Annotated in this window: 194 protein-coding genes, 3 tRNA genes, 8 pseudogenes and 2 riboswitches (2 of these 207 running past the window's edge); of the genes and pseudogenes, 123 read left to right on the top strand and 82 right to left on the bottom strand. The window is 73.9% G+C overall.

Annotated elements, in window-relative coordinates:
* On the top strand, positions 1 to 372 hold the end of the coding sequence (locus OG689_RS07880; protein WP_266318922.1) for a replication-associated recombination protein A. It extends 1140 nt beyond the left edge of the window; the window shows 372 of its 1512 coding nt (coding positions 1141-1512); its start codon lies off the left edge, out of view; the stop codon is at positions 370 to 372.
* 310 nt (positions 373 to 682) lie between these two features.
* Positions 683 to 1297, top strand: a complete 615-nt coding sequence (gene rpsD / locus OG689_RS07875) for a 30S ribosomal protein S4 (protein WP_266318921.1) — start codon at positions 683 to 685, stop codon at positions 1295 to 1297.
* A 127-nt stretch (positions 1298 to 1424) separates the two neighbouring features.
* On the opposite strand, the gene OG689_RS07870 is transcribed toward rpsD, so the two are convergent.
* Together OG689_RS07870 and OG689_RS07865 are read right to left on the bottom strand one after the other, a co-directional pair.
* Positions 1425 to 1754, bottom strand: coding sequence for a tetratricopeptide repeat protein (locus tag OG689_RS07870; protein WP_266326950.1), 330 nt, complete (start codon positions 1752 to 1754; stop codon positions 1425 to 1427).
* A gap of 146 nt (positions 1755 to 1900) precedes the next feature.
* Positions 1901 to 4150 carry a regulator gene (locus OG689_RS07865; RefSeq protein ID WP_266318920.1) on the bottom strand — a complete coding sequence of 750 codons (2250 nt, stop codon included), beginning with the start codon at positions 4148 to 4150 and terminating at the stop codon, positions 1901 to 1903.
* A 357-nt stretch (positions 4151 to 4507) separates the two neighbouring features.
* On the opposite strand from OG689_RS07865, the gene OG689_RS07860 reads away from it, so the two are divergent.
* The 13 genes from OG689_RS07860 (at position 4508) to OG689_RS07800 (ending at position 18250) form a co-directional block, all read left to right on the top strand.
* Positions 4508 to 4984, top strand: coding sequence for a DUF948 domain-containing protein (locus OG689_RS07860; RefSeq protein WP_266318918.1), 477 nt, complete (start codon positions 4508 to 4510; stop codon positions 4982 to 4984).
* Positions 4985 to 4988: 4 nt separating this feature from the next.
* Positions 4989 to 5408, top strand: a complete 420-nt coding sequence (locus OG689_RS07855) for a DUF6167 family protein (protein ID WP_266318917.1) — start codon at positions 4989 to 4991, stop codon at positions 5406 to 5408.
* Positions 5408 to 8077, top strand: a complete 2670-nt coding sequence (gene alaS, locus OG689_RS07850; RefSeq protein ID WP_266318916.1) for an alanine--tRNA ligase — start codon at positions 5408 to 5410, stop codon at positions 8075 to 8077. The genes OG689_RS07855 and alaS overlap by 1 nt, the downstream gene beginning before the upstream one ends.
* Positions 8077 to 8598, top strand: a complete 522-nt coding sequence (ruvX, locus tag OG689_RS07845) for a Holliday junction resolvase RuvX (protein ID WP_266318914.1) — start codon at positions 8077 to 8079, stop codon at positions 8596 to 8598. Before alaS ends, ruvX begins: the two co-directional genes overlap by 1 nt.
* Positions 8599 to 8720: 122 nt before the next feature.
* Entirely contained in the window at positions 8721 to 9911 is a 1191-nt protein-coding gene (mltG, locus tag OG689_RS07840) for an endolytic transglycosylase MltG (RefSeq protein ID WP_266318913.1), read from the top strand.
* A gap of 151 nt (positions 9912 to 10062) precedes the next feature.
* Positions 10063 to 12003 carry an endolytic transglycosylase MltG gene (gene mltG, locus OG689_RS07835; protein WP_266318911.1) on the top strand — a complete coding sequence of 647 codons (1941 nt, stop codon included), beginning with the start codon at positions 10063 to 10065 and terminating at the stop codon, positions 12001 to 12003.
* Positions 12000 to 12827: a shikimate dehydrogenase gene (locus OG689_RS07830; protein ID WP_266318909.1), complete on the top strand. Its 828-nt coding sequence runs from the start codon at positions 12000 to 12002 to the stop codon at positions 12825 to 12827. Before mltG (OG689_RS07835) ends, OG689_RS07830 begins: the two co-directional genes overlap by 4 nt.
* A gap of 207 nt (positions 12828 to 13034) precedes the next feature.
* A complete protein-coding gene (aroC, locus tag OG689_RS07825; RefSeq protein WP_266318908.1) occupies positions 13035 to 14219 on the top strand; it encodes a chorismate synthase in 1185 nt (394 codons plus the stop codon).
* Entirely contained in the window at positions 14216 to 14731 is a 516-nt protein-coding gene (locus OG689_RS07820) for a shikimate kinase (RefSeq protein ID WP_266318906.1), read from the top strand. Before aroC ends, OG689_RS07820 begins: the two co-directional genes overlap by 4 nt.
* Before the next feature lie 14 nt (positions 14732 to 14745).
* A complete protein-coding gene (aroB, locus tag OG689_RS07815) occupies positions 14746 to 15834 on the top strand; it encodes a 3-dehydroquinate synthase (RefSeq protein ID WP_266318905.1) in 1089 nt (362 codons plus the stop codon).
* Positions 15835 to 15842: 8 nt separating this feature from the next.
* Complete coding sequence (aroQ, locus tag OG689_RS07810; protein ID WP_266326948.1) at positions 15843 to 16271, top strand: type II 3-dehydroquinate dehydratase; 429 nt, start codon at positions 15843 to 15845, stop codon at positions 16269 to 16271.
* A gap of 249 nt (positions 16272 to 16520) precedes the next feature.
* Positions 16521 to 17336 carry an AAA family ATPase gene (locus OG689_RS07805; protein WP_323189263.1) on the top strand — a complete coding sequence of 272 codons (816 nt, stop codon included), beginning with the start codon at positions 16521 to 16523 and terminating at the stop codon, positions 17334 to 17336.
* Positions 17337 to 17440: 104 nt separating this feature from the next.
* A complete protein-coding gene (locus OG689_RS07800) occupies positions 17441 to 18250 on the top strand; it encodes a DNA-formamidopyrimidine glycosylase family protein (protein ID WP_266318901.1) in 810 nt (269 codons plus the stop codon).
* Positions 18251 to 18312: 62 nt separating this feature from the next.
* Here OG689_RS07800 and OG689_RS07795 read toward each other — a convergent pair whose 3' ends face one another.
* A complete protein-coding gene (locus OG689_RS07795; RefSeq protein WP_266318899.1) occupies positions 18313 to 18753 on the bottom strand; it encodes a MarR family transcriptional regulator in 441 nt (146 codons plus the stop codon).
* Positions 18754 to 18854: 101 nt separating this feature from the next.
* Here OG689_RS07795 and OG689_RS07790 point away from each other — a divergent pair, with 101 nt between their 5' ends.
* Entirely contained in the window at positions 18855 to 19784 is a 930-nt protein-coding gene (locus OG689_RS07790; RefSeq protein ID WP_266318897.1) for a zinc-binding dehydrogenase, read from the top strand.
* Here OG689_RS07790 and OG689_RS07785 read toward each other — a convergent pair.
* A complete protein-coding gene (locus OG689_RS07785) occupies positions 19777 to 20160 on the bottom strand; it encodes a metalloregulator ArsR/SmtB family transcription factor (RefSeq protein WP_266318895.1) in 384 nt (127 codons plus the stop codon). The two genes, OG689_RS07790 and OG689_RS07785, sit on opposite strands and share 8 nt — an antisense overlap.
* A gap of 87 nt (positions 20161 to 20247) precedes the next feature.
* A riboswitch (cobalamin riboswitch) is annotated at positions 20248 to 20486 on the top strand.
* Positions 20487 to 20513: 27 nt separating this feature from the next.
* On the opposite strand from OG689_RS07785, the gene OG689_RS07780 reads away from it, so the two are divergent.
* A complete protein-coding gene (locus tag OG689_RS07780; RefSeq protein ID WP_266318893.1) occupies positions 20514 to 21632 on the top strand; it encodes a HoxN/HupN/NixA family nickel/cobalt transporter in 1119 nt (372 codons plus the stop codon).
* 186 nt (positions 21633 to 21818) lie between these two features.
* On the opposite strand, the gene OG689_RS07775 is transcribed toward OG689_RS07780, so the two are convergent.
* Both OG689_RS07775 and rpmG read right to left on the bottom strand, forming a co-directional pair.
* Positions 21819 to 22082, bottom strand: coding sequence for a type B 50S ribosomal protein L31 (locus OG689_RS07775; RefSeq protein WP_266318891.1), 264 nt, complete (start codon positions 22080 to 22082; stop codon positions 21819 to 21821).
* A 55-nt stretch (positions 22083 to 22137) separates the two neighbouring features.
* The gene (gene rpmG, locus OG689_RS07770) at positions 22138 to 22302 is read right to left on the bottom strand and encodes a 50S ribosomal protein L33 (RefSeq protein WP_073921459.1); all 165 of its coding nucleotides are present in this window, start codon (positions 22300 to 22302) and stop codon (positions 22138 to 22140) included.
* Positions 22303 to 22636: 334 nt separating this feature from the next.
* On the opposite strand from rpmG, the gene OG689_RS07765 reads away from it, so the two are divergent.
* From OG689_RS07765 to OG689_RS07745, 5 genes are all read left to right on the top strand, one after another.
* On the top strand, positions 22637 to 23743 hold the full coding sequence (locus OG689_RS07765; protein ID WP_266318889.1) for an aminopeptidase P family protein: 1107 nt from the start codon (positions 22637 to 22639) through the stop codon (positions 23741 to 23743).
* An 87-nt stretch (positions 23744 to 23830) separates the two neighbouring features.
* Positions 23831 to 24394 carry an elongation factor P gene (gene efp, locus OG689_RS07760; protein WP_266318888.1) on the top strand — a complete coding sequence of 188 codons (564 nt, stop codon included), beginning with the start codon at positions 23831 to 23833 and terminating at the stop codon, positions 24392 to 24394.
* Between the two features lie 4 nt (positions 24395 to 24398).
* The gene (gene nusB, locus OG689_RS07755) at positions 24399 to 24839 is read left to right on the top strand and encodes a transcription antitermination factor NusB (protein WP_073921456.1); all 441 of its coding nucleotides are present in this window, start codon (positions 24399 to 24401) and stop codon (positions 24837 to 24839) included.
* Between the two features lie 139 nt (positions 24840 to 24978).
* Positions 24979 to 25821: a thioesterase family protein gene (locus OG689_RS07750; protein ID WP_266318885.1), complete on the top strand. Its 843-nt coding sequence runs from the start codon at positions 24979 to 24981 to the stop codon at positions 25819 to 25821.
* 325 nt (positions 25822 to 26146) lie between these two features.
* Complete coding sequence (locus OG689_RS07745; RefSeq protein WP_266318883.1) at positions 26147 to 27094, top strand: hypothetical protein; 948 nt, start codon at positions 26147 to 26149, stop codon at positions 27092 to 27094.
* A gap of 171 nt (positions 27095 to 27265) precedes the next feature.
* Here the strand turns inward: OG689_RS07745 and OG689_RS07740 are convergent, their stop codons facing one another.
* Positions 27266 to 27769 (bottom strand): transcriptional regulator, encoded by a 504-nt coding sequence (locus OG689_RS07740; RefSeq protein ID WP_030056198.1) that lies wholly within the window; start codon positions 27767 to 27769, stop codon positions 27266 to 27268.
* Between the two features lie 374 nt (positions 27770 to 28143).
* Between OG689_RS07740 and pyrR the strand changes: the two genes are divergently transcribed.
* The 14 genes from pyrR (at position 28144) to OG689_RS07670 (ending at position 45037) form a co-directional block, all read left to right on the top strand.
* The gene (pyrR, locus tag OG689_RS07735; protein WP_190215752.1) at positions 28144 to 28776 is read left to right on the top strand and encodes a bifunctional pyr operon transcriptional regulator/uracil phosphoribosyltransferase PyrR; all 633 of its coding nucleotides are present in this window, start codon (positions 28144 to 28146) and stop codon (positions 28774 to 28776) included.
* A 4-nt stretch (positions 28777 to 28780) separates the two neighbouring features.
* Complete coding sequence (locus OG689_RS07730) at positions 28781 to 29794, top strand: aspartate carbamoyltransferase catalytic subunit (RefSeq protein WP_266318874.1); 1014 nt, start codon at positions 28781 to 28783, stop codon at positions 29792 to 29794.
* A gap of 26 nt (positions 29795 to 29820) precedes the next feature.
* Positions 29821 to 31125: a dihydroorotase gene (locus OG689_RS07725; protein ID WP_266326946.1), complete on the top strand. Its 1305-nt coding sequence runs from the start codon at positions 29821 to 29823 to the stop codon at positions 31123 to 31125.
* A complete protein-coding gene (locus OG689_RS07720; RefSeq protein WP_266318872.1) occupies positions 31122 to 31724 on the top strand; it encodes a hypothetical protein in 603 nt (200 codons plus the stop codon). The genes OG689_RS07725 and OG689_RS07720 overlap by 4 nt, the downstream gene beginning before the upstream one ends.
* Positions 31721 to 32899 carry a glutamine-hydrolyzing carbamoyl-phosphate synthase small subunit gene (carA, locus tag OG689_RS07715; RefSeq protein ID WP_266318870.1) on the top strand — a complete coding sequence of 393 codons (1179 nt, stop codon included), beginning with the start codon at positions 31721 to 31723 and terminating at the stop codon, positions 32897 to 32899. The genes OG689_RS07720 and carA overlap by 4 nt, the downstream gene beginning before the upstream one ends.
* A 3-nt stretch (positions 32900 to 32902) precedes the next feature.
* Positions 32903 to 36211 (top strand): carbamoyl-phosphate synthase large subunit, encoded by a 3309-nt coding sequence (gene carB / locus OG689_RS07710; RefSeq protein ID WP_266318868.1) that lies wholly within the window; start codon positions 32903 to 32905, stop codon positions 36209 to 36211.
* Positions 36212 to 36276: 65 nt separating this feature from the next.
* Positions 36277 to 37377 (top strand): quinone-dependent dihydroorotate dehydrogenase, encoded by a 1101-nt coding sequence (locus OG689_RS07705; RefSeq protein ID WP_266318866.1) that lies wholly within the window; start codon positions 36277 to 36279, stop codon positions 37375 to 37377.
* A gap of 280 nt (positions 37378 to 37657) precedes the next feature.
* Entirely contained in the window at positions 37658 to 38491 is an 834-nt protein-coding gene (gene pyrF / locus OG689_RS07700) for an orotidine-5'-phosphate decarboxylase (protein WP_266318864.1), read from the top strand.
* 324 nt (positions 38492 to 38815) lie between these two features.
* Positions 38816 to 39142 (top strand): integration host factor, actinobacterial type, encoded by a 327-nt coding sequence (gene mihF / locus OG689_RS07695; RefSeq protein ID WP_266318863.1) that lies wholly within the window; start codon positions 38816 to 38818, stop codon positions 39140 to 39142.
* 72 nt (positions 39143 to 39214) lie between these two features.
* Entirely contained in the window at positions 39215 to 39772 is a 558-nt protein-coding gene (gene gmk / locus OG689_RS07690; RefSeq protein WP_266318861.1) for a guanylate kinase, read from the top strand.
* A gap of 68 nt (positions 39773 to 39840) precedes the next feature.
* The gene (gene rpoZ, locus OG689_RS07685) at positions 39841 to 40107 is read left to right on the top strand and encodes a DNA-directed RNA polymerase subunit omega (RefSeq protein ID WP_030240625.1); all 267 of its coding nucleotides are present in this window, start codon (positions 39841 to 39843) and stop codon (positions 40105 to 40107) included.
* Between the two features lie 148 nt (positions 40108 to 40255).
* Entirely contained in the window at positions 40256 to 41479 is a 1224-nt protein-coding gene (coaBC, locus tag OG689_RS07680; protein WP_266318859.1) for a bifunctional phosphopantothenoylcysteine decarboxylase/phosphopantothenate--cysteine ligase CoaBC, read from the top strand.
* A 172-nt stretch (positions 41480 to 41651) separates the two neighbouring features.
* Entirely contained in the window at positions 41652 to 42860 is a 1209-nt protein-coding gene (metK, locus tag OG689_RS07675) for a methionine adenosyltransferase (RefSeq protein WP_266318858.1), read from the top strand.
* 95 nt (positions 42861 to 42955) lie between these two features.
* A complete protein-coding gene (locus tag OG689_RS07670; RefSeq protein ID WP_266318856.1) occupies positions 42956 to 45037 on the top strand; it encodes a primosomal protein N' in 2082 nt (693 codons plus the stop codon).
* 266 nt (positions 45038 to 45303) lie between these two features.
* Here OG689_RS07670 and OG689_RS07665 read toward each other — a convergent pair whose 3' ends face one another.
* Positions 45304 to 45933 carry a hypothetical protein gene (locus OG689_RS07665; protein ID WP_266318855.1) on the bottom strand — a complete coding sequence of 210 codons (630 nt, stop codon included), beginning with the start codon at positions 45931 to 45933 and terminating at the stop codon, positions 45304 to 45306.
* A 265-nt stretch (positions 45934 to 46198) separates the two neighbouring features.
* Between OG689_RS07665 and def the strand changes: the two genes are divergently transcribed.
* From def to OG689_RS07650, 3 genes are all read left to right on the top strand, one after another.
* Positions 46199 to 46744: a peptide deformylase gene (gene def / locus OG689_RS07660; RefSeq protein ID WP_266318854.1), complete on the top strand. Its 546-nt coding sequence runs from the start codon at positions 46199 to 46201 to the stop codon at positions 46742 to 46744.
* An 89-nt stretch (positions 46745 to 46833) separates the two neighbouring features.
* Positions 46834 to 47769: a methionyl-tRNA formyltransferase gene (gene fmt, locus OG689_RS07655; RefSeq protein WP_266318852.1), complete on the top strand. Its 936-nt coding sequence runs from the start codon at positions 46834 to 46836 to the stop codon at positions 47767 to 47769.
* A 261-nt stretch (positions 47770 to 48030) separates the two neighbouring features.
* Positions 48031 to 49479, top strand: coding sequence for a transcription antitermination factor NusB (locus tag OG689_RS07650; RefSeq protein WP_266318851.1), 1449 nt, complete (start codon positions 48031 to 48033; stop codon positions 49477 to 49479).
* 202 nt (positions 49480 to 49681) lie between these two features.
* Here the strand turns inward: OG689_RS07650 and OG689_RS07645 are convergent, their stop codons facing one another.
* The gene (locus tag OG689_RS07645) at positions 49682 to 50893 is read right to left on the bottom strand and encodes a PucR family transcriptional regulator (protein ID WP_266318849.1); all 1212 of its coding nucleotides are present in this window, start codon (positions 50891 to 50893) and stop codon (positions 49682 to 49684) included.
* 544 nt (positions 50894 to 51437) lie between these two features.
* Between OG689_RS07645 and OG689_RS07640 the strand changes: the two genes are divergently transcribed.
* From OG689_RS07640 to OG689_RS07565, 16 genes and pseudogenes are all read left to right on the top strand, one after another.
* Positions 51438 to 52061 (top strand): hypothetical protein, encoded by a 624-nt coding sequence (locus OG689_RS07640; protein WP_266318847.1) that lies wholly within the window; start codon positions 51438 to 51440, stop codon positions 52059 to 52061.
* Positions 52062 to 52620: 559 nt separating this feature from the next.
* The gene (locus OG689_RS07635) at positions 52621 to 54399 is read left to right on the top strand and encodes a hypothetical protein (RefSeq protein WP_266318845.1); all 1779 of its coding nucleotides are present in this window, start codon (positions 52621 to 52623) and stop codon (positions 54397 to 54399) included.
* Positions 54400 to 54495: 96 nt separating this feature from the next.
* A complete protein-coding gene (locus OG689_RS07630; protein ID WP_266318844.1) occupies positions 54496 to 55476 on the top strand; it encodes an ATP-binding cassette domain-containing protein in 981 nt (326 codons plus the stop codon).
* Positions 55473 to 56252 carry an ABC transporter permease gene (locus OG689_RS07625; protein ID WP_266318842.1) on the top strand — a complete coding sequence of 260 codons (780 nt, stop codon included), beginning with the start codon at positions 55473 to 55475 and terminating at the stop codon, positions 56250 to 56252. The genes OG689_RS07630 and OG689_RS07625 overlap by 4 nt, the downstream gene beginning before the upstream one ends.
* Before the next feature lie 117 nt (positions 56253 to 56369).
* Positions 56370 to 57134 (top strand): ABC transporter permease, encoded by a 765-nt coding sequence (locus OG689_RS07620; protein WP_266326945.1) that lies wholly within the window; start codon positions 56370 to 56372, stop codon positions 57132 to 57134.
* Positions 57135 to 57256: 122 nt separating this feature from the next.
* Complete coding sequence (locus tag OG689_RS07615) at positions 57257 to 58468, top strand: MCE family protein (protein WP_266326943.1); 1212 nt, start codon at positions 57257 to 57259, stop codon at positions 58466 to 58468.
* Positions 58465 to 59496, top strand: a complete 1032-nt coding sequence (locus OG689_RS07610; RefSeq protein WP_266318841.1) for an MCE family protein — start codon at positions 58465 to 58467, stop codon at positions 59494 to 59496. The genes OG689_RS07615 and OG689_RS07610 overlap by 4 nt, the downstream gene beginning before the upstream one ends.
* 92 nt (positions 59497 to 59588) lie before the next feature.
* Positions 59589 to 60605: an MCE family protein gene (locus OG689_RS07605; RefSeq protein ID WP_266326941.1), complete on the top strand. Its 1017-nt coding sequence runs from the start codon at positions 59589 to 59591 to the stop codon at positions 60603 to 60605.
* Between the two features lie 14 nt (positions 60606 to 60619).
* Positions 60620 to 61804: an MCE family protein gene (locus OG689_RS07600; RefSeq protein ID WP_266318840.1), complete on the top strand. Its 1185-nt coding sequence runs from the start codon at positions 60620 to 60622 to the stop codon at positions 61802 to 61804.
* Positions 61801 to 63048 carry an MCE family protein gene (locus OG689_RS07595; RefSeq protein WP_266318839.1) on the top strand — a complete coding sequence of 416 codons (1248 nt, stop codon included), beginning with the start codon at positions 61801 to 61803 and terminating at the stop codon, positions 63046 to 63048. Before OG689_RS07600 ends, OG689_RS07595 begins: the two co-directional genes overlap by 4 nt.
* Positions 63048 to 64349, top strand: a complete 1302-nt coding sequence (locus OG689_RS07590; protein WP_266318838.1) for an MlaD family protein — start codon at positions 63048 to 63050, stop codon at positions 64347 to 64349. The genes OG689_RS07595 and OG689_RS07590 overlap by 1 nt, the downstream gene beginning before the upstream one ends.
* Entirely contained in the window at positions 64346 to 64861 is a 516-nt protein-coding gene (locus tag OG689_RS07585; RefSeq protein ID WP_266318836.1) for a hypothetical protein, read from the top strand. Before OG689_RS07590 ends, OG689_RS07585 begins: the two co-directional genes overlap by 4 nt.
* A gap of 25 nt (positions 64862 to 64886) precedes the next feature.
* Positions 64887 to 65582: a hypothetical protein gene (locus OG689_RS07580; protein WP_266318834.1), complete on the top strand. Its 696-nt coding sequence runs from the start codon at positions 64887 to 64889 to the stop codon at positions 65580 to 65582.
* A gap of 11 nt (positions 65583 to 65593) precedes the next feature.
* Positions 65594 to 66124: pseudogene (locus tag OG689_RS07575) on the top strand (hypothetical protein); the annotation flags it as partial.
* Between the two features lie 178 nt (positions 66125 to 66302).
* Entirely contained in the window at positions 66303 to 67091 is a 789-nt protein-coding gene (locus OG689_RS07570) for a hypothetical protein (RefSeq protein ID WP_266318833.1), read from the top strand.
* A 749-nt stretch (positions 67092 to 67840) separates the two neighbouring features.
* Positions 67841 to 68242 (top strand): transglycosylase SLT domain-containing protein, encoded by a 402-nt coding sequence (locus OG689_RS07565; protein ID WP_266318832.1) that lies wholly within the window; start codon positions 67841 to 67843, stop codon positions 68240 to 68242.
* Between the two features lie 367 nt (positions 68243 to 68609).
* Here the strand turns inward: OG689_RS07565 and OG689_RS07560 are convergent, their stop codons facing one another.
* Positions 68610 to 69878, bottom strand: a complete 1269-nt coding sequence (locus OG689_RS07560) for a PP2C family protein-serine/threonine phosphatase (protein WP_266318830.1) — start codon at positions 69876 to 69878, stop codon at positions 68610 to 68612.
* A 328-nt stretch (positions 69879 to 70206) separates the two neighbouring features.
* Between OG689_RS07560 and OG689_RS07555 the strand changes: the two genes are divergently transcribed.
* Together OG689_RS07555 and OG689_RS07550 are read left to right on the top strand one after the other, a co-directional pair.
* The gene (locus tag OG689_RS07555; protein ID WP_266318828.1) at positions 70207 to 71016 is read left to right on the top strand and encodes an alpha/beta fold hydrolase; all 810 of its coding nucleotides are present in this window, start codon (positions 70207 to 70209) and stop codon (positions 71014 to 71016) included.
* A gap of 204 nt (positions 71017 to 71220) precedes the next feature.
* Entirely contained in the window at positions 71221 to 71592 is a 372-nt protein-coding gene (locus OG689_RS07550) for a hypothetical protein (protein ID WP_266318827.1), read from the top strand.
* A gap of 152 nt (positions 71593 to 71744) precedes the next feature.
* On the opposite strand, the gene OG689_RS07545 is transcribed toward OG689_RS07550, so the two are convergent.
* Positions 71745 to 73319: a serine/threonine-protein kinase gene (locus tag OG689_RS07545; protein WP_266318826.1), complete on the bottom strand. Its 1575-nt coding sequence runs from the start codon at positions 73317 to 73319 to the stop codon at positions 71745 to 71747.
* A 52-nt stretch (positions 73320 to 73371) separates the two neighbouring features.
* Complete coding sequence (locus OG689_RS07540) at positions 73372 to 74163, bottom strand: serine/threonine protein kinase (RefSeq protein WP_266318824.1); 792 nt, start codon at positions 74161 to 74163, stop codon at positions 73372 to 73374.
* Between the two features lie 238 nt (positions 74164 to 74401).
* On the opposite strand from OG689_RS07540, the gene OG689_RS07535 reads away from it, so the two are divergent.
* Both OG689_RS07535 and OG689_RS07530 read left to right on the top strand, forming a co-directional pair.
* Positions 74402 to 75373, top strand: a complete 972-nt coding sequence (locus OG689_RS07535; protein WP_266318822.1) for an aldo/keto reductase — start codon at positions 74402 to 74404, stop codon at positions 75371 to 75373.
* A 142-nt stretch (positions 75374 to 75515) separates the two neighbouring features.
* Positions 75516 to 76163, top strand: a complete 648-nt coding sequence (locus OG689_RS07530; protein ID WP_266318821.1) for a C39 family peptidase — start codon at positions 75516 to 75518, stop codon at positions 76161 to 76163.
* An 81-nt stretch (positions 76164 to 76244) separates the two neighbouring features.
* Here the strand turns inward: OG689_RS07530 and OG689_RS07525 are convergent, their stop codons facing one another.
* Complete coding sequence (locus OG689_RS07525) at positions 76245 to 77102, bottom strand: hypothetical protein (RefSeq protein ID WP_266318819.1); 858 nt, start codon at positions 77100 to 77102, stop codon at positions 76245 to 76247.
* A gap of 178 nt (positions 77103 to 77280) precedes the next feature.
* Between OG689_RS07525 and rpe the strand changes: the two genes are divergently transcribed.
* From rpe to OG689_RS07510, 3 genes are all read left to right on the top strand, one after another.
* Positions 77281 to 77964 (top strand): ribulose-phosphate 3-epimerase, encoded by a 684-nt coding sequence (rpe, locus tag OG689_RS07520; RefSeq protein WP_266318818.1) that lies wholly within the window; start codon positions 77281 to 77283, stop codon positions 77962 to 77964.
* Positions 77965 to 78109: 145 nt separating this feature from the next.
* On the top strand, positions 78110 to 79051 hold the full coding sequence (locus tag OG689_RS07515) for an alpha/beta hydrolase-fold protein (protein WP_266318816.1): 942 nt from the start codon (positions 78110 to 78112) through the stop codon (positions 79049 to 79051).
* A gap of 133 nt (positions 79052 to 79184) precedes the next feature.
* Complete coding sequence (locus tag OG689_RS07510) at positions 79185 to 80144, top strand: pirin family protein (protein ID WP_266318814.1); 960 nt, start codon at positions 79185 to 79187, stop codon at positions 80142 to 80144.
* Positions 80145 to 80160: 16 nt separating this feature from the next.
* Here OG689_RS07510 and OG689_RS07505 read toward each other — a convergent pair whose 3' ends face one another.
* From OG689_RS07505 to OG689_RS07480, 6 genes are all read right to left on the bottom strand, one after another.
* Entirely contained in the window at positions 80161 to 80637 is a 477-nt protein-coding gene (locus tag OG689_RS07505) for a hypothetical protein (protein ID WP_266318813.1), read from the bottom strand.
* A 193-nt stretch (positions 80638 to 80830) separates the two neighbouring features.
* Positions 80831 to 87424, bottom strand: coding sequence for an RHS repeat-associated core domain-containing protein (locus OG689_RS07500; protein WP_266318811.1), 6594 nt, complete (start codon positions 87422 to 87424; stop codon positions 80831 to 80833).
* 220 nt (positions 87425 to 87644) lie between these two features.
* The gene (locus tag OG689_RS07495) at positions 87645 to 88799 is read right to left on the bottom strand and encodes an ABC transporter permease (RefSeq protein ID WP_266318810.1); all 1155 of its coding nucleotides are present in this window, start codon (positions 88797 to 88799) and stop codon (positions 87645 to 87647) included.
* 146 nt (positions 88800 to 88945) lie between these two features.
* The gene (locus tag OG689_RS07490; protein WP_266318809.1) at positions 88946 to 89689 is read right to left on the bottom strand and encodes an ABC transporter ATP-binding protein; all 744 of its coding nucleotides are present in this window, start codon (positions 89687 to 89689) and stop codon (positions 88946 to 88948) included.
* Complete coding sequence (locus tag OG689_RS07485; protein ID WP_266318807.1) at positions 89686 to 91161, bottom strand: peptidoglycan-binding domain-containing protein; 1476 nt, start codon at positions 91159 to 91161, stop codon at positions 89686 to 89688. Before OG689_RS07485 ends, OG689_RS07490 begins: the two co-directional genes overlap by 4 nt.
* A 65-nt stretch (positions 91162 to 91226) precedes the next feature.
* Positions 91227 to 91979 carry a hypothetical protein gene (locus OG689_RS07480; protein WP_266318805.1) on the bottom strand — a complete coding sequence of 251 codons (753 nt, stop codon included), beginning with the start codon at positions 91977 to 91979 and terminating at the stop codon, positions 91227 to 91229.
* Positions 91980 to 93202: 1223 nt separating this feature from the next.
* On the opposite strand from OG689_RS07480, the gene OG689_RS07475 reads away from it, so the two are divergent.
* Positions 93203 to 93667 (top strand): hypothetical protein, encoded by a 465-nt coding sequence (locus OG689_RS07475; protein WP_266318804.1) that lies wholly within the window; start codon positions 93203 to 93205, stop codon positions 93665 to 93667.
* Positions 93668 to 94253: 586 nt separating this feature from the next.
* Here OG689_RS07475 and OG689_RS07470 read toward each other — a convergent pair.
* Positions 94254 to 94769: a hypothetical protein gene (locus OG689_RS07470; protein WP_266318803.1), complete on the bottom strand. Its 516-nt coding sequence runs from the start codon at positions 94767 to 94769 to the stop codon at positions 94254 to 94256.
* A 1140-nt stretch (positions 94770 to 95909) separates the two neighbouring features.
* On the opposite strand from OG689_RS07470, the gene OG689_RS07465 reads away from it, so the two are divergent.
* The 3 genes from OG689_RS07465 (at position 95910) to OG689_RS07455 (ending at position 100359) form a co-directional block, all read left to right on the top strand.
* Positions 95910 to 96449, top strand: a complete 540-nt coding sequence (locus tag OG689_RS07465) for a DUF2690 domain-containing protein (RefSeq protein ID WP_266318802.1) — start codon at positions 95910 to 95912, stop codon at positions 96447 to 96449.
* A gap of 77 nt (positions 96450 to 96526) precedes the next feature.
* Positions 96527 to 99466 (top strand): hypothetical protein, encoded by a 2940-nt coding sequence (locus tag OG689_RS07460; RefSeq protein ID WP_266318800.1) that lies wholly within the window; start codon positions 96527 to 96529, stop codon positions 99464 to 99466.
* Positions 99467 to 99570: 104 nt separating this feature from the next.
* Entirely contained in the window at positions 99571 to 100359 is a 789-nt protein-coding gene (locus OG689_RS07455; RefSeq protein ID WP_266318798.1) for a hypothetical protein, read from the top strand.
* A gap of 211 nt (positions 100360 to 100570) precedes the next feature.
* On the opposite strand, the pseudogene OG689_RS07450 reads toward OG689_RS07455, so the two are convergent.
* Together OG689_RS07450 and OG689_RS07445 are read right to left on the bottom strand one after the other, a co-directional pair.
* A pseudogene (locus OG689_RS07450) lies at positions 100571 to 100930 on the bottom strand (dihydrofolate reductase family protein); the annotation flags it as partial.
* A 255-nt stretch (positions 100931 to 101185) separates the two neighbouring features.
* Complete coding sequence (locus OG689_RS07445; RefSeq protein ID WP_266318796.1) at positions 101186 to 101584, bottom strand: hypothetical protein; 399 nt, start codon at positions 101582 to 101584, stop codon at positions 101186 to 101188.
* Between the two features lie 223 nt (positions 101585 to 101807).
* Between OG689_RS07445 and OG689_RS07440 the strand changes: the two genes are divergently transcribed.
* Entirely contained in the window at positions 101808 to 102233 is a 426-nt protein-coding gene (locus OG689_RS07440) for a hypothetical protein (RefSeq protein WP_266318794.1), read from the top strand.
* 69 nt (positions 102234 to 102302) lie between these two features.
* On the opposite strand, the gene nagA is transcribed toward OG689_RS07440, so the two are convergent.
* Complete coding sequence (gene nagA / locus OG689_RS07435; protein ID WP_266318793.1) at positions 102303 to 103571, bottom strand: N-acetylglucosamine-6-phosphate deacetylase; 1269 nt, start codon at positions 103569 to 103571, stop codon at positions 102303 to 102305.
* A gap of 386 nt (positions 103572 to 103957) precedes the next feature.
* Positions 103958 to 105250, bottom strand: coding sequence for a DUF4149 domain-containing protein (locus OG689_RS07430; RefSeq protein ID WP_266318791.1), 1293 nt, complete (start codon positions 105248 to 105250; stop codon positions 103958 to 103960).
* A 438-nt stretch (positions 105251 to 105688) separates the two neighbouring features.
* On the opposite strand from OG689_RS07430, the gene OG689_RS07425 reads away from it, so the two are divergent.
* Complete coding sequence (locus OG689_RS07425; protein ID WP_266318789.1) at positions 105689 to 107455, top strand: NAD(P)-binding protein; 1767 nt, start codon at positions 105689 to 105691, stop codon at positions 107453 to 107455.
* A gap of 142 nt (positions 107456 to 107597) precedes the next feature.
* Here the strand turns inward: OG689_RS07425 and OG689_RS07420 are convergent, their stop codons facing one another.
* Positions 107598 to 107882, bottom strand: coding sequence for an SHOCT domain-containing protein (locus OG689_RS07420; RefSeq protein WP_266318788.1), 285 nt, complete (start codon positions 107880 to 107882; stop codon positions 107598 to 107600).
* A gap of 78 nt (positions 107883 to 107960) precedes the next feature.
* Complete coding sequence (locus tag OG689_RS07415; RefSeq protein ID WP_266318786.1) at positions 107961 to 108413, bottom strand: DUF6325 family protein; 453 nt, start codon at positions 108411 to 108413, stop codon at positions 107961 to 107963.
* 453 nt (positions 108414 to 108866) lie between these two features.
* Here OG689_RS07415 and OG689_RS07410 point away from each other — a divergent pair, with 453 nt between their 5' ends.
* From OG689_RS07410 to OG689_RS07395, 4 genes are all read left to right on the top strand, one after another.
* On the top strand, positions 108867 to 110393 hold the full coding sequence (locus OG689_RS07410; RefSeq protein WP_266318785.1) for a hypothetical protein: 1527 nt from the start codon (positions 108867 to 108869) through the stop codon (positions 110391 to 110393).
* Between the two features lie 149 nt (positions 110394 to 110542).
* A complete protein-coding gene (locus OG689_RS07405) occupies positions 110543 to 113335 on the top strand; it encodes a LuxR C-terminal-related transcriptional regulator (RefSeq protein WP_266318783.1) in 2793 nt (930 codons plus the stop codon).
* 146 nt (positions 113336 to 113481) lie between these two features.
* Positions 113482 to 113682 (top strand): hypothetical protein, encoded by a 201-nt coding sequence (locus OG689_RS07400; protein WP_190215724.1) that lies wholly within the window; start codon positions 113482 to 113484, stop codon positions 113680 to 113682.
* Between the two features lie 224 nt (positions 113683 to 113906).
* Positions 113907 to 114512, top strand: coding sequence for a DUF308 domain-containing protein (locus OG689_RS07395; RefSeq protein ID WP_266318779.1), 606 nt, complete (start codon positions 113907 to 113909; stop codon positions 114510 to 114512).
* 91 nt (positions 114513 to 114603) lie between these two features.
* On the opposite strand, the gene OG689_RS07390 is transcribed toward OG689_RS07395, so the two are convergent.
* Positions 114604 to 115125, bottom strand: coding sequence for a hypothetical protein (locus OG689_RS07390; RefSeq protein WP_266318778.1), 522 nt, complete (start codon positions 115123 to 115125; stop codon positions 114604 to 114606).
* An 83-nt stretch (positions 115126 to 115208) separates the two neighbouring features.
* Complete coding sequence (locus OG689_RS07385) at positions 115209 to 115766, bottom strand: TetR family transcriptional regulator (protein WP_266318776.1); 558 nt, start codon at positions 115764 to 115766, stop codon at positions 115209 to 115211.
* 127 nt (positions 115767 to 115893) lie between these two features.
* On the opposite strand from OG689_RS07385, the gene OG689_RS07380 reads away from it, so the two are divergent.
* Complete coding sequence (locus OG689_RS07380) at positions 115894 to 116580, top strand: SDR family oxidoreductase (protein ID WP_266318774.1); 687 nt, start codon at positions 115894 to 115896, stop codon at positions 116578 to 116580.
* A gap of 72 nt (positions 116581 to 116652) precedes the next feature.
* On the opposite strand, the gene OG689_RS07375 is transcribed toward OG689_RS07380, so the two are convergent.
* Together OG689_RS07375 and OG689_RS07370 are read right to left on the bottom strand one after the other, a co-directional pair.
* Positions 116653 to 117249 (bottom strand): HD domain-containing protein, encoded by a 597-nt coding sequence (locus OG689_RS07375; RefSeq protein ID WP_266318773.1) that lies wholly within the window; start codon positions 117247 to 117249, stop codon positions 116653 to 116655.
* Between the two features lie 116 nt (positions 117250 to 117365).
* Entirely contained in the window at positions 117366 to 118259 is an 894-nt protein-coding gene (locus OG689_RS07370; protein WP_266318771.1) for a prohibitin family protein, read from the bottom strand.
* Between the two features lie 331 nt (positions 118260 to 118590).
* On the opposite strand from OG689_RS07370, the gene OG689_RS07365 reads away from it, so the two are divergent.
* The 3 genes from OG689_RS07365 to OG689_RS07355 all read left to right on the top strand — a co-directional run bounded on the left by OG689_RS07365 (position 118591) and on the right by OG689_RS07355 (position 121567).
* On the top strand, positions 118591 to 119643 hold the full coding sequence (locus OG689_RS07365; RefSeq protein ID WP_266326939.1) for a hypothetical protein: 1053 nt from the start codon (positions 118591 to 118593) through the stop codon (positions 119641 to 119643).
* Between the two features lie 229 nt (positions 119644 to 119872).
* Entirely contained in the window at positions 119873 to 120832 is a 960-nt protein-coding gene (locus tag OG689_RS07360; protein ID WP_266318769.1) for a D-2-hydroxyacid dehydrogenase family protein, read from the top strand.
* A gap of 126 nt (positions 120833 to 120958) precedes the next feature.
* The gene (locus OG689_RS07355) at positions 120959 to 121567 is read left to right on the top strand and encodes a phosphoribosylanthranilate isomerase (protein WP_266318768.1); all 609 of its coding nucleotides are present in this window, start codon (positions 120959 to 120961) and stop codon (positions 121565 to 121567) included.
* Between the two features lie 131 nt (positions 121568 to 121698).
* On the opposite strand, the gene OG689_RS07350 is transcribed toward OG689_RS07355, so the two are convergent.
* The 3 genes from OG689_RS07350 to OG689_RS07340 all read right to left on the bottom strand — a co-directional run bounded on the left by OG689_RS07350 (position 121699) and on the right by OG689_RS07340 (position 124357).
* Complete coding sequence (locus OG689_RS07350) at positions 121699 to 122157, bottom strand: DoxX family protein (protein ID WP_266318766.1); 459 nt, start codon at positions 122155 to 122157, stop codon at positions 121699 to 121701.
* 204 nt (positions 122158 to 122361) lie between these two features.
* On the bottom strand, positions 122362 to 122817 hold the full coding sequence (locus tag OG689_RS07345; protein WP_266318765.1) for an NUDIX domain-containing protein: 456 nt from the start codon (positions 122815 to 122817) through the stop codon (positions 122362 to 122364).
* Positions 122818 to 122857: 40 nt separating this feature from the next.
* On the bottom strand, positions 122858 to 124357 hold the full coding sequence (locus OG689_RS07340) for an SDR family oxidoreductase (RefSeq protein ID WP_266318764.1): 1500 nt from the start codon (positions 124355 to 124357) through the stop codon (positions 122858 to 122860).
* Between the two features lie 429 nt (positions 124358 to 124786).
* Between OG689_RS07340 and OG689_RS07335 the strand changes: the two genes are divergently transcribed.
* Positions 124787 to 125908: an ADP-ribosylglycohydrolase family protein gene (locus OG689_RS07335; protein ID WP_266318763.1), complete on the top strand. Its 1122-nt coding sequence runs from the start codon at positions 124787 to 124789 to the stop codon at positions 125906 to 125908.
* A gap of 39 nt (positions 125909 to 125947) precedes the next feature.
* Here OG689_RS07335 and OG689_RS07330 read toward each other — a convergent pair whose 3' ends face one another.
* From OG689_RS07330 to OG689_RS07300, 7 genes are all read right to left on the bottom strand, one after another.
* A complete protein-coding gene (locus tag OG689_RS07330; RefSeq protein WP_266318761.1) occupies positions 125948 to 128674 on the bottom strand; it encodes a hypothetical protein in 2727 nt (908 codons plus the stop codon).
* A gap of 15 nt (positions 128675 to 128689) precedes the next feature.
* Positions 128690 to 130909: a putative T7SS-secreted protein gene (locus tag OG689_RS07325; protein ID WP_266318759.1), complete on the bottom strand. Its 2220-nt coding sequence runs from the start codon at positions 130907 to 130909 to the stop codon at positions 128690 to 128692.
* Positions 130909 to 131541, bottom strand: coding sequence for a hypothetical protein (locus tag OG689_RS07320; RefSeq protein WP_266318757.1), 633 nt, complete (start codon positions 131539 to 131541; stop codon positions 130909 to 130911). The genes OG689_RS07325 and OG689_RS07320 overlap by 1 nt, the downstream gene beginning before the upstream one ends.
* Positions 131541 to 131900 carry an SseB family protein gene (locus tag OG689_RS07315; RefSeq protein WP_266318755.1) on the bottom strand — a complete coding sequence of 120 codons (360 nt, stop codon included), beginning with the start codon at positions 131898 to 131900 and terminating at the stop codon, positions 131541 to 131543. Before OG689_RS07315 ends, OG689_RS07320 begins: the two co-directional genes overlap by 1 nt.
* A gap of 234 nt (positions 131901 to 132134) precedes the next feature.
* On the bottom strand, positions 132135 to 133253 hold the full coding sequence (locus OG689_RS07310; protein WP_266318753.1) for an ADP-ribosylglycohydrolase family protein: 1119 nt from the start codon (positions 133251 to 133253) through the stop codon (positions 132135 to 132137).
* A 70-nt stretch (positions 133254 to 133323) separates the two neighbouring features.
* On the bottom strand, positions 133324 to 134496 hold the full coding sequence (locus OG689_RS07305; protein WP_266318751.1) for a hypothetical protein: 1173 nt from the start codon (positions 134494 to 134496) through the stop codon (positions 133324 to 133326).
* Positions 134493 to 136025, bottom strand: coding sequence for a hypothetical protein (locus OG689_RS07300; RefSeq protein ID WP_266318749.1), 1533 nt, complete (start codon positions 136023 to 136025; stop codon positions 134493 to 134495). Before OG689_RS07300 ends, OG689_RS07305 begins: the two co-directional genes overlap by 4 nt.
* A gap of 367 nt (positions 136026 to 136392) precedes the next feature.
* On the opposite strand from OG689_RS07300, the gene OG689_RS07295 reads away from it, so the two are divergent.
* A complete protein-coding gene (locus OG689_RS07295) occupies positions 136393 to 137856 on the top strand; it encodes a GuaB1 family IMP dehydrogenase-related protein (protein WP_266318748.1) in 1464 nt (487 codons plus the stop codon).
* Positions 137857 to 137919: 63 nt separating this feature from the next.
* Here OG689_RS07295 and OG689_RS07290 read toward each other — a convergent pair whose 3' ends face one another.
* From OG689_RS07290 to sulP, 4 genes are all read right to left on the bottom strand, one after another.
* The gene (locus OG689_RS07290; RefSeq protein ID WP_266318747.1) at positions 137920 to 138648 is read right to left on the bottom strand and encodes a DUF5995 family protein; all 729 of its coding nucleotides are present in this window, start codon (positions 138646 to 138648) and stop codon (positions 137920 to 137922) included.
* A 108-nt stretch (positions 138649 to 138756) separates the two neighbouring features.
* The gene (locus OG689_RS07285; protein WP_266318745.1) at positions 138757 to 141480 is read right to left on the bottom strand and encodes an HAD-IC family P-type ATPase; all 2724 of its coding nucleotides are present in this window, start codon (positions 141478 to 141480) and stop codon (positions 138757 to 138759) included.
* Positions 141481 to 141589: 109 nt separating this feature from the next.
* Positions 141590 to 142534 (bottom strand): polyphosphate kinase 2 family protein, encoded by a 945-nt coding sequence (locus tag OG689_RS07280; protein ID WP_266318744.1) that lies wholly within the window; start codon positions 142532 to 142534, stop codon positions 141590 to 141592.
* 310 nt (positions 142535 to 142844) lie between these two features.
* Positions 142845 to 144578 carry a sulfate permease gene (sulP, locus tag OG689_RS07275; protein WP_266318742.1) on the bottom strand — a complete coding sequence of 578 codons (1734 nt, stop codon included), beginning with the start codon at positions 144576 to 144578 and terminating at the stop codon, positions 142845 to 142847.
* Positions 144579 to 144790: 212 nt separating this feature from the next.
* On the opposite strand from sulP, the pseudogene OG689_RS07270 reads away from it, so the two are divergent.
* Positions 144791 to 145093 (top strand): annotated as a pseudogene (locus OG689_RS07270) (serine hydrolase); the annotation flags it as partial.
* A gap of 151 nt (positions 145094 to 145244) precedes the next feature.
* On the opposite strand, the gene OG689_RS07265 reads toward OG689_RS07270, so the two are convergent.
* Positions 145245 to 145748 carry a MarR family transcriptional regulator gene (locus OG689_RS07265; protein ID WP_266318740.1) on the bottom strand — a complete coding sequence of 168 codons (504 nt, stop codon included), beginning with the start codon at positions 145746 to 145748 and terminating at the stop codon, positions 145245 to 145247.
* Positions 145749 to 145864: 116 nt separating this feature from the next.
* Here OG689_RS07265 and OG689_RS07260 point away from each other — a divergent pair, with 116 nt between their 5' ends.
* A complete protein-coding gene (locus tag OG689_RS07260) occupies positions 145865 to 146275 on the top strand; it encodes an organic hydroperoxide resistance protein (RefSeq protein ID WP_190215595.1) in 411 nt (136 codons plus the stop codon).
* A gap of 112 nt (positions 146276 to 146387) precedes the next feature.
* On the opposite strand, the gene OG689_RS07255 is transcribed toward OG689_RS07260, so the two are convergent.
* The 4 genes from OG689_RS07255 to OG689_RS07240 form a co-directional block, all read right to left on the bottom strand.
* Positions 146388 to 147041 (bottom strand): fasciclin domain-containing protein, encoded by a 654-nt coding sequence (locus tag OG689_RS07255; protein WP_266318737.1) that lies wholly within the window; start codon positions 147039 to 147041, stop codon positions 146388 to 146390.
* 137 nt (positions 147042 to 147178) lie between these two features.
* Positions 147179 to 148936, bottom strand: a complete 1758-nt coding sequence (locus tag OG689_RS07250; protein ID WP_266318735.1) for a molybdopterin-dependent oxidoreductase — start codon at positions 148934 to 148936, stop codon at positions 147179 to 147181.
* A gap of 248 nt (positions 148937 to 149184) precedes the next feature.
* Entirely contained in the window at positions 149185 to 150720 is a 1536-nt protein-coding gene (locus tag OG689_RS07245; protein ID WP_266318734.1) for an SDR family oxidoreductase, read from the bottom strand.
* A 30-nt stretch (positions 150721 to 150750) separates the two neighbouring features.
* A complete protein-coding gene (locus OG689_RS07240; protein ID WP_323189262.1) occupies positions 150751 to 151905 on the bottom strand; it encodes a spore photoproduct lyase family protein in 1155 nt (384 codons plus the stop codon).
* A 170-nt stretch (positions 151906 to 152075) separates the two neighbouring features.
* Between OG689_RS07240 and OG689_RS07235 the strand changes: the two genes are divergently transcribed.
* From OG689_RS07235 to OG689_RS07200, 8 genes and pseudogenes are all read left to right on the top strand, one after another.
* Complete coding sequence (locus tag OG689_RS07235; RefSeq protein ID WP_266318732.1) at positions 152076 to 152516, top strand: ester cyclase; 441 nt, start codon at positions 152076 to 152078, stop codon at positions 152514 to 152516.
* 35 nt (positions 152517 to 152551) lie between these two features.
* Positions 152552 to 153586, top strand: a complete 1035-nt coding sequence (locus tag OG689_RS07230; RefSeq protein ID WP_266318730.1) for a LuxR C-terminal-related transcriptional regulator — start codon at positions 152552 to 152554, stop codon at positions 153584 to 153586.
* Between the two features lie 388 nt (positions 153587 to 153974).
* Positions 153975 to 154559, top strand: a complete 585-nt coding sequence (sigK, locus tag OG689_RS07225) for an ECF RNA polymerase sigma factor SigK (protein WP_266318728.1) — start codon at positions 153975 to 153977, stop codon at positions 154557 to 154559.
* Positions 154556 to 155311: an anti-sigma factor gene (locus OG689_RS07220; protein WP_266318726.1), complete on the top strand. Its 756-nt coding sequence runs from the start codon at positions 154556 to 154558 to the stop codon at positions 155309 to 155311. The genes sigK and OG689_RS07220 overlap by 4 nt, the downstream gene beginning before the upstream one ends.
* Positions 155312 to 155475: 164 nt before the next feature.
* Positions 155476 to 156801 (top strand): FAD-dependent oxidoreductase, encoded by a 1326-nt coding sequence (locus tag OG689_RS07215; RefSeq protein ID WP_266326935.1) that lies wholly within the window; start codon positions 155476 to 155478, stop codon positions 156799 to 156801.
* Positions 156802 to 156905: 104 nt separating this feature from the next.
* Positions 156906 to 157595 (top strand): annotated as a pseudogene (locus OG689_RS07210) (DUF1365 domain-containing protein); the annotation flags it as partial.
* 263 nt (positions 157596 to 157858) lie between these two features.
* On the top strand, positions 157859 to 159106 hold the full coding sequence (locus OG689_RS07205; RefSeq protein ID WP_266326933.1) for a cyclopropane-fatty-acyl-phospholipid synthase family protein: 1248 nt from the start codon (positions 157859 to 157861) through the stop codon (positions 159104 to 159106).
* A 40-nt stretch (positions 159107 to 159146) separates the two neighbouring features.
* Positions 159147 to 159965 carry a DUF1295 domain-containing protein gene (locus tag OG689_RS07200; protein ID WP_266318725.1) on the top strand — a complete coding sequence of 273 codons (819 nt, stop codon included), beginning with the start codon at positions 159147 to 159149 and terminating at the stop codon, positions 159963 to 159965.
* Between the two features lie 89 nt (positions 159966 to 160054).
* On the opposite strand, the gene OG689_RS07195 is transcribed toward OG689_RS07200, so the two are convergent.
* Positions 160055 to 161146, bottom strand: a complete 1092-nt coding sequence (locus tag OG689_RS07195; protein WP_266318724.1) for a PP2C family protein-serine/threonine phosphatase — start codon at positions 161144 to 161146, stop codon at positions 160055 to 160057.
* A 251-nt stretch (positions 161147 to 161397) separates the two neighbouring features.
* Here OG689_RS07195 and OG689_RS07190 point away from each other — a divergent pair, with 251 nt between their 5' ends.
* Positions 161398 to 162339, top strand: coding sequence for a pseudouridine synthase (locus OG689_RS07190; RefSeq protein ID WP_266318723.1), 942 nt, complete (start codon positions 161398 to 161400; stop codon positions 162337 to 162339).
* Between the two features lie 31 nt (positions 162340 to 162370).
* On the opposite strand, the gene OG689_RS07185 is transcribed toward OG689_RS07190, so the two are convergent.
* Together OG689_RS07185 and OG689_RS07180 are read right to left on the bottom strand one after the other, a co-directional pair.
* The gene (locus OG689_RS07185) at positions 162371 to 162805 is read right to left on the bottom strand and encodes a nuclear transport factor 2 family protein (protein WP_266318721.1); all 435 of its coding nucleotides are present in this window, start codon (positions 162803 to 162805) and stop codon (positions 162371 to 162373) included.
* A gap of 115 nt (positions 162806 to 162920) precedes the next feature.
* Positions 162921 to 163841, bottom strand: a complete 921-nt coding sequence (locus OG689_RS07180) for a zinc-binding dehydrogenase (protein ID WP_266318720.1) — start codon at positions 163839 to 163841, stop codon at positions 162921 to 162923.
* Between the two features lie 119 nt (positions 163842 to 163960).
* On the opposite strand from OG689_RS07180, the gene OG689_RS07175 reads away from it, so the two are divergent.
* From OG689_RS07175 to OG689_RS07165, 3 genes are all read left to right on the top strand, one after another.
* Entirely contained in the window at positions 163961 to 164929 is a 969-nt protein-coding gene (locus OG689_RS07175) for a LysR family transcriptional regulator (RefSeq protein WP_323189261.1), read from the top strand.
* A 128-nt stretch (positions 164930 to 165057) separates the two neighbouring features.
* Positions 165058 to 165966 carry an SDR family oxidoreductase gene (locus OG689_RS07170; RefSeq protein WP_266318718.1) on the top strand — a complete coding sequence of 303 codons (909 nt, stop codon included), beginning with the start codon at positions 165058 to 165060 and terminating at the stop codon, positions 165964 to 165966.
* Positions 165963 to 167036, top strand: coding sequence for an S-adenosylmethionine:tRNA ribosyltransferase-isomerase (locus OG689_RS07165; RefSeq protein WP_266318717.1), 1074 nt, complete (start codon positions 165963 to 165965; stop codon positions 167034 to 167036). The genes OG689_RS07170 and OG689_RS07165 overlap by 4 nt, the downstream gene beginning before the upstream one ends.
* A gap of 114 nt (positions 167037 to 167150) precedes the next feature.
* On the opposite strand, the gene OG689_RS07160 is transcribed toward OG689_RS07165, so the two are convergent.
* Complete coding sequence (locus OG689_RS07160) at positions 167151 to 168062, bottom strand: aminoglycoside phosphotransferase family protein (protein WP_266318715.1); 912 nt, start codon at positions 168060 to 168062, stop codon at positions 167151 to 167153.
* Between the two features lie 280 nt (positions 168063 to 168342).
* Between OG689_RS07160 and OG689_RS07155 the strand changes: the two genes are divergently transcribed.
* From OG689_RS07155 to OG689_RS07140, 4 genes are all read left to right on the top strand, one after another.
* Positions 168343 to 169725 carry a solute carrier family 23 protein gene (locus OG689_RS07155; protein WP_266318714.1) on the top strand — a complete coding sequence of 461 codons (1383 nt, stop codon included), beginning with the start codon at positions 168343 to 168345 and terminating at the stop codon, positions 169723 to 169725.
* A 125-nt stretch (positions 169726 to 169850) separates the two neighbouring features.
* The gene (locus tag OG689_RS07150) at positions 169851 to 171629 is read left to right on the top strand and encodes a response regulator transcription factor (RefSeq protein ID WP_266318712.1); all 1779 of its coding nucleotides are present in this window, start codon (positions 169851 to 169853) and stop codon (positions 171627 to 171629) included.
* Between the two features lie 10 nt (positions 171630 to 171639).
* Entirely contained in the window at positions 171640 to 172059 is a 420-nt protein-coding gene (locus tag OG689_RS07145; protein ID WP_266318711.1) for a tetratricopeptide repeat protein, read from the top strand.
* A complete protein-coding gene (locus OG689_RS07140) occupies positions 172056 to 173189 on the top strand; it encodes an NAD(P)-binding domain-containing protein (RefSeq protein WP_266318709.1) in 1134 nt (377 codons plus the stop codon). The genes OG689_RS07145 and OG689_RS07140 overlap by 4 nt, the downstream gene beginning before the upstream one ends.
* Before the next feature lie 43 nt (positions 173190 to 173232).
* Here OG689_RS07140 and OG689_RS07135 read toward each other — a convergent pair.
* From OG689_RS07135 to OG689_RS07115, 5 genes are all read right to left on the bottom strand, one after another.
* A tRNA-Tyr gene (locus OG689_RS07135) sits at positions 173233 to 173312 on the bottom strand.
* Positions 173276 to 173434, bottom strand: a complete 159-nt coding sequence (locus OG689_RS07130) for a hypothetical protein (protein WP_266318707.1) — start codon at positions 173432 to 173434, stop codon at positions 173276 to 173278. The genes OG689_RS07135 and OG689_RS07130 overlap by 37 nt, the downstream gene beginning before the upstream one ends.
* Positions 173435 to 173523: 89 nt before the next feature.
* Positions 173524 to 173608, bottom strand: a tRNA-Ser gene (locus OG689_RS07125).
* A gap of 4 nt (positions 173609 to 173612) precedes the next feature.
* Positions 173613 to 173685: transfer RNA gene (locus OG689_RS07120), tRNA-Gln, on the bottom strand.
* Between the two features lie 322 nt (positions 173686 to 174007).
* Entirely contained in the window at positions 174008 to 174559 is a 552-nt protein-coding gene (locus OG689_RS07115; protein WP_266318706.1) for a TIGR03086 family metal-binding protein, read from the bottom strand.
* A gap of 117 nt (positions 174560 to 174676) precedes the next feature.
* On the opposite strand from OG689_RS07115, the gene OG689_RS07110 reads away from it, so the two are divergent.
* The 4 genes from OG689_RS07110 to OG689_RS07095 all read left to right on the top strand — a co-directional run bounded on the left by OG689_RS07110 (position 174677) and on the right by OG689_RS07095 (position 176637).
* Positions 174677 to 175015: a metalloregulator ArsR/SmtB family transcription factor gene (locus OG689_RS07110; RefSeq protein WP_266318704.1), complete on the top strand. Its 339-nt coding sequence runs from the start codon at positions 174677 to 174679 to the stop codon at positions 175013 to 175015.
* Between the two features lie 52 nt (positions 175016 to 175067).
* Positions 175068 to 175517 (top strand): SRPBCC domain-containing protein, encoded by a 450-nt coding sequence (locus tag OG689_RS07105; protein ID WP_266318703.1) that lies wholly within the window; start codon positions 175068 to 175070, stop codon positions 175515 to 175517.
* Between the two features lie 108 nt (positions 175518 to 175625).
* On the top strand, positions 175626 to 175889 hold the full coding sequence (locus OG689_RS07100) for an alcohol dehydrogenase catalytic domain-containing protein (RefSeq protein ID WP_266318702.1): 264 nt from the start codon (positions 175626 to 175628) through the stop codon (positions 175887 to 175889).
* A gap of 73 nt (positions 175890 to 175962) precedes the next feature.
* On the top strand, positions 175963 to 176637 hold the full coding sequence (locus OG689_RS07095; RefSeq protein WP_266318700.1) for a zinc-binding dehydrogenase: 675 nt from the start codon (positions 175963 to 175965) through the stop codon (positions 176635 to 176637).
* A gap of 64 nt (positions 176638 to 176701) precedes the next feature.
* Here OG689_RS07095 and OG689_RS07090 read toward each other — a convergent pair whose 3' ends face one another.
* Positions 176702 to 177409 (bottom strand): TetR/AcrR family transcriptional regulator, encoded by a 708-nt coding sequence (locus tag OG689_RS07090; protein ID WP_266318699.1) that lies wholly within the window; start codon positions 177407 to 177409, stop codon positions 176702 to 176704.
* Between the two features lie 287 nt (positions 177410 to 177696).
* Here OG689_RS07090 and OG689_RS07085 point away from each other — a divergent pair, with 287 nt between their 5' ends.
* Positions 177697 to 179403, top strand: a complete 1707-nt coding sequence (locus OG689_RS07085) for a S53 family peptidase (protein ID WP_266318698.1) — start codon at positions 177697 to 177699, stop codon at positions 179401 to 179403.
* Positions 179404 to 179680: 277 nt separating this feature from the next.
* Here OG689_RS07085 and OG689_RS07080 read toward each other — a convergent pair whose 3' ends face one another.
* Positions 179681 to 180424, bottom strand: a complete 744-nt coding sequence (locus OG689_RS07080; RefSeq protein WP_266318696.1) for an ABC transporter ATP-binding protein — start codon at positions 180422 to 180424, stop codon at positions 179681 to 179683.
* 167 nt (positions 180425 to 180591) lie between these two features.
* Here OG689_RS07080 and OG689_RS07075 point away from each other — a divergent pair, with 167 nt between their 5' ends.
* Genes OG689_RS07075 through OG689_RS07065 form a run of 3 tightly spaced genes read left to right on the top strand, consistent with a single transcriptional unit; the run spans position 180592 to position 187732 of the window.
* Entirely contained in the window at positions 180592 to 183966 is a 3375-nt protein-coding gene (locus tag OG689_RS07075; RefSeq protein WP_266318695.1) for an ABC transporter permease, read from the top strand.
* Positions 183963 to 186731, top strand: a complete 2769-nt coding sequence (locus OG689_RS07070; RefSeq protein ID WP_266318694.1) for a hypothetical protein — start codon at positions 183963 to 183965, stop codon at positions 186729 to 186731. The genes OG689_RS07075 and OG689_RS07070 overlap by 4 nt, the downstream gene beginning before the upstream one ends.
* The gene (locus tag OG689_RS07065) at positions 186728 to 187732 is read left to right on the top strand and encodes an ABC transporter ATP-binding protein (RefSeq protein WP_266318692.1); all 1005 of its coding nucleotides are present in this window, start codon (positions 186728 to 186730) and stop codon (positions 187730 to 187732) included. Before OG689_RS07070 ends, OG689_RS07065 begins: the two co-directional genes overlap by 4 nt.
* Positions 187733 to 187840: 108 nt before the next feature.
* Here OG689_RS07065 and OG689_RS07060 read toward each other — a convergent pair.
* Positions 187841 to 188047 (bottom strand): annotated as a pseudogene (locus OG689_RS07060) (DUF302 domain-containing protein); the annotation flags it as partial.
* 15 nt (positions 188048 to 188062) lie between these two features.
* Between OG689_RS07060 and OG689_RS07055 the strand changes: the two are divergent.
* Positions 188063 to 189310 carry an MMPL family transporter gene (locus OG689_RS07055; RefSeq protein WP_266318690.1) on the top strand — a complete coding sequence of 416 codons (1248 nt, stop codon included), beginning with the start codon at positions 188063 to 188065 and terminating at the stop codon, positions 189308 to 189310.
* Between the two features lie 88 nt (positions 189311 to 189398).
* Positions 189399 to 189665, top strand: coding sequence for a metal-sensitive transcriptional regulator (locus tag OG689_RS07050; RefSeq protein ID WP_266318688.1), 267 nt, complete (start codon positions 189399 to 189401; stop codon positions 189663 to 189665).
* An 84-nt stretch (positions 189666 to 189749) separates the two neighbouring features.
* Here the strand turns inward: OG689_RS07050 and OG689_RS07045 are convergent, their stop codons facing one another.
* Together OG689_RS07045 and OG689_RS07040 are read right to left on the bottom strand one after the other, a co-directional pair.
* Positions 189750 to 190517: a CbtA family protein gene (locus OG689_RS07045; protein ID WP_266318686.1), complete on the bottom strand. Its 768-nt coding sequence runs from the start codon at positions 190515 to 190517 to the stop codon at positions 189750 to 189752.
* Positions 190518 to 190537: 20 nt separating this feature from the next.
* Positions 190538 to 190753 carry a CbtB domain-containing protein gene (locus OG689_RS07040; RefSeq protein ID WP_266318684.1) on the bottom strand — a complete coding sequence of 72 codons (216 nt, stop codon included), beginning with the start codon at positions 190751 to 190753 and terminating at the stop codon, positions 190538 to 190540.
* Between the two features lie 33 nt (positions 190754 to 190786).
* Positions 190787 to 190950: riboswitch (cobalamin riboswitch) on the bottom strand.
* Between the two features lie 115 nt (positions 190951 to 191065).
* On the opposite strand from OG689_RS07040, the gene OG689_RS07035 reads away from it, so the two are divergent.
* The 6 genes and pseudogenes from OG689_RS07035 (at position 191066) to OG689_RS07010 (ending at position 195951) form a co-directional block, all read left to right on the top strand.
* Positions 191066 to 191653: a histidine phosphatase family protein gene (locus OG689_RS07035; RefSeq protein ID WP_266318682.1), complete on the top strand. Its 588-nt coding sequence runs from the start codon at positions 191066 to 191068 to the stop codon at positions 191651 to 191653.
* Between the two features lie 102 nt (positions 191654 to 191755).
* Entirely contained in the window at positions 191756 to 191977 is a 222-nt protein-coding gene (locus tag OG689_RS07030; protein ID WP_266318681.1) for a hypothetical protein, read from the top strand.
* Positions 191978 to 192071: 94 nt separating this feature from the next.
* Positions 192072 to 192944 (top strand): annotated as a pseudogene (gene ligD / locus OG689_RS07025) (non-homologous end-joining DNA ligase); the annotation flags it as partial.
* A gap of 129 nt (positions 192945 to 193073) precedes the next feature.
* Positions 193074 to 193931 carry a DNA ligase gene (locus OG689_RS07020; RefSeq protein ID WP_266326931.1) on the top strand — a complete coding sequence of 286 codons (858 nt, stop codon included), beginning with the start codon at positions 193074 to 193076 and terminating at the stop codon, positions 193929 to 193931.
* Between the two features lie 145 nt (positions 193932 to 194076).
* Complete coding sequence (locus OG689_RS07015; RefSeq protein WP_266318679.1) at positions 194077 to 195198, top strand: Ku protein; 1122 nt, start codon at positions 194077 to 194079, stop codon at positions 195196 to 195198.
* 246 nt (positions 195199 to 195444) lie between these two features.
* On the top strand, positions 195445 to 195951 hold the full coding sequence (locus OG689_RS07010; RefSeq protein ID WP_266318678.1) for a DinB family protein: 507 nt from the start codon (positions 195445 to 195447) through the stop codon (positions 195949 to 195951).
* A gap of 23 nt (positions 195952 to 195974) precedes the next feature.
* On the opposite strand, the gene OG689_RS07005 is transcribed toward OG689_RS07010, so the two are convergent.
* The 4 genes from OG689_RS07005 to OG689_RS06990 all read right to left on the bottom strand — a co-directional run bounded on the left by OG689_RS07005 (position 195975) and on the right by OG689_RS06990 (position 203174).
* The gene (locus tag OG689_RS07005; protein WP_266318676.1) at positions 195975 to 196565 is read right to left on the bottom strand and encodes a 3'-5' exonuclease; all 591 of its coding nucleotides are present in this window, start codon (positions 196563 to 196565) and stop codon (positions 195975 to 195977) included.
* A 76-nt stretch (positions 196566 to 196641) separates the two neighbouring features.
* Positions 196642 to 198867, bottom strand: coding sequence for an alpha-N-acetylglucosaminidase (locus tag OG689_RS07000; RefSeq protein WP_266318674.1), 2226 nt, complete (start codon positions 198865 to 198867; stop codon positions 196642 to 196644).
* 271 nt (positions 198868 to 199138) lie between these two features.
* The gene (locus OG689_RS06995; RefSeq protein WP_266318673.1) at positions 199139 to 200938 is read right to left on the bottom strand and encodes a beta-galactosidase family protein; all 1800 of its coding nucleotides are present in this window, start codon (positions 200936 to 200938) and stop codon (positions 199139 to 199141) included.
* A 235-nt stretch (positions 200939 to 201173) separates the two neighbouring features.
* Positions 201174 to 203174 carry a carbohydrate binding domain-containing protein gene (locus tag OG689_RS06990; protein WP_266318671.1) on the bottom strand — a complete coding sequence of 667 codons (2001 nt, stop codon included), beginning with the start codon at positions 203172 to 203174 and terminating at the stop codon, positions 201174 to 201176.
* A gap of 434 nt (positions 203175 to 203608) precedes the next feature.
* Between OG689_RS06990 and OG689_RS06985 the strand changes: the two genes are divergently transcribed.
* Positions 203609 to 204721: a substrate-binding domain-containing protein gene (locus tag OG689_RS06985; protein WP_266318669.1), complete on the top strand. Its 1113-nt coding sequence runs from the start codon at positions 203609 to 203611 to the stop codon at positions 204719 to 204721.
* 113 nt (positions 204722 to 204834) lie between these two features.
* On the opposite strand, the pseudogene OG689_RS06980 reads toward OG689_RS06985, so the two are convergent.
* Positions 204835 to 204951, bottom strand: a pseudogene (locus tag OG689_RS06980) (VOC family protein); the annotation flags it as partial.
* On the opposite strand from OG689_RS06980, the pseudogene OG689_RS06975 reads away from it, so the two are divergent.
* Positions 204950 to 205225 (top strand): annotated as a pseudogene (locus tag OG689_RS06975) (NAD(P)-dependent oxidoreductase); the annotation flags it as partial. The pseudogenes OG689_RS06980 and OG689_RS06975 sit on opposite strands and share 2 nt — an antisense overlap.
* Before the next feature lie 190 nt (positions 205226 to 205415).
* On the top strand, positions 205416 to 205883 hold the full coding sequence (locus OG689_RS06970) for a hypothetical protein (RefSeq protein ID WP_266318668.1): 468 nt from the start codon (positions 205416 to 205418) through the stop codon (positions 205881 to 205883).
* Between the two features lie 77 nt (positions 205884 to 205960).
* Here the strand turns inward: OG689_RS06970 and OG689_RS06965 are convergent, their stop codons facing one another.
* The 6 genes from OG689_RS06965 to OG689_RS06940 all read right to left on the bottom strand — a co-directional run bounded on the left by OG689_RS06965 (position 205961) and on the right by OG689_RS06940 (position 212005).
* Positions 205961 to 206770, bottom strand: a complete 810-nt coding sequence (locus OG689_RS06965) for a hypothetical protein (RefSeq protein WP_266318667.1) — start codon at positions 206768 to 206770, stop codon at positions 205961 to 205963.
* 160 nt (positions 206771 to 206930) lie between these two features.
* Positions 206931 to 207437, bottom strand: a complete 507-nt coding sequence (locus tag OG689_RS06960) for a DUF2199 domain-containing protein (protein WP_266318666.1) — start codon at positions 207435 to 207437, stop codon at positions 206931 to 206933.
* 10 nt (positions 207438 to 207447) lie between these two features.
* Positions 207448 to 208647, bottom strand: coding sequence for a glycerate kinase (locus OG689_RS06955; RefSeq protein WP_266318664.1), 1200 nt, complete (start codon positions 208645 to 208647; stop codon positions 207448 to 207450).
* Positions 208648 to 208752: 105 nt separating this feature from the next.
* Complete coding sequence (locus OG689_RS06950) at positions 208753 to 209640, bottom strand: sugar phosphate isomerase/epimerase (protein WP_266318662.1); 888 nt, start codon at positions 209638 to 209640, stop codon at positions 208753 to 208755.
* Positions 209637 to 210800 (bottom strand): dihydrodipicolinate synthase family protein, encoded by a 1164-nt coding sequence (locus OG689_RS06945; RefSeq protein WP_266318660.1) that lies wholly within the window; start codon positions 210798 to 210800, stop codon positions 209637 to 209639. Before OG689_RS06945 ends, OG689_RS06950 begins: the two co-directional genes overlap by 4 nt.
* 53 nt (positions 210801 to 210853) lie before the next feature.
* Positions 210854 to 212005: a Gfo/Idh/MocA family protein gene (locus OG689_RS06940; protein ID WP_266318659.1), complete on the bottom strand. Its 1152-nt coding sequence runs from the start codon at positions 212003 to 212005 to the stop codon at positions 210854 to 210856.
* A gap of 131 nt (positions 212006 to 212136) precedes the next feature.
* Here OG689_RS06940 and OG689_RS06935 point away from each other — a divergent pair, with 131 nt between their 5' ends.
* Both OG689_RS06935 and OG689_RS06930 read left to right on the top strand, forming a co-directional pair.
* Entirely contained in the window at positions 212137 to 213198 is a 1062-nt protein-coding gene (locus tag OG689_RS06935; RefSeq protein WP_266318658.1) for a LacI family DNA-binding transcriptional regulator, read from the top strand.
* Between the two features lie 146 nt (positions 213199 to 213344).
* Entirely contained in the window at positions 213345 to 213974 is a 630-nt protein-coding gene (locus OG689_RS06930; protein WP_266318656.1) for a class I SAM-dependent methyltransferase, read from the top strand.
* Between the two features lie 71 nt (positions 213975 to 214045).
* Here the strand turns inward: OG689_RS06930 and OG689_RS06925 are convergent, their stop codons facing one another.
* On the bottom strand, positions 214046 to 214555 hold the full coding sequence (locus tag OG689_RS06925) for a MarR family transcriptional regulator (protein WP_266318654.1): 510 nt from the start codon (positions 214553 to 214555) through the stop codon (positions 214046 to 214048).
* 102 nt (positions 214556 to 214657) lie between these two features.
* Between OG689_RS06925 and OG689_RS06920 the strand changes: the two genes are divergently transcribed.
* Positions 214658 to 215506 carry an alpha/beta hydrolase gene (locus OG689_RS06920; RefSeq protein WP_266318652.1) on the top strand — a complete coding sequence of 283 codons (849 nt, stop codon included), beginning with the start codon at positions 214658 to 214660 and terminating at the stop codon, positions 215504 to 215506.
* A 211-nt stretch (positions 215507 to 215717) separates the two neighbouring features.
* Positions 215718 to 216419: an SDR family oxidoreductase gene (locus tag OG689_RS06915; RefSeq protein ID WP_266318650.1), complete on the top strand. Its 702-nt coding sequence runs from the start codon at positions 215718 to 215720 to the stop codon at positions 216417 to 216419.
* Between the two features lie 105 nt (positions 216420 to 216524).
* On the opposite strand, the gene OG689_RS06910 is transcribed toward OG689_RS06915, so the two are convergent.
* From OG689_RS06910 to OG689_RS06895, 4 genes are all read right to left on the bottom strand, one after another.
* A complete protein-coding gene (locus OG689_RS06910) occupies positions 216525 to 219089 on the bottom strand; it encodes an ABC transporter permease (protein ID WP_266318649.1) in 2565 nt (854 codons plus the stop codon).
* Positions 219086 to 219889 (bottom strand): ABC transporter ATP-binding protein, encoded by an 804-nt coding sequence (locus OG689_RS06905; protein ID WP_266318647.1) that lies wholly within the window; start codon positions 219887 to 219889, stop codon positions 219086 to 219088. Before OG689_RS06905 ends, OG689_RS06910 begins: the two co-directional genes overlap by 4 nt.
* Positions 219890 to 220086: 197 nt before the next feature.
* Positions 220087 to 220530: a heme-binding protein gene (locus tag OG689_RS06900; RefSeq protein ID WP_266318645.1), complete on the bottom strand. Its 444-nt coding sequence runs from the start codon at positions 220528 to 220530 to the stop codon at positions 220087 to 220089.
* A 113-nt stretch (positions 220531 to 220643) separates the two neighbouring features.
* A complete protein-coding gene (locus tag OG689_RS06895) occupies positions 220644 to 221864 on the bottom strand; it encodes an MFS transporter (RefSeq protein ID WP_266318644.1) in 1221 nt (406 codons plus the stop codon).
* Positions 221865 to 222073: 209 nt separating this feature from the next.
* Here OG689_RS06895 and OG689_RS06890 point away from each other — a divergent pair, with 209 nt between their 5' ends.
* Positions 222074 to 222544, top strand: coding sequence for a MarR family transcriptional regulator (locus OG689_RS06890; protein WP_266318643.1), 471 nt, complete (start codon positions 222074 to 222076; stop codon positions 222542 to 222544).
* A 120-nt stretch (positions 222545 to 222664) separates the two neighbouring features.
* A complete protein-coding gene (locus OG689_RS06885) occupies positions 222665 to 223537 on the top strand; it encodes an MBL fold metallo-hydrolase (RefSeq protein ID WP_266318641.1) in 873 nt (290 codons plus the stop codon).
* A gap of 61 nt (positions 223538 to 223598) precedes the next feature.
* Here OG689_RS06885 and OG689_RS06880 read toward each other — a convergent pair whose 3' ends face one another.
* Both OG689_RS06880 and OG689_RS06875 read right to left on the bottom strand, forming a co-directional pair.
* Positions 223599 to 224465, bottom strand: coding sequence for a peptidoglycan recognition protein (locus OG689_RS06880; protein WP_266318640.1), 867 nt, complete (start codon positions 224463 to 224465; stop codon positions 223599 to 223601).
* Positions 224466 to 224961: 496 nt separating this feature from the next.
* Positions 224962 to 225921: a sugar isomerase gene (locus OG689_RS06875; RefSeq protein ID WP_266318638.1), complete on the bottom strand. Its 960-nt coding sequence runs from the start codon at positions 225919 to 225921 to the stop codon at positions 224962 to 224964.
* A gap of 239 nt (positions 225922 to 226160) precedes the next feature.
* On the opposite strand from OG689_RS06875, the gene OG689_RS06870 reads away from it, so the two are divergent.
* Entirely contained in the window at positions 226161 to 226727 is a 567-nt protein-coding gene (locus tag OG689_RS06870) for a MarR family transcriptional regulator (protein WP_266318636.1), read from the top strand.
* Between the two features lie 86 nt (positions 226728 to 226813).
* Positions 226814 to 228409, top strand: coding sequence for an MDR family MFS transporter (locus OG689_RS06865; RefSeq protein WP_266326927.1), 1596 nt, complete (start codon positions 226814 to 226816; stop codon positions 228407 to 228409).
* Between the two features lie 173 nt (positions 228410 to 228582).
* Here the strand turns inward: OG689_RS06865 and OG689_RS06860 are convergent, their stop codons facing one another.
* Positions 228583 to 228733, bottom strand: partial view of a S8 family serine peptidase gene (locus OG689_RS06860; protein ID WP_266318634.1) — the final stretch only. Its footprint extends 3638 nt past the window's final position; the window shows 151 of its 3789 coding nt (coding positions 3639-3789); its start codon lies off the right edge, out of view; the stop codon is at positions 228583 to 228585.

The raw sequence follows: 228733 nt of genomic DNA, 5'->3' as shown, positions 1-228733 counted from the left end.
CTGCGGGACGCGCACTACGGCGGCGCCGGAAAGCTCGGCCACGGCCAGGGGTACCAGTACCCGCACGACCTGCCGGGCGGCATCGCGGCCCAGCAGTACGCGCCGGACTCGGTGCACGGCAAGGTCTACTACCGCCCGACCCGGCACGGTGGCGAGGCCCGCTACGCCGACGTGGTCGAGTGGACCAGGAGCCGGCTGGCCGGCGCGCCGGCCGGGGCCGCCCGGGAGAAGGGGCCCCAGGAGCCGGCGGCCGGGCGGAAGAGTCCGGACGCCGCCCGGAAGGGCCCGGCGGCACCCGCCGGGGGCGCGGTCGGGGGCGGCGCGGAGCAGGCGGGCGGAGCCGGCGACGGTGCGGGGGAAAAGGGCGAGTGATCGCCGGGTATACTCGGTCGGAGTGCCATGTCCCGGGACGGCAGCAGGGGTCACCCTGATCTGACCGGCCGCACCAGCGGGGCATCGGCCCGAGGCTCCTCACGGAGCCTCCAGGAGCGTCGCGCACCGTTTCGGTGTCGCGGGCAGCCCACCACGTACGCGTCGGTGGGCCACTCGTGTGCAAGCACTTCCGTGCCCGGCTCCGGAGAGCGGCTGATCACCCTTCGGGGTGGTTTTTCTCCGGGTCGCGAGGAGCGACCTCCGTCAACACCTGGTGAAGCCGTAGTCGAAAGCAAGGAAGGTTTGGTTCATGGCGAACCAGAAGCGCCCCAAGATCAAGATTGCCCGTGCCCTGGGCATTCCGCTGACCCCGAAGTCCGTCAAGTACTTCGAGGCCCGCCCGTACCCGCCCGGCCAGCACGGCCGTGGCCGCAAGCAGAACTCGGACTACAAGGTCCGTCTGCTCGAGAAGCAGCGTCTGCGCGCCCAGTACGACCTGAGCGAGAAGCAGATGGCCCGCGCGTTCGACCGCGCGAAGAAGGCCGAGGGCAAGACCGGTGAGGCGCTCGTCGCCGACCTCGAGGTGCGCCTCGACTCGCTGGTGATGCGTTCGGGTATCGCCCGCACCATCTACCAGGCCCGCCAGATGGTCGTTCACGGCCACATCGAGGTCAACGGCGGCAAGGTCAACAAGCCGTCGTACCAGCTGAAGCCGGGCTACGTCGTGACTGTTCGCGACCGTAGCAAGGAGAAGGTCCCGTTCCAGGTCGCCCGTGAGGGTGGCTACGCGGGTGAGGGTCAGACCCCGAAGTACCTCGAGGTCAACCTCAAGGCCCTGGCCTTCCGCCTGGACCGCGCCCCGCAGCGTCGTGAGGTCCCCGTGATCTGCGACGAGCAGCTGGTCGTCGAGTACTACTCGCGCTGACCCGCGAGCGTCGGCCGCCCCGCGTGGCCGGCAGCAGGACCCGGACGAGCCCCCACCGCCTTTCGAGGCGGTGGGGGCTCGTTCTTCTGTCCGGCGACGGATCCCGCCGCCTGGCCGCCGGGCGCCGTCAGACGGCCTCGGCTCCCATCGCGGCGGCCAGCCGCAGGTGGACCCGGGCCTCGTCGGGGCGGCCCTGGCGCTGGAGGGTGCGGCCGAGCATCAGCCGGGCGTAGTCCTCGGCCGGGTCCTGCTCCAGGACGCGCCGCAGCTCGTCGGCGGCCCGGGAGAGCTGCGCGGAGTGGTAGAGGCTGCGGGCGAGCAGCAGCCGGACCGAGAGGTTGGCCGGCTCCTCGGCCAGCACGCCCTCCAGCAGGCGGGCGGCGTCGATGTACGCCTTCGCGTCGAAGTGGAACCGCGCCAGGGCGTATTCCCTGGAGCTGTCGTGGCCGGTGGTCATGACCGGGGTCGTCACGGATGTCATGGCGGGTGCTCCTCTCGTGTCGCTGTCGCCCACAGCAATGATGAAGCTTCAACTATTCCGGGCATGCGCAGGCCGCGCCCCGACCCCGCCCCGTCCTTCGCCGAGGCGCCGCTCCCGCCCGCTCACGGGTTGCGCACGGGCGAGGGCGACGGCGAGCGCGGGGACGGTCGGGGGCCCGGCAGCCGTCCCTGCCCGCCCGGCCGCTCCTCGTCCCCGAGGGCCCGGCCGACCGCCGCGTCCAGGTCCAGGACGGCGCCGAGCTCGAAGGCCTCCAGGAACTCCTGCTCGGTCAGCCCGGCCCGGGCCCGCGCCTCGCACTCCTGGTGCGCGCCGTTGAAGGTCCGCGAGCCGAAGAACGGCTTGCCCACGCCCTGCCAGATCCGGTGCGCCGCACCCTGCAGCACCCGCGCCTCGACCAGGTCGCAGTCCTCGCCGGGCCCCTCCGGCTCGGTCTCCAGCAGCGCGAGCACCTCCACCCCCAGCACGATCCCCAGCAGGTCCCGGAAGAGGTAGTTGAGCCGGACGCACTCGCGCGCGTACGCCCGCGCCAGCCGGACGTCCCCGGCCAGCCACTGCGCGTACGCCATCGCGTAGAGCCCGTAGGCGTACGCCCACTGCTCGCCGTGCTCCTCGCAGAGCTCGCGGACCCGGCCGAACCACAGCTCACCGGTCTCCGTCTCGCCCTGGAAGAGGTGCGCGACGCCCAGCTCGAACATCGCCATCAGCACGTTGCTGTTGAGCTCGCCGATGGTGTTGTAGTGCCAGAGCGCCTCCTCGAACAGCTCGGTGGCCCGGCCCGGCTCGTCACCGATCAGCGCGGCGCAGCCCTGCCGGTGCACGGCGTAGGCGAGGGCGCGGTCGTCGCCGGTCGCCAGCGCCTGGCGCCGGCACTCCTCCAGGGCCGGCGCGGCCCGGTGCAGGTCCCCCTGCAGAGTGGCCGTGTAACCGGCGACCCAGAGGGCCTTCGCCCGGGCCTCGGTCGGTTCGGGGGCGAGCGCGAGGGCGCGGTCCAGCCAGTGCCGGCCCTCGCCCAGGTGACCGCAGCCGACCCAGTAGAACCACAGGGTGCCGGCCATCAGCAGCGCGATCTGCTCCTCGCCGGGCTCGGCCAGGCAGAACTCCAGCGCCGCGCGGAGGTTGGGGTGCGCCAGCTCGGTGCGCTCGGCGGTCTCCGCCTGCCGGGGGCCGAACCACTCCACCTCGCCCCAGGTGGCCACCCCCAGGTACCAGTCCCGGTGGCGGCGCAGCAGCCGCTGCTCGTCGCCGGCGGCACGCAGCCACTGGCCGCCGTACTCGCGCAGGGTGTCGAGCATCCGGTACCGGACGGCCGGGCCGCCGGCGCTCCACCTGGCCGGCCGGCGCGGCGCACCCGGTCCGCCCGTCCGGCCGGCGGGCTCGGTCACCCGCAGCAGCACGGACTTGTTGATCAGGTCGCCGATCAGGTCGAGCATCTCGTCGGCGTCGATGCCGTCCCCGGCGCAGACGTACTCGGCGGCCTCCAGCTCGAAGCTCCCGGCGAAGACCGAGAGGCGGGCCCAGAGTAAACGTTCCTGCGCCGTGCAGAGTTCGTGACTCCAGCCGATGGTCGTCCGCAGGGTCTGATGGCGCGGCAGGGCGCCGCGCGAGCCGCCGGTGAGCAGTTTGAAGCGGTCGTCCAGCCGGGCGGCGATCTGTTCCACCGACAGCGCGCGCAACCGCCCGGCGGCCAGCTCCACCGCCAGCGGGATGCCGTCCAGGCGCCGGCAGAGCTGGGTGATCTCCGCCTCGTCGGCGGGGCCGAGGGTGAAGTGGGGCAGCACCGCCCGGGCCCGGTCCACGAACAGCTGCACCGCGTCGGGGAGCCCGGCCGGACCGGACGCCACCGGCAGCGGTGCGACCGCCAGCCGGTGCTCGCCCGCCGACTGCAGGGACTCCCGGCTGGTCGCCAGCACCCGCAGCCCCGGCAGTGCCCGCAGCAGCGTGTCCGCCAGTTCGGCGCAGGCGGCCACCAGGTGCTCGCAGCCGTCCAGCACCAGCAGCAGCCGGCGCCCGGCCAGCTGCTCGACCAGCACGTCCAGCGGCGGGCGGGCCGTCGAGTCGGTCAGCCGCAATGCCTCCAGCACGGCGTGCCCCAGCAGCAGGGCGTCCTGGACCTCGGCCACCTCGACCAGCCAGACGCCGTCCGGAAAGCTCCGGGCGACCCGGGCGGCCGCGCGGACGGCCAGCCGGCTCTTGCCGACCCCGCCCGGACCGGTCACCGTCACCAGCCGGGCCCTGGCCAGCAGTCCGGCCAGCGTCGCCAGCTCCTCCCGGCGGCCGACGAAGCTGGTGACCTCGGCCGGGAGGCCGCCGCCCGGCGCTCCCCGCCGTCTTGCTGCTGACTCGCTGGACAACCGCCGCTCCCCGTTCCGTGGTCCGCGCCCCGGCGCTCCGTGGCCGCGCTCCGTGTCCGCGTCCGGTGCCGGGCCCGCCGCACGCCCACCGGCCGGGGCGCCCGTGCGGGCCGGCGCCGACCGGCCCACCGGCCCAACGAGGTGACCGGCGGGTAGGTTACGCGCGGGTGCCTCGGACACCTGTACCGCCGGCGGCCGCCCGCGGCCCGGCCGGGTCCGCCGCCCGCCGGCCCCGCGTACGCCCGTGCCCGCAGGTGGGGCGCCGCGCGGCTGCCCGTAACCCGGTCCGGAAACCGGCCACGATCGCGATAGGGTTCCCCCTGAGGGGGAACCCGACAAGGCGAGGGAGCGCGCAAGGTGTCCGTGGGAGAGCTGGCCGGCCTGCTCGTCGCCGTGTTCTGGGCGGTGCTGGTCACCCTGCTCGCGGTCGTCCTGGTACGGCTCTCACGGGTGCTCAGGGAGGCCTCGGCGCTGGTGTCCGCCGTCACCGAGCAGGCGGTCCCGCTGCTGGTCGACGCGGGCAGCGCGGTCCGCAGCGCCAACGAGCAGTTGGCGCGGGTGGACGAGATCACCGCCAACGTGCAGGACGCCGCCGCGAACGCCAACGCCCTCTCCTCCACCGTCGCCGCCACCTTCGGCGGACCGCTGGTCAAGGTCGCGGCCTTCAGCTACGGCGTCCGCAAGGCGGTCGCCAAGCAGAACGGCACCGCGGGCCTGCCGCAGCAGCCGGGTGAGCGCGAGGCGTTGGCCAGGCTGGTCCGGGCCGAGGTGCGCGCCGCGACCGCGCCGCGCGGCGGCCTGCTCTCCAGGGTCCGGCGCGCGGTGAGGGGCTGACGGCATGGTTCGGCGCATCTTCTGGATGGCGGTCGGCGCCGGCGCCACCGTCTGGGCCATGAACAAGGCCAACGAGGCCGTCCACCGGCTCACTCCTGACAGTCTTTCGGGCACCGCCGCCCGCGGCGCGCTGCACCTGGGCGACGTGGCGAAGCGTTTCGCCGGCGACGTCCGCGCGGGCATGGCCGAGCGCGAGGAGCAACTGCGCGCCGACCTCGGCCTGGACGGCACCGCCGTGGTCGAGCCCCGCCGCCGGGCACTGCGTGGCGAGCCCGAGTACCGAGCTATCTCGGCGGCGCCCGGCAGTCCGGCCGCCGCCCTGCCTTCGCCCAGCAGTGCCCGCCCCACCCCCAGAGCCATCGAACCGACGCCCCGCCGGCCGCTTTCGCCGCGGGGCAGCACCCCGAACCGGAAGGACCAATAATGGAGTCGGCAGAGATCCGCCGCCGCTGGCTGCGCTTCTTCGAGGAGCGCGGGCACACCGTCGTTCCGTCGGCGTCCCTGGTCGCCGACGACCCCACCCTGCTGCTGGTCAACGCCGGCATGGTGCCCTTCAAGCCGTACTTCCTCGGCGAGGTGAAGCCGCAGTTCTCGCGCGCCACCAGCGTCCAGAAGTGCGTGCGCACGCTGGACATCGAGGAGGTCGGCAAGACCACCCGGCACGGCTCGTTCTTCCAGATGTGCGGCAACTTCTCCTTCGGCGACTACTTCAAGGAAGGGGCCATCAAGTTCGCGTGGGAGCTGCTCACCGGCTCCGTCGCGGACGGCGGCTACGGCCTGGAGAAGGAGAAGCTGTGGATCACCGTCTACAAGGACGACGACGAGGCCGAGCAGATCTGGCGTGACGTCATCGGCGTGCCGTCCGAGCGCATCCAGCGCCTCGGCATGAAGGACAACTTCTGGTCGATGGGCGTCCCCGGCCCCTGCGGCCCGTGCTCGGAGATCAACTACGACCGCGGCCCCGCGTACGGCGAGGAGGGCGGCCCGGCCGTCAACGGCGAGCGCTACCTGGAGATCTGGAACCTGGTCTTCATGCAGTACGAGCGCGGCCACGGCGACGGCAAGGACGGCTTCGAGATCCTCGGCGACCTGCCGAGCAAGAACATCGACACCGGCCTCGGCCTGGAGCGCCTCGCCGCGATCCTCCAGGACGTCGACAACCTCTTCGAGATCGACACCAGCCGGCTGATCCTGGACCGCGCCGCCGAGCTCACCGGCCACACCTACGGCGCCGACCACAAGTCGGACGTGTCGCTGCGCGTGGTCACCGACCACTTCCGCACCGCCGTGATGCTGATCGGCGACGGCGTCACCCCCGGCAACGAGGGCCGCGGCTACGTGCTGCGCCGCATCCTGCGCCGCGCCATCCGCAACATGCGCCTGCTCGGCGCCACCGGGCCGGTGGCCAAGGAGCTGACGGACGTCACCATCAAGGCGATGGCCCCGCAGTACTCCGAGCTGGAGGCCGACCGCAAGCGGATCGAGACCGTCGTGGTCGCCGAGGAGAACTCCTTCCTCCAGACCCTGCGCACCGGCACCAGCCTGCTGGACACCGCGGTCACCGAGACCAAGCAGTCCGGCGGCGCGGTGCTCTCCGGCGCGCAGGCGTTCAAGCTGCACGACACCTACGGGTTCCCGATCGACCTGACCCTGGAGATGGCCGAGGAGCAGGGCCTGCAGGTCGACGAGGCGGGCTTCCGCCGGCTGATGCAGGAGCAGAAGGACGCGGCCAAGGCCGACGCCCGGGCCAAGAAGATGGGCCACGCCGACGTCGTCGCGTACCGCGAGGTCGCCGACAAGGCCGGTGCCTCGGTCTTCACCGGCTACACCGCCACCGAGGGCGAGGCCACCGTGGTGGGCCTGCTGGTCGGCGGTGTCCCGGCGCCGGCCGCCACCGAGGGCGACGAGGTCGAGATCATCCTCGACCGCACCCCGTTCTACGCCGAGGGCGGCGGCCAGCTCGCCGACCACGGCCGGATCCGGCTGGAGTCCGGCGCGGTCGTCGAGATCCGCGACGTGCAGCAGCCGGTGCCCGGGGTGACCGTGCACTCCGGCGGGGTGCTGTTCGGCGAGGTCGTGCTCGGTGCCTCGGCGTACGCCAGCATCGACGTGGACCGCCGCCGGGCCGTCTCCCGCGCCCACTCGGCCACCCACCTGACCCACCAGGCGCTGCGCGACGCGCTCGGCCCGACGGCCGCCCAGGCCGGCTCCGAGAACGCGCCGGGCCGGTTCCGCTTCGACTTCGGCTCGCCCGCCGCCGTGCCCGGCAGCGTGCTGACCGACGTCGAGCAGAAGATCAACGAGGTGCTGGTCCGCGAGCTGGACGTCACCGCCGAGGTCATGACGATGGACCAGGCCCGCAAGGCCGGCGCCATCGCGATGTTCGGCGAGAAGTACGGCGACGCCGTCCGGGTCGTCACCATCGGCGACTTCTCCAAGGAGCTGTGCGGCGGCACGCACGTCGGCAACACCGCCCAGCTGGGCCTGGTGAAGCTGCTCGGCGAGTCCTCGATCGGCTCCGGCGTGCGCCGGGTCGAGGCGCTGGTCGGCGTGGACGCGTACAAGTTCCTGGCCCGTGAGCACACCGTGGTCGCCCAGCTCACCGAGCTGGTCAAGGGCCGCCCGGAGGAGCTGCCGGAGAAGATCTCCGGGATGCTCGCCAAGCTCAAGGACGCCGAGAAGGAGATCGAGCGGTTCCGCGCCGAGAAGGTGCTGGCCGCCGCCTCCGGCCTGGCCGACGCCGCCGAGGACGTCCGGGGTGTCGCCCTGGTCGCCGCCCGGGTCAGCGACGGCGTGGGCGCGGACGAGCTGCGCAAGCTGGTGCTGGACGTCCGCAACCGGCTGGGTTCGCGCCCGGCCGTGGTCGCGGCCTTCACCGTGGCGAACGGCCGCCCGCTGACCGTGATCGCCACCAACGAGGACGCCCGCGCCCGCGGCGTCAAGGCCGGCGAGCTGGTCCGCACCGCCGCCAAGACCCTCGGCGGCGGCGGTGGCGGCAAGGACGACGTCGCCCAGGGCGGCGGCACCGACCCGGCCGCCGTGGACGCGGCCGTCGCCGCGGTCCGCGCCCTGGTCGCGGAGCGCGCCTCCTGATGAACGACCGCTACCGGGACGTTTCGCACGAGGGTGAGCCGCAGCCGGCCGAGCGCCCGGTTTGGCGCCGCGGCCGGCGGATCGCCGTGGACGTCGGTGACGCCCGGATCGGGGTCGCGTCCTGCGACCCCGACGGGATGATCGCCACGCCCGTGGAGACCGTCCCGGCCGGCGGGCGCTCGCAGGCCAGGCTCCTCGCCATCGCGGAGGAGTACGACGCGATCGAGGTGATCGTCGGCCTGCCGCGCTCGCTGAGCGGCAAGGAGGGCCCGGCGGCCGCCAAGGTCCGGCTGTACGCCGGGCAGCTGGCGGTGAAGCTCGCGCCGGTGCCGGTCCGGCTGGTGGACGAGCGGATGTCCACCGTCACGGCGACGCACGGGCTGCGCGCGTCGGGTGTGAAGGCGAAGAAGGGCCGTTCGGTGGTCGACCAGGCCGCCGCCGTGGTGATCCTGCAAAGTGCCCTGGAGGCCGAACGGGTGAGCGGCAGACCACCTGGTGAGAGCGTCGAACCGGTCATCTGATCGGCTTGGACTAGCGTCCCTGACGAGGGGCCCGTGCGGACGCGTCCGCACGGGCCCCTCGACCTTTCCCCGCACGTACGGGCGCCTCCAGGCTCGTCCGGGACAGCCGAGGGGGCACCGCCATGACCGACCAGGACTTCACCCCCGGGCTCACCCCGGGCCACCTCGGGGCGCCCCCGAGCGAGCCGGAGGGCCGCCCGCCGGGCCAGGGGCCCCTGCACGAGCCGCCGGACCCGGAACGGCTGCGCACCCGCCTCGCCTGCGCGCTGACCGCGCTGGCCCTGGTCGTGCTGATCGGCGGGGCGGGCCTGACCGGCTACTCGTGGTGGCAGGGCGAGCGCAAGCACCCGACCGCCGACTACGCCGGCAGCGGCACCGGCGTGGTCGAGGTCTCCGTCCCGCAGGGTGCCGGCCTGATCCAGATCGCCGGCACGCTGGTCCGCAAGGGAGTGGTGGCCAGCTCGCAGGCCTTCACCAAGGCCGCGGCCGGCAGCGGGTCGGCGGCCGGGCGGATCCAGGCGGGCACCTACACCCTGCGCCTGCGGATGTCGGCGGCCTCGGCGCTGGCCGTCCTGATCGACCCGGCGAACGCCAACGGCCTGACCATCCCGGAGGGCTGGCGCGGCACCCAGGTGTTCGCGGCGATCGACCAGAAGCTCAAACTGCCGAAGGGCACCACCGAGCGCGCCGCGCAGGAGCAGGCCGCCGAGCTGGGCCTGCCGGAGGTCACCAACGGCCGGCTGGAGGGCTATCTCTTCCCCGCGACCTACAGCGTCACCGGCGAGACCACGCCGATCGACCTGCTCAAGCAGATGGTCCAGCAGGCCGGCAAGGACTTCGCCAACGAGGACGTCGAGACGGTCGCGGCCACCCTGGGTCAGACCCCGTACGCGGTGCTGACGGTCGCCAGCCTCGTCCAGGGCGAGGCGGACAACTCCGAGGACATGGCCAAGGTCGCCCGGGTGATCTACAACCGGCTGGCCCAGAAGATGCCGCTGCAGCTCGACTCGACCATCAACTACGCCCTCGGGCGCAGCACCCTGGACACCACCGTCACCGACACCAAGCTCGATTCCCCCTACAACACCTACCTGCACCAGGGACTGCCGCCGACCCCGATCTCCAACCCGGGGCGGCAGGCGATCCGGGCCGCCGCGGAGCCCGCTGCCGGAGACTGGCTCTACTTCGTGACGGTCAAGCCGGGCGACACCCGGTTCACCGACAGTCTTGAGCAACACGGCCGGAACGTAGCGGAGTTCAACGCGCTGCGAGCGGCCCAGGGCAGTCCCTCGGCGGGCGCGGACAAGCACTGACGGGGCCCGCCGGGAGCCGATCGGTGTCCTGCGGTACGGTAACGTCTCCCTTCAGGCGTTGCGGTAGCACGTCGGTTCGAGTACTTGCCGGGACGCCGTCCCGGACGACCGGTGGGATCCGTCGGTCGTCTCCGTCGGCATAAGGGGATCGATGACTGATCTGGGTCGGGGCTACGGCTCCCAGGGCTCCGAGCCGTGGCGCCCCGGTGATCCGGTGTACGGCGGTCAGCAGCAGCCGGTCCCCGGCCAGGAGGACGGCGGCTGGCAGCAGAATCCGGTGCAGCAGCCCGATCCGTTCGGCCAGGGCCAGCAGCAGTACGGTCAGCACGGCTACCCCCAGCAGGCGCAGCAGCAGGGCCAGCAGTTCGGCCAGGGCCAGCAGCAGTACGGCCAGCAGGGGTACGCGCAGCAGCAGTACGGCGCCCCGATGCAGCCGAACCCGATGCAGCCGGGCCAGCAGGGTCAGATGCAGCAGGGCCAGGGGTACCCCCAGGGCCGGCAGCAGTACGGCCAGCAGGGCTACCAGCAGCAGCCCGCCCCGATGCAGCCGAACCCGATGCAGCAGGGTCAGCAGTACGTCCAGGGCCAGCAGCAGTACGGCCGGCAGGGCTACCCGCAGCAGGGCGGTCCGCAGGCGCCGGGCCAGCTCCCGCCCCAGCAGGGTCAGCCGCAGCAGGGTCAGCCCGGTCAGCCCCAGCAGGGTCAGCAGCAGGGCTTCCCCGGCCGGCAGCAGCCGCCGTTCGGCCAGCCGCCGCGGCCGGAGCAGCAGGGCCGCCGCCGTCCGCAGCCCGCGCAGCCGGCCGGCCCCGGCCCGGACGGCATCGACTGGGAGGCGGAGGCCGCCGCGCTGGAGGCCGGCGTCGCCGCCCCGGCCGAGGTCGAGCCGGACGCCGAGCAGTGGGACGGCGCGGAGGACGAGTTCCAGGACGAGCAGGAGGAGGAGCAGGGCTCCTTCCTCGGTGACCTGGACGACTCCCGCGAGGCCAAGCGCAAGCGCAAGGAGAAGGGCAAGAAGTCCGGCCGCCGCAACGGCGGTGCCTGCCTCCTGGTGGCGCTGGTGCTGCTCGGCGGCGTGGCCGGCGGCGGCTGGTGGGGCTACGGCTTCTACCAGAGCCACTTCGGGCCGCCCGCCGACTTCGCGGGCGAGGGCGCCGGCAGCGTCACCGTGGAGATCAAGTCGGGCGCCACGGGCGGCCAGATGGGCATCGCGCTGAAGGCCGCAGGTGTGGTCAAGAGCGTCGAGGCCTTCACCAACGCCTTCGCGAAGAACCCGAAGTCCGGCGGTATCCAGGAGGGGTACTACACCATGCACCGGGAGATGTCGGCCGGCTCGGCCGTCCAGCTCCTGGTCGACTCGACCGGCGGCGAGACGCTGATCCTGCGCGAGGGTGAGAAGGCCGCGGACATCTATGTCGACATCGACAAGAAGCTGAAGCTGGACAAGGGCACCACCGCCGCCGTCGCCAAGGCGCAGGCGGCCTCCCTCGGGCTCCCCGACTACGCGCAGGGCAACCCGGAGGGCTTCCTCTTCCCGACCCGCTACGCGGTGGCCCAGGGCATGAAGCCCGAGGACCTCCTGAAGCAGATGGTGGCGAAGGCCAACGAGCAGTACCAGAAGTGGGGCCTGGAGGGCTCGGCCCAGAAGCTCGGCCTGAAGAACGCCTACGAGGTGGTCACCGCGGCCAGCATCCTGCAGGCCGAGGGCAACAACTCCGCGGACTTCGGCAAGATGGCCCGGGTCATCCAGAACCGCCTGACCACCGACGCCACCCAGCACAAGCTGCAGATGGACACGACCTTCCAGTACTTCCTGGGCCGGACGAAGTTCAGCATCGACGAACTGAACACCAACAAGACGCAGTACAACACCAACATCAACCCGGGCCTGCCGCCGACGCCGATCTCCAACCCCGGCGAGGAGGCGATCCGCGCGATGCTCAACCCGACCGAGGGCGACTGGGTGTACTTCGTGGCGATGTCCCCGACCGAGACCCGGTTCGCCAGGACCTTCGAGGACTTCAAGAAGGACGTCAAGGAGTACTGCGCCGCCCACGGCCAGGGCTTCAACGACAAGGCGGGGCACTGCGCATGACCCGGACCAGGGCGGCCGTGCTCGGCTCGCCGATCGCCCACTCCCTCTCACCCGTGCTGCACCGGGCGGCGTTCCGGGCGCTGGGCCTGGCGCAGTGGAGTTATCAGCGCTTCGAGGTGGACGAGGCCGGTCTGCCCGGGTTCTTCGCCGGGCTGGACGAGGCCGGGTGGGCCGGGCTCTCGCTGACCATGCCGCTCAAGCGGGCGGTGATCCCGCTGCTGGACGAGGTGAGCGCCACGGCCCGTTCGGTGGACGCCGTCAACACGGTGGTCCTCCACCCGGACGGGCGCCGGACGGGCGACAACACGGACGTCCCGGGCCTGGTGAACGCGCTGCGCGAGCGCGGCGTGCGGAGCGTCCCGGCCGCCGCCGTGCTGGGGGCCGGGGCCACCGCCTCCTCGGCGCTGGCCGCGCTGGCCCAGATCTGCACCGGCGAGGTGACGGTCTACGTCCGCAGCGCCGAGCGGGCCCGGGAGATGGCCGAGCTCGGCGAGCGGCTCGGCCTCGACCTGCGGACCGCCGACTGGGAGCGCGGCGCCGAGGCGCTGGAGCGTCCGCTGACCGTCTCCACCACGCCCGCCGGGGCCACCGACGGGTTCACCGCCGGGCTGCCGGCGGAGCCGGGCGCGCTCTTCGACGTGCTCTACCACCCGTGGCCGACCAAGCTGGTCGCGGCCTGCGCCGAGCGCGGCGCCACCGTGCTGGGCGGCCTGGACCTGCTGGTGCACCAGGCCGTGCTGCAGAGCGAGGCGTTCACCGGGATCACCCCCGGCCCGCTGGCCGCGATGCGCGAGGCGGGCGAGGCGGCCCTCGCCGCGGGCTGAGCCGGGGCCCCGCCCGCCCGCCCGTGAGCCGTCCCGTCCGCCGCCGGTGCCTGTCCGCAACGCGGAACGTGCGTCCGGCGGCCGCTCGGGCATGAAAGGATTCGGGGGAGAGACGCGGGGCCGGTACGACCCGGGGGCCCGCGGTAAGAATGCCCGGTCGGGCCGCTCGGTGCACGCAGCGCCCGGTCCGCTGACGAAGGAGCTCCGTTGGGTACGTTGCGCTGGCTGACCGCGGGGGAGTCGCACGGCCCCGCACTCGTCGCGACGCTGGAGGGCCTGCCCGCCGGCGTACCGGTGACCACCGAGCTCGTCGCCGACGCGCTGGCCCGCCGCCGGCTCGGTTACGGCCGCGGCGCCCGGATGAAGTTCGAGCAGGACGAGGTGACCTTCCTCGGCGGTGTGCGGCACGGCCTGACCATGGGCAGCCCGGTGGCGGTCATGGTGGGCAACACCGAGTGGCCCAAGTGGGAGCAGGTCATGTCGGCGGACCCGGTCGACCCGGAGATCCTGGCCGGCCTCGGCCGCAACGAGGCGCTCACCCGCCCCCGCCCCGGCCACGCCGACCTGGCGGGCATGCAGAAGTACTCCATCGACGAGGCCCGGCCGATCCTGGAGCGCGCCAGCGCCCGTGAGACGGCCGCCCGGGTGGCGCTGGGCGCGGTCGCCCGCTCCTACCTGAAGGAGACCTGCGGCATCGAGCTGGTCTCGCACGTCGTGGAGCTGGCCGCCGCCAAGGCCCCGGCCGGCGTGCTGCCGCTGCCCTCGGACGAGGCCCGCCTCGACGAGGACCCGGTGCGCTGCCTGGACGCCGACGCCTCCAAGCGGATGGTCGCCGAGATCGACCAGGCCCACAAGGACGGCGACACCCTCGGCGGTGTGGTCGAGGTGCTCGCCTACGGCCTGCCGCCGGGCCTCGGCTCGCACGTGCACTGGGACCGCCGGCTGGACGCCAGGCTGGCCGCCGCCCTGATGGGCATCCAGGCGATCAAGGGCGTCGAGGTCGGCGACGGCTTCGAGCTGGCCCGGGTCCCCGGCTCGCAGGCGCACGACGAGATCGTCCCGACCCCGGAGGGCGTGAAGCGCACCTCCGGCCGTTCGGGCGGTACCGAGGGCGGTCTGTCCACCGGCGAGCTGCTGCGGGTGCGCGCCGCGATGAAGCCGATCGCGACCGTCCCGCGCGCCCTGCAGACCCTGGACGTGCGCACCGGCGAGCCGGCCAAGGCGCACCACCAGCGGTCCGACGTCTGTGCCGTGCCGGCGGCGGGCATCGTCGCCGAGGCGATGGTGGCGCTGGTGCTGGCCGACGCGGTGAACGAGAAGTTCGGCGGCGACAACGTCTCCGAGACCCGCCGCAACGTCCAGGGCTACCTCGACAACCTGATCGTCCGATGACCGCACCGGTCCTCGTGCTGGTCGGCCCGCCCGGCAGTGGCAAGACCACCGTCGGGCGGGAGCTGGCCGCGCGACTCGGGGTCGCCTTCCGGGACACCGACGCCGACATCGAGGCGCTGGCCGGCAAGCCGATCGCGGAGATCTTCATCGACGAGGGCGAGCCGCACTTCCGGGAGCTGGAGGTGGCCGCCGTCCGCGACGCCGCCGCCGCCCACCCCGGCGTGCTCGCCCTCGGCGGCGGCGCGGTGCTGGCCGAGGCCACCCGCACCGTCCTGGCGGGCCTGCCCGTGGTGTTCCTGGAGGTCGCCCTCGCCGACGCCGTCAAGCGGGTCGGCCTGGACGCGCCGCGCCCGCTGCTCGCGGTCAACCCGCGGGCCAGCTGGCGCGAGCTGATGGAGGCCAGGCGGCCGCTCTACCTGGAGGTGGCGACCGCCGTCGTCGCCACCGAGGGGCGCTCCCCGGAGCAGGTCGCCGACGCCGTACTCGAAGCACTGGAGCTGCAGCCGACATGAACGAGCAGGGGCGCATGACTGACACCGTGACCATCCACGTCGGTGGCAGCGCCGGCCACGACCCGTACGACGTGCTGATCGGGCACCAGCTGCTGGGCGAGCTGGGCAAGCTGATCGGCACCCGCGCGCGCCGGGTCGCGATCATCCACCCGGAGGCCCTGGAGGCCACCGGAGAGGCGATCCGCGAGGACCTCGCGGCCGAGGGCTACGAGGCGATCGCCCTCCAGGTGCCCAACGCCGAGGAGGCCAAGAGCGCCGAGGTCGCCGCGTACTGCTGGTCGGTGCTCGGCCAGACCGGCTTCACCCGCAGCGACGTGATCGTCGGTCTCGGCGGCGGCGCCACCACCGACCTGGCCGGCTTCGTCGCCGCGACCTGGCTGCGCGGGGTGCGCTGGATCTCGATGCCCACCACGCTGCTCGGCATGGTCGACGCGGCCGTCGGCGGCAAGACCGGCATCAACATCGCCGAGGGCAAGAACATGGTGGGGGCCTTCCACCCGCCGGCCGGCGTGCTCGCCGACCTGGACACCCTGGAGACGGTGCCCAAGCACGACTACGTCTCCGGGCTCGCCGAGGTCATCAAGGCCGGCTTCATCGCCGACCCGGTGATCCTCGACCTGGTCGAGGCCGACCCCGAGGGCGCCAAGAGCCCGGCCGGCCCGCACACCCTTGAGCTCATCCGGCGGGCCATCCAGGTCAAGGCCGACGTGGTCTCCGGCGACCTCAAGGAGGCCGGCCGCCGCGAGATCCTCAACTACGGCCACACCCTCGCGCACGCGATCGAGCGCAACGAGCGCTACAAGTGGCGGCACGGCGCGGCCGTCTCGGTCGGCATGGTCTTCGCCGCCGAACTCGGTCGGCTCGCCGGGCGGCTGGACGACGAGACCGCCGACCGGCACCGCACCGTGCTCGCCTCGGTCGGCCTGCCGCTCACCTACCGCGGGGACGCCTGGCCGAAGCTGCTGGACGCCATGAAGATCGACAAGAAGTCGCGCGGCGACCTGCTGCGCTTCATCGTCCTCGACGGCCTGGCCAGGACCTCCGTGCTGGAGGGCCCCGATCCGTCGCTGCTGGTCGCCGCCTACGCGGAGGTCTCCGCGTGACCAGGGTGATGGTGCTCAACGGTCCCAACCTGGGCCGGCTCGGCAGCAGGGAGCCCGACGTCTACGGGGCCACCTCGTACGCCGGACTGGTCGAGCGCTGCACCGCGCTGGGCAAGGAGTTCGGCTTCGAGGTCGAGGTGCACGAGACCAACTCCGAGCAGCAGATGGTCGAGTGGCTGCACGAGGCGGCCGACGGGCAGGTGCCGGTGGTGATCAACCCGGGTGCCTTCACGCACTACTCGTACGCGATGCGCGACGCCGCCGCCCAGCGGACGGCGCCGCTGATCGAGGTGCACATCTCCAACCCGTACGCGCGCGAGGAGTTCCGGCACACCTCGGTGATCGCCGCGGTGGCCTCCGGCACCATCGCCGGTTTCGGCCTCGGCTCGTACGAGCTGGCCCTGCGCGCCCTGGCGGAGCAGCTCACCACACGCTGACGCAAGATCATCGGCCCGGTGGCGGACTGTGCCCGCCACCGGGCCGACGTGTAGTGTCCCCGTCGGAGACGGTGTCGGGAGGTGACCGTGACGCAGTACGCAGGGGGAGGTCAGCTGCCTCCCCGACCGGTGGCACCGCCGGCCCCGGCCGGACCCGCCGCGGTCGCGCCGGTACCCGCAGGCCCCGTACCCGCAGGGCTCGTACCTGCCGGGCCGCCGGCCGGACCCGTGCCCGGTGCGCATGCGACGGTGCCCGACCTGCCCGTGGTGCCCGCCGCCCCCGGGCCGGCCGCCATCACCGCGGCCCCGCTCTTCGTCAGCACCAACGCGGCCGGCCCGCCCCCCGGCCACCCCGCCCCGCAGCACCCGTACGGGAACCCGGCCCTGCGCGCGCACGGCGCCCCCGGACCGCCCGGCCAGCCCGTGCCCGCGGGAGCGACCGGGCACTTCCTGCTGCCGTCCGGCGCGCCCGTGCAACTCCCGGCGCACCCGCAGCAGCACGCCCCGACCGGCCCCATCGCCGTCCTGCTGATCGGCCCGGCCGGCGCCGGCAAGACGACCGTCGCCCGGCACTGGGCCGAGCGCCGCCCGTCCCCGACCGCGCACATCAGCCTGGACGACGTCCGCGAGTGGGTGCAGTCCGGCTTCGCCAACCCGCAGTCCGGCTGGAACAACGCCTCCGAGGCCCAGTACCGGCTGGCCCGCCGCACCTGCGGCTTCGCCTGCCGCAACTACCTCGCCAACGGCATCTCGTGCATCATCGACGACGCGGTCTTCCCCGACCGCCCGGCGATCGGCCTCGGCGGCTGGAAGCGCCACATCGGCCCCGGCATGATCCCCGTGGTGCTGCTCCCCGGCCTGGACTCCGTGCTCGCCCGCAACGCCCGCCGCAGCGGCAACCGGCGCCTCAGCGACGAGGAGGTCGCCCGGATCCACGGCCGGATGGCCGGCTGGTACAACTCCGGGCTGCCGATCATCGACAACTCCCAGCTGGACGTCGGCGCCACCGCCGCGGCCCTGGACCAGGTCATCCTGGCCCGGCTGCTGGGCCGGCCGGTGCGCTGACCACCCGCTTCCCGGCTCCGCCCGGCGCCCGAGGCCCGGTCGGGCTGTCGGTGCAGGCTGGGATGATGGACCCGTCCTGCTGATCCACCGGGGGAGCCGAGTCCGTGCCCGAAGGCCACATCATCCACCGCCTCGCCGCCGAGAACCTCAAGACCTTCGGCGGCCGTCCCGTCCGGGTCTCCAGCCCGCAGGGCCGGTTCGCCGACGGCGCCAAGCTGATCGACGGGCAGCTGCTCGCCACGGCCGAGGCCACCGGGAAGCACCTCTTCCTCGGCTTCGAGGAGGGCGCCTGGCTGCACGTCCACCTCGGCCTCTACGGCGGCTTCACCTTCGGTGCGGGCGCGGCCCCCGCACCGGTCGGCGTGGTGCGGCTGCGCCTGGAGAACGACGACGCGTACGCCGACCTGCGCGGCCCCACCACCTGCGAGCTGCTCACCGCCGCCGAGAAGGCCGCGGTGCACGCCCGCCTCGGTCCCGACCCGCTGCGGGCGGACGCCGATCCCGTCCTCGCCTGGCGGCGGATCTCCGCCAGCCGGACGACCGTCGCGGCCCTGCTGATGGACCAGAAGGTGCTGGCCGGGGTCGGCAACGTCTACCGCGCCGAGGTGCTGTTCCGGCTCGGCATCAGCCCGCACCGGGCCGGCCGCGACCTGACCCGCGCCGAGTGGGACGCCGTCTGGGCCGATCTGGTGGAGCTGATGCACGAGGGTGCCGGCGCGGGCCGGATCGACACCGTGCGCCCCGAGCACACCCCCGAGGCGATGGGCCGCCCGCCGCGGGTGGACGACCACGGCGGCGAGGTCTACGTCTACCGCCGCGCGGCCATGCCCTGCCTGGTCTGCGGGACGGACGTCCGCACCGAGGAGCACGCCGCCCGGAACCTCTTCTGGTGCCCCACCTGCCAGCAGGTCTGACGCACACCGGGTCCGTCCGGGCCGGGCGCGGGCGGGCCCGCCGTACGGCCGTCCCCGGGGTTTCAGTCCCGCGGGGCGGCGACGACCCGGGCGAGCAGCTCCGCCAGCCGGGTGCGCTCCTCGGGGTCGAGCGGTGCGAGCAGCGCCGCGTTGGCCTCGTCGCCGAGGATCTGCAGCCGGGCCAGCAGGGCGTGGCCGGCGGGGGAGAGGGCGATGGCGTTCTTGCGCCGGTCCCTCGGGTCAGGCGTACGGGTGACGAGCTCCTTGGCCTGGAGGTCGTTGAGGACGGCGACCATGTCCTTGGGATCGATCCGGACGAGCCGGGCGAGCTCCGCCTGGGCGAGCGGGCCGTGCTCGGCGACACCGCAGAGCACGGCGTGGTGCGGCAGGCGGACGCCCTCACGCGCGAACTGATCGGCCACCAGGCGGTGCCCGAGTGCGGAGGCCCGGCCGAGCAGCCAGCTGGGCAGGGTCTGCAGGTGGGTGAGCGGGGTCTCGGGCATGGGGGCAGTCTATCCGGATAACCGTTGGACCTTCCTATGAGTTTCCCCCTATCGTTGGGATATCCAATGACATTCCCGCGGAGGGGAGAAGGGGGACACTCATGCGCGAACTCAGGTTCCACGCGTACGGCGGCCCGGCGGCGCTCCGGCTGGACGAGGTGGCCGAGCCGGCGGCCGGCCCGGGAGAACTGCTGGTACGCCCCGACCTGGCCGGGGTCACGCTGCCCGCGCTCCGGCAACTGCGCGCACCGGGTGCCCCGCAGGCGCCGGCCGGCCTGGGCGGCGAGTACCTCGGCCGGGTGGTCGCGGTCGGCGAGGGCGTCACCGGTTTCACGCCCGGCGACCGGGTCGGCGGCATCGCCCCGTCGGTGCACGCCGACCTGGTGGCCGCCCCGGCGGCGCTCGCCGTCGCCGTGCCGGGGGAGCCGGCCGCCGGCGACGCGCTCGCGGTGCTGCGCAGCGGGCTGGTCGCCCTCGGCGCGCTGCGGGTGGGTGGGCTACGGCCCGGTGAGTCGGTGCTGGTCACGGCGGCTGCTGGCGGGGTGGGCCACCTGGCGGTCCAGTTGGCCGGGGCGCTCGGCGCGGGCCGGGTGACCGCGGCCGTGGGCGCCGAGGGGAAGGCCGCCTTCGTCCGGGGGCTGGGCGCCGACGAGGTGGTCCGGTACCAGGACGGCCCCTGGGGCGAGCAGGTGGACCTCGTCCTCGACGGTGTCGGCGGCGAGGTGCTGCCCAGAGCCGTCGGGGCCTTGGCGCCCTTCGGGCGGCTGGTCGCCCTCGGCGGCGCGGGCGGGGCACTCGACGCCGGCGAACTGCTGCGCGGGATGCGGACGGTGACCGGCCTGTCGATGGCGGTGCTGGCACGGCAGCGCCCCGCGCTGCTCGCCGAATGGCGCCAGGAACTCTGGGCGTTGCTCGGGCGAGGGGCACTCCGGCCGGTCTGCGTCGAGTTCCCGATCGCCGCGGCGGCCGAGGCCTTCGGCCTGCTGGAGCGCCGGGCCAACCTGGGCAAGGTCGCCCTGCGGATCAGCTGACGGCCGGCTCCGGGCCCCCCTGCCCGGCCGCCGCGCAGGGGGCCAGCAGGGTGCCGAGCTCCTGGTCGACGACCCGGTAGCGCACCACCCGGCCGTCCCGCTCCCCGGCCACCACGCCGGCGGTGCGCAGCAGCCGGAGCGCCTGCGAGACGGCCGGGTCGCGCATGCCGGTGGCCACCGCCAGGTCGCTGACGGCGAGCGGCCCGGCGCGGTGCAGGGCGAGCAGCAGTGCGAGCCTGCCGGGGTCGGCGAGCAGCGAGAAGCGCTCGGCCCAGGTGCGCACCCGGGCGGTGTCGCCGATCGCCGCGATGGCCTCGCAGACCCGGTGCCCGTCGATGGTCCGGTGGTCCGCGCGCTCGGCCGGTACGAGATGCATGCGGGCCATTGTCGCAGTCCGGGGGCGGTCTGTGATCCTGAACACCTGCGCAGGTGCGCAACCTTGCACAAGTGACCTGACGCCCCGTACGGTGTGGCCCGCCGTGGTGTTCGGGAAGACCGGTGACGGACCTTCAGAGGTCCTAGTCCGGAGCGGCCCTCGCCACTGTGAACGGGAAGTCTCCGTACCGTACCCGCCCTCGGGCGGGTGGTCACTGGACGCCGCGGCGTCCGGGAAGGCCTGGTGCGGTCACGCAGCACCCGCCGCCGAACCGCGGCCGGGTGTGCCCCGAAGCCAGGAGACCGGCCACGGCATCTCACGAAGTGATCCACGAGGTGCTGGAGCGTGACCGGATGACCCTGCCCGAAATCGGTGCTGCCCGAACGGCGGCGCCCGCGGTCGACCCCGCGCTCCCCGCCTTCCGCTGGCGGCGCGAGGACACCGTACGGACGGCCGGGCTGATGGCGGTGATCCTGGCGATGCACGTGGTGGCGTTCGGGACGCTGTTCTTCCTGGTCGCGCCGCACGAGTACGCGGTCGGTACCCAGGTCTTCGGGGTTGGCCTGGGCATCACCGCGTACACCCTGGGCATGCGGCACGCCTTCGACGCGGACCACATCGCGGTGATCGACAACACCACCCGCAAGCTGATGGCGGACGGCCGGCGCCCGGTGTCGGTGGGCTTCTGGTTCGCGCTCGGGCACTCCTCGATGGTCGTGGTGATGGCGGCCCTGGTGGCGGGCGGCGCCCAGCTGGCCAACACCCTGATGGACGAGGACTCGGTCACCCACCAGTGGCTCGGGGTGCTGGGCACCAGCGCCTCGGGGGCCTTCCTCTACCTGATCGGCGCGCTCAACCTGGCCGCGCTCTTCGGCATCCTGCGGGTCTTCCGCGCGATGCGGGACGGCCGCTACGACGAGGCGGAGCTGGAGGAGCACCTCAACTCCCGGGGCCTGTTCAACCGGGTGCTGAGCCGGGCCACCCGCTCGATCACCCGGCCCGGCCAGATGTTCCCGGTCGGCATGGTGCTGGGCCTCGGCTTCGACACCGCGACCGAGGTGACCCTGATGGTGATGGCCGGCAGCGGCGCGGCGGCGGGCCTGCCCTGGTACGCGATCGTCTGCCTGCCGCTGCTGTTCGCCGCCGGGATGAGCCTGTTCGACACGCTGGACGGGACCTTCATGAACTTCGCCTACCAGTGGGCGTTCTCCAACCCGGTGCGCAAGGTGTACTACAACCTGACCATCACCGGGCTTTCGATCGCGGTCGCCTTCATCATCGGCACCATCGAACTGGTGGGCGTGCTGCACGAGAAGCTGGACCTGACCGACCCGGTCAGCGGCTGGATCGCCGGCCTCTCGCTCGACAACGTCGGGTACGTGATCGTCGGCCTGTTCGTGGTGGTCTGGGCGGCGGCGATCGCGTACTGGCGGCTGGGTCGGGTCGAGCAGCGCTGGGCCGCCCGGCCCTGACCCGGGCGGCGCGCACGGCCGCCGCGCCGACGGCGCGGTGCCGGTGCGGCTGACCAGGGCCGTCCCGATGCCGCCGCCGTGCCGCTTCCGGTCGCAGGCCCGGCAGCCGTTTCACCGAGGCCGCCCGGACACACCGGAGCGGCCCCACCCCTCGTCGGGTGGCGCCGCTCCGGCCGGGCCCTCCGGTCAGCCGTGCCGCCGGCCGTACCGGCGGTGGAAGGCCTCGACCCGGCCGGCGCTGTCCAGCACCCTGGCCCGGCCGGTGTGGAAGGGGTGGCTCGCCGAGGAGATCTCGACGTCGACCACGGGGTAGCTGTTGCCGTCCTCCCACGCGACCGTCCGGCCGGCGCCGGTGCCGGCACCGATGGTCGAGCGGGTGAGGAAGGCCAGGTCACCGCTGCGGTCGCGGAAGACGACCGGGCGGTACGCGGGGTGGATACCGGTCTGCATCGGAGTACTCCTCGGGGGTGTCGGGCTCAGGGGCGTTTCGGCTGTGCGGGCGGTGTCAGCGCTCCTCGCGGAACAGCACGTGCTGCCGCGCGACCGGGTCGTACTTGCGCAGCGCCATCCGGTCGGGGTCGTTGCGCCGGTTCAGCCGGGTCACGTAGGTGTAGCCGGTGCCGGCCGTGGAGCGGAGTCGGACGACCGGGCGCAGTTCGTTGCGGGCCATGGCTCTCCTTCGGTGTCGCGCGTGGTGCGGGTGTTGCCTGCGTTGCGTGTGCGGTGCTGGGCGGGCGGGCCCGAGCATCAGGTGAAATGGATGTCATTTCCACCGTTGCTCCCTCCAACACGCCCCCTCCCCGACGCATTCCCGGCCCGCCCACCGACCTCCGGCGAGCCGCCCCCGGCCACGCCCCGACCCGCTCCCAGCCCGCTCCCCGCCCGGTTCCTGCTCACTCCCGACCCGCTCCCGACCCGGTTCCTGCCCGGTCCGGGGGCCGACACGTGCCGCCGTCCGGATCGCTCGCCGGGCGAACCGCCGCCGCTCTCCGTACGCTCGACCCATGTCTGATGCGTACGCGGGCCGGCGGGAGCGTCTGAGGGAGAACTGCAGCGCGAAGGGGGCGGACGCGGCGCTGATCACCCGGCCGTCGAACGTCCGCTACCTCACCGGCTGCGGCCCGTGCGGTGCCACCTTGCTGCTCACCCGGGAGCGCGCCCTGCTGGCGCTGCCGGACGACCTGCCGCCGGACGACACCGGCGAGCACCTGCTCGGCGAGGACCTCGGCCAGCTGCTGGTGACGTCCGGCGCCGACACCGCGCTCGCCGCCGCCGAGGCCGCCGCCCAGTTGCGGGTGGGCGACCTGGTGGTCGAGGAGCACGACCTGACGGTGGCCCGGCACCGCGCGGTGGCCGGCCTCGCCGAGGGCGTCCGGCTGGCCGACCTGGGCCGGGCCGTCGAGCGGATGCGGGTGGTCAAGGACGAGCACGAGATCGCCGACCTGCGGATCGCGGCCGAGATCGCCGACCAGGCGCTGAGCGAGCTGCTCGAATCGATCCTGGTCGGCCGGACCGAGCGGCACCTGGCGATGGAGCTGGAGCGCCGCATGATCGACCACGGCGCGGACAAGGCGGCCTTCCCGGTGTCGGTCGGCACCGGCAGCCACTCCGGGCAGGAGAACCACCAGCCCACCGACCGCCGGGTCGAGGAGGGCGACTTCCTGACCGTCGTGCTCGGCGCCCAGTACCGCGGCTACGCCGTCTCCACCGCCCGGACCTTCGTCATCGGCGCCTCCCCGGCGCCCTGGCAGGTGGAGCTCCACCGGCTGGTCTTCCGGGCCCAGCGGGCCGGGCGGGAGGCCCTCGGGCCGGGGGTGGAAAGCTGCGTACCCGACCAGGCCGCGCGGGAGATCCTGCAGGCGGCCGGGCACTCCGAGGCCTCCCCGCACCCCGTCGGGCACGGCATCGGGTTGGAGATCCGGGAGGCGCCGCGTCTCGGTCCCGCAGACATGGGTAAACTGGACAATCGCGTGCCGGTCACCGTCGGTCCGGGGGTTCATCTCCCGGGAAAGGGCGGGGTCCGGATCGAGGACACGCTCGTGGTACGCCCCCTCGAAGAGGGCGGGCCCGAGCTGCTCACCATCACCACCAAGGAGCTCCTCGCCCTGTAGTCCCGTTGCCGCGTCGCCTTGACGCGGCGGGGGCCAGGACGCGTCCCCTTGGTTCCTTGACAGCTATATCCAGGAGTAAGTGCGCCCGTGGCTTCCACGAACGATCTCAAGAACGGCATGGTCCTCAAGCTCGACGGTGGCAAGCTCTGGTCCGTCGTAGAGTTCCAGCACGTCAAGCCGGGCAAGGGCCCCGCCTTCGTGCGCACCAAGCTCAAGGAGGTCCTGACCGGCAAGGTCGTCGACAAGACCTTCAACGCGGGTACCAAGGTCGAGACCGCCAGCGTCGACAAGCGCGGCATGCAGTTCTCGTACAAGGACGGCTCGAACTTCGTGTTCATGGACACGGACACCTACGACCAGGTGATCATCGAGCCCGCCGTCGTCGGCGACGCCGCCAAGTACCTGCTCGAGGGCTTCGAGGCCGTCGTGGCGATGTACGAGGGCGCCCCGCTGTACATCGAGCTGCCGGCCTCGGTCGAGCTGCTCATCCAGCACACCGAGCCGGGCGTCCAGGGCGACCGCTCCACCGGTGGCTCCAAGCCGGCCACGCTGGAGACCGGCGCCGAGATCGCCGTCCCGCTCTTCATCGTCACCGGCGAGAAGATCAAGGTCGACACCCGCGACGGCAGCTACCTCGGCCGGGTGAAGTAAGTCCGTGTCGGCCGCCCGTAGCAAGGCCCGTACGCGAGCCTTCCAGATTCTCTTCGAGGCCGACCACCGGGACGTCGACCCGCAGCGCGTCCTCGCCGACTGGGTGGCCCGCGCCCGGGAGCCCAAGCCGGACGAGGGCACCCCGCAGATCGGCGAGTACACCATGCAGCTGATCGAGGGGTACGTCCAGCACGCTCGTCGGATCGACGAGCTGATCTCCACCTACGCGGTGGGCTGGACCCTCGACCGGATGCCGATCGCGGACCGCAACGTCCTGCGGCTCGGCGCCTACGAGCTGATCTGGGAGGACGGTGTCCCGGACGCCGTCGTCCTGGACGAGGCCGTCGAGATCGCCAAGGAGTTCTCCACCGACGACTCCCCGGCGTTCGTCAACGGCCTGCTCGCGCGGTTCATGGAGCTGAAGCCCACGATCCGCCGCGACTGACGCAGCCCGACGCAGCACATGAAGGCCGCCGGACCTCCTGGGTCCGGTGGCCTTCGCGCGTCCCCGGCCGTGGAGTAGGGTCTGCTACTGGCGAGTAACTCGTCGACCGGGCCACTCATCAGCGGAGGGCGTAGCACCCATGACCACGGCGATTCGCAGCGAGTTCGACCAGGGCATCGCCCTGACCCCGCGCCCCGACGGGCCCGGCCTGTACGACGGCGAGCTCGGCGCCGGCTGGCAGATCGGCGGCGGCATCAACGGCGGGCTGCTGCTCGCGGTGGCCGGCCACGCGCTGTCCCTGCAGCACCCCGAACACCCCGACCCGATGTCGATCAGCGGGTACTACCTCTCCGCCTCGCGCCCCGGCCCGGCCACCGTCAGCACCGAGGTGATCCGCGGCGGCCGCAGCCTCTCCACCGGCACCGCCTCGCTGAGCCAGACCGACGAGCAGGGCCGCTCCGTCGAGCGGCTGCGGGTGCTCGCCAGCTTCGGCGACCTGGGTACGGCCGACGGCGAGGTGCACACCAGCGCCAAGCCGCCGCAGCTGCCGCCGCCGGACCAGTGCATCGGGATGGAGCACGCACCCCCGCAGCTGATCGAACAGGCCGCCCTGCTGGAGCGGTTCGACCTGCGGCTCGACCCGGCCACCGTCGGCTGGGCGCTCGGCCAGCCGTCGAAGAACGGCCGGATCCAGGGCTGGTTCAGACTCGCCGACGGCCGCGACCCCGACCCGCTGCTGCTCCTGCTGGTCGCCGACGCCCTGCCGCCGGTCACCTTCGACCTGGGGCTGCCCGGCTGGGCGCCGACCATCGAGCTGACGGTCCATCTGCGGGCCAGGCCCGTTCCCGGCTGGCTGCGGGTCGTCCACTCCACCCGCAACCTGGCCGGCGGCTACTTCGAGGAGGACGCCGAGATCTGGGACGAGTCCGGCCGACTGGTGGCGCAGTCCCGGCAGCTCGCGCGGGCCCCGCGCTCCGCCTGACCCGCCGTACGCCCGCGCGCCCGGACGCCCGCGTGCCTTCCGGCCCTTCGTGCGCCGTCCCGGACGCCCGCCGTGGACGGTTGTTCGGCGCGTCCGCGCGCCCCGGGGTTCCGCTTCGCGCGCCCGCGTGCGTCGAGTCCAGGCAGCGGTGGGCGGGGGGAACGCGCCCCCCGCGCGCAGTGGCGGATGCCGGGCGTGGCCGACGGCTCACTGTTGGTTACAGGGCTGTGACACGCCGTGCGTGTGCGGCTCCTGAGGGTGGGGAGGAAGAGGAGCAGCGGCAACCCCCCGTCGCTCCCGATTCCCCCGCCCCCAGGAGCCCCCGATGCCCCGCAACGGCCGCCCCCGCCGCACCGCACTCCCCTCCTGCCGGCTGCCGGCCCGGGGGCACCTGCCGGCCGCCCGCGCCGCGGACCAGGGCCTGCCCGCCGGTGGGGGCCCGCGCCCGGGGGGCGCGCCGGAGCCGGGGCGGTGCAGCGAACAGGCCTTCATCACCGGCATCCTGACCAGCCGTGAGGACTTCGAGCGGGCCCGCGCCTGGGGCGTGGCCGACGCCGCCGACTACGACACCTACCTGCTGGACACCGCGGCGCTGCTGGCCGAGGCGCACCGCACCTTCGAGGTGGTCCGGGCCAGGATGTTCCACCCGGTCGACTTCGAGGAGTTCTGCCTGCTGCACCGGCTGGACCCGGCCGAGCCGGCCGCCCGGGACCGCTACCTGGTGAACCCGCCGCTGCAGACCCAGCTGCTGCCGTACCAGGGCGAGGACCTCGCCGGGGACTTCGTCCCGCGCCTGGTCCGGGCCCGCGAGAGCGGCCTGACGCTGCGCCATGTCGACCTGCTGCTGGACGGCGGCCTCTACGGCCGGGACCAGCGCCCGGTCCGGGACGCCTACCAGCGCGGCGCCGAGGTGCTGCGCCGGATCCTGGTCGGTGCGGGCTTCGGGGTGTACGAGTTCCGCTGCACGGTCGACGCGCCGGGCGGGCGGTTGGAGGCGGCGGCCCGGGTCCTGCACTGGGAGGACGGCGTGGTGCGGATCAACGACGAGGACCTGGACCTGGTCTGCGCCGTGCTCTGCGCGGGGCTGGCCCGCGAGCTGCCGGGCGCCGCGCTGCTGCACGGCTCGCAGGGGGCGGCCGCCGACTGCGGGGAGTACCGGGAGGTGGCCTGGGCCTGGGGGAGCGGGGGTCAGGACTGGACCCCGACCCCCGGCGGGGCCGTGCTGTCCGGCATCGCGGCGGCGCCTGGCTTCAGCCTCGGTACGGTGTGCTGAGGCGCGGTCGCGCCCGGGGGGCCGACGACTCGGCATCGCCGCGCGGGGCCCTCGGCGCCGGGCCCCGGCCTCGGCGCCGCCCTGGCGGGCGGGCCCGGGGACGCCGACGGCGCGGCACCCCCGGAGGACCGGGCAGGCACCGCGCCGTGACGTTTCTGCAGACGGGGAGCGTCAGCTCGCGTCCTCCTCGCGCACCGCCCGGCGCGCGTCGGGGTTCAGCACGCCCCAGGAGATCAGCTGCTCGGTGAGGATCGACGGCGACTGGTCGTAGATCACGGCCAGCGTGCGCAGGTCGTCCTGGCGGATCGAGAGCACCTTGCCGTTGTAGTCGCCGCGCTGGCTCTGGATGGTCGCCGCGTAGCGCTGCAGCGGACCGGCCTTCTCGGACGGCACCTGGGTCAGTCTCTCCAGGTCGAGGACCAGGCGCGGCGGCGGCTCGGCCGCGCCGCCCGGAGTGCCGCCGGGCAGCAGCTCCTGGACCGGGACGCCGTAGAACTCAGCCAGCTCGGCCAGCCGCTGCACGGTGACCGCGCGGTCGCCGCGCTCGTACGAACCGACGACGACTGCCTTCCAGCGCCCCTGGGACTTCTCCTCGACACCGTGCAGGGAGAGACCCTGCTGAGTGCGGATCGCTCGGAGCTTGCCCCCGAGTTGCTTCGCGTAGTCGCTGGACATTGGTCTCCCCGGACGAGATTGCTTCGCGTTGAGTGGTGAGCCACGATCGGCCGCCGGCTGTGCGGCCGACAACTGCCCGGCACGCCCTACCGGTGGGTTCGACGTGCGTCTCGTAACTCACTGTGAGGTTACGTAGAGTGAGGTATCTGCGTCAAGCCGAATGGGGCAGTCGTGCGAATGGCTCGCGTCCGGAGCATGAACCACGCCGGTGCGCGGTGGTTGACCTGCGGTGTCGCGAAGCGGAGGGAACCACCCCCGGATCGCCCCCGAACACGCTGTTAGGATGGCCCAGGCTTCCGCCGCGACCGGGGAGGCCCTACCAGACATCCTTTAATGGCCCGTCCTGTGAGGCGGGGAAGGAGGTCGGCTTCGGCATGACCACAGTGAGAGATTCATCGTCCGCACCGCGCCCGCCGCACCAGGTGCTCGACGGCACCGACATCGCCCGGGTGGTGACCCGGATCGCCCACGAGATCGTGGAGCGCGCGAAGGGTGCCGAGGACGTCGTCCTGCTCGGCATCCACACCCGCGGCGTCCATCTGGCCCGCCGGCTGCACGCCAGGCTCACCCAGATCACCGGCCGCGAGATCCCGCTCGGCACCCTGGACATCACGATGTACCGGGACGACCTGCGGCTGAAGCCCGCCCGCGCGCTGGAGCACACCGAGATCCCGACCGGTGGCATCGACGGCAAGCTCGTCATCCTGATCGACGACGTGCTCTTCTCCGGCCGCACCATCCGGGCCGCGCTCGACGCGCTCAGCGACATCGGCCGCCCGCGCGCCGTCCAGCTGGCCGTCCTGGTCGACCGCGGCCACCGCGAGCTGCCGATCCGCGCCGACTACGTGGGCAAGAACCTGCCCACCTCGCTGCGCGAGGCCGTCCAGGTCCAGCTGTCCGACACCGACGGCCGGGACGCCGTCCTGGTCGGCGACCGCGACTACGCGGCCCGCTCCTCGCAGGCCCTCGCCGCCCAGCCGCCCGCCGACCAGCCCCTCCCGGAGTAATCGCGTGAAGCGCCACCTCGTCTCCGCCGCCGACCTCACCCGCGACGACGCGCTGCTGATCCTGGACACCGCCGAGGAGCTGGCCCAGCTCTCCGGCCGCGCCGTGAAGAAGCTGCCCACCCTGCGTGGGCGCACCGTCGTCAACCTCTTCTTCGAGGACTCCACCCGCACCAAGACCTCCTTCGAGGTCGCCGAGAAGCGGCTCTCCGCCGACGTCATCAACTTCTCCGCCAAGGGCTCGTCGGTCTCCAAGGGCGAGAGCCTCAAGGACACCGCGCTGACCCTGCAGGCGATGGGCGCCGACGCGGTGGTCATCCGCCACCACGCGTCCGGCGCGCCGGCCCGCCTCGCGCAGTCCGACTGGCTGCACGGCAGCGTCATCAACGCCGGTGACGGCACCCACGAGCACCCCACCCAGGCCCTGCTCGACGCCTTCACCATGCGCCGGCACCTCAACGCCGGAGGCGGCAACGGCCTGCGGCAGGGGCTGGAGGGGCGGCGGATCACCATCGTCGGCGACGTCCTGCACAGCCGGGTCGCCCGCTCCAACGTGCACCTGCTCACCACCCTCGGCGCCCAGGTCACCTTCGTCGCACCGCCGACGCTGGTGCCGATCGGCATCGAGAACTGGCCGTGCGAGGTCAGCTACGACCTGGAGAGCGTGCTGCCCAAGACCGACGCGGTGATGATGCTGCGGGTGCAGCGCGAGCGGATGAACGCCGCGTTCTTCCCCACCGAGCGGGAGTACTCCCGCCGCTACGGGCTGGACGGCGCCCGTCTCGCCCAGTTGCCCGAGCACGCGATCGTGATGCACCCCGGCCCGATGGTCCGCGGCATGGAGATCACCGCCGAGGTGGCCGACTCCCCGCGCTGCACCGTGGTCGAGCAGGTCGCCAACGGCGTCTCCGTCCGGATGGCCGTCCTGTACCTCCTGCTCGGCGGGGCCGTCTTCGCCGACGGGGCCACCGAGCCCGCCCGCACCGAAGCCCGTACCGACTCCAGTGAGGCCGCCCTGTGAGCGCGCCCAGCGAGGGAACCGACACCATGGTCAGCTACCTGATCCGCAACGCCCAGATCCTCGACGGTGCCCAGCAGGACATCCACATCGCCGACGGCCTGATCCGGGCCATCGGCACCGGCCTGGACGTCGAGGCCGACATCGACATCGACGCCCACGGCCTGGTCGTCCTGCCCGGCCTGGTCGACCTGCACACCCACCTGCGCGAGCCCGGCCGCGAGGACGCCGAGACGGTGCTCACCGGCACCCAGGCGGCGGCCAAGGGCGGCTTCACCGCCGTCCACGCGATGGCCAACACCTTCCCCGTGGCGGACACCGCCGGCGTGGTCGAGCAGGTCTGGCGGCTCGGCCAGGAGTCCGGCTACTGCGACGTGCAGCCGGTCGGCGCCGTCACCGTCGGCCTGGAGGGCAAGAAGCTCGCCGAGCTCGGCGCGATGCACGACTCGGCCGCGAACGTCCGGGTCTTCTCCGACGACGGCAAGTGCGTGGACGACGCGGTCATCATGCGCCGCGCCCTGGAGTACGTGAAGGCCTTCGACGGCGTCGTCGCCCAGCACGCCCAGGAGCCGCGGCTCACCGAGGGCGCCCAGATGAACGAGGGGCAGGTCTCCGGCGAGCTCGGCCTCGGCGGCTGGCCCGCCGTCGCGGAGGAGTCGATCATCGCCCGGGACGTGCTGCTCGCCGCGCACGTCGGCTCCCGCCTGCACGTCTGCCATGTCTCCACGGCCGGCTCGGTGGAGATCATCCGCTGGGCCAAGCAGAAGGGCTGGAACGTCACCGCCGAGGTGACCCCGCACCACCTGCTGCTCACCGACGAGCTCGTCCGCAGCTACGACCCGGTCTACAAGGTCAACCCGCCGCTGCGCACCGAGGCCGACGTGCTGGCGCTGCGCAAGGCGCTCGCCGACGGCACCATCGACGCCGTCGCCACCGACCACGCGCCGCACCCGGACGAGGACAAGGACTGCGAGTGGGCGGTCGCCGCGATGGGCATGGTCGGCCTGGAGACCGCGCTGTCGGTCGTCCAGCAGACCATGGTCGACACCGGCCTGCTGAAGTGGGAGGGCGTCGCCGACCGGATGTCGCACCGCCCGGCGCGGATCGGCCGGCTGTCCGGACACGGCCGCCCCGTCTCGGTCGGTGAGCCGGCGAACCTGGTGCTCTTCGATCCCGCGTACCGTGGGACCGTGAATCCCGACAGCTTCGCCACCCGCAGCCGCAACACCCCCTACCGTGGCCTTGACCTGCCGGGACGGGTGCACGCCACCTTCCTGCGCGGCGTCGCCACGGTCCTCGCCGGGGAGCTGGTCGAGCGCGGCGGGCTCGCGTGAGCGGCCCGACCACGACGGCCCTCACCCTGCTCGCCCGGCAGACCCCGCTGGCCCAGGAGAAGGCCAGGGTCACCGACTGGCCGTCCTACATCGGCTGGGCCGTCGGCCTGCTGATCGTGATCGGGTTGATCTACTGGCTGATGCGCCAGGGCTGGAACTGGCGCCGCACCCTGCAGTCCGGCCTGCCCGCGCTGCCCGCCGTGCCGGCGAGCGCGGGCCCGGTCATCCTGGAGACCAGCGGCCGCTACCACGGCAGCACCACCGCCGGGAACTGGCTGGACCGGGTCGTGGCCCACGGCCTCGGCACCCGCAGCCGCGCCGACCTGACCCTCGGCGAGCAGGGCCTGCTGGTCCTGCGCCCCGGTGACGTGGACCTCTGGATCCCGGCCGAGCAGCTGACCGGCGCCCGGACGGACTCCGGCATCGCCGGCAAGGTCGTGCCGGCCGGACTGCTGGTCGTCACCTGGAGCCTGGACGGCACCGCCCTGGACTCCGGGTTCCGGGCCGACCACCCGGACGAACACGCCGCCTGGGTCGAGGCGGTCAACGAACTCGCAACACGTACGACGAAGACGAAGACGGAAGAGGCCGCCACATGACCGCACCTGCCCCCACCACGCTGCGCTTGAGGCGGGAGCGAGTGCCCGCCGTGCTCGTCCTGGAGGACGGCCGGACCTTCCGCGGCCAGGCCTACGGCGCGGTCGGCGAGACCTTCGGCGAGGCGGTCTTCAACACCGGCATGTCCGGTTACCAGGAGACCCTCACCGACCCCTCGTACCACCGCCAGGTGGTCGTGATGACCGCCCCGCAGATCGGCAACACCGGCTGGAACGACGAGGACGACGAGTCCCGGCAGATCTGGGTCGCCGGTTTCGTGGTCCGCGACCCCGCCCGGGTGCCGTCCAACTGGCGCTCGCTGCGCCCGCTGGAGGAGGAGCTGGGCAACCAGGGCGTCGTCGGCATCAGCGGCATCGACACCCGGGCCCTGACCAGGCACCTGCGCGAGCGCGGTGCCATGCGGGTCGGCATCTTCTCCGGCCCCGCGCTGGCCGACGAGGCCACGCTGCTGGCCCGGGTCGTCCAGGCGCCCGAGATGAAGGGCGCCGACCTCTGCGCCGAGGTCGCCACCAGCGAGCCGTACATCGTGCCGGCCGTGGGCGAGAAGCGCTTCACCGTCGCCGCCGTGGACCTCGGCATCAAGGCGATGACCCCGCAGCGGATGGCCGAGCGCGGCATCGAGGTGCACGTGCTGCCGGCGAACTCCACCGTCGAGGACATCTACGCGGTGAACCCGGACGGCGTGTTCTTCTCCAACGGCCCGGGCGACCCGGCCACCGCCGACCACCAGGTCGCGGTGATGCAGGGCGTGCTGGAGCGCAGGACCCCGCTGTTCGGCATCTGCTTCGGCAACCAGATCCTCGGCCGCGCGCTGGGCTTCGGCACCTACAAGCTGAAGTACGGCCACCGGGGCATCAACCAGCCCGTCCAGGACCGCACCACCGGCAAGGTGGAGGTCACCGCGCACAACCACGGCTTCGCCGTGAACGCGCCGCTGGACAAGGTCAGCGACACCCCGTACGGGCGCGCCGAGGTCTCCCACGTCTGCCTGAACGACAACGTGGTCGAGGGCCTGCAGTGCCTGGACACGCCCGCCTTCAGCGTGCAGTACCACCCGGAGGCCGCCGCGGGCCCGCACGACGCCGCGTACCTCTTCGACCGCTTTGTCGACTTGATGGCCGGCGCCCCGGCCGCCCGCACCACCGCAGGGAGCTGACCCGTGCCGAAGCGCACCGACATCAAGTCCGTCCTGGTGATCGGCTCCGGCCCGATCGTCATCGGCCAGGCCGCCGAGTTCGACTACTCCGGCACCCAGGCCTGCCGCGTGCTGCGGGCCGAGGGCCTGCGGGTCGTCCTGGTCAACTCCAACCCGGCCACGATCATGACCGACCCGGAGATCGCCGACGCCACCTACGTCGAGCCGATCACCCCGGAGTTCGTCGAGAAGATCATCGCCAAGGAGCGCCCCGACGTCCTGCTGCCGACCCTCGGCGGCCAGACCGCGCTCAACACCGCCATCTCGCTGCACGAGAACGGCACCCTCGACAAGTACGGCGTGGAGCTGATCGGCGCCAACGTCGAGGCGATCCACAAGGGCGAGGACCGCCAGCTCTTCAAGGGCGTGGTCGAGGCCGTCAACGCCAAGATCGGCCACGGCGAGTCCGCCCGCTCGGTGATCTGCCACACCATGGACGAGATCATCGCCGGCGTCGACACCCTCGGCGGCTACCCGGTCGTCGTCCGCCCCTCCTTCACCATGGGCGGCGCCGGCTCCGGCTTCGCCCACGACGAGGAGGACCTGCGCCGCATCGCCGGCCAGGGCCTGGCCCTCTCGCCGACCACCGAGGTGCTCCTGGAGGAGTCCATCCTCGGCTGGAAGGAGTACGAGCTGGAGCTGATGCGCGACAAGAGCGACAACGTCGTGGTCGTCTGCTCGATCGAGAACTTCGACCCGATGGGCGTGCACACCGGCGACTCCATCACGGTCGCCCCGTCGATGACGCTGACCGACCGCGAGTACCAGACGCTGCGCGACATCGGCATCGCGATCATCCGCGAGGTCGGCGTCGACACCGGCGGCTGCAACATCCAGTTCGCGATCAACCCGGACGACGGCCGGATCATCGTGATCGAGATGAACCCGCGCGTCTCCCGCTCCTCGGCGCTGGCGTCCAAGGCCACCGGCTTCCCGATCGCCAAGATCGCCGCCAAGCTGGCCGTCGGCTACACGCTCGACGAGATCCCCAACGACATCACCGAGCAGACCCCGGCCTCCTTCGAGCCGACCCTCGACTACGTCGTGGTGAAGGTCCCCCGCTTCGCCTTCGAGAAGTTCCCGTCGGCCGACGCCACCCTCACCACCACCATGAAGTCGGTCGGCGAGGCCATGGCCATGGGCCGCAACTTCCCCGAGGCGCTCAACAAGGCGCTCCGCTCGCTGGAGAAGAAGGGCTCGCAGTTCTCCTGGGCCGGCGAGCCCGGCGACAAGGACGCGCTGCTCACCAAGGCGAAGGTGCCCACCGACGGCCGGATCAACACCGTCATGGAGGCCATCCGGGCCGGCGCCACCCAGGAGGAGGTGTTCGAGGCCACCCGGATCGACCCATGGTTCGTCGACCAGCTCTTCCTGCTGGACGAGATCGCGGCCGAGCTGGGCGAGGCCGAGAAGCTCACCCCGGAGCTGCTGCGCCACGCCAAGCGGCACGGCTTCTCCGACCAGCAGGTCGGCGAGATCCGCGGCCTGAAGCCGGACGTGGTGCGCGAGGTGCGGCACGCGCTGGGCATCCGCCCGGTGTTCAAGACCGTCGACACCTGCGCCGCCGAGTTCGCCGCCAAGACCCCGTACTTCTACTCGTCCTACGACGAGGAGAGCGAGGTCGCGCCGCGCACCAAGCCCGCCGTGATCATCCTCGGCTCGGGCCCGAACCGGATCGGCCAGGGCATCGAGTTCGACTACTCCTGCGTGCACGCCTCCTTCGCGCTCTCCGAGGCCGGGTACGAGACCGTCATGGTCAACTGCAACCCGGAGACCGTCTCCACCGACTACGACACCTCCGACCGGCTCTACTTCGAGCCGCTCACCCTGGAGGACGTCCTGGAGATCGTCCACGCGGAGAAGCAGGCCGGTCCGCTCGCCGGTGTCATCGTCCAGCTCGGCGGCCAGACCCCGCTGGGCCTGGCCCAGGCGCTCAAGGACAACGGCGTGCCGATCGTCGGCACCCAGCCCGAGGCGATCGACCTGGCCGAGGAGCGCGGCGCCTTCGGCCGCGTCCTCAAGGAGGCCGGCCTGCCGGCCCCCAAGCACGGCACCGCCTTCTCCTTCGACGAGGCCAAGGCCATCGCCGACGAGATCGGCTACCCCGTACTGGCCCGCCCGTCCTACGTGCTCGGCGGCCGCGGCATGGAGATCGTCTACGACGAGCCCTCGCTGGCCTCCTACCTGGAGCGGCACGCCGGCCTGATCTCCGAGCACCCGGTGCTCATCGACCGCTTCCTCGACGACGCGGTGGAGATCGACGTCGACGCGCTCTACGACGGCACCGAGCTCTACCTCGGCGGCGTCATGGAGCACATCGAGGAGGCCGGCATCCACTCCGGCGACTCCGCCTGCGCGCTGCCCCCGATCACCCTCGGCGGCTACGACATCAAGCGCCTGCGGACCTCCACCGAGGGCATCGCCAAGGGCGTCGGCGTCCGCGGCCTGATCAACATCCAGTTCGCGCTCTCCGGCGACATCCTCTACGTCCTGGAGGCCAACCCCCGCGCCTCCCGGACGGTGCCGTTCACCTCCAAGGCGACGGCCGTGCCGCTGGCCAAGGCCGCCGCCCGGATCTCGCTCGGCGCCACCATCGCCGAGCTGCGCGCCGAGGGCCTGCTCCCGGCCGAGGGCGACGGCGGCACCCTGCCGGCCGACGCGCCGATCTCCGTCAAGGAGGCCGTGATGCCGTGGAGCCGCTTCCGCGACGTGCACGGCCGCGGCGTCGACACCGTGCTCGGCCCGGAGATGCGCTCCACCGGCGAGGTCATGGGCATCGACAAGGTCTTCGGCACGGCGTACGCCAAGTCGCAGGCCGGCGCCTACGGCGCGCTGCCGACCAAGGGCAAGGTCTTCGTCTCGGTCGCCAACCGCGACAAGCGCAACCTGGTCTTCCCGGCCCGCGCGCTGGTCGAGCTGGGCTTCGAGGTGCTCGCCACCTCCGGCACCGCCGAGGTGCTGCAGCGCGGCGGTATCCCCGCCACCGTGGTGCGCAAGCACAGCGACGGCGAGGGCCCGAACGGCGAGAAGACGATCGTCCAGCTGATCCACGACGGCGAGGTCGACCTCATCATCAACACGCCGTACGGCACCGGCGGGCGCCTCGACGGCTACGAGATCCGCACCGCGGCCGTCTCGCGCGGCGTGCCGTGCCTGACCACCGTCCAGGCGATGGGCGCGGCCGTCCAGGGCATCGACGCGCTGCTGCGCGACGAGGTCGGGGTCATGTCGCTCCAGGAGCACGCCGAGCTGATCAACGCCGGCCGTAAGTAGCACCGCCGAAGTGGGGGGCACCGCGAGCCGGGTGCCCCCCACTTCCATGCCAGGAGGACCACGCTTTGTACAAGACCCTGTTCAACCTCGTCTTCCGGAAGATGGACCCGGAGAAGGCCCACCACCTGGCCTTCTTCTGGATCCGGCTGGCCGCCTCGGTGCCGGGCCTGGGCGTGCTGGTCCGCCTGGTGCTGGCCCCGCGCGACCGCGCGCTGCGCACCACGGCGCTCGGCCTGGACCTGCCGGGCCCGTTCGGCCTCGCGGCCGGCTTCGACAAGGACGGCATCGGCATCGACGGCCTGTCGATGCTCGGCTTCGACTACGTCGAGATCGGCACCGTCACCGGCGAGCCGCAGCCCGGCAACCCGGCGCCGCGGCTGTTCCGGCTGGTGGACGACCGCGCGCTGATCAACCGGATGGGCTTCAACAACCAGGGCTCGGCCCGGGTGGCGGCCCGGCTGGCGGCCCGTCCGCACACCACCTCGACCCCGGTGATCGGCGTCAACATCGGCAAGACCAAGGTCGTCGAGGAGGCTGACGCGATCGGCGACTACGTCAGGAGCACCGAGCGGCTGGCGAAGCACGCCGACTACCTGGTGGTCAACGTCAGCTCGCCGAACACCCCCGGGCTGCGCAACCTGCAGGCCGTCTCGCACCTCGGCCCGCTGCTGCACGAGGTCCGCAAGGCCGCCGACCGGTCCACCGCGCACCACGTCCCGCTGCTGGTCAAGATCGCCCCCGATCTGGCCGACGATGACGTGGACGCGGTCGCCGACCTGGCCCTGGAGCTCGGTCTGGACGGCATCATCGCCACCAACACCACGATCGGCCGGGGCGGCCTGGTGGCCCCCGCCGCGCAGGTCGAGGCGATCGGCATGGGCGGCCTCTCCGGCGCCCCGCTCAAGGACCGCTCGCTGGAGGTGCTGAAGCGCCTGCGGGCCCGCACCGAGGGCCGGCTGACCATCGTCTCGGTCGGCGGCATCGAGACCGCCGAGGACGCCTGGCAGCGGATCACCGCCGGCGCGGACCTGGTGCAGGGCTACAGCGCCTTCATCTACGAGGGCCCGTTCTGGATGCGACGCGTGCACAAGGGCCTCTCGGCCCGGCTGCGGGCCGGCGGCTTCCGCACGCTGGCCGAGGCCGTCGGCAGCGCCAAGGAGAGCTGAACCAGGTCTCCCCGCCGGGCGCCGGCGGACGGACCGGCGGCGGCCGCCCGCGGCTCGGTGGCCGCCGTCCGTCGCCGCCGTCCGTTGCCCGAGGCCCGGCCCGGCCGTCCCTGGCGCCGTCCGGGCCCCCGGGCGCCCCGCGGGCCCGTCCCCGGTGCCGTCCGGGGCCGGCAGGCCGTCGCGGCGCCGCCCGTGCCCGCGCCACCGCCCGTACGGCCCCGCCGCGCGCCCCGGCCCGGCCGCCCCGCCCGACCCCCACCCCTCCCCTGGAAAGGACGTCATGACCCTCGCCCCCTTCGGTACCCGCCTGCGGCACGCCCTCGACACCCGCGGCCAGCTCTGCGTCGGCATCGACCCGCACGCCTCCCTGCTCGCCGCCTGGGGGCTCGGTGACGACATCGCCGGCCTGGAGACCTTCAGCCGCACGGTGGTCGAGGCGCTCGCCGACCGGGTCGCCGTGCTGAAGCCCCAGGCCGCGTTCTTCGAGCGTTTCGGCAGCAAGGGCGTGGCCGTGCTGGAGCGCTCCGTCGCCGACGCCCGGGCCGCCGGCGCACTGGTCCTGATGGACGCCAAGCGCGGCGACATCGGCTCCACCATGGCCGCGTACGCCGAGGCCTTCCTCTCGCCGTCCAGCCCGCTGTTCTCGGACGCCGTGACGGTCAGCCCCTACCTGGGCTTCGGCTCGCTGCGCCCGGCCCTCGACCTGGCGCGGGCGAACGGCGGGGGGGTGTTCGCGCTGGCGCTGACCTCCAACCCGGAGGGGGCCGAGGTGCAGCGCGCGGTGGGCGCCGGCGGTGAGACGGTGGCGGCCTCGGTGCTGCGCCAGCTCGCGGCCGAGAACGCCGGCGCCGAGCCGCTCGGCTCGTTCGGCGCGGTGGTCGGTGCCACGCTGGCCGACGCGGGGGTGGATCTGGCGATCGACGGACCGCTGCTCGCCCCTGGGATCGGCGCGCAGGGCGCCACCATGGCGGACCTGCCGCGGGTGTTCGGCGACGCGGTGCGCAACGTGGTGCCGAGCGTCAGCCGGGACGTGCTCAAGCACGGTCCGTCCGTCCCCGCGCTGCGCGAGGCGGCGCTGCGTTTCGTCGAGGAGTACGCCGCCGCGGTGAAGTGAGCGGGGGTGTCCGGGGCCGGCCGACGGGGGAGCGCAGGCCGGGCCGGGCGCACCGGGCGGGAGTGAGCGCCGTCACACTTGCCCGAAGAGGGGTCGGATTCGCGGCTGTTTTGCCCGGAAAAGTCCTGGTCGGCCTTGGCTGACCAGGACTTTTCGTGTTCTTTTCCTGACGTGGCGGCCCAATCCGGGTAGTGTCCCGCGATAGGTCACCACGGAGCGGCGATTCTCGTCGCTCCCGCAGGTCAGAGCCCTTGGGTTCGCCTGCAGGAGGCCCGTACGACCGTCCTGGCTCATCCCTTCCTTCCACACCCTGAGGTGAACGGCGTGGCTCTTCCGCCCCTTACCCCTGAACAGCGCACAGCAGCGCTCGCCAAGGCCGCCGAGGCTCGGCGGGAGCGCGCCGAGGTGAAGAACCGGCTCAAGCACTCCGGCGCTTCGCTGCACGAGGTCATCAAGGCCGGCAAGGCCGACAACGAGGTCATCGGCAAGATGAAGGTCTCCGCTCTGCTGGAGAGCCTGCCCGGTGTCGGCAAGGTGCGCGCCAAGCAGATCATGGAGCGTCTCGGCATCAGCGAGAGCCGCCGTGTGCGCGGCCTCGGCACGAACCAGATCGCTTCGCTGGAGCGGGAGTTCGGCGGCGCCGCCACCTGACCGCCCACCGGCGAAGCGCATCGACCCTGCCCCGTGGTCTCCGGATCGTCCGCGATCCGGGATAATCGGTGCATGAGTGAGCGTCCGCGGCTGACCGTGCTCTCCGGCCCTTCGGGGGTCGGCAAGAGCACGGTCGTCGCTCATATGAGGAAGCAGCACCCCGAGGTCTGGCTCTCGGTGTCGGTGACCACCCGGCACCCGAGGCCCGGCGAGCAGAACGGGATCCACTACTACTTCGTCGACAACGACGAGTTCGACAAGCTGATCGCCAACGGCGAACTGCTGGAGTGGGCCGTCTTCGCCGGTAACCGGTACGGCACCCCGCGTGCGGCGGTGCTGGAGAAGCTGGACAACGGTGTGCCCGTCCTGCTGGAGATCGACCTGCAGGGTGCCCGCCAGGTGCGGGAGTCGATGGCGGAGGCGCTGCTGCTCTTCCTGGCCCCTCCGAGCTGGGACGAGCTGGTCCGCCGGCTCACCGGCCGGGGTACCGAGCCGCAGGACGTGATCGAGAAGCGGCTGGAAGCGGCCAAGATCGAGCTGGCGGCGGAGTCGGAGTTCGACACGACTCTTGTCAACACCTCGGTCGAGCAGGTAGCGGCCGAACTGCTAGCCTTGCTCGGTGCAGCCTGATCGGATTGGTCGCCCAGACCCGATCTGATCAGCATCTTGTCTTTTCCAACCTTTCGGAAGGTTTTAGCGTGTCCTCTTCCATGACCGCGCCCGAGGGCATCATCAACCCGCCGATCGACGAGCTGCTCGAGGCCACCGACTCCAAGTACAGCCTGGTGATCTACGCCGCCAAGCGCGCGCGCCAGATCAACGCGTACTACTCGCAGCTCGGTGAGGGCCTCCTGGAGTACGTCGGCCCGCTGGTCGACACCCACGTGCACGAGAAGCCGCTGTCGATCGCGCTCCGCGAGATCAACGCCGGCATGCTCACCGCCGAGGCGATCGAGGCCGCCTGAGCAGCCTCCCGCTGCCGCACAGCACCATGACAGGGCCCGCCGGACACGCTCCGGCGGGCCCTGTCATGTGTGCGTGGCGCCACAGTGCGGCCGGGATCTGAAGGGCCGTAGGGTGAGCTGCACCCGAACGGACGGAGAGACAGCCAGCATGAGCGCGACCACGGACCGGACCGACGCCCCGCGCGTCGTCCTCGGTGTCAGCGGCGGCATCGCCGCCTACAAGTCCTGCGAGCTGCTGCGACGGCTGACCGAGTCCGGCCACCAGGTCACCGTGGTCCCCACCGCGGCCGCCCTGCACTTCGTCGGCGAGGCGACCTGGGCCGCCCTCTCCGGCCGCCCGGCCGCCACCGAGACCTGGGAGAGCGTCCACCAGGTCCCGCACGTGCGGATCGGCCAGCAGGCCGACCTGGTCGTGGTCGCCCCCGCCACCGCCGACCTGATGGCCAAGGCGGCCCACGGGCTGGCCGACGACCTGCTCACCAACACCCTGCTCACCGCGCGCTGCCCGGTGGTGTTCGCCCCCGCGATGCACACCGAGATGTGGGAGCACCCGGCCACCCAGGAGAACGTCGCCACCCTGCGCCGCCGGGGGGCGATCGTGCTGGAGCCCGCCGTCGGGCGGCTCACCGGGGTGGACACCGGCAAGGGCAGGCTGCCCGAGCCGTCCGCGATCTTCGAGGCCTGCCGGACGGTGCTGCGCCGCGGCGCCCTCACCACCGACCTGGCCGGCCGCCATGTGGTGGTCTCGGCCGGCGGCACCCGCGAGCCGCTCGACCCGGTGCGCTTCCTCGGCAACCGCTCCTCCGGGAAGCAGGGCTACGCCCTCGCCGCCACCGCGGCCGCGCGCGGCGCCCGAGTGACATTGGTCTCGGCGAACGCGGAGCTGCCGGACCCGGCCGGGGTGGATGTGGTGCACGTCTCCACCGCGCTCCAGCTGCGGGAGGCCGCGCTGAAGGCCGTGGCGGACGCCGACGCGGTGGTGATGGCGGCCGCCGTCGCCGACTTCCGCCCCGCCGAGTACGTCACCGGGAAGATCAAGAAGGTGGACGGGGTCGAGCCCGCCCCGGTCGTCCTGGTGCGCAACCCGGACGTCCTCGCCGAGCTCTCCGCCGACCGGGCCAGGCCCGGGCAACTGGTGGTCGGCTTCGCCGCGGAGACCGACGACGTGCTCGCCAACGGCCGGGCCAAGCTCGCCCGCAAGGGCTGCGACCTGCTGGTCGTGAACGAGGTCGGCGAGCGCAAGGGATTCGGCTCGGACCAGAACGAGGCGGTGGTCCTCGGCGCCGACGGCACCGAAACGGCCGTACCGGTCGGACCGAAGGAAGCGCTGGCCGATGTGGTCTGGGACCTGGTCGCGGCCCGCCTGAGCTGAGGCCCGGGGCGGTCCGCCGTCCGGCTGGATTCCCCGGTGGCCCGTCTTTTCTGCCGGACAACATCCCACTTGCAGGTACCCGCCCGTTACACTCCAGGAATCAAGTCTTTCCGGATGTCCCCGGTCCGCCGGGGGCCTTCAGTCAGCAGCCGCTGCAACCCCAGGGAGCGCTGTGTCTCGCCGCCTGTTCACCTCGGAGTCCGTCACCGAGGGACACCCCGACAAGATCGCTGACCAGATCAGCGACACCATTCTGGACGCGCTCCTCAAGGAGGACCCCACTTCGCGGGTCGCCGTTGAGACGCTGATCACCACCGGCCAGGTGCACATCGCCGGTGAGGTGACCACGAAGGCGTACGCGCCGATCGCCCAGCTGGTCCGGGAAAAGATCCTCGAAATCGGGTACGACAGCTCCAAGAAGGGCTTCGACGGCGCCTCCTGCGGCGTTTCCGTCTCGATCGGCTCCCAGTCGCCCGACATCGCGCAGGGTGTCGACACCGCGTACGAGGCCCGTGTCGAGGGCGATGAGGACGACCTCGACAAGCAGGGCGCCGGCGACCAGGGCCTGATGTTCGGCTACGCGTCGGACGAGACCCCCGAGCTGATGCCGCTGCCCATCACGCTGGCGCACCGCCTCTCCAAGCGACTGTCCGAGGTCCGCAAGAACGGGACCATCCCGTACCTGCGCCCGGACGGCAAGACCCAGGTCACCATCGAGTACGACGGTGACAAGGCCGTCCGCCTCGACACCGTGGTGGTCTCCTCGCAGCACGCCAGCGACATCGACCTGGACTCGCTGCTGACCCCGGACATCCGCGAGTTCGTCGTGGAGCCGGAGCTCAAGGCGCTGGCCGACGAGGGCATCAAGCTGGTGACCGAGGGCTACCGCCTGCTGGTCAACCCGACCGGGCGCTTCGAGATCGGCGGCCCGATGGGCGACGCCGGCCTCACCGGTCGCAAGATCATCATCGACACCTACGGCGGCATGGCCCGCCACGGCGGCGGTGCCTTCTCCGGCAAGGACCCGTCCAAGGTCGACCGCTCCGCCGCGTACGCCATGCGCTGGGTCGCCAAGAACATCGTCGCGGCCGGCCTGGCCACCCGCGCCGAGGTCCAGGTCGCGTACGCGATCGGCAAGGCCGAGCCGGTGGGCCTGTTCGTCGAGACCTTCGGCACCGAGACCGTGCCGGTCCTGAAGATCCAGGAAGCCGTGGTGAAGGTCTTCGACCTGCGCCCGGCCGCGATCATCCGCGACCTGGACCTGCTGCGCCCGATCTACTCGCAGACCGCCGCCTACGGCCACTTCGGCCGTGAGCTGCCGGACTTCACCTGGGAGCGCACCGACCGGGTCGAGCAGCTGAAGCAGGCCGTCCAGGCCTGACCCGCGTACAACCGCCAGGCGGCGGCCGCCCCGTTCCACCGGGGCGGCCGCCGCCTGCGGCTTTGTGTCAGTCCTAGGTGGTAGTACTTGGAGCGATGAGCAGCACAGACGAGGCCGGGGGGAGCGGGGCGCCGGAGCAGCTCGCGTTCATCCGCGAGACGGTCCGCCGCGCCAAGCCGCGTACCTGGCTGGGCGCCCAGCGGGCCGAGCACCTGCCGGTGGCCCGGGTGCTGGTCGACAAGGGGCTGCTCCACCTCGACCAGTTCTTCGACTACGCGGTGCCCGCCAACATGGCCGAGGAGGCCCTGCCGGGCGTCCGGGTCCGGGTCCGCTTCGGGGCGCGGGTGGTGAACGGGCGGCGCGAAGGCGGCGAACTGCACGACGGGTTCATCGTCGAACGCCGGGCCGAGAGCGACTACGCCGGCCCGCTGGCGCCGCTCGCCCAGGTGCTCTCGCCCGAGCCCGTGCTCACCCCCGCCCTGCTGCGGCTCTGCCGCACGGTCGCCGACCGGTACGCCGGCACCCTCGCGGACGTGCTCCAGCTGGCCGTGCCGCCCCGGCACGCCAAGGCCGAGGCCGAGCCCTCCCCGCCACCGGCGCCGCTGCCCGCCGCTCCCGAGCCGGGCAGCTGGAGCCGCTACCCGCAGGGGCCGGAGTTCCTGGCGGCGCTCGCCGCCGGCCACGCGCCGCGCGCGGTCTGGACGGCGCTGCCCGGCCCGAGCTGGCCGCAGGAGATCGCCCGGGCCGTCGCCGCCACCCTGGCGGGCGGTCGCGGCGCCCTGGTCGTGCTGCCCGACGGGCGGTCCACCGCCCGGGTCGACGAGGCCCTCACCGAGCTGCTCGGCGGGGGCCTGCACGCCACCCTCGCCGCCGACCTCGGCCCCAAGGAGCGCTACCGGCGCTGGCTGGCGGTCAGCCGGGGCTCGGTCCGCGCCGCCGTCGGCACCCGGGCGGCGATGTTCGCCCCCGTCCGCGACCTCGGCCTGGTCGTGGTCTGGTCGGACGGCGACGGCAGCCACGCCGACCCGCGCGCCCCGCACCCGCACGTGCGCGAGGTCGCGCTGCTGCGCGCCGCCGAGGAGGGGGCGGGCGTGCTCCTCGGGGGGCACGCGGTCACCGTGGAGGGCGCGCAGCTGGTGAACACCGGCTGGGCCCGCCCCCTGGCCGCCGACCGGGCGACCGTCCGGGAGGTCGCCCCCCGGGTCCGGACCGTCACCGACCAGGACCAGGCCCGGGACGCCGCCGCCCAGCAGGCCCGGCTGCCCAGCCTGGCCTGGCAGGCCGCCAGGGAGGCGCTGGCCACCGGCCCGGTGCTGATCCAGGTGCCCCGGCGCGGCTATGTGCCCCGGCTGGCCTGCGACCGCTGCCGCACACCCGCCCGCTGCCGGCACTGCGAGGGGCCGCTGGAGGCGGCCTCGTCGGACGCGCCGCTGCGCTGCGGCTGGTGCGGGGAGGCCGAGGAGCGGTGGCACTGCACGGAATGCGGCTCGTTCCGGCTGCGGGCCCAGGTGGTCGGCGCCCGGCGGACGGCGGAGGAGCTCGGCAAGGCGTTCCCGAGGATCCCGGTCCGCACCTCCGGGCGGGACGCGGTACTGCTCTCGGTGCCGGCCGAGCCCGCGCTGGTGATCTCCACCCCGGGCGCCGAACCGGTGGCCGAGGGCGGCTACGCGGCGGCGCTGCTGCTGGACGGCTGGGCACTGCTGAGCCGGCCCGACCTGCGGGCGGGGGAGGAGGCGCTGCGGCTCTGGCTGGCGGCCGCCGCGCTGGTCCGGCCGGCGAGCGAGGGCGGCACGGTGGTGGTCGTGGCGGAGCCGACCGCCCGGGCCGTCCAGGCGCTGATCCGGTGGGACCCGGCCGGCCATGCCGCCTTCGAGCTGGAGGAACGGGCCCAGCTGCACTTCCCGCCGGTCTCCCGGATGGCCTCGCTCACCGGCTCGCCGGCGGCGGTGGCCGACCTGCTCGGCCTCACCAGGCTGCCGGAGGGCGCGGACGTTCTCGGCCCGGTGCCGGTGCCGGGCGGGCGGCGCGGCGAGGAGGTCGAGCGGGCCCTGCTCCGGGTGGCTCCCGGCCAGGGGGCCGCGCTGGCCTCCGCGCTGAAGGCGGCGCAGATCGCCCGGATCGCGCTGCGGACGCCCGAGCCGGTGAAGGTGCGGATCGACCCGCTGGAGATCGGGTGACGGCAGGCGGCCCCGGCCGGGCGCCGGGAGCCGACCGGCCCCGCGGGTGTTCGGCGGCGCATGGAGCCTTCGAACGCGGCTGAGCCGGTTCGCCCAGCCGGCTCACCGAGTTCGTTCGCCCGGGCCCCGGTGCCGAGCCTGTTCGTCGGACTCGCCGGGCGGTCTCGTATGTCGGGCCCGTTGGTCGGACTCGTGCGTCGGACTCGTGCGTCGGGCCCGGGCCGGGCGAACGGGCCGGACGGCAGCCCGGCCCGGTCGCGGCCCGGTCAGCCGCGGATCTGCAGGCCCGAGCGGTTCAGACCGCCCTGGCGGGCCGCCGGGACGGTCGCCGCCAGCCCGGGACCGCCGCCGGCCGGCGCGCCGACGCCCGGCGAGCCCATCCCCGGCGACCCCATGGGCCGGTCGCCGATACCCGGCGAACCCAGGCCCGACGCAGTCGTCGCCGGCCCGGCCGCGGCCGCGGCCGCCACCTCCTCGGACCGCTCCCCGCGCCCCTGCACGGGCCCGGCCGGCGACGGGATGCCACCCGCCGCCAGCAGCTCGCCGGCCGGGCGGCGCATCCCGTACCGCCGGTGCACGGCCTGCTTGGTCACGCCCAGCGCGGAGCCCACCGAGTCCCAGGAGAAGCCCAGTGCCCGGTCGAACTCCACCGCCGCCGCCACCAGCGTCTCCACGCTCTCGCGCAGCTCCTGCGCGAGCCGTACGGTCGGCGCCGGGGCCCGTCCGTACACCACGAAGCCCGCGGAGGTGCTCGGCCGCCGGGGGCGGTAGACGTTGCCCAACTGGGCGGTGAGCGTCCGCAGCGCGTCGACCTGCCGCCTCACCCGCTCGATGTCCCGCACCAGCAGGTGCAGGCTCGCCCGCGCCCGGGCGTCGTGATTGATCTGCTCGGCCATGGCCTACGTGCCACCTTCCGTACGGTCAGCTCGGTCGGGGCGGCTCTCCGGTGCCCCGGTCAATCTCACTTGACCAACGCCCGACCAGGGGCCGGGGTCACGCAGCGGAGGCACTCGGGATATGCCAGAACGCCCGCGGCCGGCCCGCCGACCGCCCGCCGCCCCTGCCCGTGCCGGATCGCGGGGGCGGGCCGCGCGCCCGGGCGGATTGCATAGACTTGCCGACGGCCAGCAGCCGAATCCGACCGGACGGGAGTCCACCACCTTGCCGATCCAGCCGATCCGCATCTTCGGGGATCCTGTCCTGCGGGCCACCGCACAGCCGGTGGCCACCTTCGACAAGGAACTGCGCACGCTGGTCAAGGACCTCACCGACACCATGCTGGACGCCCCCGGAGCCGGCCTGGCCGCGCCTCAACTCGGCATCTCGCTGCGGGTGTTCACGTACCACGTGGACGGCGTCACCGGGCACCTGGTGAACCCGGACCTCAGCCTCAGCGAGGAGGAGCAGGAAGGCCCCGAGGGTTGCCTCTCGCTGCCGGGCCTGCGCTTCGACACCCGGCGCGCCTTCGGCGTGGTCGCCAAGGGCTTCGACATGTACGGCGAGCCGGTCACCGTGGAGGGCACCCAACTGCTCGCCCGGTGCATCCAGCACGAGACCGACCACCTGGACGGCATCATCTTCATCGACCGCCTCGACCGTGAGCGGCGCAAGGCCGCCCTCAAGGCGATCCGGGAGTCCGACTGGGGCGACGGACCCGCCCCGACCGTCCGGGTCTCCCCGCACAGCACCTTCGGCGCGGCCCGCTGACGACCGGTCCGCCCGGTCCGGCCCCCGCCCCGCCCTCAGCGCCTCGGATCAGCTCAGCCCCCGCCCAGCCCCCTACCGGAAGGCCCTTGATGCGCCTCGTCTTCGCCGGCACCCCCGAGGTCGCCGTTCCCGCCCTGGAGGCCCTGCTGGCCTCCGACCGGCACGAGGTCGTCGCGGTGGTCACCCGCCCCGACGCCCCCGCCGGCCGCGGCCGCAAACTGGTCGCCAGCCCGGTCGCCCAGCGCGCCGAGGAGGCCGGGATCGAGATCCTCAAGCCCGCGAAGCCCAGCGACCCGGACTTCCTGGCCCGGCTCGCCGAGATCGCCCCCGACTGCTGCCCGGTGGTCGCGTACGGCGCGCTGATCCGCCCGGGCGCGCTGGAGCTCCCCACCCACGGCTGGGTCAACCTGCATTTCTCGCTGCTGCCGGCCTGGCGCGGCGCCGCGCCCGTCCAGCACGCCGTGCTGGCCGGCGACGAGGTGACCGGGGCCTCGACCTTCCGGATCGAGCAGGGCCTGGACTCCGGCCCGGTGTTCGGCGTCATCACCGAGGAGATCCGCCCCAGCGACACCAGCGGCGAACTGCTCACCCGGCTCGCCCACTCCGGCGCGCGCCTGCTGAGCGCCACCATGGACGGCATCGAGGACGGCGGGCTCAAGGCCGTCCCGCAGCCCGCCGACGGCATCACCCTCGCCCCGAAGATCTCGGTCGAGGACGCCCGGATCGACTGGCAGCACCCCGCCCTGCGGATCGACCGGGTGGTGCGCGGCTGCGCCCCGGCCCCCGGCGCGTGGACCACCTTCCGCGGCGAGCGGCTCAAGATCTCCGGGCCGGTCACGCTGCTCCCCGGCAGCGCCGAACTCGCCCCCGGGGTGCTGGCGGTCGACAAGAACAGCCTCCGGGCCGGCACCGGCAGCCACGACATCGAGTTCGGTGAGGTCCAGCCGCAGGGCAAGAAGCCGATGCGCGCCGCGGACTGGGCCCGCGGGGCCCGGATCGAGTCCGGCGAGCAGCTCGGACTCTGAGCCTCAGGTTCAGCTTCACCTCCCGCCCGTTCTACCGTGGAGTACCCGCTCCACCGCGGGGCACCGGCCGGCCCGGCCGCTGCCCCGCGTACGGGCCCCGGCGCCGGGGCACCCCGGCGGCGGCCCGCCCCCGCGGCGGCCCACCGCCGGGTGCTCCCGCGCCGGACCCGGCTCCCGCACCGCCGAGTCCAGGGCACCCCGATCCGGGCAGTCCCGCCGGACCGGACCATCCGTAAACCCCGCAGCACATTGAGGCACCAGATGAGCACCCCCGGCAGCACCCCCGGCGCCAAGCGCCCCCCTCGCCCGCACCGCCGCCCCAAGAAGGACCCGGCGCGGATGGTCGCCTTCCGCGCCCTGCGGGCCGTCGACGAGCGCGACGCGTACGCCAACCTGATCCTGCCCTCGCTGCTCCGCGAGGCCGAGCAGAAGCAGAACCTGGACCGCCGGGACGCCGCCCTCGCCACCGAGCTCGTCTACGGCACCCTGCGGCTCCAGGGCACCTACGACGCCGTCATCGCCGCCTGCATCGACCGGCCCCTGCGCGAGGTGGACCCGCCCGTCCTGGACGTCCTCTCGCTCGGCGCGCACCAGCTGCTCACCACCCGCATCCCCAGCCACGCCGCGGTCTCCGCGACCGTCGAGCTGGCCCGCGCCGTGCTCGGCGACGGCAAGGCCAAGTTCGTCAACGCCGTCCTGCGCCGGATCAGCGCCCAGGACCTCGACGCCTGGATCGCCCAGGTCGCCCCGCCGTACGAGAAGGACGCCGAGGACCACCTCGCCGTCGTCCACTCGCACCCGCGCTGGGTCGTCTCCGCGCTCTGGGACTCGCTCGGCCGCTGGCAGCCGGACGCCTCCGGGCGCACCGCACTGGAGGAGCTGCTGCGCGCCGACAACGAGCGGCCCGAGGTCACCCTGGTCGCCCGGCCCGGGCGGGCCACCGCGGCGGAACTGTCCGAGGCGCTGCCCGAGTCCACCCCCGGCCGCTGGTCGCCCTACGCGGTGCGGCTGGCCGAGGGCGGCGACCCGGGCACCCTGGAGCCGGTGAAGGAGAACCGCGTCGGCGTCCAGGACGAGGGCAGCCAGCTGGTCGCGCTCGCCCTGGCCGCCGCGCCGCTGGACGGCGACGACCGCCTCTGGCTGGACGGCTGCGCGGGGCCCGGCGGCAAGGCCGCACTGCTCGCGGCCCTCGCCGCGCAGCGCGGCGCCGCCCTGGTCGCCAGCGAGAAGCAGCCGCACCGGGCCCGGCTGGTGGCCCGCGCGCTGGAGGGCAACCCCGGCCCGTACACCGTGATCGCCGCCGACGGCACCCGGCCCGCCTGGCGGCCGGGCACCTTCGACCGCGTCCTGGTCGACGTCCCCTGCTCCGGTCTGGGCGCGCTGCGCCGCCGTCCGGAGGCCCGCTGGCGCCGCCGGCCCGAGGACATCGCCGCCTTCGGGCCGCTCCAGCGGGACCTGCTGCGCGGCGCCGTCGCCGCCACCCGGATCGGCGGCGTGGTCGGCTACGCCACCTGCTCGCCGCACCTCGCCGAGACCCGGGCCGTGGTCGACGACGTGCTGCGGGAGGAGGGCGGCCGGCTGGAGTGGATCGACGCCCGGCCGCTGCTTCCGGGCGTCCCGGCGCTCGGTGACGGGCCGGACGTCCAGCTCTGGCCGCACCTGCACGGCACCGACGCGATGTACCTGGCGCTGCTTCGGCGCACCGCCTGACCGCACGGGGGGACCGCCTGACCGCACGGCGGACCGTACGCCGGACGGCAGGTGCCGGCGGGCCAGGATGTACGGGCCCCGCCGGCACCGGCCGGTTCCGTCCGAGATGTTGCGCCGACGGTCCGTCCCGGGCCGAGCGGTCCACGCGGTGTACCCGGTTGCCCGGGGGCCGCGGAACCGCGACGCATCAGGCCGTCCGGCCTCAGCCGTCGGACTGCCCGCGGCGCTGGACGGCCAGCGCCCGCAGTGCCACCTCGGTCGCGAACCGGTCGTCGGGGTCGGCGAGTTGCTGACCGAAGGCGCGGTCGAGGATCCGCATCCGGTAGCGGACCGTCTGCGGGTGGACACCCAGCAGCCGGGCCATCTCGGCGGCCGTGCCCCGGGTGGTGAGCCAGGTCAGCAGGGTGTCGACCAGCCGGCTGCGCTGGGCCGGGGTGAGCGCGGCCAGCGGGCCGAGGTACTTCTTCGCCAACTGGGCGACCAGGGCCGGGTCCCGGAGCAGCCAGAGCGGGAGCAGGTGGTCCTCGCAGGACACCACCGGTCCGCCGTCGACGATGCCGGCCGAGGCCAGGGCGAGGGCGTGCCGGGCCCAGCGCAGCGAGTCCGCGGCCTCGGCCAGCGGGGTGGTGAGCCCGTAGGCCGCCCGGCAGCCCTCCAGTGCCCGGTCGAGCGCTGCCCGCCGCTGCGGGGTGAGTGGCCCGGGGACCAGCAGGTGCGGTTCGGGGACGGCCAGGTCGAGCAGGACGTCCTTGTCGAGCAGGCCGGTCGGCGGCGGCGTGCCGGCGTCCACCGCGACCATGGTGACCTCCGCGGGTAACGGCCAGGCCGCGTGCTCGGCCAGCTCGACCAGGGCGTTGCGGGCCACCGAGGAGCCGGTGAGGATTCGTCGCAGCAGCTGCCGGCGCCGGTTGTCCGGCTCCTCGCCGAGTTCGGCCATGGCCTGCAGGTAGCCCTCGCGGGAGAGCGCGGCGAGGTCGCCCATGTAGGCGAAGAGCGCGTCGGCGAAGGACAGCATCACGGTGGCGGAGAGGTTGTAGCGCTTGCCCAGCGTCCTGGCCCGGCGCAGCGCGGTCTGGCAGCCGATCCGGTAGGCCTCCTGCAGCATGTCCAGGCTGCGGCCCTCGTAGGCCTCGAAACGGCCGAAGCGGCGGCAGATGTCGTCCCGCAGCACCGTGGTGGCGGTGGGGACGGCGATCTGGTCGACGAAGGCCGCGATGTTCTGCTCGATGCCGAGCCGGATCACCCGCGCGTTCGGGCCCTCCATCAGCGGCTTGTACTCCGGGATCGCCGCCACGATCTCGCTCGCCATCTCCTTGAGCAGGCCTGGGAGTTCGGGGCGCATGATCATGGCCAACTCGCGCGGCATCGGTCCCATCGGCTCGCCGCGCTCCGTCAGCTGCCTGGCTACGGCCATACCTGTTTACCCCCTGAGCTCTCCGTCCCCTCGTGGCCGTCGCGGGCCCGCCGGCGGGCCCGTGGCGGCTGCGGGGGAGCGGAGGTTCGGTCAATTACCCGGCCCCGGCGCGCTGGTGGGGAGCGGGCCGGCCGGGCGGTAGCGGGTCGCGTACAACTCATCGCGGCTGCGTGCAACATAGACCACGGCGCACACGGAGCGCAGCACCCCGGACACAGAAACCTCACTTCCGGACGGCCGCGGGCCGCCGGCGGCCTCCAGGGGTGCCTTATTCGGCCGACCGGCCGGTTTTCGGATTCCCGTCCGGGTCGCTCGCTTCGTTATAACCGGGCGGCCTTCTTTGCTGCTTTCGTGACAAGGGAATACCCGCCGGTAAGTTCGCCGGAGGAATCTGTGACAGGCATGTTGCACGGCCCGGTTACCCATGCGTAACGTCCCCGTTCAACAGGGCGGCCGAGTGGAATCGGGAGCAGCCGAATTCCGAACTCCAGGCACCCTGGGCCCGGTTTATCGGGTATTCCACCCCTCCCCGAAAGGATCAACCGTGCGCAAGTTCACCGCAAGCGGCATGGTAGTCGCCGCGGCATTCGCCGCAGCCGCGGGCCTCGCCGCCGCCCCCGCCTACGCCGCACCCACCTGGACCGTCACCCCCGGCGGCGCCTGGACGGCCAAGGCGACCTCCCCGAAGCTCACCGACACCAAGACCGGCACCAAGCTGACCTGCACCTCGTCCAGCGCGGCCGGCACCCTGCAGAGCGGCACCGGCCTGTCCGGCACCGGAATCTCCTCCATCACCTCGGTCGGCTGGGTCAGCTGCTCCGGCCCGCTCGGCATCACCTTCACCGTCACCCCGCAGGGCCTGCCCTGGAGCCTCAACGCGGTCTCCTACAACAGCGGCACGGGCGTCACCACCGGCACCCTCACCGGCGTCAAGGCGCACATCAGCGGGGCCGGCTGCACCGCCGACTTCTACGGCCCGACCAGCACCAGCTCGGCCACCCTCACCGGCTCCTACAGCAACTCCGTGCACACCCTCACGCTCAGCGGCGGCGACCTGCACGCCTACAACGTCTCGGGCACCTGCCTGGGGCTGATCAACAACGGCGACGCGGCCACCTACAACGCGGCGTACGTGCTGGCCGCCTCGCAGACCATCACCTCGCCCTGACCCGGGGGTCCGGGCCCGCCGTCCTGCCGGGCCCGGGCCGTCCCGCGCGGCCCCGGCGGCCCTCCGGCCGCCGGGGGCCGTGAATGCTCATCGGAGGACAATCCTCCGCCGGCGCTTTGTCAATCGGTGACAAGAAATCCGGCTGCGGCGAAGTTGTGCAATCTTCCCAGGTTCGATCACTTGTCGCTGCTTGTTACCGGGCCGTAGTGTCCAGTTCGCCCAGGAAGTCCAAGGTCGGATTCCGTGGCCGTGCGACGTGTGCGGCCGCTGCAGTTCATGTGATTCCTGTTGCCCGCTCGGCCGCGTTCCCCGTTCAGCCGCGTTCCCTTTGCCGTGTGCCCCGTTCCGTACGCGGTTGTACCGTGCCACGCCTGTACGGCGGCTCGTCCGCGCCGCAGTACGCCGCAATTCCGGTTGTTCCCGTTCCGCCTGTTCCTGTTCCTGTTCCCGTTCCCGTTCCCCCTGTCGCCGCTGTCGCCGCTGTCGCTCCAGTTCGTCCGAGAAGTTCCTGCCGCCGTGCGCCGAACCGGCTCCACCGACCAGTCCGAGGAGTACCGCGATGGGCGAAGCAGTGGTCCGACGCCGAGCCTGGCGGCCGGCGGCGATCACCACCACCGTGCTGCTGGCCGGCCTGCTGCCGGCCGCGGCCTCGTCGGCCGACGGGCAGCCGGGCCGGCTGGACCTCGGGTACACCTGCGGGTCCGCCCGGGGCCCGGTGGAGGCCCGGGTCCTCCTCGGGCAGGCGTACCCTGCCGCCGGTGCGGTCGGCAAGCCGCTCCAGCCGGGGGCGCTGACCGCCGAGGTCGCTCTGGACCGGGCCGCGGTGGCGGCCCTGCTGCCGGCCGGGACGGCGGCGGTCGGCGGGGTGGGCCGGATCACCGCCCATGTACGGCAGGGGAGTTCGGCGGTCGACGCGGACTGGGCGGGGCTCGCTGCCGCGGCGGCCCCGCTCGCCGGCGACGGTGGGCTGCTCCTGGCCTTCACCGGGGCGGTCGCGCCCGTCACGGTGTCGGCACCGGGGGACGTCACCTTCACGGCCGGCGACCTCGACCTCACCTTGGCGGCAGCCGCCGCTTCCCCTGCGGCCCACGCCTCCCCTACGGCCCTCGCCGCCCCCGCCGCCCTCGCCGCCCCGGCCGCCCCCGCCGCCCCGGCCACCGGGGCCGCCTCCGCCTTGGGGCCCGCCCCCGCTTCCGGGCCCACCCCCGGCGAGCCGGCCCCGGTCTCCCTGCACTGCGTACAGAAGCCCGGCCAGCGAGCGGAGTTGGGCAGCGTGCCGGTGTCGGCGGCCGTGCAGCCGAGCCCTTCCGCGACCGGATCGCCCGGGCCGGCCGGCTCGGCCCCGGCCGGCGGTCCCGCCTCGCCCAGCGCCACCGGGCCGGCCGACGGAGCCCCGTCACCGACCGGCGCGCCCACACCCTCGGGCACCGCGTCCGCCTCGGCGGGCGCCTCCGCCCTGGTGGCGCCCCGCGCGGAGGCATCCGCCCAGGGCGGCACCATCACGGTCGGCGGCCCGGTCCACTCCGGGGTGAGCGCCTGCCCGGCGGCCCCGCAGGGTGATCTCGACCCGCGCCGCCTGCCGAAGGTGCCCGAGGGCGCGATCGTGCTCCCGATGCCCGGCTCCGACCCCTTCGAACCGGTGCCCGCCTGCGCGTTCGCCGTCGGCTACGCCAATGTAGGCAAGCTCGGCGGGGCGGCGCTGATCAACGACCCGACCCGCGACCCGGCGATGATCCGGGTCGACATGCACAAGCGGATCGTGATGCTCTGGACGGACGACGGCAGCCCCGGCTACGTCGAGGTGGACGGCATCGGCGAGCTCGAACTCCCGCCGGCCGAAGCCACCTTCCTCACCTACGGCTTCATGCCGACCACGGCGAGGATGAAGCTCACCCCGCTCACCCCGCTGACCCTCACGGTGATCGGGAACAGCGACTGGGACCAACCGGTGATCACCACCGCCGCCGGGTACCAGAACCTGACCCTCTACGACGTCAGGGTGAACGGCACGCCGCTCGACGTCGGCCCGAACTGCCGCACGGCCGCGCCGGTCGACCTCACCCTCCAGGGCCGGCAGGACAGCGGGATCAGCACCGACGACGGCAAGCCGGACTACACCGTGCAGACCGGCGGCCCGCTCTCCTCCGCCCACCTGGTCATCCCGCCGTTCACCGGCTGCGGCAGCGGCGGCGAGGACCTCAGCCCGCTGTTCACCGCGGCCGTCTCGGGCGCCGGCAACTCGCTGAACTTCATCCAGGGCGCCCTCTGCACCCCGACCAGCGACGAGCCGAACGGCTGCACGCCGGAGATCGAGATGCCCGCCCCGCCGCACCGCTGACCGCCGTCCCCTCACGTCCGCCCCGCCGCCAGCCGTCCTCTCTCGTCCGTACCGTCGCACCGCCGCCAGCCGCCGCTCTCACCCCCGGGAGGTGTCATGGGAATCGAAGTGATCGTCGAAGGTCTGACCAAGTCGTTCGGCCGCCAGACCGTCTGGCAGGACGTCTCGCTCACACTGCCGCCCGGTGAGGTCAGTGTGCTGCTCGGGCCGTCCGGCACCGGCAAGACGGTGTTCCTGAAGTCCGTGATCGGCCTGCTGAAGCCCGAACGGGGCCGGGTGCTGGTCAACGGAGTCGACATGGTGAACAGCCCCGAACGTGACATCTACGAAGTCCGCAAGCTCTTCGGCCTGATGTTCCAGGACGGCGCCCTGTTCGGCTCGATGTCGCTCTTCGACAACATCGCCTTCCCGCTGCGGGAGCACACCCGCACCAAGGAGGCGCGGATCCGCCGGATCGTGATGGAGCGGATGGAGATGGTCGGCCTGCTCGGCGCCGAACGCAAACTGCCCGGGGAGATCTCCGGCGGGATGCGCAAACGTGCGGGACTGGCACGGGCGTTGGTACTGGACCCGCAGATCGTCCTGTGCGACGAGCCGGACTCCGGTCTGGACCCGGTCCGCACCTCCTACCTCTCCCAGCTGCTCATCGACCTCAATGCGCAGACCGACGCGACGATGCTGATCGTCACCCACAACCTCGACATCGCCGCCACCGTGCCGGACAACATGGGCATGCTGTTCCGCCGCGGGCTGGTCGCCTTCGGCCCGCGGGAGGTGCTGCTGACCAGCGAGGAGCCCGTCGTCCGGCAGTTCCTGACCGGCCGCCGGGAGGGCCCGATCGGAATGTCGGAGGAGAAGGACGAGGCGACCCTGGCCGGCGAACTCCGTTACGGTGCGCAGCTGTCCGGCCCGCCCGGGCCGCTCCCGGCGCAGCTGGAACCGTCCCCCGGGCTGCCCGCCAGGTCGGCCGTCGGGCGGCGGCAGGCCAGGGTCCGGGAGCTGTGGGACGAGCTGCCGGCCCAGGCCCGGGCCGCGCTCGGCGCCGCCGCGGCGCCCGGCCCGGGGGAGCGGGCATGACCGCCGCCGCCCGGCTGGCCGGGCCGCTGCGGCAGAGTGGCCTGCTCTTCGCGCTCGCCGCCACCACCGTCCGGGAGGTCTTCCGCCGGCCCTTCCAGGTAAGGGAGTTGGTCGAGCAGTTCTGGTTCGTCGCCAGTGTGACGATCCTGCCCGCCGCCCTGGTCTCGATCCCGTTCGGCGCCGTGATCGCCCTCCAGGTCGGCTCGCTCACCCAGCAGTTGGGCGCCCAGTCGTTCACCGGCGGGGCCAGCGTGCTGGCGGTCGTCCAGCAGGCCGGCCCGCTGATCGTGGCCCTGCTCATCGCGGGCGCCGGCGGCGCGGCGATCTGCGCCGACCTCGGCTCCCGCACCATCCGCGAGGAGCTGGACGCGATGGCGGTGATGGGCGTCTCGCCCGTCCAACGCCTGGTGGTACCGAGGGTGCTGGCCACCATGCTGGTCGCCGTCCTGCTCAACGGGCTGGTGTCGGTGGTCGGCGTCCTCGGCGGCTACTTCTTCAACGTCGTTCTGCAGCACGGCACTCCGGGCGCCTACCTGGCGAGCTTCTCGGCGCTCGCCCAGCTGCCGGACCTGTACATCGGTGAGTTCAAGGCGCTGGTCTTCGGGTTCGTGGCCGGTGTCGTCGCGGCCTACCGCGGCCTGAACCCGCGGGGCGGACCGAAGGGCGTCGGGGACGCCGTCAACCAGTCCGTCGTGGTGACCTTCCTGCTGCTGTTCTTCCTGAACATGGTGCTCACGGCGATCTACCTGCAGATCGTCCCGCCGAAGGGAGCCTGACCGGTGGCCCTGCTCGACAAGAACCCCGCCCCGGGCGGCGCTCCGCCGGGCGACCCCCCGCCGGCGCGCCGCCGCTCGCGCCGCCGGTTCGGCTTCCTCGACGAGAGCGGCGACCACCTGCTCTTCCACCTCGCCGCCGTGCTGTGGATCCCGCGCACCCTGCGCCGCTACCGCATCGAGGTGCAACGCCTGCTCGCCGAGGTGGCGTTCGGCAGCGGCGGCCTCGGCGTCATCGGCGGCACGGTCGGCGTGATGATCGGCATGACCCTGTTCACCGGCACCGTGGTCGGGCTCCAGGGCTACGCCGCGATGAACGAACTGGGCACCACCGCCTTCACGGGATTCATCTCCGCCTACTTCAACACCCGCGAGATCGCGCCGCTGGTGGCCGGCCTCGCCCTGTCCGCCACCGTCGGCGCCGGCTTCACCGCGCAGCTCGGCGCGATGCGGATCAACGAGGAGATCGACGCCCTGGAGGGCATGGGCGTGCGCAGCATGCCCTACCTGGTGACCACCAGGATCATCGCCGGGGTCGCCGCGATCGTCCCGCTGTACGGCGTCGGCCTGCTCAGCTCGTACCTGGCGTCCCGGGCGGTGACGGTGCTGGTCAACGGGCAGTCGGCGGGCACCTACGACCACTACTTCAACCTCTTCCTGTCGCCGGTGGACGTGCTGCTCTCCACCTTCAAGGTGCTGGTCTTCAGCGTGATCGTGATCCTGGCGCACTGCTACTACGGCTACCGGGCCACCGGCGGCCCGGCCGGGGTGGGCATCGCGGTGGGCCGCTCGGTGCGCAACGCGATCGTCATCATCAGCGTCAGCGACTTCTTCCTCAGCCTCGCGGTCTGGGGCGCGACCACGACGGTGCGGGTGGCCGGATGACCGCCCCGGCCCCCGCCACCGCCCCCGTGCCGGCTCCCGGCCGGTCCGCACCCCCGGCCCCGGCCCTCCGGGCCCGGCGGGCCGGGCGGGCCCGCCGCCGGCTCGCCGGAGTGGCCTTCCTGATGACGCCGGTGCTGCTCGCCTGGCTGGCCGTCGCCGTCTACGACCGGACGTTCACCGACAGCGCCACCGTCACCGTCGAGGCCGGCAGTGTCGGCCACGAGATGCACGTCAACGCCGACGTGAAGCTGCGCGGCGTGGTGGTGGGCCGGGTCCGGGAGATCAGCACCGACGGCGACGGCGCCCGGCTCACCCTGGACATCGACCCGGCCCGGCTGCGGCAGATCCCCGGCGAGGTGTCCGCCCAACTGCTGCCCACCACGCTGTTCGGCGAGCGGTTCGTCGCCCTCGTCCCCGCCGCCAACCCCTCCGGGCGCAGCCTCGCGGCGGGCAGCACCGTCCCGCGCGACCGCTCCGGCAGCGCCGTGGAACTGCAGCAGGTCCTCGACCACCTGCTGCCGTTGCTCACCGCCGTCCGGCCGGAGAAGCTCGCCGCCACTCTCAACGCCGTGGCCACCGCCCTGGACGGCCGCGGCACCCAGCTCGGCACCACCCTCACCCAGCTGGACAGCTACCTGGGCCGGCTCAACCCCGAGCTGCCCGTCCTCACCGAGGACGTCCGCCGCCTGGTGGAGGTCAGCCGGGTGTACGACCGGGCCGCCCCGGACATCGTCCAGGCCCTCACCGACTTCACCCGCACCAGCGAGACCGTCGCCCAGCAGCGCACCGGCCTCGCCGCCCTCTACGGCGCGACCACCGGCGCCGCCCAGGACCTCGACGGCTTCCTGCGGCAGAACAAGGAGAACCTGATCCGGCTCGGCACCGACAGCCGGGACACCCTCGGGCTGCTCGCCCGGTACGCGCCGTCCTTCCCGTGCACCCTGAGCACCCTCGCCGGCTTCGTACCCGCGATGGACAAGGCGCTCGGCAAGGGCACCGACCAGCCCGGTCTGCACATCACCGTCACCACCGTCCCCTCGCGCGGCAGGTACCTGCCCGGCCAGGACACCCCCGACTACCGGGCGGGCGGCGGTCCGGCCTGCTACGCCGTGCCCTTCACCGGTACCCCGCTTGCCCCGGAGGACCCCGCCACCACGCCGATCACGGCCCCGCCCGTCGGCGCCGCCGCCGGCCTGCCCAACTCCCCGCAGGAGAACGCCCTTGTCACCGAGCTGCTGGCCCCCGGCATGAACAGCACACCGCAGGACCTCCCGGACTGGACCAGCCTGCTGGCCGGGCCGGTGCTCCGCGGCGCGGAGGTGACTCTGCGGTGAAACGACGCAGCCTCGCGGGCCCGCTCGCCAAGTCGGCGGTCTTCGTCCTGGTGACCACCTTCGCCACCGCCGTCCTGGCGCTCGGCATCGCCGACACCGGCGTGGGCGACACCGTCGGGTACCAGGCCCGCTTCAGCGACACCACCGGCCTGACCACCGGCGACAGCGTCCGGATCGCCGGGGTGAAGGTCGGCCGGGTCGACCGGATCAGGGTCGTCGACCACCGGATCGCCGAGGTGCACTTCTCGGTGGCCAGGGGCCGGTCGCTGCCCGTCTCGGTCACCGCCTCCGTCAAGTACCTCAACCTGGTCGGGCAGCGGTACGTCGACCTCCAGCAGGGCGCCGGGCCGGTGGACCGCAGCCTCGCCGCCGGCGCCACCATCCCGCTGGAACGCACCACGCCGGCCCTCGACCTGACCCAGCTGTTCAACGGCTTCCAACCGCTCTTCCAGGGTCTCTCGCCCAAGGACGTCAACCAGTTGGCCGGTGAACTCGTCCAGGTGCTCCAGGGCGAGGGCGGGACCGTCGACAACCTGCTGCGCACGGTCGGCTCGCTGACCGGCACGCTGGCCGGCAAGGACCAGGTGATCGGCGAGGTCGTCGACAACCTCAACACCGTGATCGGCACCGTGAACGACCGCGAGAGCGGCTTCCGCGACCTGGTCGCCACCCTGCAACAGCTGGTGACCGGCTTCGCCGGCGACCGCGAGCCGATCGGGCAGGCCGTCACCGCGATCTCCGCGCTCACCACCAGCACCGCCGGCTTGCTGCAGGACGGCCGGGCCCCGCTCAAGGACACCGTCGGCCAGCTCGGCCGGCTCTCCGCCAACCTCGCGGACGGCACCCCGCAGCTGGAGAACTTCCTGCGGCAGACACCCGAGAAGATGCGGGTGATCGGCCGGGCCGCGAGCTACGGCTCCTGGTTCAACCTCTACCTGTGCCAGGCCACCGTCACCGGCGTCACCACCTCGGACGGCAGCAAGCCACCCACCGGCATCGTGAGCACCGAGGCGAGGTGCGGGACATGACGGACCATCAGGGAAGGCGGGACGCCGCCGGGCAGCCCGCCGTCGAGCCCGACCCGCGTGGCGCGAAGCGCCGGGGGCGGCGCCGCAAGCCGCTGTTCAGGCCGCTCCGGGAGCGCAACCCGGTGCTCGTCGGCGCGGTCGGCCTGCTGCTGCTCGCCGTGGCCGGCAGCGCCGCCTACAACGCCGACGCGCTGCCGGTGATCGGCGGCGGTACCGCCTACGCCGCCGACTTCTCGGAGGCCGCCGGACTGCGCAGCGGCAACGAGGTCCGGGTCGCCGGGGTGAAGGTCGGCAAGGTCACCGGGGTCGCGCTGGACGGCGACCGGGTCAAGGTCAGCTTCACCGTCCGCGACACCTGGATCGGCGACGCCAGCACCGCCGCGATCGGCATCAAGACCCTGCTCGGCGAGAAGTACCTGGCCGTCGACCCGCTCGGCGGCGCCGAACAGGACCCGGGCGCCCGGATCCCGCTCAGCCGCACCACCTCCCCGTACGACGTCACCAAGGCGCTCGACGGACTCGGGCAGACCGTCGGCGCCCTGGACACCGAGAAGCTCTCGGAGAGCTTCCGGGCGATCGCCGACACGTTCCGGAACACCCCGGAGTCGGTGCGCGGCGCCGTCGACGGGCTCTCCGCGCTGTCCCGGACGGTCGCCGACCGGGACGCCCAGCTCGCCCGGCTGCTCGCCGGCAGCAGGCAGCTCACCACCACCCTGGCCGACCAGAACGGCCGCTTCGAGAACCTGCTCGCCGACGGCAACCTGCTCCTCGGCGAACTGCGCCGACGCCGGGACGCCATCCACGCGTTGCTCGCCGGGACGAAGGACCTCGGCGCCCAGCTGACCGGCCTGGTCCAGGACAACGACCGGCAGCTCGCACCCACCCTCGACGCCCTCGACCGGGTCACCACCGTGCTGCGCGCCAACCAGGCGAGCCTGGACCAGGCCCTCGCCCTGGCCGGGCCGTACTACCGGCTGGTGGGCAACACGGTCGGGAGCGGCCGCTGGTTCGACAGCTACCTGTGCGGGCTCGTCCCCCGGAACTACCTGCCGGCCGGCACCCCGCCGGAGACCGGATGCATGCCGCCCCAGCCCCAGGGCGGTCACTGATGAGGTGGTCACAGATGCGCGTACGCGCCGGGCGCCCGATCGCCGTGGGCGCCGCCCTCGCCGTGCTGATCGGCGGCGCCGCAGCGGGAGTTCTGGCCGCCGACGGCCCCGACGGCCGGCAGGTCACGGCCTGGTTCGACCACGCCGTCGGCGTCTACGCCGGCTCCGACCTGCGCATCCTGGGGGTGAAGGTCGGCACGGTCGAGGCCGTCGAGCCGCAGGGCACCCGGGTGAAGGTCACCCTGCGCCTGCGGGACGGCATCGCGGTGCCCGCCGACGCGGGTGCGGTGGTGGTCGCCCCCAGCGTCGTCGCCGACCGGTACGTCCAGCTCACCCCCGCGTACACCGGTGGGCCTCAACTCGCCGACCAGGCGGTGATCCCCGCCGAACGCACCGCCACGCCCGTCGAGGTCGACCAGCTGTACGCGAGCATCACCCGGCTCAGCGACGCCCTCGGCCCGGACGGCGCCAACGCCACCGGCAGCCTCTCGGACCTGCTCGACGTGGGGGCGCGCAACCTCGCGGGAAACGGGAAGGCGATGGGCGAGACCATCGACCAGCTGGGCCGGGCCACCCGGACGCTCTCCGGCCACAGCGACGACCTGTTCGCCACCCTGGCCGCCCTGCAGTCCTTCACCACCATGCTGAAGGACAACGACGGCAAGGTCCGCGCGGCGGCCGACCAACTCTCCACCGTCACCGGGTTCCTGGCCGCCGACCGGCAGGAGCTCGGCGCAGCGCTGGACCAACTCGCCACCGCACTCGGCCAGGTGAAGACCTTCATCCAGCAGAACCGGTCCCGGCTGAAGACCACCGTCGACCAACTGCTGCCGATCACCAGGTCACTGGTCGACCAGCGGGCCTCGCTCGCCGAACTCCTGGACACCGCACCGCTCGCGGCGGACAACCTGCTCGCCGCCTACGACCCGGCCCGGCGGACGATCGACGGCCGCGCCAACCTCAACGAGCTGAGCACGGGCGCCCGGCCGGGCGGTACCGGCGGCCTCCCGCTCCCGCTCCCGCCGGTGGACACCGCCCCCACACCGGTGCCCACCCCCACCGCCGACCCCGGTACCCCGCCGGACCCGGACCCGGGCACGCCCACCGACCCGACGGACCCCGGGACCCCGCCCGACCCGGACCCGGGCACCCCCTCCGACCCGGCCACCGACCCCGGCGGCGAGAGGGCGGGCCGATGAACCGGACCACCGCCAAGGCGGCTCTCACCACGCTGGCCGTCGCCATCGCGCTGGCCGGCTGCACGCCCTCGCTGACCGCCGCCCAGGACCTCCCGCTGCCCGGCGGGGCCGACCTCGGTGCCCACCCGTACGAGATCGAGGCCCACTTCGCCGACACCCTCAGTCTGGTCCCGCAGTCCGCCGTGAAGGTGAACGACGTGGCCGTCGGCCGGGTCACCGCGATCACGCTCGCCCCGGACGACTGGTCCGCCGTCGTCACCATGAAGATCAACGGCGCCGTGCGGCTGCCCGCCGACGCATACGCGCAACTGGAACAGTCCAGCCTGCTCGGCGAGAAGTACGTCCAGCTGACACCGCCGCCCGCGAAGCCGGGGGCCGGCCAGGCGGCCGCCGCCACCGGGGACGCGGCGGGCCCGCTGGTCGACGGATCCGTCATCCCCGTCGACCGCACCAACCGCAGCGCCGAGGCGGAGGAGGTCTTCGGGGCGCTCTCCATGCTCCTCAACGGTGGCGGCGTCGACCAGCTCAGGACCATCACCGTCGAGCTGGGCAAGGCACTGTCGGGCAACGAGTCGCAAGTCCGCTCGCTGCTCACCCAGGTCGACACCATGGCCACCCAACTCGACGCGCACAAAAGGGACATCACCGACGCGCTGGACGGCCTCGACCACCTCTCCGCGACGCTGGCCGCCCGTAGCGTCCGGATCGGCGGCGTGCTGACCGACCTCGCCCCCGGACTGAAGGTCCTGGAGGAGCAACGAGGCGCCCTGGTCACCATGCTCCGCTCGCTGGACACGCTCTCCGGGACCGCCGTCGACACCGTCAACAGGAGCAAGGACGACCTGGTCGCGGACCTCAAGGCGCTCGCGCCCGTCCTGCAGCGCCTCGCCGACGCCGGGACGTCGCTGCCCGACTCGCTGCAGGTGCTGCTCACCTACCCGTTCACCGACGAGGTCCTGCGCGGCGTGAAGGGCGACTACCTCAACGCCTACCTCGACCTGACCGCCGCGCCCGGCACCCGGATCATCCCGGCGCTCGACGCCGACGACAACGCGTACCCGCCCGCGCCCGACCCCGCGCCCGACCCCACCCCCGACCCCGGAACCGACCCGGGGACGGACCCCACCCCCGACCCCGGAACCGATCCGGGGACCGACCCCGGCGCCGAGGCGCGGGCCCACCGGACCCCACCCGTAGCGCTCCCCTCCGTCACCGGTACCCGCCCGGCAGGGAGGACGCGCTGATGCTCACCCTCGGAACCCGCCTGCGCAACCTCGCCTTCTTGCTGGTCGCCGTGCTCGTCCTCGGCATCATTGCCGTCCGGTACGCCGACCTCGGACGCTACGTAGGAGTACGCGGCTACTACGTCGTCCAGGTCGAACTGCCCGAGACCGGCGGCCTGTTCGAACATTCGGATGTCACCTACCGGGGCGTCTCGGTCGGCCGGGTCGGCCCGATCACGCTCACCGCCCACGGTGTCCGGGCCGAACTGCGGATCGACAACTCCGCGCCCCGCATCCCCACCCGGCTGGAGGCCGTGGTCGCCAACCTCTCCGCCGTCGGCGAGCAGTACATCGACCTGCGGCCCACCACGGCGGACGGCCCCTACCTCGCGGACGGCTCCACCATCGCCGAGCAGGACACCCGGACGCCCGCGCCCGTCACCAACCTGCTCACCAGCGTCGACCGGCTCACCGGCTCCGTCCCCCTGCAGTCGCTGCGCACCGTCGTCGACGAGTTCGGCCAGGCCTTCGCCGGCCAGGACGCCAACCTCCGGGCCCTGCTGGACAACAGCGGGCGCTTCATCGCCGCCGCCGACGCCGCGCTGCCCGGCAACACCACCCTGCTGGTCGACGCGCGGACGGTCCTCGGCACCCAGGCCGAGGAGGGCGAGGCCATCAAGTCCTTCGCCGCCGACGCCCGCCTGCTCGCCGAGCAGCTCAGCGCCTCCGACACCGACCTGCGCCGGGTGATCGCCGCCGGACCGGCCGCCGCCGGCCAGGTCAGCTCACTGCTGAGCGACCTGGACCCGGGGCTCAGCGTGCTGCTCGCCAACCTCCTCACCACCTCCGACATCGCGGTCACCCGCCAGCGCGGCATCGAGGAACTCCTGGTCCGGCTCCCGGCGGTGGCCGCCGCCGGGGCCGGCGCGGTCGACGCGGACGGCCTGCGGGTCGGCATGGCACTGACCTTCTTCAGCCCGCTGCCCTGCACCGACGGCTACCAGGGCACGACCCGTCGCAACGGCCTCGACACCTCCGCCGGGCCGGAGTTCAACACCGCCGCCCGCTGCGCCTCGGCGCCCGGTACCGGTATCGGCGTGCGCGGTTCAGCGAACGCACCGACCGGAGGCGTGCCGGACCCGGCCGTACCGGGCGCCCTGCTGCCGGTCGCCGGAACTCCCGTCGCCGGCGCGGCCGGTACCGGTACGGGCACCGGGGCCGGACCCGCGGCCGCGCTGCCCGGCCCGCTCGGACTGCCGGCGGTGCCGGCCGCCCCCACCGACCTGCGCGGCCTGCTCGGCCTGGGCGGCGGTGCCGGATGACCTTCAAACGCCTCGGCGCCCTCGCCGCGGTGATGGCCGCGGCGGTCTTCTGCGCCCTGTCCGCCTCCTACTACGCGCAGGCCCGCACCGACGACACACTGGCCCTGGCGCGGGCTCGCGACACCGCGCTCGACGCCGGCCGGCGGGAGATCACCGAGCTCAACACCGTGGACACGCAACACGTCGAGGAGTGGCTGCGTGAACGCCTCGACGTCACCGCCGGCCCGCTGCACGACCAGATGCTGCGCGCCACCGAGAGCGACCGCGGCGCCCTCCAGCAGTCCGGTGCCTCCGCCCGCGGCACGGTCACCGACGCCGCCCTCACCGCGCTCGACCCGCGGGCCGGCACGGCGAGGATGCTCGCGACCGTGGAGGTGCGGGTCACCCCGACGTCAGGTGCGCCCACCACCGACCGCAAGCGCCTGGAGGTGGGCCTGGAGCGCACCGCCGCCGGCTGGAGGATCACCACCTTGGCCGCCGTACCCGTCGCCTCGCCCGGCCCGCAGGGCTGACCCGCACCCGAGAGGACGTCCCAGCGTGAGCAGAGCAGAGGTCCGGAATCCGGCCCCGGCGTCGCCCGGCCGGTCCGAGGAGGAGCCCGGCGCGCCGTCGGCCCGGTTGCCCGAGGAGGAGGCCGGCGCCCCGTCCGGCGCGCCGTCGGCCCGGTTGCCCGAGGAGCCCGACAGCGTCGGCCAGGAGGAGGAGCCGGCCGCTCAGGAGGCGCCGCCCGCGCGGCGGCGCCGGCAGCGGGTGCTGCTTGCGCTGGTGCTCGTCCTGCTGCTGGCGGCCGGTGGCGGGTTCCTCCGGCTCGGTGCCCAGCTGCGCGGTTCGGCGGACACCGCCGATCTGGCGCTGACCGACACCGCGGCCGCGGCCCGGGTGGCCGGCGACGTCGGCACGTCGTTGAGCAAGGTGTTCTCGTACGGGCCGACGGACACCGAGGCCACGGCCCGGGCGGCGCAGGAGCTGCTCGACGCCACCGCTGCCGAGCAGTACGGGGCCCTGATGACGGAGTTGCGGCAGCGCGTGGCCGAGCAGAAGCTGACGCTCAGCACCCGGGTGGTCCGTGCCGGCGTTGTCCATCTCACCGCCGACCGTGCGCAGTTGCTGGTCTTCCTCGACCAGGTCTCGCAACGCGAGGGCAGGGCCGCGACCGTGGCCCCCGCCCAACTGTCGGTGTCCGCCCGGCTGGACGGCGGCCACTGGCGGATCACCGACCTCAAGGCACGGTAGGGGAGGAACGGATGAGCGAAGGCAGCAGGAAGTCGCGGCGGAGTCCGCTGGTCCTGGTGGCGACCGCGACGGCCGCGCTGGCGGCCGGGCCCGCGCTGTGGTCGGGCTGGACCTGGTACGCGGCGGCGCACGACGACTCGGCGGCGTACGCCCGGGCCCGGGACACGGTGCTGGCGGCCGGCGAGCAGGCCGCGCAGAACATGAACACCCTCGACCACCGGGATCTGGGCCCGGGTCTGGACCTCTGGGAGAGTTCCACCACCGGGGATCTGCACGATCAACTCGTCCAGGGGAGAGCCAAGTTCGAGGGGCAGGTCCGGCAGGCGCAGACGGTCACCAGCGCCAGGGCGCTCTCCGGCGCAGTCACCGAGCTGGACGACCGGGCCGGCCGGGCCACCGTCATGATCGCGTTGCGGATCACCGTCCAGGTGCCGAACAGCGCGCCCGCGAGCAAGGACAGCCGGATGCTCGGCGAGCTCACCCGCACGCCCGGGGGGTGGAAGCTCAGCGCTCTCGGTCAGGCGCCGATGGGCGACAGCGCCGGGGCCGGGCCGTCGTCCGGAGCCTCGCAGCCGCCGGGATCCCCGCCGTCGGCCACGGCCGCCCAGCTGCCGGCCGGTGGGGGGTCGCCCGGGCCGACGGCTCCGCGACCGACGGCCGCACCGTCCGCCCCGCAGCAGCCGGCCGGCCACTGAACCGCAGGCGAGAGGAGAACCGCTGATGTCGACGACCCGCCACCTGGTCAACCGCCGGCGCCGTCTGGACGCGGTCGGCAGGAGCCTCGGCAGCCGGCCCGGACCGGCCCGAGGTGAGGTGAACCCTCCGGACCTGGCACCGATCACCGTCCCGGGCCGGGACCAGCCGGTCGGCCTCGGCGCGCGTCTGCGCGGCCGGACGGCTGCCGCTACCAGGGAGGGCACGGGGGAGGGGACGGGGGAGGGCACGGACGCCGGGGCCGGTGCGGTCCCGTCCGGCGGTTACCGCCACCGCCGGCTGCTCGTCCCCGTCGCGCTCGCCCTGCTGACCGTCCTGCTGGGCGGTTTCGCGGCGGTCGCCCTCGGCGCGGCCGCGGATCTGCGGTCGGCCCCGGGCGTGCGCAATGCCGCGCTCGCCGACCCGGCCCGCACCAACGAGGTGAAGGGCGCGGTCTCGCAGGCGGTCAACGCGCTCTTCTCCTACTCCTACGCGGATCCGGCGAGGAGCGACGAGGCCGCGAAGCGGCTGCTGGTGGGTGCGGCGGTGCAGCAGTACGCGGGCATGCTGGCGGAGGTCCGTGCGCAGGCCCCGCAGCAGAAGCTGGTGCTGACCACCACGGTCACCGGCGGCGGGGTGGAGACGATCGAGGGGGACCGGGCCCGGGTGCTGATCTATGCCGATCAGCGCAGCACCAGTACCGCCGACACCGCCGAGGCCGGGGACAGCACCTATGCCGCCGCGATGTTCGCGGTCGACGCCGTACGCCGGGGCGAGGTGTGGCAGATCGCCGGCATCGACACCTTCAACCGCTGACCGGCGCTGACCGGCGCTGACCGGGGTGGCCCGGCGCTGCTCGAGGTGGGCCGGGGTGACTCGGGGCGGGCCGGGGTCGACCGCCGAGGCGGCCACGGTGAGTGCGCAGAGGCGGCGACGGACACGCTCGGTGGGCCTGTGCGCACCGAGCGGTGCATTCGGGGCGTGATCGGGTCCCGACGGACGGATTCGGGGTGGCCGGCGGTGTCGTTTCGAGGGCGCCCGGAGGTCTGGACCTCCCCTCCACCGGTCGCAAATTCGGACATATCAGGCACTGCCGAGGTGAGGGTCCTCACAGGCCCCCGGGGACTACGGAGTCGGATAGTTGATCCTCGGCCCGGCTGCGGAGGTCTCGGCGGGGGTGGAGCCGGCCAGGATTTGGTCATTGCCGAGGTTTAAAGGGTCGACGGAGAATCCGTGCAGGTGGGAGACATCAACCCGAGTGCCGCATTTGTCGGAAATGGGTGGTTTGAGGGGGTGGGCCAGGGGTACCCGGGAGGGATTTCGGACCGGTGATCCCGGGGTCGGCTACGACCGGCCGTCGTAGCAAGGGGGTCTTGGCGGCCGCCGTCGGGCCCGCTAACAATTGCGGAGTCGCCAGAGACCGCAGCACCTGTCCCGCTGCGAATCTCCTTCGCCAGGCTCCGCCCCGTGCGGACGCCCAGCGCTCCGTCCCGACGTACGAGCCCCTGTCCGGCCGTGCGGAACCTGCGGACGTGAGCGCAGCAACCGATGAGGATCACCTTTCCATGCGCATTTTCTCCACCCGCCTGCGTGCTTCGGCCGCCGTGCTCGTGTCCGCCGCCGGTATCGCCGCCCTGGGTAGCGTCGTGGCGCCCACCGTCGCCGGCGCCACCACCCCGGCGTCCTCCGCGCAGGCCCTGGCCGCGCAGATCGTCCCGGCCAACCAGCTGGCGTCCTTCAAGCAGATCGTCGCCCACGAGAGCAGCTGGAACGTCACCGCCACCAACGCCTCCTCGGGCGCCTACGGCCTGGTCCAGGCCCTGCCGGGCTCGAAGATGGCCTCGGCGGGCGCGGACTGGAAGACCAACCCGGCCACCCAGATCAAGTGGGGCCTGAACTACATGAACGAGCGCTACGGCAGCCCGAACGCCGCCTGGGCGTTCTGGCAGACGCACCACTGGTACTAAGTCGAACCGGTACCTGCGCAACCACCCCACCAGCCACTACCGCGGCGCCCCGGCCGTCGGACAGGGGCGAACCGGGGCGAAGGTGAGGGATCCGGGGTGCGCGACCGCGCACCCCGGATCCCTCCACCGGCGCTCCGCCCGCCCGGTCCACCCCCGCTTCGCACCCACACCGTGCGCGGCGGACGGGAGTCCACCCCGCAGCGCACCACCGGTGATCCCGGTGGCAGCGCCGCAGCCGCCTGCCGAAGGCCGCCTCCACGAGGAGGCGGCCTTCGGCGTTCCCGCGCCGCCCGCCCGCCCGCCTGCCCACGCGGGAAGGGAACGCCGGGCGGCGTGCGGCGTGCGGCGTGCGGCCTGCGGCACACGGTCAACGGGCCCGGTCCGGCCGGACCTCGGTCCCGTCCGGCGTCTCGTCCCATCGCTCGGCCCACCCTTCGTCCCACTCGTCCTCCCACTCCGCGCCGAGGTCGCCGCTCCCGCCCCGGGCCCTTTCGGCGTCCGGGTCCGGCCGCAGGGCGAGCGCCAGCAGCGCGCGGTCGTCCTCGCCCTCGGCGCCCACCGACCAGCAGTCCGCGTCGGAGCGCACGAAGGCGGCCACCAGCTCCGGATCAGGCCGGTGCCTGCCCACGAAGCGCTCCGCCAGCCGCTCCAGCACGGGATAGAAGACGCCCGCGGTGTTGCGGGCCTCGCTGACGCCGTCCGTGTAGAGGACGATCACGTCGCCCGGTTCGAGCGGGTGGGTGGTGATCTCGGAGTCGGCCGGGGCCAGCGAGCCGAGCCCGAGCGGCAGATGCGGGGAGGTCCGGAGCCACTGCGCGCCGTCCTTGCCGACCAGCACGGGCGGCGGATGGCCGCGGTCGACGATCCGCACCTCGCCTGCGCCCTTCGGGAACTCCAGCAGTAGGGCGGTGACGAAGAGCTCCGCGTCGCCCGCCGCCCGGGGCGAGTTGCGGGCGATGCTCAGCTCGAGTCGCTGGGCCAGGCTGCTCAAATCCGCCCACTCGTGGGCGGAGACCCGGAAGCTGCCGAGCACGGCCGACACCGTCTGCACGGCGTCCAGCCCCTTGCCGCGCACGTCGCCGATGATCACCCGGACGCCGAACGGCGTCTCGCACAGGTCGTAGAGGTCACCGCCGACCAGTGCGCCGCGTTCGCCTGCCTCGTAGAAGCCCGCCGCCCGCAGCGGCCCGACCCGCTCCGGCACCGGGCGCAGCAGGGTGAGCTGCACCGCCTCCGCCACCGAGCGGGCGCGGATCAGACGGGCCTGGGCCCGGACCCGCTGCCGGGCCAGCAGCACCGCCGCGACACCGATCAGCGCGGTGGCCGCGTACAGGGCCAGATGGTGCTGTTCGTCGAGGTGGCCGGGTCGGCGGGAGGCCATCGCGACCTCCAGCAGGATGCAGCCGGCGGTGATCACGGCGACCGGGCGGGGGCCCCGGGTGGCGGCCGCCAGCGGCGGCACCGCGACCAGCAGGAAGCTCAGCGGTTCCCGGCTGTGGAAGGCCAGGTCCAGCAGCACGGCCAGGACGACCAGGAGCAGCGGCAGCCACCAGGACCACGTCCGGACGGCCGGCGGCGGTCGCCAGCGCCGGACCCCGGGGATCCGGGCGGTTCCGCCGCCACGGGTTTGCGGCATGGAACCACTGTAGGCATGCACGCGTCGCCCCGTCCTTCGACGGGCGTGCGGTCGGGGCGACCGCCGCTTCGGAGGTGTATCCGCAGCTCAGGCCGTGTCCGGGTGCCGGCCGGGCGCGCCGCCGACCCTGCTGCGGCCGGGCCGGGGACGGGCCCGAAGAGGCCCGCCGGGGTTCCGCTGCCCGGCGGAAGGCCGGGTGCCGGCGACGCCGCCGGTACGGCGGCCGGGCCGCCCCGCCCGGTGCCGGTCGGGCGCGGCCCGTCCGGGCGCGCGCGATTGTGTCACGCTGGTGGGTGGGGCGGAGCGGGACCGAGGCTGGAGGTCTGCGATGGCCGTGATCAGGGCGAACGGTGTGGCGCTCTACTACGAGATCCGGGGCACCGGGCCGAGCGTGGTGCTCGTCCACGGCTCCTGGGGGGACGCGGACTGCTGGGAGCGCGTGGCGCCGGGTCTGGCCGAGCAGTGCACGGTGGTGACGTACGACCGGCGGGGGCACAGCCGTAGCGAGGAAGTACTGACCCAGGGGTCGGTGCACGAGGACGCGGCCGACCTCGCGGGCCTGATCGAGGCCCTCGGCCTGGCGCCGGCCTTCGTCGTCGGCACCCTGTACGGGGCGATGGCCGCGCTGCGCCTCGCCGCCGCCCGGCCGGCGCTGCTGCGGGGCATCGCCGTGCACGAGCCGCCGGCGGTCGGCCTGCTGGCGGCCGACCCGGACCTGCGCCCGGTCGCCGACGACGCCGTCGCCCGGGTCGCGCCGGTGCGGGCGCTGCTCGAACGCGGTGAGACCGCCGCGGCGGCCGAACTGTACGTCGACACGATCACCCTGGGCCCCGGCGCCTGGGCCCGGCTGCCGGCGCCGATGCGTCACACCTACATCCGCAACGCGCCCACCTTCCTGGACGAACTGCGCGACCCGGACGCCTACGACCTCGACCTGGCCGCGCTCGGGGGCTTCGGCGAGACGGCCCTGCTGACCCAGAGCGACGACGGCGACCCGATGTCGACCTCGGTGCTGGACATCGTCGACCTCGCCCTGCCGAAGGCGGAACGGTACCTCTACGAGAACGCCGGCCGGGAGCCGCACATGGTGCGGCCCGCCGAGTACGTGCAGGTGACCCTGCCGTACGCGCTGCGCTGAGTCTGCCCTCCAGCCTGTCCGATTGCCCGCCTGGGCCCGCCCGCTCATTCGCCCGCTCGCCCGCCCGGGCCCGCCCGCACCCCTGACAGGTGTCAGGTACCGGGGGCGGGGGCGCGCTGGTTCTCTGGTCGTGGGCGCACCGTTCCGGGGCGCCGGCACCGACCACCCGTCCAATTCGACGGGACGTCATCTCCTGGGAGAACCATGTTCGCCGTACGCAAGCTCGCCCTGGCCGGCGCCGCGGCCGTGCTCGGGGTCGCCACCCTGGGCCTCACCGCGACCGCCGCCGAGGCGGCCGGAGGCTGCACCGACAACGGCAACGGCACCTACAACTGCCACGTCTGGAAGACCGCCCCGACCTTCTGGAGCGGCAACGTCCGGGCCGGCACGCTCAACGCCGGCACCAACTACTTCTACTGCCAGGCCGTCGGCGCCGAGATGTCCGACGGCGCGTACCACAACAAGTGGTACGCGAAGACCGACGACGACAGCGGCAACCGCGGGGTCTGGGTGAACGTGATCTACCTCTCGGGCGGCGGCAACGACGAGCCCGTCCCCGGACTCCCCTGGTGCTGAGCTGAGCTGAGTTGAGCTGAGCCGGGACGCCGAACCGGCTTCACCCCGGCTGCGAACCCCGCCGTGAGCGTCCCCGTCGTGACCGTCCCCGTCGTGACCGTCCCCGTCGTGACCGTCACGGCGGGGACGCTCCGCGTCGCCCGGCCGACGGGTCAACCGGTGTACTCGGCCAGGTACTTCATCACCTGGTCGACATGCGGCCGGACCCGGTCCGGCACCCGCCCGGCGTCGGCGACGGTCTTGTCGCTGGTGCGGTAGCCGGCCACGACCAGGGCGGGCAGGTCGGTGCTCAGGCCCCGGTGCTTGAACTGCTGGTCCAGCCAGCAGACGTAGTTGCCCATGCTGACGATGGCGTCCGGCGCCGACATGTAGTCCCGGTCGCCGTCGTTGTCGCCGTCCTGGGCCCAGGCGTTGAAGACCGCCGGTGTCCACATCGCGATCCCGTACTCGTCGGACTGCGGCCGGGCGGCGGCGGGGTCGAAGCCGCTCTCCGCCTTGAGCATCGCCGCCAGCAGGGCCGGCGTCACCTCCGGCTCCGGGCAGCGCCGGGCGGTCCCGGTGATCACCTCGCGCAGCCCGGCCGGGACGTCGGAGCTCTCGGGGATGGCGCCGACCGGCCTGCCGGGGCCGCCCGCGATGACGGTGGCGCCGGCGGTGGTGGCGGTGGCGGCGGTGACGGGTGGTGGGGCGGGCGGGGAGTCGCCGTCCCCGGGCAGCAGGGCGCCCGCGAGAGCCGCGCCGGCCACCGCCAGGGCCAGTGCGAGGCCGCCGGTGACCAGCGGGACGGCCCGGCGGGCCGGCCGACGGCGGGCCTGCGGACCGGCCGGCGGCGCGGCCAGGAGGCTTACCCGGCGCAGGAGTTCGGCCGCATCGAGCTTGCCCCGTTCGGCCGGGTCGGCGGCCAGGCAGGCGCCGATCAGCGCGCGCCAGCGTTCGGGCACGCCCTCGTCGAGCCGCAACGGGGAGGCACCCCGGGCGTAGGACTGGGCGGCCAGCGACCTGGCCCGGGCGGTGGCCCCGGGGAAGGGATGCAGCCCGCCGCTCAGCACCTGGTGGGCCAGTACGCCGAAGGCCCACACGTCGGCTCCGGGCCGCAGCGGGACGCCCCGGCTGCCGGCGCGCTGGGACCACCACTCCGGGGGCACGTGGTCGAGGGAGCCGAGCGGCGGGACGTACGCGTGGGTGCCCTCCAGTTCGGCGGTCAGCCCGAAGTCTGCGAGCCGGACGGCGCCGCCCGGCATCAGCAGGATGTTGGCGCCCTTCAGGTCGCCGTGCACCCAGCCGTGCTGGTGCATGTGGGCCAGACCGGCGCAGATCTCGGTGAGGACGCGCTGCGCCTGCGGCAGCGGGGTGTGCGGTGCGGCGGTGGCGAGCAGGTCCTGCAGGCTCTGTTCGGCGCGTTCCATCACCAGCACCACGGCGCCGTCGAGTCGGGGGTCGTCGGGCCGGTCGAGGGTGGCGGTCCGCAGCGTCCGCACCAGGCCGGGGTGGTCGGCCTGTCGGCTGAACCGCACCTCACGCTCCACGAGGTCGGCCATCGTCCGGCGCTGGCCGGGGGTCAGCAGGTCGGGCCGGAGGAACTTCACCGCGACCGGTGCGCCGTCGGCGAGTTCCTCGGCCGCGTACACGCTGCCCCAGCCGCCGGACCCGATCAGGCCGGTGATCCGGGTGCCGGCCACCAGCCGGCCGGCCGGGACGTCCAGCGGTGGCCTGCCGAGTTCGTTCATACGGGCTCGGGCCTTTCGGACGTCGGCCGGCCGGGTGGCGACCGGCCGGGGGTCAGCGGGTTCGGCGGACCGGGAGCAGAGCGAGGTGATCCTCGCGGACCAGGTCGAACCGCAGGGCCAGCGCGACGAGTTCCTCGCGTTTGCCTCCGACGGGGCCGGTCCGGGCGGCGGCCCCGGGGAGGCCCGCCTCGGCGGGGGCCGGCTCCTCACGCAGGCGCAGCTTGACGCCGGCCAGGTAGTCGATGTGGTAGTTGACGGCGGACCTGCTCAGGTCGCGGCAGCCGGGCAGGCCGCGCAGCCGCTCCACGACCTCGGTGGCGCCCGGCACCGCGGCGGACGCGGACCGCAGGCGCGGTTCGCAGAGCGCGAGCAGGACCAGGAAGTACTTGGAGGTCGGGTCCAGCGCGAACGGGCTCACCGTGTGCTCGCCCGTGCTGGGGCCGGATTCGCCGTCCAGGTAGGCGTGTTGGGGTGCGAAGACCTTGAAGTGGGTGCTGCCGCCGAGCGAGGGCAGCACCACCCGGGAGAACTCGAACGGCACCGGTGCGCCGAGCCGTCCGGGCGCCACCTTGAGGTGTTCGCCGGCGCCTTCCAGGTTCTCCACCACGTAGGTCGCGCCGGCGCTGAAGTTGGACAGCCGCCAGTAGTCCTCGGCCGCGGTGATCTCGCCGGCCCGCCGCGAGACGCCCTGGTCGTCCAGCGGGACGGCGGCGGGCCGGCCGGGGGAGCCCCGGCCGAACTCCGCGCTCTCGCCCGGGCCCATCCGCAGCAGCTCGGGCTTCGCCGCGGTGCCGCCGGGCCGCCGCCCCGCCCGCTCGGGCAGCTGCACGATGACCGTGTCCAAGGCGTTCCCCTTCCCGCGGCCCGGCGCGCGGCAGCGCGGCACGGCCTGACCAGGTCCGGGCGCGCCGGGCCCGGAGGTGTGACGTGCACGCAGCATCGTACGCGCTCCGGAGCGACTTGGTCACGCCTGGTCATCAGGTGTGGCCGGTACGCGACCCCCGCGTGGTCGGTGCGGAGCGGGGCCGCAGGCCGGAGTTGGTGCTGGACAAAGCTCCCGGCCCGCACAAGGGTGGTGGTCCATGGAGTACACCCACCTCGGCCGTACGGGCCTGACCGTCTCCCGCCTGTGCCTGGGCACCATGAACTTCGGCCCGCACACCGAGGAGGCCGACGCCCACCGGATCATGGACGCCGCCCACGAACAGGGCATCAACTTCTTCGACACCGCCAACACCTACGGCGGCCACGGGACCAGGGGCCGTACCGAGGAGATCATCGGCGGCTGGTTCGCCCGGGGCGGCGGCCGCCGCGAGCGGACGGTGCTCGCCACCAAGCTGTACGGCGAGACCGGGACCTGGCCCAACGAGGGCAAGCTCTCCGCGCTCAACATCCGCCGGGCGGTCGACGCCAGCCTGCGCCGTCTGCAGACCGACTACATCGACCTCTACCAGATGCACCACATCGACCGGGAGACGCCCTGGGAGGAGATCTGGCAGGCGATGGAGGTGCTGGTCGCCCAGGGCAAGATCGTCTATGTCGGCTCCAGCAACTTCGCCGGCTGGCACATCGCCCAGGCCCAGGAGGCCGCCAGGGCCCGCAACTTCCTCGGCCTGACCAGCGAACAGTCGCGCTACAACCTGCTGGAACGCAGTGTGGAACTGGAGGTCGTCCCGGCCGCCCAGCACTACGGCCTCGGCCTGATCCCGTGGTCCCCGCTGCACGGCGGCCTGCTCGGCGGGGTGCTCCGCAAGGAGCACCAGGGGGTACGCCGCAGCCAGGACCGCCAGGCCGAGGCACTGGCCGCCCATCGGGACCAGATCCAGGCCTATGAGGACCTCGCCGCCGAGCTCGGCCACGAGCCCGGCGACCTGGCGCTGGCCTGGCTGCTCTCCCGCCCGGCGGTGACCGCCCCGATCGTCGGTCCGCGCACGCCGGAGCAACTGCTGGCCGCCGTCCGCGCCCTGGACGTGTCGCCGGACCGGAAGACCCTCGACCGGCTGGACGAGATCTTCCCCGGCCACCGGACCGCCCCGGAGGACTACGCCTGGTAGCCGTCCCGGGGCGTGGGAGCACCCGCGCCGCCCTCCCGTCCCCGCGCGCCCGGGCGATTTCGTGCCGCCTTCCCACCGGGTGCGCCCCCGTCCGGGGCGCTCTCGACGGGAAGGCGGCGCCGGCCTGTGGCAGGGTCGGGCCATGACCACCGTCGCGGAGATCATCCACCAGGTGCCCTACTACTCCCAGTGGGAGTCCCCCGAGCTGGTCCGGGAGATCATCGCGGGCAAGCTGAGCGCCGCCGACGACCCCCTGTGGGGCCAGTCCGGGGCGGCGACGCAGGAGGAGTACGAATTCTGGTCCTGGCGGCTCTGCGGCATGGCCTGCCTGCGGATGGCGCTGGACCACTGGTGGGGCGTCGCGCCGCCGGCCGTCACTCTTGCGGGTGAATGCCTGGCGGCCGGTGCCTACGTGCGTCGCGGCGAGCGGCTGGACGGCCTGGTCCACGCGCCGTTCGCCGCGTACGCCGCCGAGCGGTGGGGGCTCGCCGCCGAGTCCCGGCCGGAGCTGCCGGCCGAGGACATACCGCGACTGCTGGCGGACGGGCGGCTGGTGATGGCCTCGGTGCACCCGGCGGTCCGCACCCTGGGGCCCGAACCGGCCCGCCGCGGCGGCCACCTGGTGCTGGCGGTCGGTGCGACGGAACGGGAGCTGGTGATCCACAACCCGTCCGGGTTCGCCGGCGAGTCGCAGGCCTTCGCCCGCGTCCCCTGGACGGATCTGCCGCGCTTCTACGCCGGCCGGGGCATCGTGCTCGGCCCGCACGGCGCCGCCCCGGCCGACCTCTGAAGGCCGCGCGGCCCTTCCCGGGCCCGACCAGCGGCACCCGCCCGGGCCCGGCCCGGTGCCGCCCCGGCCGACGAGCGGTGATCAGCCCGCGCCGGCGGGCAGCCCGATCGGGTTGATCGGCGGCAGGTCCGTGCGGCACAGCGCCGAGATGGGCTTGAGGTCGGCGGCCAGCCGGTCCAGCTGGGCGCGCGGGTAGCCCTCCCAGACCCGGGCCGCCGCGAGGTCGGTGGCGGCCTCCAGAGCCTGGTGGCGGATCCGGCCGCACTCCGTGACGGTGCCCCGCGCGGTCAGCCAGCCGCGCTCGACCAGCCGCTCGGTGGCCGCGTCCCACTCCTCGTCCGTCCAGCCGCGGTAGGGCTGCAGCTCGTCCCGCTGGACGTCCAGCGAACATCGGACCACCAGGGCCTCGCACCCGTCCAGCCCGGCGGCGACCAGGGCCGCCACGTGCCCGTCCCCGCGGTGCTCGCGCATGACCGTGGCGGCCTGCCAGAGCCGTGCCAGCAGGCCCTCGGGCCGGGGCAGCGCCGCGTTGGCCGAGGCCAGCACCCGCCCCGCGCAGTCCAGCCCGGCGGCGGCCCGCTCCAACTGGGTCACCACCCGCTCGATCCGGCCCGGCTCGACGTGCTCCAGCAGCCGCCCCAGCGCCGCGGCGGCGCCCGCCGCCCGGGCCTCCAGCGCGGCCTCCGGGGTGGCCCTGGTCCACACGTCGGGCAGGGCCCGCTCCACCATGCTCGGAGCGAAGTTGAAGAAGGCGGCGATCACCGGTGGAGCGTCCACCGCGCCCAACGGCGCCGCCCGTCCGGCGAAGTAGCCGCGCCAGCCGCCGCGCAGCCCGGCCGCCTCGTAGGCGGCCCTCCCCTCGGGGGAGAAGTAGGTGACGGCGTGCACCGGCTCGAAGAGCCACCACAACGCGCGGGCGGGATGGACCAACTCGGCCATCTGCAACCTTCCTCGGAGGGACGGGGACGGGACCACGGCGGCCGTCACGATAGCGCGCATACGGTGTGATGCGGGTCACGGGGGCGTATCGCCGTGTGCCACCGCCCGCCCGACCGGGGGATGATGTGGCCGAGGTGCCCGCTCCCGGCACCCTGGTCCAGCTGTGAAGGCATCGGAAATGGCGCAGATCAACCCCAGCATCCTGTCGGCCGACTTCGCGCGCCTGGCCGAGGAGGCCGAGGCCGTCCGGGGCGCGGACTGGCTGCACGTCGATGTGATGGACAACCACTTCGTGCCCAACCTCACGCTGGGCGTCCCGGTGGTCGAGTCCCTCGCGCGTGCCACCGACACCCCGCTCGACCTGCACCTGATGATCGAGGACCCGGACCGCTGGGCCCCGCAGTACGTCGAGGCGGGCGCCGGCTCGGTGACCTTCCACGTCGAGGCCGCCGCCGCGCCCGTCCGCCTGGCCCGGGAGATCCGCGCCAAGGGCGCCCGCGCGTCGATGGCCCTCAAGCCCGGCACCCCGATCGAGCCCTACGAGGACCTGCTGCCCGAACTCGACATGGTGCTGATCATGACCGTCGAGCCCGGCTTCGGCGGTCAGGCCTTCCTCGACATCATGCTGCCCAAGATCCGCCGCACCCGGGAGCTGATCGCCAAGTACGACCTGGACCTCTGGCTCCAGGTCGACGGCGGCGTCGCGGTCAACACCATCGAGCGCTGCGCCGAGGCCGGCGCCGACGTCTTCGTGGCCGGCTCGGCCGTCTACGGCGCCGAGGACCCGGCCGAGGCCGTCCGGGCCCTGCGCGCCCAGGCGGAGCGGGCGACGGCCGGCGCCTCCTGGGCCTGCCGCCACTGACGGCCCCGCCTGCGGGCCCGGTCCTGGCGGCCGGGCCCGCAGGCCGCGGTGCCGGAGTTGTCGATCACCTGTGACCGGGGTGGCACCGACCCCGGACCAGCACCCTCCTAGCCTTGGTGACTCACCGTCGAAGGGGGAGAGCGCTGTGGGTCGCGGGGAGACGGTCGAGGACGATGCGGGCACCGCGGGGGAGCGGACCGGCCGGCCGAGCCGGCGCATGCTGCTACGGGCCGCCGCCGGGGCCGGCGCCCTGGCCGTGGCGGCGGCCGGCACCGGAGTGGCGATGGCCGAGGACGTCCTGCCCGGCGGCGCACGGCTGCGCCGGGCCCTCGGCCTGACCGGCCCCGACGGCGTCCTGCCGGCGGCCACCGCCGGCCCGCTGCACACCGAGGACCGGCGCTCGGCGGCGCGCGGCACCACCGTACGGCTGATCACGATGACCCCGCCCGGTGTGCACCGGGCGGCCGATCTGCCGGTCTGCCTCGCCCTGCACGGGCGCGGCGCCACCGCGCGGACGATGGTGGAGACCGGGGTGCCGGAGTTCCTCTCGGCGGCGGTGGCGGCCGGCGTCCCGCCGTTCGCCGTCGTCGCCGTGGACGGCGGCAACGCCAGCTACTGGCGCCGAACCACCACCGGGGACGACCCGCAGCGGATGCTGCTGGACGAGCTTCCGGGCTGGCTCGCCGAACAGGGCCTGCGCCCGCCCGGCGGCGCGATGGGCATCTCGATGGGCGGCTTCGGGGCCCTCAACTACGCCCGAAACCGGGGCAAGGGCTTCGGCCCGGTCGCCGCGCTCAGCCCCGCCGTGTTCCGCACCTGGCCGGACGCCAAGGCCGTCGAGGTCTTCCGCGACGAGGCCGAGTGGCGCGAGTACGAGCCGCTGCTGCACCTCGACCAGCCGCTCGGCAGCCCGCTCGGCGTCTGGTGCGGTACCGAGGACCCGTTCTGCGACGCGGCCCGCCGGCTGGCCCCGCACGCCACCCGGGCGCACTTCCCGCCCGGCGAGCACAGCGGGGGGTTCTGGCGGCGGGTGCTGCCGGACGCCATGTCCTTCCTCGGCCGCGCCCTGGCGGGACAGCCCACCTGACCTGGTCACCGGTGATGACTTCTCGGGGCCGGCCCCGCCGTCCGGCCCGGTGCTTCGTGATCCACGCCGCCTGACGGATGATCGTACGGAACTCCGGTGCGAGCCGGCCCCGACCCCTACGGGTGGAACCGACATGAGCAATCTCGACCTCAAACCCTCCGCGACCCGCTGCGGCGGCGAAGCCAGCACCGGGCCGGTCAAGGAGCTGCTGACCGGACGTCAGGTCAGGCTCGGCGGGAGCACCGAGGTGCGCCGGCTGCTGCCCAACCTCGGACGGCGGATGGTCGGCGCCTGGTGCTTCGTCGACCACTACGGCCCCGACGACATCGCCGACGAACCCGGCATGCAGGTGCCCCCGCACCCGCACATGGGCCTGCAGACCGTCAGCTGGCTGCACGAGGGCGAGGTGCTGCACCGCGACAGCCTCGGCAGCCTGCAGACCGTCCGCCCGTACGAACTGGGCCTGATGACCTCCGGCCGGGCGATCTCGCACTCCGAGGAGTCCCCGCACGAGCACGCCCGCCTGCTGCACGGCGCCCAGCTCTGGGTCGCCCTGCCGGACAGCGACCGCCACACCGCCCCCGCCTTCGAGCACCACAGCGAGCTGCCGAAGGTCACCGCCGCGGGCCTGCGCAGCACCGTCATCATGGGCACCCTGGACGGCGCCACCTCCCCCGGCACCGCCCACACCCCCCTGGTCGGCGCCGACCTCGCCCTCACCGAGGGCGCCGAACTGCGCCTGCCGCTGGAGCGCGACTTCGAGTACGCCGTCCTGGCGATGACCGGCAGCGTCGACGTGGACGGCGTCCGGGTCGAGCCCGGCTCCATCCTCTACCTCGGCTGCGGCCGCACCGAACTCCCCCTGCTGGCGCGGACGGACAGCGCGATCCTGCTTCTGGGCGGCGAACCGTTCGAGGAGGAGATCGTGATGTGGTGGAACTTCATCGGACGGTCCGACGAGGACATCAGGCAGGCCCGCGAGGACTGGATGTCCGGCCCCCGCTTCGGCGAGGTGCACGGCTACGACGGTGCCCGGCTGGCCGCTCCACCGCTGCCGGCCGGGGCCCTGAAGCCACGGGGCCGGGCACGCTGAGCCGGAGCTCGACGGGTCAGTTGCTCGCTGCACCGAGCAGGTCGTTCATGGGACCGTCCCGGCGGACGACTCCGGGAGCTGCGACCCTTTCCAGGGTGTTGACGAGCAACCGGCGGCGCCCCGGGCGCACAGCGAGCAGAGGCACCCGCCACTCGGTGCCCCCATCGTCCTTCAGAACCAATATGGATGCACCTTTGGCCCGGGGGGCTTCGGCACAGACGCTCGCCAGCCGGGAGACCGGGATCGAGACCTGCCCGAAACCCTTGCGGACAGTGACCACAGCGGGCGCGACGGTGATCCGCAGCATCAGTGCCAGCAGTGGGATGCCCGCGCTGACCGCGACGGCCAGTGCGTAGCAGAAGGTTGTGAGCGCTCCACTCTCCAGCAGTGCTTTCGGCAGGGAGATGAGCAGTCCGGTCAGCGACGCGATGAGCAGCGGAAGGAGGCCTGGCCGGACCGTGATCGTCCGGCTGGCCTCAACGGGTTCGGGCATTCATATCAAATCCATTGGTAGCTGGTTCATTTGGGCCGATCCCCCTGGTTGCGGCGGAGCCTCCACGCGGGGGCTCCGCCGCACCGAGCCGACCGTTTCCGGGGATCCTACAGCTGACCTCTTTCGCCGGTCAGTGCGCCGGTCGGGGCGTCCTGCTCAGCTCCCGGGCCCGGGAGGACCCGGGAGCTGAGCGTCATCCGCCGCAGATCTTCTTCCAGGCGGCCAGGGATCCTTCGACCGCGACGGGCTTCGCCCCCCGCAGCCCGTTCATGACGGCGGGGAAGCCGCCGGCTGTGGCGACATCCGCGGTCAGGTAGGCAGCCTCCTTGCCGCAGTCCCAGCCGCTGCCGTAGGTGCATTTGTCGATGACGAGGGCTACCTCCGTGATCGTTGTGACAGCCAGTCCGACTCGCGAGATCACGCCGGCGACACCGGCGCAGGGCAGCAGCCCGAGGACGGCACATCCCACCGCGACGGTCCCGGCCACCGCGGTCACGGCCGTGGCCACGGAGTTGATCTGTGAGATGACATCGGTGTGGTCATGGACGAACTTGGTGATGTTGCCCCAGCCGAACAGGCCGGACGGGTCGGTCTGGTTGAGGGGATCACCGGCGCCGTAGCCGTAAGCGCTGAGCGTCTGCTGGACGGCGGGGTCGACGGTGAGGAACTGCGCGGTCGCCGGGTCGTAATAGCGCGCTCGAAGGTAGACGAGGGAGCTCTCCGGGTCCGTGTACTGTCCGGCGTACTGGAGTGCGGCCGTTGCCCCGGTGTGGGCGCTCACCACGCCATGGGGAGTGTAGGCGTAGGTAGCGCACACGTTTCCGGTCGCGTCGGTGAGGGCGCGGGTGGAGCCGAGCTGGTCATGGAAGTACCACTGGGTCGTGGAGCCGGTGATCTGTTCGATCGGCGCCCCCTCCGGCCCGTAGAGGTAGCTGGTGCTCCCGTCCGACAGGAGGTTGGCGATCTCGGAGGAGTCCCAGACGTAGTCGGTCGTGGTCGTTCCGACGGTCTTCCGGGTCCGCAGTCCGCTGCCGTTGTAGGTGAAAGCGGCGGTTGTCGCTCCCGTGCTGAGGCTGCTCAGCCGGTTGGCCTGGTCGTAGGAGTAGTTCGTCGCTGCCGTCCCGTTGTCGGACTTGGTCCGGTTGCCCTGGGGGTCGTAGGTGTACGTGGTTGCTCCGGCCGGCGGTGCGGCGCAGGCGGGACCGCCTGGCGCGGTGGCGGATGTCCCCCAGCAGAGCTGGTTGGCGGTGTCGAAGGTCTGCGTGACAGCGCCGACCTGCAGCGGGTTGTCCGCCTGGTCGTAGGTGTACCCGGTCGTCGTCGCGCCGGTGGTGGCCGACTTGAGCTGGCTCAGGGGCGTGTACTGGTAGGTCTGCGGACTGCCCGGCAGGCTGGCCGGCGTCTCACCGCTGACGCGGCCGCCGTCGTCGCGGGTGTAGGCGACCGAGGCCACGGTCACACCGCTTTTGGTCAGCGAGTCACTGAGCGGCTGAGCCGCGTCGTTGAGGGACGTGGTCGCCGTGGTTCCGTTGGGGAACACGGTCGAGAGCCAGTGGCCGTCGTCGTCGTAACCGAACGTGGTGGACTTGGAGTTCCAGTCCTTCACTGTGCTGAGCCGGTTCGCCTTGTCGAAAGTACGGGTTACCGTCTGGGCGGTTCCGGGGTAGGTGAGCGCGGTCTGGTTGCCGTTCTCGTCGTATCCGTAGCCAACCGTGCTTCCGGCTCCGTCCGCCTGCGAGGTGAGCTGCCCGAAGGCGTTGTACGCGCGACGGCTCGTACCGGTGCCGTCCGTCATCAGGACCTGGCGTCCCGCGGCGTCGTACTCGATGTCGGTCACGCCGGGCGTGCCCGTGTCGGAGTACGCCACCGCGCTGGGCTGCCCGCTCGGACCGTAGGTGAAGGTCGTCACCCGGCCGCTCGGGTCGGTGGCCGTCCTGCGCAGGCCGGCCGGGTCGTAGGTGGTCAGACTGGCGCGGCCGGCCGGATCGGTGCGCTTGGTCTGCCGGGCCTGAGCGTCGTACTCGTAACTGGTGACCACCTGTGCGCCGTCGACGGTCTGCTGGACCGTCCCGTCCGGGTTGTAGACGGTCTTGGTCTTGGTGCTGTCCGGGCGCGTGACCGCTGTCTGGTGTCCCGCGTCGTCGTAGTCGTAGTGGGTCACCAGGCCGTTGGCGTCGGTGCCGGTGATCCTGCGGCTGTTGGCGTCGAAGGTGCTGCTGGTGGCCTTGCCCATCGGATCGGTCGCCGTGGTGCGGTTTCCCCGGATGTCGTAGGCGTAGGTGGTGCAGCCCTTGGCGGGCGGGGTGCATCCGGGCAGAGTGCCCGCGGCCGTGCCGACCGGTGAGACCTCGGAGGTGAGCAGACCACGGGTGCTGTCGTAACCGTAGCGAGTGACCTTGCCCGTCTCGTCCGTCGCGCTGGTCACGGCACCCGTGGTGTCGTAGGACTTCCGTGCCACGTTTCCACGGGCGTCGACGAGTCGTGTCACGTCACCCGGGTGAGCGGCGTCGTCGTAGTAGGTGTTGGTGGTGCGGGCGGGCAGCGATTGGTCGACCGGTTGCTGGACGGTGCTCGTGAGCAGCCCATGGCCGTCGTCCGCGCTGTTGGTGCCGCCCGCAGTTGCGATGTGACCGGCTTCGTCATAGTTGAAGGTGCTCTGCAGGCCGGCCGGGTCGATGATCAGGCGGAGGTTGTCCTTGCTGTCGTAGGACTTGACGGTGGTGAAGCCGCGGGCGTCGCTGGCGGAGGTCAGGTTTCCGCGGTCGTCGTAGGTGAATGTCTGAAGGTTGCCGTTCGGGTCGGTGGCGGCCGTCACGCCGAGGCTCACGGGGTCGTAGGCATAGCTGGTGGTGCCGGCGTCCGCGCTGCCGTACCCCTTGGTCTCGGACTGCAGAAGACCGTTCTGGTAGGTGTAGAGGGTCTTGTGGCCCGCGGGATCGGTCACCAGGGTCTGGCCTGCGACCAGGTTGCCACCGCTGTCGGGACCGTAGGTGAACGTCGTTGCATGACCCAGCTGGTCGGTCTGGACGAGTACCCGTCCGGCGCTGTCGTACGTCATCGCGACGACCGGCGTGGGCGTGGCGGTGGATCCGAACTGAGCGGGCCACCGCATCGAGTTGACGAGATGGTTGGCGGTGTAGCCGTACTGGAAGTGGTCGTCGTCCTTGAGCGTCGGCGTGCGGGTCGTCCCGACCCCGTAGACGTCGGTCAGGTTCCCGTCCGCGTCGTAGCCGTAGGTGATCTGACGACCGGCCCCGTCTGAGAGGCCGGTGATGTGGCTGCCGGTCCAGGTGAGGGTGTACGCCCGCCCACCGGGGTCGGTGACGGTGTGCAGGTGACCGTTGCCGTCGTAGCCCATCGTGGTGGCATAGGCCGGGCTCGCCTTGCTGCCGGACAGATCGGTCTCGGCGAGGAGGCGGCCGTTGCCCGCGTCGAAGGTGAAGATCTCCTTCGACTTCCGGGTGAACGTGTATGTGCTGCCGCTCTTGGTGAGCGTGGCGTTGTAGCGCGGGGCGGACGGCGCGTAGACGCCCGCCGTGTTGACGAAGGTGACCTCCGAGCCGTCCTCCTGTTTGACCGTCACGTTGCCGGTGGCACCGTCGGTGCTGGCACTGAGGTTGTAGGAGTATGTCCAGCCCCAGCCGAACGGGCCGTCCACGGCGAGGGAACCGTTGGGGCCACTTGGGTCCGCGAGGGCGGACGCATAGCTCCGGGTGAAGTTGAGCGGCGTGCCGCGGCCGGGAGTGGTGAGGTCGGTGAACTGGTCGCCGAAGTATCCCGTGCTGGTGTCGACAGGGTCGCCGGCGGTCCGGCGGGCGCAACCGCACTGGATGAAGGAGGGGTTGCTCCCCTTGGGAGCGTCCTTGACGCCCGGCGGGCCGCCGATCGGCTGACCGGGGGTGCCGCCCATGGGGATGAATGCCACGGCGTCGTAGGCGACGTCGTAGTCGGCGTAGTTGATGTTGCCGGCGCCGGACACCTCACTCTTGTTGGTGAGTTTGACGTTGCCGCCGTTCTGCATGGCGAAGGTGCCGATGGTGACCCATTCCTCGGTGCCCCAGTTCTGGTTCACCCGGATCTTCCACGGTGCGACCCCGCCGCCGGGGTTGATCGTGTAGACGACGTTGGTGGCGGTCGCCGCGGTGGACGGCAGGTGCAGTTTGATCTTGTAGTACTGGAGTTTGGGGAGGTTCGGGGTCCAGGTGCCGGTGTTGATCAGATCCGGGTTGGAGCCGTCCTCGGTGTGGGTGAACAGGATGTGGCCGCCGAATCCGGCACCCAGCTGGTGGGTGTCGATGGCCCCGATCGGGTCACCGGCGGCGTTGGTGCCGTAGGCGTAGGAGAAGCTGCCGCCCTGGGACCAGTTCGGGGGTGACCCGCAGCCCACCAGGTTCAGCGGTGGCTGGGTCTGCGCCTCGTCGACGATGATCGGTGCGCCGTAGCCGGCGTTCCCCACCTTGGCCGAGTCCAGTGAGCAGGTCGGCGGGTGCGGATGCGGCTTGACCACGGCCGGTTCGGTGGACCCGGCTCCGACGCTGTAGGAGCTGGTGGCGCAGGTCGTCGCGCAGTCCGGGATGGTGGTGACCGCCTGGTGCCACCAGCACTGGAGGCTGGTGAGGGTGCAGTACTTGGCGTTGGTGGCGCCGGTGGGGTCGCAGTGGTTGTCGGCGGTGCAGAAGGAGGTGACAGCGGGGATCTGCAGCCAGGTCTTGCCGCCGTGGTAGTCCGGCTTGGCGTACCCCGGCTGGTTGAAGCGCAGGATCGGCTGGCCGATCCAGCCCATGATCCGCTCCTGGTAGGGCCAGCTGGCGGGGTGCGAGGCGTCCGCGTAGGAGGTCTTCAGGTAGGGCGCGCGGGTCGGCGGGTAGTCCGGGTTGCGGGGGTTGTTGGCCCAGCCGAGGCCCCAGTTGCCCTCGCTGCTGGTGCAGGTGGGGCCGGGGACGCAGCCGGTGGTGTTGCCGAAGGCGGCGGTGGGCTGGATGCCGGAGTTGTAGGCCCAGGCGGCCAGGTACCAGTTCTCCAGGTAGCGCGGGTTGCCGCCGTTGACGGTGATCCCGGCGTCGTAGAGCTGGTTCCAGGTCTTCTCCAGGATCACGAGGCCGGCGGCGACGTTCTCCTGGTAGTCCACGCCGATCTTGGTCTGACCGTTGACCGAGTAGCTGGTGTCACCCTTGGACATGCCGCTGGTGATCTGGCCGAGGCCGTAGCCGCAGTCGCCCTTGCTGTAGTCCATGTGGCTGATGGAGCCGCCGGCGCCGTAGTAGTCGCCGACCAGTGCGCCGCCGGAGATGCCGGGCAGGGCGTGCCAGGACGCCTGGCTGTAGTTGCTCTCCTGCGCCACGATCGCCTGGTACAGCGAGCGGGGTACGGAGTCGAAGGAGTCACCGGCCGGGTGCTTGAGCGGTACCCGCGCGAAGTCGCTGTTGGGCGCGTAGGCGGCCAGGCCCAGGTTCGCGAAGCCGGCCGGGCGGGTGTAGGTGGAGCCGGTCAACAGGCCCTGCTCGGCCATCTCGACGGCCCAGGACACCTGCGCGGTGCCGGGCTGCATCACCTGACGGTTCTCCGCGAGGCGGTCCACCGCGCACTTGGGGGTCGCGGCAGCGGCCGTGGCCATCGGCGCCGCGAGCGCCGCGGCACCCTCCGGTGCCTTCGCGTCCGGAGCGGCTTGCGCGCTCTTGGCGCCGGCGGCGGGCGGGGCGGGCTCGCCGGCGGCGGCCGGAGCCGCCGCGGGCAGGGAACTGGACACCGGTGCGGAAGCACCGGGGGCGTCCCGCTTGAGCAGGGTGTCCTTCGCGGTGCTGACCACCAGCGGTGCGGAGGCGGTCGTCTGCGGACCTGCTCCGAGCACGGCGCCGCCGTCCAGGGAGACCTCCGCCGTGCCGAGCGGCAGCTTGCCGGTGGAGACGTTGCGCAGGCCCGACTTGGCGTCCAGCTTGGTGGCGCCCAGGGCGACGGGCTGTCCGGCCCGACCCTGCATCAGCCGCAGGGTCGCAGTCGGCCCCTCACCCAGGGCGGAGACCTTGCCGTCCTTGGCGCGCATCAGGGAGGACGTCGACTTGCCGTCCTTCTGGACGGCGAAGGCCACCGCACCGTCGGCGGTGGGGCGCAGGTCGTAGGCGAGGCCGTCCACCTGGGCCAGCGTGACGGGTTCGACGGGCTTGGCGTCCGGGGACGACGGCGGGATCTTCACCAGGGCGGCGCCCTGCGCGCCGACCGGGCCGTCCGGCGTCGGCACGACGGAGGTGACCTGGCCGGCCACCGTGCCGGATTCCTTGATCGTGCCGGACGGCAGATCGACCGTCAGGACCTGGGTCGTGCGCTGGTCCGAACCGGGGTTGACGGTGAACTCCGCCGTCCGTGCGACACCGCAGCCGGGGGAGTGGTACTTCAGGGCCACACCGCTCGCCACCGGCTTCACGGTGCCGGCGGTGAGGTCCACCGAGTAGGCGAAGGCCCCGTGGTCACGTGCCTCGGCCAGGTTGACCGCGCCGGCCGGAAGTACCGCGACGGCAGCGAACTTGCCGTCGCCGGAGACGCACTGGTACCCGGTCCACGAGGCATCCTCGATGCTCCCGGGACGCAGGAGCGCGATCTCGTTCCAGTGGTAGCCGCCGGCGCCGGTGGCGACGTCCAGGTGGTAACCCGCGTCGTCACCCCAGCCGTTCAGCAGGACGTCCTGGGCGGGGCCGAGATTGCTCTCGGCGGCCGAGGTCGCCGACGGCGCCTTGGGCGAGTCGGCCCGCGCCGGTGGACTCACCGCGGAGAGCCCCCCGGCCACCAGGGCCATGGTCAGTAGTGCCGTCCCTGGTATGCCCAGGGCCGGTCGTGGGTGTCGATACATCAGCTCTCTCAACTGTCGGCCGGAACCGGCCGACGCTAGGGGTTGACGGTGCCGGGTCGACCCGTCGGGTCCGAGGGGCTCTGCCGGCACCGCAGGCAGGAGTTGTTCCGGCCGGCCCGTGGGTCGACGCCGCTTGCGCCGGGGACGGGGGCCGACCGGAACAGGGTCAGCGGCGCAGCGCTTCGAGGGGCTCGATCCGGGCCGCGCGCAGGGCCGGGTAGAAGCCGGCGACGAGGCCGACGAGACCGCCGATGAAGGGCGCGGGCAGGACGGTGGCCGGTTCGATGACGGCGCTCCAGTGTTCGGCGACGGCGATGGCGAGTACGGTCACCAGGCCCAGGCTGGTGCCGACCAGACCGCCGAGCGTGCCCAGCGCGGTGGATTCGGCCAGGAACTGGATCCCGATGTGGCGCGGTCGGGCACCGAGCGATCTGCGCAGTCCGATCTCCGCGGTGCGTTCGAGGACGGCGACCAGCGTGGTGTTGGCGATTCCGAGGGCGCCCACGCCCAGGCAGATGGCGGCCAGCAGCAGGAAGAGGCCGGACAGGTCGGTGCTGACCCGGTCGCGCAACGAGTGCGGATCCGGCGGGGCTTCGGCGTTGAGCAGGCGGGGCTGATCGGGACGCAGGGCGACAGGGGCCTGCTGGGCGATGAGTGTGGCCGCGCCCAGGCGCACATGGATGACGGACTGCGCGGGCCGATCGACGGGGGCGCCGTACGCGGTCAGCGCGGTGCTGGCCGGGATGATCACGCCGAGCAGGGACTCCGGCAGCCGCCGGGTGTCGGAGATGATCCCCACGACCGTGTAGGCGGTGTTGTTGACGAACACGGCGGGCTGGTTGTCGACCCGCGTGATGCCCAGGGCCCGGGCGGCCGCCGAGCCGAGGACGCAGACGTGTTCGCCGCGCTCCTGGTGGAACGAGTTGAACAGCACACCGCTGGCCAGCGTCGGCTCCATCGCGGCGAGCGTCCCGGGTGTGGCCGCGTAGAGGCCGACTCCGGCGCCCTGCCGTCCGGTCGCGGGAGACGCCGCCAGGGGTTTCGTGGCGATGACCGGACCGCGCAGCGGGACTGCCCACCAGAGACCGCCGTCGACGACGCCGTCGAGGGCGCGCAGGCGGGCGTCGGTGTCGGCGGGGAACCCCGTACGGGCCACCTCCGTCGACGGAGCGGCGTTCTTCGGAGCGGCGGGAGTCCCGTCGGTGACGGTCACCGTGGTGGCCCGCAGGACGTCGAAGGACTTGCCGATCTGATGGGTGACGGTCGTGGTCAGGGCCAGGACGGCGACGAAGACGCCCACGCCGAGCACGGTTCCGAGCATGGTGAGGACGGATCTCGCCGGCCTTTGGACGAGGCCGGCCACCGCCTCCGCGACGAGGTCGCGAAAACTCAGGCGGGTAAGTGCGGAGCGGCGCTCCCGCCGTGCCCGCGATCGCACGAGGAGACCTCGCAGGGCTGTGGTGGGCTTCACGCGCTCTGACTCCCCGCTGTCTCGTGCCGCGGCCGGAGTCGGCCGTCGCGGATGGTGATCCTTCGGGTGGCGCGTGCGGCGACCGTGGGGTCGTGAGTGATGACGACGACGGTGACCCCGTCGCGGTGCAGCCCGTCGATCAGGTCGAGGACCGTCTCCGCGGTGGCCGAGTCGAGGTTGCCGGTGGGTTCGTCGCACAGCAGCAGATCGGGAGCGTTGAGCAAGGCGCGTGCGACGGCGACGCGCTGACGTTCGCCGCCGGAGAGGGTCCCGGGCAGCGCGTCGAGCCGGTGGCCCAGACCGACCCGGCGCAGAACCGCCTCGGCGGCGGCTCGGCGGTCACGGCGGGTGCCGGGGATGTACAGCTGGGCGAGGGCGACGTTCTCGCTGGCCGTTCGGTGCGCGATGAGATGGAAGGCCTGGAACACGAAGCCGATCCGTCGGCCGCGCAGCGCGGTCCGCCCGGCCTCGTCCAGCTCCTGGACGTCCGAGCCGCAGAACCGGTAGCTGCCCGAGGTGGGCCGGTCCAGCATGCCCAGGAGGTTCAGGAGCGTGGACTTCCCGGACCCGGAGGGCCCGGTGATCGCCAGGTAGTCGCCCTGTCTCACCGTGAGGTCGGTGGAATGCAGTGCCTGCACCGGCGGGCTGCCCGGGAACGCCCTGGCTACCCCGGAGAGCTCGATGACCACGGCGGACGGCGCCACGGGTGCCTCGTCGTCCGTGCTGGGCAGCAGCGTCACTGCCCGATCACCACCCGGTCGCCGGCCGCGAGTTCGCCGTCCGCCAGGGGTGTGACCTGGACCAGGCCGTCCGCGGAGGGCCCGACCGTGACGTTGACCGGCCGCTGGGTGCCGTCCTGGGAGACGGTGGTGACGTTGGTGCGGGTGTCGGCGCCGGCGAAGACCGCCGCAACGGGAACGACCAGGACAGGTCCGGTCGTGGTCGCCGAGGTGATGGTGATCCGCACGTCCTGACCGGCCCAGAGCCGGTCCCACGGGGACTGCGGGCTGATGGCCAGCGGAACGTAGGCGGCGCCGCCGTTGGCCGCGGGCGCCGGTTGTCCGGTCGGCTGTCCGTCCTTGGCCTGTTTCGTGTCGCCGGGCGCGACCAGGGTGCCCACCGACGCGATGGTCCCGTCGGCCTGGCGGCCCTGACTCTCGGAGAGGACCTGGACCGGCATTCCCGGCTTGACCAACGAGGCCTGGGCAGGGTCCAGCGACCCCGTCAGCAGCATCTCACCCTGTGCCACCGACAGGACCGGGCCCTTCACGCTGTCCCCGACCTCGAGGGGCAATGCCGACACCCTGGCCGGGAACGACGGCAGGAAGAGGCATTCCGAGGCGGGCAGCATCGGGCCGTCGACGCGCTCCGCCTGCTCCAACGCGTCCTCCGCCCGGGCCAGTCCTTGGCGCAGGCCTGTGAGGTCCGAGCCGCCGCCCCCCGGGCGGGCGCCCGTCGACGGATCGGCTCCGCCGGCCGGGGGAGCGGCAGGAGCGGAGGCACCCCCGGTGGCCGCGGTAGCGGGCTGCTGGCCTTCCCGCAGTGCGGCCCGAGCCCGGTCGACCTCCTGCCGCGCCGACTTGACCGCTGCCGCTGTGGTCGCTCCGGTGACGGGTGTGGGATATCCCATCGCCGTGTAGAGCGCCTTGAGAGCCCGTTTGGTACCCGGCCCGAACCTTCCGGGCTCGTCCGTTCCGACGTCATGTCCGAGCTTCTTCAGCGCGTTCTGCAGCTGAGCGACGTCGGCGCCGCTCTCCCCGGGCGTCAGGTCCCGGTAGGTCGGCAGCACCCCTTCGAGGGCGAACACCGGGCGCCCCGAGTACTCCACGAGGGGCACACCGGCCGTGACCTCGTCGCCGGTCCTGACCATCACCCGGGTGAGGACCGCGCCGGCCCCGCCCGGATTGTCGTCCGTGGCAGCCACCGAGGTCGGCGTGATGGACACCTTCTTCCCGTCGGAGAAGGTGCCACGCAGGACCACGGTGCTCCGCAAGACCTGGGAGGCCACCGCAGCGGTGATCACGCTCGCCTTCGGCGGCCGGGTGTCGGCCGCCGCCTGTGCGGGGGACTGTACGAAGGAGGAACCCGCGACCGCCCCGACGGACACCAGGGCTGCGCCCACCGCGGCGGCCAGTACGGCTCGTCTGCGGCGGGTGATCCGGCGTCCTGCGACCGGTGGTGCTTCCTCCGACGGTACGGCGGTGAGGTCCATGTCCTTCGTTCGCTCGATTCGGGTCCGTGACCTGCCCAGGGAAGAGGGAGGCCGAAATGTCGGTGTCAACCGGTCACTGAACTAGCTGCTTTGACGGCGGCGGAGACGCGCTCGCGGACTTCGTTGAGCGCCAGCTGGTTCTGCTCGATGAGCTGGTTCTGCACCTGGGTCTCGGCCCGGAACCAGACTCCGACCAGGTCGGTCTTCTCCTTGCAGTCGATGTCGGCGAGAGCGACCGTCAGTTGGGCCGACGACGGCCCCTGGGCGCTGCCGCCGGGCGCGAGCTTGTCCGCGTTGTAGGGCACGTCGACGGTGTAGCCCCGTCCTGCCATGCACAGGGACCACTGGTGCAGCGCCTCCTGCACCGCCGGGTCGGCCTGTGAGGCGTCCAGACTCTGGCTGTCCAGCCGGCCGGGCAGGGTGGTGTCCAGCATCCCGCCGACCTTGTCCAGGCTTTCCCGGCGGCAGCCCTCCTTGGGGACGGGAATGCCGTTGTAGGTGGGTGCCGCGGGGGCCGCACCGGGCTTCAGGGCGACGTGACCGCTGAAGACCGCGATCTCCGCATCGGTCATCCGCGGTCCTGCGGGAGGCGTGTAGGAGTCGTCCCCGAGGCCGTAGCCGAACTTCGCGGCCAGCTCGCGGTCGGTGATCCCGTACCGGCGGGCCATGTTGGTGTCGTCGTAGATGCTCGACGGACTCCCCTCCGAGGACGGAGGGGAGTAGGAGAACCCGAAGCGCGCCATGCAGTCGTGGGTGAGGCTGCCGACTGCCGTACTGATGGTCCTGCGCTGCGCGTAGTTCTCCATGTAGGCGGCCATGGGCAGTGCCAGTCCCTTCGCCAGGCCACCTTGCGGCGTGGCGGGCGGACCCCCTGCCGGATTCGCGGCGCCCGAACCCTTGGACGTCGCCGGGGCGGCCCGGCCGCCGGTGTCCGTGGCGGACGGCGAACAGGAACTCAGTCCCAGCAGCGCGCAGACGGTGAGAACCAGAGCAGCTGGTGCCGCCCGGAACGAGCGACCCGACTGGGTTGACATAGCGGTCATGTGTGAAGTGCTTTCTCGTGAGGTCGCCGAGGGGAAAGTGCTCACGACCGGCGTCCCGCGCCTCCGCACCGGCGGCGTGTCACTCCTCTGCTGGCGCACATACGCGACTTCTCCTCAACGTGGTGGCTGGTGGCTGGTGGCTGGTACTTGGTGGCTGGTGGCGTTCCCCGTAGCCGGTGGGTCGGGCGGCGCCGTCTCCCAGCGACAGGACGCCATGTGTCGGATCCTGGGGCGGATCACCAACTGATCACCAACGCCTCACCAACGCACACGCCGTGAACACGGCCACCGGACCGCTCCGACGCCAGGAAAGGTCCTGTGCTCCGAGCGACCTCGGGCCCGGCGCGTTCGCTCGGAGCCGGCGCGGTGGCCGGGCATTCGCACGCGGCCTGCACCGGGGACGGGGGCGCCCGGGATCGGCGTCCGTCCCCGCCGGCGGCAGGTCAGGCGAAGCGGGTGTGACCTGGGAGGACCGACACCCTTGCGGTGGCGGGTCGCCCTGGCGGACGGTGTGCCAGGAAGCTGTTTCGAAGAGGCAGTTCGGGAATACGGACCGTCGTGCTCCGAGGTGGGCCGTTGACACCCGGGCCGACGGCGGAGGCCCGTCTCCCGCCGCGGGTCCGGTCCGCCGGGCCGGTTGGCAGCTCGTTGGCCCCCCGTTGGTGGCCGAGGCCAGACTTCACTCCGTCGGACGATCGCCGTACGTGCCGGCTTCACCGGAGCGCAGGCCCGGTTCGTCGAGTACGAGCCGCGACGGCACGCGCATGTCGTTGTGCCGAAGGCCTGCGATGCCGTGCCACCAGGGCATCCGGCTCGCTCGATCGGAAACCGCTCAGGCGCCGGCGGACTCCGATCACTCCGAGCGAGAACTACGGCGGACGCTCGACCGCCACCGGCGACAAGGACGTCGCCGGAGCAACCTCACACTCTCGATCTGCTCGAATCCGTTCGGAGGAACGATGAACGCGAAGTACTTCCGCACAGCTCCTGTCCGAGTCATGACGTTCGCCGTGGCCCTGCTCGCCTCGCTCGCCACGGCGACGCAGGCCCACGCGACCACGGCTGACAGCTACGTCAGCAACAACTGTGACACCATGGCCAGTTCGGACTGCTGGACCGGGACGAACGTGCTGATCGTGCATTACAGCCCGATCAGCAGCTACAGCGCGAGCGCCTCCTTCCTGGGCAACGTCTCCAGCTACAGCGGTGCGACCCGTGCCTCCGACGGCATCATCACCAACTACCACTACGTATTCTCGGGCGACGGTGCCGGCAGCGGCCAGGGTGTCCGCAACAACGCGGCTTCGGTGCTCGCCTGTTCCTCCGCCGCCAACTACCGCGTCTACTACAGCCCCTCGTACCAGGGTCACTCCCAGTACATCTCGGGGGACTGGGGCTGCGACGACGGAGTCAACCTGGACTCCACCCTCCGGAACAACAACGCCTCCCAGCACTGGGGCTGACATTTCGTCATCCATGTGAAGCTCGGCCGGAGCAGGCAGACATGCCCTGCTCCGGCCGGAGCGCGATCACGTCCGGTGTCTGCGGCGACGGCGGACGCTGACGGGGGGTTCGCCATCTCGTCCGGACTGTGGAGCGGGCGCCCCAGCTCCTGCCCTGGCAAGGATCGATCGTTGGTGGCCGGTGAGCGGCGGCAGTAGGAGGGGAGTACGAGGGCGGCTCCCTGCTGATCGAGACGTCGGTGCTGCCCACTTCGGGGACGAGCTCCGGCGCCGTGGCCCAGGTCGAACTTCACCGCGAAGTTCCGGTCCGTCATGCCGTAGTGGCGGCCCATGACGGCATCGCCGTAAAGAGCTCGCGGGACTCCCGCCCGAATGCGGAGGAGCGTAGGAGAACCCGAGTCGTGCCAGGCGGTCGTGCGTGAGGCGCCCAAGTACCGCGTTGACGGTCCGGTGCTGCGGGTGATTCTCCCCGTAGGCGGCCGGTGGTGGCGCTACCCCCTTGGCCGGTTGGTCCCGCGCGGCCGCGGGCGGGGACAGCGGCGCTCTCTCGCTCAGAATTCCTCTGATCCCACCCGTGCTCGGTCCGTCATCCCCAGGCCTGGGAAGCGTTGTTGTTGTGGAGGGTCGAGTCCAGGTTCACGCCGTTGTTGCATCCCCAGTCGCCGGATATGTACTGGGAATGGCCGCCGTAGTTGGAGTTGAAGTAGACTCGATAATTTGCTGCGGAGGAACAGGCCAGTACTGATGCGGCATTGTTCTTCACGGCCTGGCCGCTACCGTTACCGCCATTCGAGAAGATGTAATGGTACGTCGTGTACAGGGATCCGTTGACGGCGATCATCCCCGCATAGTCCGAGACCTTCCCCAGGAAATGAGCCGAGGCGCTGTCGGTGTACCCGTTCGCATCGACGGAGTTGTAGTTGACCCACAGCACGTTCACTCCGCTGCGGCAGTCGGGGTTGTTCGCCACCGCGCAGTTGTCAGAAACCCAGCTGTCGGCCGTGTCCGCTCTTGCCGGGGCAGCGAATGCAAATGGGGCCATCAAGACGGCGACGACTGCAGTCGGGCGGATGAATCCGGTGCTCCTGGATTTTATTCCCATTGCTGTTCCTTTGCTGGTCGGTGGCGCGCTTCGAATTGAGATGGCCGAACTGTGTGGAGGATAACGGAGCGCACCGTATGTGTTTCTGCGGTGCGCTGAATACTTCACTCGAGGTGGCCAGGGCCGGCGGGTTTCGACCGCTGGGCTCGGCGCGAGCCGAAGACCCCGGACGGTTGCTGCCTGCTCGGGTCACGAGATTGAACCTGCCCCCAGCGGGCTCTGGAGGGCCTTGGTATTCGTGGTGCCTGCTGCATGAACGTCAGATCGATTGCGCACTCATTGAATCAGTCTGAGGCCGAGTCAAATCGGGCATATCCGATTGCTATTGGTAAAGTTTTGGTATAATTCCCCTCGGGTTAATTGGACTATGAACTAAAAGGTCGCCATACATGCGCGCATGCCTGCCAAGTGCGGACAGGGGTCGATGTGTCCGCATACGGCTACGGCGGTTCCACGGAGCGTGAACACTGCGGGTGCGTCGTGGGCGCTGCCTCGGAGGCCGGTGCTGATGCGAGGGTGGCCGCGGGTCTGATCGCTTCTTCGGTGGTCTCGCGTCAAGTTGCTCTGTTGCCAGGCTCGTTGCCGCCATCGAGCAGTGGCGAGCCACGTTTGGGCCGGTCGACGGACGGGTTCGGGGTCGCGCAGGCATGCGCGGTGGGAGTCTTTCCGGCCTCCGGATCCGCCGGCGACGCTCGAGGGGATCGTCGGGCGCACGCGGGAGAAGCGCGGGTGTTCACGGCGGCCACCCATTTCGGCGGTTCCTGCCCCCGCGTGCGTCGGGCCTCGGGAATGTGTCCAGATCATGTGATGCATGGAACTCCGTGATCTTGGAAGCCCTGCCTACTCGCCCAGGGTGTTAATTTGTAAACAAAGCCGGACAAGCTGGGCAATGACCCGCCCGGGCCCTGTGGCCGGTGTCCGTCGGAGTGCTCCCTTGACATGAGCTGCCGACCCGTGATGACAATCTGCGTCGTCCGTAGGGAATCCATCTGGGGGGTGAAGCAGGTGGGTCTTCGCGTGTTGGGCGGCGCGACTTCTCTCCGTCGGGGCACAGCCGCAGTCGCATCGCTGCATCCGCTGTTCTCTTTCTCCTTGCGGTGGTTCCGCCATCGAACTCGAATACCGAAGGAGGATTTATTTGTGGACGATCCGGTAGCAATGAAGGGATCTCGGACAGGGCGGGGCAAGGCCCGGTTGAGGGCCGGCGTCTCACTGCTGTGCGCAACTCTGCTCGCCGCGGGCGGCCTCGTCGCGGCCGCGGTTCCCGCCTCGGCGGACCCCATATCCTGCTGGCAGTCCGAGTGTGACGGTCAGTCGCCGGTGGGGACGGAATGCGTCTCGGATGCGGTGGTCATCGAGGAGGTCGTCTTCTCGACCATGATCAACATGAAGCTGCTGCACTCCGCACTGTGCAGCTCGTACTGGACGAAAATTCAGATCGATCCCTCCGCGGGCCTGAACTCGAGATATGGCGGGGTCGTCTACGTGCCGCAGCTCGGGGGTACGGAGGCCATGCGGAATACGGGCGAGATCAATTCTACGAATGTCGGGGCCGCCAGCCCGATGGTCAGTTCGATGTACTCCGTCAAGGCCTGCTACACCAATGTCAGCAGCAGCTTTGACCCGAGCCCCGAGGACAACAGGCAGGGCGGCAGCGGACAGTGCACCCGATGGCATTGAACAGCAGGCGCGCAGGAGGCGGATTCGTCATGAGGAATCGAAAGTCGACCGTCCGATGGTCGGCCAGGATCGCGTGGGTGACCTGCGCCGTGCTGGCCGCCGGTCTGTTACCGGAGGCCGGGTTCGCCGTCGCGGATCAGCCCACGGGCAGCGCGGCCACCGCGCAGAAGGGAAACGGTCAGCTCTTCGCCCAGCCGGATGACCAACTCGGCCGGAGCTGGCGAAAGGCCACCGACGTCTCGGTGATCGGGTCCGGCGACACGGCGGGCTTCCACATTCTTCGCGCGGACGAGTCCTCGGCGTTCAGTTACAAGGAAGTCGCGGTACTCAAGGAGGACATCCTCGGCGACATCGGCCTGTGGACCGGCTATGTCTGCACGACCGGTACCGGACGGTACGCGGCGGCGGTCTACGCTCCGTCCTTGGCGGCGAACAAGCCGGCGATGATGCAGAAGGACGCCTTCGCCGCAGTGGTGGACCTGGCCACCGGCAAGGTGACGAAGGCCATCACAGGAGTGGAGCTCGCGTACTTCTCTCCTGGGTGTGGGAGTACCGACACCGTGGTCTTCACCCGGAGCGATGTCGGCGACGACGGTCGTGGCGACACACAGGTGTACGACGTGGCCGCAGCCACCGGCAAGGTGCTCAGGACCAGCACCGTGCGGGGGCAGTTCACCAATCCCCTGCCGACGTCCGACGGCAAGGACCTGGGCGTTCTGAACGGGCAGCTTGTCGAACTCTCCGCCGACGGACAGGCCACCGCCCTCGCGGCACTGCCAGGACGGTTGTTCGCCCTGGTTCCCTCGAAGGACAGCGCCGTCGACCTGGCGATGGTGGTGGACGGTAAGGACGCCGTCCACCGCTGGACGGGGAAGAGCCTCACCGAGCTCGGAACCGCGCCGCTGGGATCGGTTGGTCTGTTTCCGCAGGCGGACGGTGACCTGATCGCGGGCGATGTGAAGGACATCGACGTCAGCGGCGCACCTGGCCTGGGCAAGGCGGAAGTCTCGGTCAAGCCGGTCGCGGCCTCCCGCTTCGGGCACCTGCTGACCACGTCGGTGGTCTCCGAGCAGCTCAAGGGAGTCGTTTCCAAGGTCGGTCCGATGACGGACGTCGACGGTGCCGGCCACATCCAGGTGTCCGCGCTGGCCACCGCCAGCGGTTCGTCCGGCAGTGCGGAGGTGGTGACGGCGGCAGCCACGGCGGCGAGTTCCGAGGCCGCGGACGAGGAGCGGCTGATCGACGGCAACAAGGAGAGCGACGTCCTGGCGGGCGTCGGGGTGGCCGTCGAGGAGCCGAGCAGCAACTCGCATTTCTCGAACTGTCTGGTCAAGCGCAACGACGTGCACGCGCAGGCCTTGCAGCCGAGCACCAACATGGTCGAGTGGGCGGTCGACAACGCCGTGCACGGCAATCTCACCGTATCCCGCCCGGACAATTTCCTGGCGACCGGTGAGCCGGCCCACACCCCCCAGGGACTCTTCCCCGCGGTCCCGTTGAGCGGCGGCGGCACGATCCCTGCTCAGGTGATGCTCGGTATCGTGGCGCAGGAATCCAATCTCAAGCAGGCGTCCTGGCACGCGGTCCCCGGCGACGCCGGAAACCCGACGCTCGGCGACTACTTCGGCAACGGTGGCAGCATCCATGCCTACCCGCAGTACGGCGCGGGTGACTGCGGCTACGGTATCGCCCAGGTCACCGCCGGGATGTCCGAAACCGGATATGAGATCTTTTCGGCTCCGGAGGCCTATGCCATCGCGACCGATTACGCGGCCAACATCGCAGCCGGAGCACAGATCCTCAGCCGTACCTGGAACCAGCTCAAGTCCCTGGGCATGAACGTCAACAGTGGCAGTGCCAACCACATCGAGAACTGGTCCATGGCGCTCTGGGGCTACAACAGCGGCGTGTACACCGACCAGGCGGCGAACGGCGGTCACACGGGCGTCGGTTGGTTCAACAACCCGGCCAACCCGCACTACCCGGCGAATCGTCAGCCGTTCCTGCGCGCGACGTACGACGACGCGGCGCACCCTGCGAACTGGCCCTACCAGGAGAAGGTCATGGGCTGGGCGGAGACACCTCAGCTCACTTACAGCGCCACACCCTCGTACTCGAAGCCGAATTTCCCCATCACTCCGATACCCAGTCCCTTGCTCAATCTGAGCACCAACTACACCCTGTACTGCAACAGTTCCAACGCCTGTACGCCCAACCAGACGCCCGACGCCTGCCCGGCGGAGAACAGCTCCTGCTGGTGGCACGGTTCGGTGTCCTGGTTCACCGACACCGACAGCTCCGCGTCGACCGAGAATCTGAAGTACGCCCTCGGCAGCGCCGAGCCGCCGCTCCAGCGGAAGTACCCGCAGCCACCGTGCAACAGTGTGCCGGGCACGCTGGGGACCATTCTCATCGACGATCTGCCGAACCCCAATGACAACGTCTTCGGTTGCAACGAGTCGCGCGTGCCACCCAAGGGGAAGTTCAACCTGCGGTTCGGTGACAACTTCACCCACACCCGTAGCGATGGCACCTGGCGCGCGACCGAGGACCTCGCGCCGATCGACCTCCACCAGATCGGCGGAGGCTACGACGGTCACTTCTGGTTCACACATGGGTACTCGAACGCCAGTAACAACCTCTTCCACAAGGTGACCGCGACCTGGACGCCGGATCCGCAGTACCTGCCGGCATCGAGCCAGGCGGGGCAGCGATTCGACATCTACGTGCACCTGCCCGACCACGGTGCGCAGGGCATCGTCGGTTACAAAGTGCAGCCCGGGACCAACTCCGCCGGCAAGGGCGCACGTTCGTGCCGGGTCAACCAAGGCACCAAGAGCGGTGGGGCGAACAAGTGGGTCGAACTCGGCACACTGCAGCTGTGGGCCGGCGGCAATGTGCAGGCCGACAACACCTCCGAACCCAACTACACCGGTAACGAAGACTTGGCGTTCGATGCCATAGCCTTCGTTCCGGCTGCATCCGCATCCACCACCGCACCGTGCTGGACGGATTGACGAGTAGTCAGGTCGCTTGTCATCCAGGCCGCAGGGGCGGCCCCAGGCCGCTCCTGCGGCCTGGGGCCGCCCGTCGATGTGCTCAGCCCCTCGAAGGAGCCCTCTTGAGTGCCGCCCACACCCTGAAGCGCACGGTCGCGGCCGTCGCGGCCGTCGCGAGTCTCGTCGTCCTGACCGGATGCTCGGCATCCCACTCCAAGGACGCGGACAAGCCCGGCGTCGGATCCGGTGCCCAGCTCGGTCCGGGTGAAGGGGAGGAGTCACCCTCCCCGGCGGGTGCGGGCACGTCGCCCGGCTCCGGTGCGACGCCTTCGCCCTCCTCGACGGGCTCGTCCGGTGCGGTCCCGGACCCGCAGAGCCTGGCGAGCTGGCCCGCTGAACCGGTGGACGCCACCAAGGTCCCGGACTTCCGGAGTCAGGTGATCAAGCCCGGGTACACCGGCGAGTCGTACCTGGACCACCTGGCCGTGACCTGGGGCATCACCCTGGAGGCCCGGCAGAAGATCGACTTCCCCGGTAGGCCGACCGTCTGGCACACGTCGGGGGTCAAGCAGAGCGGGGAGACGAAAACGGCGATAGCTGCGGTCTGGAGCCTCGACGGCGACCTGATGTCCGTGTCCTGCCTCGTGACGGCCGCGGCCCCCCGTCGCGCGGACTTCCTGCACGACTGCGCGAGCATGAGCCACCCGGGGGCGGCGCCGGCGGCCGCCAAGGCCTGGTTGGACGAGGTGGAGCCCCGGGTGGACGCCACCTTCGCCTCCGGGAAGGGCACCGCCGTCGACAGCCCGCTCCACCGCGCCGGCCCGGTCGCGACCGTGCTGCAGAAGTCGCGCGACGCCTCGTACGGTGGTGATCGCTACGAGCTGTACGCCTTCGGTACCGGTTCGAACTGACCTGATCCGTCGGGCGGCACCCCGGTCGCAACAGCCCTGGAACGCTGCCAGGTCGGCCGAAGGGACCCGGGGGCATCGTCCGGTCTCCGGCACGGCCGGGTTTCGCAGGTCCGACCGGATCGATGCCGGCCTTTCGTCGACTCGGCGGCCCCGCCTCGGGGCAGCTCCGGGAGGAGGCGCGACGGCCGGCCGGAGCTGCCCCGAGGATCGGTCACTTCCGCCGGAACAGGCGGTGCGTCACGCCGCTGGGGCTGGGGACGACCTCCAGGTGGAAGCGGTCGAGCAGTTCGTCGGGGGTCGCCCAGAGCCGGAGTCCGGACCCGAGCTTCACCGGTGAGACGGCCACATGCATGGTGTCGACGAGGTCGGCGTCGAGGAACTGGCGGACGGTGGTGACTCCGCCGCCGAGTCGGACGTCCTTGCCCTGTGCGGCCTCGCGTGCCTGTTCGAGGGTCGTGGCCGGGTCGCCGTCGACGAAGTGGAAGGTGGTGTCGGAGAGGCTGAAGGACGGACGCCGGTGGTGGGTCATCACGAACGCCGGGGTGCGGAACGGGGGCTCGTCCCCCCACCAGCTCGATCATCGAAAAGGCTGTCACAGACGGCGCCCGGCCCCGTGCAGCGACGCCGTTTCGCGTGAACCGTCCGGCCACGGTCGCGCGCCGGACGGGGGCGTCCGGGCTCCCGTACGCTCCGCCCGCCCGCCCGCTTGCCTGCTCGCCCGCCCGCTCGCCGACTGGGCGAAGCGTCCTCGTGCCCGGGCCGGTCGTCGCGTGCCCGGGCCGTGAGGTCCCGGCCCGGGCGCGCGGTGGAACTCGATGACCGTGGGTCAGTGGTTCTTGCCCAGGCAGAGGACGAAGGGGTCGGACGACTCCTCCAGGTAGGCGGCCTCGACCTCCTCGACGCTCTCGCAGGCCTTGGTGTCGCTGGTGTTGCGGACCACCTTCAGCACCTTGAAGTCGGCGTCGGCCGCACCGCAGTCGACGATGGCGACCTTGGGCTTGTCGCTGCTGCCGCTGTTGTGGACGCAGTTGCCCACCTCGGCGATCGACGGGTCGTCCTGGATGTAGTAGCCGAAGGCGAAGAACGCGACGACGGCAACCAGGACGATGCCCAGGACCTTCTTCACCTTCTTGCCGGTGCTCGGCCGTGCGGTGGGCGCGATGCTGGTGCCGGGCGGGAACTCGGGCAGCTGGTGGGGGGTGTCGGCTACCGGGGGAGTGCTCAAGATCATTCCTTGCTCAAGGCGGTGCGGTGTCGCCAGACCGTAGGTGTCGGGACCGGCCCGGTTGTAGGTGTGCCGGGTGATCGTGACGCAGTCGTGCTGCGGCGCCCCGGCGAATCTGGGCAATCGGGGGCGTTGATGCGTCGGCGAACGGCTGTTGCGCCAGGTCAGCGCTGCCCCTACGCTGAGCGCCGCGCAGCCAGCGCCTCCCCCCCGAAGGACCCGGATGAACGACAAGTCGACCCGCAAGTGCCTCGCCGTAGTGACCCCGGCGCTCGCGGCTCAGGAGCGGATCGAGCTGGTCGACGTGCTGCAGATCGGGAGGGTGTCCGCCAAGCGCAGGGTGGCGACGGCGGCCCTGGTCGGGGCCGTCAGCGGCGGCACCGTGCTCGTCGCGGTGCAGCCCCGCGCCTACTTCATGGTGCTGACCGACCGTCGGCTGTACCTCGTCGACAACCACAACGGCACCGTGGGACGGTCGATAGTCTCGGCCACCCCTCGGGACAAGATCACCGCGGGACCGCTCCGCAAGCACCTGCTCACCCTGTCGATGGAGGTGCGCTTCACCGGGGTCGCTGAGCCGAGCCGGTTCAGTTGGGGTCGTCTCCAGAGCCGGACGGCGCTGGCCATCGCCGATGCTCTGACGACCTGACGCCTCGATGAGCTGATGCCTTGACGACCGGTCGCCGCAGCGGGGCGTTCGGCCCGCCCTGACCCGCGTTCACGCCTTCAGCGGCTCCACCGCCGTGTACCGGCCTTGCGCCGAGGAGGAGGCGGCCGCGGGGCCGGCACCCGTTCTGCGGTCAGGGTCGTACGGCTCCGCCATGACGACGCTGAAGCGGTCGGCGCCGGTGACCCATGCGCCGCGGCGCATCACCGCGACCAGCTGGTGGCTCTCGGAGTCGAGCACGACCAGGTCGGCGCTCTTGCCGGTCTCCAGCGAGCCGATGGAGTCGGCGAGGCCGAGCAGGCGGGCGGGGACGGTGCAGAGCGACTCGACGGCCTGGTTGAGGCTGAGGCCGTTGAGGGTGACCGAGCGGCGGAAGGCGACGTCCAGGGTGAGGGTGGAGCCGGCGATGGAGCCGCCCTCGACCAGCCGGGCGACGCCGTCCTCGACGCGGACCTGCAGCGGGCCGAGCGGGTAGAGGCCGTCGCCCATGCCGGCCGCGCCCATGGCGTCGGTGATCAGCGCGACCCGGGAGGCGCCGGCGGTGCCGTAGGCGAGGTCCAGCACCGAGGGGTGCAGGTGGATGCCGTCGTTGATGAGCTCGACGGTGACCCGCTCGTCCTCCAGGAGGGCGACGATCGGGCCCGGCGCGCGGTGCTGGATGCCGGGCATCGCGTTGAACAGGTGGGTGGCGACGGTGGCGCCGGCCTCGATGGCTTCGAGGGTCTTGGCGTAGTCGGAGTCGGTGTGGCCGACGGCGGCGATGACGCCGAGGTCGGCGAGCATCCGGACGGATTCGAGTCCGCCGGGCAGCTCGGGGGCGAGGGTGACCATCTTGGCGTGGCCGCGGGCGGCGTCGACCAGTTTGCGCACGAGTGCGGGGTCGGGGTCGCGGAGCAGGTCGGGGCGGTGGGCGCCGCACCGGTTGTGGGAGATGAAGGGGCCCTCGAAGTGGACGCCGGCGAGGATGCCGTCCTCGACGAGTTCGGAGAGGACGGCGGCCTGGCGGCAGACTTCGTCGATCTCGCCGGTGACGGTGCTGGCGACGGTGGTGGTGGTGCCGTGGGTCAGGTGGGTGCGGGCGGCGGTGAGGGCCTCCTCGGCGATGCCGGAGGCGTAGGAGCCGCCGCCGCCGCCGTGCACGTGCAGGTCGACGAAGCCGGGGACGACGGTGTGGCCCGTCAGGTCCAGGTCGCCCGGCTGCCGGTCGCCGCCGAAGGCCGACAGGGTCGTCCCCTCGACGGTGAGCCGGCCGTCCTCGACGACGCCGCCGGGCAGGACCAGTCGGGCACCGGCCAGGACGATCTGGTCGCTTCTGGTCACGCGTCAACCTCCAAGAGCGCAATCGGACCGCGCAGGTTTGACTGTTCCTGATTGAAACGACGCTACTCTACTCAGAAATACGCATCGTAGGGCGTTTCCCGGGCAGGCGAAGCCACCGGGAGGCCCGTCGGGTCGACCTGCCGCTGGAGGCCGGGACGACCTCGGTCGGGGCTCGACGCCGTTCGCCGAGCTGGAGCTGGAGCTGGAGCTGGAGCTGGGGGCTGGAGCTGGAGCCGGGGCCGGGGCCGGGGCCGGGGCCGGGGCCGGACCGGCTCGGGGAGGGTGCCGGGCCCGGCCCTTCGCCCGCCCGCCGGCGTGTGAACGGGTGAAGCCCGCCGCCCAGGCCCGAAGGCAAGGACGGCGGGCTTCACCCGGCGAAGTCCGGGTCAGTTCGGAAGCGGCGCCGGGGCCGTGGCTTCCGGGGTGGCGCTCTCCAGGGTGGTGGCATCCGGAGCGGCCGCGTCCGGGGTCGCGGTCGCGGCCGAGCGGCGGCGGGCCAGGCGGCCGGAGAGCTGGTAGCTGCCGCCCATCAGGGCGATCACGCCGACGGTTTCGAGCGTGCCCCAGACCCAGGTGGAGGTGCTGACCTGCTTCGCCGCGAGCTTGGGGAGCTTCTTGGCGGGGATGGGGGTGGCGGACTGCTCCGACACCTGCGCCTGGTAGGCCTGGTTGCGGGCGGAGCCGTGCAGGAAGGGGGCCACCAGGAGCAGGGCGAGCGCGAGCACCACCTCGACGGCGACCACCAGCGGGAACTTGCGGAGCAGCACGGTGACCAGCGGGCGCTGGTCGCCCTCGTCGCGGAGCGCTTCGAGGCGCGGGTGCAGCCAGAACTGGTTGAAGGTGCCGAGGAGCAGCAGGCCGCCGAAGATGAGGATCTTCACGCCGAGCACGCGGCCGTACATGGTGGTGACCAGCTGGGTGAGGCCGTCCACGTGGGCCCAGTACAGGAACAGGCCGGACAGGGTGATGGCGGCGACGCAGGCCATGGCGGCGACGGAGAAGCGCCGGACGGCCACCGACCAGAAGGCGCGTCGTTCGGTGGTGGGGACGGCGCCGGGGACGGCGAGCAGCAGCAGGCCGGCCAGGCCGCCGAACCAGACGCCGCCGCCGAGCAGGTGCAGCATCCAGACCAGAACGTCGAAGCTGCCGCGGCCCCAGTCGGCGGGCACCTTGGTGGGGAACTTGGTGGCGCCGAGGGCGGCGGACGCGGCGGCCAGGCCGGCGCCGAGCAGCCAGCCGCGGGCCCGGCCGGCGGCGACCGAGCGGACCGTCAGCGGGGCGACCAGGGCGGCGGCGACCAGGACGAGGGTGATCTCCAGCCCGTCCAGCCGGCCGGCGTTGGTGCCGTCGAAGAGGGAGGCCCAGGCGGCCGACCAGTCGTAGCCGTGGCTCTTGGAGGCGCTGTGGGCGAGCTCGGTGAGCACGGCGGGGGCGGCGAGGACGCCGGCGACGACCGCGGCCCGGGCGATCCGGGTGGTGACGGCGGGGAGGGCTGCCGGCGCGGTGCGGGCGGCGGCGGGGCCGGTGGCCAGGACGGCGAGGGCGATCAGACCGACCAGGCCCATCAGGGTGACCCAGGTGGTCCAGGACACCAGGCTGTCGACGAAGGGACCGAGGGGGGTGGAGGGGGCGGCCGCCGCCAAAGACGTCAGGGCAGGGGGTATCACAGGCGAGGGCACGGGGGGCCTTCCATCAGCAGGGGAAACAGTGGCTTAGGGTAGCCACACCTAAGTCGGGTCGCAACACTCTGTGGAGGGACGGTCTCGCCCGCCGTACCATCAGGGGCGTGCCGGTCCGGCCGCGCCGAGGGAATCCCGTCCAGTACGGAGAATGCTCGTTCGTGTACGGGGCCGGGCTGCCCCCACCAGCAGTCCGGTCCTGCAGAAAGTCGCTGGTCACGGCCTGTCGGGGGCCTACGGACGGGCGCGCGGCCGAACCCGGCGGGACGCTGCCGCACGCCGTCTCGGCCGGGCAGACTGGCGCCCATGTCACTCACACCACCAGCCGGCCGCCGCCGCGCCGGACCGGGAGAATCCGCCGGACCGGACCGCCCCAGCACCGGGGCGCACGGGTTACCACGTCAACCGGCACCCCGCCGTGCGGCCGCGGGCGGGCACATGGTGATCTGCGGCGACGACGCGCTGGCGCACCGTCTGACCGTCGAACTCACCCGGCTGTACGGGCAGCGGGTGACCGTCGTCCTGCCGTCCGCGGAGCGCGGCCACGGCCCGCAGATCCGAGCGCTCGCCACCGAACACAGGCTGCCGGTGGAGATCGTCGAAGCCGCCGTGCTCGACCATGCGGCGCTGGCGGCGGCCGGGGTGCGGAACGCCGTCGCGCTGGCTCTGACCTCGGAGGACGACCAGGCCAACATCCATGTGGCGCTGCGGGCCCGCAGGATCAACCCCGCCCTGCGGCTCACCGTCCGGGTCTACAACCGCAAGCTCGGCCGACGCGTCGAGCAGCTCCTGGACCGGGCCGCCGCCGCCCGCCGTCCGGATCTCCCGTCGGCCGCCCCGGAGGCCTCCACCACCGTCCTCTCGGCGTCGGCCACCGCTGCGCCCGCGCTGGTCGCCGCGACCGTGGCCGGTCTCGGTCACGTCGTTCAGGTCGACGGCCAGCTGCTGCGCGTCAGCGAGGTCGCGCCCGGTGGGCCCGCCGCGGGCCGTGCGGTCGCCACGCTGGCCGCCCGCGCCGAGCGGCCCGAGCACGACCGCGACGAGGAGTTGCTGCCCGATCCGGCCCAACTCCCGCCCGACGGCCGCCGCACGGTGCTGGAACTCGTCGGCCGGGCGCAGGCACCGAGCCGTCCGCGCCGGCTGCCCGGCCTGTCCGCCCTGCCGCTCGGGGCGCTCTTCTCCCGCCGCCTGCGCTGGTCGCTCGCGGCCCTCGCCGCCCTGGTGGTGCTGTTCGCCGCCCTCACCGCGGCGATCAGCGGGACCACCCCGCAGCACGCCGCCTGGCTGACCGTCATGGACGTGCTGGGCGTGGGCGACCCGGCCACCGAGGACGGTTCCGGACGGAAGATCCTGCAGATTCTGACCGCCGTCAGCGGGATGCTGGTGATGCCGCTGATGATCGCCCTCGCCCTGGAGGCGCTCGGCGCGTTCCGCAGTGCCTCCGCCCTGCGCCGGCCGCCCCGCGGGCTGGCCGGTCACGTCGTGCTGGTGGGTCTCGGCCGGGTCGGCAGCCGCGTCCTGGAGAGCCTGTGGGAACTCGACGTCCCGGTGGTCTGCGTGGAGCGCGACCCGACCGCACTGGGGGTGTCCGCGGCACGGGCGTACGGGGTGCCGGTGGTGATCGGGGACGCCACCCAGGAGGGCGTGCTGGAGGCCGCGAAGATCGGCCGGAGAGCCGCTCTGGTCACCCTGACCGGCAACGACAGCGCCAATCTCGAAGCGGCCCTGCACGCCCGCGAGGCCAACCCCGAAGTCCGGGTGGTGCTGCGGCTGTTCGACGACGACTTCGCCGGCGTCGTCTACCGTGCGCTGCGGGACTCCTACCCCCGGGCCGAGACCCGCAGCCGCAGCGTCTCCTTCCTGGCGGCGCCCTCGTTCGCGTCCGCGATGATGGGCCGCCAGGTGATCGGGGCGATCGCGGTGGGCCGGCAGGTGCTGCTGATCGCGGCTGTGGAGGTCACCGCCAACCCGCTGCTGAACGGAGTGACCGTCGCCGAGGCCCAGCGTCCGGGCTTCTGGCGGGTCCTCGCCGTCGACCTCAGGGAGCCCTCGGCGCGTACCCCGGACCTGGCCCGGCCTGCGGACGGCGGACCGGAGCTGCTCTGGGACCCGGCGCCCACCCGCCGGCTCGTCGACGGGGACCTGGTCGTAGTCGCCGCCACCCGCCAGGGCCTCGGCGCGCTGACCTCCGGGCACCCGGTCTGAACGGCCGGCGCTCCCGGGCGGCCCCGGCCGACGGCCGAGGTCGACGGCCGAGGTCGACGTGCTTGATCGACGGCCACGCGGTCCCGGCACCGATGGACCGACGGCCGCCGGGCGGCAGGGGAGGGCCGCCCGGCGCGCGGGATCAGCTGCTGAGGATGCGGGCCTTCTGGGCGGCGAACTCCGCCTCGGTGAGGACGCCTTGGTCCTTCAGTGCGGCCAGGTCCTTGAGCTGGTCGAGCTTGTCGTCCATGGACGCGGGGGCGGGCGCCGCCGGCGCCGGTGCTGCGGGGGCCGGGGCGGGCGCTGCCTGTGGTGCCTCCTGGCTGGCCCAACGGTTGGCCTGCCGGCGGGAGACGCGGTTGGAGACGGTGGTGGCCGTACCGGCGATGACGGCGGTACGCGCGACACCGCGCAGTAGTCCGGGCATGGTTTCCTGCCTGGGGTGAGAGGGGCGGACGGGTTGCGGTCGGGGGGTGGGGGTTCGGTCGGGGTGGGGGTGGTGCGGTCAGGCCGTGGCGTCGAGCGCGTCCAGCGCCTCGATCAGATCCTCGACGGGGACGTGCCCGCGCGCGATCATGCGGGCCCCCGCACGGCGGAGGGCGGCGGCCAGCGGCGCGGCCCACAGGTTCTCGTAGAGCAGGACGGCGGCGGAGTCCCCGGGAGCGAGGATCGCGCCGGCCTGGGTGCGTTCCTCCTCGCCCAGCAGCCCGGAGGAGACGCCCTCGAACACGGTGAGGTCGAGCTTCCCGTCGCCGTTGACGTCGGCCAGTTCGAGGCCGGTCACCGAACCGTCCTCCTCCTTCCTGACGAAGGTCAGGTCGAGGATCCGGATGATGCCGCGGTCGACCAGGTCGGCGAGCAGGGGCATCCCCTCGCCGGTCAGGTGGCTGCCGGGGAACTCGACGATCAGGTAGTCGATGGGGCCCGGTTCGATCGGTTCGCTGGATTCGTTGCTCACGTCAACTCCTATCGGTGACGTCCGGTGCGCAGGTACCGGGTGCCAGGGGCGGGACCGGTTCGGCACCCCGTCGTACGGTCCCCGCCCTGGTCGGGCACGGCCCGGACGAGCCGAGGTCGCGGGTGGAGGCCGGGGGAGCGCGCTCCGGGCCGCGCCGCGGAACGGCGCGGCCTCCGTCCGGCCCCGGACGGGTGCGCTCCTGCGACGCTAACGCTAAATCCCCGCCCCGGCGCTTCGGATCACCTGTGGAGGGTGACCCGGGGTCGGGGCCTGGGCCTGGGCCTGGGCCTGGGCTGGGGCCTGGGCCGGGGCACCGCGCCGATCGGTGCGGCGGTGGGGCCGCCATCACCCTGCTGGGGTAGTCCTGCTCGCCGTCCCGGTCCGGCGGGCTTTGGCTGAGGTGGTGGCCCGTGACAGCGCCTCGCCGTCCGGGACCGCGCCTTAGGAGCGACCATGACACCGACCGGACCCGACAGGCGGCCCGAACCTGACGAGCCCTCCGACGTCGGCAAGTCGCCCGACCCTGCCGAACCGCTCGGCCCCGCCGGGTCGTCCGGTCCCGCCAAGCCGTCCGGTCCGGGTGAGCCGTCCGGTCCCGCCAAGCCGTCCGGTCCGGGTGAGCCGTTCGCCGCCGGAGCCGCCGGAGCCGCCGGAGCCGCCGGAGCCGAGAGCGACGAGCTCGCTGCCCTCCACCGCAGGGTCGCCCAGCTGGAGGCCCAGGAGAAGAGCCGACCCCAGCACCACCGCCTGCGCACCACCGGTTCGGTGGTGCTGGTGGTCGTCGCGTCCATCCTGTCGCTGCTCGCCGTCATCGCGGTGTGGGCGCACGACGAGGTGACCGACACCAACCGGTTCGTCGCCTCGATGGCGCCGCTGGCCCACAACCCCGACGTCCAGAACGCCCTCGCCAACCGCATCACCACCGCCGCCACGGACCAGATCGACGTCAAGGCGCTGGTGAACGAGCTCTCCTCGGCCGCCGCCGACCAGGGCGTGCCGCCGAGGCTCGCCCAACTGCTGGGCGGCCTGACCGGCCCGCTGGAGAGCGCGCTGACCAACCTCGTGCACAGCGCCGCCGAGCGGGTGGTGACCAGCGACGCCTTCGCCACGGTGTGGGAGGCGGCGCTGCGGGCCGGCCACGGCAGCATGGTGAAGGCGCTGACCGGCCAGGGCGGTGGCACCGTCAATCTGAAGAACGACGAGGTCACCATCGACATCGGGCCGGCCGTCGAGCGGGTGAAGAACCAGCTGGTGGACGCCGGCTTCGGGCCGGCCTCCAAGATCCCGACGGTGCACACCGAGTTCGTGGTCTTCTCCTCGCCGGACATCGCCAAGATCAAGGGCGGCTTCCGGCTGCTCCAAGTGCTCGGCAACTGGATGCCGGTCATCGTGGTGCTGGTCGCCGCGGCCGGCGTCTTCACGGCCTTCAACCGGCGTCGAGCCCTGATCGGCGCCTGCCTGGGGATCGGGGCGGCGATGCTGCTGCTCGGCATCGCGCTGGCCGTCTTCCGGTCCTACTTCCTGGACCACCTGCCCTCCGACGCCTCGCCGGGCGCCGCCGCCGCGGTGTACGACGCCCTGGTCACCTACCTGCGCCGGGCCGTCCGCGTGGTCGGGGTGCTGGCCGTCGTCGTCGCCCTCGGCGCCTTCCTCATCGGGCCCTCACGGGCCGCCGTCACCGTCCGCTCGGTCAGCGGCCACGGCGTCGCCGCCGTCCGCTCGGCCGCCGACTCGGCCGGGTTCCGGGCCGGCCCGGTGGAGCCGTTCGTCCGCCGCTGGAAGCGCTGGATCGGCATCGGCGTCCTGCTCGTGGCCGCGCTGATCTTCGCCTTCTGGGACCACCCCAGCGGTGTGGTGGTGTTCTGGTTCGCCGTGGTGGTGCTGATCGCCTTCGCCCTCCGGGAGTTCCTCGCGCCCAGCTACCAGCCCTCGCCGCCGGCCGCTCCCGCCGCGCCGCAGGGCCGGACCGCGGACGCCTGACCCTGTCGGGGTGGCCGCACCGGGCGCCGGGGCACCGGCGGTGCGGCCACCCCCGAGCCGCTCCCCTTGCGGGTCCGCCGGCACCGATCGAGGATCGGAGGCAGGCCGTGGATTCCCGGCGGGTACCGAGCCCTGAGGCGGTGATCGCCGTGACCGGACATCCGGGGCACCCGGAGCGCGCCCGGCAGCGGGCCGCCGTACCCCGCGCCGACCCCGCCCTCGCCGGGCGGCTCGGCGTACCGCCCGTCCCCGCCACTTTCGTCCGCCGGTCCCGGCTGGCCGACCGGCTCGACCGCGGCGTCCGGGAGCACCCGCTGGTCCTGGTCGACGGACCGGCCGGCGCGGGCAAGACCCTGCTGGTCTGCGACTGGGTCCGGAGCTCGCCGCCCTCGCACCCGCCGGCCTGGCTGACCGTCGAGGCGGAGGACAACAACCCGGCCGTGTTCTGGCACGACTTCGGCCAGGCACTGCGCCGGGCCGGGGCGCTCCCGCGAGCGGTCGGCACCGCACGCCGCGCGGCCCCCGCGGGCCGGCCCCCCAGGCACCTGGCGGCCGGTCTCGGCCTGCGCCAGGACCCGGTGGTGGTGGTCCTCGACGAGTTCGAGCGGATCACCGACCCGGAGGTCGCCACCGCGCTGGACCACCTGCTGCGCCACTCCGGCGGGATGCTGCGCCTGGTGCTGGTCAGCCGCAACGAGCCGCTGCTGCCGCTGCACCGCTACCGCGCCGCGGACGAGATCGCCGAGATCCGGGCCGCCGACCTCGCGTTCTCCGCCGAGGAGACCTCGGCCCTGCTGACCCGGCACGGCCTGTCGCTGCCCGGTGCGGACGTCGACGCGCTGACCGGACGTACCGAGGGATGGGCCGCCGGCCTGCGGCTCTGGGCGCTGGCCGCCACGCGCAGCCCGGACAGCGGGCGCTACCTCAAGGAGTTCGAGGCGGGCCACAGCACGATCGCCGACTTCCTGCTCGCCGAGGTGCTCGACACCCAACCGGCCGAGACCCGCGACCTGCTGCTGCGCACCAGCATCCTCGACCGGATCCACCCGGCCCTGGCCGACGCCCTGACCGGTGGCGGCGGGGCGGAGCGCATCCTCGACGAACTCGCCCGGGCGAACGCCTTCGTCACCCCGCTGGACGGCCCCTGGTACCGCCAGCACCCGCTGTTCGCGGAGATCCTCCGGGTCCACCTGCGGGCCCGCCACCCGGGCCTGTCGCCGGGGCTGCACCTGGCCGCCGCCCGCTGGCTGCAGCAGGCCGGCCTGCTGGACGACGCCCTGCGGCACGCCGTGGCCGCCGACCGCTGGGACCTGGCCGCCGCCTGGTTCGTCGGCGACCTGGCGGTCGGGCAGTTCCTCTCGTCCACCGGCCCCGGGCGTTCGGCGGCACTGGTCGACGCCATGCCCCCCGGGGTGGAGGGACCGTACGCCGAGCTGATCCGGGCCGCCCGGGCGCTGGCCGCCCGCGACTGCCCGGCCGGGACGGCGCACCTGGACCGGGCCGAGGCCGGGCTCGCGGCAGCCGAGGAGGACACGCCCGCCCGCCTCACCGCCGCCGTCCTGCGCCTGGTGGCCGCCCGGCTGACCGGTTCGGCGCCGGGCGCGGAGGAGGCGGCCCGGACGGCGGACCACCTGCGGCGGGTCGTCCCGGCCGCCCCCCGGAACGAGCACCAGGTGCTGCCGGTACGGCTGTTCACCGACCTGGCGGCCGTCCGGCTCTGGTCGGGCCGCCCCGGCGCGGCCCGCTCCGCCCTGCTGGCCGCCGTCGCCGAGGCGCCGGGCGCCGAGCACCCGGAGCGGTACGAGCCGCTGGCCCTGCTGGCCCTGGTGGAGCTGCTGGGCGGGGCGGTCGGCCCGGCCGAGCGGCGCGCCGGACAGGCCCTCGCGGAGGCCGGCACCTGGGAGGCGGAGGGCACCGACCGGGCCGCGATCGCCCACCTCGTCCTGGCGTGGATCGCCCTGGAGCGGGGGGATCCGGGCACCGCGCGGAGCCACGCGCGGCGCGTCCCGGCGACCGAATTCGGTCCGGGCGCGGTCGGTACGGGCGGAGCCGGTCCGGGTGCGGACGATGCGGTGGAGGGCGATGCGGTGGAGGGCGAGTCGGTGGACGGCGGCGCGGCGGGCGGCGACGTCCCGGCGCTCAGGGGCGCCCCGGACGGGGATCCGCTGCGGATCGTCCTCGGCGCGGTGGTCCGCGCCCGGCTCGCCCTGCGGCACGGCGACCCCCGGCGCGCCCTGGCCGCCCTGGCGGCCGCCGAGCACCCCGGCGCCGCCGGGGCGCCCTCGCCCTGGGCCCGGGGGCTGATCGCGTCGATCGCCTCCGAGGCCCTGGTGGCCGCCGGTGACGGCCGGGCCGCCGTCGACGTGCTGCCGGCCGGCGAGGCCCGAAGCCCCGAGCTGGCCTTCGCGACGGCCCGGGCCCGGCTGGCCGCCGGCGACCGCGGGGCGGCCGCCCGGGCGCTGCCCCGCGCCCCGGCCGGCCCGCCCGCCACCGTCACCCGCATCCTGCTGCTGAAGGCCGAGGTCGGCGCGGCGGGCGGGGACGACCTGGCGGCCGGCCGGCTGATCGCCCGCGCCCTGGCCACCGCGCGTCCCGACCGCCTGCGCGGACCCTTCCTGGAGGCCGGCCGCTGGCTGGCGCCCTTCCTGCGGCGGCGGCCGGACCTCACCGCGGATCACGGCTGGCTGCCGGAGCCGCTGCGCCGGCCGGCGGCTGCCGTCCCCGGTGCGGCGCCGGACGCCCCGCCGGTCGAAGCCCTCAGCCGGCGGGAGCGGGAGGTGCTGGAGCGGGTGGCGCAGCTGATGTCCACGCAGGAGGTGGCCGCGGACCTCCAGTTGTCCGTCAACACCGTCAAGACCCACCTCAAGAGCATCAACCGCAAGCTCTGCACCAGCCGACGCACGGAGGCGGTCCGCCGCGCCCGCCGGCTCCACCTGCTCTGAGCCGCCGTCCCCGGCCGGGCCGGCGCCGACCGCGGGCCCGGCTCACCTCCACGGGGTGATGACCGCCCGGCCTCCGGCCGCGAGCCTGGAGGCAGCGGGAGGGAGCCGGGGACGTCCGATGCGGCTGTCCGACGCGGGAGGCGCGCATGCGTTACGAGATCCGGGTCGCCGGCGCCATGTCCGACACCATGCTGGACGAGGGCTTCCCGGAACTGGAGAGTTTCGTGATCGCCAGCCAGACCGTGCTGGTCGGCCCGATCGTGGACGAGGCCCACCTGTACGGGCTGCTGGCCCGGTTCCAGCTGCTGGGCCTGCGCGTCACCGAACTGCGGCAACTGCCCGAGTGACCGGATCGCGGGGGCCGGCCCGGCGTACCCGGGCGTCCTCACGTCCGCCCGGCACCGTCGCCTCGGCACCACCCCTGGCGGGTGATCTCCGCCGGGCCGCGGCGGCGCACACTGCAGCTGTCGTCGCAGCCCGGAACCCCGTGGCGCGGGGCGGCCGGCCGATCGTGCCGGGTGGCCCGGCCGTCCGGGCCCGTACCGGACGACCCCGGACGAGGAGGCCCACCGTGACCACTGCTCCCAGGCCGGACACGGCCGACCCCCAGGACTGGCTGGCCGTCGTCGGCCGGTCCTGGACGTGGACGCTCGGGTTCGGCGTCCTGACCGCCGTCGCCGGCATCCTGATGCTCAGCTGGCCCGAGGAGACCGCCCGCGTGGTCGCCGTGATCATCGGCCTGCAACTGCTCGTGGCGGGGGTGGTCCGCTTCGTGACGGCCTTCACCCACGACACCTCGGGCGGTGCCCGGGTGCTGTACGTGCTGCTGGCCCTGCTGTCCGTGCTGGCCGGTGTGCTGTGTCTGCGCCATCAGCTGCAGACGGTCGGGTTCCTCGCGCTGGTGGTCGGCGCCTACTGGCTGCTGGGCGGCATCCTGGCGCTGTACGTGGCGATCGCCGGCCGGGGACTGCCGGGCCGGGGGGTGGCCGGGTTCCTCGGTGCGCTGGGCATCCTCGCCGGGATCGTGGTGCTCAGCTACCCCGTCGAGTCCGCGATCGCGCTGGCCAGGCTGATCGGCCTCTGGCTGCTGGTGCTCGGACTGTTCGAGGCGGGCGCCGCCCTCGTCCTGCGCCACGCGGCCCGTTCGGCGAACCGCGCCGGGGCCGCGGCCGGCTGACGGCCGGTGGAGCGGGAGCCCCGTCGGGCCGCCCGGCGGGGCTCCCGCAGGTGCGGGCCCCCAGGCACGGCCCTCGGCGGCTGTACGGCCCTCAGTGGCCCAGGCCCGCCTTGGCCGCCACGATGATCAGCCCGAGCACCAGGTTGACCCCGGCCTCGACGCCCGCTTCGCGGCGCGAGGCACTGGCGTGCAGCGCGCCGAGGTAGGCCCAGGTGACCTGCTGCGCCACCGCGACGCCCAGGGCGAACCAGCCGGTCGCGACCAGGCTCAGGCCCAGCAGCGGGCTGACGGCCACGGCGATGCTCGGCAGGACGGCCGCCTCGACGATCGACCATTCGTGGCCTCCGACCCGGCGGGTCTCGGACCAGGTGATCTTCCGGCCGGCCGACCGTTCGCCGGTGAGCCGGGCGTAGACGTGGGCGGCCCAGAAGACCAGTCCGGTGACGAGCAGCAGCACCACGGTCTGCAGGCGGGGGAACTCGCCGACGGCGCCGGCGGCGGCGATGACGGAGGCGGCCAGCAGGGATCCGTAGACGGCTCCCGAGTAGTCCGTCCGCGCGGGCGAGGGACCGTCCGGCTCGGGCCGGCGCGGCCACGGGAGAAGTCGGTGCACCGGCTCACCCTACGTTCGCCCCGCCGGCCGCGCCCGCCGGGCCACGCATCCGGGCGGCCCGGTCCGCGGGCCGGGCGCACGGGTCAGCTGCCGTCGGAGAGGGCCGCGTGCGCGGCCCGGAGGATCTCGTCCGACAGCTCGGAGCCCTCGGTGGCCCGGGCCAGCAGCAGGCCGCCGACCAGGGTGGCCAGGCGGGCCAGGCCGTCCTGCTCGTCGTCGGCCAGCCAGTCGGCGAACTCGCGCACCCCTTCGGTGTAGACCCCGCGGGCGGCCTCGCCCGGGTCGCGGGCCATGTCGGCGGCGAGCGCGGCGACGGGGCAGCCGCCGCCGGCGTCGTCGCGGTGCCGGGGCGTCAGGTAGTGGTCGACCAGGGCCTGGCGGGCGGCGTCCGGCCGGCCCTCGTGCTCGCGCAGTCCTTCGGTGCGGCGCGCCGTCAGCTCGGTGAAGGCGTGCGCCGCGGCCTCCTCGACCAGGGCCTCCTTGGAGGCGAACTGCTTGTAGAAGCCGCCCTGGGTGAGGCCGGCCGCCTGCATCAGGTCCGCGACGCTGACGCCGGTGCCGTGCTCCCGGAACAGCCGGGAGGCGGTGGCCACCACGCGTGCCCGGTTCTCCTGTGCCTGTGCCTGTGACACGCGGCCCATGCGGCCACCTCCCTGGATTGGATGTCGTTTGCCATCTATCCTACGGGTCTGTTTAGATTATGGGCAGAATCTATTCATGCGGTGGCCGCCCGGACGGCGGCCACCGCCCGCCCGGGAAGAGCGAACCATGGACCTCAAGAACTCCGTCGTCATCGTCACCGGCGCCAACCGAGGCCTCGGCCGGCACCTCACCAGCCAGCTGCTCGGACGCGGCGCCAAGGTGTACGCGGCGGCCCGCCGGCCGCAGGAGGTGGACGTGGCGGGCGCCGTGCCGCTGCACCTGGACCTGGCCGACCCCGAGTCCGTCGCGGCCGCCGCGCGCCTCGCCACCGACGTGACGGTGCTGGTCAACAACGCCGGGGTCGCCACCGCCACCCCGCTGATCGCCGGCGAGGAGGCGACGGTGCGGTTCGAGATGGAGACCAACTTCTTCGGCCCGCTCCTGGTCACCCGGGCGTTCGCGCCGGTGATCGAGGCCAACGGCGGCGGCGCCGTCCTCAACGTGCTCTCGGCGCTGTCCTGGCTGCACCTGCCGGAGCACGGCGCCTACAGCGCGGCCAAGGCCGCCGCCTGGGCGCTGACCGGGGCCGCCCGCGAGGAGCTGGCACCCCGCGGCATCGCCGTCTCCGCGCTGCACGTGGGCTTCATGGACACCGACATGGCCGCCCACATCCCCGCCGACCGCAAGACCGACCCGGCGGCGGTGGCCGAGCAGGCACTGGACGGACTGGAGCGAGGGCTCCCCGAGATCCTGGCCGACGACGTCAGCCGCCGGATCAAGCAGGGCCTGGCCGGGTCGCCGGTCGCCGCCTGAGGGTCGTCCGCCGCCGCCCGGGCCCACCCGCGTCCGTCGGCCCGCCCCATCCGCCCGTCGGCGGCCCCGGCCTCACACCCGCAGGGTCGAGCCCTGCTGGTGGGCGTGACCGTACTCGGCGACCAGGCCGGTCAGGTCCGGCCGGCCGAATTCGGCGGTCAGCGCGTGGAAGGCGGTGACCTTGTCGGCCCCGAAACGCGCGACCTGGCCGGCGTAGGCGTCCGCGTCCAGGAACCTCGGCGGGGTGCTCTTGGAGTGGAACTTGTCCGCGTACATCACCAGGCGCTCCTCCACGCTCACCGCGAGGTAGTCGCCGACAGGGATCGGCAGGCCCTGGCTCTCGATGTCGTGGCGGGTCAGGCCGACCCCGGTGTGGCAGGAGGCGAACCGGCACAGCTCCTCCGGCAGGCCCTCGGCGCGGAGGATCTCGTGCCCCAGGACGCCGTGGCGGATGTAGGCGCCGCCGCCGACCCGGTGGACGCCGATGTCGTGGAGCAGCGCGCCGATCTCCACGAGGTCGACGTCCACCCCGGGGCCGGCGCGTTCGGCGAGCCGGACGGCGATCCGCGCCACGATCTCGCAGTGCGTGAGCACCCGGGCGAGGTCCTCGCCGCTGGGTGCGTACTTCGCGTGCAGGGCGCGCACGCTCCGGATGCTGGGAAGGGCCACGCCCGCAGCCTAGCAACGGCCCGGACCGGCCCCGTCGGGGCGGGCACGGCGGGCCCTCCCGCCCCGGGCGCGGGGGTGGGCCCCGCGCCCGGAGCGGTTCGCCGGGTGGCGGCGGCCTACCGCTTGGTGCCGTCCACGATCAGCGGGGAGCTGCCGGCGCCCGAGCCGCAGGGGCTGGCGTACACCGGGTTCTTCTCGGCGGCCGCCCTGAAGGCCTCGTAGCACTGGCTCAGCAGGATCTTGTCGGTCAGTGAGTTGGCGATCACCGTGTTGGCCGCGGCCGTGCTCTCGGCCTCGATCTTGCGCTTCTCGGCCTCCGCCTTCGCGGTCAGGACGGCGGCGGCGGCCTGTTGGGTCGCCTGGTCCTGCTGGATCTTCTGGTCGATCGCCTTCTGCAGCACGTCGCTCGGCTTGACGTTGCGCAGGTTCACGCTGTTCACGATGATGCCGCGCGGGGACAGCCGCTCGGTGATCAGCGACTCCATCTCGGCGCTGATCGCCTCCCGCTGGGTCGCGTAGCCCTCGACGCTGGTGTGCTTGGCGAAGACGTTGCGGACGATCTCCCGGGTGTCCGGGTACACCAGCCGCTGCTGGACGTTGGCGGCGCTGCCGGACAGTTTGTAGAGGGCGAGCGTGTGCTCGGGGTCGATCGCCCACTTCACGGTGAGGTCGACGTACAGCACCCCGCCCTCGGAGGAGCGCACCTCCACGGTGTCGTCGCCGGTGAGGTTGAGGTCGGACGGCCGGGTCGAGAAAGCGGTGACCTCGGTCAGCGGCGACTTGAGGTGCAGCCCCGGTTTCCAGGTCCCGCCCACCGAACCGAGCGAGGTCGGGACCCCCACCTCGTACGGCTCGACGATGTAGGTGAACGAACTGAGGGCCAGCAGCAGCCCCAGGGCGCCGGTCAGCAGGCCGGTGAGGGTCGCGAAGCGGAACCCGACGATCGAGCGGCGTTTGAGCACGAGCAGCGCGATGCCGGCGACAAGGAGCAGGACGGCGAAGTAGAACATGGTGCATCCCCCCTGGTTGGAACTCAGTACGCCTTCGGCGCAGGGGAATTGATGCCCGGTCGGGCCCAGGCGGAACCACTCGTCCCGCCTTGGCGGCAGGAGCGGGACGCGGGCCGGACGCCGGGTGGCGACCCGTCGCCGAGGCACCCCGCACGGCTCCCGTCCGATCGCGTCCGCAGGCCCACGGCCTGCGGAAACGCTCCTCCGGGCGGGTGAACCGGCGACGCGCCGGGCGGGGCACGGAGCCCCGGTCGCGGGGCCGCGGCCGCATACGCTCGCCGATGCGTTCAACGTGCCGCAGGTGCTCAAGCGCCTGGTGATCGGTAGAGCCATGCGCAGCGAGGAGCTGGGGGAGACCCTGCTCCCCAAGCGCCTGGCCCTGCCGATCTTCGCCTCCGACCCGCTGTCCTCGGTGGCCTACGCCACCCAGGAGATCCTGCTGGTGCTCACCGTCGGCGGCACCGCGTTCCTCTACCTGACGCCGTGGGTGGCCGCCTGTGTGGTGGCGCTGATGGTGATCACGGCCGTGACGCCGACGAACATCACGATGGCGGTGATCCCCATCGCGGCCATGGTGGTGGCGGCGTTCTTCGACTTCGGCCGCTGGAAGGTCCGGCACTGGAACCGGCTGCTGCGCACCGAGCAGGCCCCTGCGATCCGCGGCGCCGCGCACCGGGCCCGGATCATCAACCGCTTCGGTGCCGTCACCACCGCCCTGGTGCTGGTGATCGTGCTGCTGACCAAGTTCACCCAGGGTGCCTGGCTCGCCGTGGTCGCCGCCCTGCTGCTCCGGCTGATGATGCGCGGCATCCGCCGGCACTACGACGCCGTCGCCGCCGAACTGGCCGTGGACGACCTGCACGCCGAGTCGGTCCGCCCGTCCAAGGTGCACGGGATCGTCCTGGTCGCCAAGCTGCACAAGCCCACCCTGCGGGCGCTCGGCTACGCCCAGGCGTTCCGGCCCGACACCCTGGAGGCGCTCAGCGTCGCGGTCGAGAAGGACGCCGTCGACGCGCTGAAGGAGCAGTGGGCGGCCTTTGACGTTCGGGTGCCGCTGAAAGTGCTGGACTCGCCGTACCGCGAGATCACCAAGCCGGTGGTCGGCTACGTCCGGGAGTACCGGCGGGCCAACCCGCAGGAGGCGGTGGCGGTGTTCATCCCGGAGTACGTGGTCGGGCACTGGTGGGAGCACCTGCTGCACAACCAGTCCGCGCTCTGGCTGAAGAGCCGGCTGCTGTTCACCCCGGGCGTGATGGTGATCAGCGTGCCCTGGCAGCTCTCCTCCGCCCCGAAGGCCGACCACCCCGTCCGCCGCGCCCCCGGCGCCGTCCGCCGTGGCGAGCCCGCCGCCAACGTCGACAACCTGCCCCGGACGGGCGGGTAGCGGGGCCACCGGTAGCGCGGGGGAGGCGGGGAGCGGCCCGGCCGGGCCGGCCGAGTGCTCCGCACGCCTGCCCGGGTGCTGACGAGCCGTCGGTGCCCGGGCGGCCCGCCGGGGCCGGGTGAACGGGGCGCCCGACGGCGTGATCGGATAGGACCTGACAGCCGGTCGCGGCGGCCGCGCCCGGCCCCGACCCGATCCCGCCGGGACCTCACCGATGGAGAGAGCCGACATGAAACTCCGCTGCGCCGTCCTCGACGACTTCCAGTCGGTCGCGACCACCGTCGCCGACTGGTCGCCGGTGGCCGACTCGGTCGACGTGGTCACCTTCCCCCAGCACTTCGGGACCGAGGACGAACTCGCCGCCGCACTGGACGGCTTCGACATCGTCGTGACGCTGCGCGAGCGGGTGGCCTTCCCCGCCTCGCTGTTCGCCAGGCTGCCCGCGCTGCGACTGCTGATCGCCTCCGGCATGCGCAACTCCGTCATCGACCACGCCGCCGCCGAGCGGCACGGCGTCACCGTGTGCGGCACCGCCAGCTCGTCGACGCCGCCCGTCGAGCACACCTGGGCGCTGCTGCTCGGGCTCGCGCGCGGCGTCGTGGCCGAGGCCACCGCCCTGCGCGAGGGCGGCCCCTGGCAGTCCACCCTCGGCGCCGACCTGCACGGCAGCCGCCTGGGCCTGCTGGGGCTCGGCAAGATCGGCAGCCGGGTGGCCCAGGTCGGCCTCGCCTTCGGGATGGAGGTGACGGCCTGGAGCCAGAACCTCACCGAGGAGCGTGCCGAGGAGGTCGGGGTGGGCCTGGCCGCCTCGAAGGAGGAGTTGCTGGCGTCGAGCGACTTCGTCTCGATCCACCTCGCCCTCGGCGAGCGCACCCGGGGCCTGCTCGGCGCCGCCGAGCTGGGGCTGATGCGGCCCACCGGCTACCTGGTCAACACCTCCAGGGCGGCGATCGTCGACCAGGACGCGCTGCTCGCGGCCCTGCGCGCGGGCACCATCGCCGGGGCCGGCGTGGACGTCTTCGACATCGAACCGCTCCCGGCGGACCACCCGATGCGCACGGCGCCGCGACTGCTGGCCACCCCGCATCTCGGGTACGTGTCCCGCGGCAACTACCGGACGTACTACGGCCAGGCCGTCGAGGACATCGTGGCCTTCCTCGCGGGTTCGCCGGTCCGCCGGCTGGGCTGACGAGGACCTTCCCTCCCACCGCCCGGGCCGGCCCCGCCCGCGCCGGGGGCCGGATCGCGCGGGCGGCCCGCCGCCTGCCAGAGTGGGAGCGGAACTGCAGCGGTGAGCGGAGGAGGAACGGCCGGCGTGTTCGTGAAGATCTGTGGCCTGAGCACCACCCAGGACGTCGAGGCGGCGGTACGGGCCGGCGCGGACGCGGTCGGGTTCGTCCTGACCGCGAGCCCGCGCCGGGTGAGCCCGGAGCAGGCCCGCCGGCTGGTCGCGGCGGTGCCCGAAGGGGTGCTCACGGTGGCCGTCTTCCGGGACGAGCCGCTCGACCAGGTGAGGCGGGACGCGCGGGAGGCCGGGGTCGGCGCCGTCCAGTTGCACGGCGACCACCCGGCCTCGGCCTTCGCCGACCTGCGCGACCTGGGGCTGACCCTGGTGCGGGCCACGTCCGCGGACGCCGCGGCCGGGGCGTCCTGCGGCGACTTCGGCGAGGACCTGCTGCTGCTCGACTCGCCCGTCCCGGGCTCGGGCGAGAGCTGGGACTGGTCCGCGCTGGGCGAGGCCCCGCCGGGCGGCCGGTGGATGCTGGCCGGCGGCCTGGCTCCGGCGAACGTCGCCGAGGCCGTGGCGCTGGCCCGTCCGTGGGGCGTGGACGTGTCGAGCGGGGTGGAGGTTCGGCGCGGGGTGAAGAGCCCCGAGCTGATCGAGGAGTTCCTCCGGCAGGTCCGGGCGGCCGAGCGGGGCTGAGGCCCTGGTGCATGGCCCGCCCCGGGCCGGCCGGCCGGGCGGCCGCCGGGCGGACCCGAGGCCCCTCAGCCCCGCTCGGCCCGGGCCCGCCCCGGGCCGGCCCCCGTCCTGCGGGGCGGCCGCGGCCTCGGTCAGGCCACGGCCGGCGGCTGCTCGGTGCGGGCGGGGGGCCTGAAGCCGCGGCGGGCCAGGACGCCGTCCAGGGCCAGGCTGCCCGGCCCGACCACGGCGATCAGCAGGAAGGTCCAGCAGAACAGCACCGATCCCTCGCCGCCGTTCTGCAGCGGCCAGAGCGCGTGCTCCTGGTGCACCGAGAAGTAGGCGTACGCCATCGAGCCCGAGCAGAGCAGGGCGGACGTTCTGGTGGCCAGACCGAGCAGCACCAGTCCGCCGGCGACCAGTTGGATCACCGCCGCGTACCAGCCGGGCCAGCTCAGCGCGGGCACGGCGCCGCCGCCCTTGGCCCCGCCGAGGACGCCGAACAGCGAGGCGGCGCCGTGGCAGACGAAGAGCAGTCCGACGACGATCCGGAAGAGGCCGAGGACGTACGGCCGCGCGGTCTCGACGGATTCGCGGGGGACGAGAGACACTGAGGTGCTCCTGACAGACGGGGATTTTCAGGTAAGGCTTACCTGAGTTGGGCGATTGCGCAACCCCGCCCGCGGAGAATTTACCGTCCGGATACAGCTCAGGCCCCCTCCGCCGGGGCGGAACGGGCCTGGGAGGCAGGGATTCTGACGGTTCGTCCGGAGTCCTCGGGGCTCGGAGTCTTCGGGGCTCGGAGTCCTCAGGGCTCAGCCCCGAGCGACCGGATAGGCGTAGGTGGCGTCCGGCAGGGCGGCCCGGCCGGGGAGCCAGCGGCCGAGCACCAGCCCCGACGGGTGGAACAGCGGGCTCGGCAGCGCGTCCGTCCCGAAGCGTTCCCAGCCCGCGCAGCTGTGCGGTTCGGTGACCTCGGCGGGTGCGGTGCTCGGCGGCGCCAGCACGGCGGCCGTCAGCCGGGGGCGGCCGAGCTGATGGTCCAGCAGCACCGCCAGTACGCGCATGGCGCCGGCCGGCAGCTCGATGCCGGTCTCCTCGGCCAACTCCCGGGCGGCGGCCTGCTCGAAGGACTCGCCCGGCTGGTCGACCTTGCCGCCGGGCAGGCCCCAGGTGGGCTGCTCGCCCGCCGTGATGCGACGGCCGAGCAGCACCTCGCCCGTCCCGGTGGGCACGATCACGCCGACTCCGAGGATCGGTGCGACGGTCATCGGTCCCTCCCTGGGACGGTCGAGGCGGGCGGTGCGGGTGTCACCAGGTGGACTGGGCGTAGTCCTTGAGGAAGCAGCCGTACAGGTCCTCGCCCAACTCGCCGCGGACGATGGGGTCGTAGACCCGCGCGGCGCCGTCGACCAGGTCCAGCGGGGCGTGGAAGCCCTCGGCGGCGAGCCGCATCTTGTCGGGGTGCGGACGCTCGTCGGTGATCCAGCCGGTGTCGACGGCGGTCATCAGGATGCCGTCGCTCTCCAGCATCTCCTTGGCGCTGGTGCGGGTCAGCATGTTCAGCGCGGCCTTGGCCATGTTGGTGTGCGGGTGGCCGGCGCCCTTGTAGCCGCGGCTGAAGACGCCCTCCATCGCGGAGACGTTCACCACGTACTTGCGGCGGGCCGACGAGGCGGCCATCGCCGGGCGCAGCCGGCTGATCAGGATGAACGGCGCGGTGGAGTTGCAGAGCTGGACCTCCAGCAGCTCCATCGGGCCCACCTCGCTGACCGTCTGGACCCAGCTGTTGGTCGGTGCCAGGTCCGGCACCAGGCCGCCGGCGTCGATGGCCGTGCCGGCCTCGATCCGGGCCGGCGAGGCGGAGCCGGAGACCAGGGCGAGGGAGGTGACGTCCTCGGCGCTCAGCCGCTCGCTGCCGCCGGTGGCCTGGCCGGGCAGGGCGGGCAGCTCGACGCTGCCGCTGCCGAAGCGCCCGATGGTGGTGGACTGCGGCAGCTCGCCGAGCGGCAGCGGCGCCGACTCGGCGGTGACCAGCTCGCGGTACGACTCCGGGGGCCGGCGCACGGTCTGCGCGGCGTTGTTGATCAGGATGTCCAGCGGCCCGTCGGCGGCGACCTCGTCGGCCAGCGCCATCACCTGGGCCGGGTCACGCAGGTCGATCCCGACGATCTTCAGCCGGTGCAGCCACTCCGCGCTGTCCGGCATCGCCTTGAAGCGGCGGATCGCGTCGTTGGGGAAGCGCGTGGTGATGGTGGTGTGGGCGCCGTCGCGCAGCAGCCGCAGCGCGATGTACATCCCGATCTTCGCCCGGCCGCCGGTCAGCAGCGCGCGCCTGCCGGTCAGGTCGGCGTGGGCGTCCCGGCGGCTGTGGTTGAGCTTCGCGCAGGACTGGCAGAGCTGGTGGTAGAAGGCGTCCACCTCGACGTACCGCTGCTTGCAGGTGTAGCAGGAGCGCGGACGCTCCAGGACGCCGGCGATCTCGGTGGTGGTGACGGTGGTGAGGCCGAAGGCGCCGGCCGTCTCGTCGTCGATCCGCCCGGGAGCGCCGGTGGCCGTGGCGGCCGTCACGGCGCGGTCGTTGGCCGTCTTGCGGGCCCGCATCTCCTGGCGGCGGCGCTGCTTGAGGGTACGGAAGACGCCGCCCACGGCCTGCCGCACGGTGATCGCGTCGGGGTGGTCCACGTCGAGCTGGTCCAGCTCGGCGAGCACGTCGAGGCAGAGCGCCAGCCGTTCGGGGTCGATGCCCGGACCGTACTCGACCGTCTCCGGGGTCGTCCCGGTGTCCTGGATGTCCTCGACCGCCGTCATGCCGTCACTGCTTCCTTGCTCGCTTTCCCCGCCCGGTTACCGGGCGGAGTCTACTGGGCCGGGCCGGGACGAGGCGAAACCGCTGTGATCATCAGCCCGGCGGAGGGGGCCGGGCAGGGGGCGGCGGGAGGGGCGGGGCACATCGACCCGGCCCCGCGTGACGCCCGACCTCCCTCCCCGCGCCGACCGGCGGCGCCGGCCCGTCCGGGCCCGCCGGGTGACGCGGATCACGGACCGGGCCGCCACGGCGACCCACCCGTCCGACCCCCCGTCCGGTCCGACCCCCCCGTCCGGTCCGCCGCCGCGGACGTCCGCGGCGGGGACGCGGCGGGGACGCGGCGGCGGACCGGGGCGCCGCCGGGCCGGCGGCCCCACCGCAGGGGGCGGCTAGGCTGACGCGCGGTTGATCATCGCTGGAGGGGGACACAGGTGGAACAGCTGTCGTTGCGTGAGCTGGCGGTGTACCGCGCACGACTGCGCGGCTGCCTGCTCGGCGGAGCGATCGGGGACGCCCTCGGCCACCCGATCGAGGGCCTGTCCCTGCCCGGCATCCGGGCCCGGTACGGGGAGCACGGCGTGACCGGACCGGTCCCGGACCTCGACGGCGTGACCGGGCGGATCAGCGACGAGACCCAGCTGACGCTCTTCACCGCCGAGGGCTGGCTGAGCGCCTACGCCCGGGCGATGGCCAGGGGGCTCGGCGGCGCGGAGACCGCCATGGTGCACGACGCGTACCAGGCCTGGCAGGAGACCCAGACCTACCCGGAACCGCCGCCGCGGGACGGCCTGCGGCACCGCAGCGGCCGGCTGCGCGAGGAGCGGTGGCTGTACGCCCGACGCGGGCCCGGCCCGGCCACCGCCGCCGGGCTGCGGGAGAGTCACGTCCCCGTACCGTGGATCCCGGTCGACGGCACCCCGGGCCCGGTGAACCCCGACTCGAAGGGGTGCGGCGCGGTGGTCCGCTCGGCGCCCTTCGGCTTCACCGGGAGCGACCCCAAGTGGTGCTTCGAACTCGCCGCCCGCTGCGCGCAGATCACCCACGGCCACCCGACCGGCTACTACGCCGCCGGCGCCTTCGCCGCGATGATCAGCCACTTGGTCAACGGCGGGTCGGTGGAGGCCGCCGTCCTGATGAGCATGGAGCTGCTCGCCGGCTACCCGGGCCACGAGGAGACGACGGCGGCCCTGCGCAGGGCCGTCGACCTCGCCCGGACCGGCCCGGCGACCCCGTCGAAGGTGGAGAGCCTCGGCGCGGGCTGGATCGCCGAGGAGGCCCTGGCCGTCGGCCTCTACACGGCGCTCGCCCCCACCGAGTACCGGGAGGACCGCACACCCGTCGAGATCGCCCTGCTGACCGCCGTCAACCACTCCGGCGACAGCGACTCCACCGGCTCCGTCTGCGGCAACCTGCTGGGCGCCCATTACGGGGACTGCCTGCTGCCGGCGCACTGGCTGCAGCAGATCGAGGGCCGGGCCGTGATCGCCGCGCTCGCCGACGACTTCGCCGCCGAGGTCCACCCCGGCGAGTCACGTCCGTGGTTGTACCACTGAGCACGCGTCCGGCCGCCCGGCGCGGTGTCCGGGCGGCCGTCAGTCGATGCTCAGCGCTATGACGCCCTTGGGGAGCGCCAGGCAGACCAGGCCGGTCGGGTCGACGGTGACCGAGCGGGCGGGCCCGCCGAGGCGCAGGTCGAGGGCCGGGCCGACGGCGTCCGGTCGACGGATCCGGACCAGGCCGTCGGACCAGGCGGCGACCGTCACCGGGCCCCGGGCGGTGCCCGCCACGGCCACGGCCGTGACCGGGTGGTCCCGCTCGTCGACCAGCTCCGGCGCCCGTCCGGCCGCGTGCGCCCAGCTCCACACCCGGCCGTCCCGGCCGCCGCTCACCACGACCTCGCCACCGGCGGGGACGGCGACGTCCACGGCGGTGACGGCGCCCCGATGGAGCGCGCCGTCGGCGGAGAGCACCGGGCCGCCGTCGGTGCGCAAGCGGTGCAGCCGGCCGCCGCCGTCACCCACGGCCACCGTCGCCGGCCCGTCCTGCTCGCCGTGGGTCGCCAGCGCGGTCACCCCGTCGGGGAAGTTGCGGGTGGCCCAGTCGAGCGCGCGGGACAGGCTGTTCTGCGAACTGCCGGGCAGCGGAAGCTCGGTGACGACACCGTCCGGTCGCAGCAGGTAGTAGGAGCCGTCCGCGCCGCAGAGCATCGCGACGGTGGGGAACCCGGGCAGCCGGATCGGGTCGACCTTCGCGGCGTCCTGCCCGGTCGCCGGGTCGACGTGCCGCAGGATGCCGTTGACGGCCACCGCGAGCCGGCCGGCGTAGCGGCCGTGGCCGAGCATCGCCCGGCGCACCTGCCCGTTCGGCCGGCGGTAGGACCAGCGTGCCGTCCAGGGCACGCCGGACAGGGCGGCGCACCGGTCGGCGGCCTGCTGGTCGCGGCCCGCCAGCCAGGCGTGCAGGGCGGCCGCCCGGGCGGCCGGGGCGCCGTCCGCGCAGACCGGGCCGGCGAGCTGCCAGGCCTCGGCCAGGGCGCCCGGTGGGTCGCCGGCGGCCTCGGCCCGTTCGAAGGCGGCGGTGACCGCGGCCCGGTCGGCGTGCACCAGGAACTCCGGGTCGGCCAGCAGCTGGCCGGCGATGCCCGCGGGGACGGCGTGCCGCAGCAGCGCCCCGAGCCGCTCGGGGCCGGCGCTCGCCAGGTCCGGCCGGCCGGTGTCCAGCCGGGGGACGCCGTCCGCGATGTTCCGCACCAGCACGGCGTGGTCCACCGGCGGGGACTCGGCCACCACCCGGGCCGCCAGCTGGTCCGGCCGGAGCCGCCAGGTCCTGCCGTCGGCCGGCGGGGCCAGCAGCTCGGTCGTTCGGCGGACGGCCTCCGGCCCACCGCTGCCCGGCAGGGCGGCCCACAGCTCGGCGGTGGCCGGTCCGTCGGCCGCGAGCGAGCGTACGGCCGGCCGCAGGTCCGCCGGCAGCGCCGTCCACCAGGCCGCGGCCAGTGCGGACGCCCGGTCGGCCGGCGCGGCGCCGGGGTCGCCGGGGGTCGCCGGGGTGCGGGCGGCCAGCTGGGCCAGGCCCGGGCTCGGGTGGACCCGACCGGCGGTCACCGGATCGCCGCCCAGGGCGCCGTACCAGGCGGTGAAGCGCTCGACCTCGGTCCACCGGGGCTCGTCCAGGTCCAGCACGGCCCCGCCGGGAGCGGCGGCGTCCAGCGCGAGGGCGGCGGGCGTGCCGGAGCCGGACTCCACCACCAGTCGCAGCCACGGGACCCGCAGCAGCGGGGTGAGCAGCTCGACGGCGATCCGCTCCGCCGCGTCCGGCAGGCCCTCGCCGCCGGCCCGGTCCAGGTCGGTGATCGCGAGGGTCCGGGGAACGCCGTCCTGCAGGGCCTCCATCAGGTCGGTGGGGGTGCCGGCGACCAGCCCGAGCCGGGCGGCCAGCAGCCAGGTGGCGCTACGGACGGTCAGGCCCTCGGCGGAGAGTGCCGCGTGCACGCGGCGGCCGGCCCGCGGGTTGTCCGGGGGCGCGGCGGCGGTCAGCCAGTGCAGCAGGTGCGTGCGGCCGCTGCCGGACGAGCCGGCGACCCGGCACAGCCGGGGTGCCCGGCCGTCCTCCAGCCAGCCGAGCAGGGCGACGCCGGCCGGCCGGCGGCCGGCCCGCAGCGGCGGCACCGGGGCGCCCGCGTCGGCCGGCGCGACGGGGGCGGGGGCCGTGCCGTAGACCGGGTTGTGCCAGAAGCGCAGCAGCCGCCCGGCGGGGCCGACCTGCCAGGCGCCGGTCACCGCCTGCGGCGGCACCTGGCCGGCCGGGTCGTACCCCGGGTCGGTCTGGTAGAGCCAGCCGCCGGCGGCCTGGGCGAGTTCGGACTGCTCGTGGCTCAGCGGCGGGTCCGGGCGCCAGCCGAGCGGCTTGACCCGGTCGCCCGGGGGCTGCCAGCCCTCGGCGGCCAGTTCGGTCAGGGCCGCGAGACCGGTCACGGCCCTGGACGCGGGGTCGAGCCGTCCGGACGAGCCGGTGCCCGGTTCCAGCAGGAACTCCCGCACGGCCTGGGACGGGAGCAGGTTGCGGGCCTTGGCCTCCAGCAGCTTGCTGTACCAGAAGGAGCCGGCGTTCCAGCTCGGGACGGCCAGCCGTCGTGCGAAGGCGGCCGCCCCGTCGGCGTCGCACCACCAGAGGTAGCCGGTCACGTGTCCCTCGGGGGCGACCGCCGCGACGTACTCCACCGGGTGGTCGGTCTCGGACGCGTAGCGGGGCGGCGAGGACACCACGAGGAACTGCAGGTCCTGGTTGAGGCGCTCGTTGGCCCAGTCGTTGTCGATCACTGGTCACTCATTCCGTCATCCCAGGATTTCGCCGAAAACATGGTACTGATTGCCGACTTTGACGACCTTGGTGGCCTTCCAGTCGAGGTTCCGGCCGAGCAGGAGCTCCCGTTCGGCGGCCCCCATCGCGCCGACGTTCTCGACCCAGAGCCCGGGGGTGCCGCCCGGCACGCTGAGGTGCAGGATCGCCTCCTTGCCCTGGTACATCGACGGCAGATCACCCAGCGAGGTGGACATGTAGCCCTTCTCGGTGATGGTCTTGCCGACCAGGTCCTCGGGATCGGCGACGTCGAGGTGCCCGAGGTCGGTACCCCGGGTGACCACGATGTCCTCCGGGACGGGGTGAGCCTGCAGGGCCCTGTCGAGGTCCGCGACCTGCTGGTCGATCTGCGAGGTCCGGGGGATCTCGTCCCGGAGGGACCTGTTGATGTCCTGGTAGGACTGGCCCTTGGGGGCGGTCTCCGAGTCCAGGGTGTAGTTCTCCACGGCCTTGCGCTGCTCCGCCGGGAGATTGTCGGCCGTCTCGTTCCAGGTCTTGGCGCCGTACTCCCTGGCCGCGTCGTCCTCGAAGGTCCGTCCCTGCTGGGCGATGTCCCGCTCGGCGGCCCCCAGATCCGCCATCTCCTGGTTGTGCTTGATCGCGGCCAGCGGGCCGTTGTCCTCGGAGTGGTAGTTCGGTGAGGGGGACGCGGGCTCGGGCTGGTGGGGCGCGCTCTCGGGGGCGTGCGAGGCCGGTTCGGGCTGGTGGGAGGGGGCCTCCGGAGCCTGCGGCTGGTGGGCGCCGGGCTCGGGCCGGTGCGCCGGCGGCTCCGGCTGGTGGGCCTGCGGTTCGACGTGGTGGGGTTCGGGCGCCGACTGCACGGGGACGTGCGGATGCTGCGGCGCCGCCGGCTCGTGCACGGGGGTGGCGTCCAACTTGGGGCCCTCGGCCGGCTTGAGCGTCCAGCCGTCCGGCAGTCCGCCCGGCTCCACCTTCGGTACGACCGGCTCCACCCGGGGGACGAAGGGGTGCTCACCCAGGCCGGCCACGGCCCGCTGACCGGCGTTCTCGGCCACCTGCGCGGCGCCGCGTTCGGCGGCGTCGACGGCGGTGCGCTGGGCCGCCCGCTCCAGGGCGTTGACGGCCACCCGCTCGGTGACGGCCGCCGCCTCGCTGCCGCCCCCGGTGGCGAGGCCCGAGAGCAGGTTGAACAGGCTCTTGCCGCCGGCCTCGGCCGGGTCCGAGCCCCAGCCGGAGCCGACCAGGGCCTTGGCCAGCTCGGTGGGGTGGTTGGCGGTGTACGCCAGGCCCCCGGCGACGGAGTTCAGGTGGTCCAGGTACAGCGCGGGGTGGGTGATGTTGTACACGTCGAAGGGGTTCACGCCGCGCGCGAACTTCAGCAGGTCGGCGCCGCCCTTGAGGAAACCGCCCTCCAGGTGCAGCGCACTGCCCGCGATGACGTCGGGCGCGTCGACCAGGGCGTTGCCGATCCGGTCCATCAGCCCGGGCGCCTGGGGGGCGTGGCCGGTCGCCGCCCTGATCGCCTGTTCGGCCGTCCCGGTGGCGCTGACCCGCTGCTTGCGGGCCGCCAGCAGCACCTCCGCGGCCTGCTTGCGCCCGGCCGCGCCCGGGTCCTGGAACGGCGCCGGCCTGGTGGGAGCGGTGGGGCTCTGCCCCGCGTCGGAGGCCGCGTTGTACGCCTTGACGGCCCGGTTGTACTCGTCCGCCTGGTGGTTGTACGCGGCCTGGCCGTCCTTGGTCGCCTGCTCGGCCTTCTTGTACAGGTCGATGGCCTGCTGCGCCTGTTCCTGGGCCCAGGCGAGGGTGCCGGCCAGTGCCGTCAGCGCCTTCGCCGCGGCCTCGCAGGCGTCGGCGGTGACCCGCCAGGCGGTGGGCTGGGTGGCGAACTTCTTGCGGAAGGCGTCGGCGGCCTGGCCCTGCCAGTGGTCGGCGTCCATCCGGCTCAGCCCGCCGGCGACCTCCTCGAAGGCGAGCGTGAACTTCTGCAGGTGCTGGACGGTCTCGCCGATCGCCTTCACATCACCGTGGACGAGCTGCTTCGGGTCGTCCGTCTCACCGAGGTTCAGCTCTCCGACGTCCGCGCCGAGGTCCTCGGCGATGCCGTCGCCCCACTTGCCGACCGCCCGGCCCGCGTCCTCCAGGCCGACGAAGTCCAGCGCGCCGCCGACCGCGTGCGCGTGCACGTTGACGAAGTCGCCGGCGAAGCTCTTGACGCTCCCGAGGAGGCCGCCCATCAGTGGCCGCCCGCCTGCTGCTGGGTGTAGGCCTCGAAGCGCTGGTTGAGGGCGTCCGACATCGCCTTGGCCTTGGCCGCGTGCTCCTTGTTCCACTCCTCGTCGCCGACCTGGTCGAGCATGATGTTGTTCTCCAGCAGGTCGGCCTCCACGCCCTTCCAGGTGCCGGCGGAGTGCAGCGCCGCCTCCTCGAAGGACTTCGCCGAGTAGTCGGCGTGGGCGACCTGGGTGACCTGGTTGTCCGCCAGCGTCTGGCTCCAGGAACGGCCCTCGACCTGGTCCTGTGTCAGGTTGGGGTTGCCCATCGCGGCACTGACCGCGTCCTTCAGCGCGCCGGAGACGTACTGCTCGTGGTCGTGGTAGATCCCGGCGGACAGGTCGAGCTTCTCGGCGATCTCGTTGCCCTGCTGGACCAGCCCGCGCACCATCACCCCCCAGCGCTCGCAGAACTCGTCGAAGGCCGACTTGCAGCCGGGGGAGCCGATCTGCCCGCCGGTCAGTTCGAGGTCGGTGAAGCCCCGGCCCACCACCGCGCCCTCGGCGATCCCGACCTTCTTCAACTCGCCGATCGCGTCGTTGATGCCCTTCGCCGTCAGCTTCAGGGCCTCCGGATCGACCTGGAAGTCCGCCATCAGTTCTCCTCCCCGTCGAGCGCGACCGCGTCCGGCACGATCCCCCGTACCGGCGGGAACAGCATCGGCTGCGCGCTCCCCACGTCCAGTGCCACTCCGCAGGGGACGCCGACCGCGGGCACCGCGACGTCCAGCAGCCGCGAGCCCCGGACCGTCAACCAGTCCAGCTCCGGGCCCTGGTGGCCGCGGGCCCGGGCGAACCCGACTATCGCCGCCTCGGTGCTGAAGGCCCAGATCCAGCGGATCCCGCCCTCGTCCCCGGTCCACACCCGGCCGTCCGCGTCCCGCGGCACGAACACGACGCTGGAACGGAACGCGGCCAGCACGATGCCGGGATCACCGGCTCCGGCGTGCAGCATCCGTACCTGGTGTGTCAGACCCGCGTTCAACACTCGCCCCCCGATGTTCTTTCGAAGGGAGAAGGTACTCGATCACCTGGCGGGGGTGCACGGGAGAACCAGCAGGCGGGGCGTTTGTGGCGGTCCTGCGACAGTCACTACGGGCGCCGCACGCCGTCGCCGCTCCACCTCGGGCCTCCGGCGTCCGCCGGTGCCGGTCGGGCGGGCCGCTCGCACCGGTCCGGGCCCGGCCGGTCAGTACTCCCAGGGGCGTTGCTCGCCGGGGTGGACCTCGGCGGCGAAGTCGTCGGCGAGCGCGGCGATCACGGCCCGGCCCTCGATCTGCTGCAGCCAGTGCGCCGGCAGCAGGCCGTCCCCGTAGTGGGCGCCCAGCAGGTTGCCGCAGATGGAGCCGGTGGAGTCGCTGTCGCCGGAGTGGTTGACGGCGGTCAGGAACGCGGACTCGATCGGGGTGCGGTTCTTCCAGTGGTCGGTGCGGGCCAGCGCCGCGTACACGGCGATGGCCAGGGCCTCCTCGGCGATCCAGCCGCCGCCGAGGCTCTCCACCGTCAGCGGGGTCGCCGGGCCGGTCCGGGCGAGGTCGACGGCCCTGCGCAGGGCGGCGGTCGTCTCCTCGTGGCCCGGGTAGCCGGCGAGCAGTTCCATGCTCTTGAGGACGGCGGACTCCAGGCCCTCCCCGGTCAGCAGATGGCTGATCATCGCGGCGAAGGCGCCGGCGGCGTAGTAGCCGGTCGGGTGGCCGTGGGTGATCTGCGCGCAGCGGGCGGCGAGTTCGAAGGAGCCCCGGGGGTCGCCCTCGGTGAAGCCGAAGGGCGCCGAGCGCATCACCGTGCCGCACCCCTTCGAGTCGGGGTTGACCGGGCCCGGGGTGCCGTCGATCACGCTCCGTGAGTCCGGGACGTGGTTCTGGCGCAGGCCGGAGCGGCAGGCCATCCCGGGCGCGCGACGGGCGTACAACCAGCGCTCCTCCCGCAGCCGACCGGTCCGGTGGACGAGGTCGTACCTGGGCGGCGGGTCCTCGTGGTCCTGGGTCTCCTGCCAGCGCAGGTAGGCGTGCTGGACGAGGACGACCTCCGCCCCGCTGATGCCTCTGGACATGGCCCGGGCGTAGCCGCGCAGCCAGCCCTCGGCGGTGAAGAGGGTCATCTGGGTGTCGTCGCTGATCCGGCCGATCACGCCGTCGCGGTCGGGGACCAGCCCGGTGATGCCGGTCTCCCCGTACCGGGCCTCGATCCCCGGCATGGCCAGGCCCTCGATCGGGAAGCCGAGGGCGTCCCCGATCGCCCCGCCGAGCAGACAGCCGCGCACCCGTGCGCGATAGGCCGTCAGCTGGTCCCACGGCAGGTACTTCACGTGCGTCCCCCTTTGATGTTCGATCACCGGCCATCGTAGGGGGCGGGTCCGTCCGACCGGGCCCTGGCGTTCAGCGCGCTCCGGCCGCCCGGGCCTGCCGGCGGTAGCCGTCCAGGACGTCCTGGCGCAGCAGGGCGCCGAAGCCCGCCGCCTCCAGCCGCAGGCCGAGTTGGGCCTCGCCGATGCCGAGGGCGGCCGCCGTCCGGCCCAGGTGCCAGTCGTGCGCGGCCATCCGGTCGAGCAGGTGGCCGCGGCGGACCTGCTTCTCCGACAGCCGGAAGGTCTTCAGGTAGGCGGTGCGTCCGGCCTCGTCGGTGATGGTCTCGCCGATGTGGTTCTCCTCCCGCTGCCGGAAGCCGGGCAGGAAGCGGCTGAGGGTGAAGTGCCCCAGCCGGCGGACGGTGCGGAAGGTGTAGGCCGGGCCGAGCAGGCCGGCCGCCATGGTGGAGTCGTGGAACCCGGCCCACTCCTCCTCCTGGCGCCGCGCGGCCGCCCGCAGGTCGGCGACCGAGCGGATGCCGGCGCCCGCGATCCGGGCCCGGAAGTCGGGCAGCGGCAGCATCAGGGTCGCGTAGTGGTGGACCTGTTCGCCGTAGAGGTCCTGGACCAGGGTGGGGTGCAGGGCCCGGTAGTCCTCGGGGTGCGGGACGGCGAAGGCGGCGGCCAGCGCGTCCCCGAGGTACAGCAGCACGCCGCACTGGCCGGGGTGGATCTCGAACAGCCGCAGCGCGTCCGCCAGGCCGCGGACCTGCGCGCCGGTCCAGGCCTCCTCGGCGCGGGGGGAGAGGCCCTGGCGGACGGCCCGCTGCGACCACTCCTCCCAGACCACCGACGGGCCGCCGAAGTGCAGGCTGAGGTAGCCCTCGAGGGCGAGGTGCTGGGGCAGGAAGCGCAGCCGGGTGCGGCTCTCACGCTTGGCGAGCCGGTGGTGGACCCGCAGCGGGATGCTCGCGGGCGGCGGTTCGGCGGGGCCGCCGTCGGTGAGGTGGGTCCCGTAGGTGGCCACCGGGGTGCCGTCGCCGGTCCGGTCGGCGACGAAGGCGTGCGGGAGGTAGGAGTGGTAGGTGGTGCGCCGGTCGAGCTGGACGACGCCGTGCTCCTCGTCCAGGGCGCGCCGGTGCAGGCGCAGGCCGGCGACCGGCTCGTCCCGCAGCAGCGGGACCAGCCGGACGGCGCCCCAGAGCTGGGAGGGGCCGGTCCGCAGGCCGGTGAGGTCCAGCGTGGTCGTCGCCTGGGGCGTCATCGGGCGTCCTCGGGAACGGGCCGGGGGAGCGGCTCCTGGGCGGGGGTGGTTGCGGCGACGGGTGAGGTTGCGGCGACGGGCGGGTTTGCGGCGACGGGCGGGGCCGGGTCGAGGAAGGCGCGGGTCCGTTCGTCCAGGTAGGCCGTCAGTTCGGGCAGGCCGGTACGGCCCTCGGCGAAGCGGGCCAGCCCGACCAGGGTGGGCAGGTCCTCGGCGTCGCGCAGGCCGGCCGTGGGCACCGTCGGGGCCAGCCGGCGGACGTCGAAGTCCTCGGCGTCGTAGACCGGGTTGAGGTGGACGATGCTGGTGCGGCCCGCGGGGTCGAGCCGGGTGCGCCAGACCCGCAGCACCTCGCCGGCCAGGCCCGGCGGCGCGTTGTCCCAGCCGTCGGAGACGATCAGCAGCCGCTCCGGCGCGGTGTCCAGCGCGTCCACGATCCGCAGGCCGAGCGGGGTCGGCCCGAGCGGGTGGACGAGCAGGGCGTCGGTGCGCCCGGAGGTCCACAGCGGGGTGTACTCGGCGGCGAGCGCCTCGAGCAGGAAGTGGCAGGCCAGCGCGGCCGTCAGCGGGCGACGGCGCTTCTGGCCGGAGCCGGTGGTGGAGAAGCTGTCGTCCAGCACGGCGGCGACCCGCCCCCAGCTGCCCCGGTGCGGCCCGGCGGCCCGGCGGGCGGCGGTGCGCAGCGCCTCGGTGAGTTCGGTCCGGCGCGACACCCGGTCGGCCGTCGGCAGGCCGAGCACGTAGGCGGCGAGCCGGGTCAGCGGCATCCGTCCGAGGTCGGCGCGGACGGCCTCGGCCCCGTGCCGCCGGCCGGACTCCTGCGCGCGGAGCTGCTCCCGCCGGGTCATCCGCGGCGCGATCTTCTGCAGGAAGTCGCCGCGGGCGACGCCGTGCTTGGCGGCGAAGCCCTCGGCGACGCTGTAGGGCAGCTCGTAGAGGGCGGACTGCTGGTAGTGGGCGCGGCGCCAGCTGTCGAGCAGCGGGGTCGCGAACGCGCGCTGCCGGGCGGGCCGGAACAGGAAGTCGCCGAGCTCTTCGCCGGGCGGGGTGAGGTGGGTGTGCCGCAGGGCGAGCTTGAGCCCGGCGCGGTACTTGACCGCGTCCAGGGCGGGGTCGGGCCGGGCGGTGAGCCAGTGCCGGATGATCGCCCGGGTGCGCCGGTTGTTGACCTTGGCCCGGCGCAGTTCGCGGATCAGCCGGTAGACCCGCTGCGGCGGGAGCAGGGCGAGGCGGCGTGCGATCAGCCGGCCCTCGGAGCGGCGCTGCGCGGCGGTGGCCTCACCGGCGGTGGCGAGCAGGCGGTGGACGATCAGGGCCGCGTTGTGGTCGTTGATGTCCAGGGCGAGCACCGCCGCGTAGAGGTCGCGGTAGTTGCCCAGGATGTAGGAGTGCAGGAAGTCGAGGGAGAGGCGCTGCTCACCGGCCTCGGAGTGGAATTCGCGCTGCCCGGTTGCGGTGATGGCGGCGTTGACGAAGAGCAGGACGTCGTCGGCGGCGACGAGGTCGCGAGAGGTTTCCTCGGTGGCCATCGGTGACCGTCCCCCCGGGTTGGTGTGGAGGCCGGCCGGGGAATGGGGGCGCGAACTGCGAACTATTGCGTTACAAGGCACATTCCGGAAGTCGCGCCGGAGTCCCGCGGCCGGCCCGGCGACCTTAACAGAGCGCCTGAGCTGGTGGCCGGCCATTTTCGCGACGGCCTATTTGTAGCTTCCCACAAGGTGAAACGGCGAGGCCGGGCGAAGGCTTGTGCGGATCTTCAGGAATGACGTGTGAACTGGCGTTCGTGCGGGGTATCGGCAACTATTGACGGTTGGGTGCGGGGCGCCCGAGTGCGCTCGGCCGGCCGGCCCTAACCGCACCCGAGGTGTACCCTCCCAAAGCCAGAGAGCCTTCTTCATGCGCTTCTTGAACCCCCAGACCGGCAGCTACGACGACCGTAATTCGGTGCCGTACGACCTCACGTACGACGACGTCTTCATGGTCCCCAGCCGCTCCGCCGTGGGCTCCCGGCAGGGTGTCGACCTGTCCTCGAACGACGGGACGGGCACCACCATCCCGCTGGTCGTCGCCAACATGACCGCCATCGCCGGGCGCCGGATGGCCGAGACGGTGGCCCGCCGCGGCGGCCTGGTCGCGATCCCGCAGGACATCCCGACCGAGGTCATCGCCGACGTCATCGGCTGGGTCAAGCAGCGCCACCTGGTGCACGACACCGCGATCACCCTGGAGCCCGGCGCGACCGTCGCCGACGCGCTCTCCCTGCTGCCCAAGCGCGCCCACAACGCGCTGGTCGTGGTCGAGGACGGCAAGCCGGTCGGCGTGGTCACCGACTCCGACTGCCACGGCGTGGACCGCTTCACCAGCCTGAGCGAGGTCATGTCCCGTGACCTGCTGCTGCTGGAGGACGGCATCGACCCCCGCGCCGCGTTCGAGAAGCTCAACGAGGGCCACCGCAAGCTCGCCCCGGTGGTCGACGCCGACGGCCGGCTGGTCGGCATCCTGACCCGCAAGAACGCCCTGCGCGCCACCCTCTACACCCCGGCCGTGGACGCCGCCGGCAAGCTGCGGGTGGCCGCCACCGTCGGCATCAACGGCGACGTCGCGGGCAAGGCCAAGGCCCTGATCGAGGCCGGCGCCGACGTCCTGATCGTGGACACCGCGCACGGCCACCAGGAGTCGATGATCAGCGCGCTGCGCGCGGTGCGCGGGCTGGACCCGCAGATCCCGATCGTGGCCGGCAACGTGGTCTCCGCCGCCGGCGTCCGCGACCTGGTCGAGGCCGGCGCGGACATCCTCAAGGTGGGTGTCGGCCCCGGCGCCATGTGCACCACCCGGATGATGACCGGTGTCGGCCGGCCGCAGTTCTCCGCCGTCCTGGAGTGCGCCGCCGAGGCCCGCCGCCTGGGCAAGCACGTCTGGGCCGACGGCGGCATCCGCCACCCGCGGGACGTGGCGATGGCACTGGCCGCCGGCGCCTCCAACGTGATGGTCGGCTCCTGGTTCGCCGGTACCTACGAGTCGCCCGGCGACCTGCAGACCACCGCCGACGGCCGCCAGTACAAGGAGAGCTTCGGGATGGCCTCGGCGCGTGCCGTGCGCAACCGGACCTCGGAGGAGTCGGCCTACGACCGCGCCCGCAAGGCGCTGTTCGAGGAGGGCATCTCCACCTCGCGGATGTTCCTCGACCCGGCCCGCCCGGGCGTCGAGGACCTGATCGACTCGATCGTGGCGGGTGTGCGCAGCTCCTGCACCTACGCGGGCGCCAACAGCCTGGAGGAGTTCCACCAGAAGGCCGTGGTCGGCATCCAGAGCGCGGCGGGCTACGCCGAGGGCAAGCCGCTGCACTCCAGCTGGGCCTGATCCCCACGGGTGCGCAGCCCGACCTGCGGCAGGCGGACGGCCTGACCGGGACGGGCGAACCGCTCAACCGGCCGGCCGGCTCCCCGCGACGGGGGGCCGGCCGGCCTGCGTCGGCCCGTCCAGCGGGGTGAGCAGCGCCCGGCAGACCATGCCGACCGAGCCGTCCAGCGCGGTGCTCACCGCCGTGTAGGCGAACGGCACCGGCCGCAGCTCCCACAGCGCCAGCACACTCGCCCAGGCCGCCTCGCGGGCGCGGTCGATGCTCCAGACGCCGGCCACGTGCAGCAGCGGGTCGGCGAGCGGCAGCTCGTCCGGGCCGGGCAGCAGCGAGTCCCGGACCTCGTCCTCCACCTGCGCCAGCAGGTCGTTGATCCGCCGGTAGTCGGCGGCCAGCTCGGCCGGGCGGCGGCCGAGCTGGCGGCAGGTGTCCAGCACGGCGAGCGGGAGGTCGTGCTCGATGTGGGCGTTCATCCCGGCCAGGGCGAACTGCAGCGGGTGGATGCCCGGGTGCCCACGCAGTTCGAACAGCGGCCGCCAGCAGGCGGGCGGCCGGGTGCCGGCGGCGGCCGCGTCGACCGCCCGCAGGTAGCGGCCGGCGAACAGGGCGTCGAGGGCGGCCACGGCCGGCGGGTCCTCGAAGTACCCGTCCGTGAGGCGGTCGCGGACCAGCTCGGTGACGGTCAGGTACATCCGGTTGAAGACGGCGACGCCGTCCGCGGCGGGAAGCAGGTCCCGCAGGGCCCGCATCCGGTCGACGGCCTGGTCGACCGTCAGGGAGTCACTGATCGTCACGGCGGGCGTCCTCTCACGGCGGACCGGGCGGATCGTCCGATGATAGGCCGGTACGGCGGGGAGGCGGGCCCGCCGCGCGGAACCGCTCCCCGGCCGGGGCGGGCCGGCTCAGACCGCGGCCGCCCGGCCCCTGCGGGCCAGCGCCTTGCCGAGCTCCCACAGTGCCAGGAAGGCCACGGCGGCGAGCAGCGCCCACCCGAACTGGCGGAGGTCGATCTCCGCGGTGCCGAGGATCCGGCGGAACCCGTCCAACTGGGTCACCAGCACGGCGAGCAGGAACTCGGACAGCGCCGCCAGGTTCATCTGCTTGCTGTCGAACGTGGTCGGGCTCAGCACCGACTGCGTCTCGCTGCGGCACTCGAACGCGGCCACGATCAGGCAGAGCGAGAAGGCGGTGAACGCCATCGAACTGCCGACGTGCACGCTGCCGAAGTGGTTCTCGCCGAGTTTGATCAGCGCCAGCAGCATGACGGTCAGGGCCAGGCCGGCCAGGCCGACCGTGGTCAGCAGCGGCCGGGTCAGCACCGACTCGCCGCGCGGCCGCGGCGTACGGCGCATCAGACCCGGGCTCTCCTGGTCGAAACCGAGCGCGAAGCCGAACGGGGCGTTCACCACGAAGTGGATCCAGAGCACCTGCGGCGGCGGGAAGGGCTCCCCCGCGGCGATGTTGAAGAGCGTCGCGCCGAGGAAGGTCAGCACGAAGGTGACCAGCAGCAGCAGGACGAACCGGACGTACTTGGTGAGGTTGTCGTAGAGCTTGCGGCCCTCCTTCACCGCGAACACGATCGTGGCGAAGTTGTCGTCGGAGAGGATCATCCGGGCGGCGTTCTTCGCCACGTCGGTCCCGCTGCCCATGGCGATGCCGATGTCGGCGGCCTTGATGGCCGGCGCGTCGTTGACGCCGTCCCCGGTCATCGCCACGACCTCGCCGTTCTTCTTCAGCGTGTCGGCCAGCAGGACCTTGTGCTCCGGCGCGACCCGCCCCACCACGCCGATGTCCGCGATCCGGGCCCGCTGCTCCTGCTCCGACCAGGAGGCGAAGTCGGCGCCCAGCACGGCCTCGCCGGGGATGCCCAGCTGCCGGGCGATGGCGGCGCCGGTGGTGACGTCGTCACCGGTGACCATGCGCACCCTGATGTGGGCGTCCTGGGCACTGGCCACGGCGGCCTTGGACTCGGCCCGGGGCGGGTCGACCATGCCCACCAGGCCGGTCATCCGCAGTCCGGTGACCAGCGCGAGCAGGTCGCCCTCCGGGTCGAACTCCGCGGGGTCGAGGTCCCGGGCGGCGGCCGCCATCACCCGGCGGCCCTCGCCGCCCATCCGCTCGACCTGCTCCTGGGCCCGACGGCTCAGCTCACCCTCCCAGGGGACGCTCTCGCCGGCGGCGAGCGCGCCGACGGCGCGGGACATGACCGCGGGCGCCGCGCCCTTGACGAAGCAGCGCACCACGGGCCGTCCGGAGTCGTCCTTCGCCGCGTGGAAGGTGGCCATCAGCTTGTAGCCCGGGTCGAAGGGCAGGGTGGCGAGTCTGGGCATCCGCCCGCGGGTGGCCTCCACGTCCAGCCCGGCCTTGTGGCCCAGCACGAGCAGTGCGCCCTCGGTCGGGTCGCCCACCACCGTGCCGTCGACCAGGGTGGCGTCGCCGGCCACCAGGAAGGGCAGGATCGCGTCCTCGATGCCCGCGGCGGAGCCCGCCGCGTGGTGGATCCGGCCGTCGAGGCCGTAGCCGGTGCCCGAGACGGTGTACCGGTCCGTCGGGCTGATCACCTCGACGACCGTCACCTGGTTCATCGTCAGGGTGCCGGTCTTGTCGGAGTTGATCGCCGAGGTGAAGCCCAGCGTCTCCACCGACGGCAGCTCCTTGACGATCGCGTTGCGCTCGGCCAGGTTGAGGCTGCCCACCGAGAGGATCACCTGGGTCACGGTCGGCAGCGCCTCCGGGATCGCCGCGATGGCCAGCGAGACCGCGGCGATGAACAGGGTGTCCCAGGCCTGGCCGCGGCTGCGGCCCAGCGCGAACATCACGATCATCGTCAGGCCGGCCGCGCCCGCGATCCACAGGGTCAGGTTGTTCAGCTCCCGGGTGAGCGGCGACTCCTCCTTCGCGGTGGCGGACAGCATGCCGGAGATCCGGCCGAGTTCGGTGTCCGCGCCGGTGCCGGTGACGATCAGCACCCCGCTGCCGTGGGTGACCGGGGTGTTCATGAACGCCATGTCGCTCTGGTCGCCCGGCCCGAGCTTCGTGCCCGGCGGTACGGCGGTGTCCTTGGCGGCGGGGGTGCTCTCGCCGGTGAGCGCGGACTCGTCGATCTGCAGGGCGCTGGCCCGGACGATCCGCCCGTCGGCCGGCACCTGGTCCCCGGCCGTGACGAGCACGACGTCGCCCGGTACCAGCTCCTCGGCCGGGATCTGCGACTCCGCGCCGTCGCGGCGGATCCGGGCGGTGTTCTTCATCATCGACTTCAGCGCGTTCATCGCGCTGGCGGCCTTGCCCTCCTGCCGCAGCCCCACCACCGCGTTCAGCAGCGTCAGCGCGACCAGCAGGATCGCGGTGCTCCACTGCGCGATCGCGAACGAGACCACGGCCGCCGCCACCAGGATGATCTGCATGTAGCTTCGGTACTGGTCCAGGAAGCGCAGCAGGGCCGGCCGGGGCCGCTCCTCGGGCAGGGCGTTGGGGCCGTGGGCCGCCCGCAGTTCGGCCACCCGGGTGTCCGTGAGGCCGGCCTCCGGGTCGACCCCCAGCAGGCGCGCGACCTCCTCGGGGGAGCGTGCGTACCAGTCCGGCCGCTCGGCCGGCTGCGGCCCGGTCGGGCCTGCTTCGACTGCCATCTCCGCCGTCTCCGTTCCCCAGGTTTCCCTGCTGCCGCCCGGGCCGCCCCGCCCGTGTTCGCCCGTTGTCCATCGCCCGCCGTGCACCGCCCGCCGGTCGCCCCCGCCGTCAGCCGGGCAGGTCGTGCCGGGCCGCGTACGGGTCGGCGGGCGCGCCCTTGGGGGCTTCCTTCTTCAACCGGCGCTTGGCGGCGAGCAGATCCCGGTGGGCCTCCTCGTCGACGACCGGGTACCGGGGGTCGATCTCGATCAGGGTGTGGGCGAGGACGGCCGCGGCGCAGATCCGCGCGAACCACTTGCGGTCCGCCGGCACCACGTACCAGGGCGCCCACGGGGTGCTGGTGGCCGAGAGCATCTCGGAGAAGGCCTCCTGGTAGTCGTCCCAGTACTTGCGCTCACGGACGTCGGCGCCGGAGAACTTCCAGTTCTTCTCCGGGAGGTCGATCCGCTTCAGGAACCGGGTGCGCTGCTCCTCCTTGGAGAGGTTCAGGAAGACCTTCACCACCTTGAAGCCGTTGTCGGTGAGGTGGCGCTCCCAGTCGTTGATCTCCCGGTAGCGGCGGTCCCAGAGGGAGGACCCGTGGGCGGCGTCCGGGATCCGCTGGCGGTCCAGCACCTCCGGGTGGACCCGCACCACGAGGACCTCCTCGTAGTGGGAGCGGTTGAAGATCGCGATGTCCCCGCGGGCGGGGAGCCTGCGCGCGTACCGCCAGAGGTAGTCGTGGTCGAGCTCCTCGGTGGAGGGCACCTTGAAGCTGCTGACGTGCACCCCCTGCGGATTCACCCCGCTCATGACGTGCCGGATGGTGCCGTCCTTGCCTCCGGCGTCCATCGCCTGCAGGCAGAACAGGACGCCGTAGGTGTCCTGGGCGGCCAGCCGGGCCTGGTACTCGGCCAGCAGCGAGACGCCGCTCTCCAGCAGCCGGACGCCTTCCCGTTTCTTCATCCCGGCCTTGTAGCGGGGGTCGAAGTCGCCGAGGTCCACCCGGGAGCCGGGTTCCACCCGCAGCGGCTCGATGAACTTCGCGATCCGCCGGGCCTGTTTGCCTGCCATCCGGGACCAGCCTTCCTGGTGTGCGCGGGCTGGGCCGCCGCCGCCCTCGCGGTCGAGTCGCGGCCGGGGCGGTCGGAGCCCTCCGCGGCCCGCTCCGTCGTCCGGCGGAGCCCCCGCGCCCGGGTCTGGGTCCGAGCCTGCGGGCGCGGCCCCGGGGCCGCAACTCGGCCTGTGGGGCCCGGCACCAGGGCCCGGCAGCCGCCGGGCGGTGGGGTGGGGCGCGGGGTGCGCAACGGGGCGGGTACTCTGCCCGGCCGTGTCAGGGGCGGCCGTCGTACACCCGCCGCCGGTCGGCCCGGGCCGCGGGCCGCTACGCCCGCCCATCGTCGGCCACCCCGCTCCAGGCACGGTAGGCGGCCACGGCCGCGGGCAGGGTGGGGAAGATCCGGTCCTCGCCGACGGACTCGGTCAGCCCGTACGCGTCCAGCTCCGAGCGCAGGTCCTGCTTCACCCGTGCCAGGGCGAACACGCAGCCTCCGGCCACCAGTTCGTCCCGCAGCGCCTCCAGCGAGTCCAGCGCGGTGATGTCCACCTCGACGTTGGCCTCGGTGTTGAGGACGAACCAGCGCACCGGACCGGGCTGTTCGGACAGCACCGCCAGCGCCCGCCGGCGGAAGTCCTCGGCGTTGGCGAAGAACAGCGGCGAGTCGTAGCGGTAGATCAGCAGCCCGGGGACGGTCCGCGCCTCGGGGTAGTCGTCGATGTCGTGCATGCCCGCCACGCCCGGCACCAGACCCAGCACCGCGTCGTGCGGCCGGGCCACCCGGCTGAGCAGCTCCGCCACCGACAGGCCCACGGCCACCAGCACCCCGTAGAGGATGTCCAGCGCCAGCACGCCGATCAGGCACCCGACGGCCAGCAGCAGCTCCCGGCGCCGGAACGACGAGAGCCGCCGGAATCCCGCGACGTCGATCATCCGCACCGCGGCGTAGACGACCAGGCACCCCAGCACGGCCGACGGGGTGAGGGACAGCGCCGGGCCGAGGAACAGCAGCACGGCGACGACCAGCACGGCCGCCGTCAGCCCGTACGCCTGGGTGCGCCCGCCGGCCGACTTGGCCAGTGTCGTCCGGCTGGCGCTGCTGCTCACCGGGAACCCGTGGAACACCCCGGCGCCGAGGTTGACCACACCCAGCGCCAGCAGTTCCTGGTTGGCGTCCAGGCGCTCGCCGCTGCCCCGGGACTCGAAGGCCCGGGCCGTCAGGATCACGTCGGTGTACCCCACCAGGAGCACCCCGACGGCGGGCAGCGCCAGCTCCCGGAAGTCGCTCAGGGACGGCCAGGACGGGCGGGGGAGTCCGGTCGGGATGTCCCCGATCACCGCGATGCCCTGCGACTCCAGGTCGAACACCGCGACCACCACGGTGCCCAGGACCAGCGCGAGCAGGGTGACCGGCACCCCGCGCGGCAGGAGGGCGGCCGCCAGGAAGAGGAACACCAGGGTGGCCGCGCTGAGCAGGACGGTCGCGGTGTCGGCCTCGGAGATGTTCCGGAAGAAGGAGATCAGCTTCGGGAAGAAGCCCGAGCCCTCCGTCTCGACGCCGGTGATCTTCGTCAGCTGGTCCACCGCCATGATCAGGGCGACCCCGGCCAGGTAGCCGATCAGGACGGGCTGGGAGAGCAGATCCGCGACGAACCCCAGCCGGGCGATCCGTGCCAGCAGGAACATCAGCCCGACCACGACGGCGAGGGCCGCCGTGAGGACGGCGTAGTGGTCCGGGTCCCCCGCCGCCAGCGGCCCCACCACTCCGGCCGTCATCAGCGCGGTCGTCGACTCCGGGCCGACCGACAGCAGCCGGGACGAGCCGAGGAAGGCGTAGACGGCGAGCGCGGGCAGGATGGCCCAGAGCCCGGCGACCGGTTGCAGCCCCGCCACACTCGCGTACGCCATCACCTGGGGCACCAGGTAGGCCGCGACGGTGACGCCGGCCAGCAGATCCCCGCGCAGCCAGCCGCGCCGGTACGACCGCAGCACACCGAGGCCCGGGACGAATCCGGCGACGCGCCGCCGGAATCCGCCGACCGGGTCGGTGGACTGGGTCATCGGTCTCCTTCCGCAGGGCCGACGGCAGCCGGAGCCGGCACCCCGCCGCCGACGTGTCCGGCCGGCGGCGGGGGGTGGGGCGGTGCGGGGGCGTCGGCTCCCATGGTCGGAGCCTCCTCCGGTCACCGCCAGTGCTCTCGCCCGAAAGGGTGAACCGCGGCGGGCGCGGACACCGGCCGCGGACACCGGCCGCGGACACCGGCCGCTGCACGCCGGGCAGCGAGTACCGCCACTCCGACTCCGACAACATCGCCGTCGCGCTGATGGCCGAGGCGGCCTCCGGCGAGCGCTACGAGGACCTGCTCCGGACGGTCGTCCAGCCGCCGCTCGGCCTGCGCCGGACCAGCCTCCCGCCGGGCTACCGGCTGCCCGAGCCCTACCTGCACGGCTACGCCGTCCAGCCGCCGGAGGCGCCCGAGGACGTCAGTACGCTGTTCGGTGCCTCCGGGAGCCGGGCCTCCGGCGGCATCGTCTCCACCTCCGAGGACCTCGGCACCTTCATCGGCGCGTACGCCTCCAGGAGGACTTCGTCTGCGCCCTGTTCCGCGACTGAGGGCTCCGCGACTGTGGGCTCCGGGACTGAGAACTTCGCGGCCGGGGGCTCCGGTTCGAGCTCTGCGCGGGCGGGGTCCGGCCACCGGGCCGCCGTGGCCGGGGCCGGGCGGGTCAGTTCGTGGCGCGCTCCGGGCCCGGCGGGGCGGCGGCGAACTCCTGGGCCGCGTGGTCGAGCGAGCCGGTGACCCGCGCCAGCAGCGACTGCAGGGTGGCCGCCTCGGCGGGCGACAGGTCGCTGGCCTCGACGATCCGGCGTGGGACGCAGACCGCCCGCTCGCGCAGCGCGGCGCCGGCCTCGGTGGGGCGGACGGTGACCGAGCGCTCGTCCTCACTGCTGCGGGCGCGCCGGACGTAACCGGTGGCTTCGAGCCGCTTGAGCAGGGGGGAGAGGGTGCCGGAGTCCAGCCGCAGGTACTCGCCGATCCGCTTGACCGGCAGCTCGCCGTGCTCCCAGAGCACCAGCATGACCAGGTACTGGGGGTAGGTGAGGTCGAGGTCCTTGAGCACCGTGCGGTAGACGCCGCCGAAGGCCCGCGAGGCGGCGTGCAGCGAGAAGCAGATCTGGTGGTCGAGTCGGAGCAGCTCCTCGTCGGGCACCCGGGACAGGTCGGTCATGGCTCCAGGATAGCCGGGCCGCGCGCACTTCAGTTGTGCGCAATTCAATTGCGTGCTCTACTTGAGTGCAGAGGGGCGGCCGGGACCGGTCGCCGACGAGAGAAGGGACCAGCCAGATGGACGCGCTGTACACCGCCGTCGCCACCGCCAACGGCCGCGAGGGGCGCACCGTGAGCTCCGACGGCCAGGTGGACCTCGCGCTGGCGATGCCGCCGGCGCTCGGCGGCAACGGCCAGGGCACCAACCCCGAGCAGCTGTTCGCCGCCGGCTACGCCGCCTGCTTCGCCAGCGCGCTCGGCCTGGTCGCCCGCCAGGCCCGGGCCGACGTCAGCGAGGTCTCGGTCACCGCCGAGGTCTCCATCGGCAAGGACGAGACCGGCTTCGGCCTCTCCGTGGTGCTCCGGGTCGAGCTGCCGGACAGCCTGGAGGGCGAGGCCGGCCAGCTGCTGGTCAAGCAGGCGCACGAGGTCTGCCCGTACTCCAAGGCCACCCGCGGCAACATCCCGGTGGAGCTCGTCGTCGAGTAGTCCCACCCGCCGGGCCCCGGCCCGGCCGTACGCCCCACCCGGCGTACCCGATGAACGCGCGCGAGCCCGGACCGTCCGACGGTCCGGGCTCGCGCGCGTTCGGGGAGCAGGGTCAGGAGGTCGGCATCAGGACGGTGTCGACGATGTAGACGGTCGCGTTGGCGGTGTGGACATTGCCGCAGAGCACCTTGGCGTTGCCGTTGACGGTGAAGTCCTGCCCGGAGCCGGCCACCATGAGGTCACTGCCCTCCAGGGTCTTGTGGCTGCCGGCCAGCGCCGCCGGCGCCAGGCTGTCGGGCGTGACGTGGTAGGTCAGGATCTTGGTGAGCATCGCCTTGTCGGCGAGCACCTTGTCCAGCGTCTCCTTGGGCAGCTTGGCGAAGGCGTCGTTGGTGGGCGCGAAGACGGTCACGTTCCTGGCCGAGTTGAGGGTGTCCGCCAGGCCGGCCGCCTTGACCGCCGTCACCAGGGTGGACAGCAGCGGGTTGTTGGAGGCGGCGGTGGCGACCGGGTCCTGCGCCATGCCGTTGAAGCTGCCCGCGCCGTCCTTCGGCACGGCGGCGCAGGCGGCGCCGAACGGCTCGGTCATGGCGGCGGCGGACGGGGTCGAGGCGGCGGGGGCCGAGCTGGTGGCGGCCGGTGCCGCGGAGCCGCTCTTCGCCGAGGACGACGACGAGTCGCCGCTGCTTCCACAGGCGGTCAGGCCGAAGGCGAGGGCGCCGGCGGCGAGCAGGGCGGCGGTGGTGCGGACGCGGGTCACGGACATGGTGAGGTCACTTCCTGTGGAGTGGCCGGCTCGGGGCATGGCGGTGCCATGACCGGGACGGCGGTTGGTGTCGCGTACCGGGCTGGTAGGCGGTCGACGGTTCGGGAGAAGTTCGGGCCGGCTCGGGGCCGGAGGGGTCAGACGACGGTCACCACGGTGCTGTGCCAGCCCGTGGACCCGCTCGGGAAGGGCGCCGCCCGGGCCTCGGGCTGAACGGCGCCGCTGGTGTCGGTGGCGCGGACCTGGATGGTGTGGGTGCCGGGCCGGGCGCCCGTCCACTCGTGGCTCCACTGCCGCCACAGGTCGGGCCCGGCGTCGGCGGCCGGCGTCGCCTCGGCCCACGGCCCGTCGTCCACCCGGACCTCCACCGCGGCGACCCCGCGGTGGGTGGCCCAGGCGGTGCCGGCCACCGTCACGGTGCCGGCCGGGATCCGGGCGAAACCGGCCGGCACCTCGATCCGGGAGGCGGTGCGCACCGCCCCGGTCCGGTCCCAGCCGCGCCGCACCCAGTACGGGTCGTACCGGGCGAAGGTGGTGACCTCCAGGTCGGTCAGCCACTTGGTGGCGGAGGTGTAGCCGTAGAAGCCGGGCACCACCGTGCGGCACGGGAAGCCGTGCGCGACCGGCAGCGTCTCGCCGTTCATCGCCACCGCCAGCAGCGCCCGCCGCCCGTCCAGCACGGACTCCAGCGGGGTGCCGATGCTCATGCCGTCCTGGGAGCGTCCGACCAGCTGGTCCGCGCCGGCCCGCACCCCCGCCGAGCGGAGCAGCGCCGGGAGCGCCGCCCCGAGCCAGCGGGTGGTGCCGACGTACGGCCCGCCGACCTCGTTGGAGACGCAGGACATGGTGTGGTCCAGCTCCTCCAGCGGCAGCCGCAGCAACTCGTCGAAGCTGATCAGCAGCGGCCGGTCGACCAGGCCGTGGATCCGGAGCGACCAGCGGTCCGGGTCGATCTTCGGCAGGGTCAGCGCGGTGTCGACCCGGTAGAAGTCGGCGTTCGGGGTGACGAAGGGCGACAGGCCCGGGACGCCCGGGTGCACGGCCGCCGGCAGGGCGGTGGCCGCGCGGGCCGGCGGCGGTATCCGCACGGCGAGCCGGGCGGCGCTGATGTCGTTGCGGGACTGCGAGAGCGAACGGCCCGCCCAGCCGACGGCGGCGGCCAGCGCCACGGTGCCGCCGGTGGCGATCAGGAACTGCCGGCGGTCCGGACGGACCGGCGCTGGAGCGTCACCCGGTGCCGGAGCGTCACCCGGCGCTGGAGCGTCACCCGGTGCCGGAGCGTCACCCGGCGCTGGAGCGTCACCCGGTGCCGGAGCGTCACCCGGCTCCGCAGCGGCGTCCGGTGCCGGCGCGGAGTCGGCCACCGCGGCCGGTCCGGGCGGGGGCCCGGCTGGCAGTGCCCGGCGGTACCGGCCGGTCAGCAGGACCAGCACCGCGGCTCCGCCCAGGCCGGCCGCCAGCGAGGGCAGCAGGTAGGAGAGGCCCGCGGTGCTCCGCGACATCGCCGCCCAGGCCCCGACCCCGCCGAAGACGGCGAACATCGCCGCCCCGGCCCGCGGGCGGCGGACCGCGATCAGCCCGGCCAGCACCGCCAGCGCCGTGAGGGTCAGGTAGATCCCGCCCAGCAGCACCGGTTTGTCGTCGGTGCCGAAGGTCCGGACGGCGTACTCCTTCAGCGCAGTGGGCGTCAGGTCGATGGCCGCCGAACCGACCGCCAGCGCCGGGGCGCTGGCGGGCCCGGTGAACGCCGAGACCAGTTCGCCCAGCGCGACCGCCGCGGCGGCCGCGGCCACCCCGACCCCCGCGGCGCCGGCGGTACGGGCCGCCGGCGCGCGCAGGCGCTGCGGGCGGGATCCGCCGGGGGGTGCCGGCGCCTGGCCGGGTTCGCTGCTCACACCCACCATTCGGGGCGGCCGGTCCGCCGGATGGGTGCGAATTGCGATCTCACTCCCACGGGTGAAATCCCCGTCCTGACCTGGGAGTTCAGCGGTGCGGGCGGTGACGGCCGGTGCGACCGGTACCGCCCGGCCGGGTCCTGCCGTGCCGCCGGTGCTGCGTCGGCGGGTCGGTGGGTCGGCGGGCCGGTGGGTCGGTGGGTCGGTGGGTCGGCGGGTCGGCGGGGCGGCGGGCCGGTACCGGCGGGTCAGCCCGCGGGCCCCCCGGTCGCGTACTGCTCGGCCCGTGCGGCGATGTTCCGGGCCATCCCGCCGAACACGACGCTGTGGAAGGGCGCGACGGACCACCAGTACGCGTGGCCGGCCAGCCCGCGCGGGTGGAACAGGGCCCGCTGGCGGTAGACCGCGCCGCCGTCCGCGCCCGGCTCCACCCGCAGCTCCAGCCAGGCCGGCCCGGGCAGCCGCATCTCGGCGCGCAGCCGCAGCAGCCGGCCCGGCTCGATCTCCTCCACCCGCCAGAAGTCCAGCGAGTCGCCGACCCGCAGCCGGGCCGGGTCGCGCCGTCCGCGCCGCAGGCCGACCCCGCCGACCGCGCGGTCCAGCCAGCCGCGCAGCGCCCAGGCGAGGGGGAAGGAGTACCAGCCGTTCTCGCCGCCGATCCCCTCCACCACCCGCCACAGCGCGGCCGGCGGCACCTTCACCGCCAGCTCCCGCTCGTCCTCGTACAGGCTGCCGCCGGCCCAGTCCGGGTCGCTGGGCAGCGGGTCGCTGGGCGCGCCCGGCAGCGAGGCCGAGGACCACCGGGTGCTCACGTCGGCGTCCTGGATCCGCTTGAGGGCGAGCCGGACGGCCTCGTCGAAGCCGGTCGGGCCGCCGGCCGGGGCGGGGGACCAGCGGCGGATGTCGTGCTCGCCGCAGACCACCTCGTACCGCAGCGACTCGACCAGCGGCCGGGCCAGACTGTTCGGCACCGGGGTGACCAGCCCGACCCAGTGGCTGGACAGGCTCGGCGTCAGCACCGGCACCGGCACGATCACCCGCCGGGGCAGGCCGGCCACCCGGGCGTAGCGCAGCATCATCTCGCGGTACGTCAGCACGTCCGGGCCGCCGACGTCGAAGCTGCGGTTGACCTCGGGCGGCAGCCGTACGCAGTCGACCAGGTGGCGCAGCACGTCCCGGACGGCGATCGGCTGGATCCTGGTCCGCACCCAGCTGGGGGTGACCATCACCGGCAGCCGCTCGGTCAGGTGGCGCAGCATCTCGAAGGAGGCGGAGCCGGAGCCGATGATCACGGCGGCCCGCAGCTCCGCCGTCGGGACGCCGCTCTCCCGCAGGATCCGGCCGACCTCGGCCCGGGAGCGCAGGTGCGGGGAGAGCTCCCGTTCGGGGACGCCGGCCGGGACCAGCCCGCCGAGGTAGACGATCCGCCGGACCCCGGCCGCGGCGGCGGCCCGCCCGAAGGCCCGGGCCGCGTCCGCGTCGCGCTGCTCGAAGGAGGGGCCGGTGCCCAGCGCGTGCACCAGGTAGTAGGCCACCTCGACGCCCTCGAAGGCCGCCGGCAGCGTCTCCGGGCGGGTGACGTCGCCCCGGGCGCTCTCCACCCGCCCCCGCCAGGGCAGGTCGCGCAGCCGGCCGGGGTCACGGGCCAGGCAGCGCACCCGGTGGCCGGCCGCGAGCAGTTCGGGCACCAGCCGCCCCCCGATGTAACCGGTGGCGCCGGTCACCAGGATGCGGGTGCCGCCGCTGGTCTCGCCGGCACTGTCGCCGGCCGGGCTGTCGGTCATGGGTGCCTCCGGGATGGTTCGGGGGAGCGCTCAGAACGCGTACCTGATCCGCAGCCACGGTGCGTGCCGCTCGACCAGGCCCCGCAGGGTACGGACCGCGTCGCCCTTCAGGCCGGTGCGGTAGCGGACGTTCCAGGCGCCGTTCTGCGAGCGCTTGGCCTCCTGGAGGCCGGGCCGCCAGAGCACGTCCTCCGCCCTGGGGTGCCAGCCCAGGTTGACGTCGTGCAGCTCGCGGTTGTGGGTCAGCATGATGATCTCCGCGGCGGCCTGCGCCTTCACGGCGGCCGGCAGGGTGTCGTCCATCCGGCGCAGCAGATCCGTCCAGTCGTGCACCCAGCCCTCGCGCAGCACCACCGGGGAGAAGTTGAAGTGCACCTCGTACCCGGCGGCCAGGAAGTCCGCGGCGGCGGCCAGCCGCTCCGGGACGGGGCTGGTGCGGACGTCCAGCAGCCGGGCGTCGGCGGGCGGCATCAGCGAGAAGCGGATCCTGGTGCGGCCGCGCGGGTCGAGGGCCAGCAGCTCGCGGTTGACCCACTTGGTGGCGAACGAGGCCTTGGCGGTCGGCCAGTGCCGGAAGGCGCGGATCAGATCGGCGGTGTTGTCGCAGATCAGGGCGTCGACCGAGCAGTCGTTGTTCTCCCCGATGTCGTACACCCAGGACACCGGGTCGCAGCTGTTGGGCTCGGTCTTGCGGCCCTGCCGGGCGACGTGCCGGCCCAGATGGGCGACGATCCGGTCGATGTTGGTGAAGACGGTGACCGGGTTGGCGTACCCCTTGCGCCGGGGCACGTAGCAGTACGCGCAGGCCAGCGCGCAGCCGTTCGCCGAGCTGGGCGCGATCCAGTCCGCCGAGCGGCCGTTGGGCCGGGTGGTGAGCGACTTCTTCACCCCGAGCACCACCACCTCGCTCTTGATCCGGGCCCAGCGGGCCACGTTGCCCTCGTTGCCGTGCAGGTGCGGGATCTGCCAGTGCGAGGCCACCGCGATCACCGTCGCGTCGGGGAAGCGGTCGAGCACCTGGCGTCCGCGCGAGGAGGCGGCCGCTGCGGGTTCCGCGTAGATCTCGCGGACGTCGAACAGCCGGCGCTCCGGGCCGGCGGCGCCTGTTCCGGTGTTCGTACGGCCCCTACCGTCCGTCCCGCCGTCCGTCCCGCCGTCCGTCCCGCCGTCTGTCCCGCTGGTCACAGTGCGGTGCTCCCTCGTGTTCGTCCCGGCCCGCGGGCCGGCGCCCGGCGGCTTCGCCGCGAAGTATTCGGCGCCGACGGCCCGGAGGATTGGCTCCGGGCCGTCGGCGTGGTGAGAAACCCCAGATCTTTGGGGTACCAGGGGCCCGGGCGGCGTCGAAGACTGTGGCTATGAACACCATCGAGAAGACCCGAATCGCAGACAACCGGGAGACCGTGCGTGCCTTCATCGACGCACTGTTCACCAAGGGCGACCTCGCAGCGGTCGACGAGTACCTCGCCGAGGACTTCCTCGACCACGATCCGCCCGTCGGCCCCGACACCGGCCGTGAGGGCATGCGCGGGGCCGCCGCCCTGTTCCGCGGTGCTTTCCCCGACTGGCACGCCACGCCCGACTTCCTCGTCGCCGAGGACGACCTGGTCGTGGAGCACTTCAGCGCCACCGGCACCCAGCGCGGCGAGATCTTCGGCGCGCCGGCCGACGGCCGTACCGTCACGCTCCGCGGGATCAACATCTTCCGGCTCCGGGAGGGCCGCATCGTCGAGCGCTGGGGCCGGCTCGACGAGCTGGGACTGCTGCGCCAGCTCGGGCTCGTCCAGGGCCCGGGGTAGTCGGGAGTAGGCTCGTGGATGTGGCAGGGGCGGCCGTGGAAAGCCGACTCGCCGACATCGAACGACGGTGCCGCGACGGGTTGGACACCACCACGCTCGGCACGGAGATCGTCGGCCGTCTGCGCCGGGTGGTACCGGCGGAGGCGGCCTTCTCCGCGACCGTCGATCCGGTGACCCTGCTGTTCACCTCGGCGACCGCGGAGGACCCGCTGGGCCCCGCGACGGCGCTGTTCCTGGACAACGAGTTCGGGCGGGCGGACGTCAACAAGTTCGCCGACCTCGCCCGGGCGGCGGATCCGGTCGGCTCGTTGGACCGGGCCACCGAAGGCGACCGGACGGAAAGCGCTCGCCACCGGGAGATCATGGCTCCCCTCGGGCTCGGCGACGAACTGCGCGCCGCGCTGGTCACCGGCCACCGCTGCTGGGGAGTGCTCTGCCTGCACCGGGAGGCCTCCTCCTCGGCCTTCACCGACGAGGAGATCGCCCTGGTCCGACGCATCGCCCCGGTGCTGGCGGCCGGTCTGCGCAAGGCGGTGACCGCGGCACCGCCTCCCGAGGCCACCATCGGCCCGGACGGGGTGGGTCTCATCCTGCTCGACTCCGCGCTCAGGACCGTCTCCATGAGCCCCGAGGCCGAACAGTGGTTGACCGACTTCCCCGACGGCGACCGGCAGGGCGCCGGGCTGCTCCCGGTCAGCGTGCTCGCGGCCGCCGCCGGCCCGGTGCCCTCGACCGTCCGGGTCCGGGGGCGCTCCGGCCGGTGGCTCGCCCTGCACACCAGCCGCCTGGGCCCGCAGATCGGCGTGGTGGTGGAGCCGGCCCGCCCGGCGGAACTCGGAGCGGTCCTGCTCAGCGCCCATGGACTCACCGACGCCCAGACCCGGGTCGCGGCCCTGGTCGTCCGGGGGTACTCCACCCGCCAGCTGGTCGACGAGCTGCACATCTCCGCCAACACCGTGCAGGAGCACCTGACCGCCGTCTTCGACAAATTCGGTGTCCGAAGCCGCCGCGAGCTGGTCGCCGTGGTGATGGCGGACCTGTCAGGGCTTGCCCAGGGCCGGACGCCCTAGGGATCTCGCCACCTTCGGGGCCGCTGCGTCCGCGGGTTCCCGCGTGGTCGTGTTCGGCGGCCGCCACCGTGCCGACCCTGACGGGGGCAGCGGTCGCCAGGCCGCGCGGGCGACCCGGACACCGCTGTCGGATGCGGCAGCGCCGGCAGCGGCAGCGGCACATCGAGTATGTGATCGGATCCGCGAAAAATCCCCGGACGCGGCCAATCCACCGGCCAGGCTGGTCCGAACAACAGGTGCCCGCCCCCCGCGCAGCGCTCGGCGGCCGGCCCGGACGTTCCACCCTCGGCAGGAGGCCAGTCATGCCCGCGACCCCACCGCAGGACCGCCCGTCGGTCCTGTCCCAGCGACCGACGGCGCCCGGCGCCGGCCGTCGGGAGGTGGCGCGGTGAACACGGTGGTCCATCTGTCCGGCCCGCAACGCCGCGGGCCCGACCTGCGGGAGCTGCTGACCAAGGTCGCTTTCGGCGACCAGGAGGCCTTCGGCCGGCTCTACGACGTGGTGGCCGCCCCGGTGCTCGGCCTGGTCCGGCGGGTGCTCAGGGACCCGGCGCAGTCCGAGGAGGTCACCCAGGAGGTCATGCTGGAGGTCTGGCGCACCGCCGCCCGCTACCAGCCCGAGCGCGGCGAGGTGATGGCCTGGGTGATGACCCTCGCCCACCGGCGCGCCGTGGACCGGGTGCGCAGCGCCCAGGCCGCCGCCGACCGGGACCGGCGGGCCGCGGCCCAGGCCCACGTACCGGCCTACGACGAGGTGGCCGAGCAGGTCGAGAACCGGCTGGAGCGCGAGCAGGTCCGCCGCTGCCTGAAGATGCTGACCGAACTCCAGCGCGAGTCGGTCACCCTGGCGTACTACCGGGGCTGTTCCTACCGGGAGACCGCCGAGATGCTCGGGGTGCCGCTCGGCACCGTCAAGACACGCATGCGGGACGGTCTGATCCGGCTGCGCGACTGCCTGGGGGTGGGGTCATGAGCACGGCCGCCGATCTGCACACGCTCACCGGCGCGTACGCGGCGCACGCACTACCGGAGGCGGAGAGCCTCGCCTTCGAGCGCCACCTGGCCCAGTGCCCGGCCTGCGCCCTGGAGGTGCAGGAGTTCAGGGCCGCGCTGGCCCGGCTCGGCGCCGCCGAAGCGACGCCGGTACCGCCCGAGTTGAAGCTGCGGGTGATGGCCGGCATCGGGTCGGTGCGCCAACTCGGGCCCGGTGGACCGCTGGACGAGCACGAGCCGGCGGCGGGCGAGCGGCCCGGCCGACTCGCCCGCTCCTGGCCGAAGTTCGCGCTGGCCGCCTCGGTGGCGATCGCGGTCGGCCTCGGCGGCGTCGCCGTCGGTGAACACCAGCAGGCCCGGCAGGCCGACCAGCGCGCGGCCCAACTGCAGCAGCAGGCAACCGCGTTCAGCTCCCTGCTGACCGCACCGGACGCCCGGACCAGGACGGCCACGGCCGGCTCCGGCGTCGGCACCGTGGTCTGGTCCGAGAGCCGCGGACAGGCCGGATTCCTCGCCGCCGGCCTGCCGCACCTGCCGCAGGACAAGGTCTACGAACTCTGGTTCAACGACTCCGGCACCATGCGGCCCGCCGGCCTGCTGCCCACCACCACCGGCTCGTTGCTGCTCACCGGTGGGATCGACGGCGCCGTCGGCGTCGGTGTGACGGTCGAGCCGGCCGGCGGCTCGCCGGCGCCCACCGGCGCCCCCGTGATGCTGATGCCGTTCGTCTGACCGGCGGGCCGCCTCCGAGTGGACCTGCCGCCCGGCCAATCCGCCTGCCCGACCGCTCCGAATACCTGATGTCCAGGGGAAAGGCGGCCCACCCGGGAACGGGTGGGCCCGACGGAACGGGAGGGGCGTGCGTGAGCGTGCCCGAACTTGCCGAAGCGGCCGGGATCGCGGGTGACGACGCCGGACGGCGCCGGGCGCGCCACCACGCGGGGGGCCGCCGCACGGCGGTCGTCGGCAGCGGGGTGGCCGGCCTCACCGCCGCGTACCGGCTGCACCTGGCCGGCATGGAGGTCGAGTTGTTCGAGGCCGACACCCGGCTGGGCGGCCACGCCCACACCCAGGACGTCACCGGTGCCGACGGGCGCAGCGTGCCCGTCGACACCGCGTTCCTGGTGCACAACGAGCGGACCTACCCCCATCTCATCGAGATGTTCGACGAGTTGGGGGTGGCCACCCGGCCGAGCGAGATGAGCATGTCGGTGCACTGCCGGGGCTGCGGGCTGCAGTACGCCGGCGCCCGCGGGCCGGGCGGCCTGTTCGCCCAGCCGTCCCGGCTGCTGCGCGGCGACTACCTCAGGATGCTCGCCGAGGTGCCGCGCTTCCACCGCCGGGCCCGCCGGCTGCTGGCCGACCCGAGCCCCGCGGCGGACGCCCCGACCCTGCGCGGCTTCCTCGCCGACGGAGGCTTCTCGCCCTACTTCGTCAGCCACTTCATGACCCCGGTGGTCTCGGCGGTCTGGTCCTGCGCGCCGGACGTCGCGGGCGACTACCCGGCCCGCTACCTCTTCGCCTTCCTCGACAACCACGGCCTGCTGGGCGTCACCGGCTCGCCGACCTGGCGGACGGTGGTCGGCGGCTCCCGCGGGTACGTGGAGAAGATTGCCGACCGGCTGACCGCCGTCCACCGGGGCACCCCGGTGCGCGCGGTGCGGCGCCACCTCGACGGGGTGGAGATCGTCACCGGCGGCGGTGAGCGGACGTCCTTCGACTCGGTGGTCCTCGCCACCCACCCCGACCAGGCCCTCAGCCTGCTGGCGGACCCCACCGAGGCAGAGCGCGACGTGCTCGGCGCCTTCCGGTACTCGCTCAACCCGACCGTCCTGCACCGGGACGCGAGCCTGCTGCCCACCGCCGCCCGGGCCCGCGCCTCCTGGAACTACCGGATGGCCGACTGCGCCGGCCGCGCCGACCGGGTCGAGGTCAGCTACCACCTCAACCGGCTGCTCGGCCTCGACACCGCCGAGGACTACCTGGTCACCCTCAACGAGGACGCCGGCCGGCCGGTGCCGCCGGAGCACGTGGTGGCCCGGATGGTCTACCGCCACCCCGTCTACACCCCGGAGAGCGTCGCCGCCCAGCGCCGGCTGCCCGAACTCACCACCGGGCGCACCGCCTACGCCGGGGCGTACCACGGCTGGGGCTTCCACGAGGACGGCTGCCGCTCGGGGGTGCTGGCGGCCCGGGCCCTCACCGGGGCCGTGGCGCCATGAACCGGCCCGCCGCTGCGCCGCCCGGCGGGCCCGCCGTCGTCAGGGAACCGGCCGCGGCGCCGGTCGAGGCGCTCCGGACGGAGCTCCCCGGACCCTGGGGCGCGGCCCTCTACGACTGCCGGACGACCCATGTGCGCACCGAAGCCGTCCGGCACTCCTTCAGCCACCGCACCTACCTGTGGCTGGTCGACCTCGACCAGCTGCCCCGGCTGCCGGCCCCGCTGCGCCCGCTGGCCCGGTTCCGGCCGGCCGACCACGGCGACGGACGGCGCCCGCCGCGCGAGGACATCGAGGAGTTCCTGGCCGGTCACGGCATCGACCTGGCCGGCGGGCAGGTGCTGATGCTGGCCCACGCCCGCTCCTTCGGACACGTCTTCAACCCGCTCACCGTCTACTGGTGCCACGCCGCCGACGGCACGCCGCTCTGCACGGTGGCCGAGGTGCACAACACCTACGGCGAGCGGCACCGCTACCTGCTGCGCCCGGACCAGGAGGGCCGGGCGACGGCCGGCAAGGAGTTCTACGTCTCGCCGTTCTTCCCGGTGGACGGCGAGTACCTGATGCGGGTGCCGGAGCCGGGCGCCCTGCTGGACCTCACCATCCACCTGCGGCGCGGCGAGCAGCGGGTGTTCACCGCCACCCTGCGCGGCACCCGGCGGCCGGCGACCCCGCTCGGGCTGCTCCGGGCGGTCGTCCGGCACCCGCTGTCCACCCTGGCGGTCTCCCTGCACATCCGGTACCAGGGCATCCGCCTGCTGCTGCGCGGCCTGCCGGTCCACCCGCGCCCGGTCCACCCGCGCCCGGCGAACTCGCGCCCGGCGAACTCGTGCCCGGCGAAGGCCGGTCCGGCGCCGGGCGGATCCGGACCAGGACCCGGCCACCGCACACCCGGCCCCGCCGCACCCTCTCGCTCCACCTCCACCTCCACCTCCACCTCCACGGCCACGTCCGACGTCAAGGAAGAAGCCCCGCCCTCGTGACGACCTACAGCACCTACCGACCCACCCCCGCACCCGGACGGCCGCAGACGCCGCCGTTCGAGACCCCCGAGGTCGATCTGCTGCGCTGGCCCGACGTGGCCCGCGTGCCGGGCGCTCCGGTGCGGGCGGCCGTCGCCGGGCAGCTGCTGCGCAGCGTCGCCCGCCGGCTCGGGTTGCGCGTCGAACTGCCCGGCGGGCGCTTGCTGGTGCCCGCCCCCGAGCAGGCGCCGACGCTGCGCCTGCACCGTCCGCGGGACTTCCACCGGCGGATCGGCGCGGACGGCCTGATCGGCTTCGGCGAGTCCTACCAGGCGGGCGACTGGGACTCGCCCGACCTGGTCACCCTGCTCACCGCCCTGGCCGCCTCGCCCGGCACCCTGGTGCCGCCCCGGTTGCAGGGGCTGCGGCGCTGGCACGCCCAGCGACCCCCGCTGGCCGAACTGGGCACCCAGGCGAACACCCGCCGCAACATCCAGCGGCACTACGACCTCTCCAACGACCTCTTCGCGCTCTTCCTCGACCCCACCATGACGTACTCGGCGGCCCTCTTCCCGCCCGGCCGGGACGGCGTCGCGGACCCGGCCCGGGCCGGTTGGGACGACCTGGTGCCCGCCCAGCACCGCAAGATCGACCATCTGCTCGACCTGGCCGGGGTCGGTCCCGGCAGCAGGGTGCTGGAGATCGGCACCGGCTGGGGGGAACTCGCCCTGCGGGCGGCCGGCCGCGGCGCCGACGTGGTCACGCTGACCCTCTCCGAGGAGCAGCGGCAGCTCGCCGAACGCCGGATCGCCGAGGCCGGCCACGCCCGCCGGGTCGAGGTCCGGCTCTGCGACTACCGTACGGCCCAGGGCAGTTACGACGCGGTGGTCAGCGTCGAGATGATCGAGGCGGTCGGCCGGGCGTACTGGCCCGCCTACTTCGCCACCCTGGACCGAGTGCTGGCCCCCGGCGGCCGGGCCGTGCTGCAGGCGATCACCATGCCGCACGAGCGGATGCTCGCCAGTTCGGACACCTACACCTGGATCCTCAAATACATCTTCCCCGGTGGCCAGATCCCCTCGGTCGAGGGCCTCGCGCAGGCCGCCGCCGGGCACACCGGGCTGCGGCTGACCCACCGGCAGGCGTTCGGCCCGCACTACGCGCAGACCCTGCGGCTGTGGCGCGAGCGGTTCACCGCGCGGGCCGACGAGGTCGCCGCGCTCGGCTTCGACCATGTCTTCCACCGGATGTGGGAGCTGTACCTGGCCTACTCCGAGGCCGGTTTCCGGACCGGCTACCTGGACGTCCAACACCTGCTGTTCACCCGCGAGGAGCAGGTCCGATGAGGGCGCAGGCGCAGGCGCGGGCGGTCGGGCGGGCGCGGCTATGAGCGGGGTGGACGTGGGCGCGCTGCTGACCGGCCTGGTGGCCACTCTCGGCGCGGCACTGGCCGTGATGCTGGCCGCCTTCGCCGTCGGCGTGCGGACCGGCCGCCACCGCGGCGTGGACGTGGCCTGGGGGCTGGGCTTCGCGGCCGTCGCGCTGACCGGGTACGCCGTCTCCGCCGGGCACGGCGACCCGGGGCGCCGGCTGCTGGCCACCGTGCTGGTCCTGGTCTGGGGCCTGCGGCTGTCCGCCCACATCCGGTGGCGCTCGCGCGGCGCGGCGGAGGACCCGCGCTACGAGCGGATGCTCGCCAAGGCCCCCGGCGGCCGCCGGACGATGTACGCGCTGCGAATCGTCTACCTGCTCCAGGCGGGCATCCTCTGGTTCGTCTCGCTGCCGGTGCAGGTGGCCCAGCAACTGCCGCGGCCGCCCGGCCCGCTCGCCTGGGCCGGTGCCGGGCTGTGGGCCGTCGGACTGTTCTTCGAGGCGGTCGGGGACGCCCAGCTGGGCCGCTTCAAGTCCGATCCGGCCAACCGCGGCCGGGTGATGGACCGGGGGCTGTGGCGGTACACCAGGCATCCGAACTACTTCGGCGACGCCTGTGTCTGGTGGGGCCTGTTCCTGCTCGCGGCCGACGCGCCGATCGGGTGGGCCACCCTGCTCAGCCCGCTGCTGATGACGTACCTGCTGGTCAACGGCAGTGGCAAGCCGATGCTGGAGCGGCAGCTGAGTGGCAGCAAGCCCGGTTGGGCCGAGTACGCGGCCCGGACCAGCGGCTTCGTCCCGCTGCCGCCGCGGCGCCGGGGCGGGGCCGGCTGAGGCCGTCCGCCGGCGCCCGGTGGGCCTGCCGGGCGGGGTACGGCGGGCGGGGTACGGCGGGTGGGGTACGGCGGGCGGTGGCGTCCGGCTCAGTGCGTCCAGCGGACGGCCAACATCGCCGCGTCGTCGTCCAGCCCGGTCCGGGTGTGGGCCCGGACATCGGCCAGCAGGGCCTCCAGCACCTCGTCCGGGTCCTGGGCGGGCAGCGCGGCCAGCCGCTCGGCCAGCGGGTAGAACCGGCCCCCGGCGTCCCGCGCCTCCGAGACGCCGTCGGTGTACAGCAGCAGCAGGTCGCCCGGGCGCGGGTCGAACAGGCCGACCCCGTACCGGCCGCCCACCAGGTCCAGCAGGGCCAGCGGCGGGGCGTGCTCCGGCGGTGCCAGCTCGCACACCACGCCGGCCCGGCGCAGCAGCGGATGCGGGTGACCGCAGTTGACCAGCTCGACCGGGCCGGTGCCGGCCGGGATCCCGGCCAGCACCGCCGTCACGAACCGCGCGTTGGACGGGCGCCGGGCCAGCGCGGCGTCCAGCCGGCCGGCCAACCCGGTCAGCTCCCGCTCGGTCCGGGCGGCGTCCCGGAACACCCCCAGCACGTCGGCCGCCGTCTCCACCACGCCCAGGCCGCTGCCCTGCACGTCGCCCAGGATGATCCGCAGGCCGTCCGCGGTCTCCATCACGTCGTACAGGTCGCCGCCGATCCGGGCCTCGGCCGCCGCGGCGGCGTACCGGACGGCGATCCGCACCCGCCCCACCTGTTCGGGGGGCGGGCGCAGCAGGGCCCGCTGGGCCGCCTCGGAGACCGTCCTGACCTGCAGCAGCTCCCGTTCGCGGGCCGTCACCAGGACGACGTTGGCCACGCTGGCCAGGGTCGCGGCCACCACCGCGATCAGCGCGGTGACGTGCACCGAACTGGGGATGTCGCGGTTGGCGATCGCCAGCAGGCCCACCGAGACGACGGCGGCCACGCCGGCCAGCAGCGGCACCCGGGCCGCCCGCGTGCTCGCGCCGGCCAGCACCGGCACCGCCGCCAGCACGGGGGAGACCGTGGTGCCCGGCCCGGACAGCGCGTCGGTGACGACCGCGGCGATCAGCAGCAGGTAGGCGGCCGTGATCAGCCGCCGGGCCCGCCGGGGCAGGTGGGCCGGCGGGAGCGTCACGTCCTTGCGGGCGCCGCTGGTCAAGGCATCACTCCTCCGGGCACGGCGGACGGGCACGGGAGCGGCACCGGGTCTCTCCCACCACCGTCCACTCTCCACCGCGCGCGCCCGGGCGGCCACGCCGGACGGAACACCCGGGCCGGCACCGGTGGCCCGGCGCGGGCGGGACGGGCGGGACGGGCGGGACGGGCGGGGTCGGCGGCCGGCGGGACCGGGACCGGCGGTCGCGGCGACCCGGGCGGGACGGCGGCCGGGTGCGTCTAGGCTGAGCGGCGATGAGACGCAAGACCGCGACACCGCCCGCCCCGCTCCCGCAGCGCCAGGGCGTCGACCCCGTACGGCTGAAGCTGCCCGGCGACGGCGCCTGGGACACGCTGCGCGCGTACCTGGCGCACCGGCTGCCCGCCGTCGACCCGGCCAGGATCGACGCGATGCTGGACGGCGGCGAGATCCACGGCACCGACGGGCCGGTCGCCCCGGACGCCGCCTTCGTGCCCGGCGCCCACCTGTGGTTCTACCGGGACCTGCCCGAGGAGATCCCCGTCCCCTTCGCGGTGGACGTGCTGCACCAGGACGAGCACCTGGTGATCGCCGACAAGCCGCACTTCCTGGCCACCACGCCCCGGGGCCGGCACGTCACCCAGACGGCGCTGTCCCGGCTGCGGCACGAGCTCGGCCTGCCCGCGCTCAGCCCCGCGCACCGGCTGGACCGCCTCACCGCCGGGCTGGCCATGTTCGTGGTCCGGCCCGGTGAGCGCGCCGCGTACCAGAACCTCTTCCGCGACCGGCTGGTCCGCAAGGAGTACCGGGCACTGGCGCCGTACGTACCCGGCCTGGAGCTCCCGCGTACGGTCCGCAGCCGGATCGTCAAGGAGCGCGGGGTGATCGCCGCGCAGGAGGTGGCCGGCCCGCCGAACAGCGAGAGCCTGATCGAACTGGCCGGGCACGCCGACGGGATCGGCCGCTACCGGCTCAGCCCGAGCACCGGGCGCACCCATCAGCTCCGGCTGCACATGAGCGGCCTCGGCATCCCGATCCTGGGTGACCCGGTGTACCCGGTGCTGCTGGCCGAGCCGGCCCCCGACGACTTCGGCCGGCCCCTGCAGCTGCTGGCGGCGGTGCTGGAGTTCACCGACCCGGTGACCGGCGAGCGGCGCCGCTTCGAGAGCCGTCGCCGGCTCGCGGCCGAGCCGCCCGCGGGCCCGCCGGCCGGGTGACCGGGGCCCGCCGGGCGGGTGGGCGCCGCTCTCAGCCCGGCTGCGGGCCGCCGAACAAGCTCCGCTCCACATGCTGGGTGTCGGCGTACTCCCGGACCGAGGTGATCAGGCCGTCCACCACGGTGAAGATCCCCAGGCAGGCGTTGTCGTAGACGTGGCCGGTCGCGGCCAGGCCCTTGGAGGTCCACTCGGCCACCACCTGCCCGCCGTCGGCGATCACATTGGTGAGCGTCACGGCCGGGGCGCCGCCGGGCGCGAACAGCACGCCCGCCCCGAGCAGGAACTCGTCGACGATGGTGTCGCGGCCGCGGTACACCCCGGTCAGCGGGACGTCGCCCGGGTACGTCCAGGTGGCGTCGGCCGCGAAGCTCGCGCGGACGGTGTCGAGGTCGCCCTCGGCGACGGCATTGACGTAGCGCACGACGACGGTACGGGGGTCGGTCGCGGTCGGGTCGGTGGCGGTCATCTCGTAACTCCTCGGGTTCGGTGATCGGAAGCGGGTCGCAACGGGGTCGCAGCGGGGTCGTCGCCGGGTCGTCGGCCGGGGACGGTCGCAGCGGGTCCGGCCGGGCGGAGCGGGTTCAGGACAGCGTGAGGACGGCGTTGCCGCGGATCCGGCGGTCCCGCAGGTCGAGGAGGACCTCCGGGGTCCGCAGCCAGTCCTCGGTCAGCCCGATCTCGGGGTGCAGCCGGCCCGCCGCGACCAGGCGGACCAGGGTCGCCAGGTCCGGGGCGTTCGGCCCGTCGTGGTCGGCGTAGCTGAAGTGCCGGACGGTGGTGGAGACCGGGCCCGCGAAGAAGTCGAAGAAGTCCAGCACGGCCGGCTGGCGGCCGGCCTGGCCGAACCAGACCAGCTCGCCGCGCGGCGCCAGCCGGGACAGCGCGAGGGGGAGGTTCTTGCCGCCGGTCGACTCCAGCACCAGGTCGAAGACGCCCTCCGCCTCCTCGACCCCGCGGACCACCGAGGACGCGCCCAACTCGGCCAGCCGCTCGCCGCGTTCGGCCGAGGCGGTGACCGCCGTGACCGAGGCGCCGGCCGCCGAGGCCAGCTCCGTGACGTAGTGCCCGACCCCGCCGGACGCCCCCGTGAGCAGGATCCGCCGACCGGTCACCGATCCCGCCGTACGCAGCAGTCGCAGCGCCGTCAGGCCGGCCAGCGGCAGGGCAGCGGCCGACACCGCCGGGACGGACCGCGGCAGTACGGCCAGCGACCCGGCCGGCACCGCCACGAACTCGGCCCACCCCCCGTCCGCAGGGTGGCCGACCACCCGCTGCCCGACCGCGGGCCCGGAGCCGTCCGGTGCCGCCTGGACCACCAGGCCGGCGACGTCCTTGCCCGGCCGCGCGCCGCCCGCCGCACCCTCCAGCTGGAAGATCTCGCCCCGGTTCACCGAGAACGCGTCCACCTTCACCAGCACCTCGTCGGGCCGCTGCACCGGCTCCGCGACCTCCGTACGCCGGATCGCCGCCGCCGGATCCCCGGTCGCCACAAACGCCTTCATCGCCCTGCTCCTCGCCGTCCCGACCGGTGCTCCCCGGCCGAACACCAGCAAACCGCCCGGCCCCGGGGGCGGTCCAACAACCGGATGCCGGTGGTGACAACCGTCGGTTGTCGGCCAGGATGACGGGCGTGGATCTCGACCTCGCCCAGGTACGCGCCTTCGTGACGACCGCCGACCACCTGCACTTCGGCCGCGCGGCGCAGCACCTCGCACTGACCCAGCAGGCGCTCTCCAAACGGATCGCCAGGCTGGAGGAGGGCCTCGGCGCCCTGCTGTTCGAGCGCGGCCCCGGCGGGGTCGCCCTCACCCCGGCCGGCGTCCGGCTCCTCCCCCCGGCGCGGGCCCTGCTCGCCGCCGGCGAGCTCGCCGTCGCCGCCGTCCACCAGCAGGAGCGGCCCGTCCGGCTGGACGTCTGGGGCCACCTCTTCGCCCCGCTGCGCACTCTCCGCGAGGTCCTCGACGATCCGGCGTCCGCCGCCGTGCACACCGAGGTCGGCCCGGCCCGGGACCTGCCGGCCGTCGCGGCGGCCCTGCTGCGCGGTGACAGCGACGCCGGGTTCGGCCGGCACCACCCGTTCGGCGACGGCCGGGACGACGGGCTGAGCCACCGCCTGGTCCGGCTGGAGCCGGTCGACGCGATCATGGCCGCCGACCACCCGCTGGCCCACCGCCCCGCGCTGCGCCCGGCCGAGCTGGGGGTGGGCCGGCTGGTGCTGCCCGCCGCCGCCGAACGGCTGGACTTCCTGCGGCGGTTCGCCGAGGAGTTCGCCGTGCCGATGCTCCCGGGGGAGGCCAACCTCGGCTTCGACCACCTGCTGGCCCGGATCCGCTCGACACCCGGCGGCTTCACGCTCTTCCCCGCCGAGGTCCCGCTCCCGGACGGCTGCGGCCTGGTCGCCGTGCCGCTGGTCGAGCCGACCCCGCTGTACGCCTGGTCGCTGCTCCGGCCGGCGGGCCGGCCGGCCCCCGCCGTGGACGCGCTGCTGTGGGCCTGCGCGGAGGTCGGCCGCCGCCGGCGCTGGCTGGAGTACCGGCCCGAGCGCGACTGGCTTCCGGAGGCCGACCAGGAGCAGGCCCGGGCGCTGTGAGCGGGGCCCGGCCGGAGCGGCGGGGCCGCTGCCGCGCCGGCCTAGGTCCGGCCTAGGCCCAAGGGACCAAGCAGCGGACCGGCCGACGGCCGATCCGCAGGGGGGCCTCGCGGAGCGACAGTTGTGCCATGAACGCATCGCAGACGCCGCCCGCGCAGACCCCCGCCGGAACCCGCCCGTCCGCCGCGCCCGGGCCTGCCTCCGAGCCCGCATCCGGGCCCGTTCCCGAGTCCGGCCCCCGGGTGGTCCTGATCACCGGGGCCTCGCGCGGGCTGGGCCTGGAGCTGGCCCGGGCCCTGGCCGCCGAAGGCCGGCACCTGGTGCTGACCGCCCGCAACGGGGCCGAACTCGCCGCCGCCGAGGCCGAACTGGCCGCCGTCACCAAGGTCGTCGCGCTGGCCGGATCGGTGGTGGACGACGACCACCGGGAGCGGCTGGCCGAGGCCGCCGCCGCGCTCGGCGGGGCCGAGCTGCTGATCAACAACGCCTCCACACTGACCGGTTACGACCTGGCCGGCGCCGCGCTGCCAAGGCTCGCGGACTTCCCGCTGCCCGGCCTGCTGGAGACCTTCGAGGTGAACGTCCTCGGGCCGCTCGCCCTCACCCAGCTCGTCCTGCCCCAGCTGCGCGAACACACGGGCGCGGTGGTCAACCTCAGTTCGGACGCGGCCGTGGAGGCGTACGAGGGCTGGGGCGGCTACGGCGCCTCCAAGGCCGCGCTCGACCACGCCTCGGCGGTGCTGGCGGCGGAGGAGCCGGACCTGCGGGTCTGGGCCGTCGACCCGGGCGACATGCGCACCCGGATGCACCAGGAGGCCTTCCCCGGCGAGGACATCTCGGACCGGCCGCTGCCGCACACCGTCGTCCCCGCCTTCCTCGCCCTGCTGCGCGAACGCCCCGCCTCCGGCCGGTACCGCGCCGCCGACCTGCTCACCCGTCCGGACACCGGCCCGGGCACCCGTCCGGACACCGGCCCGGGCACCCGCTCGGACACCGGTCCGTCCGCCGCCCCCACGACCGACGAGGAGCACCGATGAGCACAGCCCTCGGCAGCCGCTTCGACTTCACCGTGCCGCCCGAACTCTCCGCCCGGGCCCCGGCCGAGGCCCGGGGGATCGGCCGGGACGGCGTCCGGATGCTGGTGGGCCACCGGAGCGGCCGGGCCGTCGAGCACCACCGCTTCACCGATCTGCCGCAGGTGCTGCGGGCCGGTGACCTCTTGGTGGTCAACAACTCGGCCACCCTGCCGGCTGCCCTGGACGGCCGCCTCCCCGACGGCACCGCCCTCGCCCTGCACCTGTCCTCCGCCGAGCCCGGCCCGAACGGGACCCACCTGGTCGAGCTGCGGCGCGCCCCCGACGTACCGGGCGGCGCCGCCGGCCACTACCCGCCGGAGGTCACCCCGGCCCGGGCGGGGCTGCGGATCGCGCTGCCCGGCGGCGCCGGCGCCGAGCTGGGCGAGGCGTTCACCGCCCGGCTGTGGCACGTCCGGCTCACCCTGCCCGCCGCGCTGCCGGCCTACCTGGCCCGGTACGGCCGGGCGGTGCGGTACGGCTACGTGGACCGGGACTGGCCGGTCGAGGCCTACCAGACGGTCTTCGCGACCGTGCCGGGCAGCAGCGAAATGCCCAGTGCGGCAAGGCCGTTCACCGCCGAGGTGGTGGCCCGGCTGGCCGGTCGGGGCGTCCTGGTCGCGCCGGTCACCCTGCACACCGGCGTCGCCTCGCCGGAGGCCCACGAGGCGCCGTACGCCGAACGGTTCACCGTCCCCGCCAGTACCGCCGCGCTGACCGGGCACGTCCGGGCCGCCGGGGGCCGGGTGATCGCGGTCGGCACCACCGTGGTCCGGGCCCTGGAGTCGGCCAGCGGTGCGGACGGCGTGGTCCGGGAGGCCGACGGCTGGACGGAGTTGGTGATCACCCCGGAGCGGGGTGTGCGCGCCGTGGACGGCCTGCTCACCGGCTGGCACGAGCCGCAGGCCTCGCACCTGCTGATGCTGGAGGCGGTGGCTGGCCACGCGCTGCTCGAACGCTGCTACGCCGAGGCGATCGAACACCGTTACCTCTGGCACGAGTTCGGCGACGTGAACCTGCTGCTGCCGGACTGAGCCGAAGCCGGGCCCGATGCGAAGCCGGGCCTGAGCCGATGCCCCGAGCCTCAGCCCCCGACCGAGCCGGTGCTCGGACCCGAGCCGGCGCCCGGACCGGAGCCAGGTGGCGGATCAGCCGAACAGGTCGTGGTCGGCCAGGACTTCATCGAGCACCCGGCGGTGCTCGGCGGCGGTCACCGGGTCACTGTCGAGGAACTCGGCCAGGCAGATCAGGGCCTTCCACAGCGCCCACCCGCGGGCCCGCGCCCACATCGCGCCGTCCTGGCCGACGGTGGCCCGGAAGGCCTCCCGGCTGTCGCCCGAGAACATCGTCCAGGCGATCACCAGATCGCAGGCGGGGTCGCCCACCCCGGACGTCCCGAAGTCGATCACCGCGGCCAGCTTCCCGTCCCTGACCAGCAGGTTGCCGCCCCCGATGTCCCCGTGGAACCAGACCGGCGAGCCCTGCCAGCCCGCCGCCAGCGCGGCCTGCCAGACGGCGGCGGCCCGCCCGGTGTCGACCCGGCCGGTCAGGGCGGCGAGGGCGGTCCGGGTCTCCTCGTCGTAGTGGGCCGGCGGCGCGCCCCGGTGGAAGCTGTGCGCCCCCGCCGCCGGCCCGTCCGCCGCCTCGATCCGCTGCAGGGCGAGCAGGAACTCGCCGACCGAGACGGCGAAGCGCGGTAGGTCGTCGATCGGGCCGCGGTCGGCGCTCTCGCCCTCCAGCCAGCCGCGGACCGACCAGGTGAACGGGTACCCCTCGCCCGGCACGCCCCGCGCGAGGATCCGGGGCACCGGGACGGGCAGGGACGGCGCGAGCACCGGCAGCCACCGGTTCTCCTTGTCGACGGCAGGGGCGTAGCCCGCGGCGGTGGGCAGGCGCACCGTCATCGTGTCCCCGAGGCGGTAGGTGCGGTTGTCCCACCCGTCGACGGCGACCGGCCGCACCGGCAGGGCCCCCCACTGCGGGAACTGGGCGCGGATCAACCGCCGCACCAGTTCCGCGTCGATCCCGGCACGACCGTCCTTGTAGTGGCTCTCGACCATCCGGCGATCATTTCCGCCGACCTCTTCGGGTGCAATCGATTTCTTCCGGCCACGGCTCGTCGAAGGCGGCCGCGGCCGCCTCGTCCCGCCCGCCGGTACGCACCCGCCCCGCCGTCGGCACCCTCCCTACCCGCCCGCCGGCACGCAGCCGCGCCGCCCGGGTCGGGGCGCCCGGGCCCGTCCGCGCACGATCGGCCGTCCCCGCTGGTGACCTCGCGTCAGCTGTGATCGGCTCCTGATCACCTGTGTCTGCCGCGGACGCCGAGCGCGAGGAGTGTCGATGGGCCGCTTCGGGTGGAAGCTGCACGGTGACGGGCGCAACCCCGCCGTGGGGGAGGTGGTCAAGCCGGACGAGCGGCTGACCTGGGGCCGGACGGTCGGCCTCGGCGCGCAGCACGTGGTGGCGATGTTCGGGGCCACCTTCGTGGCGCCCGTCCTGATGGGGCTGGACCCGAACCTCGCGGTGCTGGTCTCCGGTGTCGCGACGGTCTTCTTCCTGCTGGCGACCGGCGGCCGGATCCCCTCCTACCTGGGCAGCAGCCTGTCGTTCGTCGGGGTGGCCGCCGTGATCCGCGCCCAGGGCGGCGACTCGGCCACCCTCACCGGCGCCCTGCTGGTGGTCGGCGCCGTCCTGACGGCCTGCGGCGCGGTGGTGCGGGCCGCGGGCGCCCGGGTGATCCACGCCGTGCTGCCCCCGGTGGTGACCGGCGCCGTGGTCATGCTGATCGGCTTCAACCTCGCCCCGGTCGCGGCGGGCACCTACTGGCCGCAGGACCAGTGGACGGCCCTGCTGACGATGACCTTCACCGGGTTGGCGCTGGTGGTGCTGCGGGGCTTCTGGTCCCGGATCGCGATCTTCCTCGGCCTGCTCTTCGGCTACGCGGTGTCCTGGCTGTTCGACCGGATCTTCGGCCGGATCCACTCCGCGGACGGCTCCGGCGCCGTGACCGACCACTGGCGCCTCGACCTGTCGGGCGTCGGCCGGGCGGACTGGATCGGGTTTCCCACCCTGCACGGCCCGAGTTTCTCGGCCTCGGCGATCCTGGTGGCGCTGCCGGTGGTGGTGGCGCTGATCGCTGAGAACGCCGGCCATGTGAAGGCGGTCGGCGAGATGACCGGTGACCCGCTGGACGACCGCCTCGGCCAGGCCGTGATGGCCGACGGCGCCGCCACCATGATGTCCACCGCCGTCGGCGGGCCGGCGACCACCACGTACGCGGAGAACATCGGCGTGATGGCCGCGACCCGGGTCTACTCCACGGCCGCCTACTGGTGCGCCGCCGGCTTCGCGATCCTGTTCGGCCTCTGCCCCAAGTTCGGGGCCGTGGTGGCGGCGATCCCGGGCGGCGTGCTCGGCGGGATCACCGTCGTCCTGTACGGCATGATCGGCCTGCTGGGCGCCCAGATCTGGATCCACAACCGGGTCGACCTGACCAACCCCCTGCACCTCGTCCCGGTCGCCGCCGGCGTGATCGTCGGCATCGGCGGAGTGACCCTCAAATTCACCGAGACCTTCGAGCTCGGCGGGATCGCCCTGGGCACCCTGATCGTCGTCCTCGGCTACCACGGCCTGCGCCTGGCGGCCCCCGCCCACATGAAGCACCCGCAGGCCGCCACCCTGGACGCCGGCGCCGCCGAGTACGACGACGGGGCCGGCCACTGAGGCGGTCCGGGCCCCGACGGGGGCGGCAGGCGGGCAGGTGGTCCGCCGGTGCGCCGCGGGCTGACAGCGCGCCCCCGTCGGCGGTCTAATGGAGTCCGGCAGCCTTCTGCGGGTCAGGAGGCGTGATGGACGTGACCGACGCGGCTGCGACGCTGGTGGACGCCCGCCGCTCGCACGAACTGCAGCGGTGGCAGGACGCCTGCGAGGCGTTCGCGCGGGCCGACGGGGGCGCTCCGCTGGGCATCGAGGACCTGGAGGCGTGGGCCGAGAGCGCGCACATCCTGGGGCGTGGCCCGGAGGCCTGCCGGCTGCTGGAGCGCGCGTACCGGACCCGGGCGGACGCCGGCGAGGTCGGGGACGCGATCCGGTGCGCGTTCTGGCTGCACGAGGCGCTGACGATGCGCGGCGAGTTCGGGCACGCCGGTGGCTGGCTGGCGCGGGCCGCCCGGTTGGCGCGGGCCGGGCCCGGGTGCGCGGAGGAGGGGTACCTGCTGCTGCCGGAGGCGGAGCGGCAGCTGGCACAGGACGCCGACGCCGCGTTCGGGACCGCCGCGCGGGCGCTGGAGCTGGCCGTCCGCTGCGGCGACCGCGACCTGGCCGTCGCCGCCACCCACATCCAGGGCCTGGTGCGGATCCGGCAGGAGCGGGTCGAGGAGGGACTGGCGCTGCTGGACGAGGCGATGCTCGCGGTGACGGCGGGGGAGACCTCGCCGCGGGTCACCGGGTGGGTCTACTGCAGCGTGATCGCGGCCTGCGGCGAACTGCAGGAGCTCCGCCGGGCCAGGGAGTGGACGACCGCGCTGGACGCCTGGATGGCCGGCCGCCCGCAGTTCGTCGGCGGCTACTCCGGAATCTGCCTGATCCACCGCTCGGAGCTGATGCGGCTGCTCGGGCAGTGGCAGAAGGCGGCACTGCAGGCGCGGACGGCGTGCGAGCGCCTCACCCAGGGCTTCGCGGAGATGCTCGCCGGCGCGGCCTTCTACCAGCTCGGCGAGGTCGACCGGCTGCGCGGGGACTGGCCCGCCGCCGAGCAGGCGTACCGCCGGGCCGGCCGCTACGGCTGCGACGCCCAGCCCGGCCTGGCCCTGCTGCGACTGGCGCAGCAGCTGCCGGAGCCCGCGGTGAGCGGTGTCCGCCGGGCGCTCGCCGAGGCCGCGACCCGGCCGGCCAGGGCGAAGCTGCTGCCGGCCTACGCGGAGATCATGCTGGCCGCGGGCGAGCCGGATGCGGCGGCGGAGGCGGTCACCGAGCTGGCCGCCGTCGCGCAGGCGTACGACCGTCCGGCGATGCGGGCACGTACCGAGTACGCCCGGGCGGCCGTCCGTCTCACCGGGGGCGACAGCGCCGCCGCGCTGACCGCGGCCCGGAGCGCCTGGCGGCTCTGGCGGGAGCTGGACGTTCCGTACGAGGCGGCCCGCTCGCGGGTCCTGGTGGGGCTGGCCTGTCGGGGGCTGGGTGACGAGGACTCGGCGGCCGGTGAGTTCGAGGCCGCGCTGCGCGGGTTCGCGGAGCTCGGCGCGGAGCCGGACCGGGCCCGGACGGAGGTGCTCGCCCGGGCCCGGCCCGGTGACGAGGTGGGAGCCCGGGCCGACGAGCGGCCGGCCGGCCTCACCGCCCGCGAGAGGGAGGTGCTGCGGCTGGTCGCGGCGGGGGACACCAACCAGGCCGTCGCGCGGGAGCTGGTGCTCAGCGAGAAGACCGTCGCCCGGCACCTCAGCAACATCTTCCGGAAGCTCGGGGTGGGCTCGCGGACGGCCGCGGCGGCGTACGCCTTCGAGCATGGGCTCACCCGGCCGCCGCCGGGCCGCCAGGCGGGGACCGGCGCCCGGGTGCGCAGAACCACCCACGTCGCCGGCACCGGGTTGCACGGTTCTGCCGATGCCGGGCCGGGCCCCGATCCGTAGCGTCGGAGGCGTGACGACGGGGACCCGCAGCAAGACCTTGGAGCCGATCATGGCGACGGACGGGACGACCAGGGCGACGGACGGGCCGGCCAGGGCGCCGAACGGGACGCGCCTCGCCGGCCCGGCGTCCGAGCAGCGGGCGGACTACGAGCCGGCACGGCCGGCCGGCGCCGTCCTGCGCGGGGCGACGCTGGCGGACCAGGGCGACTACGCCGGGGCCGAAGCCGTCCTGCGGCGCGCGATCCGCCTCGGCGAGGCCGCCCACGGACCGGACGATCCCCGCCTCGCGCCGCCGCTGCGCGCCCTCGCCGCGATCCGCGCGGCCCGTGGCGGCCTCGCCGAGGCGCAGGCGCTGTCGCTGCGGGTGCTCGCCCTGGTCGAGGACGGCGCCCGGTGGCAGGAGCACGAACGGAGAAGTGAGCAGTCATGAACGAGGAGCGCTTCGAGACGGTGATCATCGGCGGTGGCCAGGCCGGCCTCAGTGTCGGCTACCATCTGGCCGCGCGGGGACGGGAGTTCGTGATCCTGGACGGCGGCCGGCAGGTCGGCGACAACTGGCGGGCGCACTGGGACTCGCTGCGCCTCTACACCCCGGCCCGCTACGACGGCCTGCCGGGCATGAAGTTCCCCGGGCCGCGCTGGTCCTTCCCCGGCAAGGACGCGATGGGGGACTTCCTCGCCGCGTACGCCGAGCGGTACCGGCTGCCCGTCCGGACGGGGGCGAGGGTCCGGCAGGTCCGGCCCGACGGCGACGGCTATCGCGTCACCGTCGGGGACGGTGAACTGCGGGCCGAGAACGTCGTGGTGGCGACCGGCACCTTCGGGCGCGAGCCGTACGTCCCGTCGTTCGCCCGGGAGTTGGACGCGGGGATCCGCCAGCTCCACTCGGCCTCCTACCGCAACGACGCCCAACTGCGGTCCGGGCCGGTGCTGGTGGTCGGGGCCTCGCACTCCGGGGCGGACATCGCCTACGAGGCGTCCGGCCGGCATCGGACCGTCCTGTGCGGCCGGGACACCGGGCAGATCCCGTTCCGGCTCGGCTCGCGGCCGATGAGGGCCGTCGCTCCGCTGCTCTGGCTGCTCGCCGGACACGTGCTGACCGTGCGCACGCCCGTCGGGCGCAAGGCCGCCGCCGAGATCCGTGCACACGGCGGCCCGCTGCTCCGGGTCAGGTCCGCGGACCTGGCCGCCGCCGGCGTGGAACGCGTCACCGACCGGATGGCGGGAGTACGGGACGGCCGGCCCCTGCTGGACGGCGGGCGGGTCCTGGACGTGGCGAACGTGGTCTGGTGCACCGGGTTCCGGCAGGACTTCAGCTGGATCGACATCCCGGTGTTCCGGGCGGACGGCTGGCCGGAGGAGGACTGCGGCATCGTGGCCGCCTCGCCCGGGCTGTACTTCGCCGGCCTGTCCTTCCAGCGGGCCTTCAGCTCGATGCTGGTGGGCGGAGCGGGCCGGGACGCCCGGATCGTCGCGAAGCACATCGCGGCCCGGGAGCCTTCGGCGGCCGGGCGCGCCGGGAGTGCCCGGCCGCGGGCCGGTGCGGTCCGGGTGGCCTGACGGGCGGCCGGCGCCCGTCCCGAGGGAGGGGGCCGGCCGTGGGTGGGCGAGGACGGAGTCGAACCGTCACAGCCGAAGCGGGGGCTTTACAGGCCCTTGGGCTCACCGGTGCCCAGCTCACCCTCGATGGAGGAGGCGAGGGCCGCCCCGGACGCCTCGGCGTCCCGGGAGCCCCCGGCCCCGGCGCGGCCGCAGCGGCCGGCCCGGTCCTCCGGACATGCGAAGTGCCTTTCTTCGGAGAGCACTTCATTCCTGGTGATGACCAACGAAATCCTGGTTCCGCAGGCTTGAACCCGATGAAGGGTTCAGGCCTGCGGTTCATGACGTCACTGCGCGGAGAGTGCGCGGATCGAACGCGCGCGGGCTTTCACCCGACGACGGCTTAGCAAGCCGCTGCCTTACCACTCGGCCAACTCTCCAACGCTGCCGGACGAGGATTCGAACCTCGAGTCTCCTGAGTCAGAGTCAGGCGTGCTGCCAGTTGCACCATCCGGCATGGGAGGGCGACCTGAAAAAGCCGCCCGCACGGGGAATCCCCGGGGCGGCTCGGCCGTCGGCCGGTCACCGTGCGGGGAGAACTCCCGAACTGCGCTGAGAAGTTGAGGAGCGCTGATACGACCGCTGGTACGACCGGACACTGGCGATGGCGTTCATGATGCGTTCCTTCCTGCGTCGTTCGGTGGCGATGCGCCCACTCTGCAACAGGGCCGCGGGTGGGGCAAGGTATTTACCCGGGAACTCGGGAGCGGGCCGGCCGGGGGGCATGTCCGGTGCCGGTGGAGGCCGCCGCGCAGCCTCCACCGGCACCGGTCGGTCGGTCAGGAGCGCCGGCCCGGGGTGCGTCCGCTGGCGCCGAGGGCGCGGTCGAACGGGTCGGCGTCGGCCGGGACGTCGACGGGAGGTCCGTACGAGCCGTTGGCGCGGGCCTGTCCGGCGAGCTGCTCGACGACGCCCAGGACGGTCTTCGCGGTGTGCTCGCCGACCTGGTGGTCGAGGCCGGCGGCCTGGGCCAAGTCCCATCCGTGCAACGCGAGTTCCTGCATGGTGATGGCTGCGGCGACTTCGGCCGGCAGTGTGCCGGGCCCGAATTCGGTGGTGCCGGAGAGCGCCTCGGGGGCGAGCCAGGCGTCGGCGGCGCGCTCGGCGGCGCGGGCGACGGCGGCCGGGTGGGTCGGCGGCGCGGAGGGTTCGGTGGGGCGGGGCTCCTTGCGGGCGGCCCGCTCGGAGTCGGCCAGGACGCCGCCGAGGTGGGTGAGCAGGTCGCCGACGGACCAGTCCGGGCAGGGGGTGCGGCGGTCGAGCTGTTCGGGGGTGATCCGGTCGGCGGTGGCGGCGAACAGGGTGGCGAGTTCGCTCAGTGCGGTGCGCATGGCGGTGGTCCTTGCGGGGAGGGGTTGCGGCCCTGGGGTTGCGGGCCCATTCGCTTAAGTCGAGACTAAAACGATGGATCGCCGACCGCAAGCTGAAGCCATGACTAAAATGTCCGTATGGATGCGGTGCGCGTGGTCGCCGAACCCAGACGGCGCGAGATCCTGCGGCTGATCTGGGACGAGGAGCTGTCCGCCGGCGAGATAGCCGAGCGGTTCGACGTCACGTTCGGCGCTGTCTCGCAACATCTGAAGGTGCTCCGCGACGCCGGGCTGGTTACGCTGCGCCAGGACGGCCGCCGGCGTTACTACCGGGCCGACCAGGACGCGATGGGCCCGTTGGCCGCGTACCTGCGGACGATGTGGGCCACCAGACTGGACGCCCTGGCCGAACTCGCCGAGCAGGCGGAGCGGGCCGGGGGCACGGAAGACACCGACCGCGCCGAGCGGGCCCGCTAGCGGACCGCCAGGCCGAACCGGCCCGCCCGGGCCGAACGGAAGGACCCCAGCCATGACCGAACCCGTGGTGACCGTGGAGCGGCGGATCGCCGCCCGGCCCGAAACGGTGTTCTCCTTCTTCGCCGACCGTGACCGCTGGCTGTCCTGGATGGGCAAGGGCGGCGACTTCGCGTTCACCCCGGGCGGCGCCTACCGCACCCACGTGGCCGCCGACAACCACGCGTCGGGGCACTTCGTGGAGATCGACCCGCCGAAGCGGGTGGTGTTCACCTGGGGTTGGGAGAGCGGCGGGATGCCCGTGCCGCCCGGCTCCAGCACGGTCGAGATCACCCTCGAGCCCGAGGGTGACGGCACCTGGGTCCGGTTGGTCCACCGCGACCTGCCGCCGGAGGCCTGCGCCCCGCACCACGAGGGCTGGGTGCACTACCTGGACCGGCTGGTCGTCCTCGCCGAGGGCGGCGACCCGGGTGTCGACAGCTGGTCGGAGAACACCCACGTCTGACCGTCCGGGCGGCCCGGCCGGTCGCCCCGCCCACGACTCCCGCGTCCGACCGGCCGGGGGAGTCGGGCCGGCCGGTGAACCACCCGTCGAGGCAAGGAAGTCCGCATCATGCGCGCTGCCGTCGCGACCGCCGCCCGAGCCCCGCTCTCGCTGACCGGGCGGGAGACCCCGGAGCCCGGGCCGGGCGAGGTCCTGGTCAGGATCACCGCCTGCGGAGTGTGTTTCTCGGACCTGAACCTGCTCCGCGGCCACTACCCGTTCGCCCGCTTCCCGGTCGTCCCGGGCCACGAGATCACCGGCACGGTGGTGGCGCTCGGATCCGGCGTGAGCCGGTTTGAGGTCGGCAGCGCCGTCGGGGCGCAGTTCCTGTAGGACTCCTGCGGCCACTGCGACCACTGCGTGCGGGGCGAGCAGATCCTCTGCCCGGCGAAGCGGATCACCGGGCGTGGTCGTGGACGGCGGCTACGCCGAGTACGCCGTGCTCAAGGCCGGCTTCGTCACCCCGCTGCCGGCCGGCCTGGACCCGGTCGCGGCCGCGCCGCTGATGTGCGCGGGACTGACCGCCTTCAACGGCCTGCGGCTCGGCGGGGCTCGGGCCGGCTCCCGGGTCGCGGTGATCGGCGCCGGCGGCATCGGCGCGCTGGCGGTCCGCTACGCGCTGGCGATGGGGGCCAGGGTGGCGGTGGTCGGCCGGTCCCGTCGGGGCGCGGACCGGGCCGCCGAACTCGGCGCCGAGCTGTTCGTCGCCACCGACGGGAGCGATCCCGCCGCGGCCCTCAAGGCCTGGGGCGGTGGAGCGGACCTGGTGCTCAACGCGGCGCCCTCGACCGCCGCCGCGACCGCCGCCCTCGGCGGCCTGGCGCCCGACGGCACCCTGCTGCTCTGCGGCTACGGCAGTGAGCCGCTGGTGCTGCCCACCCAGCCGATGGTGCTCGACCGGTTGCGGGTGATGGCCTCGCCGTCCGGCTCGCCGCACGATCTGCGGGACACGCTGGCCTTCTCGGCCGCGCACGGCATCCTGCCGGCGGTGACCCCGATCTCCCTCGACCAGGCGCCGGCCGCACTGGACGCGATGGCCGCCGGCCAGGGAAGCGCGCGCTCGGTCGTCACCTTCGGCTGACGGCCCGCGCCACCCGGCCCGCGCCACCGGCACTCACCACCCGGTCGGCCGCCACCTGCGGCCGTCAGCGCCGGGCGGTCAGCGCGTCCAGCAGGATGTCCAGGCCGGCCGCCAGCTCCGCCGGCGCGTCGTGCTCGGCCAGCAGCGGGGCCAGCGCGCGCAGCCGCGGGTACTCGGCGGCCGGGAGGCGGTGCAGGCCGAGCCGCAGCAGCGGTTCCGGCTCGTCGGGGTTGTCGACGATCTGCCGTTTGTCGACCAGCAGGTAGCCCAGGATCCAGCCCACCAGGGCACGGTAGATCCACAGCGCCTGCGCCCCGTCGAAGCCGCCCCGGCCGATCAGGCCGAGGAAGCGCTCGTTCAGCCGGAGCATCGAGGTCGGCCGCCGGGCCAGCGGGACGGAGAGCGGCCGGGCGATCACCAGCGGCAGCAGGGCCGGATGCCTGTCGGCCACCGCGCAGAACACCGCGGCGACCCGGTGCACCTCGGCACGCCAGTCGACATCCGGCGGCACCGGGCCGAGCCGCTCGTTCACCTCCGCGTAGAAGGCCTCGATCATGCCGATCAACAGCGCGTCCTTGCCGGCGGCGTAGCGGTAGAGCGCCATCGGCTCCACGCCCAGGTCGGTGGCCAGCCGGCGCATGGTGAGCGCCGGCATGCCCGCACGGTCCACCAGGGCGACCGCCGCCGCCAGCACCCGCGCCCGGCTGAGCCGGCCGCGCCCGGACGCGGAAGCACCAGGTCCGACCGCCTCGCCGCTCTCGTCGTCGCTCACGATCGCCTCCTTCGGCGCCGTGGCCCCACGCCGCCCCGATCCCTGGAGCACTTGACTCCCTCGTTCGCCGAGGGAGAAGCTAAGTATACAAAGTACATTTCGGCAGTACGCGGATCGGTGAAGCGTGTGTCGTACGCGAGGCGCCTGGCGACGCCCGACCGAGCCAGGCGACGCCCCGGCGTCCGGCGCACCCGGCGGAGGCATCCCGAAGAGGGCGGGCCTTCGCACCACGGCCGTCGACCGGGCGGAGCCCGACCCTCCCGCCCCGGTCTCACGCTGGAGACACCATGTCGCACACCCAGTACACGACCCTTCCGGACAGTCACCGGGTTCCGCGCCGCGGCGCGACCGTGGCCGGTCCGGTCAACCCCAACGAAGAGATCAACGTCACCGTCTATCTGCGGCGCGACCCGAGCGCCCCACCGATGCCCGACGTCCTCGAACTGGCGATGACCCCGCCGACCGAGCGCGAGACGCCGACCGAGGCCCGTCTCGCGGACGTCAACCGGGCGTCCCCCGCCGACGTGACCGCGGTCCGTGACTTCGCCGCCGAGCGGAACCTGGCCGTCGGCCGGGTGGACGAACTGGCCCGGAGCATCGAGCTGGAGGGTACCGTCGGCGACCTCGCGGACGCCTTCCAGGTGCCGCTGGCCCGCTACCAGTACCAGGACCGCAACGAACGCTGGCGCACCTACCGCGGCCGGGTCGGCTCGATCCACGTGCCGGCCGATCTCGGCGACGTGGTCACCGGTGTGTTCGGCCTCGACAACCGGCCGATCGGCAACAGTCTGATGACCCGGCGACCGCAGGCGGCCACCGCGTTGTCGGTCGACGAGGCCGCGATCGGCCTGCCGTCGGGCACCTTCCTGCCGAACGCCCTGGACCGGCTCTACGACTACCCCACCGGCACGGACGGCAGCGGTCAGACCATCGCGGTGCTGGCGTTCAACGGCGACACCGCGAGCGGACCGTCCGGCGGCTACTCGCAGACCGCCCTGAACACCTACTTCCACAACGTCCTGCACATCGACCCGCCGCCGCAGATCACCGACGTGGTCGTACAAGGGCCGGGCAACGACCCCGGAGGTGACCTCGCCGCGGCCGACCAGAACGACGTCACCATCGAGATCATGCTCGACCTCCAGGTGATCGGCGCGCTGGCTCCCGAAGCGGAGATCGTCGTCTACTTCAGCCGGTTCAGCGAGCAGGGCTGGGTGGACGTCATCAACCGGATCGTCAGCGACCGCCGGGCGTCCGTGGTCTCCTGCAGTTACGGCAATCCCGAGGACGCCCCGGGCCTGGCCTGGACCGCGTCGGGGGTCAGGCACGCCGACGAGGCCTTCACGCTGGCCGCGGCGGGCAACGTCAGCATCTGCTGCGCCAGCGGCGACAACGGCTCCGGCGACATTCCGACGGCACTCGTCCGGGAACTGAACCTGCGCCCGCGCTCGCACGCCGACTTCCCGGCGTCCAGTCCGCACGTGCTGGGTGTCGGCGGGACCCGGCTGTTCGCGCAGGACGACCACACCATCGCCGCGGAGATCGTCTGGGACGACGGCCCCGACAGCTCCACCGGTGGTGGGATCAGCCGGGTGTTCCCGGTACCTCCGTGGCAGCAGGGGGTCACCCTGCCGTTGACGCCCGACCTGCCGCACATCGCCGGCCGCGGCGTGCCGGACGTGTCCGGCCTCGCCGACCCGGTGACCGGCGTGATGATCCTCAGCGTGGACGGCCGGACCCTGTACAAGATCGGCGGTACCAGCGCGGCCGCCCCGCAGTGGTCCGCGCTGCTGGCCCGGGTGAACCAGGGGCTCGGCGCGCCGGTGGGCTTCCTGAACCCGTTGCTCTACACCGAGTTGTCGGACGGCGTGCTGCGGGACATCACGCTCGGCGCCAACGGCGCGTTCGGCTCCGGGCCCGGATGGGACGCCTGCACCGGCTTCGGCAGCCCCGGCGGTCAGGCCCTGCTGGACGGCCTGCGCAAGCTCGGCTGAGGCTCACGGCCCCGCCGTGCACGGGAGTTGCCGGCCGATCGGCTGACGTTCGCCTGGCCCCCTGACCCCCCGACCCCCCCGACCCCCTGACCCCCTGACCGCCCGGGCGTGCCGGTTACGGGGGACGGGACGGACGTGCTGATCCGTCGGCCGCCGAGCGGACCGGCTGCGGCTGTTCCCGCCGCCGATTACCGGTAAGGGCCGGTAAGGGCCGGTGAGCGCCGGTCGGTTCGGCCGGCGGCGCGACCACCAGCAGCCGGCGCCCCGGCGGCTCCCGTCAGGATCGACCGGACAGCTCCTGCTCGGCGATCCGACCGTCGCGCAGTTCCACCACCCGGTCGGCGAGTTCCATCAGGGCGGGGTCGTGGGTGGCGACCAGGGCGGTGACGCCCTCGCTGCGGACCACCGCGCGGAGCAGCTCCATCACCGAGTGGCCGGTCTCGGAGTCCAGCTGGCCGGTCGGCTCGTCCGCGATGATCAGGGCCGGTTCGTTGGCCAACGCCCGGGCGATGGCGACGCGTTGCTGCTGGCCGCCGGAGAGTTCGCCCGGCCGCCGGCCGGCGTGGTCGGCCAGGCCGACCAGGGCGAGCAGGGTGTGGGCCCGCTCCTCGCGCTGCTTGGCGGGCAGCTTGCGCAGGCGCATCGGGACACCGACGTTCTCGGCGGCGGTGAGCACGGGGATCAGGCCGAAGGACTGGAACACGAAGCCGATCCGGTCCCGGCGCAGCGCGAGCCGGCCGTCCTCGTCCAGCCCGGCCAGGTCGGTGCCCTCCAGCTCGACGCGCCCGCCGGTCGGGGTGTCCAGGCCGCCCACCAGGTTGAGCAGGGTGGTCTTGCCGGAGCCCGACCTGCCCTTGAGCGCGGTGAGTTCGCCGCGGGCGGCGGAGAAGCTGACCCCGCGCAGGGCGTGCACGGCCTGCGGTCCGCTGCCGAAGCTCCGCCGCAGGTCCTCCACCAGCACCATGGGTGCCGGTGCGGCTGCCGTTGCAGCCGCCGGTGTGCTTGCCGCTCGCTGGCTCATGCTGAGTCCCCCCGGGGGTCGGCCCGCAGGCCGGTCGTTTTGTTCGTGAGGGTTTGAATTTGCTCATCCTTTGCGCGAATTGCGCAAGACCCTTCCATGTGATGATCGAATCTGACAGGATCGTCCGCTATCCGGTGTCAAGCAACCGGCCTTGGGGGAGGAACGGGATGCTCGGCTTCGTCCTTCGCCGCCTGCGCGGGCGACTCCCGCTCGCCGCGGCGGTCCTGGTCACGGTGCTGATCACCACGGCGATGCTCACCGCGATCGTGGCGTTCAACCGCACCGTCGGCGAGGCCGGTCTGCGCCAGGCACTCCAAGGGCCGGGCCGGAACCGGACCACCGTCCTGGTCACCGGCGAGCGCGCCGCCCCGGCCCGCAGTGCCGACGACGCGGCCGTACGGGCCTTCGCCGACGAGTTGTTCGGCCCGCTCCCGGCCAGGGTCGAGAGCGTCGCCCGCAGCCGCTCGTACGGTCTGCCCGCCGCCGGGCCCGAGGCCGCCGGACCCGGCGCGGGCCGGGCCACCGACGACCGGGCCGCCACCGGCAAGGATCCCGACCTCACCGTTCTGGTGGCCCTGGACCGCGGGCAGGCCCACCTGCTGGCCGGTCGCTGGCCGCAGTCGTCCGCCCGAGCGCCCCTCCAGGCCGCCGGATCGGCCGTCGCCGGCGCCGCCGTGGAGGTCGCGGTGCCGCCGGCCGCGCTGGCCCGGCTGGGGCTGACGGCCGCGGCGCTGCCCGCCTCCGTGACCCTGGCCGACCGGTTCCAGGGGGGCCCGCTGGCGGTCCTGGTCACCGGCGTCTACCAGGCCGCCGACCGCACTGACCCGTACTGGCGGCTCGACCCGCTCGGCGGCGCGGAGGTGCAGGTCAGCAGCTTCACCACCTACGGGCCGATGCTGGTGGACGACGCCGAGTTCACCTCCGGCCCGCTGCTCCAGAGCGGCCGCAGCTGGCTGGTCCGGGCCGACTTCGGCGCCGTCCGACCCGACGAGGCGGAGGCCCTGCGGCTGCGGACCGATCCCGCCTCCGCCGCCCTGCAGCACACCGCCGCACTCCGCGTCCAGACCGAACTCGCCGACCTGCTCGGTGAGTTGAAGTCCGCTGCGGTGGTGGCCCGGTCGACCGTACTGATCGGCGCCCTGCAACTCGCCGTGCTCGGTGCGGCGGCCCTGCTGCTGGTCGTCACCCTGCTGACCGGCCGCCAGGAGAGCGAGAACGCGCTGCTGGCCGCCCGCGGCGCCTCACGCGGCCGGATCGGCCTGCTCACCGCCGCCGAATCCGTCCTGCTGGCGCTGCCCGCGGCCGTGCTCGCACCCCTGCTGACCCCGCCGCTGCTGCACCTGCTGGGCCGCTTCGGACCGCTCTCCCGGGTGTCGCTGGACACCTCCCTGCCGTGGATCCTCTGGCCCGTCGCGGCCGCCTGCGCGCTGGCCTGCGTACTGCTCACCACGCTGCCCGGGCTGGTCCGCGGGGCCGGCGTCGCCGCGCTGCGCCGCGCCGGCCGCCGACAGGCGGCGGTGGCCGGCGCGGCCCGCTCCGGCGCCGACCTCGCCCTGCTCGCCCTCGCCTTCCTGGCCTACCGGCAACTGGCCCGCCAGAGCGGGGGCGCCCTCGCGGCGGAGACCGCCGGGCGGCTGGGCGTCGATCCGGTGCTGGTCGCCGCGCCGACCCTGGCACTGTGCGCCGGCACCCTGCTCGTCCTGCGCCTGCTGCCCTTCGCCGCCCGGCTGGGCGGCCGCTGGGCGGCTCGCGGCCGGGGCCTGGCACCGGCCCTGGTGGGCTGGCAGTTCGCGCGCCGGCCCGGCCGGGCCACCGGGCCGGTCCTGCTCCTGGTGCTCGCCGTCTCCACCGGTGTCCTGGCGCTCGGTCAGCACAGCGCGTGGTCCGCCTCGCAGCGCGACCAGGCCGACTTCGCGACCGCCGGGGGGCTGCGGATCACCGGCTCCGGCCTGGCTGCGATGGGTCAGGGCGGCCGCTACGCGGCGCTGCCCGGCGGCGAGCGGCTGATCCCCGTCGTACGGGCCGACCAGTCGCTGCCCGGCGGTGGCACCGGCCGGCTGCTGGCGCTGGACGCGGCGGGCGCGGCCGCGCACCTGCAAGTCCGGTCCGACCTGTTCGACGGTCGCGGCACGGGCGCGTTGCTGGCCCCCCTGGTGAGTCCCGAGCCGCAAGGCCCGGAGGCCGGCGTCCCGCTGCCGGGCCACCCGGCGCGGATCGACCTGGAGGTGGGCGTGCGGGTGCTGCAACGCTCGGTCGTGGCGGGGGCCGCCGACCCGTCGTCCGCCGGCGGGCCGGTCCGCCCGGGCCTGTGGCTGATGCTGCGCGACCGCTTCGGCACCACCTACCGCACCCTCGTCCCCGGCCTGCCGACCGAGGGCGACGCGAAGGTCTCCGTCGACCTGGCCGCGCTGACGGACGCCCCGCTCGGCTCGGTCGCCACGCCGCTGACCCTGACCGGCCTGGTGGTCGGCTACGGCTGGCCGGGCGGTGAGCGGATCGACGGCGAGCTGACGGTGGGCCGGATCGCGGTGGCCGACACCGTGGACGGCCCGGCCGTGGCCGCCCCGGTCGGGGCCGACTGGTCACCGACGCCCGCGCAGGGCGGCGCCGGTGCACCCGTGACCCTGGAGAGCCTTCCGGCGGACCAGCGGGCAGCCGGAACGCTGTTCCGCCTGCGCTACCACAGCACCCCCGCGGACTTCCGCGGCGTACGCGTCCCGATGGCCCCGGCCGCCGGCGCCCCGTTGACGTCCGCCGGCGGTGAACTGCCCGGCCTCGCCACCCGCGACTACCTGACGGCCGTCGGCGCCTCCGTCGGCGACCTCGTCCGGGTGCCGTTCGGCGGCGCCCGCCTGCCGGTGCGGATCACCGCCGCCGTCGACTCGGTGCCGGTGGCGGGCCGCACCGCGCTCGTCCTCGACCTGGCCTCCGCCGGGCGGCTGCTGGCCGCCACCGGGGTGGAGACCCCCGTCCCGAACGAGTGGTGGCTGCCCGCCGCCTCCGCGCACGACCCCCGGCCCGCGGCGGCCGCGGCCGTGCTCCGCTCCGCGCCGGGCAGCCAACTCCTGCACCTGCGGGAGGAGATCGTCGCCGGGCTGCTGGAGGATCCGGTGAGCGCCGCCCCGCAGACCGCGCTGGCCGCACTGGCCGTCGCCACCGCGGTGCTCGCCGCGATCGGGTTCGCGGCGGCCGCGGCCGCGGCCTCGGCCGAACGGGCGGGGGAGTTCGCCGTCCTGCTGGCCCTCGGGGTGCCACGGCGCCGACTGACCCGGACGGTCGCCGCCGAGCAGGCCGTCCTGGTCGGCCTGGGCACGACGGTCGGGATCGGACTGGGCGCCCTGATCGTCCGTCTGATCGTCCCGCTGGTGGTACTCACCCCGGCCGCCCGCCGGCCCGTACCCGACGTCCTGGTCGGGCCGCCGCTCGGCCAGACCCTGCTGCTCGCGGCCGCGATCGGCGCCCTTCCGCTGCTGTCGGCCTTCCTCGGCGCCCGCCGCCGCCGGAACCCGGCCGCCCGGCTGCGACTCGTGGAGGAGATGTGAGCACCCGCGACCACGCCGGACGGGCCGATCGTGCCCGGCGGCCCGCGCCCTGGGTGCGCACCCGGCTGCGCGCGGCGCCGCCGGCCGTCCTGCTCGGCGCCGCCCTCGCCTTCGTCCTGGTGCTGCTCGCCGCAGCCCTGCCGCGCGCCCTGGACCGCGGCGCCGACAGCGCCCTGCGTACCTACCTGCGCGACGCCGGCCCGGCCGCGACCAGCCTGCTGATCAGCGCCCCGGCGAAGTCCGGCCAGGACTCGCCCGAGCGGCTGGCCACCGCGCTGGCCACTCTTCGGAGCCGGGTCGGCGCCGCGTTCCGGCTCGACCCGAGCGGCCCGGTGCACGGCGCCCGCGGACTGCACCCGCGCAGCCTCTCCAACCCCGAACTCGCCCGCCCCGAAACGGTGCCGCCCCAACTCGGCCTGTACTTCCTGCCCGCCGTCGCCGACCACGTCCAGCTGGTCGAGGGGAACTGGCCGGCCGGCGGCACCGCCGACGGTCCCATCCCCGTCGCGCTCGCCGCCGAGGCCGCCGCGACCCTCGGCGCACGGGTCGGTTCCGTTCTGGAGGCCCCGTCCTCGGTCGGTGTCCCGCTGCAGGCCCAGGTGGTCGGCCTCTACCGGGCCGGCGACCCGGCGGAGACCTACTGGACCGGCCTGTCCTGCCTCACCGAGGCCTGCCTCAGCCTGACCAGCGTCCTGCCGGCCGAGACCTTCTGGACGACCGCCGGCCTGGTCGGGCCGGAATCCGTCGGCCGGCTCCTCGACTGGGGCGTCCGGGCGGAGGACTTCTGGCGGCTGCCGCTGGACCCCGGCGCGCTGCGGGCCGACCGGCTGGCCGGGACGCAGGCCGAGGTGGCCTCCTTCGTGGCCGGCCCCGACGCCGCCGAACTGGCCACCGCCACCGGGCGATCCGAACTTCGGGTCGCCTCCGACCTGCCCGACCTCTTCGCCCGGGCGCTGACCCGGCGGTTCGCCGCCGCGCCGCTGACCGCCGTCGGCCCGGCCGGCGTGGCCGGGGTCGCCCTGGTGGTGCTCTGCCTGGCGGCCGGACTCACGGCCGACCGCCGCGCCGGGGAGCTGCGCCTGCTCCGGGCCCGGGGCGGATCACGCGCGGGAATCCTCGGCCGGCTGCTCGGCGAGGGCGCGGTGACCGTGCTGCCCGCCGCGGCGGTCGCCACCCTGCTCGCCTTCGTGCTGCTGCCCACGCCGCGCTGGACGGCCGCCCTGCTGGGGGCCCTCGCCACCACGCTGCTGGCCCTGCTGGCCCTGCCGGTCCGGGCCGCCGTGCTGCTCGCCGCCCCGCGGCAGGCCGGCGGACGGCGCCGGGCGGTCGCCGAACTCGCCGTGCTGGCCGCCACGGTGGCCGCCGTGTCGGAAGTCCGCCGCCGGGGTGTCGCCCCGCCCGGCGAGGGCCTGGACCCGCTGCTGGTCGCCGCCCCCCTGCTGCTGGCCCTGTCCGGAGCGCTGCTGCTGGCCCGGCTGCAGCCGGCGCTGGTGGGCGCGCTGGCCCGGGCGGCCGGGCGCGGGCCCGGCGCGATCGGTTTCCTGGGCCTGGCCCGCGCCGCCCGGGGCACCGGGGCCCGCCGCGGCGTCTCGGTGCTGCCGCTGCTGGCCCTGCTGCTCGCCGTGACCACGGCCGGCTTCGGCGCCACCGTGCTGGACGCGGTGGACCATTCCCGGCTGCGGGTGGCTCGGCTCGCGGTCGGCGGCGACGCCGCCGTCACCGCGCCCGCCCGGGGCAGCCTCTCGGACGCCTTCACCCGGGCGGCGGCCGAACTGCCCGGCGTACGGACCGCGACCGCGCTCTGGACGGACGACGACATCGCGCTGCCCCCCGCCGCCGGCCGGGACCAGGCCACCGTGGTGGTCGCCGACCCGGCCGGGTACGCGGAGCTGGCCCGGACGGTCGGACGCGGGCGCTTCGACCCGGCGCTGCTGGCCGGCGCCGGGCCCGGCGCCCCGGTGCCCGCGCTGGTGAGCGCCGACCTCGCCGGGCGGCTCGGCCGGGAGGCCTTCCCGTTGCGGCTGGCGGGCGGGACCGAGTTCCTGGCCACGGTCGCCGGCGTGGTCGACGGCACACCGGCCCGGCCGGAAGCGACCACGGCCCTGATCGTGCTGCCGGCCGGCCCGACGGCGCTGAAGGTCCCCGCGGTGGGCCGCCCCAACCGCTGGTACGCGCTCGGCGCGATCGAGGACGAGCGGCTGCGGGCCCTGGTCCGGGACACGACCGCGGCTCCGGCACCGGTACCGGCCGCGGGTTCGCGACCGGTACCGGCGACCGGCCCGACGGTGCTGACCAGCGCCGCCATGACGGCGAAGCTCGGCGCCGACCCGCTGCAGCACTCCGCCGGCCGGCTCTTCCAGGCCTCGGTGGCCGGTGCCGGGGGCTTCGCGCTGCTGGCGGTGCTGCTCACCCTCGTCCGGGCGGCGCCCGAACGGGCCGCACTGCTGGCCAGGTTGCGCACCATGGGCCTGCGACCGCGGCAGGGGCTGTCACTGATCCTGGCCGAGGCCCTGCCGCAGACCCTGGTGGCGGCGGCCGGCGGGATGCTGCTGGCGATCGCCGCCGTGGCCCTGCTCGGGCCCGCCGTCGACCTGACCTCGCTGGTCGGCGCGGCGGTACCGGCCGGGCTGCGGCCGGCCGTGCTGCCGGTGCTGACCCAGGCCCTGGGCCTGGCGGCGCTGGTGTCCGCCGGGGTGCTGGCCGAGGCCGCGGTCTCCGGGCGGCGACAGATCACCACCGAGTTGAGAGCAGGGGACAGCCGATGAACAGCGCGCCGCACGGCCAGGCCGTCGAGGAGGCGCCCGCCCACCGCCCGCCCACCCTGCAGGAGTTGCGGCAGAAGGCGCTGGCGGCCGCGGCGCCGCGCGCGCACGCCGCCGGTGCGGCGATCGTCTGCGAGCGGCTGGTCCGGATCTTCAGCGCGGACGGTGTCGAGGTGCAGGCCCTGCAGGGGCTGGACCTGCAGGTCGAGCAGGGCGACCTGATGGCCCTGGTCGGCGCCTCCGGCAGCGGGAAGTCCACCCTGCTCAACATCCTGGCCGGCCTGGACGTCCCGACCGCCGGCACCGCCACGGTGGCCGGCCGGGACCTGCTGGGCATGTCCGCCAAGGAGCGGCTGACCTACCGCCGGGACGTGGTCGGCTTCATCTGGCAGCAGACCGCCCGCAACCTGCTGCCCTTCCTGACGATCGCTCAGAACATCGCACTGCCGATGCAGTTGCGCGGCGAGCGGGGCGGTCGCGCCCGTACCGCGGCGCGCGCCGCCCGGGTGGGCGAGCTGCTGGAGGCGCTGGGCATCGGCGAGCTGGCCGCCCGCCGCCCCGCGGAGCTGTCCGGCGGCCAGCAGCAGCGGGCCGCGATCGCGGTGGCGATGGCCAACGACCCGGCGGTGCTGCTCGCCGACGAGCCCACCGGGGAACTCGACTCGGAGACCGGCGCGGGCGTGTTCGAGGCCTTCCGGACGGTCAACCGCGAGCTCGGCGCCACGGTGGTGATCGTCACCCACGACCCGCTGGTGGCGGGCGAGGTGCGTCGTACGGTCGCCGTGCGCGACGGGCGGACCAGCAGCGAGGTGCTGCGCCGCACCGTCACCGACGAGCACGGCGAGGAGTCGATGAGCGAGCGCGAGTACGTGATGCTGGACCGCACCGGGCGGGTGCAGCTGCCGGCGAAGTTCCTGGAGGCGCTCGGTATGGAGCACCGGGTGGCGGTCGATCTGGGCGCCGACCACATCGCCGTCCGTCCGGACGACCTGCCGGGGCACTGAGTCGCCCTCGGGCGGGGCCGGCGGGTCGCCCCGGGGGAGGTGCGGCCCGGGGCCGGGCCTGCGCCGGCCTGCTCGACCGCCTGAACGAGATGACTTCTCAGCCTGGGATCACTTCTGGCCCGGGCCAGCTGCGCCCGGGCCGGCGACCGACGCGAGGGCGGCGTCGAGTCGCGCCGTCGCCTCGGCCGCGACCGGCTCCAGGTCGGGCAGCCCGGTGAACGCGACCATGGTGTTCGGGTCGAGGGCCTGGACGAGGACTTCGTCGCCGTCGCGGCGGACCACCACGTTGCAGGGCAGCAGCAGCCCGACGGCCCGCTGTCCGGGGCCACCGTGCTGGTCAGCCTCTCCGCCGTCCTGCTGCTGCCCGCACCGGCGTTCCGCTCGATGGCGCTCGGCATCATGCTGGCGGTCGCCTTCGTGCTCGCCGCCACGCTCACCCTGCTGCCCGCCGTGCTCGGCCGGCTCGGGCGCCGGGTGAACGCCGGTGCGCTGCACCGCTCCCGCCGGGGTGCCGGGCGGAGCGAGGGCTCGGCCCGGTTCGCCGCCTGGGGCGAGCGCCTGTGGGCGCACCCGCTGCGGTACGGCGTCCCGGCGCTGCTGGTGCTGCTCGCCCCGGCCGCGCCCGTGGTCGGGCTGCGCACCGCGATGCCCTCCATCACCGTCGTTCCCGAGGACTCCTCGGCCCGTACCGGGTATGCCGCCGTACAGCGGGCCTTCGGCCCCGGCGCGCCCGGCGCCCTGCAGATCGTGACGCCCGCGGGGCAGGCCGACGCCGCCGCCCTGCTGCGCGAATCGCCCTCGATCGCTGCGGTGATACCCGCTCAGCATGCCGCAGACGGCTCAGGGTTGACGATGCTGCAGGCCGTTGCGACGGTCGACCCGTCGGACCCGGGCCTGGCGGCCACCGTCGAGCAGCTGCGCGAGCGACTGCCGGAGCAGGCACTCGTCGGCGGCGCGGCGGTGGAGAATCTCGACCTGCAGAGCATGCTGGACGGGAAGACCCCGCTGGTGATCGGCGTGGTACTGGCGATGGGATTCGTCCTGCTGCTGCTGGCCCTCCAGGCGCCGCTGGTCGCCCTGCTCGGGACGGTCACCAACCTGCTGGCCACCGCCGCCGCCTTCGGTGCCGCGCGACTGGTGTTCCAGGACGGCCACGGCGCGGGACTGCTCGGATTCGAGCCGCAGGGGTTCCTGGACGGCTGGGCGCCGGTGTTCTACTTCGCCATGATCTTCGCGATCGCGATGGACTACACCGTCTTCCTGCTCTCCTCCGCCAAGGAGCACCACGAGCGGAGGCGGGACCCGCGGCGGGCCGTGGTGGGGGCGCTGGCCCACTCCGGGCGGGTGAACTTCGCCGCGGCCGCCGTGATGGTGGCGGTGTTCTTCACCTTCGCGCTCTCCGGCCCGCTGCCGCCCAAGGAGATGGGCATCGTCCTCGGCCTCGCGGTGCTGCTGGACGCGGCGCTGGTGCGACTGGTCCTGCTGCCGGTCCTGCTGCGGCTGACCGGCCGGGCCGCCTGGTGGTCGCCGGCCTGGCTGCGCCGGGTGCTGCCGGACATCCGCTTCTCGCACGAGTGAGCGGCGCCCTGGCCGCGGCGGCCGCTATTCGCTCCTGCGGATACCCCAGGGGGTACAATGGAGCCACCATCGCGAGGAGGAGACGTCCGTGACCGTCGACGAGGAAGCCACCGGCGCCGTCCTGAACCGCCTGCGCCGGGCCCAGGGGCAGCTGAACGGTGTGATCGCCATGATCGAGGCCGGGCGCGACTGCAAGGACGTGGTCACCCAACTCGCGGCCGTCTCACGGGCCCTGGACCGGGCCGGATTCAAGATCGTGGCCAGCGGGATGCGCCAGTGCCTGGCGACCGCCGACGGCGACACCCCGCCGATGTCCGAGGCCGAGCTGGAGAAGCTGTTCCTCACCCTCGCCTGAGCGGCGTCCGGAGAAGCCGGACGGGGCCGGTGGCGGCGACGACTGTCGCCTCCACCGGCCCCGTCCCGTGCCGGGTTTCGGGGGTCAGACCGCCTGGGCGGTGACCTCCGGCGCGGTGCTCCGCTCGGCGGCGGTCACCGGCTTCGGGTTGAGGACCCGCTCGGCCAGGTGGCCGAAGAGCAGGCCGAAGGACACCCAGAGGGTGGCCTGGATGGCGAGGGCCGAGAGCCGGAACTGCCAGAGCAGCGTGGCCGGGAAGTCCTCCGGCACCTCGTTGATCGCGGGCAGGAACACGTAGGCGAGGCCGACGGCCAGGGCGAAGCCGGCCGCCGTGACCACCGTCGCGTACCAGGTGCCCAGACGCGGCGCCAGCCGCTTGCCGACGATCACCGCGGCGACCGCCAGCAGGATGCTGAGCGCCATCATCAGGAAGTACAGCGTGGTGCGCTTGCCGATCGTCTCCGGGTCGCCCACCGACGGCGGGTTGGCCGGGTACTTGAGGAACGGGACGACGTAGACCGCGAGCAGCGCCGCGCCGGAGAGCAGCGCGGCGGTGGCGCGCGCGCCGAACCGGCCGACCCGGCCCAGCGCGAAGCAGAACGCGAGCGCGCCGAAACCGCCCAGCGAAATGCCGTACACGAGAACGCCGGTGGCGAGACCCGCGGTCGACTGCATGGCCCGGCTGACGAGTTCGACCTCGCCGTGCTCGTGGGCGTGCGCCTCCTCGAAGGCGATCGCCGCGTCGATGTGCGGCTCACCCATCAGGTAGGCGACGATCAGGGCGAGCACCCCTGCGGCGAGACCCGCGAGCATGCCGCGGACGAGCAGGGATCTGACAGCTGTGGAGTTCATGGAGCGGTTCCCCCGGGATTTCAGTGGCAGGGGAAACCGAGCAGGTGGCGGCCGTCGTGCACCCATTCGTGCACGCTCTCGCCGGAGATGAGGGACGTGGCGCCCTGCTCGGCGCCGACGAAGTAGATCAGGGCCAGCATCAGGATGCCGAAGAACACCGCCCAGGGGGCGATCGCCTTGAGCGGCAGGGTCAGTGGTGCGGCCGGTACGGCGGCGGGGGCGGCGGACTGTGCCATGACTGGAACCTCCTCGGGAACTCGCGTCCCGCTAGATGGTGCAGAAACGACGGCATCGGGTCTGACTCCCCGGCAGATCGGCCCGTACGGGCCGGTGCTGCGGGCTTACAGTGGCGCGACCGTGCCGGATTCTCACCGGACTTCCGTCATACCGTCGTCGTATCGGGCTTGAAGGTACCGTCTGCGGTCGGGTCCGCCAAGGGCGCGGGGCGGCGCTCTTGGGGCAGTACCGCGCGGGCGCCCCCGCCGGGCGCCCGGTGCACGGAGTGATTCACCCCGGCAGCAGAGGAGTTGGACAGGATGGAGCGAGCGATGACCGTCCGCGTGACCTTGGTCTCAGCGGCGATGAGCACCGCACTGCGGGAGGCCCGCTTCGACGACGGCGGGCCGCTGGAGCCGGCCGGACTCCGGCAGGCCGAGCAGGCCGCCGGGGCCCTGCCGGCCGGCGGCCGGTCGTACGCCTCCCCGTCGCCGCGCTGCGCCGCCACCGCCACCGCGCTCGGACTGCGGGCCGAGCCGGCGCCGGCCCTCGCCGGGTGCGCGATGGGCCGTTGGACCGGCCTGACCCTCGCCGAGGTGGCGGCGGCCGAGGGCGAGGCGGTGGCCCGCTGGCTGGGCGACCCGGCGGCCGCCCCGCACGGTGGCGAGAGCCTGCTCGACCTGTTCGCCCGGGTCGCCGGCTGGCTGGACGCGCTGCCCGCCGACGCGCCGTCCGGCGCGGAACGCGGCCCGGTGACCGCCGTGGTCGAGCCGGACGTCGTCCGCGCCGCCGCGCTGCACGCCCTGGGGGTACCCGGGCCGGCCTTCTGGCGGCTCGACGTGCAGCCGCTGTCGGTCACCGAGCTGACCGGACGGTCCGGCCGGTGGAACGTCCGCTGGGGCAGGCCGGCCGGCGGGTAGCAGCCAGGGCCGGGCATCGCCCGATCGGCCGACGGGGATGGCAGCCGGCCCGGCCCGGCCGGAGCCTGGGGGCATCATCCCCGTCCCCCGAGGAGCCCCGTCATGACCGTCACCGCCGACCTCGACAAGGTGCTGGACAAGAAGTACGAGAACCTGACCCTGCCGGAGGTGCTCGACGCGCCGGTCGCCGCCCTGGCCGGCCTCACCGACGCCCACGGCGAGGCGCTCGGCGCGCTGCGCATCAAGACCGTCGGTGACCTCGGCCGCAACAAGTACATCCGCTGGGCGGTCGCGATGGCCGACCTCCAGGACCGCACCCACTGAACGGCCGCACCCCCGGTCGGAGCGGCCGCACCCCCGGTCGGAGCGGCCGCAGCCGCGGCGCGCGGCCGGCGCGCGGGAGGTGGCGGCGGTGCCGATGACGGTGGTGGAGGGGCGCAGGCTCAGCCTGTCCCACCTCGACAAGGTGTACTTCCCGCAGACCGGGACCCTCAAGGGCGAGGTGATCACCTACTACGCCACCGTGCAGTCGGCGCTGCTGCCCCACCTGCGCGACCGGCCGCTGTCCTTCCTGCGCTGCCCCGAGGGTGTGGAGGGCGAGCGGTTCTTCGCCAAGAGCCCGCCGGCCGGCACCCCGGGGTGGGTGCGCACCGTCGCCGTGCCGAGCACCGCCGGCGGGCTCCGCCAGGTGGTGGTGGAGGACGGCGCCACGCTGGTCTGGGCGGCCAACCTCGGCTGCGTCGAGTTCCACGTGCCGCAGTGGCACGGCGCCGAGCCGGCGGTGGCCGACCGGCTGGTGCTGGACCTCGACCCGGGCGAGGGCGCCGACATCCTGACCTGCCGGGCGGTCGCCCGGCTGCTGCGCGAGCGGCTCGCCGCCGACGGTCTGACCAGCTGGGTCAAGACCTCCGGCTCCAAGGGCCTGCACCTGCTGGTGCCGATCACCCCCACCCCGGGGGACGAGGTCTCCGGGTACGCCAAGGCCGTCGCCGCGGAGCTGGAGCGGCTCCACCCGGATCTGGTCGTGCACACCATGGCGAAGGCCCGCCGGGTCGGCCGGGTCCTGGTCGACTGGTCCCAGAACGCCGCGAAGAAGACCACGGCCGCGCCCTACACCGTCCGGGCCCGGGCCCGCCCCACCGTCTCCACCCCGATCAGCTGGGACGAACTCGACCGGGCCCGGTCCGCCGAGGACCTGGAGTTCACCATCGCCGACGTCCCCGGCCGGCTGCGGGCCGACGGCGACCTGCTCGCCCCGCTGCTGCTCCCGTCCCGGGCCCGCCCGCTGCCCGAGGCCGCCACGCCGGGGCGGGCGGCGCCCGCGGCCCGTCCTGGCAAGGCGCCGGTCGTGGCGCTGGCCGTGGCGCCGGTCGTGGAGGTCTCCGCCGCGGTGCGGCCGCTGCAACCACCGTTGGAGGTGATGCGCCCGGCCGCCGTCGACGAGGTGCCGGGGCCGGACGGCCTCGGCGGCTCCGGCATCGTCCACGAGCTGAAACTGGACGGCTTCCGCTGCCTGGCCTTCGCCCGCGGGGAGCAGGCGCCCTACCTGCAGTCCCGCTCCGGGCGCGACCTCTCCGCCGACTTCCCCACGATCGCGCTGGCCGTCGCCCGGCTGCCCGCCGGCCTGGTCCTGGACGCCGAACTGGTCGCCTGGCGGGACGGGCGCTTCGCCTTCGAGGAACTGCTGCGCACCCGCGCCGCCCGCGAGGCGGACGCGGTGGTGCTCGGCCTGATCGCCTTCGACGTGCTGGCGCTGCCCGGCGGGCAGGACGTCCGCGGGCTGCCGCTCGCCGACCGGCGCCGCCTGCTCGCCGAGGTGCTGGCCGGGGTGCCGCCACCGATCCAGCAGGTGATGGCCACCACCGACCGCGCCGAGGCGCTCAGCTGGGTCGAGCGGCTCGCCGCGACCGGCGTCGAGGGTCTGGTCTGCAAGAGCGCGGCCTCCCCGTACCGGGCGAAGGGCGCCGGCCGGGTCTGGGTGAAGTACCGCCCGCACGACACCACCGACGCCACCGTCACCGCCCTCACCGGGACCGCCACCCGGCCGCGCGCCCTGCTGCTGCGGTTGGCGGACGGCCGCGAGGTGCTCAGCTCCCCGCAGCTCACCCCCGTCCAGGCCCGCCGGGTGGCCGAGGCGGCCGCCGGCCTGCTCGGCGAGCCGCGCACCGACCCCGAGCACGGCCCGGTGCACCCGCTGGCCGGGCCGCTGCGGGCCGAGGTCCGGATCGACACCGGACGGGTGCTGCGGGCCCGTTTCGTCCGGCTGCGCGGCGACTGACCCGGCCGGGCGCCCGCAAGGGCGCGGCCACCGACGGACCAGCCCGGACGGACACGTGCGCCGACCACGTCGAAAGTGGTCCCATGGATGCAGGACCTCGGCAGCGCGCGGCGCGCCCGGGCGGTCGTTCGAGAGGAGGCCAGTGATGGCCCGACCGATTTGGAGCGGGATCCTGAGCTTCGGCCTGGTGTCCGTACCGGTGTCGCTGTACGCGGCGACCGAGGACCACACCGTGCACTTCCGGCAGATCCAGCGCGGCACCTCCGACCGGGTGCGCAACCTGCGGGTGAACGAGCGCACCGGTGAGGAGGTCGCCTTCGGCGACATCGTGAAGGGTTTCGAGACCGCCGAGGGCGAGTACGTGGTGGTCGAGCCCGAGGAGCTGGAACAGATCTCCCCCGGGCGTTCCAAGACCATCGAGATCACCGGCTTCGTCGACCTGGACCAGGTGAAGCCGATCTTCTTCGACAAGACCTACTACCTGGGCCCCAAGGGCAAGGAGTACGGCAAGGTCTACACCCTGCTGCAGAAGGCGCTGGAACAGGCCAACCGGGCCGGGATCGCGCTGTTCTCGATGCGCGGCAAGGAGTACCTGACGGCCGTCCGGGCCGAGAACGGCATCCTCACCGCCCACACCATGCACTTCGCCGACGAGGTGCGCGACCCGCACCACGAGATCGGCAACCTCCCGGACGGCGACAGCGCGGTCAGCGACCGCGAGCTGACCATGGCCGAGCAGCTGATCGAGATGCTGGCCGTCGACTGGAACCCGGACGACTACCACGACACCTTCGAGCAGAAGGTGCACGAGCTGATCGCCGCCAAGCAGTCCGGCGCCGACTACGCCGCCCCCGAGGCCGCGCCCAAGCCCAGCAACGTCATCGACCTGATGGACATCCTCAGCCGCAGCCTGGAGAGCGCGGGCCGGCCGGCCGGGGCGGCCGAGGCCGAGGAGGTGGAGCCCGCGGCGCCCGCCCGGCGCGGCCGGACCGCCACCGCGCCCGCCGGCGGCAAGGGCGCCGCGAGCCGCAACGCGCCCGCCGCCGGGAGCAGCAAGGGGAAGAACACGGGGAAGAAGGCCGCCGCCGAGGACCTCTCGCAGCTCACCAAGGCCGAGCTCTACAAGCGGGCCGGCGACCTCGACATCCCGCACCGCTCGACGATGACCCGCGACCAGCTCCAGGCCGCGCTGGAGGAAGCCGCGGCCGCGCAGGGCGGCGACCGCCCGGCCGCCAAACCCCGCCGGCACCTGCGGGCAGCCTCCTGAGCATCGGCACCGGCACCGGCACCGGCACCGCTCCGCTCCGTCCGGCGACCCCGCTCCGTCCGGCGACCCCGCTCCGTCCGGCGACCCCGAGCCGCGCGGTGGCAGCGGCGGCCGGGGCAGGCGGCGGGGCAGCGAAAAACCCCTTGATCGCCCGGCCGCCCCGCGGGGTAGCCTGGCATGTCAACTCGGGCCGCCCGTCCAACGGGTGACAGGCGCCGCGGCGCGCCGCGGGCGGAAGGACCAGCAGTGACCACCGAACGGATCGGCCCGCCCCTGACCGGCGGCGAGCGCGAGATGCTGCGCGCCTTCCTCGACTTCCACCGGGCCACCCTCGCGATGAAGTGCGACGGCCTCTCCGACGAGGAGCTGCGCCGGCAGTCCAGCCCGCCGTCGACGCTCTCCCTGCTCGGGCTGGTGCGGCACATGGCCGAGGTCGAGCGGACCTGGTTCCGGCGGGTGATCGGGGCCGAGGACGTCCCGCTCGTCTGGTCGGACCAGAACGACTACCAGGCCGCCTACGACGCGAGCTCCGCCACCCGGTCGGAGGCCTTCGCGGCCTGGCAGGCCGAGGTGGAGCACTCCCGCCGGATCGAAGCGGCCGCCGAGTCGCTCGAGGTGACGGGCCACCAGCCGCGCTGGGGCGAGGACGTCTCGCTGCGCCTGGTGATGCTGCACATGATGCACGAGTACGCCCGGCACAACGGGCACGCGGACTTCCTGCGCGAGGGCATCGACGGGGTCGTCGGCGCCTGAACCGGGCCCGGTCGGCCCCGCGGTCACCAGGTCGGCGGCCGGCCGCCGGCCGGTCCGGCCGGCCAGGCGCCCCGGGCGGACAGGCCGAGGACCAGCGCGGCGATGTTCCACGCGTCGTCCTCGCCGCGGTGGTGGCGCCCCTCCAGCGGCAGTCCGGCGATCTCCAGCGCCTGCGCCATGCCGGGCCGCCTGCGCAGCCCGTGCGCCTCGGTGAACACCGCCTTGGCGTTGGTGTGCGCCCGCCCGAAGGGGTACTCGGTGCGGGTGGCGGCGCACTGGCGGGTGAACTGGTGCCGGTCGTAGTCGCCCCAACTGGCCCACGGGCGAACGCCGGCCCGGTGCTCGGCGGCCAGCAGCCGGCAGGCCTCGGTGAAGCCGAGACCGGTGTCCACCTCGGCCTGGGTCAGCCCGGTCAGCTCGGTGCAGAACCCGCTCACGGCCGAGCGCGACGGCCGGACCAGGATCCGGTGCCGACCGACCCGCTCACCGCTGCCGAGGTCGAGCACGGTCAGCCCGATCTCGATGATCTCGCTGACCGCACCCGGCGGCGGCTGCCCGTCCCAGCAGGTCGCCTCGACGTCCACCACGTTCCACAGCCGGCCCCCGTCGTCCATGGCGCCCAGCGTAGGGAACGGGGCGGGCCCGGGCACCTGGATTTCGACCCGCCCGGCGGGGCTCAGGAGCGGCCGGTCACCCGACCGCCGCCGCCGCTGCCCGGGCCAGCTCGACCGGGTCGCCGGTGGCGGCGGTAGGGTGACCGTCGGTCCGCCGGGCCCAGTCGTCGTCGATGCTGAACCAGTCGACCGGCGCCGGCGGGGTGTCGGTGGCCAGGGCCGCGTCCAGCGAGTCGAAGTACACCCCCCAGCGCTCCGCGTACAGCCCCGAGACCAGCCCGGACCACTCCCGGCCGGCGTAGTCGTGCAGCCCGCCGCCGTCGCTCGGGCCGCGCCCGCCCCAACTGGTGAGGATGGAGCGGGCGTCGTACTCCAGCTGGTCCGCCTCGGCCGGCGAGGCGCCCTGGGCCCGGGCCGCCGCCAGCCACGGTCCGAGCAGGAACCGCCGGTCGGATCCCAGCAGTTCGTCCAGCAGGCCGAGTTCGTCCTGCCACTCGGCGGCCGTCGAGCGGAACCCCGCCAGGTCGCCCGCCTCGTACGCGGCCCTGATCCGGGGCAGCAGGGCGCGGCCGTGATCGGCCAGCGCCTGCCGGGCGAGGTTCACCAGGTCGAAGCGGTACGCGTCGCTCGTCCGCAACGCCGGTGACACCGCCAGCAGTTCGTCCAGCGCCCGGCGCACCAGGGCGGGGTCGTAGCGCATCGACGGCGGGCTCCAGCTGGCCGCGCTGGTGGCGGTCAGACTCGGACGCGCGGCGAACAGGCCGTCCTGCGCCTCGCTCCACGAGTCGGCGGGCATCGCGTACGGACCCTGACGGAGCATGTCCCAGGCGGCGGCCGCGTGCGGGTCGGCGCCGCCGTAGCGCCGGGCCGCGTAGCCGCCGAACCAGCCCGCCAGGTCGATCGGCCCGTCCTGCCAGGCCAGCCGGCTGAACAGGGCGAACGCGGCCGGATCGGTGCCGGTCCCCTCCGGCAGGTAGGCGATGCCCTTCAGGGCGCTGCCCGGCCGGCTGCGCCACTCCTGGAAACGTCGCGCCCAGACCCCCGCGTTGGCGCCGATCGTGGTGTGGCCGCCGAAGTTGGGGATGCTGCCGAAGGCGTACGGGGTGCCGTGCCAGTCGGCGTCCCGGTCGAGGCCCTCGTACCGGTCGGACAGGCCGTCCACGATCAGCATCCTGGACCGGTCGACGCCGGCCAGCAGCGCGTCCGAGGGATTGTCCTGCCAGCCCAGGATGGCCCAGGTCGCTCCGGGGTGGGCGGTGAGCAACGCGCGCTGGACGGCGGTCGCGGCCGTCGTGACGTCCACCGGGCCGGCCACGCCACCCTCGTGCAGCAGGTCCATCTTGAACATCGCGCTGTCGCCGAAGGCCTCGCTCTGCGCCCGGTAGTAGGCGGCGGCCAGCCGGCCGAACACCGGGCCGGTCGGGTCCAGCCAGTCGGGCCGGGTGAAGCCGACCCAGTCGCCCTGCGGGACGGTCCGGGCACCGGGGTTGCGGGCGGCGAAGCCCGGCGGCACGGTGCCGAAGAACCCCGGCAGCACGGGGGTCATCCCCAGTGAGCGCAGTTGGTCGGTGATGCGCCGGCCCAACGCGGCCCGGGCGTCCAGGAGGTGCCCGGAGACCGGCCCGCCGAAGCCGCTCATGTTCTGCAGCAGCCACCAGCTCTGGTGCGACGGCGCCGGGATCCAGTCGCGCAGCTCGTCCGCGCCGTAGCCGAACTCCTGCAGGGCCCGGTAGTAGGGGTGTTCGGCGCCGGTCTGGACGAAGACCTCGTTGACGCCGTGCAGTGCCAGGACGTCGATCTCGTGCTGGTACGAGGCGAAGTCCCGGTAGGCGCCCGAGTAGCCGTCGTCGGTGTCGTTGAGCGCGTAGCGGTGCGGGACGACGGCCGCGCGGGTGACCGGGGCCGGGACGGCCGGCAGGACGGCGGGCAGGGCCGCCGTCGAGTCGCCGGGCAGGCCGATGTCGACCTTGGCCACGTTCTCCAGGTACCAGCCGACGCCGGTCAGCAGCGCGGCGGGGGAGGTGCCCCGGACGGCGACGGCGCCCGCCGTGCCGGAGACGGAATAGCTGTCGGCGGCTCCGCCCGGCGGGGCCGCCGTCAGGGTGAACTGGGCCGCCCGGGTGGGCAGCAGGCGCGCCAGCGCGGCGACGGCCGGCGCGGTGTCGAAGGGTGCGGCGGCCTGGTGCACGGCGGCGGCCCGCTGCGTGCCGCCGGGCAGGGCGGCTGCCCCGGCCGGGACGGCCGCCGGCAGCAGGGCGCAGCAGGCCGCCAGGGCGGTCAGGAACGTCAGGACCGCCGGCACCGCCGGATTCGAGGGTGCTCCGGCGGGTCCGGCGGCGGTCTCGGGCCGGCCGCGGCGGGGGCGAAGGGGCATCGGGTGCTGCCTTCCGGGCGCGGCGCGGGCGCGCCGGGGGAGGGAGGGGGCTCACCTCGGGATTGTCCAGGCCGGTGGGCACCGGGGCGGTCGCCGACGCCGAGGCGTACGGGTGACAGCGGCGGGCCGGGGCGTCGGGGGTGGCGTCGGCAGAGGGGGCGTCGGGGGCGGCGGCGGGGGCGTCGGGGCGGTCGGGCGGTCACCAGGCCGGGATCGGGGCCGGTTCGGCCGGGCCGAGGTCGGGGGTGTCCCGCAGTTCGACGGCGGGGCCCGGGCGGTGCAGCTCCAGCACGACGATCTCGTTCCGCCCGGCCCGCCACAGCGGCGCGGGCGCGTACAGGGTGCGCTGCGGCCCCTCCTCCCGGTAGCGGCCGAGCGCGAAGCCGTTGAGCCAGAGCGTGCCCCGGCCCCAGCCGGGCAGGGCGAGGAAGCCGTCGGCGGGCGCGTCGAGGTCCAGCACCGCCCGGTGGAAGGCCGGGCCGGTGGGCCGGATGCCGGACGGAGCCGGATCTTCCTCGAACGGCAGCGCGGAGAGGTCGGTGAGCGGCAGCGGGCGGATCTCCCAGCCGAACTGGTACTGGCTGTCCAGCCGGACCCCGCCGGTGATGCCCTTGCGGTCGGCGAGCAGCGGGCCGTAGTTGATCCGGCCCAAGTTCTCCACCAGGAGGTTGAGTTCGGCGCCGTGGGCCGGGACGGTCAGCGGCAGCGCCTGGCCGGGCCGGTTGCGGTCGAGCACGCCCAGCTCCACCCCGTCCAGGAAGACCTGGGCGCGGTCGGCGAGGCCGTCGACCCGCAGCTCCACGTGCTCCAGCGGGCCGCGCAGCCGGGTGCGGTAGTGGATCAGGCCGAGGGACTGGCCGAGCGACTCCATCGGCTCGGGCTCGGAGCGGTACGCCGGCTCGGCCAGCGCGTCCAGCGCGGGCAGCAGGGCGGCCCGCGCGTCCGGGACGATGCTTCGCGGGGTCAGTCGGGCGGGCGGCGGCGGGGGAGTGTGGGCGACCGGGCCGGTGTGCTTCTCGATCACCTCGCGGAAGCGGTGGAACTTCTCGGTGAGTTCACCCGCCTCGCCGACCGGGGCGTCGTAGTCGTAGCTGGTGACGGTCGGCTGGTAGACCTGCCCGGTGTGGTTGGCGCCGTTGTACCAGCCGAAGTTGGTGCCGCCGTGACCCATGTAGATGTTCACCGAGGCGCCTGCTGCGAGGAGTTCGTCCAGCACGGCGGCCGCCTCCCGGGCGTCCCGGGTGTGGTGCGGCTCGCCCCAGTGGTCGAACCAGCCGTGCCAGAACTCCATGCAGACCAGCGGCCCGGTCGGCTGGTGCCGGCGGAGGCAGTCCAGCGCGGACTTCGGGCGGGAGCCGAAGGTGCCGGTGGTGAGCAGCCCGGGCAGCCGTCCGCCGAGCTGGAACCCGTCGGCTGCGCCGTCGGCGGTGAACAGCAGGCAGTCGACGCCGCGTCGGACCAGGCCCGCGCGCAGGTGCTCCAGGTACGCCGTCTCGTTGCCGTAGCTGCCGTACTCGTTCTCGACGCCCATCGCGACCACCGGGCCCCCGTTGCCCGCGAGCAGCGGGAGCAGGACGGGCACCAGGACGTCGAACCAGGCGTCCACGGCGGCCAGGTACGGGGTGTTGACCCGGCGCAGCCGCATCCCGGGCTCGGCGAGCAGCCAGCCGGGCAGGCCGCCGAACTCCCACTCGGCGCAGATGTACGGCCCCGGCCGGACGATCACGTCCAGCCCCAGATCGCCGGCGGTACGGACGAAGGCCACGACGTCCTGCCCGCCGCTGAAGTCGTAGCGCCCGCGTACGGGTTCGTGGACGTTCCAGGCGACGTACGTCTCGACGGTGTTCACCCCCATCGCGCGCAGCCGCAGGAGCCGGTCCTGCCAGAGGTCGGGGTGGACCCGGAAGTAGTGGACGGCGGCGGAGACGATCCGGTGGGGCCGGCCGTCGCGCAGGAAGCCGGTGTCGGTGAGGGTGAGGCGGGGGGCTGGCTGGTGCATGGGGATCCTGGGGCCGGGACGGGGCTGGGCGAGGCAGGGCTGGTGCGCGATGCTGGTAAGCGCTTACCGACTCGGAACGGTACGAGCCCCGCGTCGGGAGGTCAAGAGCGTGCGGGCCGGCGCGGCCCGCGCCGGACCTCGCCGCCCCGGTGGACGGGGCAGCGAGGTCCGGTCCCGGCGAGGTCCGGTCCCGAGGGGGAACCGTCCCGCCCGGGGTCGGTCAGGGCGGGGCCGGTCAGGACGGGACGAGCGTGATGTCGTCGCAGTACCCGTAACCGGTGCCGCTGCGGGCGTAGCAGTAGATTCTGGCCGTCGTCGCGCCCGGGCCGGTGGTGAACTGCGTGCTGCCCAGGGCGTACGTGGTCGCGGTGAAGCCGGCCCTGGTGCTGGAGCCGGCGGCGTCGTACTGCTTGGCCCCGAGCGAGACCTCGGTGCCGGTGGCCGACACCCTGCCCCAACCCGACAGCCGGTACGTGGTGTTGGGCGCGACCGTGACGACCTGCTCGGCGGCGGCCGGCGAGGGGCCGACCCGGACGCCGAAGCCGCCGGTGTGGGCGCCCGCCGGGTCGGCGACCGCGCCGCCGTACCACGTCCAGGGGGCCAGGGCGCCGGTCTCGAAGCCGGGGTTGCCCACCAGGTCGGCGGCCGAGCAGGCGGCGTCGTCGAAGGAACTCGCCTGATGGAAGCCGATGTCGGGGCGGCAGACGGCCGGCACCGCCGAGCCGAACCAGTCCAGCCCGCCGTTGGCCGCGACGGTGGCGCCGGCCCCGCGGGCGGGGGAGCCGACACCCAGCCGGTAGTCGGCGGCGGTGCTGCCGCCCGGGTTCAGCAGGCCCGGATCGGCCGTGACCTTGCGCGGGTCGGCCGGTTCGTTCGCGGGGTGGTTGCCGTGGAAGACGTTGGAGTCCCAGCTGAAGTCGGCGGGCTTGTAGGCGTTGCCGCCCCAGCCGGAGTACCCGCCGGTGCCGAGGTTGGAGAAGATGTTGCCGCTCAGCCGGGTGACCGAGCTGCCGCCGCCCTGCTGGATCACCGGCGCGGTCGAACCCGGCGGCAGATAGGCGGTGTTGTTGTACATCCGGGCGTTCTTCTCGCCGACCGCGAAGAGCCAGCGCGTCCTGTCGTTGCTGCTCAGGTTGTACCGGACGACCGTCCCCGTGCTGCTGGAACCCGCGCCGCAGGCCCCGCAGAACAGCATGAAGCCGCCCTCGTTGTCGTGGCTGTGGTTGTACTGGAACAGCGCGTCGGTGTTGCCGTAGTCGGAGTCGAAGGCCATGCCGTCGTTGTTGTCGGACAGCCGGCGGACGTGGTGCACCTCGTTGTACTGGATCGTCGACCGGTCCGAATTGATCGTCCAGATACCGGCGTTGGAGCCCATCGGGCGCATCGCCAGGTCGTAGGCGGTGTTGTGCTCGACCAGCGCGTGGTCGGCCGCGCGCACCACGATCCCGTCGCCGCCGATGTCGTTCAGGGTGTTCCCGCGGAAGACGATCCGGGTGCTGGCCCGCCAGTTGACGGTGCTGCCGCAGCCGTCGCCGCTGCCGTAGGAGGGGCGGCACATCCAGGTCGAGCGGTTGGTGAGGCCTTCGCGGTCCACCCGGGAGATCCGGGAGTTCTGCACCAGGACGTCGTCGAAGTTGGTCGGGGTGGTGGCACCGCTGACCCGGAACTGGATCCCGTTGCTGAACTTCCCGTTGTCGCCGTTGACGTCGTGCACGTGGACGTCGTCGACCACGTAGTGGGTGCCCACCCCGTCGGGGAGGTCGGCGATCTCGACCAGCAGGCCGTTGCGCTCCTTCCTGGCGGCGCCGGTGTCCTGGAAGGTGATCTCCAGGTCGCGGATCTCCCACTGCTCCACGTTGTAGAGGTGGACGGCGGCCTTCTCGCCGGTGGCGGCGTCGCCGGCGACCACCGGGCGGGCGCTGCCGGGGCCGTAGGCGGCCAGGGTGACGGGAGCGCCGGCGGTGCCGGAGCCCTGGGGCTTCAGGGTGCCGGTGCAGGTGCTGCCACGCTTGAGCAGCAGCTGGTCGCCCGGGCCGAACAGGTGGGCGTTGGCGGCGGCAAGGCTGTTCCAGGGGGTGGCCTGGCTGCCGGAGCCGCCGCTGCCCGCGGCGCAGTCCAGGTACCAGGTGGTGGGGGCGGCGGACGCCGCGGGCGGGGCGCTGAGCGCGCCCAGGGCGGCGGTCAGGGCGGCGCCGACGGCGAACGCCTTGAGCCGGTGGGGGCGGGGCAGGAACATGAGGGGACTCCGCAGTCGTGGGTGGGGTGTCGCGGGAGTCGAGCGGTGGTGCTGCAGCCGCGCCGGGTGGACTCGCGGCGGGTGCGGGAGGGGTTGTGCGGCCGGGCCGGGGAAGGGGCAGGTGGTGTCTGCCCGGTGGTTCGGCCGGATCATTCGATCGTGCGGGGCGATCGTGCGGGGCGATCGGACCTTTACGGGCGGCCGCTGGCCGGTTCGGCCGGCCCGGTGCGGGCGCCCGGCCCGGACGTTGCCGGGCCGGGGGTGCTCGGCGGCGTGCCGGGGCAGAGCCCGGAAGCGGCCGTCGACGGCACCGTAGGGTCGGTAGGCTGATCGAGTCAATACATTGAGAGCACTGGATCGTATATTGATCGAGTGATACGAATGCGACCAGTTGGACTCACGTCGAATCGAGCCCGGGATCGGGGAAGAACGCCATGACCCTCTCGTCCGAGGAACGCCGCGCGCGGATCCTTGAGGTGGTGCGCGACGCCGGGACCGTACGGGTGGTGGACCTGGCCGCCCGGATCGGGATCTCCGCCGTCACGGCCCGCCGCGACGTCGCCGCGCTGGCGGACGCCGGCCTGCTGCACCGCGTGCACGGCTCGGTCGCGCTCCCCGACACCGGGGCGTTCGGCAAACCCGAGGGCCGCGACCGGGTGATCGGCATGCTGGTGCCCACGGTGGCCTCGTACTTCAACGAGGTGATCGCCGGCGCCCGCGCCTCCGCGGCCACCGCCGGCGCCCAGCTCGTGCTGGCGATCTCGCCCTACGAGGCCCGCGACGACCGGGCCCAGGTGGAGCGCCTGCTGGAGTCCGGCGTGGACGGACTGCTGCTCACCCCCAACTGGCGGCCCGGCAGCCGGCCCGCCGACAGCGAGTGGCTGGCCGAACTCCCGGTGCCGACCGTCCTGGTGGAGCGCAAGGCCCGGCCGGGTACGGCCGGCGCGGAGCTGGACGCGGTCTCCTCCGACCACCAGCACGGCGTGCTGCTGGCCCTGCGCCACCTCGCCTCGCTCGGCCACCGGTCGGTGCTGCTGGCCGCCCGCGAGGACACCTGGACGGCGCAGCGGGTCCGGACCGGCTACGCCAAGGGCATGCAGTACCTGGGCATGGAGGCGTACCCGGTGACCGACATCCGGCTGGCCGGGCCCGGGGCGACCGCCGCCGCGCCGGACCTGGAGTACGTGGCCGACCAGATCGCCCGGGCGGTCGGGCAGGGCGTGCGCGCCGCGCTCGTCCACAACGACCAGGACGCCATCCAGCTGGCGCCGCTGATGCGGGCCCGCGGCCTGCGGATCCCGGACGACCTGGCGCTGATCTCCTACGACGACGTGTTCGCGGCCCTGGCGGCGCCGCCGCTGACGGCCGTCGCCCCGCCCAAGCGGGCGGTCGGCGGGGCCGCCCTGGACCTGCTGCTGCGCCGGCTCGGCGGCGGCGCCTCGCTGCCCGTCCACCACATCGAGCTGCTGGCCGGCCTGAAGGTCCGCGGCTCCTGCGGCGCCCAGGTCGCCGCGGTGCCTGCCGAGGGGCCGGCACAGGGGGAGTGACCGGCGCCGGCCTGCGGAGGCCGTGTCCCGGCCCCTCCGGCCCCTCCGGCCGGCCGCCACCCGCCACCCCGCCACCCCGCCACCCGCCACCCCGCCACCCGCCGGCCGGCCTCCGGCGGGCCGGCCGCGCCGACGCACGCCTCGTTGCCCTCGGGGTCGGCCAGCACGTAGTTCGACGGCGCCTCGGCGTCGCTCAGCAGACGTCCGCCGGCCGCGATCGTCGCCGGAACCTCCCGTGGGTCGCTGATCGACCAGGACGCCATGGTCGCCGAGCTGACCGCGGGCCGGCTGAACGCGGTGCTGGACGTCACCGTCCCCGAGGTGCTGCCGGCCGACTCCCCGCTCTACGACCTGCCGAACGTGCTGCTCACCCCGCACGTCGCCGGCTCCCTGGGCGGCGAGCTGCCGGATGGCGGCGGCCGCAGCCGACGAGCTCGAGCGCTGGACCCTCGGCTCCCCTTCGCCCACCCGGTGGGTCCGGGAGACATCGACCGGTCAGCCTGATCATTCGTCAGGACATGTACTGACAAAAATGGTTGGTCCGGCGCCGCGAGCCGGGCGGGGCACGTCGCCCGGCCGCGCCGGGTCCGTCCGGACGACCCGCCCGATGTTGCGAACCGCCCCCGACGGGGAAGAGAAGCCGGGTAGATCACCGACGGGCCCGGCCGGCCGGGCAGGGGAGGGGCACGCCATCATGGGCAAGCGGGAGTTGGGGCCCTATCCAGGGTTGCTGTACGCGCATCTGATCGACGTCCAGCGCGGCGGCAACGTCAAGATGCACACCTTCGCCGTCCACCCCCTGCCGATAGCGCGGCCGGCGAAGGGCCGCAAGGCCGAGTGGCTGCGGTGCGGAACCTGCCGGCAGCAGCTGCGCTACACCGTGCTCAGCCTCGCGGGGACGAGAGCCCGCCGCGCCGCCTGGCTCACCGTGGCGATCGTCGGACTCGTGGCCGCGGTCGTTTTCGGGTTCCAGACCTTCGCGCTCGGCGGTGACGTGCTGGAGGAGGGACAGGAGAACCCGCTCGACCTGCTCGTCCCGCTCTTTCTCGGCGGCGGTGTGGCGGCGGTCGTGGGACTGAGCCGCTGGTGGCACGAGGACGGCGTCCGCGGGCCCGGCCGGCTGCTGGGGATGGGCGCGCACAGCCTGCGCTGGCCCAAGTAACCAGGGCCGCGGGTCGGGCCTGTCCGGCGGAGCAGGGAGCGTACGGAACCCACGGCCGGCAGGACGAGCGAGTCCTGTCAGCCGGCCGCGGGGGCCGAGGGAACCGGTGAGCCGGTCGCCGCCAGGAACCGGTTCACCTGCGCGTTCACCAGGTCGGCCCGCAGGACGGGGTGCAGCGCGGTGTCGTCGGTGAGGGCGAACAGGAGCCTGTTGTCACCGGCGGCGGCGTACAGGACGGTCCGGGTGATGCCGCCCGGCGAGGTGACCGCGCCGGTGGGGGTGGTGCAGGTGAAGGCCACGGCAGGGATGCCCGCCACGTCGGCGGCCGCGGACCGGACCGTGAAGGTCGGGCCGTCGCTCCTGACCCTGAACTGTGTGCAGCCGCCGTGGACGGCCGCCTTCAGCGCGTCGAAACGCTCCCGCACCCGGCCGGGCGGGAAGCTGGCGAGGTCCACCGCCGTCCGGTTGCCCAGCACGTTGTTCCCGGTGACGTAGAGGACTCCGGCCCGTGCCGACGGCGTCTCCGAGAGCACGGCCAGGACCGGCGCGCAGGCCGGGTAGGCCTTGGCGGCCGTCTCGTACAGCGTGGTCGTCGCGGCGTCGTGGGCGGTCGAGTAAGGCTCGGTGGTGCTGCCCGCCGGCAGCTCGGTACCGGGCAGCAGCGCCGCCGTCAGCTGCTCGGCGGAGAGCGCGGCGGCTTCCCGCCATGCGGGCGCGGAGCCGGAAGGGGCGGCGGTCGGTGTGGTCGCGGCCGGTGCGGAGTCAGCGGTAGTCCGACTCGCGGCCGGGTCGGCGACCGGGGTGGCTGTGTCCTTGCCCGTGCAACCGGCTCCCAGGAGGGCCAGTACGAGAACGATCGGCGCCGCAAGCACAGCACGCGGTGTCAAGGAAATCTCCTGACGGTCGGACCGGAACCGACCCGGAGGACGGATGATCTGTAGATCATCCCAGCCCCGACTGCCGCCGCGACACCCGATTGATCGGCGGTCGGCTCACGCTGCGGAGCGGCAACCTGTGGCGGGCCCCGGGTGGGACGCCGAGCCGCGATCAGCCCCGCAGCAGCCGGTCGGCCAGCTCGTGGACCCGGGCCATGGTGATGCCCTCCCGCTGTTCCACCGCGAGCGGGTGGTCGGTGGGTTCGAGTTCGATCAGCGGGCGCAGGCCGACGGCCCGGGTGCGGACGTGGGTCTTGAGGTTCAGTGTCGATTCGGCGTAGACGGGCAGCTCGGTGGTGAGCCAGCCGAAGTACGGCGGCTCCTGCTCGCGCGCCGGGTCCTCCCACAGGTCGTGCGTGCGGGCGAAGTTCGGCTCGCTGAGGGAGACCCACACACCCCAGGAGAAGACCTCGCCGCTGTCGAGCACCGGGATCTCCACCAGACCGTGCACGAAGAAGTGCTTCCCCTTGATCATGCAGACGTCGGCGGTCAGCTCGCTGTCCCGGCGCCGGGCGTACCGGTCCTTCCAGACCACGGGGGCAGGGGCGCCGTAGGACATCGGCGGGCCGGACTGCGGCTCGGCGCAGCAGGAGCAGGTGTGGTCGTGAGCGTCGGACATGCCGTGGAGCCTAGTCAACGGGTCCGACACCCGGCGCGGGGGTGTTGCCCGGGTCGCGGGGGCCCGGCTGTCGGGGGCCCGCGCCGAAGTCCTCCGCGATCCGGGCACCGAGCCGCTCCAGCAGCGGGCCGGCCCCGGCCATCGAGCGCGCCGGGTCGGGCTCCAGGGCGCTGAGCGGGTACGCGCGGCTGACGCCGAGGGCCGCCAGGCCCGCCGCGTCCAGGCTGAGCCGGCCGCAGACCGCGACCACCGGCACGCCCTGCCGCCGGGCGGCGGCGGCCACCCCGGCGGGTGCCTTGCCCTGCAGGGTCTGCGCGTCGAGCGAGCCCTCGCCGGTGATCACCAGGTCGGTGGCGGCGAGCGCCGGGCCGAAGCCGGTGGCCTCCAGCAGGACGTCGATGCCCCGACGGCGGACGGCCCCCAGGCAGGCCAGCGCGGCGAACCCGGTGCCGCCTGCCGCGCCGGCCCCGGGCCGCCGGGCCGCCGCCCCGGCCGGTCCGGCCAGCACCTCGACCAGCCGGCGCAGACCCTGCTCCAGCTGCCGGACCTGCTGGGTGGAGGCCCCCTTCTGCGGGCCGTACACGGCGGCGGCGCCGTCCGGCCCGAGCAGCGGATTGTCCACGTCGCTCGCCAGCACGATCCTGGTCGCGGCCAGCCGGGGGTCGAGCCCGGACAGGTCCGCCCGCGCCAACCCGGCCAGCGCCCCGCCGCCTTGGGCGAGCGGGTGGCCGGCGGCGTCGGTGAAGCGCGCGCCGAGGGCGGTGAGCATTCCGGTGCCGCCGTCCGTCGAGGCGCTCCCGCCGACGCCGAGCACGACCGTCCCGGCGCCCGCGTCGAGTGCGGCGGCGATCAGTTGCCCGGTGCCGCGGGTGCCGGCCCGTAGCGGGTCGGGCCGCCGGCCGGGCAGCCGGTCGAGACCGGAGGCCTGGGCCAGCTCGACCACCGCCGTCCGGTCGCGCAGCGCGAAGGAGGCCTCGACCGGGTTGCCCAGCGGGCCCTCGACCAGCAGGGTGCGGCGCTCGAACCCGGCCGCCACCACGGCGTCCACCGTGCCCTCCCCGCCGTCGGCGACGGGCAGCACGCGCACGGCCGCCCCCGGGGCCCGGTCGCGCAGTCCGGCGGCGAGGTGGTCGGCCGCCCGGGCGGCGGTCAGCGAACCCTTGAACTTGTCGGGGGCGACCAGGAAGCGACGGGCGGTGCGAGGGTTCACGAAGTCCTCCGGGGACGGGACGAAGGCGCTCCGGCGGCGGGCCCGGCCCCCGTCCCGCGTGGGCGGTGGGGCCGGGCCGGTGTGCCGGGGCGCCCGGTGCGGGTGTCAGATCCGGGCGAGGTGGGTGCGGTGGCGTTCGACGAGGGTACGCAGGGTCAGGTCGCCCGGGGTGTCCCAGACCTCCTGGTTGAAGATCTCCACCTCGGTGAACCCGGTGTATCCGGCGGCGGTCACGGCGGCCGCCAGCCGCGGGATGTCGATCAGACCGTCGCCGACGTGGCCGCGGCCGAGCAGCGCGTCGGCGGGCAGCGGCAGCGTCCAGTCGCAGACCTGGAAGGCCAGGATCCGGTCGGCCGCGCGGGCGATCTGCTCCTCCACCTGAGGGTCCCACCAGACGTGGTAGGTGTCGACGACCACGCCCACCCCGTTCTCGCCCGTCCGGGCCCCGACCGCCTCGGCGAGGTCCAGGGCCTGCCCGAGGGTGGAGACCACGGCCCGGTCGGCGCAGAACATCGGGTGCAGTGGTTCGATCGCCAGCCGGACGCCGTGCTCCCCGGCGTACGGAGCGAGTTCGGCGAGCGCGTCGGCGACCGCGCGGCGCGCGCCGGGCAGGTCGCGGCTGCCTTCGGGCAGTCCGCCGCAGACCAGGACCAGCACGCCGGTGCCGAGCGTCGCCGCCTCCTCGACGGCGCGGCGGTTGTCGTCCAGGGCGGCGGCCCGCCCGGCGGCGTCCGGCGCGGTGAGGAAGCCGCCGCGGCAGAGGCTGGTGACGGTCAGCCCGGCGTCGCGGACCAGTCGGGCGGCCTTCGCGGCGCCCGTCTCGGCGACCCGGTCGCGCCACAGTCCGATGCCGGGGATGCCGGCCCGTACGCAGCCGTCGACGGCCTCGGGGAGGGTCCAGCGCTTGGTGGTGGCGGTGTTGAGCGAGAGCCGTTCGAGCCCGGGGGCGGCGTTCGGGCCGCCGGCCGGGCGGGGAAGGGTGCCGGCGGTCATGCGGCCACTCCCTTCGAGGCGAGGAAGGCCCGCATCCGCGCGGTCGCGAGGTCCGGGTCGGGCAGCGCCCCGGCCTCCCCGGCCAGGCGGAACACCTCGGCGAGGTGGACGACGTCGCGGCTGTCCTGCTCGCCGCCGACCATGGTGAAGTGGTCCTGGTGGCCGGCGAGATGGGCCAGCAGGACCACGCCGGTCTTGTAGTGGCGGGTCGGCGCGCCGAAGATGTGCCGGGCCAGCGGCACGGTGGGGTCGAGGATCGCCCGGTACGCGGCGGTGTTGCCCCGGTCCAGGGCGTCCAGGGCGGCCGCGGCGTGGCCGGCGAGCGGGTCGAAGACCCCCAGCAGGGCGTGGCTGAAGCCGCGGTCGTCGCCGAGGATCAGCTCCGGGTAGTGGAAGTCGTCGCCGGTGTACATCTTGATGCCCTCGGGCAGCGCGCGGCGCAGCGCGATCTCCCGGTCGGCGTCCAGCAGGGAGACCTTGATGCCGTCCACCTTGGCCGCGTTGTCGCGGATGATCTCCAGCACGTGGGCGGCCGCCTCGTCCAGGTCGGCCGATCCCCAGTAGCCCTCCAGGGCCGGGTCGAAGGGTGTGCCGAGCCAGTGCAGGACGGCCGGCCGGTCCGTCCCGGCCAGCAGTCGGCCGTAGACCTCGGCGTAGTCCTCCGGGCCGGTCGCGGTGGCGGCCAGTGCCCGGCTGGCCATCAGGATCACCTGGGCCCCGGCTGCCTCGACCACCTCCACCTGCTCCTGGAAGGCCTCGGTGATCTCCTTCAAGCCGGGTGCCGTGACGGTCAGTTGGTCCGTCCCCGCGCCGCAGGCCAGCCGCCCGCCGCAGGCCCGGGCGGCGGCGCCGGAGCGGGTGATCAGCTCGCGGGTGGTGGCCCAGTCCAGGCCCATGCCGCGCTGTGCGGTGTCCATCGCGTCGGCGACGCCCAGTCCGAGCGACCACAGGTGCTCGCGGAAGGCCAGGGTGGCCTCCCAGTCGAGCGCGGCGGGCGCGCCCGGCCGGTGCTCCCGGGCGGGGTCGGCGACCACGTGGGCGGCCGCGAACACGGTGCGGCTGCGGGCCGGGCCGCCCGGCGCGGGCCAGGACGGCGGCTCGGGGACCCGGTAGCGCAGGAGCTCCCCGGAGGGCCGGGGGAGCAGGATCTCGTCGGACATGACTGGCCTCGAATCTGGCGGGCGGGAGGTCGGGGACTTCGGCCGGGAGTGGCTCAGCGGGCCAGCGGCGGAATCGGCAGCCGCTGGCCGGTTCGGGCCGACTCCTGCGCCAGCTCGGCGAGTTGGACGCCCTTGGCACCGGCCAGCAGGTCGTAGGGGAACGGCGCGTCCGCGACCACATGGGCCAGGAACTGCTCCCACTGGGCCTTGAAGCCGTTGTCGAACTCGGCGTTGTCGGGCACCTGCTGCCACTGCTCGCGGAACGGCTCGGTGACCGGCAGGTCCGGGTTCCAGACCGGCTTGGGGGTGCCGGCCCGGTGCTGGAAGCGGCAGTTGCGCAGTCCGGCGACGGCGCTGCCCTCGGTGCCGTCGACCTGGAACTCGACCAGCTCGTCCCGGTCGACCCGCACCGCCCAGGAGGAGTTGATCTGGGCCACGATGCCGCCCTCCAGCTCGAAGATGCCGTAGGCGGCGTCGTCGGCGGTGGCCGGGTAGGGGCGGCCCGCCTCGTCCCGGCGCTCCGGGATGTGGGTGGCGGTGTGCGCGTACACCGAGGTGATCGGGGCGAAGGTCTGCTCCAGGACGTACTGCCAGTGCGGGAACATGTCCAGCACCATGCCGCCGCCGTCCTCGGCCCGGTAGTTCCAGGACGGGCGCTGGGCGCTCTGCCAGTCGCCTTCGAAGACCCAGTAGCCGAACTCGCCCCGGACGGAGAGGATCCGGCCGAAGAAGCCGCTTTCCACCAGCCGCTTCAGTTTCCGCAGGCCGGGCAGGAAGAGCTTGTCCTGCACCACGCCGTCGCGGACCCCGGCGGCCCGCGCCAGCCGCGACAACTCCAGGGCCGCGTCGAGCGATTCGGCGGTGGGCTTCTCGGTGTAGATGTGCTTGCCGGCGGCGATCGCGGCCCGGATCGACTGTTCCCGGACCTGGGTCAGCTGGGCGTCGAAGTAGATCTCGTTGGCCGGGTCGGCGAGCGCCTTGTCGAGGTCGGTGGTCCACTGCTCGATGCCGTGCCGTTCGGCGATGGCCCGCAGCCGGTCCTCGTTGCGGCCGACCAGCACGGGCTCGGGGTGGACGACCGTGCCGTCCGGCAGTACGAGCCCGCCCTGCTCGCGGATCGCGAGGATCGACCGGACCAGGTGCTGGCGGTAGCCCATGCGTCCGGTGACGCCGTTCATGATGATGCCGATCGGCCGGATGGCCATGGCGGGCTCCTTCGTGCGGTGGCCGGCGGGGGCGGATGCGGACGGCGCCGGCGGAGGTGGGCGGGGCGGGGGCGCTGGGGCGTGCGGAACGGTGCGGCCGGTAAGCGCTTACCAAGAGGTACGTTACGAGCATGGCGAACCCCAGGTCAACCACTCGCGCCGGCCGGTCCACCGGCGCCGTCACCCTGCAGCGCGTCGCGGAGCACGCCGGGGTGTCCATTGCCACCGCCTCCCGGGTGCTGCACGGCGGCGGCTCGCGCACGGTCGGCGAGGAGTTGCGCCGGCGGGTGGAGAGCGCCGCGCGGGAGCTGGGCTACGTCTCCAACGCGCCCGCCCAGGCGCTGGCTCGCTCGGCGACCTCGGTGGTCGGGCTGATCGTGCACGACGTCGCCGACCCGTACTTCGCCGCCATCGCGGCGGGCGCGATGCGGGCCGCCCGCCGCCAACGCCTGATGATCATGATCGCCGCGACCTTCCGCGACCCGGAGCTGGAGATCGAGTACGTCCGCAGCCTGCGCGCCCAGCGCGCCCGCGCCCTGCTGCTGGCCGGCAGCGGTACGGACGACCGCTCGCTCACCGACCGGCTGGCGGCCGAACTGGACGGCTTCCGCGAGGACGGCGGCCGGGTGGCCTGCATCGGCGAGCGCGGCGCCGGGCCGGCCGTCCCGCTGGACCACGCCGAGGGAGCCGCCCGGGCGGCGACCGAACTCTGGCGGCTCGGCCACCGGCGGATCGGCGTGGTGGCAGGCCCCGAGGAGCTGATCACCGTGCAGCAGCGGCTGGCCGGCGCCCGCCGGGCACTGGCCCAGCTGGGCGGTGAACTGCCCGACAGTCACGTGGTGTTCGCCGACTTCACCCGGGCCGGCGGCCGCGAGGCGGCGCTGGGGCTGCTCGCCCGCGAACCGGGCCTCACCGCCGTGCTGGCCCTGAACGACGTGATGGCGGCCGGCGTGCTGGCCGCGGTGCAGGACGATCTGGGCCGGGCCGTCCCGGGTGACATCTCGGTGGTCGGGTTCGACGACGTCCCCTTCGCCGTGGACCTGCGGCCGGCCCTGACCACCGTCCGGCTGCCGCTGGAGGAGGCCGGCGAGCGGGCCGTCCAACTGGTCGTCGAGGACACGCCGGCGGACCGCCCGCCGCTGGGCGTCTCCCTGGTGGTCCGCGGCAGCACCGGGCCGGCGCCGCAGCGGTGACCGCCGGGCCGCCGTCCCGCCCTGCTCACCCGCCCGCCGTCCCGCCCTGCTCACCCGCCCGGGGCCGCCCGCGCACTACGCTGCCGGAAGGGCCGGCCGGCGCCGGTCCGGGCAGCGGCCCGCCGGGCGCAGCGAGGAGGACCCCGATGGACAGCCACGACTGGGACGCGCGGTACGGCGCCACCGAACTCGTCTGGGGCACCGAGCCCAACCGGTGGGTGGTCCGCGAGGCCTCCGACCTGCCCGCCGGGCGGGCGCTGGACCTCGCGGCGGGGGAGGGACGCAACAGCATCTGGCTCGCCGGGCGGGGGTGGCGGGTGACGGCCGTCGACTTCTCGGAGGTCGCCGTGGAGCGCGGCCGCCGGCTGGCTGCCGCCGGGCCGGCCGAGGTGGCCGGGCGGCTGGAGTGGGTCCACGCCGACGCGCTCCACCACGAACCCGAGCCGGGCGCCCACCAGCTGGTGCTGGTGGTGTACCTGCACCTGCCGGCCGATCAGCGACGGGTGGTGCTGGCGCATGCGGCCCGGGCCCTGGCGCCCGGCGGCACGCTGCTGGTGGTCGGCCACGCCACCGCCAACCTGACCGAGGGGGTCGGCGGGCCGCAGGACGCCGGAGTGCTCTACAGCCCGCCGGACATCGTCGCCGACCTGGCCGATCATGGGCTGCGCACCGTCCGGGCGGAGGAGGTGCGCCGTCCGGCGGTGACGGCCGAGGGGCGCCGGGCGGAGGCGATCGACACCCTGGTACGGCTGGAGCGGGAGCGGCCGGCCGTCTGAGGCGGTGGCCTGCCGGGGCGCCGGTGTCCGCGCCGGACGGCCGGCGTCGGTCCGGGCTCAGCGATCCGGGCTCAGCGATCCGGGCGGCCTGCCGGTGGCGGGGTGCCCGGGGGTCGTCCCGCCGTGGCCGCGCGCTGCTCGGTGACGACCCCCTGCACGGAGCCCAGGAAGCGCCGGATCGTCGCGAGCTCCGGCTCGGTGCAGTCCTGGCCGATGGCGACGATGCCGCTGATCAGCGGGCCGAAGAAGGCCTGTCCGAGTGCGACCGCCCGGTCCTCCACCTCCAGCAGCACCCGCCGCCGGTCGCGGGTGTCCCGTACCCGACGGATGTGGCCGAGCCGCTCCAGCCGGTCCAGCAGGGCGGTGGTGCCGGCCGAGTTCAGGCCGAGCTGCGCCCCGACCAGGCCGGGAGTCGCGGGGGTGCCCGCCCGGGCAGCGTCCAGCAGGCAGATCAGGGCCCGCAGGTCGGTCGGGTGCAGGCCGTTGCGCTGCGCGAACTCGCCTCCGAGCAGATTGAGTTCGATGGTCAAGGCGCGGAGCTGGTGCACCAGCCGCAGGTCGGGCTCGGCCTCGTCGGTCACGTTCTCGCCTTCCGTCGCGGGTGCTTCCCCCAGCGGGTCCGGGGTGCATAGTATCTCGTTGAGCGAGATACTCGCTGGGTGACCTAAATCTGGGGGCGTTCCATGACCGACGGCCTGACCCGCTTCCTCGCGGCCTACGACGCGGTCCTCGACGCGTGGCCGGTGCCCGTCGAGCGACTGGACCTCCCCTCGGCCCACGGCACCACCCGGGTGCTGCTCTGCGGCCCCGAGGACGGCGAGCCGCTGGTGCTGCTGAACGGCGGCGGGACCACCGCGACGGTGTGGTTCGCCAACGTGGCGGAGCTGAGCCGCACCAGGCGGGTGCACGCCGTCGACCGGATCGGCGAGCCCGGCCGCAGCGTGGCCGGCGAGCGGCCGATCCGGACGGCCGAGGACCTGCACGACTGGCTGGACGGCGTCCTCGACGCGCTCGGTCTCGGCCGCACCGACCTCTGCGGGCACTCCTACGGCGGCTGGATCGCCCTCACGTACGCCCTGCGCGCACCGGAGCGGGTCCGCCGGCTGGTCCTCCTCGACCCCACCAACTGCTTCGCCGGATTCCGCCCCCGGTACCTGCTGCGGGCTCTGCCCATGCTGCTCCGGCCGACCGCCCGGCGGGCCCGGTCCTTCCTCGCCTGGGAGACCGGTGGCGCCGAACTCGACCGGCGATGGCTGGAGTTGTACGGCCTCGGCGCCGAACTGCCGCGTGCGCGGGTGGTGCTGGGGCGGCGGCCGGCGGCGGAGCGGCTGCGGGCCTCGACCGTGCCGGCCCTGGTCCTGCTGGCCGGGGACAGCCGGGCGCACGACAGCCGGCGGGTCGAGGAGGCGGCCCGGCGCCGGCTCCCCGGCGTCGAGACCGCCGTGCTCGACGGCCTCACCCATCACGGCATCCCCTCCGTCGGGGCGCCGGCGTCGAACCGCCGGATCGCGGACTTCCTCGACCGGCCGTGAGACCGGTTCGTGGGACACCCGGTCGTACCCGCCGGGCCCGTCGCCCGAGGCCGAACGGCTGAAGCCGGTGGAGCGGCCGTTGACTTGGAGAGCACTCCAAGTGGTGGGATCCGTCCCACGACACCGGCCACGCCGACGGCTGGCGGGCAGCTGCCCGGCGGCTGTCCGCGCACTGCCGTCCGGCCGTGGCCGCGGGACCCTGGGGGTACAGATGAACGACTCGCCCGTCACACTGATCACCGGCGGTGGCAGCGGCATCGGGGCGGCGACCGCCCGGCAGCTGCTGGACCTCGGGCACCGGGTGACCGTCACCGGGCGCGACCAGGGCCGGCTGGAGCGCTTCGCCGAAGAACTGGGGCGGCCGGCAAGCCTGTTGGCGCTGACCGGGGACGCCGCCGACCACGATGCCGTCGAAGCGGCGGTCGAGGCCACGGTGAAGGAGTTCGGGCGGCTGGACGCCGTGGTCGCCAACGCCGGGGTCGCCACCCACGACACCCTCGCCGACGGCGACCCGGCGGGCTGGCGCGAGATGGTGCTCACCAACGTGCTCGGGCCGGCCCTGCTGATCCGGGCCGCGCTGCCCGCGCTCCTGGCGAGCCGAGGCCGGATCGTCCTGGTCGGCAGCGTCGCCGGCTTCGTGCACACCCCCGGCAACATCTACGGGGCCACCAAGTGGGCGGTCACCGGCCTGGCCGAGAACACCCGGCGGATGGTCACCGCCGACGGGGTGGGCGTCACCCTGATCGCGCCGGGCCGGGTGGAGACCCCGTTCTGGGACGGGACGGGCGGACTGCCCGAGGGGTTGCTGCTGACGGCCGACCAGATCGCCGGCTCGATCGTCTGGGCGCTCGGGCAGCCGGCCGGCGTCGACGTCAACAACGTCATCATCCGGCCGATCGGCCAGCCGGTCTGAGCAGCCCGGCGGCCCGTCCGGGGGAACGCCGATGGTCCGCCCCGCAGGTGCGGGGCGGACCGTCAGCGTGCCGGTCGGAAGGTCGAAATCAGCTGCGCCGCACTCTCAATGCCGCCCGGCACCGGCCTCGATCGGTCGGATCCTGAGCAGCGCCCGGGCGGGCAGCCCGGTGGCGGCCAGGCTGAGGGCCACCGCACCGGCCGCCAACGGCAGGGCGGTGCCCACGGGGACGTACGGGCCGGCGCCGGTGACGCCGCGGGCGATCGGGACGAGCGTGATCCAGGCGATCGCCCCGCCGACCAGCAGCCCGGTGGCCGCCACCAGCAGCGCCTCCCAGCGCATCATGCCGCGGATCTGGCGGCGGGTGGTGCCGGCCAGCCGCAGCAGCCCGACCTCGCGGCGCCGGTCGAGGACCGTCATCACCAGGGTGTTGGCGGCGGCCACGGCCGCGAAGCCGCCGAGCACACCCGCCATCACGGTGTTGGCCCAGGAGCTGATCTCCATGTCCCGGTCGGCCTGGGCGGTGTACCCGGCCGCGTCGGTCACCGTCACCGCCGAGGGATCGAGCGCGGCCAGCCCCGCCGCGACCGCGCCGCGGTCGGCGCCGGGCGCGTCCGCCACCAGGACCTGGCTGTCGAAGGCGTTGCTCACGTGCGCCGCGACCGCCGCCCGCGGCAGCAGCAACTGGCCGATCCCCAGGCCACGTTCGTACGTCGCGACGACGGTCGGGGTGGCTTTCGTACCGTCACCCAGCCGGAGCGGCACGCGCTCGCCGATCTTCACGCCGAGCGTGCCGGCCAGCGTGCTGTCCAGCGCGACCGTGTCCGGCGACCGCCCCAGGTCGGCCAACGAGCCCTCCTTGACGCCGAGATCGAGTACCCGCGGCAGCTGCGCCGGGTCGCCGGAGATGCCGAGCGCGGTCGCGGTGGCGAGCGTGTCGCCCGTCTCGTAGAGGGCGCCGGTGCGCAGCACGCCGAGCGCGGCCCGGGCGCCGGGGACTTCGGCGGCCCGGGCGGCCGTCCCGGGCGGCAGGCCCGCGCCGGTGGAGCCGAGCACGTGGTCGGCGACGATCCCGGCCCGGACGTGTTCGGCGGAGACGTGCGCGATGGTGCTCTGCATGAACAGCAGGGTGCCGCAGAAGGCGGTGACCATCGCGATCGGGGTGATCGCGGAGGCCAGCCGGCGGGCGTTGGCCCGGGTGTTGTCGGCGGCCAGCGACCCGGCGGCGCCCGCGCCGCCGGACCGCAGCGGCAGGCCGAGCACGGTGGCGGCGATCCGGGCGACCGTCGGGCCGAGCAGCGCGACCGCGGTGAGCAGGCACATCACCACGCCGAGCGCCAGGTTGGCGGCGTCCGTCCCGGCGTGGCCGGCGGCGAGGGCGGCCAGCACGATGCCGCCGGCCAGGGTGAGCAGGCCCAGGCCGGTCCGGACGACCCCGGGCCGGGCCCGCTCCACCGCGGCCTCGCCGAGCGCCTGGCTCGGCCGGAGCTTGGAGGGCCGGCGGGCGGCGACGTACCCGGCGGTGAGCGCGGACAGCAGGCTGACGACCACGGCCGCCGCCATCGGCAGCGGGCCGACGTCCAGCCGGACCCCGCGCGGTATCGCGCCGCGTTCGACCAGTTGCCCGAACCACCAGCGGGCCAGGGCGAGTCCGGGCAGGATGCCGAGGCCGGCGGCGACGGGGGCGAGCAGCATCGCCTCGGCGGCGATGGTCCGGCGGATCTGCCGGGGGGTGGCGCCGATCGCGCGCAGCAGCGCGAACTCGCGGGCCCGCTGGCCGGTGGCCAGCGCGACGGTGCCCAGCACCACGAAGACGGCGGTCATCGCGGCGACGCCGCCGAAGGAGCCGCCCAGGCCGGTCAGCAGCTCCCGGGCCTGGATCAGCCCGGGCTGCTCGACCGCGCCGCGGGCGTCGCCGGTGAGCACCTGCGCGCGGTCGCCGACCGCCTGCCGGACCTGCTCGGCCAGCGTCCGGGTGTCGACGCCCTCGCGCGGCCGGACGGCGATGGCGTCGGCCCGGCCCGGGTGGCCGGACAGCTCACCGGCGGTGGCGTCGGCGAACCAGGCACTCGCGGCGCCGGCACCTGCGGCGGTCAGCCCGGAGATCCGGTAGCCGCCGCTGCCGCCGGGCGCGGCGAGGGTGAGGCGGTCCCCGGGGGCCAGCTGCGCGGCCCGCGCGGTGGCGGCGTCCAGGGCGATCTCGCCGGCGCCGGGCGCCCGGCCCTCGGCGAGGACGGCCGCGCCCCCGCCGGTGATCGCGGTGGCCGCGTACCCCCGGCCGGTGAGCGGCGGCAGGGCGGCGTCCCGGTCGGGGTGCCCGGTGCGTACCTCCTGCAGGGGGAAGGCGATGTCCGGCACGGCGGCGGCCACGCCGGGCCGGGCCGCGATCTCGGCCGCGAGCGCGGTGTCGACCCGGGCGCGTTCCGGCAGCGAGGTGCTGACGGTCTCGCGGTCCTCGCCGCGGCCGACGGTGACACGGGCCTGCGGGTCGGCGGCGACCAGCACCGGCGTCCCGGCATGGCGTACGGGGGGCAGGTGGGCGGTGAGGCCGGTCTGCAGCAGGGTGCCGCAGGCGGTGATGACCGCGGCGCCGAGCAGCAGGGCGACCAGGCTGCCGACGAAGGACGCGGGGCGCGAGCGCACCGAGGCGCGGGCGAGGCCGTTCGTCATGCTGCCGCCTCCGTGCGGTGGCCGGCGGCGCGGGCGGTGAGGGAGATCATCCGCTCGGCGACGCGCTGCGGGTCGGGGCGGACGATCTCGTCGGCGAGCGCGCCGTCGGCCAGGAACAGCACCCGGTCGGCGTGCGAGGCGGCGAGGGGGTCGTGGGTGACCATCACGACGGTCGCGCCCATGGCGTCCACGGCCTGCCGCAGCAGGGTGAGCACTTCGGCGGCGGTGCGGGTGTCCAGGGCGCCGGTCGGCTCGTCGGCGAAGAGCACCTCGGGGCCGGTGATCAGTGCCCGGGCGATCGCCACCCGCTGCTGCTGGCCGCCGGAGAGCTGGCCGGGCCGCCGGCCGGCGTGCTCGGCGAGGCCGACCTGGGTGAGCAACTGCCGTGCCCGGCCACGGTCCTGGCGTTCGCCGGCGAGGCGCTGCGGGAGCAGCACGTTCTGCTGGACGGTGAGCGAGGGCAGCAGGTTGAAGGACTGGAAGACGAAGCCGATCCGGCTGCGGCGCAGCTGGGTCAGCCGGTTCTCGCTGAGTCGGGTGATCTCCTTGCCGCCGAGCAGCACCTCGCCGGAGGTGGGCCGGTCCAGCCCGGCCGCGCACTGCAGGAAGGTGCTCTTGCCGGAGCCGGAGGGGCCCATCACGGCGGTGAAGCTCCCGCGGGCCAGGGTCAGGTCGATGCCGCGCAGGGCGTGCACGGCGCGGTCGCCGCGGCCGTAGCTGCGCCGCACCGACCGCAGTTCCACCGCGGGGTGCGCGGCGTGCCGCGCCTCGGTGCTCGGGCGCTCGTGCCGGGGTGCCATGGTGTGCCTCTCTCCGCTGGTCGTTGACAAGATCAACGGTAGGAAGTGCGGGCGTCCCGGGCCATGGAGGCCACTGGCGTCCGGGGGGTGGGGATTACCCCCGGGTCGCTGGTCGGGGAGGCTCCCCCCGGTGCTGCGCGGGCATGGCCGTGCCCCCTCGCCCGACGAGCGGGCGAGGGGGCACGGTGTACGGACCGTCAGGCCCGCTGCGCCGGGGCCGCGTCCAGGACGGCGGCCGCGGTGGTGGCGAAGGCGTGGTCCTGCGCGGGGGCGCCGCCGCCGACGCCGAGGGCGCCGATCAGGCGGCCGTCGCGGTGCAGCGGGATGCCGCCGGCGATGAAGAGCAGCGGCCGGTCCAGGGCGGTGGGCAGGGTGTGGAAGAGCCCGCCGGGCTGGACGGCGTCGACCAGGTCGGCGGTCGGGGCGTTCAGCTGGAGGGCGGTCCAGGCCTTGCGGGTGCTGGTCTCGCCGGAGATCAGGACGGCCCGGTCGTCGCGGCGGAAGGCCAGCAGGTGGCCGCCGGCATCGAGGACGGTGATGCTGACCGTGACACCGGCCGACTCGGCGGCGGTACGGGCGGCGGCGACGAGCGCCTCGGCGTCCTGGGTGGTCAGCGGGGTGACAGTGGTTGCGGTGCTCATGATGCTCAACTTCCTTGCATGGCAGGGTGGGTGTGGTGCGGACGGGGTGCCGTACGCCCCGGGTGGGTGGCTGTGGGTGGCTGTGGGTGGCTGTGGGTGGGCGGCCGTGCCGCTCAGTGGTGCAGCGCGGGCGCGGCCTCGGCGGCGGTGCGGTGGTCGGCGACGGGGTGGTCGGCGACGGGGTGGGTGGTGCCGCGGCGCTCCAGGGCGCCGGAGACCAGGGCCAGCAGCAGGGCGGAGGCGGCCAGCGCGGCGCCGACCCAGTTGGGGGCGGTCCAGCCGAAGCCGGCCGAGATCACCATGCCGCCGATCAGGGCGGCCAGCGCGTTGCCGAGGTTGAAGGCCCCGATGTTGACGGCGGAGGCCAGCGTGGGGGCGCCGGCGGCCTGGTCGAGCACCCGCTTCTGCAGCGGGGGGACGGCGGCGAAGCCGAGCGCCCCGATCAGCGTGATGGTGACGGCGGCCGCGAACCTGTTGTGGGCGGTGACGGTGAACAGCGCCAGCACCAGGGCGAGCGAACCGAGCGTGACGTACAGCAGCGGCATCAGGGCGCGGTCGGCGAGCTTGCCGCCGAGCAGGTTGCCGCCGACCATGCCGAGGCCGAAGAGGACCAGCAGCCAGGTGACGGAGGAGTCGGCGAAGCCGGCCACCTCGGTCATCATCGGGGAGATGTAGGTGATGGCGGCGAAGACCCCGCCGAAGCCGAGCACGGTCATCCCCATCGCGAGCAGGACCTGGACATTGCGGAACGCGGCCAGCTCGTGCCGCAGGCGGACGCCCTGGGGCCTGGGGATCTCGGGGACCAGCCGGGCGATGCCGGCCAGGCCGATCACGCCGAGCGCGGCCACCAGGAAGAAGGTGGTCCGCCAGCCGGCGGCCTGTCCGACGTAGGTGCCGAGCGGGACGCCGACCACGTTGGCGACGGTGAGGCCGGTGAACATCAGGGCGATGGCGCCGGCCTTCCTGGAGGGGGCCACCAGGTCGGCCGCGACGACGGCGCCGATGCCGAAGAACGCGCCGTGGGCGAGCGAGGCGACCAGCCGCCCGGCGATCATGACCCCGAAGACGGGGGCCACGGCGGAGAGCAGGTTGCCGGCGATGAACAGGCCCATCAGCAGCATCAGCATCCGCTTGCGGGAGACCCGGGTGCCGAGGGCGGTCATCAGCGGGGCGCCGACCAGCACGCCGAGGGCGTAGCCGGTGACGAGCCAGCCGGCGGTGGGGATGGAGACGCCGAAGTCACCGGCGACCTCGGGCAGCAGGCCCATGATCACGAATTCGGTGGTCCCGATACCGAAGGCCCCGATGGCCAGGGCCAGTAGTGCGAGAGGCATGGGGTGCACCTTCCAGATGTTTGCTTCCGTGCCTTACAGGCGCCAACAATAATTGCAGACGCGGGATAATTGCAAGCGCTGGCTATTGCGCGAGTGTTCTATCCTGGGGAGCGCAACGCTCGGACCTCCTCGGGCGCGCCGCCGCGCGGACACCCGCAGGAGCAGCCGCGCCGAGCAGGGGAAGAGCCGCACGGAGGAGGAAGCCGGACATGACCGCCACGGACCCCGCACTCACCGCCCTCGCCCAGGGCTGGTGCGCGCTGTCGCTGCTGCACGGCCGGATCGAGGCCCGGGTGGAGAAGGCCCTGCAGGCCGAACACGGCCTCAGCGCCCGCGAGTTCTCGCTGCTCGACGTACTCGGCCGACAGCACGACGGCCCCGGCGGGCACCTGCAGATGAAGCAGGTCGCGGACGCCGTCGTGCTCAGCCAGAGCGCCACCACCCGCCTGGTGACCCGCCTGGAGGACCGCGGACTGCTCTCCCGCTACCTCTGCCCCACCGACCGGCGGGGCATCTACACCGAGGTGAGCGACAGCGGCCGGGCGCTGCTCGCCGCGGCCCGCCCCACCAACGACACCGCCCTGCGCGAGGCGCTGGCGGAGGCCGCCGAGGTCCCCGAGCTGTCCGCGCTGGTGGAGGCCGTCCGGTCGGGCGCAGCGCCGGACGGCGTACGCGCCTGACCCACCGGGGGCTCCCCGCCGGGCCGGGCGTTCCGGGGCCCGGCCCGGCCCGGCCCGGCCTGTCCCGGCCGTGACCGCCCCGGAACGCCCAGTCCCTCCCGTACCAAGGAGATCCCCCGCATGGCCCGTTGGCAGATCGGCGACATCACCGTCCACCGCGTGGACGAGCTCACCCTGCCCGCCGGAACCGGCCCCTGGCTGCTCCCCGGAGCCACCCCGGACGTGGTCGCCGGCAGCAGCTGGCTCGCACCGTCGTTCGCCGGGCCCGACCACGTGATCAATCTCGCCGTGCACAGCTTCGCGGTGGAGGTCGGGGGGCTGCGCGTCCTCGTCGACACCGGTGTCGGCAACGGCAAGACCAGGGCCAACCCCGCCTGGAACCAGCTCGACACGCCCTTCCTGGCCAGGCTCGCCGCCGTCGGCTTCACCCCCGACACGGTGGACCGGGTGATCCTCACCCACCTGCACGCGGACCACGTGGGCTGGAACACCAGCGCCACCCCGGACGGCAGTTGGCGGCCCACCTTCCCCCGCGCCCGCCACCTCACCGCCCGCGCGGAGGACGAGTACTGGGCGTCGGCCGACATCGAGCCGGCCCGCCGTCAGATGCTGGACGACTCGGTCGAGCCAATCCGCGCGCACGGCCTGCTGGACCTCGTCGACGTGCTGCCCGGCGGCACCGAGATCCTCCCCGGCGTCACCCTGGTGCCCGCCCCCGGCCACACGCCGGGCCAGATCGCGGTGGTGCTCAGCAGCCGGGGTCGCCGGGCGGTGATCACCGGGGACTGCGTGCACCACCCGGTCCAGCTGGCCCGTCCGGACCTGTGCAGCTGCGTCGACATCGACCCGGCCGCCGCCGTCCGGACCAGGACCCGGCTGCTGGACGAGCTGGCCGGCACCGACACGATCCTGCTCGGCAGCCACTTCCCTGAGCCCACGGGCGGCCTGGTCCGCCGGGACGGGGACGCCTTCCGCCTGGTGGCGCTCGACTGACCGGCGTCCGTCCCGCGTCCGTTCCGGTTCGACTCGGCTTCGGCGGGCCGGGGAGGGCGGGTCAGGTCCGTGGGGAGAGTTCGCGGACCAGTTCGGAAGGCGGCCGGGCAGGCCTCGGCGGGGGAGTGGCGGCGCCCGGGCGGACGGGTGGATCGCCTCGTAGGACTTCGGCGGCGCGCTCGATGATGCCGGGCAGGGCCAGGTAGAGCGCGTCGCCGGGGCAGAGGGTGCAGAACGCGTCCCGGTGGCCGGAGACGGCGTCGAACGCATGGCTGGTGCCCGAGGGGAACCGGCTGCCGCTGCTTTCGGAGGTCAGTTCCGACCGGCCCTGGGGGTCGATGCCGTACTGACCGAGTTTCCAGGCAGCGATCCGGGCCATCGCGTCCACCACGGGGGCGGGCACCTGCATGCCGGCGGTGTAGGTCCCGATCGCGGCGATGCCGACCGTCTCCCGGTTGAAGCCCATCGTGTGAGCTCCGACGACCGGCTCCTCGGTACTGCCGAGGCGGCCCTCGTAGACGGTGCCGAAGCGGTCGACCAGGAAGTTGTAGCCGATGTCGTCCCAGCCCTGGTTCTCCCGGTGCTCCCGGTAGATGGCCCGGAGGATGTCGGGTACGTCCTGAGGGCCGTAGGAGTTCGGGTCGTCGGTGTGGTGGATGAACACCGCCCGCACGGCAGGGTCGCGCTGTCGCTCGGTCTCCGGCAAGTTCGTCTGCCAGGTCGAGCGACGGACGATCACCGGCGGTGCGGCCGCCGCGAAGGGTGTGCGCGTACCCGGCGGCGGGGCGAGAGCCGGTGCCGCGGCGGGACGGGGGGCGGCGGAGTGCCTCGGGTGCCGTGGTGGCCCGGCTGCCGCCAGCGCCACTGCTGCCCCCGCCGAGGCGGCCTGCGCCGCGCGGCGCAGCACTGAGCGGCGGTCGATGTCCATGGGGCCGAGGATATGGAGCGTCACCGGCTCGGCGCCTGGTGCGGGCCGCGGACGCCAGGGCCGGGAGCGGCTCGCGGTGACGCTCCGACCGCACCGCGACACGCCGGTACGACCAGGGAACTGCCGTCGCGTCAGCCCTGGGTCGGACGGGGCGGGCGACCGCTTCGGCGCCGCTGCCCGGTCCACGCTCCCGGAGTATGCGGCACCGCCACCTGGGCCAGCAGGCCGCTCGGCCGCCCACGGGGAAGGATCCCTGCCGGTGCTCGGCCCGGATACGCCCGCCACTCCCGTCGCGGCGCGCTGCGCCGGGCGGTGCGCCGATCCGCACGGGCTGCGGCCCTGACGGTGCCTCCGGTCCCACTGGTGGTCTTCGACCGCTTGCTGTACGGGGCTTCAGGGTTCTCCGATGTCCCGTGGGCGGGTGCCCCGGCCGCCGACGGCCGGGGCACCCGCCCACGCGGCGCGGCGGGCGGTGTGCGACGGGGCCCGGGCAGGCTCAGCCGGTCTGCTCGCCGAGGACCACCGAGCGGGTCAGGTTGAGCGGCCGGTCGGGGTTGCGGCCGGCCGCCTCGGCGGCGGCGACGGCGAGCCGGTGCACCCGGACCAGGTCGGCCATCGGGTCGAGGGCGGTGTCGTCCGCGCCGGAACCGGCCACCAGCAGGCCGCCGACCCGGGCGATGTCGTCGGCGAGGCCGTCCGGCAGGGCGCCGAGCATCCAGACCGCGCGGCCGGGGCCGGTGATCGCGATCGGGCCGTGCCGGTACTCCATCGCCGGGTAGGACTCGGTCCAGGAGCCGGCGGCCTCCCGCATCTTCAGCGCGGCCTCCTGCGCCAGGCCGTACGTCCAGCCGGCGCCGAGGAAGGAGATCTGGCCGGCCGTCACCGTGCCGGCGGGGAGCTCCTCGGCCAGGGCGCGTTCGGCGTCCTGCGCGGCCCGCGCGACGGTGCTGACGCCGGCCGGCAGCGCGTCCTCGCTCTCCAGGTGGGCGCGGAGCAGGGCGAGCGCGGTGGTGGCGAAGCGGGTCTGGACGACCGACTCCTCGTCGGCGAAGTCGAGCACCACGGTGGCGCCGGCGAGCTTCATCACCGGGGTTGCCGGGTCGGCGGTGAGGGCGGTGGACGGGGTCGAGGGGTCGAGCCGCGCGAGCAGGTCGAGCACCTCGGTGGTGGTGCCGGAGCGGGTGAGGGCGACCACCCGGTCGTAGCTCCGCCCGTGCGGGAACTCCGAGGCGGCGAAGGCGTCGGTGAGTCCGTGCCCGCCCTGCTCGCGGAGTGCGGCGTAGGCCTGGGCCATGAACCACGAGGTGCCGCAGCCGACGACGGCCACCCGCTCGCCCCGGCGCGGCAGGGCGGCCGCGGCGGTCGGGACGAGGGCCCCGGCGCGGCGCCAGCACGCCGGCTGGGTGTCGATCTCGATCGCCGTACGGGAGGTGGGGGAGGGCGTCGGGCTCGACATGGGGCACTCCTGGGAGGCTCGGCACAGCGTGTGATTAGTAGTGCTCATTTGATAGCAGTTTCGCGCATGAATGCGCAAGATCGGACGGCGGGGCGCGGGGTCGGCCGCCGAGGCCCGTTCGGTCGCGAGGTGGATGGAGGCGGGTGCGAGGCGGGTGTGAGGCGGAACACTGGCCGCGCATTTGGTTGCTTGGGGCAACTAAGGTCTATGGTTGCCCCAGGCAACCAAAAGGAGGTCCGGTGAACGACGAGCAGGTGCTCGCCTCCGTCCTGGACACCCTGGGCGCCGTCATGGAGCTGCGCCGCCACCAGTCGCCCCAGGTCAGGGCGAGGACGGCCATGCTCGCGGTGCTCGGCTGGCACGGTGAGCTGCGGGTGGTGGAACTCGCGGAACATCTCCAGGTCGACATGTCGGCGGTCAGCCGTCAGCTGGCCCACCTGGAGCAGGACGGCCTCGCCGGCCGCCGCCCGAACCCCGCCGACGGCCGGTCCTGCCTGGTCGGCCCCACCGCTGCCGGCCTCGACCTGCTGGCCCGGACCCGTCTGGAGAGCACCCGCCGGCTGGCGCACGCCACCGGGACCTGGGACCGAGCGGACCTCCGGGCCCTCGCCGGACTCCTCGACCGGCTCCACCAGGACCTGGAGCACGGCTTCCCGCCCGCCGCACCCACACCCCCTGCTGTACCGGCCGTATCCGCGCCGCCCGCCGTACCCGCCGTACCCGCACCACCCGCCGCACCCGCCGTATCCGCACCGCCCGCCGTACCCGCCGTACCCGCACCACCCGCCGCACCCGCCCGATCGTGACGGGACCAAGGAGTCATGACGTGTCGCACCAGCCAACCGCCGGGTCGCCCCCGGGCGTGACCGGGACCGCGGAGGCGGCCGAGCCCATGACGCACCGGCAGATCATGGAGGCGCTCTCCGGGCTCCTGCTCGGCCTGTTCGTGGCGATCCTGTCCAGCACCGTGGTGTCCAACGCCCTGCCGCGCATCGTCTCCGACCTGCACGGCAGCCAGTCGGCGTACACCTGGGTGGTCACCTCGACCCTGCTGGCCACCACCGTCTCCACCCCGATCTGGGGCAAGCTCGCGGACCTCACCAGCAAGAAGCTGCTGATCCAGCTCTCGCTGCTGGTGTACATCGCCGGCTCGGCCCTGGCCGGGCTCGCGCAGAACACCGACATGCTGATCGCCTGCCGGGTGGTGCAGGGCCTCGGGGCCGGCGGTCTCACCGCGCTGGCGCAGGTCATCCTGGCGACCATGATCCCGCCGCGCGAGCGGGGCAAGTACAACGGCTACCTCGGCGCGGTGATGGCGGTCGGCACCATCGGCGGCCCGCTGCTCGGCGGCGTCGTGGTGGACACCTCCTGGCTCGGCTGGCGCTGGTGCTTCTACGTCGGTGTCCCGTTCGCGGTGCTCGCCCTGGTCGTGCTGCAGCGCACCCTCAAGCTGCCGGTGGTCCGGCGCACGGTGAAGGTGGACTACCCGGGTGCCGTGCTGGTCAGCGCGGCGGTCAGCCTGCTGCTGGTCTGGGTCTCGCTGGCCGGCGACAGCTTCGCCTGGGGCTCCTGGCAGACCGCCGCGATGGTGGCCGGCGCCCTGCTGCTGGCGGCCCTGTTCGTGGCGGTGGAACTGCGCACCGCCGAGCCGATCATCCCCATGCACCTGTTCCGCAACCGCACGGTGAGCCTGTCCGTGGTCGCCAGCCTCGCGGTCGGCACCGCGATGTTCGGCGCGACGGTGTTCCTCAGCCAGTACTTCCAGATCAGCCGCGGCAAGTCGCCGACGATGTCGGGCCTGATGTCGCTGCCGATGATCCTCGGCCTGACCCTCTCCTCGACGATCGTCGGCCGGCTGATCACCTCCTCCGGGCGCTGGAAGCGCTACCTGGTGACCGGCGGCATCCTGCTGACGACCGGGTTCGCGTTGATGGCGACCGTACGGGTGGACACCTCCCTGGTGCTGCTCTCCGGCTACATGTTCCTGGTCGGCTGCGGTCTCGGGATGACCATGCAGAACCTCGTGCTGGCCGTCCAGAACACCGTGCCGATGCACGAACTGGGCGCGGCCAGCTCGGTGGTGGCCTTCTTCCGGACGCTCGGCGGCACCATCGGCGTCTCCGCGCTCGGTGCGGTGCTCGCCGCCCACGTGAAGACCTGCACCGCCGAGGGCCTGGCCGGGATCGGCCTCACCTCGGCCGGCGGTGACGGCTCGCTGCCGGACGTCCGGACCCTGCCCGCACCGATCGCGCATGTGATCGAGGGTGCCTACGGGCACGCCACCGGCGGCGTCTTCCTGATCGCGGCGCCGATCGCGCTGGTGGCGCTGATCGCGATCCTCTTCGTCAAGGAGACCCCGCTGCGCGGCGGTGCGACCCCCAAGACCGGGTCCACCGCCGAGCGGCCCGCCGCTGACGGGTCCGCCACCGGGTCCGCCGCGTCCGCCACCGAGCAGCCCGCCGCCGGCGCCGCCGCCGTGGCCGGCTGAGGCGGGCGCAGCGACTCACCTGTACTCGGCGGCCCCGCGGCTCAAGGGACGGGGCCGGGCCGCCGGCCGGGCGCACCCAGGGCATCGGTGCGTACGGCGAAGCCGGGCCGGACCGCGTGAAGCGGTCCGGCCCGGCCTTTCCCCGGCCTGTTCCCCGGCTCCGGGGCGGGCGGTCAGCGCAGGCCGAACGCCCGGATGATCTCCTGGCTGACCGAGCCGCCCTTGCCGTCGGAGGCGGTGGCCCGCAGCGAGACGAACCCGCCCGGCGTCCTCGGCAGCTTGACGTCGGCCGCCCAGGCGCCCGCGCCGTCGCGCTTGAGCTTG

Source organism: Kitasatospora sp. NBC_00240, assembly GCF_026342405.1.
Taxonomy (GTDB): Bacteria; Actinomycetota; Actinomycetes; order Streptomycetales; family Streptomycetaceae; genus Kitasatospora.
The sequence above is the reverse complement of the archived record's forward strand: the minus strand, read 5'-3'. Positions and strand labels throughout refer to the sequence as shown.

What these genes read in the sequence shown, in the direction of transcription:
- rpsD (WP_266318921.1), top strand. Translation starts at nt 683, where the DNA reads ATGGCGAACCAGAAGCGCCCCAAGATCAAGATTGCCCGTGCCCTGGGC.
- OG689_RS07870 (WP_266326950.1), bottom strand. Translation starts at nt 1,754, where the DNA reads ATGACCACCGGCCACGACAGCTCCAGGGAATACGCCCTGGCGCGGTTC.
- OG689_RS07855 (WP_266318917.1), top strand. Translation starts at nt 4,989, where the DNA reads ATGGTTCGGCGCATCTTCTGGATGGCGGTCGGCGCCGGCGCCACCGTC.
- alaS (WP_266318916.1), top strand. Translation starts at nt 5,408, where the DNA reads ATGGAGTCGGCAGAGATCCGCCGCCGCTGGCTGCGCTTCTTCGAGGAG.
- ruvX (WP_266318914.1), top strand. Translation starts at nt 8,077, where the DNA reads ATGAACGACCGCTACCGGGACGTTTCGCACGAGGGTGAGCCGCAGCCG.
- mltG (WP_266318913.1), top strand. Translation starts at nt 8,721, where the DNA reads ATGACCGACCAGGACTTCACCCCCGGGCTCACCCCGGGCCACCTCGGG.
- mltG (WP_266318911.1), top strand. Translation starts at nt 10,063, where the DNA reads ATGACTGATCTGGGTCGGGGCTACGGCTCCCAGGGCTCCGAGCCGTGG.
- OG689_RS07830 (WP_266318909.1), top strand. Translation starts at nt 12,000, where the DNA reads ATGACCCGGACCAGGGCGGCCGTGCTCGGCTCGCCGATCGCCCACTCC.
- OG689_RS07820 (WP_266318906.1), top strand. Translation starts at nt 14,216, where the DNA reads ATGACCGCACCGGTCCTCGTGCTGGTCGGCCCGCCCGGCAGTGGCAAG.
- aroB (WP_266318905.1), top strand. Translation starts at nt 14,746, where the DNA reads ATGACTGACACCGTGACCATCCACGTCGGTGGCAGCGCCGGCCACGAC.
- aroQ (WP_266326948.1), top strand. Translation starts at nt 15,843, where the DNA reads ATGGTGCTCAACGGTCCCAACCTGGGCCGGCTCGGCAGCAGGGAGCCC.
- OG689_RS07795 (WP_266318899.1), bottom strand. Translation starts at nt 18,753, where the DNA reads ATGCCCGAGACCCCGCTCACCCACCTGCAGACCCTGCCCAGCTGGCTG.
- OG689_RS07790 (WP_266318897.1), top strand. Translation starts at nt 18,855, where the DNA reads ATGCGCGAACTCAGGTTCCACGCGTACGGCGGCCCGGCGGCGCTCCGG.
- OG689_RS07785 (WP_266318895.1), bottom strand. Translation starts at nt 20,160, where the DNA reads ATGCATCTCGTACCGGCCGAGCGCGCGGACCACCGGACCATCGACGGG.
- OG689_RS07780 (WP_266318893.1), top strand. Translation starts at nt 20,514, where the DNA reads ATGACCCTGCCCGAAATCGGTGCTGCCCGAACGGCGGCGCCCGCGGTC.
- OG689_RS07775 (WP_266318891.1), bottom strand. Translation starts at nt 22,082, where the DNA reads ATGCAGACCGGTATCCACCCCGCGTACCGCCCGGTCGTCTTCCGCGAC.
- rpmG (WP_073921459.1), bottom strand. Translation starts at nt 22,302, where the DNA reads ATGGCCCGCAACGAACTGCGCCCGGTCGTCCGACTCCGCTCCACGGCC.
- OG689_RS07765 (WP_266318889.1), top strand. Translation starts at nt 22,637, where the DNA reads ATGTCTGATGCGTACGCGGGCCGGCGGGAGCGTCTGAGGGAGAACTGC.
- OG689_RS07750 (WP_266318885.1), top strand. Translation starts at nt 24,979, where the DNA reads ATGACCACGGCGATTCGCAGCGAGTTCGACCAGGGCATCGCCCTGACC.
- OG689_RS07745 (WP_266318883.1), top strand. Translation starts at nt 26,147, where the DNA reads ATGCCCCGCAACGGCCGCCCCCGCCGCACCGCACTCCCCTCCTGCCGG.
- OG689_RS07740 (WP_030056198.1), bottom strand. Translation starts at nt 27,769, where the DNA reads ATGTCCAGCGACTACGCGAAGCAACTCGGGGGCAAGCTCCGAGCGATC.
- pyrR (WP_190215752.1), top strand. Translation starts at nt 28,144, where the DNA reads ATGACCACAGTGAGAGATTCATCGTCCGCACCGCGCCCGCCGCACCAG.
- OG689_RS07725 (WP_266326946.1), top strand. Translation starts at nt 29,821, where the DNA reads ATGGTCAGCTACCTGATCCGCAACGCCCAGATCCTCGACGGTGCCCAG.
- carA (WP_266318870.1), top strand. Translation starts at nt 31,721, where the DNA reads ATGACCGCACCTGCCCCCACCACGCTGCGCTTGAGGCGGGAGCGAGTG.
- pyrF (WP_266318864.1), top strand. Translation starts at nt 37,658, where the DNA reads ATGACCCTCGCCCCCTTCGGTACCCGCCTGCGGCACGCCCTCGACACC.
- gmk (WP_266318861.1), top strand. Translation starts at nt 39,215, where the DNA reads ATGAGTGAGCGTCCGCGGCTGACCGTGCTCTCCGGCCCTTCGGGGGTC.
- coaBC (WP_266318859.1), top strand. Translation starts at nt 40,256, where the DNA reads ATGAGCGCGACCACGGACCGGACCGACGCCCCGCGCGTCGTCCTCGGT.
- OG689_RS07670 (WP_266318856.1), top strand. Translation starts at nt 42,956, where the DNA reads ATGAGCAGCACAGACGAGGCCGGGGGGAGCGGGGCGCCGGAGCAGCTC.
- OG689_RS07665 (WP_266318855.1), bottom strand. Translation starts at nt 45,933, where the DNA reads ATGGCCGAGCAGATCAATCACGACGCCCGGGCGCGGGCGAGCCTGCAC.
- fmt (WP_266318852.1), top strand. Translation starts at nt 46,834, where the DNA reads ATGCGCCTCGTCTTCGCCGGCACCCCCGAGGTCGCCGTTCCCGCCCTG.
- OG689_RS07650 (WP_266318851.1), top strand. Translation starts at nt 48,031, where the DNA reads ATGAGCACCCCCGGCAGCACCCCCGGCGCCAAGCGCCCCCCTCGCCCG.
- OG689_RS07645 (WP_266318849.1), bottom strand. Translation starts at nt 50,893, where the DNA reads ATGGCCGTAGCCAGGCAGCTGACGGAGCGCGGCGAGCCGATGGGACCG.
- OG689_RS07635 (WP_266318845.1), top strand. Translation starts at nt 52,621, where the DNA reads ATGGGCGAAGCAGTGGTCCGACGCCGAGCCTGGCGGCCGGCGGCGATC.
- OG689_RS07630 (WP_266318844.1), top strand. Translation starts at nt 54,496, where the DNA reads ATGGGAATCGAAGTGATCGTCGAAGGTCTGACCAAGTCGTTCGGCCGC.
- OG689_RS07625 (WP_266318842.1), top strand. Translation starts at nt 55,473, where the DNA reads ATGACCGCCGCCGCCCGGCTGGCCGGGCCGCTGCGGCAGAGTGGCCTG.
- OG689_RS07615 (WP_266326943.1), top strand. Translation starts at nt 57,257, where the DNA reads ATGACGCCGGTGCTGCTCGCCTGGCTGGCCGTCGCCGTCTACGACCGG.
- OG689_RS07600 (WP_266318840.1), top strand. Translation starts at nt 60,620, where the DNA reads ATGCGCGTACGCGCCGGGCGCCCGATCGCCGTGGGCGCCGCCCTCGCC.
- OG689_RS07595 (WP_266318839.1), top strand. Translation starts at nt 61,801, where the DNA reads ATGAACCGGACCACCGCCAAGGCGGCTCTCACCACGCTGGCCGTCGCC.
- OG689_RS07590 (WP_266318838.1), top strand. Translation starts at nt 63,048, where the DNA reads ATGCTCACCCTCGGAACCCGCCTGCGCAACCTCGCCTTCTTGCTGGTC.
- OG689_RS07585 (WP_266318836.1), top strand. Translation starts at nt 64,346, where the DNA reads ATGACCTTCAAACGCCTCGGCGCCCTCGCCGCGGTGATGGCCGCGGCG.
- OG689_RS07570 (WP_266318833.1), top strand. Translation starts at nt 66,303, where the DNA reads ATGTCGACGACCCGCCACCTGGTCAACCGCCGGCGCCGTCTGGACGCG.
- OG689_RS07565 (WP_266318832.1), top strand. Translation starts at nt 67,841, where the DNA reads ATGCGCATTTTCTCCACCCGCCTGCGTGCTTCGGCCGCCGTGCTCGTG.
- OG689_RS07560 (WP_266318830.1), bottom strand. Translation starts at nt 69,878, where the DNA reads ATGCCGCAAACCCGTGGCGGCGGAACCGCCCGGATCCCCGGGGTCCGG.
- OG689_RS07555 (WP_266318828.1), top strand. Translation starts at nt 70,207, where the DNA reads ATGGCCGTGATCAGGGCGAACGGTGTGGCGCTCTACTACGAGATCCGG.
- OG689_RS07550 (WP_266318827.1), top strand. Translation starts at nt 71,221, where the DNA reads ATGTTCGCCGTACGCAAGCTCGCCCTGGCCGGCGCCGCGGCCGTGCTC.
- OG689_RS07545 (WP_266318826.1), bottom strand. Translation starts at nt 73,319, where the DNA reads ATGAACGAACTCGGCAGGCCACCGCTGGACGTCCCGGCCGGCCGGCTG.
- OG689_RS07535 (WP_266318822.1), top strand. Translation starts at nt 74,402, where the DNA reads ATGGAGTACACCCACCTCGGCCGTACGGGCCTGACCGTCTCCCGCCTG.
- OG689_RS07530 (WP_266318821.1), top strand. Translation starts at nt 75,516, where the DNA reads ATGACCACCGTCGCGGAGATCATCCACCAGGTGCCCTACTACTCCCAG.
- OG689_RS07525 (WP_266318819.1), bottom strand. Translation starts at nt 77,102, where the DNA reads ATGGCCGAGTTGGTCCATCCCGCCCGCGCGTTGTGGTGGCTCTTCGAG.
- rpe (WP_266318818.1), top strand. Translation starts at nt 77,281, where the DNA reads ATGGCGCAGATCAACCCCAGCATCCTGTCGGCCGACTTCGCGCGCCTG.
- OG689_RS07510 (WP_266318814.1), top strand. Translation starts at nt 79,185, where the DNA reads ATGAGCAATCTCGACCTCAAACCCTCCGCGACCCGCTGCGGCGGCGAA.
- OG689_RS07505 (WP_266318813.1), bottom strand. Translation starts at nt 80,637, where the DNA reads ATGCCCGAACCCGTTGAGGCCAGCCGGACGATCACGGTCCGGCCAGGC.
- OG689_RS07500 (WP_266318811.1), bottom strand. Translation starts at nt 87,424, where the DNA reads ATGGCCCTGGTGGCCGGGGGGCTCTCCGCGGTGAGTCCACCGGCGCGG.
- OG689_RS07495 (WP_266318810.1), bottom strand. Translation starts at nt 88,799, where the DNA reads ATGCTCGGAACCGTGCTCGGCGTGGGCGTCTTCGTCGCCGTCCTGGCC.
- OG689_RS07485 (WP_266318807.1), bottom strand. Translation starts at nt 91,161, where the DNA reads ATGGACCTCACCGCCGTACCGTCGGAGGAAGCACCACCGGTCGCAGGA.
- OG689_RS07480 (WP_266318805.1), bottom strand. Translation starts at nt 91,979, where the DNA reads ATGGCCGCCTACATGGAGAACTACGCGCAGCGCAGGACCATCAGTACG.
- OG689_RS07475 (WP_266318804.1), top strand. Translation starts at nt 93,203, where the DNA reads ATGACGTTCGCCGTGGCCCTGCTCGCCTCGCTCGCCACGGCGACGCAG.
- OG689_RS07470 (WP_266318803.1), bottom strand. Translation starts at nt 94,769, where the DNA reads ATGGGAATAAAATCCAGGAGCACCGGATTCATCCGCCCGACTGCAGTC.
- OG689_RS07440 (WP_266318794.1), top strand. Translation starts at nt 101,808, where the DNA reads ATGAACGACAAGTCGACCCGCAAGTGCCTCGCCGTAGTGACCCCGGCG.
- OG689_RS07425 (WP_266318789.1), top strand. Translation starts at nt 105,689, where the DNA reads ATGGTGATCTGCGGCGACGACGCGCTGGCGCACCGTCTGACCGTCGAA.
- OG689_RS07420 (WP_266318788.1), bottom strand. Translation starts at nt 107,882, where the DNA reads ATGCCCGGACTACTGCGCGGTGTCGCGCGTACCGCCGTCATCGCCGGT.
- OG689_RS07410 (WP_266318785.1), top strand. Translation starts at nt 108,867, where the DNA reads ATGACACCGACCGGACCCGACAGGCGGCCCGAACCTGACGAGCCCTCC.
- OG689_RS07400 (WP_190215724.1), top strand. Translation starts at nt 113,482, where the DNA reads ATGCGTTACGAGATCCGGGTCGCCGGCGCCATGTCCGACACCATGCTG.
- OG689_RS07385 (WP_266318776.1), bottom strand. Translation starts at nt 115,766, where the DNA reads ATGGGCCGCGTGTCACAGGCACAGGCACAGGAGAACCGGGCACGCGTG.
- OG689_RS07380 (WP_266318774.1), top strand. Translation starts at nt 115,894, where the DNA reads ATGGACCTCAAGAACTCCGTCGTCATCGTCACCGGCGCCAACCGAGGC.
- OG689_RS07370 (WP_266318771.1), bottom strand. Translation starts at nt 118,259, where the DNA reads ATGTTCTACTTCGCCGTCCTGCTCCTTGTCGCCGGCATCGCGCTGCTC.
- OG689_RS07365 (WP_266326939.1), top strand. Translation starts at nt 118,591, where the DNA reads ATGCGCAGCGAGGAGCTGGGGGAGACCCTGCTCCCCAAGCGCCTGGCC.
- OG689_RS07360 (WP_266318769.1), top strand. Translation starts at nt 119,873, where the DNA reads ATGAAACTCCGCTGCGCCGTCCTCGACGACTTCCAGTCGGTCGCGACC.
- OG689_RS07345 (WP_266318765.1), bottom strand. Translation starts at nt 122,817, where the DNA reads ATGACCGTCGCACCGATCCTCGGAGTCGGCGTGATCGTGCCCACCGGG.
- OG689_RS07340 (WP_266318764.1), bottom strand. Translation starts at nt 124,357, where the DNA reads ATGACGGCGGTCGAGGACATCCAGGACACCGGGACGACCCCGGAGACG.
- OG689_RS07325 (WP_266318759.1), bottom strand. Translation starts at nt 130,909, where the DNA reads ATGGGCGGCCTCCTCGGGAGCGTCAAGAGCTTCGCCGGCGACTTCGTC.
- OG689_RS07320 (WP_266318757.1), bottom strand. Translation starts at nt 131,541, where the DNA reads ATGGCGGACTTCCAGGTCGATCCGGAGGCCCTGAAGCTGACGGCGAAG.
- OG689_RS07315 (WP_266318755.1), bottom strand. Translation starts at nt 131,900, where the DNA reads ATGCTGCACGCCGGAGCCGGTGATCCCGGCATCGTGCTGGCCGCGTTC.
- OG689_RS07305 (WP_266318751.1), bottom strand. Translation starts at nt 134,496, where the DNA reads ATGACGCCCCAGGCGACGACCACGCTGGACCTCACCGGCCTGCGGACC.
- OG689_RS07300 (WP_266318749.1), bottom strand. Translation starts at nt 136,025, where the DNA reads ATGGCCACCGAGGAAACCTCTCGCGACCTCGTCGCCGCCGACGACGTC.
- OG689_RS07295 (WP_266318748.1), top strand. Translation starts at nt 136,393, where the DNA reads ATGCGCTTCTTGAACCCCCAGACCGGCAGCTACGACGACCGTAATTCG.
- OG689_RS07285 (WP_266318745.1), bottom strand. Translation starts at nt 141,480, where the DNA reads ATGGCAGTCGAAGCAGGCCCGACCGGGCCGCAGCCGGCCGAGCGGCCG.
- OG689_RS07280 (WP_266318744.1), bottom strand. Translation starts at nt 142,534, where the DNA reads ATGGCAGGCAAACAGGCCCGGCGGATCGCGAAGTTCATCGAGCCGCTG.
- sulP (WP_266318742.1), bottom strand. Translation starts at nt 144,578, where the DNA reads ATGACCCAGTCCACCGACCCGGTCGGCGGATTCCGGCGGCGCGTCGCC.
- OG689_RS07265 (WP_266318740.1), bottom strand. Translation starts at nt 145,748, where the DNA reads ATGACCGACCTGTCCCGGGTGCCCGACGAGGAGCTGCTCCGACTCGAC.
- OG689_RS07260 (WP_190215595.1), top strand. Translation starts at nt 145,865, where the DNA reads ATGGACGCGCTGTACACCGCCGTCGCCACCGCCAACGGCCGCGAGGGG.
- OG689_RS07255 (WP_266318737.1), bottom strand. Translation starts at nt 147,041, where the DNA reads ATGTCCGTGACCCGCGTCCGCACCACCGCCGCCCTGCTCGCCGCCGGC.
- OG689_RS07245 (WP_266318734.1), bottom strand. Translation starts at nt 150,720, where the DNA reads ATGACCGACAGCCCGGCCGGCGACAGTGCCGGCGAGACCAGCGGCGGC.
- OG689_RS07235 (WP_266318732.1), top strand. Translation starts at nt 152,076, where the DNA reads ATGAACACCATCGAGAAGACCCGAATCGCAGACAACCGGGAGACCGTG.
- OG689_RS07220 (WP_266318726.1), top strand. Translation starts at nt 154,556, where the DNA reads ATGAGCACGGCCGCCGATCTGCACACGCTCACCGGCGCGTACGCGGCG.
- OG689_RS07200 (WP_266318725.1), top strand. Translation starts at nt 159,147, where the DNA reads ATGAGCGGGGTGGACGTGGGCGCGCTGCTGACCGGCCTGGTGGCCACT.
- OG689_RS07190 (WP_266318723.1), top strand. Translation starts at nt 161,398, where the DNA reads ATGAGACGCAAGACCGCGACACCGCCCGCCCCGCTCCCGCAGCGCCAG.
- OG689_RS07185 (WP_266318721.1), bottom strand. Translation starts at nt 162,805, where the DNA reads ATGACCGCCACCGACCCGACCGCGACCGACCCCCGTACCGTCGTCGTG.
- OG689_RS07180 (WP_266318720.1), bottom strand. Translation starts at nt 163,841, where the DNA reads ATGAAGGCGTTTGTGGCGACCGGGGATCCGGCGGCGGCGATCCGGCGT.
- OG689_RS07175 (WP_323189261.1), top strand. Translation starts at nt 163,961, where the DNA reads ATGACGGGCGTGGATCTCGACCTCGCCCAGGTACGCGCCTTCGTGACG.
- OG689_RS07170 (WP_266318718.1), top strand. Translation starts at nt 165,058, where the DNA reads ATGAACGCATCGCAGACGCCGCCCGCGCAGACCCCCGCCGGAACCCGC.
- OG689_RS07165 (WP_266318717.1), top strand. Translation starts at nt 165,963, where the DNA reads ATGAGCACAGCCCTCGGCAGCCGCTTCGACTTCACCGTGCCGCCCGAA.
- OG689_RS07160 (WP_266318715.1), bottom strand. Translation starts at nt 168,062, where the DNA reads ATGGTCGAGAGCCACTACAAGGACGGTCGTGCCGGGATCGACGCGGAA.
- OG689_RS07155 (WP_266318714.1), top strand. Translation starts at nt 168,343, where the DNA reads ATGGGCCGCTTCGGGTGGAAGCTGCACGGTGACGGGCGCAACCCCGCC.
- OG689_RS07150 (WP_266318712.1), top strand. Translation starts at nt 169,851, where the DNA reads ATGGACGTGACCGACGCGGCTGCGACGCTGGTGGACGCCCGCCGCTCG.
- OG689_RS07140 (WP_266318709.1), top strand. Translation starts at nt 172,056, where the DNA reads ATGAACGAGGAGCGCTTCGAGACGGTGATCATCGGCGGTGGCCAGGCC.
- OG689_RS07115 (WP_266318706.1), bottom strand. Translation starts at nt 174,559, where the DNA reads ATGCGCACCGCACTGAGCGAACTCGCCACCCTGTTCGCCGCCACCGCC.
- OG689_RS07110 (WP_266318704.1), top strand. Translation starts at nt 174,677, where the DNA reads ATGGATGCGGTGCGCGTGGTCGCCGAACCCAGACGGCGCGAGATCCTG.
- OG689_RS07105 (WP_266318703.1), top strand. Translation starts at nt 175,068, where the DNA reads ATGACCGAACCCGTGGTGACCGTGGAGCGGCGGATCGCCGCCCGGCCC.
- OG689_RS07100 (WP_266318702.1), top strand. Translation starts at nt 175,626, where the DNA reads ATGCGCGCTGCCGTCGCGACCGCCGCCCGAGCCCCGCTCTCGCTGACC.
- OG689_RS07085 (WP_266318698.1), top strand. Translation starts at nt 177,697, where the DNA reads ATGTCGCACACCCAGTACACGACCCTTCCGGACAGTCACCGGGTTCCG.
- OG689_RS07080 (WP_266318696.1), bottom strand. Translation starts at nt 180,424, where the DNA reads ATGAGCCAGCGAGCGGCAAGCACACCGGCGGCTGCAACGGCAGCCGCA.
- OG689_RS07075 (WP_266318695.1), top strand. Translation starts at nt 180,592, where the DNA reads ATGCTCGGCTTCGTCCTTCGCCGCCTGCGCGGGCGACTCCCGCTCGCC.
- OG689_RS07065 (WP_266318692.1), top strand. Translation starts at nt 186,728, where the DNA reads ATGAACAGCGCGCCGCACGGCCAGGCCGTCGAGGAGGCGCCCGCCCAC.
- OG689_RS07045 (WP_266318686.1), bottom strand. Translation starts at nt 190,517, where the DNA reads ATGAACTCCACAGCTGTCAGATCCCTGCTCGTCCGCGGCATGCTCGCG.
- OG689_RS07040 (WP_266318684.1), bottom strand. Translation starts at nt 190,753, where the DNA reads ATGGCACAGTCCGCCGCCCCCGCCGCCGTACCGGCCGCACCACTGACC.
- OG689_RS07035 (WP_266318682.1), top strand. Translation starts at nt 191,066, where the DNA reads ATGACCGTCCGCGTGACCTTGGTCTCAGCGGCGATGAGCACCGCACTG.
- OG689_RS07030 (WP_266318681.1), top strand. Translation starts at nt 191,756, where the DNA reads ATGACCGTCACCGCCGACCTCGACAAGGTGCTGGACAAGAAGTACGAG.
- OG689_RS07020 (WP_266326931.1), top strand. Translation starts at nt 193,074, where the DNA reads ATGCGCCCGGCCGCCGTCGACGAGGTGCCGGGGCCGGACGGCCTCGGC.
- OG689_RS07015 (WP_266318679.1), top strand. Translation starts at nt 194,077, where the DNA reads ATGGCCCGACCGATTTGGAGCGGGATCCTGAGCTTCGGCCTGGTGTCC.
- OG689_RS07005 (WP_266318676.1), bottom strand. Translation starts at nt 196,565, where the DNA reads ATGGACGACGGGGGCCGGCTGTGGAACGTGGTGGACGTCGAGGCGACC.
- OG689_RS06995 (WP_266318673.1), bottom strand. Translation starts at nt 200,938, where the DNA reads ATGCACCAGCCAGCCCCCCGCCTCACCCTCACCGACACCGGCTTCCTG.
- OG689_RS06990 (WP_266318671.1), bottom strand. Translation starts at nt 203,174, where the DNA reads ATGTTCCTGCCCCGCCCCCACCGGCTCAAGGCGTTCGCCGTCGGCGCC.
- OG689_RS06985 (WP_266318669.1), top strand. Translation starts at nt 203,609, where the DNA reads ATGACCCTCTCGTCCGAGGAACGCCGCGCGCGGATCCTTGAGGTGGTG.
- OG689_RS06970 (WP_266318668.1), top strand. Translation starts at nt 205,416, where the DNA reads ATGGGCAAGCGGGAGTTGGGGCCCTATCCAGGGTTGCTGTACGCGCAT.
- OG689_RS06960 (WP_266318666.1), bottom strand. Translation starts at nt 207,437, where the DNA reads ATGTCCGACGCTCACGACCACACCTGCTCCTGCTGCGCCGAGCCGCAG.
- OG689_RS06950 (WP_266318662.1), bottom strand. Translation starts at nt 209,640, where the DNA reads ATGACCGCCGGCACCCTTCCCCGCCCGGCCGGCGGCCCGAACGCCGCC.
- OG689_RS06945 (WP_266318660.1), bottom strand. Translation starts at nt 210,800, where the DNA reads ATGTCCGACGAGATCCTGCTCCCCCGGCCCTCCGGGGAGCTCCTGCGC.
- OG689_RS06940 (WP_266318659.1), bottom strand. Translation starts at nt 212,005, where the DNA reads ATGGCCATCCGGCCGATCGGCATCATCATGAACGGCGTCACCGGACGC.
- OG689_RS06935 (WP_266318658.1), top strand. Translation starts at nt 212,137, where the DNA reads ATGGCGAACCCCAGGTCAACCACTCGCGCCGGCCGGTCCACCGGCGCC.
- OG689_RS06930 (WP_266318656.1), top strand. Translation starts at nt 213,345, where the DNA reads ATGGACAGCCACGACTGGGACGCGCGGTACGGCGCCACCGAACTCGTC.
- OG689_RS06920 (WP_266318652.1), top strand. Translation starts at nt 214,658, where the DNA reads ATGACCGACGGCCTGACCCGCTTCCTCGCGGCCTACGACGCGGTCCTC.
- OG689_RS06915 (WP_266318650.1), top strand. Translation starts at nt 215,718, where the DNA reads ATGAACGACTCGCCCGTCACACTGATCACCGGCGGTGGCAGCGGCATC.
- OG689_RS06910 (WP_266318649.1), bottom strand. Translation starts at nt 219,089, where the DNA reads ATGACGAACGGCCTCGCCCGCGCCTCGGTGCGCTCGCGCCCCGCGTCC.
- OG689_RS06905 (WP_266318647.1), bottom strand. Translation starts at nt 219,889, where the DNA reads ATGGCACCCCGGCACGAGCGCCCGAGCACCGAGGCGCGGCACGCCGCG.
- OG689_RS06900 (WP_266318645.1), bottom strand. Translation starts at nt 220,530, where the DNA reads ATGAGCACCGCAACCACTGTCACCCCGCTGACCACCCAGGACGCCGAG.
- OG689_RS06895 (WP_266318644.1), bottom strand. Translation starts at nt 221,864, where the DNA reads ATGCCTCTCGCACTACTGGCCCTGGCCATCGGGGCCTTCGGTATCGGG.
- OG689_RS06890 (WP_266318643.1), top strand. Translation starts at nt 222,074, where the DNA reads ATGACCGCCACGGACCCCGCACTCACCGCCCTCGCCCAGGGCTGGTGC.
- OG689_RS06885 (WP_266318641.1), top strand. Translation starts at nt 222,665, where the DNA reads ATGGCCCGTTGGCAGATCGGCGACATCACCGTCCACCGCGTGGACGAG.
- OG689_RS06880 (WP_266318640.1), bottom strand. Translation starts at nt 224,465, where the DNA reads ATGGACATCGACCGCCGCTCAGTGCTGCGCCGCGCGGCGCAGGCCGCC.
- OG689_RS06875 (WP_266318638.1), bottom strand. Translation starts at nt 225,921, where the DNA reads ATGTCGAGCCCGACGCCCTCCCCCACCTCCCGTACGGCGATCGAGATC.
- OG689_RS06865 (WP_266326927.1), top strand. Translation starts at nt 226,814, where the DNA reads ATGACGCACCGGCAGATCATGGAGGCGCTCTCCGGGCTCCTGCTCGGC.